At 26.8% G+C, this 230686-nt stretch carries 201 protein-coding genes, 21 tRNA genes and 1 other RNA gene (2 of these 223 only partly in view); 31 read left to right on the top strand and 192 right to left on the bottom strand.

The features are described 5' to 3' along the window. The 4 genes from der to mreB form a co-directional block, all read right to left on the bottom strand. A protein-coding gene (der, locus tag AAHM97_RS01355) for a ribosome biogenesis GTPase Der (RefSeq protein WP_342269160.1) crosses the window boundary here: on the bottom strand, positions 1-531 show its start. 786 nt of this gene lie to the left of the window's left edge; 531 of the gene's 1317 nt are visible here — the first part of the coding sequence; it begins with the start codon at positions 529-531; its stop codon lies beyond the left edge, outside the window. 16 nt (positions 532-547) lie between these two features. Continuing rightward, positions 548-1207: a (d)CMP kinase gene (gene cmk, locus AAHM97_RS01350; protein ID WP_342269159.1), complete on the bottom strand. Its 660-nt coding sequence runs from the start codon at positions 1205-1207 to the stop codon at positions 548-550. A 27-nt stretch (positions 1208-1234) separates the two neighbouring features. Then, positions 1235-1906 carry a hypothetical protein gene (locus AAHM97_RS01345; protein ID WP_342269158.1) on the bottom strand — a complete coding sequence of 224 codons (672 nt, stop codon included), beginning with the start codon at positions 1904-1906 and terminating at the stop codon, positions 1235-1237. Between the two features lie 216 nt (positions 1907-2122). Continuing rightward, complete coding sequence (mreB, locus tag AAHM97_RS01340; RefSeq protein WP_342269157.1) at positions 2123-3148, bottom strand: rod shape-determining protein MreB; 1026 nt, start codon at positions 3146-3148, stop codon at positions 2123-2125. 172 nt (positions 3149-3320) lie between these two features. Here mreB and AAHM97_RS01335 point away from each other — a divergent pair, with 172 nt between their 5' ends. Continuing rightward, the gene (locus AAHM97_RS01335) at positions 3321-3971 is read left to right on the top strand and encodes a nitroreductase family protein (protein ID WP_342269156.1); all 651 of its coding nucleotides are present in this window, start codon (positions 3321-3323) and stop codon (positions 3969-3971) included. Positions 3972-5335: 1364 nt separating this feature from the next. On the opposite strand, the gene AAHM97_RS01330 is transcribed toward AAHM97_RS01335, so the two are convergent. From AAHM97_RS01330 to AAHM97_RS01250, 17 genes are all read right to left on the bottom strand, one after another. Then, a complete protein-coding gene (locus tag AAHM97_RS01330; RefSeq protein WP_342269155.1) occupies positions 5336-6223 on the bottom strand; it encodes a hypothetical protein in 888 nt (295 codons plus the stop codon). Positions 6224-6243: 20 nt separating this feature from the next. Next, positions 6244-7161: a hypothetical protein gene (locus tag AAHM97_RS01325; protein ID WP_342269154.1), complete on the bottom strand. Its 918-nt coding sequence runs from the start codon at positions 7159-7161 to the stop codon at positions 6244-6246. Next, a complete protein-coding gene (locus AAHM97_RS01320; RefSeq protein WP_342269153.1) occupies positions 7161-7859 on the bottom strand; it encodes an ABC transporter ATP-binding protein in 699 nt (232 codons plus the stop codon). Before AAHM97_RS01320 ends, AAHM97_RS01325 begins: the two co-directional genes overlap by 1 nt. 313 nt (positions 7860-8172) lie before the next feature. Further along, positions 8173-8400 (bottom strand): hypothetical protein, encoded by a 228-nt coding sequence (locus AAHM97_RS01315; RefSeq protein WP_342269152.1) that lies wholly within the window; start codon positions 8398-8400, stop codon positions 8173-8175. A 1105-nt stretch (positions 8401-9505) separates the two neighbouring features. Then, positions 9506-11284 carry a PTS transporter subunit EIIC gene (locus AAHM97_RS01310; protein ID WP_342269151.1) on the bottom strand — a complete coding sequence of 593 codons (1779 nt, stop codon included), beginning with the start codon at positions 11282-11284 and terminating at the stop codon, positions 9506-9508. Between the two features lie 14 nt (positions 11285-11298). After that, complete coding sequence (locus AAHM97_RS01305; protein WP_342269150.1) at positions 11299-11559, bottom strand: hypothetical protein; 261 nt, start codon at positions 11557-11559, stop codon at positions 11299-11301. A gap of 3 nt (positions 11560-11562) precedes the next feature. Next, positions 11563-12237, bottom strand: coding sequence for a copper homeostasis protein CutC (locus tag AAHM97_RS01300; RefSeq protein WP_342269149.1), 675 nt, complete (start codon positions 12235-12237; stop codon positions 11563-11565). Next, positions 12237-12956 (bottom strand): glucosamine-6-phosphate deaminase, encoded by a 720-nt coding sequence (gene nagB / locus AAHM97_RS01295; protein ID WP_342269148.1) that lies wholly within the window; start codon positions 12954-12956, stop codon positions 12237-12239. Before nagB ends, AAHM97_RS01300 begins: the two co-directional genes overlap by 1 nt. Then, positions 12957-14111: an N-acetylglucosamine-6-phosphate deacetylase gene (gene nagA, locus AAHM97_RS01290; protein ID WP_342269147.1), complete on the bottom strand. Its 1155-nt coding sequence runs from the start codon at positions 14109-14111 to the stop codon at positions 12957-12959. A gap of 150 nt (positions 14112-14261) precedes the next feature. Then, complete coding sequence (locus AAHM97_RS01285) at positions 14262-15176, bottom strand: type I phosphomannose isomerase catalytic subunit (protein ID WP_342269146.1); 915 nt, start codon at positions 15174-15176, stop codon at positions 14262-14264. A 39-nt stretch (positions 15177-15215) separates the two neighbouring features. Continuing rightward, the gene (locus AAHM97_RS01280) at positions 15216-15572 is read right to left on the bottom strand and encodes a hypothetical protein (RefSeq protein ID WP_342269145.1); all 357 of its coding nucleotides are present in this window, start codon (positions 15570-15572) and stop codon (positions 15216-15218) included. A gap of 135 nt (positions 15573-15707) precedes the next feature. Then, positions 15708-15887, bottom strand: coding sequence for a 50S ribosomal protein L32 (gene rpmF, locus AAHM97_RS01275; RefSeq protein WP_342269144.1), 180 nt, complete (start codon positions 15885-15887; stop codon positions 15708-15710). 83 nt (positions 15888-15970) lie between these two features. Then, the gene (locus AAHM97_RS01270; protein WP_342269143.1) at positions 15971-17305 is read right to left on the bottom strand and encodes a hypothetical protein; all 1335 of its coding nucleotides are present in this window, start codon (positions 17303-17305) and stop codon (positions 15971-15973) included. Between the two features lie 120 nt (positions 17306-17425). Beyond that, positions 17426-19567, bottom strand: a complete 2142-nt coding sequence (locus AAHM97_RS01265; protein ID WP_342269142.1) for a PTS fructose transporter subunit IIABC — start codon at positions 19565-19567, stop codon at positions 17426-17428. A gap of 125 nt (positions 19568-19692) precedes the next feature. Continuing rightward, positions 19693-21027 (bottom strand): methylenetetrahydrofolate--tRNA-(uracil(54)-C(5))-methyltransferase (FADH(2)-oxidizing) TrmFO, encoded by a 1335-nt coding sequence (gene trmFO, locus AAHM97_RS01260; protein ID WP_342269141.1) that lies wholly within the window; start codon positions 21025-21027, stop codon positions 19693-19695. Then, positions 21011-22906 carry an ABC transporter ATP-binding protein gene (locus AAHM97_RS01255; RefSeq protein WP_342269140.1) on the bottom strand — a complete coding sequence of 632 codons (1896 nt, stop codon included), beginning with the start codon at positions 22904-22906 and terminating at the stop codon, positions 21011-21013. Before AAHM97_RS01255 ends, trmFO begins: the two co-directional genes overlap by 17 nt. Positions 22907-23075: 169 nt before the next feature. Beyond that, the gene (locus tag AAHM97_RS01250) at positions 23076-24374 is read right to left on the bottom strand and encodes a hypothetical protein (protein ID WP_342269139.1); all 1299 of its coding nucleotides are present in this window, start codon (positions 24372-24374) and stop codon (positions 23076-23078) included. Between the two features lie 146 nt (positions 24375-24520). Here AAHM97_RS01250 and AAHM97_RS01245 point away from each other — a divergent pair, with 146 nt between their 5' ends. Further along, the gene (locus AAHM97_RS01245; RefSeq protein WP_342269138.1) at positions 24521-24817 is read left to right on the top strand and encodes a single-stranded DNA-binding protein; all 297 of its coding nucleotides are present in this window, start codon (positions 24521-24523) and stop codon (positions 24815-24817) included. A gap of 16 nt (positions 24818-24833) precedes the next feature. After that, positions 24834-25127, top strand: a complete 294-nt coding sequence (locus AAHM97_RS01240; protein ID WP_342269137.1) for a single-stranded DNA-binding protein — start codon at positions 24834-24836, stop codon at positions 25125-25127. Positions 25128-25389: 262 nt separating this feature from the next. Here the strand turns inward: AAHM97_RS01240 and AAHM97_RS01235 are convergent, their stop codons facing one another. Genes AAHM97_RS01235 through AAHM97_RS01220 form a run of 4 tightly spaced genes read right to left on the bottom strand, consistent with a single transcriptional unit; the run spans position 25390 to position 29037 of the window. Further along, positions 25390-27069: a phospho-sugar mutase gene (locus tag AAHM97_RS01235; RefSeq protein ID WP_342269136.1), complete on the bottom strand. Its 1680-nt coding sequence runs from the start codon at positions 27067-27069 to the stop codon at positions 25390-25392. Then, complete coding sequence (locus AAHM97_RS01230) at positions 27059-27697, bottom strand: ribonuclease HII (RefSeq protein ID WP_342269135.1); 639 nt, start codon at positions 27695-27697, stop codon at positions 27059-27061. The genes AAHM97_RS01235 and AAHM97_RS01230 overlap by 11 nt, the downstream gene beginning before the upstream one ends. Beyond that, positions 27690-28562, bottom strand: coding sequence for a ribosome biogenesis GTPase YlqF (ylqF, locus tag AAHM97_RS01225; protein WP_342269134.1), 873 nt, complete (start codon positions 28560-28562; stop codon positions 27690-27692). Before ylqF ends, AAHM97_RS01230 begins: the two co-directional genes overlap by 8 nt. A 13-nt stretch (positions 28563-28575) precedes the next feature. Further along, a complete protein-coding gene (locus AAHM97_RS01220; protein ID WP_342269133.1) occupies positions 28576-29037 on the bottom strand; it encodes a 23S rRNA (pseudouridine(1915)-N(3))-methyltransferase RlmH in 462 nt (153 codons plus the stop codon). Between the two features lie 213 nt (positions 29038-29250). On the opposite strand from AAHM97_RS01220, the gene AAHM97_RS01215 reads away from it, so the two are divergent. Beyond that, positions 29251-30237 (top strand): hypothetical protein, encoded by a 987-nt coding sequence (locus AAHM97_RS01215; protein WP_342269132.1) that lies wholly within the window; start codon positions 29251-29253, stop codon positions 30235-30237. A 219-nt stretch (positions 30238-30456) separates the two neighbouring features. On the opposite strand, the gene AAHM97_RS01210 is transcribed toward AAHM97_RS01215, so the two are convergent. The 12 genes from AAHM97_RS01210 to AAHM97_RS01155 form a co-directional block, all read right to left on the bottom strand. Continuing rightward, complete coding sequence (locus AAHM97_RS01210; protein ID WP_342269131.1) at positions 30457-32925, bottom strand: fructose-specific PTS transporter subunit EIIC; 2469 nt, start codon at positions 32923-32925, stop codon at positions 30457-30459. 308 nt (positions 32926-33233) lie between these two features. Next, complete coding sequence (gene nrdE, locus AAHM97_RS01205) at positions 33234-35378, bottom strand: class 1b ribonucleoside-diphosphate reductase subunit alpha (protein ID WP_342269130.1); 2145 nt, start codon at positions 35376-35378, stop codon at positions 33234-33236. Between the two features lie 3 nt (positions 35379-35381). Continuing rightward, positions 35382-35840, bottom strand: a complete 459-nt coding sequence (gene nrdI, locus AAHM97_RS01200) for a class Ib ribonucleoside-diphosphate reductase assembly flavoprotein NrdI (RefSeq protein WP_342269129.1) — start codon at positions 35838-35840, stop codon at positions 35382-35384. Between the two features lie 2 nt (positions 35841-35842). Next, on the bottom strand, positions 35843-36865 hold the full coding sequence (gene nrdF / locus AAHM97_RS01195) for a class 1b ribonucleoside-diphosphate reductase subunit beta (RefSeq protein ID WP_342269128.1): 1023 nt from the start codon (positions 36863-36865) through the stop codon (positions 35843-35845). A gap of 510 nt (positions 36866-37375) precedes the next feature. Next, positions 37376-38725 (bottom strand): signal recognition particle protein, encoded by a 1350-nt coding sequence (gene ffh / locus AAHM97_RS01190; RefSeq protein WP_342269127.1) that lies wholly within the window; start codon positions 38723-38725, stop codon positions 37376-37378. 316 nt (positions 38726-39041) lie between these two features. Then, positions 39042-40586: an HD domain-containing protein gene (locus AAHM97_RS01185; protein WP_342269126.1), complete on the bottom strand. Its 1545-nt coding sequence runs from the start codon at positions 40584-40586 to the stop codon at positions 39042-39044. A gap of 288 nt (positions 40587-40874) precedes the next feature. Then, a complete protein-coding gene (recA, locus tag AAHM97_RS01180) occupies positions 40875-41849 on the bottom strand; it encodes a recombinase RecA (protein ID WP_425288830.1) in 975 nt (324 codons plus the stop codon). A gap of 145 nt (positions 41850-41994) precedes the next feature. Further along, positions 41995-42459 carry a CinA family protein gene (locus AAHM97_RS01175; RefSeq protein ID WP_342269124.1) on the bottom strand — a complete coding sequence of 155 codons (465 nt, stop codon included), beginning with the start codon at positions 42457-42459 and terminating at the stop codon, positions 41995-41997. Positions 42460-42504: 45 nt separating this feature from the next. Further along, positions 42505-42848: RNase P RNA component class B (gene rnpB, locus AAHM97_RS01170), an RNA gene on the bottom strand. Between the two features lie 24 nt (positions 42849-42872). Next, positions 42873-43226 carry a DivIVA domain-containing protein gene (locus AAHM97_RS01165; protein WP_342269123.1) on the bottom strand — a complete coding sequence of 118 codons (354 nt, stop codon included), beginning with the start codon at positions 43224-43226 and terminating at the stop codon, positions 42873-42875. A 166-nt stretch (positions 43227-43392) separates the two neighbouring features. After that, a complete protein-coding gene (locus AAHM97_RS01160; protein ID WP_342269122.1) occupies positions 43393-44223 on the bottom strand; it encodes a hypothetical protein in 831 nt (276 codons plus the stop codon). A 331-nt stretch (positions 44224-44554) separates the two neighbouring features. After that, on the bottom strand, positions 44555-44941 hold the full coding sequence (locus tag AAHM97_RS01155) for a hypothetical protein (protein WP_342269121.1): 387 nt from the start codon (positions 44939-44941) through the stop codon (positions 44555-44557). A 174-nt stretch (positions 44942-45115) separates the two neighbouring features. Here AAHM97_RS01155 and AAHM97_RS01150 point away from each other — a divergent pair, with 174 nt between their 5' ends. Further along, positions 45116-45349: a S1 RNA-binding domain-containing protein gene (locus AAHM97_RS01150; RefSeq protein WP_342269120.1), complete on the top strand. Its 234-nt coding sequence runs from the start codon at positions 45116-45118 to the stop codon at positions 45347-45349. Positions 45350-45468: 119 nt separating this feature from the next. On the opposite strand, the gene AAHM97_RS01145 is transcribed toward AAHM97_RS01150, so the two are convergent. Continuing rightward, the gene (locus AAHM97_RS01145; RefSeq protein ID WP_342269119.1) at positions 45469-45999 is read right to left on the bottom strand and encodes a hypothetical protein; all 531 of its coding nucleotides are present in this window, start codon (positions 45997-45999) and stop codon (positions 45469-45471) included. 17 nt (positions 46000-46016) lie between these two features. After that, on the bottom strand, positions 46017-46904 hold the full coding sequence (rsmI, locus tag AAHM97_RS01140) for a 16S rRNA (cytidine(1402)-2'-O)-methyltransferase (protein ID WP_342269118.1): 888 nt from the start codon (positions 46902-46904) through the stop codon (positions 46017-46019). Between the two features lie 59 nt (positions 46905-46963). Here rsmI and AAHM97_RS01135 point away from each other — a divergent pair, with 59 nt between their 5' ends. Continuing rightward, positions 46964-49615, top strand: coding sequence for an HAD-IC family P-type ATPase (locus tag AAHM97_RS01135; protein ID WP_342269117.1), 2652 nt, complete (start codon positions 46964-46966; stop codon positions 49613-49615). 56 nt (positions 49616-49671) lie between these two features. Here the strand turns inward: AAHM97_RS01135 and greA are convergent, their stop codons facing one another. The 13 genes from greA to AAHM97_RS01070 form a co-directional block, all read right to left on the bottom strand. Beyond that, entirely contained in the window at positions 49672-50163 is a 492-nt protein-coding gene (gene greA, locus AAHM97_RS01130) for a transcription elongation factor GreA (RefSeq protein ID WP_342269116.1), read from the bottom strand. A 62-nt stretch (positions 50164-50225) separates the two neighbouring features. Next, entirely contained in the window at positions 50226-50678 is a 453-nt protein-coding gene (locus AAHM97_RS01125; RefSeq protein ID WP_342269115.1) for a hypothetical protein, read from the bottom strand. A gap of 21 nt (positions 50679-50699) precedes the next feature. Beyond that, the gene (locus AAHM97_RS01120) at positions 50700-51674 is read right to left on the bottom strand and encodes a hypothetical protein (protein ID WP_342269114.1); all 975 of its coding nucleotides are present in this window, start codon (positions 51672-51674) and stop codon (positions 50700-50702) included. 13 nt (positions 51675-51687) lie between these two features. Further along, positions 51688-52638, bottom strand: a complete 951-nt coding sequence (locus tag AAHM97_RS01115) for a hypothetical protein (protein ID WP_342269113.1) — start codon at positions 52636-52638, stop codon at positions 51688-51690. A 30-nt stretch (positions 52639-52668) separates the two neighbouring features. Next, positions 52669-53337 (bottom strand): M48 family metallopeptidase, encoded by a 669-nt coding sequence (locus AAHM97_RS01110; protein ID WP_342269112.1) that lies wholly within the window; start codon positions 53335-53337, stop codon positions 52669-52671. Between the two features lie 72 nt (positions 53338-53409). Beyond that, complete coding sequence (locus AAHM97_RS01105; protein ID WP_342269111.1) at positions 53410-54285, bottom strand: hypothetical protein; 876 nt, start codon at positions 54283-54285, stop codon at positions 53410-53412. A 34-nt stretch (positions 54286-54319) separates the two neighbouring features. Then, positions 54320-54928: a hypothetical protein gene (locus tag AAHM97_RS01100; protein ID WP_342269110.1), complete on the bottom strand. Its 609-nt coding sequence runs from the start codon at positions 54926-54928 to the stop codon at positions 54320-54322. Between the two features lie 958 nt (positions 54929-55886). Continuing rightward, positions 55887-57245 (bottom strand): FAD-dependent oxidoreductase, encoded by a 1359-nt coding sequence (locus AAHM97_RS01095; RefSeq protein WP_342269109.1) that lies wholly within the window; start codon positions 57243-57245, stop codon positions 55887-55889. An 82-nt stretch (positions 57246-57327) separates the two neighbouring features. Beyond that, the gene (gene lepA, locus AAHM97_RS01090; RefSeq protein ID WP_342269108.1) at positions 57328-59130 is read right to left on the bottom strand and encodes a translation elongation factor 4; all 1803 of its coding nucleotides are present in this window, start codon (positions 59128-59130) and stop codon (positions 57328-57330) included. Continuing rightward, positions 59112-59630 carry a DUF402 domain-containing protein gene (locus AAHM97_RS01085; protein WP_342269107.1) on the bottom strand — a complete coding sequence of 173 codons (519 nt, stop codon included), beginning with the start codon at positions 59628-59630 and terminating at the stop codon, positions 59112-59114. The genes lepA and AAHM97_RS01085 overlap by 19 nt, the downstream gene beginning before the upstream one ends. Positions 59631-59718: 88 nt before the next feature. After that, the gene (locus tag AAHM97_RS01080; protein WP_342269106.1) at positions 59719-61200 is read right to left on the bottom strand and encodes a hypothetical protein; all 1482 of its coding nucleotides are present in this window, start codon (positions 61198-61200) and stop codon (positions 59719-59721) included. Positions 61201-61419: 219 nt separating this feature from the next. After that, positions 61420-62841: a proline--tRNA ligase gene (gene proS / locus AAHM97_RS01075; RefSeq protein ID WP_342269105.1), complete on the bottom strand. Its 1422-nt coding sequence runs from the start codon at positions 62839-62841 to the stop codon at positions 61420-61422. A gap of 8 nt (positions 62842-62849) precedes the next feature. Then, on the bottom strand, positions 62850-63419 hold the full coding sequence (locus AAHM97_RS01070) for an acetyltransferase (RefSeq protein WP_342269104.1): 570 nt from the start codon (positions 63417-63419) through the stop codon (positions 62850-62852). A 228-nt stretch (positions 63420-63647) separates the two neighbouring features. On the opposite strand from AAHM97_RS01070, the gene AAHM97_RS01065 reads away from it, so the two are divergent. The 3 genes from AAHM97_RS01065 to AAHM97_RS01055 are packed head-to-tail and all read left to right on the top strand — an operon-like array spanning position 63648 to position 64840. After that, positions 63648-63947 (top strand): hypothetical protein, encoded by a 300-nt coding sequence (locus tag AAHM97_RS01065; protein ID WP_342269436.1) that lies wholly within the window; start codon positions 63648-63650, stop codon positions 63945-63947. A 12-nt stretch (positions 63948-63959) separates the two neighbouring features. Further along, positions 63960-64343: an IS3 family transposase gene (locus AAHM97_RS01060; RefSeq protein WP_342269103.1), complete on the top strand. Its 384-nt coding sequence runs from the start codon at positions 63960-63962 to the stop codon at positions 64341-64343. Then, positions 64334-64840, top strand: a complete 507-nt coding sequence (locus AAHM97_RS01055; RefSeq protein ID WP_342269102.1) for a DDE-type integrase/transposase/recombinase — start codon at positions 64334-64336, stop codon at positions 64838-64840. Before AAHM97_RS01060 ends, AAHM97_RS01055 begins: the two co-directional genes overlap by 10 nt. 521 nt (positions 64841-65361) lie before the next feature. Here the strand turns inward: AAHM97_RS01055 and AAHM97_RS01050 are convergent. From AAHM97_RS01050 to tsaE, 6 genes are all read right to left on the bottom strand, one after another. Continuing rightward, positions 65362-66063 (bottom strand): hypothetical protein, encoded by a 702-nt coding sequence (locus AAHM97_RS01050; protein ID WP_342269101.1) that lies wholly within the window; start codon positions 66061-66063, stop codon positions 65362-65364. Positions 66064-66145: 82 nt separating this feature from the next. Next, a complete protein-coding gene (locus tag AAHM97_RS01045) occupies positions 66146-66751 on the bottom strand; it encodes a hypothetical protein (protein ID WP_342269100.1) in 606 nt (201 codons plus the stop codon). A gap of 667 nt (positions 66752-67418) precedes the next feature. After that, positions 67419-67509 (bottom strand) — tRNA-Ser (locus AAHM97_RS01040). A gap of 111 nt (positions 67510-67620) precedes the next feature. Beyond that, positions 67621-69555 carry a hypothetical protein gene (locus tag AAHM97_RS01035; RefSeq protein WP_342269099.1) on the bottom strand — a complete coding sequence of 645 codons (1935 nt, stop codon included), beginning with the start codon at positions 69553-69555 and terminating at the stop codon, positions 67621-67623. Positions 69556-69579: 24 nt separating this feature from the next. After that, a complete protein-coding gene (gene tsaB / locus AAHM97_RS01030; protein ID WP_342269098.1) occupies positions 69580-70164 on the bottom strand; it encodes a tRNA (adenosine(37)-N6)-threonylcarbamoyltransferase complex dimerization subunit type 1 TsaB in 585 nt (194 codons plus the stop codon). Continuing rightward, complete coding sequence (gene tsaE, locus AAHM97_RS01025) at positions 70158-70562, bottom strand: tRNA (adenosine(37)-N6)-threonylcarbamoyltransferase complex ATPase subunit type 1 TsaE (protein WP_342269097.1); 405 nt, start codon at positions 70560-70562, stop codon at positions 70158-70160. Before tsaE ends, tsaB begins: the two co-directional genes overlap by 7 nt. A 62-nt stretch (positions 70563-70624) precedes the next feature. Between tsaE and AAHM97_RS01020 the strand changes: the two genes are divergently transcribed. Then, positions 70625-71596, top strand: a complete 972-nt coding sequence (locus AAHM97_RS01020) for an NAD(P)/FAD-dependent oxidoreductase (protein WP_342269096.1) — start codon at positions 70625-70627, stop codon at positions 71594-71596. A 19-nt stretch (positions 71597-71615) separates the two neighbouring features. Then, the gene (locus AAHM97_RS01015) at positions 71616-72005 is read left to right on the top strand and encodes a DnaJ domain-containing protein (RefSeq protein ID WP_342269095.1); all 390 of its coding nucleotides are present in this window, start codon (positions 71616-71618) and stop codon (positions 72003-72005) included. 52 nt (positions 72006-72057) lie between these two features. On the opposite strand, the gene gpmI is transcribed toward AAHM97_RS01015, so the two are convergent. From gpmI to AAHM97_RS00970, 9 genes are all read right to left on the bottom strand, one after another. Continuing rightward, complete coding sequence (gpmI, locus tag AAHM97_RS01010) at positions 72058-73644, bottom strand: 2,3-bisphosphoglycerate-independent phosphoglycerate mutase (RefSeq protein ID WP_342269094.1); 1587 nt, start codon at positions 73642-73644, stop codon at positions 72058-72060. Further along, a complete protein-coding gene (locus tag AAHM97_RS01005) occupies positions 73634-74473 on the bottom strand; it encodes an HAD-IIB family hydrolase (RefSeq protein WP_342269093.1) in 840 nt (279 codons plus the stop codon). The genes gpmI and AAHM97_RS01005 overlap by 11 nt, the downstream gene beginning before the upstream one ends. Then, on the bottom strand, positions 74463-75215 hold the full coding sequence (gene tpiA, locus AAHM97_RS01000) for a triose-phosphate isomerase (protein WP_342269092.1): 753 nt from the start codon (positions 75213-75215) through the stop codon (positions 74463-74465). Before tpiA ends, AAHM97_RS01005 begins: the two co-directional genes overlap by 11 nt. A gap of 444 nt (positions 75216-75659) precedes the next feature. Next, positions 75660-77300, bottom strand: a complete 1641-nt coding sequence (locus AAHM97_RS00995; RefSeq protein WP_342269091.1) for a YfcC family protein — start codon at positions 77298-77300, stop codon at positions 75660-75662. 62 nt (positions 77301-77362) lie between these two features. Further along, positions 77363-78337, bottom strand: coding sequence for a hypothetical protein (locus AAHM97_RS00990; protein WP_342269090.1), 975 nt, complete (start codon positions 78335-78337; stop codon positions 77363-77365). Then, positions 78321-79292 (bottom strand): hypothetical protein, encoded by a 972-nt coding sequence (locus AAHM97_RS00985; protein ID WP_342269089.1) that lies wholly within the window; start codon positions 79290-79292, stop codon positions 78321-78323. The genes AAHM97_RS00990 and AAHM97_RS00985 overlap by 17 nt, the downstream gene beginning before the upstream one ends. Further along, positions 79293-80537 (bottom strand): ATP-binding cassette domain-containing protein, encoded by a 1245-nt coding sequence (locus tag AAHM97_RS00980; RefSeq protein WP_342269088.1) that lies wholly within the window; start codon positions 80535-80537, stop codon positions 79293-79295. 7 nt (positions 80538-80544) lie between these two features. Continuing rightward, positions 80545-81267 carry a hypothetical protein gene (locus tag AAHM97_RS00975; protein WP_342269087.1) on the bottom strand — a complete coding sequence of 241 codons (723 nt, stop codon included), beginning with the start codon at positions 81265-81267 and terminating at the stop codon, positions 80545-80547. 14 nt (positions 81268-81281) lie between these two features. Continuing rightward, complete coding sequence (locus AAHM97_RS00970) at positions 81282-82841, bottom strand: formate--tetrahydrofolate ligase (protein ID WP_342269086.1); 1560 nt, start codon at positions 82839-82841, stop codon at positions 81282-81284. An 81-nt stretch (positions 82842-82922) separates the two neighbouring features. On the opposite strand from AAHM97_RS00970, the gene AAHM97_RS00965 reads away from it, so the two are divergent. Beyond that, entirely contained in the window at positions 82923-83774 is an 852-nt protein-coding gene (locus AAHM97_RS00965) for a bifunctional 5,10-methylenetetrahydrofolate dehydrogenase/5,10-methenyltetrahydrofolate cyclohydrolase (RefSeq protein WP_342269085.1), read from the top strand. 78 nt (positions 83775-83852) lie between these two features. Here AAHM97_RS00965 and AAHM97_RS00960 read toward each other — a convergent pair whose 3' ends face one another. The 26 genes from AAHM97_RS00960 to AAHM97_RS00835 all read right to left on the bottom strand — a co-directional run bounded on the left by AAHM97_RS00960 (position 83853) and on the right by AAHM97_RS00835 (position 109866). Beyond that, on the bottom strand, positions 83853-84437 hold the full coding sequence (locus tag AAHM97_RS00960) for a hypothetical protein (RefSeq protein ID WP_342269084.1): 585 nt from the start codon (positions 84435-84437) through the stop codon (positions 83853-83855). A gap of 16 nt (positions 84438-84453) precedes the next feature. Continuing rightward, the gene (locus tag AAHM97_RS00955) at positions 84454-84726 is read right to left on the bottom strand and encodes a hypothetical protein (protein ID WP_342269083.1); all 273 of its coding nucleotides are present in this window, start codon (positions 84724-84726) and stop codon (positions 84454-84456) included. Continuing rightward, positions 84699-85151 (bottom strand): hypothetical protein, encoded by a 453-nt coding sequence (locus AAHM97_RS00950; protein WP_342269082.1) that lies wholly within the window; start codon positions 85149-85151, stop codon positions 84699-84701. The genes AAHM97_RS00955 and AAHM97_RS00950 overlap by 28 nt, the downstream gene beginning before the upstream one ends. Positions 85152-85427: 276 nt before the next feature. After that, positions 85428-86441, bottom strand: coding sequence for a PfkB family carbohydrate kinase (locus AAHM97_RS00945; protein WP_342269081.1), 1014 nt, complete (start codon positions 86439-86441; stop codon positions 85428-85430). Continuing rightward, positions 86441-87070, bottom strand: coding sequence for a bifunctional 4-hydroxy-2-oxoglutarate aldolase/2-dehydro-3-deoxy-phosphogluconate aldolase (locus AAHM97_RS00940; RefSeq protein ID WP_342269080.1), 630 nt, complete (start codon positions 87068-87070; stop codon positions 86441-86443). Before AAHM97_RS00940 ends, AAHM97_RS00945 begins: the two co-directional genes overlap by 1 nt. Positions 87071-87080: 10 nt before the next feature. Continuing rightward, entirely contained in the window at positions 87081-87395 is a 315-nt protein-coding gene (gene rhaM / locus AAHM97_RS00935; RefSeq protein ID WP_342269079.1) for an L-rhamnose mutarotase, read from the bottom strand. 3 nt (positions 87396-87398) lie between these two features. Continuing rightward, positions 87399-87779: a hypothetical protein gene (locus AAHM97_RS00930; protein ID WP_342269078.1), complete on the bottom strand. Its 381-nt coding sequence runs from the start codon at positions 87777-87779 to the stop codon at positions 87399-87401. Further along, the gene (locus AAHM97_RS00925) at positions 87769-88167 is read right to left on the bottom strand and encodes a hypothetical protein (protein WP_342269077.1); all 399 of its coding nucleotides are present in this window, start codon (positions 88165-88167) and stop codon (positions 87769-87771) included. Before AAHM97_RS00925 ends, AAHM97_RS00930 begins: the two co-directional genes overlap by 11 nt. Positions 88168-88169: 2 nt before the next feature. After that, a complete protein-coding gene (locus AAHM97_RS00920) occupies positions 88170-89249 on the bottom strand; it encodes a glycoside hydrolase family 88 protein (protein ID WP_342269076.1) in 1080 nt (359 codons plus the stop codon). A gap of 13 nt (positions 89250-89262) precedes the next feature. Continuing rightward, positions 89263-91365, bottom strand: a complete 2103-nt coding sequence (locus AAHM97_RS00915) for a PTS transporter subunit EIIC (RefSeq protein WP_342269075.1) — start codon at positions 91363-91365, stop codon at positions 89263-89265. Positions 91366-91376: 11 nt separating this feature from the next. Beyond that, positions 91377-92204 (bottom strand): 5-dehydro-4-deoxy-D-glucuronate isomerase, encoded by an 828-nt coding sequence (gene kduI / locus AAHM97_RS00910; protein ID WP_342269074.1) that lies wholly within the window; start codon positions 92202-92204, stop codon positions 91377-91379. A gap of 10 nt (positions 92205-92214) precedes the next feature. Beyond that, a complete protein-coding gene (gene kduD / locus AAHM97_RS00905; protein WP_342269073.1) occupies positions 92215-92994 on the bottom strand; it encodes a 2-dehydro-3-deoxy-D-gluconate 5-dehydrogenase KduD in 780 nt (259 codons plus the stop codon). A 2-nt stretch (positions 92995-92996) separates the two neighbouring features. Continuing rightward, positions 92997-93836 (bottom strand): rhamnulose-1-phosphate aldolase, encoded by an 840-nt coding sequence (rhaD, locus tag AAHM97_RS00900; RefSeq protein WP_342269072.1) that lies wholly within the window; start codon positions 93834-93836, stop codon positions 92997-92999. A gap of 9 nt (positions 93837-93845) precedes the next feature. Beyond that, positions 93846-95108, bottom strand: coding sequence for an L-rhamnose isomerase (locus tag AAHM97_RS00895; protein WP_342269071.1), 1263 nt, complete (start codon positions 95106-95108; stop codon positions 93846-93848). Next, complete coding sequence (locus AAHM97_RS00890) at positions 95108-96562, bottom strand: rhamnulokinase (RefSeq protein ID WP_342269070.1); 1455 nt, start codon at positions 96560-96562, stop codon at positions 95108-95110. Before AAHM97_RS00890 ends, AAHM97_RS00895 begins: the two co-directional genes overlap by 1 nt. Positions 96563-97747: 1185 nt before the next feature. Then, the gene (locus tag AAHM97_RS00885) at positions 97748-98431 is read right to left on the bottom strand and encodes a copper homeostasis protein CutC (protein WP_342269069.1); all 684 of its coding nucleotides are present in this window, start codon (positions 98429-98431) and stop codon (positions 97748-97750) included. A 2-nt stretch (positions 98432-98433) separates the two neighbouring features. Then, positions 98434-99828 (bottom strand): glucuronate isomerase, encoded by a 1395-nt coding sequence (uxaC, locus tag AAHM97_RS00880; RefSeq protein WP_342269068.1) that lies wholly within the window; start codon positions 99826-99828, stop codon positions 98434-98436. Positions 99829-99842: 14 nt separating this feature from the next. Further along, positions 99843-101345, bottom strand: coding sequence for an altronate dehydratase family protein (locus AAHM97_RS00875; RefSeq protein ID WP_342269067.1), 1503 nt, complete (start codon positions 101343-101345; stop codon positions 99843-99845). 19 nt (positions 101346-101364) lie between these two features. Further along, on the bottom strand, positions 101365-102777 hold the full coding sequence (locus AAHM97_RS00870; RefSeq protein ID WP_342269066.1) for a tagaturonate reductase: 1413 nt from the start codon (positions 102775-102777) through the stop codon (positions 101365-101367). Positions 102778-102787: 10 nt separating this feature from the next. Beyond that, the gene (locus AAHM97_RS00865) at positions 102788-103849 is read right to left on the bottom strand and encodes a mannonate dehydratase (RefSeq protein ID WP_342269065.1); all 1062 of its coding nucleotides are present in this window, start codon (positions 103847-103849) and stop codon (positions 102788-102790) included. Between the two features lies 1 nt (position 103850). Then, on the bottom strand, positions 103851-104690 hold the full coding sequence (locus AAHM97_RS00860) for an SDR family oxidoreductase (RefSeq protein ID WP_342269064.1): 840 nt from the start codon (positions 104688-104690) through the stop codon (positions 103851-103853). A 6-nt stretch (positions 104691-104696) separates the two neighbouring features. Next, positions 104697-105371, bottom strand: coding sequence for a hypothetical protein (locus AAHM97_RS00855; RefSeq protein WP_342269063.1), 675 nt, complete (start codon positions 105369-105371; stop codon positions 104697-104699). Between the two features lie 21 nt (positions 105372-105392). Continuing rightward, the gene (locus AAHM97_RS00850; RefSeq protein WP_342269062.1) at positions 105393-107027 is read right to left on the bottom strand and encodes a PTS ascorbate transporter subunit IIC; all 1635 of its coding nucleotides are present in this window, start codon (positions 107025-107027) and stop codon (positions 105393-105395) included. Between the two features lie 158 nt (positions 107028-107185). Beyond that, a complete protein-coding gene (locus AAHM97_RS00845) occupies positions 107186-107977 on the bottom strand; it encodes a hypothetical protein (protein WP_342269061.1) in 792 nt (263 codons plus the stop codon). A gap of 87 nt (positions 107978-108064) precedes the next feature. Further along, a complete protein-coding gene (locus AAHM97_RS00840) occupies positions 108065-108919 on the bottom strand; it encodes a hypothetical protein (RefSeq protein ID WP_342269060.1) in 855 nt (284 codons plus the stop codon). A gap of 92 nt (positions 108920-109011) precedes the next feature. Further along, positions 109012-109866 (bottom strand): hypothetical protein, encoded by an 855-nt coding sequence (locus AAHM97_RS00835; RefSeq protein ID WP_342269059.1) that lies wholly within the window; start codon positions 109864-109866, stop codon positions 109012-109014. 155 nt (positions 109867-110021) lie between these two features. On the opposite strand from AAHM97_RS00835, the gene AAHM97_RS00830 reads away from it, so the two are divergent. Next, the gene (locus AAHM97_RS00830; RefSeq protein ID WP_342269058.1) at positions 110022-110987 is read left to right on the top strand and encodes a GMP reductase; all 966 of its coding nucleotides are present in this window, start codon (positions 110022-110024) and stop codon (positions 110985-110987) included. Between the two features lie 723 nt (positions 110988-111710). On the opposite strand, the gene AAHM97_RS00825 is transcribed toward AAHM97_RS00830, so the two are convergent. The 8 genes from AAHM97_RS00825 to AAHM97_RS00790 form a co-directional block, all read right to left on the bottom strand. Then, a complete protein-coding gene (locus AAHM97_RS00825) occupies positions 111711-112316 on the bottom strand; it encodes a hypothetical protein (protein WP_342269057.1) in 606 nt (201 codons plus the stop codon). Then, a complete protein-coding gene (locus tag AAHM97_RS00820) occupies positions 112309-112968 on the bottom strand; it encodes a ribulose-phosphate 3-epimerase (protein ID WP_342269056.1) in 660 nt (219 codons plus the stop codon). The genes AAHM97_RS00825 and AAHM97_RS00820 overlap by 8 nt, the downstream gene beginning before the upstream one ends. Next, complete coding sequence (gene rsgA, locus AAHM97_RS00815) at positions 112961-113785, bottom strand: ribosome small subunit-dependent GTPase A (protein ID WP_342269055.1); 825 nt, start codon at positions 113783-113785, stop codon at positions 112961-112963. The genes AAHM97_RS00820 and rsgA overlap by 8 nt, the downstream gene beginning before the upstream one ends. A gap of 65 nt (positions 113786-113850) precedes the next feature. Next, on the bottom strand, positions 113851-114975 hold the full coding sequence (locus AAHM97_RS00810) for a serine/threonine-protein kinase (protein ID WP_342269054.1): 1125 nt from the start codon (positions 114973-114975) through the stop codon (positions 113851-113853). Positions 114976-114998: 23 nt separating this feature from the next. Then, positions 114999-115760 (bottom strand): PP2C family protein-serine/threonine phosphatase, encoded by a 762-nt coding sequence (locus tag AAHM97_RS00805; RefSeq protein ID WP_342269053.1) that lies wholly within the window; start codon positions 115758-115760, stop codon positions 114999-115001. Next, on the bottom strand, positions 115750-116817 hold the full coding sequence (gene rlmN / locus AAHM97_RS00800; protein WP_342269052.1) for a 23S rRNA (adenine(2503)-C(2))-methyltransferase RlmN: 1068 nt from the start codon (positions 116815-116817) through the stop codon (positions 115750-115752). The genes AAHM97_RS00805 and rlmN overlap by 11 nt, the downstream gene beginning before the upstream one ends. Before the next feature lie 266 nt (positions 116818-117083). Beyond that, positions 117084-120113 (bottom strand): DNA translocase FtsK, encoded by a 3030-nt coding sequence (locus AAHM97_RS00795; protein WP_342269051.1) that lies wholly within the window; start codon positions 120111-120113, stop codon positions 117084-117086. Positions 120114-120395: 282 nt separating this feature from the next. Beyond that, entirely contained in the window at positions 120396-122120 is a 1725-nt protein-coding gene (locus AAHM97_RS00790) for a ribonuclease J (RefSeq protein WP_342269050.1), read from the bottom strand. Between the two features lie 170 nt (positions 122121-122290). Between AAHM97_RS00790 and AAHM97_RS00785 the strand changes: the two genes are divergently transcribed. Then, complete coding sequence (locus AAHM97_RS00785; RefSeq protein ID WP_342269049.1) at positions 122291-122605, top strand: rhodanese-like domain-containing protein; 315 nt, start codon at positions 122291-122293, stop codon at positions 122603-122605. A 288-nt stretch (positions 122606-122893) separates the two neighbouring features. Further along, complete coding sequence (locus AAHM97_RS00780; protein WP_342269048.1) at positions 122894-124540, top strand: APC family permease; 1647 nt, start codon at positions 122894-122896, stop codon at positions 124538-124540. Between the two features lie 71 nt (positions 124541-124611). Here the strand turns inward: AAHM97_RS00780 and AAHM97_RS00775 are convergent, their stop codons facing one another. The 15 genes from AAHM97_RS00775 to sufC all read right to left on the bottom strand — a co-directional run bounded on the left by AAHM97_RS00775 (position 124612) and on the right by sufC (position 138562). After that, entirely contained in the window at positions 124612-125895 is a 1284-nt protein-coding gene (locus AAHM97_RS00775; protein ID WP_342269047.1) for an SGNH/GDSL hydrolase family protein, read from the bottom strand. Further along, complete coding sequence (locus AAHM97_RS00770; protein WP_342269046.1) at positions 125895-126815, bottom strand: hypothetical protein; 921 nt, start codon at positions 126813-126815, stop codon at positions 125895-125897. Before AAHM97_RS00770 ends, AAHM97_RS00775 begins: the two co-directional genes overlap by 1 nt. Positions 126816-126837: 22 nt before the next feature. Then, positions 126838-127635, bottom strand: coding sequence for a hypothetical protein (locus AAHM97_RS00765; RefSeq protein WP_342269045.1), 798 nt, complete (start codon positions 127633-127635; stop codon positions 126838-126840). A gap of 324 nt (positions 127636-127959) precedes the next feature. Continuing rightward, positions 127960-128274 (bottom strand): hypothetical protein, encoded by a 315-nt coding sequence (locus AAHM97_RS00760; protein ID WP_342269044.1) that lies wholly within the window; start codon positions 128272-128274, stop codon positions 127960-127962. Positions 128275-128503: 229 nt separating this feature from the next. Continuing rightward, on the bottom strand, positions 128504-129802 hold the full coding sequence (locus tag AAHM97_RS00755; RefSeq protein ID WP_342269043.1) for a DEAD/DEAH box helicase: 1299 nt from the start codon (positions 129800-129802) through the stop codon (positions 128504-128506). A gap of 390 nt (positions 129803-130192) precedes the next feature. Further along, positions 130193-130387 carry an HNH endonuclease gene (locus AAHM97_RS00750; RefSeq protein ID WP_342269042.1) on the bottom strand — a complete coding sequence of 65 codons (195 nt, stop codon included), beginning with the start codon at positions 130385-130387 and terminating at the stop codon, positions 130193-130195. Positions 130388-130434: 47 nt separating this feature from the next. Continuing rightward, positions 130435-130659: a hypothetical protein gene (locus tag AAHM97_RS00745; RefSeq protein WP_342269041.1), complete on the bottom strand. Its 225-nt coding sequence runs from the start codon at positions 130657-130659 to the stop codon at positions 130435-130437. A 143-nt stretch (positions 130660-130802) separates the two neighbouring features. Beyond that, a complete protein-coding gene (locus AAHM97_RS00740; protein ID WP_342269040.1) occupies positions 130803-131327 on the bottom strand; it encodes a DUF262 domain-containing protein in 525 nt (174 codons plus the stop codon). After that, positions 131320-131706: a hypothetical protein gene (locus AAHM97_RS00735; RefSeq protein ID WP_342269039.1), complete on the bottom strand. Its 387-nt coding sequence runs from the start codon at positions 131704-131706 to the stop codon at positions 131320-131322. The genes AAHM97_RS00740 and AAHM97_RS00735 overlap by 8 nt, the downstream gene beginning before the upstream one ends. Positions 131707-131951: 245 nt before the next feature. Continuing rightward, a complete protein-coding gene (locus AAHM97_RS00730) occupies positions 131952-133793 on the bottom strand; it encodes an MATE family efflux transporter (protein WP_342269038.1) in 1842 nt (613 codons plus the stop codon). Between the two features lie 154 nt (positions 133794-133947). Continuing rightward, positions 133948-135360 (bottom strand): Fe-S cluster assembly protein SufB, encoded by a 1413-nt coding sequence (sufB, locus tag AAHM97_RS00725; RefSeq protein ID WP_342269037.1) that lies wholly within the window; start codon positions 135358-135360, stop codon positions 133948-133950. Beyond that, positions 135361-135807 carry an iron-sulfur cluster assembly scaffold protein gene (locus tag AAHM97_RS00720; RefSeq protein WP_342269036.1) on the bottom strand — a complete coding sequence of 149 codons (447 nt, stop codon included), beginning with the start codon at positions 135805-135807 and terminating at the stop codon, positions 135361-135363. A gap of 13 nt (positions 135808-135820) precedes the next feature. Further along, the gene (locus AAHM97_RS00715) at positions 135821-137047 is read right to left on the bottom strand and encodes an aminotransferase class V-fold PLP-dependent enzyme (protein WP_342269035.1); all 1227 of its coding nucleotides are present in this window, start codon (positions 137045-137047) and stop codon (positions 135821-135823) included. 1 nt (position 137048) lies between these two features. After that, a complete protein-coding gene (locus AAHM97_RS00710) occupies positions 137049-137819 on the bottom strand; it encodes a SufD family Fe-S cluster assembly protein (protein ID WP_342269034.1) in 771 nt (256 codons plus the stop codon). Positions 137820-137821: 2 nt separating this feature from the next. Further along, the gene (gene sufC, locus AAHM97_RS00705; RefSeq protein ID WP_342269033.1) at positions 137822-138562 is read right to left on the bottom strand and encodes a Fe-S cluster assembly ATPase SufC; all 741 of its coding nucleotides are present in this window, start codon (positions 138560-138562) and stop codon (positions 137822-137824) included. Between the two features lie 261 nt (positions 138563-138823). Here sufC and AAHM97_RS00700 point away from each other — a divergent pair, with 261 nt between their 5' ends. The 3 genes from AAHM97_RS00700 to AAHM97_RS00690 are packed head-to-tail and all read left to right on the top strand — an operon-like array spanning position 138824 to position 143305. Next, positions 138824-141109: a Vmc-like lipoprotein signal peptide domain-containing protein gene (locus AAHM97_RS00700; RefSeq protein WP_342269032.1), complete on the top strand. Its 2286-nt coding sequence runs from the start codon at positions 138824-138826 to the stop codon at positions 141107-141109. 22 nt (positions 141110-141131) lie between these two features. Beyond that, positions 141132-142850 carry a lipoprotein gene (locus AAHM97_RS00695; RefSeq protein WP_342269031.1) on the top strand — a complete coding sequence of 573 codons (1719 nt, stop codon included), beginning with the start codon at positions 141132-141134 and terminating at the stop codon, positions 142848-142850. Positions 142851-142897: 47 nt separating this feature from the next. Continuing rightward, a complete protein-coding gene (locus AAHM97_RS00690; protein ID WP_342269030.1) occupies positions 142898-143305 on the top strand; it encodes an HIT domain-containing protein in 408 nt (135 codons plus the stop codon). A gap of 42 nt (positions 143306-143347) precedes the next feature. On the opposite strand, the gene AAHM97_RS00685 is transcribed toward AAHM97_RS00690, so the two are convergent. The 11 genes from AAHM97_RS00685 to rsmD form a co-directional block, all read right to left on the bottom strand. Next, positions 143348-144328, bottom strand: coding sequence for a 3'-5' exoribonuclease YhaM family protein (locus AAHM97_RS00685; RefSeq protein ID WP_342269029.1), 981 nt, complete (start codon positions 144326-144328; stop codon positions 143348-143350). A 24-nt stretch (positions 144329-144352) separates the two neighbouring features. Then, entirely contained in the window at positions 144353-146584 is a 2232-nt protein-coding gene (locus tag AAHM97_RS00680) for a biotin/lipoyl-containing protein (RefSeq protein ID WP_342269028.1), read from the bottom strand. A gap of 11 nt (positions 146585-146595) precedes the next feature. Then, entirely contained in the window at positions 146596-147495 is a 900-nt protein-coding gene (locus AAHM97_RS00675) for a hypothetical protein (RefSeq protein ID WP_342269027.1), read from the bottom strand. A gap of 156 nt (positions 147496-147651) precedes the next feature. After that, a complete protein-coding gene (gene metK, locus AAHM97_RS00670) occupies positions 147652-148788 on the bottom strand; it encodes a methionine adenosyltransferase (protein ID WP_342269026.1) in 1137 nt (378 codons plus the stop codon). Positions 148789-148802: 14 nt separating this feature from the next. After that, positions 148803-149747 carry a hypothetical protein gene (locus AAHM97_RS00665; RefSeq protein ID WP_342269025.1) on the bottom strand — a complete coding sequence of 315 codons (945 nt, stop codon included), beginning with the start codon at positions 149745-149747 and terminating at the stop codon, positions 148803-148805. A gap of 8 nt (positions 149748-149755) precedes the next feature. Beyond that, positions 149756-150523, bottom strand: coding sequence for a TIGR00282 family metallophosphoesterase (locus AAHM97_RS00660; RefSeq protein WP_342269024.1), 768 nt, complete (start codon positions 150521-150523; stop codon positions 149756-149758). Then, a complete protein-coding gene (locus tag AAHM97_RS00655; protein ID WP_342269023.1) occupies positions 150523-150846 on the bottom strand; it encodes a sigma factor-like helix-turn-helix DNA-binding protein in 324 nt (107 codons plus the stop codon). The genes AAHM97_RS00660 and AAHM97_RS00655 overlap by 1 nt, the downstream gene beginning before the upstream one ends. Next, positions 150839-151825, bottom strand: coding sequence for a signal recognition particle-docking protein FtsY (gene ftsY, locus AAHM97_RS00650; RefSeq protein ID WP_342269022.1), 987 nt, complete (start codon positions 151823-151825; stop codon positions 150839-150841). The genes AAHM97_RS00655 and ftsY overlap by 8 nt, the downstream gene beginning before the upstream one ends. Before the next feature lie 39 nt (positions 151826-151864). Beyond that, the gene (locus tag AAHM97_RS00645) at positions 151865-153106 is read right to left on the bottom strand and encodes a transcription antitermination factor NusB (RefSeq protein WP_342269021.1); all 1242 of its coding nucleotides are present in this window, start codon (positions 153104-153106) and stop codon (positions 151865-151867) included. Further along, positions 153096-153986, bottom strand: coding sequence for a guanylate kinase (gmk, locus tag AAHM97_RS00640; protein ID WP_342269020.1), 891 nt, complete (start codon positions 153984-153986; stop codon positions 153096-153098). Before gmk ends, AAHM97_RS00645 begins: the two co-directional genes overlap by 11 nt. A 12-nt stretch (positions 153987-153998) precedes the next feature. Then, positions 153999-154574, bottom strand: a complete 576-nt coding sequence (gene rsmD, locus AAHM97_RS00635; RefSeq protein ID WP_342269019.1) for a 16S rRNA (guanine(966)-N(2))-methyltransferase RsmD — start codon at positions 154572-154574, stop codon at positions 153999-154001. A gap of 109 nt (positions 154575-154683) precedes the next feature. Here rsmD and def point away from each other — a divergent pair, with 109 nt between their 5' ends. Both def and AAHM97_RS00625 read left to right on the top strand, forming a co-directional pair. Then, entirely contained in the window at positions 154684-155298 is a 615-nt protein-coding gene (gene def / locus AAHM97_RS00630) for a peptide deformylase (protein WP_342269018.1), read from the top strand. Positions 155299-155419: 121 nt separating this feature from the next. Beyond that, positions 155420-157201: a ribonuclease J gene (locus AAHM97_RS00625; RefSeq protein ID WP_342269017.1), complete on the top strand. Its 1782-nt coding sequence runs from the start codon at positions 155420-155422 to the stop codon at positions 157199-157201. Positions 157202-157706: 505 nt separating this feature from the next. On the opposite strand, the gene deoD is transcribed toward AAHM97_RS00625, so the two are convergent. The 14 genes from deoD to rpsD all read right to left on the bottom strand — a co-directional run bounded on the left by deoD (position 157707) and on the right by rpsD (position 174641). Then, positions 157707-158420 carry a purine-nucleoside phosphorylase gene (deoD, locus tag AAHM97_RS00620; protein ID WP_342269016.1) on the bottom strand — a complete coding sequence of 238 codons (714 nt, stop codon included), beginning with the start codon at positions 158418-158420 and terminating at the stop codon, positions 157707-157709. Positions 158421-158440: 20 nt separating this feature from the next. After that, positions 158441-159031: a deoxynucleoside kinase gene (locus AAHM97_RS00615; protein WP_342269015.1), complete on the bottom strand. Its 591-nt coding sequence runs from the start codon at positions 159029-159031 to the stop codon at positions 158441-158443. A gap of 14 nt (positions 159032-159045) precedes the next feature. Next, the gene (locus AAHM97_RS00610) at positions 159046-160242 is read right to left on the bottom strand and encodes a phosphoglycerate kinase (RefSeq protein WP_342269014.1); all 1197 of its coding nucleotides are present in this window, start codon (positions 160240-160242) and stop codon (positions 159046-159048) included. A gap of 76 nt (positions 160243-160318) precedes the next feature. After that, positions 160319-160813 carry a Panacea domain-containing protein gene (locus tag AAHM97_RS00605; RefSeq protein WP_342269013.1) on the bottom strand — a complete coding sequence of 165 codons (495 nt, stop codon included), beginning with the start codon at positions 160811-160813 and terminating at the stop codon, positions 160319-160321. Between the two features lie 48 nt (positions 160814-160861). Continuing rightward, positions 160862-161875: a type I glyceraldehyde-3-phosphate dehydrogenase gene (gene gap / locus AAHM97_RS00600; RefSeq protein WP_342269012.1), complete on the bottom strand. Its 1014-nt coding sequence runs from the start codon at positions 161873-161875 to the stop codon at positions 160862-160864. Between the two features lie 121 nt (positions 161876-161996). Continuing rightward, entirely contained in the window at positions 161997-162896 is a 900-nt protein-coding gene (locus AAHM97_RS00595; RefSeq protein WP_342269011.1) for a hypothetical protein, read from the bottom strand. 5 nt (positions 162897-162901) lie between these two features. After that, on the bottom strand, positions 162902-164014 hold the full coding sequence (locus AAHM97_RS00590) for a hypothetical protein (RefSeq protein ID WP_342269010.1): 1113 nt from the start codon (positions 164012-164014) through the stop codon (positions 162902-162904). Positions 164015-164144: 130 nt separating this feature from the next. Further along, the gene (mutM, locus tag AAHM97_RS00585; protein ID WP_342269009.1) at positions 164145-164972 is read right to left on the bottom strand and encodes a DNA-formamidopyrimidine glycosylase; all 828 of its coding nucleotides are present in this window, start codon (positions 164970-164972) and stop codon (positions 164145-164147) included. A gap of 1 nt (position 164973) precedes the next feature. Continuing rightward, positions 164974-167670, bottom strand: coding sequence for a DNA polymerase I (gene polA / locus AAHM97_RS00580; RefSeq protein WP_342269008.1), 2697 nt, complete (start codon positions 167668-167670; stop codon positions 164974-164976). Then, entirely contained in the window at positions 167661-170645 is a 2985-nt protein-coding gene (gene dnaE, locus AAHM97_RS00575) for a DNA polymerase III subunit alpha (protein WP_342269007.1), read from the bottom strand. Before dnaE ends, polA begins: the two co-directional genes overlap by 10 nt. A gap of 21 nt (positions 170646-170666) precedes the next feature. Next, a complete protein-coding gene (locus AAHM97_RS00570; protein ID WP_342269006.1) occupies positions 170667-171002 on the bottom strand; it encodes a hypothetical protein in 336 nt (111 codons plus the stop codon). Beyond that, positions 170986-172182, bottom strand: coding sequence for a tRNA uracil 4-sulfurtransferase ThiI (gene thiI, locus AAHM97_RS00565; RefSeq protein ID WP_342269005.1), 1197 nt, complete (start codon positions 172180-172182; stop codon positions 170986-170988). The genes AAHM97_RS00570 and thiI overlap by 17 nt, the downstream gene beginning before the upstream one ends. Positions 172183-172185: 3 nt before the next feature. Then, positions 172186-173895, bottom strand: a complete 1710-nt coding sequence (locus AAHM97_RS00560; RefSeq protein ID WP_342269004.1) for a septation ring formation regulator EzrA — start codon at positions 173893-173895, stop codon at positions 172186-172188. Positions 173896-174023: 128 nt separating this feature from the next. After that, the gene (rpsD, locus tag AAHM97_RS00555; protein ID WP_342269003.1) at positions 174024-174641 is read right to left on the bottom strand and encodes a 30S ribosomal protein S4; all 618 of its coding nucleotides are present in this window, start codon (positions 174639-174641) and stop codon (positions 174024-174026) included. Between the two features lie 274 nt (positions 174642-174915). Here rpsD and AAHM97_RS00550 point away from each other — a divergent pair. From AAHM97_RS00550 to AAHM97_RS00535, 4 genes are all read left to right on the top strand, one after another. Next, a tRNA-His gene (locus AAHM97_RS00550) sits at positions 174916-174991 on the top strand. Between the two features lie 81 nt (positions 174992-175072). Next, positions 175073-175294, top strand: a complete 222-nt coding sequence (locus AAHM97_RS00545) for a phosphopantetheine-binding protein (RefSeq protein ID WP_342269002.1) — start codon at positions 175073-175075, stop codon at positions 175292-175294. 12 nt (positions 175295-175306) lie between these two features. After that, a tRNA-Trp gene (locus tag AAHM97_RS00540) sits at positions 175307-175382 on the top strand. Between the two features lie 39 nt (positions 175383-175421). After that, a tRNA-Trp gene (locus tag AAHM97_RS00535) sits at positions 175422-175497 on the top strand. A 45-nt stretch (positions 175498-175542) separates the two neighbouring features. Here AAHM97_RS00535 and AAHM97_RS00530 read toward each other — a convergent pair. After that, complete coding sequence (locus AAHM97_RS00530; protein ID WP_342269001.1) at positions 175543-176421, bottom strand: DegV family protein; 879 nt, start codon at positions 176419-176421, stop codon at positions 175543-175545. Positions 176422-176587: 166 nt separating this feature from the next. Here AAHM97_RS00530 and ytpR point away from each other — a divergent pair, with 166 nt between their 5' ends. The 5 genes from ytpR to AAHM97_RS00505 all read left to right on the top strand — a co-directional run bounded on the left by ytpR (position 176588) and on the right by AAHM97_RS00505 (position 180036). Then, positions 176588-177169: a YtpR family tRNA-binding protein gene (gene ytpR / locus AAHM97_RS00525; protein WP_342269000.1), complete on the top strand. Its 582-nt coding sequence runs from the start codon at positions 176588-176590 to the stop codon at positions 177167-177169. Positions 177170-177177: 8 nt separating this feature from the next. Further along, positions 177178-178254, top strand: a complete 1077-nt coding sequence (locus AAHM97_RS00520; protein WP_342268999.1) for a hypothetical protein — start codon at positions 177178-177180, stop codon at positions 178252-178254. A gap of 1 nt (position 178255) precedes the next feature. Beyond that, positions 178256-179053 carry a hypothetical protein gene (locus tag AAHM97_RS00515; protein ID WP_342268998.1) on the top strand — a complete coding sequence of 266 codons (798 nt, stop codon included), beginning with the start codon at positions 178256-178258 and terminating at the stop codon, positions 179051-179053. A 126-nt stretch (positions 179054-179179) separates the two neighbouring features. Continuing rightward, positions 179180-179527, top strand: a complete 348-nt coding sequence (locus AAHM97_RS00510; protein ID WP_342268997.1) for a hypothetical protein — start codon at positions 179180-179182, stop codon at positions 179525-179527. 20 nt (positions 179528-179547) lie between these two features. Continuing rightward, positions 179548-180036, top strand: a complete 489-nt coding sequence (locus AAHM97_RS00505; RefSeq protein ID WP_342268996.1) for a hypothetical protein — start codon at positions 179548-179550, stop codon at positions 180034-180036. Positions 180037-180152: 116 nt separating this feature from the next. Here AAHM97_RS00505 and rpsU read toward each other — a convergent pair whose 3' ends face one another. The 5 genes from rpsU to AAHM97_RS00480 all read right to left on the bottom strand — a co-directional run bounded on the left by rpsU (position 180153) and on the right by AAHM97_RS00480 (position 192890). After that, positions 180153-180317: a 30S ribosomal protein S21 gene (gene rpsU, locus AAHM97_RS00500; RefSeq protein WP_342268995.1), complete on the bottom strand. Its 165-nt coding sequence runs from the start codon at positions 180315-180317 to the stop codon at positions 180153-180155. A gap of 78 nt (positions 180318-180395) precedes the next feature. After that, a complete protein-coding gene (locus AAHM97_RS00495) occupies positions 180396-183065 on the bottom strand; it encodes a 2-oxo acid dehydrogenase subunit E2 (RefSeq protein ID WP_342268994.1) in 2670 nt (889 codons plus the stop codon). A 156-nt stretch (positions 183066-183221) separates the two neighbouring features. Beyond that, entirely contained in the window at positions 183222-185753 is a 2532-nt protein-coding gene (locus tag AAHM97_RS00490; RefSeq protein WP_342268993.1) for a hypothetical protein, read from the bottom strand. A 10-nt stretch (positions 185754-185763) separates the two neighbouring features. Continuing rightward, positions 185764-187944 carry a fructose-specific PTS transporter subunit EIIC gene (locus AAHM97_RS00485; protein ID WP_342268992.1) on the bottom strand — a complete coding sequence of 727 codons (2181 nt, stop codon included), beginning with the start codon at positions 187942-187944 and terminating at the stop codon, positions 185764-185766. Positions 187945-189932: 1988 nt separating this feature from the next. Further along, positions 189933-192890, bottom strand: coding sequence for a DEAD/DEAH box helicase (locus AAHM97_RS00480; RefSeq protein WP_342268991.1), 2958 nt, complete (start codon positions 192888-192890; stop codon positions 189933-189935). A gap of 864 nt (positions 192891-193754) precedes the next feature. Between AAHM97_RS00480 and AAHM97_RS00475 the strand changes: the two genes are divergently transcribed. Both AAHM97_RS00475 and AAHM97_RS00470 read left to right on the top strand, forming a co-directional pair. After that, on the top strand, positions 193755-193943 hold the full coding sequence (locus AAHM97_RS00475; protein ID WP_342268990.1) for a hypothetical protein: 189 nt from the start codon (positions 193755-193757) through the stop codon (positions 193941-193943). Between the two features lie 473 nt (positions 193944-194416). Continuing rightward, positions 194417-194896 carry a DDE-type integrase/transposase/recombinase gene (locus AAHM97_RS00470; RefSeq protein WP_342268989.1) on the top strand — a complete coding sequence of 160 codons (480 nt, stop codon included), beginning with the start codon at positions 194417-194419 and terminating at the stop codon, positions 194894-194896. A 766-nt stretch (positions 194897-195662) separates the two neighbouring features. Here AAHM97_RS00470 and AAHM97_RS00465 read toward each other — a convergent pair. From AAHM97_RS00465 to tsaD, 45 genes are all read right to left on the bottom strand, one after another. Then, positions 195663-197117 carry a hypothetical protein gene (locus AAHM97_RS00465; protein WP_342268988.1) on the bottom strand — a complete coding sequence of 485 codons (1455 nt, stop codon included), beginning with the start codon at positions 197115-197117 and terminating at the stop codon, positions 195663-195665. Continuing rightward, positions 197117-197554, bottom strand: coding sequence for a pantetheine-phosphate adenylyltransferase (gene coaD / locus AAHM97_RS00460; protein WP_342268987.1), 438 nt, complete (start codon positions 197552-197554; stop codon positions 197117-197119). The genes AAHM97_RS00465 and coaD overlap by 1 nt, the downstream gene beginning before the upstream one ends. A 12-nt stretch (positions 197555-197566) precedes the next feature. Beyond that, on the bottom strand, positions 197567-199993 hold the full coding sequence (gene leuS / locus AAHM97_RS00455) for a leucine--tRNA ligase (RefSeq protein ID WP_342268986.1): 2427 nt from the start codon (positions 199991-199993) through the stop codon (positions 197567-197569). Between the two features lie 64 nt (positions 199994-200057). Beyond that, positions 200058-200134: transfer RNA gene (locus AAHM97_RS00450), tRNA-Ile, on the bottom strand. Positions 200135-200210: 76 nt separating this feature from the next. After that, positions 200211-200286 (bottom strand) — tRNA-Phe (locus tag AAHM97_RS00445). 4 nt (positions 200287-200290) lie between these two features. Further along, a tRNA-Asp gene (locus AAHM97_RS00440) sits at positions 200291-200367 on the bottom strand. 1 nt (position 200368) lies between these two features. Beyond that, a tRNA-Met gene (locus AAHM97_RS00435) sits at positions 200369-200445 on the bottom strand. 7 nt (positions 200446-200452) lie between these two features. Continuing rightward, positions 200453-200545, bottom strand: a tRNA-Ser gene (locus AAHM97_RS00430). A 50-nt stretch (positions 200546-200595) separates the two neighbouring features. Beyond that, positions 200596-200672: transfer RNA gene (locus AAHM97_RS00425), tRNA-Ile, on the bottom strand. A 15-nt stretch (positions 200673-200687) separates the two neighbouring features. Then, positions 200688-200764: transfer RNA gene (locus AAHM97_RS00420), tRNA-Met, on the bottom strand. 5 nt (positions 200765-200769) lie between these two features. After that, positions 200770-200845 (bottom strand) — tRNA-Ala (locus AAHM97_RS00415). Between the two features lie 11 nt (positions 200846-200856). Beyond that, positions 200857-200933, bottom strand: a tRNA-Pro gene (locus AAHM97_RS00410). 22 nt (positions 200934-200955) lie between these two features. Then, positions 200956-201032, bottom strand: a tRNA-Arg gene (locus AAHM97_RS00405). 147 nt (positions 201033-201179) lie between these two features. After that, positions 201180-201254: transfer RNA gene (locus AAHM97_RS00400), tRNA-Cys, on the bottom strand. A 145-nt stretch (positions 201255-201399) separates the two neighbouring features. Next, positions 201400-204462: an ABC transporter permease subunit gene (locus AAHM97_RS00395; RefSeq protein WP_342268985.1), complete on the bottom strand. Its 3063-nt coding sequence runs from the start codon at positions 204460-204462 to the stop codon at positions 201400-201402. Next, a complete protein-coding gene (locus AAHM97_RS00390) occupies positions 204463-205353 on the bottom strand; it encodes an ABC transporter permease (RefSeq protein ID WP_342268984.1) in 891 nt (296 codons plus the stop codon). Beyond that, the gene (locus AAHM97_RS00385; RefSeq protein WP_342268983.1) at positions 205353-206402 is read right to left on the bottom strand and encodes an ABC transporter ATP-binding protein; all 1050 of its coding nucleotides are present in this window, start codon (positions 206400-206402) and stop codon (positions 205353-205355) included. Before AAHM97_RS00385 ends, AAHM97_RS00390 begins: the two co-directional genes overlap by 1 nt. A gap of 242 nt (positions 206403-206644) precedes the next feature. Beyond that, entirely contained in the window at positions 206645-207070 is a 426-nt protein-coding gene (locus tag AAHM97_RS00380) for a hypothetical protein (protein WP_342268982.1), read from the bottom strand. A gap of 25 nt (positions 207071-207095) precedes the next feature. Further along, positions 207096-208028 (bottom strand): hypothetical protein, encoded by a 933-nt coding sequence (locus AAHM97_RS00375; RefSeq protein ID WP_342268981.1) that lies wholly within the window; start codon positions 208026-208028, stop codon positions 207096-207098. A gap of 3 nt (positions 208029-208031) precedes the next feature. Next, positions 208032-208847, bottom strand: a complete 816-nt coding sequence (locus AAHM97_RS00370) for an HAD family hydrolase (protein WP_342268980.1) — start codon at positions 208845-208847, stop codon at positions 208032-208034. Then, positions 208847-209158 carry a thioredoxin gene (trxA, locus tag AAHM97_RS00365; RefSeq protein ID WP_342268979.1) on the bottom strand — a complete coding sequence of 104 codons (312 nt, stop codon included), beginning with the start codon at positions 209156-209158 and terminating at the stop codon, positions 208847-208849. The genes AAHM97_RS00370 and trxA overlap by 1 nt, the downstream gene beginning before the upstream one ends. A 30-nt stretch (positions 209159-209188) precedes the next feature. Then, positions 209189-210034 (bottom strand): Cof-type HAD-IIB family hydrolase, encoded by an 846-nt coding sequence (locus AAHM97_RS00360; protein ID WP_342268978.1) that lies wholly within the window; start codon positions 210032-210034, stop codon positions 209189-209191. 82 nt (positions 210035-210116) lie between these two features. Continuing rightward, positions 210117-210201 (bottom strand) — tRNA-Leu (locus tag AAHM97_RS00355). A gap of 3 nt (positions 210202-210204) precedes the next feature. Beyond that, positions 210205-210280, bottom strand: a tRNA-Lys gene (locus tag AAHM97_RS00350). 42 nt (positions 210281-210322) lie between these two features. Beyond that, positions 210323-210398, bottom strand: a tRNA-Thr gene (locus tag AAHM97_RS00345). Between the two features lie 7 nt (positions 210399-210405). Next, positions 210406-210481: transfer RNA gene (locus tag AAHM97_RS00340), tRNA-Val, on the bottom strand. A gap of 7 nt (positions 210482-210488) precedes the next feature. After that, a tRNA-Glu gene (locus tag AAHM97_RS00335) sits at positions 210489-210564 on the bottom strand. Between the two features lie 8 nt (positions 210565-210572). Beyond that, a tRNA-Asn gene (locus AAHM97_RS00330) sits at positions 210573-210648 on the bottom strand. Positions 210649-210765: 117 nt separating this feature from the next. Further along, entirely contained in the window at positions 210766-212199 is a 1434-nt protein-coding gene (gene gatB, locus AAHM97_RS00325) for an Asp-tRNA(Asn)/Glu-tRNA(Gln) amidotransferase subunit GatB (protein ID WP_342268977.1), read from the bottom strand. Continuing rightward, positions 212192-213646: an amidase family protein gene (locus tag AAHM97_RS00320; protein ID WP_342268976.1), complete on the bottom strand. Its 1455-nt coding sequence runs from the start codon at positions 213644-213646 to the stop codon at positions 212192-212194. The genes gatB and AAHM97_RS00320 overlap by 8 nt, the downstream gene beginning before the upstream one ends. Further along, on the bottom strand, positions 213646-213939 hold the full coding sequence (locus AAHM97_RS00315) for an Asp-tRNA(Asn)/Glu-tRNA(Gln) amidotransferase subunit GatC (RefSeq protein ID WP_342268975.1): 294 nt from the start codon (positions 213937-213939) through the stop codon (positions 213646-213648). Before AAHM97_RS00315 ends, AAHM97_RS00320 begins: the two co-directional genes overlap by 1 nt. Beyond that, complete coding sequence (gene ligA, locus AAHM97_RS00310) at positions 213926-215929, bottom strand: NAD-dependent DNA ligase LigA (protein ID WP_342268974.1); 2004 nt, start codon at positions 215927-215929, stop codon at positions 213926-213928. The genes AAHM97_RS00315 and ligA overlap by 14 nt, the downstream gene beginning before the upstream one ends. Before the next feature lie 9 nt (positions 215930-215938). After that, positions 215939-217222, bottom strand: a complete 1284-nt coding sequence (locus AAHM97_RS00305) for a hypothetical protein (RefSeq protein WP_342268973.1) — start codon at positions 217220-217222, stop codon at positions 215939-215941. A 403-nt stretch (positions 217223-217625) separates the two neighbouring features. Then, entirely contained in the window at positions 217626-219488 is a 1863-nt protein-coding gene (locus AAHM97_RS00300) for a hypothetical protein (RefSeq protein ID WP_342268972.1), read from the bottom strand. A gap of 38 nt (positions 219489-219526) precedes the next feature. Further along, a complete protein-coding gene (locus AAHM97_RS00295) occupies positions 219527-220438 on the bottom strand; it encodes a pseudouridine synthase family protein (RefSeq protein WP_342268971.1) in 912 nt (303 codons plus the stop codon). Position 220439: 1 nt separating this feature from the next. Further along, the gene (locus tag AAHM97_RS00290; RefSeq protein WP_342268970.1) at positions 220440-221450 is read right to left on the bottom strand and encodes a CPBP family intramembrane glutamic endopeptidase; all 1011 of its coding nucleotides are present in this window, start codon (positions 221448-221450) and stop codon (positions 220440-220442) included. After that, the gene (rpiB, locus tag AAHM97_RS00285) at positions 221443-221868 is read right to left on the bottom strand and encodes a ribose 5-phosphate isomerase B (protein WP_342268969.1); all 426 of its coding nucleotides are present in this window, start codon (positions 221866-221868) and stop codon (positions 221443-221445) included. Before rpiB ends, AAHM97_RS00290 begins: the two co-directional genes overlap by 8 nt. 72 nt (positions 221869-221940) lie before the next feature. After that, the gene (gene ptsP, locus AAHM97_RS00280; RefSeq protein WP_342268968.1) at positions 221941-223659 is read right to left on the bottom strand and encodes a phosphoenolpyruvate--protein phosphotransferase; all 1719 of its coding nucleotides are present in this window, start codon (positions 223657-223659) and stop codon (positions 221941-221943) included. 132 nt (positions 223660-223791) lie between these two features. Then, positions 223792-224055: an HPr family phosphocarrier protein gene (locus AAHM97_RS00275; protein WP_342268967.1), complete on the bottom strand. Its 264-nt coding sequence runs from the start codon at positions 224053-224055 to the stop codon at positions 223792-223794. Positions 224056-224113: 58 nt separating this feature from the next. Then, positions 224114-224713 (bottom strand): hypothetical protein, encoded by a 600-nt coding sequence (locus tag AAHM97_RS00270; RefSeq protein WP_342268966.1) that lies wholly within the window; start codon positions 224711-224713, stop codon positions 224114-224116. A 91-nt stretch (positions 224714-224804) separates the two neighbouring features. Next, positions 224805-226922 carry an ATP-dependent helicase gene (locus AAHM97_RS00265; RefSeq protein WP_342268965.1) on the bottom strand — a complete coding sequence of 706 codons (2118 nt, stop codon included), beginning with the start codon at positions 226920-226922 and terminating at the stop codon, positions 224805-224807. Positions 226923-226926: 4 nt separating this feature from the next. Then, the gene (locus AAHM97_RS00260; protein WP_342268964.1) at positions 226927-227580 is read right to left on the bottom strand and encodes an RDD family protein; all 654 of its coding nucleotides are present in this window, start codon (positions 227578-227580) and stop codon (positions 226927-226929) included. Positions 227581-227582: 2 nt separating this feature from the next. Continuing rightward, positions 227583-228560, bottom strand: coding sequence for a hypothetical protein (locus AAHM97_RS00255; RefSeq protein ID WP_342268963.1), 978 nt, complete (start codon positions 228558-228560; stop codon positions 227583-227585). Positions 228561-228628: 68 nt separating this feature from the next. After that, positions 228629-229993 carry an asparagine--tRNA ligase gene (asnS, locus tag AAHM97_RS00250; protein WP_342268962.1) on the bottom strand — a complete coding sequence of 455 codons (1365 nt, stop codon included), beginning with the start codon at positions 229991-229993 and terminating at the stop codon, positions 228629-228631. Continuing rightward, on the bottom strand, positions 229983-230686 hold the 3' portion of the coding sequence (tsaD, locus tag AAHM97_RS00245; RefSeq protein WP_342268961.1) for a tRNA (adenosine(37)-N6)-threonylcarbamoyltransferase complex transferase subunit TsaD. Its footprint extends 250 nt past the window's final position; only the last 704 of its 954 coding nucleotides appear in the window; its start codon lies beyond the right edge, outside the window; its stop codon occupies positions 229983-229985. Before tsaD ends, asnS begins: the two co-directional genes overlap by 11 nt.

The raw sequence follows: 230686 nt of genomic DNA, 5'->3' as shown, positions 1-230686 counted from the left end.
TAGTTCATTATCATCATAAACAGATTCTTCTTTTGGAATTTTATTAAATATTCCATCCATCAAGTCTCCAATACCTATTCCATGGCTTGAAGATATTAAATAAGGTTCACCAAATCCAAGAGACATAAATTCATATTTTTCATAACCACTATCTTTATTATCATATTTATTTGCTACTAAAAGAATTGGTTTATTTGCTTTATATAATAATTTTGCTACCTCTTCATCTTCATTTGTTATTCCCTCTTTATAGTTTATTAAAAATAAAATAACATCAGCTTCTTCAATTGCAATCTGTGCTTGAAGTTTTATCTGCCTTGAAAATGGAAGATCATCGTTAAAAACTATACCACCAGTATCAATGAGAATAAAAGGTATTGTAATTCATTCTCCTTGTCCATATATTCGATCTCTTGTTACACCAGGAGTATCTTCGACTATAGATTTCCTTTCTTTAATTATTCTATTAAAGAAAGTTGATTTTCCAACATTAGGACGTCCAACAATAGTAAATACTTTTTTTTGAGCCATAATGTTAGCCTTTCTTTTAATTTATAATACTATAAATTTTTTCTAAAATTTTTTCAACCGATTCTTGAAATGAATAATTAGTTGAATCAAATATTCAAGCATCTGGCACTATTTTAAGTGCTCCAATTTCACGGGATTTATCGGTCATATCTCTTTGTCTAATTGATTCATATATTTCATCATAACTTGCCTTGTTATTAATCTTTAATCTTTGTTTTAATCTTCGTTTTGCTCTCTCTTCAATAGAACAATCAAAATAGACCTTTAACTCAGCATCACATAATACAACACTAGTTATATCCCTTCCAACCATAATGTTTCTTTTTTCTTTTACCATTTCTTTTTGTAAAGTGACCATTTTATCTCTTACAATATCAACAACAGAAACTTTATTTATATTTTTTATAACAATATCAGATTCAAGTAATAAAGAAACGTCCTCACCATTAATAATAATTTTATTATCTGTAATTAAAATATCAAGATCTTTTAATACCTCATTAATATGATTCTTATTATTAAAGTCAATTTTCTTATTTGCACATAATCAAGTAAATGCTCTATACATGACACCAGTGTCAATAAAGTTGTAACCAATTATTTTACTAACTTCTAAAAATGTGCTCGACTTTCCGCTGCCAGCTGTTCCATCAACTGCTATATTTATATTTTTCATAAAATTTGTCCTTTTTATATTATTATATTACTTAATAACCAAAAGTAGTATTGCACATATAACCATTATTAAAAAAACTGATATGTATATTCAAACATATTGTCTCTTCTTTTGCTTTCGATTTAATAATTTATAGGATGCTTGAGCAACAGCTGTTGCATCGTCTAATCTATTCATAATATCTCTTACAGATTCAGCCACTTTCTTATTGGCGGTTAGTTTAAATTTCTCTAAACTTTTTGTGTCAATATCATCAAATGCTGCTTTTTTTGCTTTTGCAATTATATCGTAAGATTTATTTTCTCTAAGACTTCGTAATTTTTTTTCTTCTTCAATTGTATCATTATATGCTTTATAATCTTTTGAATTGAAAGTATAATTTTCATTGCTATTTCAATAATCTTTTTCATCATCATTATCATATTTAAAAGGTTGAAGTTCGCTAAGTATTTTCTTGATTTTGATTTTAATACTCTCATCAACATTATATTTAGTTTTTTCTGGTTCAACATATGGGTCTGTTGATTTTTTATTTAAATCTTTTAATTTTAATACTTCACTATATAAGTTAACATCAATAACCTTTAATGCAGCAAAAATTTCATCTAAATCCTCTGTTGATTTTAAATCTTTTTCAATGTCACTAATTTCTTGATTTATTCTATGATATAATTCCCGATTTTTCTCACTTCTCTTCATAAATTACCATTCATTACTCTCTTATTATATATTTATTTTGTACATATTTCTTGTATAATTGACATTGACGAATAGATTAATAAAGAATATGGCATATTTTGCCTAAATAATAAAAAATCTCCAAACAATGAAATAGTTGACAAAAATATTGTTTTTATCTTACAGTTTCAGCGGATAGAGACTGGTTAATCACTATTCTTTAAATAATAATTTATTTTACTCATCATATAGATTTGTGTTTGAAGATGAATTTTGGTAAATTTCAATTGCTTTTGATTCAAAACTACGTGTCCCATTTATAACCGCTAACAATGGTTGGTCACCCATTTTTACTGGCAATTGGATAGTATCTGCAACATATTTAGCCATTCCTTTGATCAAACTTGTTCCACCACAAAGAGTAATACCATTTCTAAATATATCTCCAGCTAATTCAGGTGGAGTTGATTCTAAAACTTGTACAGCAAGGTCTATTATTCTAGAAACCGGAACCTTTAAAACTTCTTGAATTTCTTGAGGAGTTAATAAAACCTGTCTAGGTAAACCAGAAACTAAATCTCTCCCATATGCATAAAGATTATCTAAGTCTCCAACCTTAACTAGATTTCCAATTTTTATTTTTATATTCTCAGCTGTAGTTTCTCCAATATCCATACCGTGTTGAGCACGAACGTATTTTTGTATTTCTTTTGTAAGAACTGTTCCAGCAATTTTTATCGATTTTGAAAGAACTACATCTCCCGATGATAGAACAGCAATGTCTGTTGTTCCCCCACCAGAATCAATAACCAATTGTCCAGAAGGGGCTGAAATATTCACCCCTCCTCCAAGGGCTGCCATTTTGACTTCTTCTTGCATTATCACAAAGCTAGCACCAAGTTTATATGCTATTTTTTCAAGCGCAGATTTTTCTAATGACGTAATTATACTTGGGTATGCAATTACCATAATGCAGCCCTTGATTGTTTGTTCAATTCTTAATCTTTTAACAATGTACTCTAATTGTGTTTGCGTAGTTTTAATGTCTGTAATGACACCATCAACCATTGGTTTGACAACTCGAATATTTTTATTACTTTTTCCTATTAATTTTGCCGCCTCTATTCCGACAGCGATTATTTTTTGATCTGATATCCTTAGAGCAATAATTGATGGCTCATTGTAAACTATTCCTTGCCCACCAATGTACATCAAAGTATATGATGTTCCTAAATCTAATGATACGTATGCTGGTTTTTTCATTATTTTCCTCACTTATATACTTATATATTATAATAAATAATCAGAAAAAACATACTTTTCTTTTTGTTTGTGGGTAATCTTTTGATTATTACAAACAAAAATATTTATGATAATAACTATTAAAAAAAATGAGAAATATGATAATATTATAATAGATAAAAGAGGAATATTTATGAAAAATTTAAATGAAGTTATTAAAAAAAGACATACAACAAAAAGATATATTGATGGGCCAGATTTAACAAAAGAACAAATAGAAAATATAATAGATGCAGCATATCTTGCACCATCTGCTACGAATTTTCAAGATTCTCAAATAGTAATCATAACAAATAAATCAAAAAAAGAAGAATATGCAGAGTTTTTTGAAGAATCAAATAAAATAAATATTTTAAAAGCAAAAGCTTTAATTATATTTATTGGGACACCATTTAAGGTGTTACTATCTGATAATTATAAGAGAATCTATGATACTATAAAAGATTTTGCAGCTAAAGATGCGTTAGATGAAACTGCAAAAGGTGTTATAAATTACTATACAAAAGTATCTAAATATACAGACACAATAGATATAACATCAAGTTCCATTCAATTAGCTTTTGTGCTATTGCAAGCAACAGATATTGGGTTTGAAACAACACCAATGATGGGATTTAATACTTCAAAATTAGAAGAGTTTATGATCAAAGAAAAAACAATGGTGCAGGGACAGAGAATAAATGTCACTGCTTCATTGGGGTATGCAGATAAAAATGATGAATTAAATATTAAAGTTGCCAAAAGACATAGATTTGCAAAAGAAAATATGTATAAAATAGTTTAATTAATAATAGGAAATAAAATCTATAGTGAATAGACCAAATGTGTAATATTAAAAAAGGTAACCTTTAAAAAAATGAGATGATACGATTTGTATGCTAACATATTTATAAATTTTTATTTTTAATAAAATCTCTAAATATGTTTTGAAAATATTAAAGTGAATTAAGGCGGTTCTTAAATGATTTATAAAATTATTGTTTAATTCATCTTTTAGTATTGGTTGATTTAGTATGTTTAAAGTGGAGTTACATATTAATAATATAAAATAATCGCAACCTCATGCGAAAGATTGACTAACCTTTTTTATTTAAGTTTGAATAGCAAAATAGTTATTTTCAATATATTTAATATGCAACATAATTTTTTAATAATTGTTTAAATATTTTCAAAATTTAAATTAGATATGAAAAAAATTATAATAAATAAATCATATGAAATTTTACATAATGTTTAGTTTGTTTTTTATTTATAAATACATCTTTAAATATGATACAACAATTAAATTTTTTATTATGACTAAATGCATGTTATAATTTACAATCAAATTATTCTTAAGATTTTGTTTAATTATTATGGGTTTACTTTTCTGTACTAACAACATCTATTGAAAATTTTATCAAATATTTTAATTGTTAATCAAGGATAATTTTTCGACAAATACTAGTATTAAAGATACTTTTAGTCTACTTATTTATTGCAAAATAATTTTCGAGATTATTAATGTTGTATAAAATATCAAATTCTATAGTTACTAATTGTATTTAATTTAGATACATTTTGGGGCTCACAGGGTAATAATTTCAATATTTGAATTAAAATCTTTTTTAGCAGGCTAAAGGCCTTTTAAAATTAACAATACTGCCGATCAATACACCAACACACAAAATTTTTGAAATTGTTTAAATTTCCTTATATGTATCGCAAAATGAATGGTGTTTATATTGCCTAGTCTTTATCACTTTATTATATCGATACTTCATCATTCAGTTTATTGAATTTTTTTGTAAATTATTCTAATCCTAGGATTTTAATTTGTTCATATAAATCCATTATTTTCATGTTCTATTTTTTTAATTTCCTATCCCATAAAATTTCTCCGAACTAAATTTTTGTTTATATTCACATCTTTCATCAAAGACACTTTTAATTCTTATATATCATCATATTAAGAAAGTAATTTGTGAAATAGTTGTTCTACAAAGATTGTGCCACTTTTTTTAAATATTTCAATGATCTTCGTTTTTTTTATGTTCAAATAATGCAAAATATTTTAATTTGTAACTCTATTTTTTATAAAAACAACTTCTATACTTACAAGTTAAATATTAACTACTACCTCTAATTTTACTCTCACTTATATTAAGACTATATTAGCATATCTTTTTTATTATAAACCTTTACAAAAGGGTAGCAAAATCCACAAGTGGTTGTTAAAAGAAAGAAAGAAATTATTATACTAGGTAACATATTTATTTTTTTTCATGAATTTACTGTTAAAACGTCACCATTTTTATTTGTTATTTGTACTGCACTACTTTGGTCTAGATTAATATTTTGCCAAAATGGGTCATATGCTAAATTGAGAATATTAAAGTATTTTAAGAAGTTTGTTTTTAGAAAAAGATCAAGAACAATAATTATAATTGTATAAATAAGAAAACAAAAAATTAAGCTATTTGCTAGATATTGATGGTCAATAAGCAAAATAAAGATAAAGAACGTAGCTACATTCAAAAAATAAATAATGCAAAGAAAATTTAATGACTGAATGAAATATCCTTCAATTTCTTTACCGCTAATTAAATAACTCTCACAAATAAAGACTAAACTAATTAAGGACTCAATTAAAAATAAAAATGTTGATAAAAGTCAAATGAAAATTAGTTTATAAATAATAATTTGTGTTTTTGATAATCCTTGTGTTAACCAATAACATATAATTTCACTATTAACTTCATTATAAAAGATAATATTTAAAAAAACAACCGTCACAATCAAATATAAAAAAATAAACACAGGCCCATATAAAAAATAATGGTCAAAAAATGTAATCGAATTTCTTTTGAAAAAACCACCTTGACCAGTTTCATAGCTATCATTAAAAACAGGTTTGCTAAAATTATAATAAGAATTACAACTTATAATTAAGATTGCAATCGAAATTAAAGACCACATGCAAAAAATAAACAAAATAAGTTTTCAATTTGTATAAAAATAAAATCGCATGTATTTGTTTAAGCTCTTTTTTTTCATATTATCTTCCTTGTCTATATTTAACAATGTATTTGTTTTTTTTGAAAAATTAATAATCCCCCATAAATACAAACTCCAGTACCAAGTATCATAGAAATTGCTATGATATAATTATATAATGGTTTAATTGATTTTCAATCATAAATAAATATAACTCCATGGTCTTTATTTATGATTTGATGAACACCACGATTAGAAAAATCATATTGATCAGAATAAGATGTTCCTCCATCAAAGGGATTATAAATTAAATTAAATATATTCACATAACTGAAATCAATTTTTTTCAAAAAAATTGATAAAAATAAAATTAATATAACTAAGACTAAAAAACCAGTAATTATACAATTAACCAATCTTTGCTTTTCAATTCAAAAATTAACAATTAAGAAAAATAAACTATTAATAAATAAAACAAAAGCAAGAAAATTTAACGTTTGGGATATAAATGCATATATTTCAGCTTCGCTAATATAATATGCATTAATCACAAAAGCTAATGAAATTGTAAATTGAATTAAAAACAATAATAAAAAAATTGAAAAGATAAAAAAGCATTTGTATAATAATATTTTAGTGCGAGATAGATTATGACTAAGTCAATATGAAATTGTTTTATTTGTTAATTCCTTCATTAAAATTTTATTTCAAAATAGTGTTCCCACAATTAGATAAAAACAACCAGCAAAACCTCCATATAAAAAGTATTTATTAATTGTTGCTAGAGAAATTCTAGAACTACCTTTGCCACCATTAATAGTTTTTTGTTCATATGCAGCCCGAAAATCTGGTTTACTAAAACCATAATCAGATGTCATACTATACAAACAAAAAATTAATGTTAACACTATTCACAAACAAAAAATTGCTAAAATTGTTCTTCAATTAGTTCTTAAATAATATAAAAAGGAAGCGATAAATTTACTCTTAGATTTCATTATAACTCTGCTCCATACAAATCTTTAAAGATTTGTAATAAATCATTATTTTTAATTTCATTAGAATCCAATGATTTTAGAATATTACCATGATTAATAAAAAATATTTGGTCACATAATTCTTGAGATTCAGAAATAATATGAGAACAGAGAAAAACTGTTGTTTTGTAATCATTTTTTAATTTCAAAATTAACTTATTAAACTTTATTTGCATTACCGGGTCTAAACCAGAGGTTGGTTCATCGAGAATAATATATTTTGGTTTGTGCATTAATGCACCAATGATAGATACCTTTTGCTTATTTCCTTTTGATAATTTCTTTATTTTTTTATTTACATCCAAATCAAAATATTTGACTAAAGAATCAACTCATTTTGGATCAACATTTTCCTTAAATAATTTTGTTAGGTTCAACCAATATTTAACAGAAACACTTTCAAAAAGTGCTAATTCTCCTGGGACATAACCAATATCTGCCATTATTTTTTTGGAATTATTTCAAGAATTAATATTGTTAAATGTTATTTTACCTTCATCAGACTTAATAAAACCAAGCATTTGCCGTACTAATGTTGTTTTTCCAGCTCCATTTGGCCCAATTAAACCATAAATTTTTCCGTCTTCAATATTAATATTAATATTTAAATTTACAAAATTTTCCTTATATTTTTTACTTACATTCTCGATTTTAATCATTATATAATTAACACCACTCTATATATATTAATTATACACTTAAAACAAACAAATTTACTTTTTTTATTATTAAAATAAAAAAAGTAAAAAAAATAGAATGGTTAAAAAATAAACCAATCTACTTAGACTTAATTGTAGAATTTTCCTTATATATTATGTAGTTGAATAAAATAATATCTTTAATAAACCATTGTTATAGAATAGACACCAACATAGCCAAATCCTTTTCCAGCACTGTTAACATAAACATCACCCTCATTAAAAGCGGTAACAACATCATTAATTTTAAAATGAAAGTAGAATATTTATTAGATTAATGGTCACTTAGAGTCATTTTTTCTCTATTTAATTCTTCATTTTTTTGAATTTTTCGTTCAATTAAATGAACATGATGTCTGATGCAAGTTTCTAATTCAAAAAGAGTAAATAATAAAACAACTGGAATTAATACCCATTTTAGTCAATAAAAATTATTTGAAATTATTTGAAATTCAATTATTATAGTAATTACAGAAAACAAAATATAGGTAAACGACCACATAATTCAACCTAAAACTCAATCATATATTTTTTTCTATTTTGTAACATAAATGAAACTCTTTTAAACATTTTCCCCACCATCTTTATCATTTTTTTATTCATTAAATAAAATGAAATTTTGAGTATAAAGTAATACAATAAAATAAATATTGACATTAAAGTAAAAAAAATTAAAAGTAAGATTGGGTTTTTAAATAAATAAATATCTAAGATTATTAATCCAATAATTATAAGGCATATAGAAATTAGCAGAAAAATAAATAAGCAAAAAATAAACTTATGCTCATTCTTTTTTTGAAAAATAAACTTATGCATTATTATCAGTTTTTCACTTCTCTTCATAGATATATATCCTCCATAAATTATTATACTCTTATTGTTTTTTATTACAATGTGATAAAATAATAATTTCTATAATCACAAAAAAGGAAGAAAAAAAATTAATAGAACTATTTGATAATTAAAAAACTCTCTGTTTTTTTAGCCAAACATTAATTAAAAATCTATTTGATACTTTCTTTTTTCATTTTAATCCAGTGGTAATAATAAGATCTTGTTATTTTTTGATTTTGAATAATACATAAATTTTATGTATAGTTTTATAGTTTTCAATAAATTCATATTTATTGAAAACTATTTTTTTTGTGTAAGTTTCCCATCATCTCATCGAACTTTTTTAATATCTCAAGCTCAACTCTCTATTTTTAAGTTGCTTATTCAATCTAGGAATTGCAATGACTTTTGGATGTTTGATAGTTGTTAACTTTATTCTTATATATGTAAGTTTACTATTATTATTTTCTATTGCTTTTTCTTCCTAAATTTGATAATTTAAACACTATCTTCTTGCAATGTGGTATGATAAATTATTTTCTCAGCACACAATTAAATGCTAAGTCTTGATCAAAATCTTACTTGACAATTATTAATTTGTTTTTTTTAAATAAAAAATCTCCTACATATACAATAATTTTATCTCAAAACTAAACCAATTTTTTTAAATTGCTTTTTGTTTTTTTTATTATTGTATACATAAGAGATTACTTTCTTACTAATATGATAATATTTTTTAATTATAATTAATTTAAACTTATATTTTAATTTTATTAAGCTGTTTTTTTATCTTTTCAAATAATTTCAAATTCTCTAGCCACGTGTTCAACATCAGGCCCTACAATTATTTGTAATGATGTTTTACCTAATTTTTTCATACCAAATGCACCGGCACTTTTAATAGCCTTTTCATCAGCTTTTGAACTATCTTTTACAATTAATCTCAATCTTGTTGCACAATTGTCAACTTGTTCAACATTATCTATACCAACTGCATCTAATAATTTTTGTGCCATTACAATGTGTTTTTCTTTTGATGTTGATTTTCTTACTTTACCATTGGTACCAATTATTTCATTACTTGATAAAGAGTCATCAAGAGCTTCGTCTCTTCCTGGTGTTTTAATATCAAAGTGTCGTATTCATCATGAGAATGTAACAAAGTATACTGCTGCTGCAATAATAGTTAACACTAATAATCACAATGGATTTGAGAAGAAGTGTGCTGCTCCAGATTTAGCTGCTGAATATCCTCAAGCTTGTGGCATAGAAACAATATAATCAATAAAGCCAGCTGAGAATGCAAATCCTACTTGAATTTGCATAAGAACAGAAACTGCTGCAAATATAGCTGTAAGAGCTGCATGGATTACATATAAACCAGGTGCTATGAAAACAAATGAAAATTCAATTGGTTCTGTAATTCCACATAAAAATGCAACTCCAGCAACTCCACCTAAAAATCCTGCTACCTCTGTTCTTCTATCTTTGGGCGACGCATATATCATTGCAATTGCTGCCGCAGGGAGACCCCCCATCATTATTGGAAAAAATCCAGATTGGAATAAACCACCACCTTCAATACCTTTTGAAAATGCTGTTATATCTCCATTTACTGTTGTTTGGTCTGTACCAATTGAACCACTACCAGGGCTAACTACGTGTCCTGTCATTGGCATTTGGAATCAAAAGAATACATTTAATACTTGGTGTAACCCAAATGGAATTAATAAACGGTTTAGGAATGAGTATAAAGACACTCCAAAAACCTTAATAAAAAGGTTATCTCCTGTTAAATATTTTCCTAAACTAACCAAACCCAATTGTACCCAAGGTCAAATAACTGCTAACGCAAATGATACTGGTATTGTCAAGACAACAACCACCATAGGTACAAATCTTTTTCCACCAAAGAATGATAATGCTTTTGGTAGGTTGGTATCTTTAAATTTGTTATATGACCAAGATGCAAAGGAACCAGCAATAATACCACCCAGTGCACCTAGGTTTAACATCCAAAGTGATTTACCACCTTTATTCATATAAAGTAGAGATGATAATTTATTACCTTTACCATCTACGATTGATGAATCATTTTTCATTGCGTTTTGATAAAATAGGGTTGCCAAACCACCCTCTCCCAACATTTTTTCTAAAATTAAATAAAATAATGCACCAGCAATTGCAGCTTCCCCCCTATGGTCTTTTGACAAACCAAAGGCGATCCCAATTGCAAAGAAGAAAGCAAGATTGTCAAATGCTACTCCTCCCGCCATTGACATGATATGAGATATTCAATACCCAAAGCTATTTGTGATTATTTTATCATCCCCAACAGTTGATGTGCTATATGTCTCTCCTAGGTTTCCCAGCCTATTAAAAATTGCACAAAATGGTAAAATTGCAATTGGATACTGCAATGCTTTCCCAAACTCTTGCAAGATGTTAAGAATTTTTGACAAATAATTATTTTTAGTTTTTCCTTCAATAACATCTGTATTGTTTTTTGAGTTTATCAAACTTAGACTTGTATGTGTTTTTTGTTTAAACATATTTTATATCCTTTCTATGGTATAAATAACGGTTCAAATGATATACTTATAAAAATTAATGCCACACAGAACATTCCAAATGGAATTATGTATAAGATAGCATTTCCCCAAAATCTCATTATAAAATTAGAGTTTGGATTTATTCTGTTAAATGTTGTGTGGCCTTCTTTTTTGATTTTTTTTATATGGATTGTAAATATTGCTATATAAACACAAAAACCAATTAATGCAATAATACCAACCACAAAGAAGTAAATAGCTGTACTATGTTGCATTTTCTATCCCCCTGTTATTAATTTTTTTAGTTTGTTAATTTTAAGAACATCAACAGGATAATTAAAACTATTGTTTTCTCTTGCTAATGTTCCAAGGTGAATTTCATCAACAACATCTTTGACTTTATCAATATTATCGCTGTTTATTCCCCCGCCACCCAATATTTTGGTATGGCCCTTAATATTCTTAAGCTTATTTAATGTAGTTATATTTTCAATTATATTACTTCCACACGCTGTTAAAACATAATCAATTTTAAGATCACATAGGATTTTATAACCCTCCTCAAAATCATTTATAAGATCAAAAGCTTTATGAAAAGTTACGGTCATATTATATTCTTTTGCCAATGAAACAGCGGTCTTAAGATGTTTAATGTCAATATCGTTTTCTTTTGTTAGCATACCAAAAACAACACCAGATATATTATTACTTTTTCCACAAAATTCAATTTCATTTAATAGTAATTTCATTTCATCTTCACTGTAAATAAAATCTCTATTTGTTTCTCTAATCATAACATTTACCGGTATTTTTGAGAAAGTATTTTTTATTTCAAAAAACGTTGGGGTTAAACCACCCACTTGTAAGTTTGAACAAAATTCAATTCTATCTGCGTTTGACCTATTTATTAATTCAATATCATATAGGTCTCTTGCGATAATTTCTAATTTCATTAAATTCTGCCCGCGGCTTTTTTATCTATAATTAGTGTAAAGTTAGAGTGGTCTTTTAATATTGTACAAGGCCACTCTTCTGTTTTATTGCCTTTTACTAATTGGAAAATAGCATCTTGTTTTTTTTCACCAAGAGCTATAAGATAAATTTTTTTTGCTTTATATATTGAATTTAAACCCATTGATATGGCTTGTTTTGGTACATCCTCAATATTTTTGAAAAATTTTGCATTTGAATTAATTGTTGATTTTGTTAAATCAACAACGTGGGTTAAAGAATCAAATGATGTTGGTGGTTCGTTAAAACCAATATGTCCATTTTCACCTATTCCCAATATTTGTAAATCAATTCCACCATACTCTGCTATTTTTTTATCATAATCACTTGCATTATTTAAATAAGTTTTTGGATCTGGAATAAAAGTATTTTTTTTATTGATATTAATATGATTAAATAATTGTTCATTCATATAATATTTATATGATTGGTCATCATTTTCATTAAGACCAATATATTCATCAAGATTAAATGCTATAACTTGTGAAAAATCAGTTTTATTTTTTTTAAAATCACTAATTAAATATTCATATGTTTTAATTGGAGAACTACCTGTTGCTAAACCTAAAACTATTTTTGGGTTGTTTTTAACTGCATCAATAATTATCTTCCCTAAAAATTCTCCTACTTGATCTTCATTCTCTAAAATTTCTATATTCATTTAATAACCACCTTTCTCGTAAACAATTTTACCGTTTACAAATGTTTTTAAAACAGAATAATCATTTTTATCTAGTAAAACACAATTTGCAATATAACCTTCCTTTATTAATCCAATTTCTTTATCTAATTTTAATTCTTTAGCAGCGTTGTAACTGGTCACTTTATTTAAATCTAATAAGCTACATTGAGTTGCTTTAATAAAGGTTTGGACACAATGAATATATTTTGCACTACTTCCAGCTAATGTGTTATCTGCTAATGTTACAATATTATCTTTTTTAATTACATTAAGACTACCTAAATGGTATGGTCCATTTGGAAGACCTTTTGCATTCATAGAGTCAGTAATTATAATAAGATTTTGAGCTGTTTTTATTTTATATACTAATTTAATAACAGATAATTCATTATGAACTCCATCTGTAATTAATTCACATTTTACATCATCGTGTAAAAAACCAAAATTTACAACCCCTGGTTGGCGATGGTTATATAATGTCATAGCATTATTAAAATGAGTTAGATGTGAAACCTTATTCTCCTTAAAATCTTTATATGCTTCATAATATGTAGCATTTGTGTGACCTATTGATAAATTAATATTTTTGTTTTTAACAAAATTTACAAATTTATCATCAGCCTCCTCTGGGGCATAAACTATATATTTTATATATTGTGTATCTATACCCTCGAGCAATATCTTTATATTTTCAATATTAGGCTTTTCGATATTTTCTGGGTTATGAGCACCTTTTTTTAATTTTGAAATAAAGGGCCCTTCCATATAAAATCCTAGTAATGATTTATTTATATTTTCATTACTTGAAACTATTGTTTCTAATTCTTTTAATCTTTCGTTTAATCTGTCAACCTTTGTGGCGACATTACCTATGCAAAAATTTGTGACACCTTCCCCATAAATATTGTTAATCAATTTTTTAATGTTTTGACTTGATAAATTATCAAAATCAATCCCATAGCCACCATGCATATGAATGTCAATAAAGCCAGGGATTATAATATTCCCTTGGCCATCTATCCCATCTATATATGGTGTTTGTTTTATTTCTACGATCCTATTATTATTAAAAAAAATTGATGCATTTTTTTGGATTTTATTTTCCAATACTAAAGTTACGTTATTTATTTTCACGTTCACCCCTATTTAACACTAGGCCTACTTTCATTATACCATATAAATATAAATGTTGATATATTTTAATATTTATATGGGGTATTAAATATTGCAAAATAATTGCTATAAAATTAAAAAAATCAGTAATTACTGATTTTTTAATTCTTTTTATTTACTTTGTAAGTAAGATATTATCGCCCTTGTATTCTTATCACATGTAAGATTAAAAATATCACTATCAAATATAATTGCAGATTCATATAATGAAAATTCAATATTGTTAATAATTGCCCTCTTAGATAAAATGGTCACTTGTAGCCATTGAGCATTATCTATTTTCAAACTTAAACCATCACTCCAGTCTCACAAGTAAAGGTTAAAATTTGAGGATTGAAAAAAGTTTTTATTTGCGTTTTTTATTATTGGTAAATTAGTATCGGGTATTAAAATATTTTTTAGACTGTCTTCGATGTGAAGTTCTCTTGGTTTTCCATCAGTTCCAAGGCGGTTGTAATCATAAAGACGATATGTGATATCGCTTGAACGTTGTGTTTCATAAATAACAACACCCGGACCTACTCCATGGATTTTTCCAGCGGGAACATTAATAAAATCATTCACTTCGATATTGACCGTTTTTAAGATCTTATTTCAATCATTATTTTTAATATTTTCTTTAAATTCATCCAAAGATTTGGCTTTATGTCCATAAATAAGACTAGCATTTTTCTCAGCTTCTAAAACGTATCAAGATTCAGGTTTTCCAAGACAACCATGATGTTTTAAAGCATATTCATCACTTGGATGAACTTGTACAGAAAGGTTATCTTCTGGAAATAATAGCTTGTTTAAAAGTGGGTATTCACCTTGATAATTATTAAATAACACACGGTTATTTTCAAAATATTCCTTAAGTGAAATTTCTTTATTGTTTTCACTAACAAATCCCATTCCATTTGGATGAGCAGAAATAGTCCAAACTTCTCCAATAATATCACTAGTGGTTTTAAACCCTCTTTCTTTTGCTTTTTTTCCACCTCATACTCGTTCTGCTAAAAATGGGCTAACTTTTTTTATTTTCATCTTTTTACAACCTTCTTCTCAAATAATACCTTTATGCAACTAATCATCTTCTTTTATTCCTGGGCGGTCATTTAATCTTTTAATAATTCGATTATAAACCGAATTTGTAATTTTAGGTCAAATTCAAAAATATGTAAACAATGGAAAAAAAATAGATGCAATTAAAATTGTAATTAAAAAATATAAAACAAGCTTATAGTGATTACTAACAGCTATGTACATAAAAAACATTGTAGATGAAGAACCAACAATTAATAATAAGATAGCTGATAAAATTGCTCACAAATGAATCTTATTATATGACTTAATTTCACCTTCATTGCCATTATCAAATATAAAATCTAATTTTTCGCGTAATTTTCTTCCCACTGGACCAAAATCAAATCTTGAATTCATAACACACCCCTATATTTACAATTGTTTTATATAACTATATGTATTATATCAAATATTTTTATCAAAACACAATGATTGTTATTGCCAAATAGAAAATAAAATAAAAAAAAATCAATAATATTGATTTTTTTAAAATTAACCCTCTACTTGAATAACTTCTTTATTTTTATAAAAACCACAATCACGACACACTCTATGCGGTTTAATTATTGCACCACAATTAGTACAAGAAACTAAAGCATCAACAACTAATGCTAGGTGACTTCTACGTTTATTTTTTCTTGCCTTGCTTGTTTTTCTAAATGGAACAGCCATTATTACACCACCTTTTTATTTAATTAAAATATTAAATTCTTATTTAAGTATAACATAAGCCTTAATAAGTTTGTTAAATTTTATTAAATTTTATTAAATTTTAGTTTTTGTTCAATTAAAGAATAAATTTTATCTATACTATCAATTTTACCATTGGTATTTGCTATTGTAAATTCTCCAGTGTGTTCTTCAAATTCCTTGACATCAATATCAAAAAATCTTAATAATTTTGTTATTTGTCTTATTCTTTTTTTGTCATCCATATTATTATTTATATTTGACATGTCAAAATGGAACTTTTTAAAACTTATAGCATAATTATCAAAATATCTTATTTGGCTATACTGGTTTGAAATAAGATATCTATTTAGTCAATAGCCGACACGATTTTTTATATAATCAATATTAGATCTTTGGCTATTTTCAAGTAAATATATTGCAATAATATTTTTTGTTGATTTATTGGGTATATAGTCAATGTTTACATAGCCCTCACTATTATAGATTACATTATTATTGTCACTAATAACCAACAAATCTTGCATATGTTTAATGTTTATTATGCCATTAATTTTTTGATAATCAAAAAAAATAACCCTTGCATTTGATTCATATTCTAAAATATTTGTTAAATTAATAAAAATATTATCTTGATTTACAATATTTAATTTATCTAAAAGTAGAAAATCATATGTATATAATTCTCATTTTGTTTCAGTTATTTCAAATATTTTTCTAACAGGTATAAACTGATAGCCAACTACAGCTAAATCGTTGGATTCAATATTCCCATTGATTGTAATATCCATTTTAATATTATCTAACTCATCAAGTTCGCTTCGAACTGGTTTTTTACGAAAATAGAATGCTAAGTCATTTATAATTTCATAAAAACTATTATTAGTATTTATATGAAATATTATATCCTTTACTCCAATAATATCTAAGATTGTTTCCATACCATATTTTTTTGAAAAGTCTTCCTTTGATAATATTGGTAAAAGATTATTAGTTTTATTATAATCTAAAATTTTAAAATTATATCCTAAATCATCAAGTGTACAAAGGTAACCATCAGTCTTTAATTCATTGTGTCTTCTAGGTTCTATTTTACCTTTCTTAAATATTTTTTTATAATTTTTTGCAAAAATTATAAAATCGCCACTTTTTGATTCTCATTGCGATATAGCAACAGCTGGTAAGTCTTCTCCTATATCTACTAAGGATAAATATTCGTGAGTATCGTCAAGTTGATGGCTACTTCCAACGTGACATATTTCCAAACTATCTTCTTGTTTGCAAGATTTAACCATTTCCTTGAAATCATATCCCAGTTCTTGTAATGCTGATTTAATATTATTTTCATCTAAATTCGCATTATTTAATATCTCATTTATCATTAGTTTACTTAAATACATATAATTCCCTTTTAATATCTATGTTAATTATACAATAAATTAATATTTTAATCTATAAATCCCAACATAAAAAAATGACCTAAATAATAGGTCATTTTATATTTTTCGATAGTATAATTTTTAAGAAGTTACTTCTTCGGTTTTATTTACTTTATTTGTAATTTGTTCAACTTGTTTTTCATCATTTTCAATATTTAAATCGCTTTTTTTGTCTTGAATTTTAACAAAGAATCTAAATAAAACTATTTGAACTGCAATTCCTGCAGCAATTGCAATAAAGTAATATAGTATACCAATATATCCCATTGTTCATGTTGTGACACCACCAAAGAATGCGATAATAGGTCCACCTCATGCACCAACTCACCCAGAAACATGGAATAACCCAGCTAACATTCCAGCAACACCAGAACCAATAATATTTGCACAAATTACAGCTCATGTGTATTTTACAGCAAAGGGTATTGCTCCTTCGGAAATACCCATAAACCCTAAGATTATTGCATTTACAGCAATAGGTTTATCTTTTTTAAATCTATTTCTAAAGATAAATGTTGCAATACCACATCCCATCGGTGCAACCGCAAAAGCAGCCGCCGCTGTCCCCATAGCTTTACCACCATCTGTAAATATAAGTGCTGTTGCTCCAAATGAGGCAATTTTATTTATAGGACCCCCCATATCAACACCAGCCAACATACCAAGGATTAGACCAAGAATTGGCATTCCAATATTACTTTCTTCCATTTTTTGTAAACCTTTGTTGACATAACCAATTGATATTCCAAATATATTTCCTAAGAGCAAAATAGTTATAATTCCATAAATTAATGATACAAAAACAGGGATAATAATGATTGGCATAATTGGTTGAATATATTTATTTATTCTTATTCGAGTATTAATTATTTTGATTGTATAACCAACAACAAAACCAAATAACAGGGCAGCAAATATTCCCCCACCATTACTTGGGAAATTTGCTTTCATATCATAAAATGCTCCATATGACATTCAATAACTTGGAGTTACTCCTAAAAAAGTAAGTACAAATGCTGGACAAATTGCCGCTCTTCCTGCTATTGAATTTGCTATATATGCTCCCATTATAGGAATCATTACTAAGAAACCTACATTAGCAAAATTATTTAATAGGTAAAAGAAGGCAATTCCAAAACCTTCTATTCTCGCTGTATACAAACCATTGTCTTTTAATGACGGTGTATGTGTTAAATATTGTAATGACCAAGAACTTTGAATGTGAATATTTTCTTGAATATATACCATACCATCAAGTTTACCATCAGAATAATTTAACCATGGACCATATACAAGTTTTCCTATCCCAGTTACGACAGCAAATATAATACCTGCAAATACAATAAATGGAATCATAAAACTAACACCACTCATAATATGACCAATTCATGCTTTTTTTTGATTTACCTCAAAAATGGAATTTGATCCTAAACCCTGATTAAAAACTTGGCCTTTTGATATAACATTTCGAACGCTATCAATAGGGTTATTTATTGTCTCTTTAGTTCCTAATTTTAGAATTTTTTTACCAACAAATCTCTCCATATCTATAGCAATATCTGTTGCCAAAATTACACCATCAGCATCATCTATTTCTTTTGTAGTTAGATTAAACTCTTGCCCCTTTTGACCTTGTGTTTCAATAGAACAATTTCAATTTAATTTTTCACATGCAGATATTATAGCTTCCCTTGCCATATATGTGTGAGCAACACCTGTTGCACAAGCTGTTACTCCAACAATAGAAATATTATCCTTATTTCCAATGTGACTTTTTTTAAGCTCAACATCCTCTGCTAAAATTGAATAAATTTTGTCAATACTTTTTTCAGTATTTAATTTTTCAACAATATTCTTATCCAATAATTTAGTTGCTACCTTTGATAATATATCAAGATAGTCAGCTTTTTTTTCTGGAATAATTAAAGCTATAAGACACTTTACTTTATTGTCTTCAAATCATTTAACTGGGGTCTTTAATCTCATAAAGAAAATAGCAGGCTTGTTTATACCAGATGTTCTTGCGTGTGGAATTGCAAAGCCGTCTCCTGTAAATGTAGGTTCTAAGTTTTCTCGATCAAGAAAAGCTTTAATCAAAGCATCTCTATTTTCAACTATATTATTTTCAATACAAATATTTGAGATAAACTCAAATATTTTTTCTTTTGATAAAATAGATTTATCTATGAATATATAATCTTTTTTAATAATACCCTTTTCCATTTAATTTTCCCTCCAAGATTAATTTATCAAATTAATCTATATAATAAAGGAAATAAATCAATAAAATGAATTTAATATAAATTATTTAATGGTACAAGAATGTTATAAATAAAAAAGTATAATTTTTATTTCATTGTAATATTATATTTAGAAATAAATTGATTTAAAGAATTCATAGAGTTTTTATAATACTCTTCCCTACGTTCTTGCTTATTGTATTTAATATTTGGATCAAAAGACGTTTGAACTATATGCCAATTAGATTTCATTGGTTGAAAATTTTGGGGATTTGATAATAAGATATATCGTATTAACGCTCCAATAACAGTATCATATGGAAAAATGATGGGAGATTTTTTCTCTATTCAATTTATAATATTTAGAGAAGTAACCAAACCAGAAGCCGCTGACTCTAAATAACCTTCAACTCCTGTTATTTGTCCGGCAAAAAAAATATTATTATTATGCTTTAACTGAAGTCTATTATTAAGTAATGTCGGTGAATTAATATAATTATTTTCATGCATTTGACCATAACGTACAAATATTGCATTTTCTAAGCCGGGTATTTTTTTAAAGACTCGCTGTTGTTCTTTTATTTTTAAATTTGTCTGAAAACCAACCATATTATATGCGCTTAATGCTGCATTGTCTTGTCGTAATTGTACAACAGCATAATTGTCGCTTCCATCAAGATTTCTTAATCCAATTGGTTTTAAAGGACCATATCTCATTGTGTTAATATCTCTTTTTGCCATAATCTCAATTGGCATACAACCCTCAAATATGCGAAATGTCTTTTCATTTTCCAATCTTAAAGGAAATGTTTCTGCTCTTATTAATTCATTATAAAAAGTTAAATATTCTTCTTTTGACATTGGACAATTAATATAGTCTTGAGTTTCTCCTTTTTCATACCTATTTTTAATAAAAACTTTATTAAAATTAATTGATGCTTTATCTATTGTCGGAGAGATTGCATCAAAAAAATAAAAGTATTCCTCTCCTACTAAGTTTTGAATTGATAATTTTAGTTTTTCACCAGTTAAGGGTCCAGAAGATATTAGTGTGATTTCCTCACTCGAAATATTATCAATTTCTTTATCAATAATTTTAATATTTTTATGCTTATTTAATTTAGATGTGACCAAGCTAGAAAACATTTCTCTATCAACAGCCAAGCTTTCTCCTGCGGGTATTGATGTTTCTAAAGCACAATTTAGAACAAAAGAATCAAGTAATTTCATTTCTTCTTTCAAACACCCAACTGCATTCCCGAGAATAGTTGATCTGAATGTATTAGAACAAACAAGCTCACAAAAATCATCAAGTTTTTGAATTTCATTTTTTAGAATTCTTTTTTTTTCATATAATATAACTTCATATCCTCTATTTGCTAATTGTCACGCTGCCTCACAACCAGCTAATCCAGCTCCAATTATACTAATTTTTTTCTTCAATTATTTTTCCTGCCTCATAAAGTCTTTTAAAGTAACCATCTTTTGTTATCAATTCCTTGAATGACCCTCTTTGAACGACACCCTTTTCTCCTTCTAAGACAATTACTTCATCACATTTATTTATTGTTGTTAGCCTATGGGCAATAATGAATGATGTTCTTCCGATTGTTAGTTCATCAAATTGTTTTTGTATCTCTCTTTCAGTTATATTATCAAGTGCGCTTGTTGCTTCATCTAAAATTAATATATCAGGATTTTTTAAAAACATTCTAGCAATAACAAGTCTTTGCTTTTGTCCACCAGAAAGCATAAATCCTCTTTCGCCAAGAATTGTGTCATATCCTTCTTTTCATTTTGAAACTATATCGTGAAGTTTAGATTTTTTTGCAGCTTCTATTGCTTCTTCATTAGTTTTATGTTCCTGAAAATACTTAATATTGTCCAATACACTACCATAAATAATCTGTGGTTCTTGTTCCACATATCCAACTCTATTTAAAAATGATGTAAGATTTACATCTTTTAACTTAACATTATTATTTATAAAAATTTCACCCTCTGTTGGGTCATAAAAACGCAATAACAATCTTGAAATTGTTGACTTACCACTTCCTGTTGTTCCAACAAATGCATAACTTTTACCTTGTTTGAAGGTAAATGATGTCTTTGGCAATATTAATTTATTTGGTTTTTCAGGATATGAAAATGATACATCTTTAAAATAAATATCTCCTTCAATTTTATCAATTATTATCCCCCCATTAAAATTTACATCAATTCTAGGTTCTGCATAAATAATATCATTAACTCTTTTAATTGAAGTTTTTGTTCTTACAAAATCTGGAATTATTTTCAATATAACAACCAGTGGTCCGGTGAGAACATAAACAATTGAAACAAAACTAGCTACAACTAAACTGATATTATCAGCATCTTTATATCAAAATGTTACAATCATTACTGTTATAAGTGGTATCGCAGAAACACAAACTCAGATTCAAGTTGAAAAAGAAGCGTTAACAATTTCAGATTCAAATGATTCTTTAATATATTTTTTATGCATAGATTTTATTTTCTGTTCTTCAAATTCTTCTGTTGCACTTGACTTTATTAACATTATAGAGGCAACACGATCTGTGATGTAACTATTAATATCAGTTACAGTTACTCTCAATTTTTTAATGTATCTTTCTGTTGTTGTTGTTAGTGACCCTATTAACATAACTATAAAAAATATTATTGCTATAAGAATAAGACCTATTCTTCAATCAACAATCATAATAACAGTAGAACCAAGAAAAAAAACAGTTAATGATGAAATAGTGTCAGAAAACATAATTTCACATTGATCACCAATTATCATTGTATCACTAGTAATTTTAGTAATTAATTCACCAGTTTTTGCAAATGAAAAATATGACAAATCATTTCGCAGTAATGAAAACATAATTTCTTTACGTAACCCAATTTGAATATTCTTTGCAAAAAGGCCGCTTAAAAGGATGCTTCCGGTCTGCACAATCATCACAAGAAAAAAAATTATTAAAATGACTCATAATCATTGTTGACAATTGAAACCAATTCCTAAAAAATATGCTTGCGTTTGGTCACCATTCATTTTAATAGTGATTAAACCAGTGTCAAATTTGTGTTTCAAATCCATTTCACTTATATTTGGATTACTTTTATGATAACTATCTACATTTAAACAAGTGACAACAGCAGTTAATACTATCGATAATAAAACACTTATTGCACCACTAAAGATAGCTAAAAACAATAAGGGGAAAAAAATCATTGGATACTTTATAGCATATTTACTTGAAAGTGCTAAAAAACCTTTATTTTTATTATTTATTTTTTTAAAATTATTATTCATAGTATTATTATATCATTACCTAAAATAATAATAACCAAATATTAAAAAAAGTGGAAGATTAAGTCGTAGATTGCAAATTTGTAGTTTCATATAGGTTTTAAAATATTGCTCGTATAAAATAATATGTAGGATAATAAATTAAGCATGGTTAACCCTAAGGGGAGAGAAGTTAAATAAATATCTCACCTCTTTTTTGTTTGTAAATATAAGTTTGTAATAAATTTTTGTTTTTAATAAATGTTTTGAATGTTTTGTAAAAATCTGAAAGTGAATTAAAGTGATTTCCAACTGATAAATAGAATTGTTCTTTAATTCAACCATTTAATGCCTCTGTTGATGAATTGTGCTTAAAACCAGAATTAGACATTGATATTATAAAATTGTGCTGATGATTTTCATAATTTAAAACTTCATAGGAAAGATTGGCTGAACCTCTATCCATTTGAACTATACAATTCGTGAAGTCATTTTTTGACAGATATTTAGATATACCATATAATGTTGAAACAACAGTTTTTTTGTTTTCACCCTGACCGATTGAATATGACACAACCTTTCTAGTAAATCAATCATAAGCAATTTCACATAATAACTTAGTTCTTTTTCCATTTATAAATAGATCTTTAAATCAAGTTCCATCAATACCAATTTTTTGTCCTGGACATGTTGTATATGTATCATTTCCAATTAAATCATTTCTAATGTTTTGTTTAATTCGCACTGCCTTACTTCTCTTAGTTCAACGAACAGCCACAGGATATTTTAAAGGATACTTTAATTGGTAATCTCGAATGATTTTTCGGCTAACATTAACATTATATGTAGTTTTTATCCACTTATTTACTGTAAAAGCACTCCCAGGAGCATTAAATGTTGTATAAAATTTAGTAATCATATCCTCTGCATTAGGATTAGCTTTTGATATATATTTAGGGATGAAAGGTGGATAATTTCAGTATTTGAATTCTGATTTTTTTAACAAATTAAAACGTTTTTTGAATGCATAATATTTACTTACAGATACTCCCAATGCATCACACATTTTTTTAACAGCTGCAACCTTTTTAAATTCCTTTATATATATTTCACAAAATGAATGATGCTTATATGGTTTAGTCGTCATCTTCTCCTTCATGTCACGCATCTGTCATGAAGGATCGAACTTTTTTAGCACATTGTTTTGCATCTTAAGTTTCTCATTTTCCCATTTTAATTCTTTATTTTCTTGCTCCAGTTTTTTCATTTTTTTCTTGTTTAATATTTCTTCAGATTCAATTTTTGCCATATATTCTTCTTCTTTCATTGAAGATAATTTTAATTCTTCAATATTATTATACCTAATAATCCAATATGAAATAAGCGGCGCACCAGAAGTTATGTTGTATTTTTTAACTATTTCACAAATTTTCATTCCATTTGAATAGTCTAATATTGCATGATATTTTGTTTTGTAACTATATTTTTTCATAAAAAAAGTAACCTTTCTACTAGTGAGAGTAAATATTATTTCCTCCCCTTAGGGTTACCTTTGCTTTAGTTATTATAAATAAAAATTGTGTACAATAGACACTTTTTTATAAATTTTGGTGTTTATATATATGGAGGAAGAAAAAAATGAATTCAGTTTATATAACAGGAGAGATTGCAAAACAACCTTTAGAAATGATAGATAGTGAGAACAAAAAAGCATATTACAAACTAGCAATTAAAACAAAAAGAAATGCAGCCAAAGTTGATGACCATTATGACTTTGTCAATTTAAAAGTGTATAAGAATCAAGTAGATAATATTACTAAATTAGATGTTGGTTCTAAAGTCTTTGCAATAGCTTCTTTTAAATCATATGGAGAATATGATAATCAAGATTTTAACACAGAACTTCATGCATCATTAATTAATGAGTTAAACTAAGAAAGGAATATTAAAAATGAATAATGTTAATATAATTGGACAAGTTATTAACGAACCAGTTGAAGTGTTTTCTTCTAACGAAGATGTATCTTTGTACAAAATATTATTAAAACTTGAAAATGTGGAAAAAAACAAAAAACAAAAAGATCAATATTTATATGTTAAAGTTTGAAAATCTCTTTTACAAAAAATAGATGCCTTAATAGAAGGTGATAAAATTGTCGTTAATGGAAAAATAATTTCATTTGGTAATATTAACAACGGACATGTCGGAAATGATGTGTATGTTAATTCTATTTTTAGAATTTAATATGCTTTTAAATCTAAGACATAAAATAAAATGATGGGTAATTAAATACCCATCATTTTTACGGTCAGTTTTCATATTTTACGTTTTATTAAAAAAGTATATTATTAATCTACAAATAATTAAAATATTAAAAATAATAATATCTTTTTGTTATTTCTTGAGATAATAATTTAATTATGTTGGTCATCTGAAAAAAGTAATGAATTTATATTTGTTGCAAATTATATATTAATGATGAGCACAACATTTATTTGTATTTGTATTAAAATTTTACACTTATAAATTTAGACAAGAAATCAGAAAAACTTTTAAATTTTTGCTTTGCTCTCTCCATCGAGGAATCTACACAAACAAAATATATTTTTACTTTTGGTTCTGTTCCACTTGGGCGAATAGCAAATCACGAATTATCTACAAAGTAAAACTTCAATAAATTCTGACTTGGCATATTAAATAATCCCTCTTTGTAGTCTTCGATAAATGAAATATCAATTCCATCAATATCACCAAATTGTTCATTTCTCATTTTTTCAATAATAGGTTCAATTTTTAATTTTAATTCCTCTGGTTTAAAATTTAAATTTATTGTTTTAGTATAATAGTAACCAAATTCTTTATATAAATCATCGAGCTTATCAATTAACGTTTTATTTTCTTTAACCTTATAATATCATGCAGCTTCGCAAATGGCCATAGCAGCTTGAATTCCATCTTTGTCTTTAGTAGATTTATCAATTACATAACCAAAACTCTCTTCATAGGCAAAAACAAAGTTTAAATCTCTTTGTTCTTCTTTCAATATTTCAGATGCCATCCATTTAAACCCCGTTAATGTTTTAATTATCTTAACACCATATTTTTCATTAGCCACTCTATCCCCTAAATTAGATGTGACAAAACTAGAATATAAGGCTGGATTTTTTGGTAATAAATTTCTTTCTTTTAAATTTTTTAACCTTCATTCAATTAATAGTGGACCAGTTTCATTTCCGTTCAATCGGTGTCATTTTCCATCGTGTTTTACAGCAACCCCTAATCGATCAGCATCTGGATCTGTTATTACAATTATATCAGCATCCTTATTTTTTTTAGCATATATTAAGGGTATTTCTCACGCCTTCTCAAACTCAGGATTTGGATTTCCTACATTTATAAAATCTGGGTCCTCGTAAGCATGTTCTTTTACTTCTATAACATTAAAATTTGATTGGCTTAAAAATTTTGGCACATATTTTGTTCCTGTTCCATTTACAGCAGAGTAAATTACAGTTAAATTTTTCTTATCATTTTTAAAAAACTGTAGATCAGAAATAATATTATTATAATAATCTTCATCTTTTTCACATACATATTTTATTTTATCATTGTTCTCAATATATTTTCAATTTAAAATGTCATCATATTTTTCCATATATTCAGAGATTAATTGTGTTTCCTCATCAACTAATTGGCATCCAAATTCATCGTAAATTTTATAACCATTATATTCCTTTGGGTTATGACTTGCAGTAATTACAATCCCACCTGAACATTGTAACTTTGATGTTAGAAAAGATACAACTGGGGTTGGTCTCATCTCATTATCCTTAAATAGAAGAACATTAATATCATAACTTGATAGAATTTTAGCAGCTTCCATTGCAAATTCTTTTGATTTATGACGATTGTCGTGGCCAATGACTATCTTTCTTGTGCAGTCCTTAAATTTATTTCTTATTAGTCTAGCATAAGCTCTTGTAACAGACCTAATTGTGAAAATATTAAATTTACCGGGCCCAACCCCAAGAATTCCACGAATTCCAGCTGTTCCAAAAGTTAATTTATTTTCAAAAGCAAATTTAATTTCATTTTGATTCATATTTTTAAGTTCATTCTTTAACTCTTCATCGACATTTACATTTTCAATTCAATCTTTATATTGTTTATTATTCTTAATGCTCATGATTTACCTCCAATAATTCTCTAATAGGTTTATATGTTTTACGATGAATCGGTAATACACCATATTTTTTTACATTTGTGATATGTTCTTTTGTACAATATCCTTTGTGATTTTCAAATCCATAATCTTTATATTTATCTTTATAGGCGATAAGAATTCTGTCGCGATAAACTTTCGCTAAAATACTTGCACATGCAATTGATTGACTTTTATCATCTCCTTTTATTATTGACAATGATGTGTAACTATTTCCTAATTGTACCTTTTCAGCATCGATTAAGCACATATCAGGCTTAATATCTAACAAATAAATTGTATCAATTATTCCCATAATACTTGTCTTTTTTGGATTATATTTATCTACTATATTATTATCATATTCTTTTATTGAATAAGAAAGACAATTATCTTTTATTAATTGAAATAATTCTTCTCTTTGTTTGAATGATAAAAGTTTTGAATCTTTTATTTTTTTATTTTTTCAATTTGGATCTAAAACAACAGAGGCTACAACAATAGGGCCCGCCATTGCCCCTCTCCCTACTTCATCACTACCAGATAATAATCTTACCCCGTATTTTTGTCTAATTTCCTCATCAAATTTAAATCTCAAAAAATCACTACTCATTTTTTGGCCTTTCAAATGATATATTTGTAATCTTATAATTTAATAATTTATTTAAAAATATCTCAACTCCTAAATCAATATTATTTTTCTCACCTGAATATAGTATTGACAACTCCTCAAAAATATTATATATGTATTCTTCATTGTATTCATAATAATTATTAAGTTTTATTTTAAATGCATCTTCAATTATGCATTTATAATCTTTTAATAGTAAATCCAATATTGAGGCAGCAACCTCATTTTTATATGTGTCAAATATTCTTAAACAATTACTTGCAGCACATATAATTGCCTTTTCTTTTGTTTCAAATTTAGATGGCGAAATCCCTGGACTATCGATCAAAGTTATTTCCGGTGTTAATACTATTCTCTGTAACCCTCTTGTTACTCCGGGTTTATTTGCAGCATTAACCTTTTTTTGTGTAGACAAACTATTTATAAACGTTGATTTACCCACGTTTGGAATACCTATCACTAAAACATTTGAATTTATTTTTTCATAACCACGGCTTCTTTGTTTTTTAAATACTTCAGTTAAATTATGGTTTATAAATTTGATTAAATTTGACTTATTTTTATTACAATTTTTTTCAATTAACATTGCAATTTTAAAATTCATATTAAAATAATCTAACCATTTGTTTGTAACTAACATATCTGAAATATCTGATTTTGCAAATAAATATATTATTTTTTTAGACTTTAAAATATTTTTAAATAAGAAATTTTGAGTAGATAATGGTGCTCTAGCATCTATTATATAAACAACTAAATCAACCACAGATATTTGCCTTTCAATATCTTTTATACTCTTATTCATATGCCCGGGAAATCAATTAAAAACTGCTTTTTTTTCTTCCATCATTTTCCACCCGCTATTTATGATATTTATGATTATTAATAATTTTAAAACTCCGATAAATTTGTTCTAAGAGAATAACTCTACATATAACATGTGTTAATGTAATTCTTCCAAATGAAATCTTATTTAGATACTTTTTTTTAAAATCATTTGAAAAACCATCACTTGGTCCAATTACAAAACAAATATCTTCTGATATTTCAATTACATGTTTTACAATAATTTTTGAAAACTGTATGGTATCTACAATATCACTTCAAATATCTAATAAAAATATTTTTGTATTTTTTAATTTATCAAGTCTATCTTCCATAATTTTTGAATTATTTTTCTTACTTTTCTGTATATTATCAAATACTGATTCTTCAATAAAAACTACATCGATTTTTACGAATTTCTCTATTTTTTTTAAATAGAAATTATAAGCATCATCATGTACATCATTATTCTTATTAAAACAATATATTTTTATCAAATTTACTTCCTAAATAATATTATACATTGTTAATAACAATATTACCCAGAAATAAACATTATCTCATAACAACAATTAAGTGATTTATTTAAAATATTATATAAATATATTTAGTTTATTATTATTATTTACTATTGTATCCTTCGCCTGTGCCAAAAAGCCCTAAAAAAATCAATTTTATGGTATAATATACTTATATATGGAGGTTAAAAAATGGCAAATGAAATTTTGACAAAAAAATATAAATCAATTCTTGATTATAATCCACCAAATATATCAATACTTAAGACTATCGGGCCAGAAATAGAATTTTCAATCACCGCACTTTTAAGCAACGCAGCCGTAGAAACATATTTTAATATGTTATCTCTTGAATATTATAACTATGAGTTTAATCAGCTTCTAAAAATAAATAAATTAGAATTGAAAGATAAAAATACAAGCGTTTTAGATCTTACCGTTCTAGAATTGGTATACAATATTGTTTATCAGATAGTATTGAGAAAATGGAAATACTCAAGTTATATTGCCTATGATGTTTATATATTGCCAATTAGAATAGAAAAATATATAAAAGCTCTAAATTATGACCTTAAAAAATATGCAATAAATAAAAACAAAGATGTTTATCGATTGTTTCAATCACCGTCTAAACCAGCAACAATTATTTTAAATAAATATAACTACGCAGATGAAATGAATGTAGTATTTGAAGCCTATAAAACTACAGATAGTGAAGATTTGGATAATAAACTAATACATTTTAACGAAATAATTAAATTTATTGACTATTCTTGGGGATTAATAGAAAAAAACTTTGGTATTGAGTTTGCCACTAAGATAAAAAACAACATAAAAATAATACAATCTGCATCTAAAGCAAAATTAAAAGATATTGAGATAAATTATATAAATAAAATGATGGACCAAACAATAAATTTTACAATGGTTGTATTTATGCTAATGGTAGAAAATATGGACGCCGGATATTGAGATGATATTGTTCATGAAAGAAAAATACGTGATAAAAAAATAGAAGTTGAGAGCGCGATAAATTCTCTTAATGAGGAAATTAGACTAATGGAAGAAGAAAATATAAAAAAAAGAAATAAGATAAATATCGATGGCCACTTAGAATTAGAAAAAATTAAACAGCCAAATATTAATCTAAATAACGCAAATATTAACAATTTAAATTAATAAGTAATAAAAAATATCTAATCTATATTGATCTAAAAACTTATGCACCAATATATTATTAATTAATATACATATCTAAACAAATTCTACACAATTTATTAATGTGTAGAATTTTTTTTGATAATTTTAAAAAGTGAACAAATTAAAAGATTGAGCTGATACTCAATCTTTTATTATTATTTATACAAAAATACAACTATTAGATAATTTAATATTATTTTATCCAATCGCCAATAAATATTTTTTAAGGTATTCTTCTCTAAGATTTGTGTGGTACTTAATAATTTTTTCTTCTTTTTCATCAATTAATTCAGACATTTTTAATTCTAAAATATCAAGTTTTTCTCTTTGTTTAGAGGCTTTACATTCCTTAATTTCAGATTTTAATGATGCTTTTTTTGTAGCAAAATCTTTATTTATATCAGATATTGCCACTTTAATTGATTGTTTTTGTGTTTTTATAAAATCTGCTTCATCTGCTTTATTTGCGAGATAAGCTTGCTTAGAAATTGCTATTTTGGCTTTAGTATCAGCCTTAATTTTAGCTATTTCAGACAATATACTTAAAACTAAGTCATTTTTACCTTCTCTTTTTGCTTCTCTTTTTTCATTTCTTAAAGCTTCAATTTTATCCGCTTTATCAGCACGAGAGTCTGCAATTAATCTTACATGAGCTTCTTTAACAGAACCGTATGCACCAGCATCTTTAATTAATCAAAATCCGTATGTAAATGTTGTAACTATTACTCCACATATAATAGCTATAAAGAAGTATAATGTTTGGACTCCATATGGCACAGCTCCAAGAATAGCAACAATAGGCCCACCATGAGCGGCTGAATCTTCAATTTTAAATGCTCCAGCTATTCCACCAGCAACACCAGAACCAATTACATTACATACAATAGCTCTTTTTGGATCACGAATCGCAAAAGGAATGGCCCCCTCTGAAATACCAATAGAACCCATAATCATTGCAGATACTCCTAGTCCTTTTTCATTATTATTGAAAAATCTTCTAAATATTATTGTACTTAAACCCATACCCAATGGTGCAACAGGAATACCAGCAGCCATAGCTCCCATTGGATAGTAAATTTTTGACGTTACAAGCATTGAACATGTAACAAATGCTATTTTATTAATTGGCCCACCCATATCAAATCCGGCCATCGCACCAAGTATTATACCAAATCCAAGACCAACTCCAATACTAATAGTACCACTATTATAAACATCTTTAATACCATCTTGTACATTTTGCATTACTCATCCAACGGGAGCACCAATTACATAAATGAATATAAATGACATTCCTACACCAGCAACGATTGGTACAAAGAATATTGGCATTGCAGGTGCTAGTGATTTTGGAACTCTTCAGGTATTTACTCATTTTACAAAGTATCCTACAGATAAACCAGCAATTATAGCACCAATGAAACCTAATGGTGTTTGAACAACCTTCATACCCGAAATTCAAGGCATCAAATCCCCAGGAGTTGTGGTATTATCTGGATTAATTGTTCCAGCTGAATTTCCAATATATGAGGAAACCAATGCCGGAGCAATAGCTGAACGTCCTGAAATAGAATTTGCTATAAATGCCCCTAATATAGGGATCATTAGTGTAAATGCAGCTCCACCAATTATATTTAATGTATTAAGAACATTTCAAGTACTATCACCATTTTTACCATTTGTACCAGCGGTTGGTCCTCATGCCGCCTTTGCTATACCAATTGAAAATGCTAAACAAATTCCACCTAAAATAATGATTGGTATCATATAAGAGATACCAGCTAGAATATGTTGCAACGGTCCTTGACTTCGGTCCGCTTCTTTTTTTCCATTCTTGTTTGAAAAAGAATCATTACGTAATGGTGAAAATGTTGCCCCTTTTTCAAATGCTTCATTAATTGTTTTCTCTGGATTTTTTATAGCATCCGACACTTTTAATGAATATACCTTCTTACCAATAAATCTTGATTTGTCAATAGATGTGTCTGTTGCCAATATTACAATATCAGCATTTTCAATTTCTTGTTCTGTTAGTTTACCGCCAACACCACGTGAACCTTGTGTTTCAATTCTAATATTATAACCAAGTTTTTTTCCTGTTTCTAATAATTTTTCCTCTGCCATATAAGTGTGGGCTATCCCAACAATACAAGCAGTAATACCTACAATATTTCCCTTAGTTTTTGAATTTTTTGTAGTAATATTTTGGTCCTTTTTATTATTTTCGCTCATTAAAAGTTTCAAAACGGCATCTTTTGTTTTAGCAGCAATAAGACCTTTCTTAAACTTCTCATTAGTTAATTTTGTGGCAATATCACTTAATATTTCTAAATGTTGATCACCATTTTTCCCCTTCGGAACCAATAGTGCAATAGCTACTTTTGTTTTTTTGCCATCCATTGATTGCCAATCAATTCCGTTTTTAAATTTAACAACAAAAACAGCCGGTTCTACTATTTCTTTAATTCTTGCATGGGGGATCGCAAATCCGTCTTCAAAACCTGTTGAACCCTCCTCTTCGCGCTTGTTCAACCCATTTATAAGGGCTTCAACAGACGTAGAAATTTTGAACTCAAAAGCTTTTTGTGCAATAAACTCAAAAGCTTCTTTTTTTGAATTTATTTCTTCATTTAAGAAAATAAATTCTTCTTTAAAAATTTTATCCATAATTCCTCCTTATTTTATTTTCTAATATTTTTAAATGTTTATGTTGAAAAAAAATATTTATTTAGGTAATTGATGATTTGTGCACTTCTGCAATTATTATTAATTTTTGTTAAAAAAACAAAAAATGTTGAAATTAAATTAAATATGTAATAAAATATATAATAAATATTTTGTTAATAAAAAAATTTTGTTAATTACCTAAAGGATAATAAAATAAATATAAAAATTTTTACAAAAAACTTCACAAGAAGTATTTTTTTGTAAAATTATTTTATTTTAATAATATTTTGTAGTTTAAAAATTATAAATTAAACAGCACATGCGTCACATTCATAATTTTCACTGTCTTTTAAAACATCTTGGCGAACTCTTACATAATATATTGTTTTGCAACCTTTTTTAAATGCTCGAATGTATGCCCTATTTAAATCACGGGTTGTGGCACTATCCTTAAAAAATAAGGTTAATGAAATACCTTGATCAACATGCTTTTGTGCTGCAGCAACAATATCAATTATTGGGTCCGGTCCCATTTCATATGCATCTTTTGCATAATATTCAATATTATCAGAGTTTATTTTATATGCAGGAACATATACTCTACCAATTTTTCCTTCCTTTCGTACCTCAATAGGTGCAACAACAGGTTGTAAACTTGGAGTACAAGAAGATAAATAACTAATTGAACCCGTTGGAGCTACAGCCATCAAATGAGAATTTGCTAGCCCGTCTTTTTTAATTCTCTCAACAAGTTCTATTCAATCTTTCTGAGTTGGAATTTTTATTTTGTACTTATTAAATAATTCTTTTATTTTTGTTGTTTGTGGTAGTAACATATCACTAGAACATTTTGTATATTTTTCAAAATAACTTCCATCCGCAAAACGAGAGTCCTTAAAACTGGCAAATACTCCAAATTTCTTCGCCAACTTATTTGAGGCATTAAAGGCATGAAAAGCTACCGAATAAAAGAAGATATCCGTAAAATCAATCGCTTCTGGAGAATCATAATAAATTTTATTAGTTGCTAAAAAACCGTGTAAATTCATAGCACCCAATCCTAGTGCATGGTTTTTTTTGTTACCATTTTCAATAGAAGGAGCTACAGAAATATCGCTGGTTCTAGAAACTGTGTCTAGTGAATATATTGCAGTTTCAACAACATCACCAAATTCATTTCCGGTCTCCATTATTTTTGCAATATTTAAACTAGCAAGGTTACAACATATATCCTCACCAATTGTCTTGTATGAAAGATCCACTTCATACTCACTTTTTGTATTGACTTGTAATATTTCACTACATAGGTTACTCATTATTATTCTACCTGGTAGTGCATTTTCCTTGTTTGCAGTATCATCAAACATCATATAAGGATATCCACTCTCAAAATGAAGTTCAGCGATTGTTTGAAATATTTTTCTTGCACTCACAAATTTCTTAGATATTTTATTATTTGAAAGCATATTATAATATTCTTTTGTAATTGAAATATCTGACATCGGCTTTTTATAAAAACGTTCAATATCATATGGCGAAAACAAAGCCATTTCTTTATCTTCTTTTGCAAGCTCAAAAGTTATATCAGGAACAATAAGACCCAAAGAAAGAGATTTTATTCTAATTTTTTCATCAGCATTTTCTCTTTTAGTATCTAAAAATGTTAAGACATCTGGATGATGAATATTTACGTAAACAGCTCCAGCGCCCTGTCTTTGTCCAAGTTGATTAGCATATGAAAATGAATCCTCCAATATCTTCATAACGGGAATAAGTCCTGTTGCTTGATTTTTAATATTCTTAATTGGAGCGCCGCTTTCTCTCAAGTTAGTTAGGCATAAAGCTACACCTCCACCTCTTTTAGAAAGTTGCAGAGATTCTGCTATTGATCTTCCGATTGCTTCAATATTGTCTTCTACTCTAATCAAATAACAAGATATGTATTCTCCTCTTTGTTTTTTACCAGCATTCAAAAAAGTTGGTGTAGCAGGTTGAAATCTACCAGTGATTATAGTTTGTAAATATTTTTTAGCATCATCATATGAACCTTGTCCAAAATATAAAGCATTCATTAATACTCTTTCTTCATATGTTTCTAAATATTTTTTACCATCAAAACTCTTTAAAGCATAAGCGCTGAAAAATTTAATAGCACCCATAAAACTTGAAAAATTATGTTTGAAACTATATGCAAATTTTGTTAATTCATCTATTTCATTCATTTTATACATCCCAATAATCTTTTCATCATAGTAATGTTCTTTAACTAAATATTCAATTCTATCCTTAACAGAATTAAATGATAGAAAATTGGGCTTTATATGGTTATCAATATAACTATTAGCGGCTTGAATATCTAATTTAAAATTGTCAACTCCTTTAGTAAATATTTTAGCACGGGCATTAAGTTCAATGTATTCTTCATTATCATTTAATAATTTCTTGTTACTCATAGTTTATTCCTCTCAAAAATTTTTTAATATTTTAATTACATTAATTGTATCTACTTTTGTTCCTAATAATTCAAATTGATATAAAAGGGGTATACCTAATTTCTTAGATATAATAGGTCCAGCGATTGCAAAACTATCTCCAAAATTTGTATTTCCAGAAGCAATAACACCATAACATAATTTTCTATTTGTCTCATTATTCAAAAACTTAATTACTTGTTTTGGCACAGATCCAGAAATATCACTTCCTCCTCCACCATATGTTGGGGTTATCAAAACATAGTCGCAATCTACAAATAATGATTCCTCTATTTCAATTGGTATTCTTGTTGATTTAATTCCATCTAATTTTAATATAAATCTATGGGTGTTATTTGATTTTGAAGAAAAATAAACTATGTGGATATCATTTTTAGGTCTTCTAATTTCACTTTTATGAACTCTAACGATGTCCTTATGCATTTTTAGAAATCCCAATCATCATCGCTTGTATCCTCAGTAACACCCATAACATATGAAGAACCATTCCCTGAAAAGAAATCATGATTTTCATCAGCTCTTGCAGATAGTTGATTAAATATTTCTGGAGCTATTTTAGTCTCTTCATTTGTGAATGGAGATTCATAACCTAGATTTTGCAAAAATTTTCCAACATTATATAAACTAAATCTTATTGCTTCGTCTGCTAAATCAAAACCCTCATATAATTCAATTAAATATTTTTTTTCAAGGTCAATCAATTGATATGTCAATTTAAAGACAAAATCCTTAACCTCTTTTTGTTTTTGGCTTGATAGTTTTTCAACTTTTCTTTGAAACTTGTAACCACTATAGTAGTTATGAATAACCTTATCCCTTAAAATTAACCTAATAATATCTGCTGTATTTGGAAGTTTGTTTCTCGCAATTAAATAGAATGGTAAATAAAAACCACCATAAAGCAAGAAACCAGGCATAAGTGCAGCTGCAACTTTTGAATATAAAGCATTTTCACCTTGATAATATGGAATAAGCGCTTTTGCTCTAGCTTGAAGACTTTCAGTATTAATTACCCAATTATGTGCTTCTTCTATTTGTTCGCTTGAACAAAGTGTTGAAAAAATTGTTCCATAGCTTCTAGCGTGAACACCAACCATAAATGCAAAATTAGCATAAATTACTTGTTCGTGGTCAGTTTGAGAATGGGCAATTTGGGCAACATCACCCACAGTAGCTTGTACTGAATCTAATAGAGTTAAACCTGTAAATGTTCTTGTTATTAACTCTTGCCATTTATTATCTAGTGTTTTTCATGATTGTAAATCATTTGATACTGGGACTTTTTCTGGTAATCAAAAATTTTGGGTTATTCTATTTCAAACTTCAAGATCTTTTTCATCATTTATATAATTTCAATTTACTGCTCTTATCTTACCTTTGTAATTATTATTTACATAATCAATTGGAGAAATAGATTCATGATAATAATTATTTTTTTTCTTTTTCATATGGTGTTACTCCTTATTGGCATAAAATTTTACTTATGTTTTTACATAAAGCATATTTATAAATATTTGGAAAAATAATTTTTCTACTTAAATGATAGTAAATTATTTAAATTTAATTGTATATAACAAACTATATACTCTATTATTAAACCAAAGAAATATAAAAAATATTGGTAAAAATTGGTAAATATATTTATAATAATAATCTGTTTATTATTTTCAGCTAAAATAGAGATTTTCAATATTATGAGTAACAGATTTTCAATATATTGTAAAAAAGCCAGTAAGAATGGTATTCTTTAATTTATATTAAAAAAAAATTTTTAATATAAATTAAGGAAAATGTGATATTTTAATTTTATTTAACAAAGTGTGATTTATAGATATAAAGTTTTAATAATAAAATTTTATTATATGTGTTATCAATATATATAAATTGTCAAAAATAGAAAAAATAATAACTAATGTTATTATGTAAGATATGGATAAATATAAAAATTATAAGGAATATTAATGTGGTCCGAAAGGGTTAAAACCGCCGCCAAATTGGCCTTGTTTAAAGTTTTTCACCATTTCAAGGACCTGTTTTTTTCCTTTATCAAATTGAGTTATTAGTTCATTAAATTCTTTTTCAGTTCTTCCCGATCCCTTAACAATCCTTTGTTTTCGGGTTAATGATTTTAGTAGTCTTGGTTCACGTCTCTCTTTTAATGTCATTGAGCTCATTAAAATTCCAAACAATCAAACTTTTCTATTAGCATCTTCAATTTGTTTTTCATTGACTTTACCATTCATTCCCGGAATCATTTTCATTAATCCCCCAAGACTTCCCATTTTTGCCAATTGTTCCATTTGATTCTTTAAATCTTCTAAGTCAAACTGACCAGCCATCATTCTTCTCATTGTTTTTTCCATTGTACGATTATCAACAACAGAGGTTGCTTTTTCAAATAATGTTTCAACATCACCCATACCAAGAATTCTATCAGCCATTCTCTTTGGGTAGAACGCATCAAGATCAGAAACAGTTTCACCTTCACCAATAAATTTAATTGGAAGTTTTGTTTTGTAAGATATAGATAAAGCTCCACCACTTCTTGTGTCTCCATCTAATTTTGTAACAATAACACCTGTTACTTTCAGTTCTTCATTAAATGTATTTGTAACATTTATAACATCTTGACCAGTCATACCATCAACAGTTAAAATTATCTCATCGGGTGAAACATTTTTTCTAATATCTTTTAGTTCGTTCATAAGATCTTTATCAATTTGCAAGCGTCCAGCAGTATCTAAAATAACAACGTCATAGCCCATAGAATTTGCATAATCAACAGCCTCTTTTGCAGTTTTAACAGGGTTTTGTTTTTGTTTCTCAAATACCTCAAAATTATTTTTGTTACCAATTTCAACTAATTGATCAATTGCACCGGGTCTATAAATATCTAACCCGACCATCAATGTCTTCTTGTTTTCTTTCTTCCTTATATAATGCGCAAGTTTACCACAAGTTGTAGTTTTACCGGCCCCTTGTAGTCCAACCATCATAATTATACTTGGTTTATGGTTAATTTCTAACGGTTTATTTGTTTTACCCAAAATTTCTACAAGTTCCTCGTGAACAATTTTAACGATTTGTTGTTCAGCGCGTGCACCATGTTCTACATAAACACCCAACGCCTTTGTCTTAATTCTATCTAACAAAGTTTTAACAACATCTACATTAACATCAGCTTCTAACAATGTAAGTCTCATTTCTCTTAAAACTTCGTTTATATTATCTTCATTTAGTGTTGACTTTTTCATTGTTTTTTCAAAAGTCTTTTTCATTCTATTAGCTAAAAAATCACCAAATCCCATAGGTCCTCCTTTTTATTTTTTTATATATACTATTATAATCATATCATATTTTTTTTATTTTAAATATAAAATGTCTAATAATAAAGGAATCTAAATCTGCTATAGGGTTAGACATCCAATACACATAGTTTCACTTATTTTATGTTAACCGAGTTCCAAAAAAATATATTTAATTTCTTAAATAATTTTTTTCTATTAATTTTATATTTTTTTACCAAGATATTCTTAATATTTTAATGCCATTACCTTATTGTTACTTTCTTATTTATAAAAAAATGAAGGTAAACCCTTCACTTTAATTAGATTACTTTTTGATTTATAATGGTATAGAAAATCTTTTTTCTCTAATAATGCTTATAACAACCTCGCCTGGTGTTGTATTAATTAAAGATATTTTTTCCTTAATCTTAACAGCTAATTCGCTCATATCAAAGTCAGATATTATTTGTGGGTTAACCATAACCCTTATTTGTCTACCAGATTTTAAAGCATAAACTTCTTTTACACCTTCAAACTCTTTAATCATATTTTCTATATCATTCATTCTTGTAATGAATTGTTCCAAATCTAAGTTTCTTGCGCCAGGTCTTGATGCTGATATAGTATCGGCTATAGAAACAATCTCAGCATACAAAGATTTTTTTTCAACATCTTCATGATGAGCCTCAACAGAGTTTATTATTATTTCATCCATATTTTCAGCCTTTAGAAGTTTAACCCCTAATGATACATGTGTTCCTTCTTGACTTTTATCCACAGCCTTACCAATGTCATGAAGAATACCACACTTAAACGCTAGTATTGGATCTAATTCCAATTCAATTGCAATTAACCTTGATATTTGTCCAACCTCAATTGAGTGTTTCAAAACAGATTGGCCATAACTTGACCTATATTCTAACATTCCTAAGTGAGTTAATATATTTTCAGAAAAGTCATAAATTTTGTTTTCATTTGCTGTCTCCAAGCCCTTTTGATAAAATTCAAATTTTAATTCTCCCTCTATTTTTTTAGCTTCATCCTCAATAGATTGTGGCTGTAATCTTTTTTTATCTAAAAGGTTTTTAATAACCCTTGATGCAACATATCTTCTTATCGGATCAAATGATGTTATTAATATTTCATCTTCAGAATATTTAAGAACAATATCAACACCCAAAATTCTTTGTATAGCTTTTAGGTTTCGCCCATCCTTACCAATAATTTTAGCCTTTTCATCGGGGCATGATAATTTAAAAACATTGCTTGTACCTTCATATACAACACTTGTCGAGACGTTAGCAAGCATATTAAGTAATATTGCACGGTTTTTTTCCTTATTGACCATATTTAAGTGAGAATTTCTAATAGCCAATTGTTCTGTTAAAAAATTATCATATTTAATTTTAATAAATTCTATAAGCTTGTTTTTTGCCTCCTCTTCTGTATAATTGCTATTCTTTTCAAGAATTTCAATAACATCGTGTAATTTTGCATTTAATTGGCGCTTGTGTTCTGAGACTTTATTTTCGTTTTTTAATAACGAATCTTTTAAGAATCTATTATCTCGAAGAATATTATCTACTTCTTTTTCTTTTAATTCTAAAATCTCTTGGTCTATTTTAATTTTTTTTAATATTATATCTTTTTCAACTTTAGCTTCTTCAATAATTAATTTTGCTTTATTTTGTGCAGATTTAATAGCTTCTGTTTTTAGTCTTGTTGTTGTCTTATCATATTTTTTTGATTTTATAAATAATAAACATATTAAAAATAATGCAAAAACTATTATAAGAGATAAAAATATAACTGCTATTTGATAGCTTTCATTTCCTGTTGATGCTAATTGAGTAACACAATAATCTATTGTATTTGTTTTCATTGTTTAATTGACCCCTTTCTGGGGCTGTGGACTGATTAAAAAATTAACCAGTATAATAATTATATATTATAAACAAAACGAATAATCAAAATAAGGAGTTTTAACAAATATAATTTATTAAAATAATTAAATTTAAAATTTAAAGTAATAAAAAGGCCGTGCCTAAAAAAAATGTTACATTTTATATTTCACATATAAAAAAGAAAGACCAATCAAGAATAAAGGTCTTTATATTGATATGTAAATTTATTAACTATTTAGTATATTTCTTATAGAAAATAATTTTTCCTAATTAAAAACACTCTTTACAATTTCATCTTTTAACTTAGGATTATTAATAAGTCATTCTTTTACAACTTCTTTTCCTAAACCAATGCGTTCCCCTTTATAGGAATATCAGCTACCAGCTTTATCTAAAATACTTAATTCAGTTGCCAATTCAATAATTTCTAACATTTTATCAATACCTTGATTAAAAATAATTGTAATAATGCAAGTTTTAAAAGGTGGAGAAATTTTATTTTTTACAATTTTAACTTTTACTTTATTTGCTGTCGCCTCACCGTTATTTGTTAAAACTTCTGATTTTCTAACTTCTATTCTTAGTGAAGAATAAAATTTAAGTGCTCTACCACCTGGGGTTACCTCAGGATTTCCAAATACTACGCCCACTTTTTCTCGCAATTGGTTTATGAACACAACTGTTGTATTTGTTTTTGAAATAAGAGCATTCAGTTTACGCATAGCCTTAGACATTAATCTTGCTTGCAATCCTATTTGTTGGTCTCCCATTTCTCCATCAAGCTCCGCTTTTGGGACTAAAGCTGCAACAGAATCTAATATAATAATGTCTAAAAGATTGCTTGATACTAGTTTTTCTAAAATTTCCAAAGCTTCTTCACCGCTATTTGGTTGAGAAACAATTAGATTGGAAATATCCACACCAATGTTTTTTGCATATTGTGGGTCTAAAGCGTGTTCAACATCAATATAGGCTGCTCTTCCACCACTTTTTTGTGCTTCACCTACAGTTTGTAAACATAATGTTGTTTTTCCGCTGGACTCTGGTCCATAAACTTCAACAATTCTTCCCCTTGGAAGACCACCTATTCCAATTGCGCGATCAATTAGGTAGCTTCCTGTTGAGATAACATCAACATTTACATCACCGATATCTCCAAGTGTAGTTATTGCCCCGCTACCATATGTTTTTTGAATATCCTTTAGTATTTTTTTTATATTGTCATCATCTTTAGTGCTCATAATTAGTAGATTTTCTCCAATATTATTTTCTACCACAATTTTTTCCATATTTGGGTTTTCTCCTTCTTATAGGTTTCCCTACAAAAATATATACACCAAAAATTAAAAAAATATGCATTATTAAATCTAATTAATAAAAAATATATTAACTAAAAGATACCTTGCTTAAAAATTTATTAACAGTTCATTGAACAGCACTTTCCTTATATTCATCACGATTTAATGGCACTCTAGAAAAAAATTGATAAATATGAATTTTTTTCTCCAATAAGAAACCAACAAAACTTAAGCTTGGATCTTCATTTCTAAGTGATGGAGCATTTCCTGTAAAACCAAAAACAACATTAGCTCCAGTTTTTTTGTATGTATTTTTTAGCATTTCACTCAAACAAGGTATTGAAACAGCACCATATTTTTTAATTGTCTCTGGGTTTACTCCGAGAATTTCAATTTTATAATCATTACTATAGCACACAAATGAACCAATGAAGACTTGGCTAGCAGAACTGATGTTTGTTAAACTATCACCAAATCGACCTCCTGTAAAAGATTCACATGCTGCTATAGTTGCTCCATGAGTTTTTGCTCATTTTACTAATTTATTGAACATTCATTTTCTTCCTTCCAGACAATTAAAAAATAATGTGGGCTGGATTCTTATAACCCACGTTCTGTATAGTTTAAAACTATGTCAGCTATCTATCTACTATTATATAGTCAAGAAGAACCGTTCATTTCCAATTCTTCGAGCTCCTCTACCAAAATTTGAGTTTCTTGCTTGTGGAGTTTACCCGTTCCATATCATGATTTCTCACTACTCGTCTCTGTGGCACTTTACAACTTATACCATAGTTACCCTTAGGTACAATAATCGTCGTCAAGATATAATCCTGCCTAAACTTATTTTTTTGTTTAGCACAATCACTACCTTCATCTCAGAAGGTGCAAGCGTGGAGTTTCCTCTATATTCTTTTTCAAATACAGCAGCTGACCCAAATCCAGCCTATTTATATAATATATTATTTATTTAGCTTTTTCAATTAAATGGTCTAATTCTCCGTTTTTATTATTATTTAATGTCTTAATAATTGATGCATTATTCGAGATTTTAATTTGAAACTGTAGTACTTGGTCACTTAACTTTAAATTCATTGTTTCTAGATCTGCAACTTTTGCACGTAATTTAGCTTCACTCTCTTTTAATTCTCTAATTTCTTTTTCATACTTTTCAGAAACTTTTGCAAAGGTTGAATAATCTTCAACAATTCTATCTAACAATTCATCAACATCTTCTGGTTTAAACCCCTTTAGTGTAACTTGAAATTCATATTCCTGGATGTCTTTTGCTGATAGTCTTAAATCGAGCTTTCTTGCCATTTATAGACCCCCTTTTACTTTTATATTATCTCATATACTCAATAATAATTCAACCCAACTTTTCTATTCAACCATGGTAAATATTTCCACTATATAAAAAACTGGAGGTTTGATTCCTCCAGTAAATTTAATTACATATTTCTATTATTAAAATAGCTATAAATATTTATCTATATCTATGATTAATTTTTTTAATAGGTCCATCTAAAAGTTGGAATAGTGTGTATGTTATTGATAATCTAAGGCATTCAAAACCAAAGAAAATCAGAAAGACTACAAAACCAACCTTAAATGAAGTTATATTAGCAAAGTCTGCATCATTATCGTCTTTATCAGCCCCATTATTATGAGTCGTTGCTGTTAAATATGTTAATCAAAGTCCAATAACAGCTAATATCGCAAACATAGCCGCCCCTACCAATACATATGGAATAGAGGGAATAAACCTTTTATAAAGATTTCTTTTTTTATCAACATCTTTATGAATCATAGAATTTCTAAAAATAACATAGTATAGAAATCAAAAATATCATATTAACGCACAATAAGCAACACACTCTAATAGTGAATTATAAATAGCGTGTTCTTGGTGAATTGATCAATGAATTATTGGTATTACCAATCCTATTCCACCAGCATAAACAGGGCCAATAAGAGCAATTGAAATTGTAACAATTGTTATATCTAAAAATCTTAGTGATATCATCCCGGCTGGTGTTGGAATAGCAAAGACTGCCTCAGTTAATTCATCTAACGCTGTACAAACAACCGCAAGAGCTAAAAACGTCCCTGTTAGTGATATTCTATATATTAAATTCTTTTTAGAGGAATGTTTTAATGTTAACTTAAAGTCAAAGTCATCTTCATTAACATCATCGTGTCCTCCATATTTATCAAAGTGGTGAATTTCGTGATAATGATCTTTCTTATGTTCATTATCATCATGAATGACCTCGTGGTCATCTTTTTCAATTATTTTATCTTTTTTATCTAACATAAAAATCCTTTCTATTTTTTATATTAAAATTTGACTATTTTATTTTGGGACACTTAAAAATTATATATCTATCTGATATATTTTTTAAAATAGTATTTCAAAATCAAAAATGCGTTCGTAGAAAAATGGTCATATCCATTAACACTAATAGCCTAATTATTTTGGTTGATATATGTGGTTTCTTACATATGTGTAAGAATAAAAATTCAAATTAAATTTTGCAAATTATTGTTTGCATTTTGGATAGTGCGCTTTTTTTGCACACCTAATATTATTATATAAAAAAAAAGAAAATATATCACAATATTATAGGATAATTGGTTGATTTCCATTATTCTAGTAATTGTCCTATTTTCTCATCTACTCAAACATGGTAACTAACAGTTATAATATCTACTAATTCCTTTTCAATTTCGTTATTTTCTTTATCTCTGTATTGGATAAATAATTTTGTTGCTGTTGGTAAATTTTTTAAAATTTTTTGAAAATCAATAAATCTAAATTTTCTCATATCGTACTCATCATTTCACTTGTGGATAAGCTCATCATACTCATCATTAATATCATAATATGCCAGTTCCCTAGATTGAAATCTAGAATAATCTTCTCTTGCATAATCAAACCCTAAATTTATAATTGACTCTATATAAGGATAATAATCACTTTTATCATACCCACCGATATCTATAACTTGTTGAAATAATAACATACTTTTCATATCTTAATTTTACTATTTTATATAAATTTAAACAATAAAAAATGTTTATTATAGTAAATTGCGCTATAAAAATACAAATTATTAATAAGTAATTAAATAAAAGTGTTTTTTTTCAATAAAATTAATTATTTTATGTGCATTTAATATATTATTAATGTATAAGGAGGTATTTAAATGGTTAACGAAATTATAAAAGTCGTAATTACTGATATTGTTACATTTGGAGCTTTTTGTACTACAAATATAAACGATGTACAATATAAGGGTTTAATACATATAAGCGAAATATCTAACGATTATGTTAATGATATTAGAGATTACCTGTCACCCGGGCAAGAAGTAAATGCGATGATTTTGTCAATCGATGATGACAAAAAACAATTAAGCCTTTCAATTAAAAAAGCTTAAATATCAATTACTCAATCATTTTAAATACACCAATGTAAACTTAATATACCATTGCTTGAATACATGTAAATAAAAGATTGAAATATGAACTTATTAATAAGTTCATTTTTTTGCCTATTTTACTCAAAAGGGTCAATTGTATTTATATTAGAATGACAAATATAATCTGCTAGGTAAATAATATCAAATTCTTTTTTAGTTCAAATTTGCTTATTCTTATTAGATAATTTATCAAAATTATCAAAATTTTGACTCTTATACCAAATATAGAGTTTGTTTGCATTTCATTTTGATTGATAATATTTGTGTTTATGAACGGGGCTTATTGGCAAAATAAGGCCGCTTAAAAATAATCAAACAAATGAAAGTCAAATAAATGATAATAATCCATAGGCATCAAATAAATAGATAGAAACAGCAAAAAAAGCTAAAGCACTTGCAAAGAATAGATATAATATTAATTTAATATAAATAAGAAGTGGGTTGAAATAATTGTTTAATTTTATACTACATATTTTACAAATATAATATTCTCGGTAATTGTCAACCTCTTTTATATTAGAAAATCTAAAATTAAATGTCTTATCTGCAAAATATATATTTCTAATAGTGTTTGATTCCTTAAGACATCTATTACATTTATTATTCATATTTACTTTTCCACTTTCTATTTATTTTTTTGTTTTTCATATAAATTATACAATCAATTTTTCTTTTTATTATATTTGTTGCAAATATACAAAATTGCATCTTTTGTATTGTTTTTTTTAGCAATAATGTTATTTAACTCCAATAATATATAATCATCAGATATGTTAATATCGTTTCCAAAACAAATATTTTTATCGAGGACAACACATATTTCCCCCTTTTTTACATAGCTTTCGCTACTAATATAATCAGAAACATATCTTATTTTTCCTCTTACGATTTCCTCATTAATTTTTGTGAGTTCTCTAACAACGGTAATTCTTGTCTCCTTTGATAGAATACTTTTTAAAAATAACATTGTTTTTTCTATTCTATGGATTGATTCATAAAAAACAATAACTGATTTTTTATTGGCAAAATCCTTCAACAATCTTTCAATTTGTTGTTCTTTTTTTGGCAAAAATCCAAGAAAAGTAAAATAATCATTATATAAACCGCTAATCAATAAAGACCCTAAAAATGCACTTCCAGGTGATATTATCGTTAAATTAAAATCTTCACCCTCTAAAAGATCATTTAACAAAAATATACCCGGATCACAAATACCTGGCATACCTGCATCAGAACAAATACCGATTTTTAAATTCTTTTCAATAGCATTTATAATTTCACTTTTTCTTTTTTGTTCATTAAACTTATGAAAGCTTATTGTTGGCTTCTTAATATTTAGATATTTTAATAAATAATTTGTTTTTCTTGTGTCTTCACAATACAATAAATCAATCTCATTGACAACACCTATAAAATTTGCAGATATATCTTCTAAATTCCCTATTGGTGTTGGTAGTAAAAAAATAGTTGCTTTATTATTTTTGTAAGTTTTTTGAATATAAATATTTTCCATATTTATATTATATATTTATTTTCTACATAATTTATGATAGTTTACTATATAATATAATTATGAAAATTAATGAAAAACAAACAAAAAAAATTAAGTATAAAAATACTGAATATTTACTAAATGTTGCAAATAACGTAAAGAATGATTTTTTAGAAGAAGAAAGGTTGGGAATAAAAGAAGAAGATAGAAAGAAATTTCAAGCATCTTACGGAAAAAACGAACTAACTATCCGTAAGTTTAGTCACTGATATAAAGTTATTGAGATTCTTATATCACCATTTAATATTCTATTACTTACTATTGCAACAATTGAATTATTATTATACTTCTTTTATGATAAATCATTCTTATCATTATTTTCAGCTGGAATTGTTTATCTTATGGTTCTCCTAGCTGGCGTTGTTAACCATATACAAGATTATAAAGCATATAAGTCAAGTATAAATCTTCATAAACTTGTAGAAAATAAATACTTTGTCTATAAAAAAAATATTGATATTACTAGTAAAATTAATCCAGCAAATATAAGAGAAGACATTATTTCAATATTGGAAACAGATATCGTGGTTGGGGATATAGTATATCTTAATGGTGGAGATGTTGTTCCTGCTGATTGCAAAATAATTTGAATGGATGATTTAGTTGTTAATGAATCATCCCTTACAGGAGAATCTGATCCAATATACAAAAAATATACAAACAATAGGTCTGATACAATTGAATTAGAAAACATATTATTTTCACAAGCTACAATAGAATCTGGTTCATGTTTAGCATTAGTTGTTAATGTTGGATTTGATAATTATGCAACAAGTTTTTTAGCAAAAGACAAAAATAAAAAAGAAGCATCAAGTTTTGAACATGGTATGAAAAATATAATATTCATATTGATAGCAATAATTGGCATATGTACTCCATTAATTTGTATAATTAGTGGTATCAAAACTAATTTATGAGTAGAAGCGTTTATATTTTCTATATCAGTGGCAGTGGGTTTAATTCCAGAATCATTACCGGCGATAGTTTCTTCCAATCTTGTTGTTGGAGCAAGAAAAATGGCAAAAGAGAATATAGTAATTAAGGATTTATCAGTTGTTCAAAACCTAGGAGGTGTGGATATATTATGTACAGATAAGACGGGTACACTTACTGTTGATGAGGTTGAATTAGATGGGTTTAAGGATTTTGATGGTAATGAAACGGACCATCTTAAAGATATTATGTTTGTGAGTTCGTTCTTTCAGAAAAATCATAGTAATAAAATAGATAGCGCAATTATACAAAAAATACCTGATAATTGAGCTGATAAACTCGAATATGAATTTCTTGATGATATTGAATTTAAATTTGAAAAAAGACTTACTGGTGTGTTAGCCAAAAAGAAAACTAAAAGTTATCAAATAACAAAGGGTTCAATTGAGGAATTATTGAATATATCAAAATTTGTTAGAACAAAAGGTAAGGTTGAAGAATTATCACAAAAGCACATTGATAAGATATATGAAGATATAGCAAATCTTTCAAGTAAGGGTTATAGAACAATCGCGATTGCCTCTAAAGAAACAAAGACATATAGCGAAGATAATCTTATATTCGAAGGAATAATAATGTTTTTTGAAAAAATTAAAGAAAATACCAAAGAAATAATACAAAAATTATATGAACATAATATTGATTTAAAAGTATTATCAGGAGATGCTAAAGAGATAACAGAAAATCTCGCACGTAATTTAGAAATAAGGAATCCAAGAGCTATAACAGGAAAAGAACTTAATGAGTTAAATGAAGATGAGTGAATCGATGTCATTAATAATCATAATTTATTTGTAAAACTAACACCATATGACAAGGCAAAAATTGTAGAAAAACTAAAGGATAAAATAAATAATGTTGCATTTATGGGTGATGGAATAAATGATGCTATGGTTATTAGTTCTGCAAATGTTGGGATATCTGTAAATAATGCAACACCTCTAACAAAGTCAGTTGCACCAATTATTTTATTAGAAAAAGACCTAGGCGTATTGGAGAATGCTTTCATTAGAGGTAGAGAGATATTTGCAAATACTCTTAAATACATTAAGATTACTATAGCCAGTAATGTTGGTCTCTTACTAACACTTATATTATCAACAATAATATTTAAATTTCCTGTTGCAACACCTTTACAATTAATACTTCAAAATCTTATTTTTGATTTTGTTAACCTATTATTTGTATTTGATAGAGTTGATAAGAAATGAACAAAAAAACCAATAATTTGAAATACAAAAATGGTTATACCATTTGCAATATGGAATGGTATTGGCGCAACAATAATAAGTCTTTCAAACTTCTTTATAATGGGATATGGTCTTGGATATTTTGACCCAGGAACAATAATGATAACAAATGATCATAAGTTAGATATGTTTCAAACTTCATTTTTTATTGAGTGTATAACAACCCATATGTTAATGATTATAACATTACGCAGCGCGGACCTAACATTTATAAAAACATTTCCCTCAATTAAATACTTTACTTTCTTAATGACTTTTTTCTTTTTTTCATTAATTATGGTTTACATTTTAAGCCTTGTTAATGGGACTGATTATGCAATACCAACAAGCAAAACAGTCATTGTGCTCTTATGTTTAGTACCAACAGCAATAATTTTACAGGAATGTTTTAAACAACTTTATAAGCAATTTTTTAAGGATTGAATATAGAGTATCCTCAAATAAAAAAACTCCATTGAGGAGTTTTTTTATTATAAATAATATCTCTATTTTATTTCGATAATTCTAACAGTATAGGGAGTCTTTATCCCCTTAATTTCAACTTCTTCATTTAGGAATCTCCCCATAATTGATTTTGCAATTGGTGATTCATTTGATATTTTTCCCTCAAATGGTTCTGCTTCAATTTGTCCCACAATTTTAATTTCCATTTCATCTTTATTTTTGATATTAAGAATTTTTACTGTGGAACCCAATTTAACTTCTCTTACCCTATCCTTAGTTTTTGAGCTTTCATCATTTATAACTTGTGCTTTTGAAATTATAGTTTCTAATTCCTTAATCTTTGTCTCAACTTCTGCTTGTCTATTTCTAGCTGCATCATAATCAGCGTTTTCAGATAGATCACCTTGTGCTCTTGCTTCAACAAGTTCATTAATAACCTGTGGCCTAACCACATCTAATAAATGTTTTAACTCATCCTCAAGGTCTTTCAGTCCCTGTTTTGTTAAAATAACCTCATTTTCATTAATAATCATATTTTACCTCTTTATTCTATAATACAATAATATAATTATATCAAAATTAACATCATATTTATTTAAATTTTGTCAATATAAATATCGCCATTGTTAATAATTATTAATGAATTTTTTGCAACATATTTACACCTTAAATAGTAAATAGCCTTATTATCAAAAACCTTCTTCTCAGCCAATTCTACAATTCCATTGATTGAATATTCAAAATTATTTTGTCCTGAATATTTTAATAAATTAGTTTTTGTTGTATAATCAAGTATATTTTTTTTAAATAATGAATTTTGTCTTGTTTTAAGTGTTACATCTAAAATACCAGTTGAAAATGATAATCTAAAAGATATAAAATTTTTTTTAATTGTAAAAACCTGTGTTGTGGCATTAAAAAATCTAAATTCTATTTGCTGTTGATTTTTCATATTATCGACAAAGCTTATGTCTTTATCTAAATTATCTACAGAATAAATATTATAGTCTTCATTAATCAAAAATTTAATTGGTTTATTATTTTTCATATACACCCTTATCTATGTGAGTTAATTTGACAAAAATGAACAATAACTATTATATATTCATTTTTCTTCATATAATGATAATTCTTCTATTCTGTTACGATGGTTATCTGCGAATGAATCTAACATCAGCATTCTTTCAGGTTCCCCCATTATAGCTACATCAGATTCCTCGCAGATCTTTTCCACTGCTAATTCATATGCTGACATAATTGCATCGCTGTATTGCAAAAAATTATTTATCATTTGAAACATTTCTTTTTCATTGTAATTGTTGTCAAAATGTAAAGAAAAACTGGTTTGTTCTATATTTTCATGTTTATTTTTTTCTTTAAGACAATTGTTTTCTTCATCTCACCCCAACTCATTTATTAGTGATTCTTGTGATCATATTGCCCAGTCAATAAAATCATACAATTCTTTAATTAGTCTTGATTCTTCCCCTTTATAGTTTTTCCTCAAAACTAATTTATTCGTTATTCTTTCCATAAGATAAATAAACATTGACACATGGTCATATCCTTCTATAGTTCTATAATCATCTCGATATAAAGAAAAATTTATTCACATTTCTTTAAAAAATTCAGTACTAGCATTTAAAAATTCTGATCTTAGCATTTTAAAAAAATCTTTTAATGTCTTTAAATCATTAACGGGAGATGAGTCAAACAATCCATATGTTTCAGTTTTTAAATACACACATATATTTATCTGACTAATAAATTTTAAAAACGAATTAGAGTCTGCTCAAAATTGAAAGCGGTCATCATAAAAATCAAAGTCAGGTTCATCATTAAATAAATCATTAATTTTATTTTCACAAAATATGCTTGCCTCAGAATAATTTTTATTATTTCTAAGAAAATCAAGTAGTTCCTTTATCTCATTGTGGCATTGATATTCTATAAAAGAATAATGTATTTCTAAAATGACAACCTCATATAACCCCGGCTTGAAGAAAGTGTCTAAATATTCTTTATATGTGTGCTTATCTTTCATATTCTTCCCCTGCCTATGTCATATATTTTTCAATTATACTTTTATAGTAATTAACTTTTTTCATCTCAATATCAAAATCAGGATTCCCTTTATTAACATCTGGATGTATTGCCTTTGCTATCTTTCGATACACCTTTTTAAATTCATCATATTCTGATTGGCGAGTAAGATTGAAATATTTAAGAGCTTCATCATACTCACTTGAAATAACCATTGTCTTAGTTTTTTCAAAAAATTCATCAAAATTATCTTCTTCGATATCATTTCAATTGATATTTCTCTTTTTATTAGCAATGAAATCAAATTCTTGATCAAAAGACATAGATTCATTGGCAAGGACCAATATTTCTCTAAACATTCTAGCTCAATGAAGTGTGAAATCATCTCCAATATCTATAATCTCTTCAATAATATAATTTTCAGCTTTTGGAGAAAGTTCTATTTTTTCAGTTTTAATTATAAAAACATCAATAATATTCTGCATTTGTTCTATCATTGTCATTTTCATTGTTTCAAATAAATTAACAATATTATAATCATTAGGGTTTTGAGTTTCAAACATTTTTCCATAAACTTCATAAAACTTTTCAATTGTTGCATGTGAATATTTTGTTAAAGCATAAACAAGAATAGCTGCTTTATATGAATCCTTTTTTTCTTTAAAAGTTGTAAAAGTTTCTTTAAAATAGCTAAACCCAATTCCTCTAAAATTTTCAATATACCCATACTTTGAAAAATTAAATGAATATTCCTTTAATTTTATTGGACAAGGATTATAAGCTAAAATTGCTTCAATTTTGTCAAATAATATTTTCACCTCTTTCAAAAATAACCCCTCAGTATAAATTCCCGGCTTATTACTGTGAAAATTATTTCAAAAAATTAATGTAGAATTGCCATCTACATTAAATAGGTTTTTTGAATTATCATTAACATATCTTTTTATATCCCTTTTTCACGACATAAATACCCCATATAAACATTATAGCCTTTTTTACTTACCATTTAGTGATTTTTGTCATTTATTATAATCTGGATAATAATTTAAGACAAAATTCTTGAAATCTCTCGAATGATTTTTATGCTTCAAGTGTGCTAATTCATGAACCACAACTGAATCAATAACCTCAATCTGATAATGGATAAGAGCTATATTAAATCCAACTCTGCTCTCATTTGAAAAACAAACACCCCATTTACCCCTTAGGTTTCTTACAAAAATATTTTTAGGAATAACTTCCATTTCTTTACTATATATTTTAACTCTGCTCTCAAATAACGAATAGTACATTAAACTCATTTTAGAATACATTTTTTTTATAGTTTCTTTTTGATCTTCATAAATCTTAAACTCTAATTTATTTTTATTAGGGTTTCCTTGAGTAATAAAATTAGCTGGTGTTTTAATACCTAAAATTTTTATATGACCGTCAATTAAATCAATTTTATAGTTATCTCTTAATTTATGTTCTTCTCAAAATTTAATAATTTTAACAATATATGTATATATAAAACGTTCTATTTGTCAATCCTCAACATCAAATGGAGCAGAAATAACTATTCTGTCTTGTTGAAGTTTTAGAATAATATTTTGTTGTTTTTTGAAGGATATTTCATAGGGAATTTTATCACCTTTATAATTTAAATATCTTATTGATTTCACTCTATCCCCCCCTGTTTTAAAAATAAATTTTTATTGCACTTAAGTTATTTGGTATTTGTAATTAAATGGTACTTATGTTTCGGCTGAACCTTGATTATCAATCTGTTGTTGATTATCGTTTTGTTGTTGATTATCGTTTTGTTGTTGATTATCTGATTTTTCTAATTCCAAATGTCTCCGCTTAATATCCTCTTTATCAAAATCTATGCCGAATTCAATTTCACTATCTATTACTCTTTCAAAAAGAGGTTTATTTTTTGCAGAAACTTTTCTAACCCCAGTAAGATCAATTATTCCCTTGCTTATTAGCAATGATTCCACAAATAATCAAGCCGAGAAAATTAAAGGTATACCTTCAATCGCTAATAATCAAATAAATAAATAATTTTCTGGAACGTAATTATTTTTTATATAATTGAAAGATCCATAAACTTGTGTTTTAACATCCTTATTTCAATTAATACTATTAATATTCACAAAGTACATAAAACATATTCAGACAATAACGGGAATAAGCATAAATGGAACAGATCAGTAAATCATTTTTCATGCTAAACGTAATGTCTCCTTATATGTTCTATTATTTAAAAATGGAATGGCAAACTTAAATAATCAAAAGAACATAGATATAAATCATATCAATATTAATGATAGATAATATATTATATCTCTCAAAAATAAATCAATTGATTTTTGAAATGTTAAATTTAAGATTAAATAAATAACTTGTTGGTAACTTTTATCATAAAATAATATTGTAAGAAATGCAACTGAAAAAAACACAAATGCTGATAAAATCAATATTCTAAATATCAGAATAAAAATACTTGATGTTAATCTGGCTGGGTTAAAAAAACCATAAATTTTTTTAGTTGTTAATGGTTTTTCTTTCTTAATCTTTTTTTTGCTTCTACCTTGCTTGATTTTAATATCAACAGTTGAATTCATTTTAGTTACCTTTTTCGCTTATTTGAGAAAATAATTAATTATCATTAGCTGGAAGATCATTGATTGCCAATCCCGCAAACTCCCCAGTTTCATTAATCTCAGTAATCATTTCTATTGTAGTTTTTTTCAATCCTTCTTGCATTTTATTAACTTTATTTTTAAGTGCAAAAGCGTCATCTGTATTAACACCATCTTTCTCAACATCTTCTTTTTCGCTATGACCCATATATATATTATTGTTTTCTTGCGCTAAATTAGAATATTCATAATGTTGTGAAGATAAATTTAAATTTTTTATTTTTTCATCAAAGATGTCAAATAACAAAAGCAAAGATGTCAATATAATTTCTACTAGACTCAAAAGTATTGTTAAAAATAAAATTAAATAATTAAATAGTGAGGATTGATAATATAAAAATGTTGCTCCATATGCTCCCCCAGCGCTAATTGAAACCATAAGAAAAAAAATTGACATAAGGCCAATAATTGGCATTTTTTTCTTTATAATAAATGTGTATAAAAGCGTTAAAATAATATAAAGTAGTGTTCCAACTAAATTTATTACAATAATTGTGATGTTTTGCGGAGATCTATCGAATTCTCTTATTCCAATATTTCCTTGACTTATGTTAACTCAAGGCATGAAAAAAATTCCGAGCACTATAACTAGGGGAATAATAAAAACTCTTAATAAATATATATTGCTCATAATTAATTACTATGTAATTTTAACACATTATAAGATTAATTATTTCATTTTTTAAAAAATAAGATTAAAAAACCACATTAATATATTTTAAAGATATACAAATATTTTTTATAAATTTAAAATCAATTGTTATAAAAATGACACTTTATTTTTGAAAATCACTCACGAACAAGACTATACTATTTTTTTAAAATAGTAAATAATATTTATCTGATCATTAACAAATATCTAAAAATTATTTTAATTCATCACATATATAGATTATGTTTTTAATTGTAAAAATTTTTGATGTTAGAATGCAAAAAATTCATAATTTAAATAGTGGCAATTACATCATTTGCTAAGTATTTATCTGTATTGATAATAATATTCCAACCTATATAAAATTAGAGGCGGAACATAAATATTTATTGGTTTTGTAAATTTATATATATTATTAATAGTTATAAATTGTTTTCCTCAGCATAATTATTTATATCTCAAAGTATTTTTCTTGTAAGATTTGTATTTAATTGTTTGTCAGTATAATTATTTTTTTATTTCCTCCCCTTAGGGTTACCTTTGCCATTTACTAATTTTATATTTCAAAATTTATTTTTGTTATTTTTAAAAGTTGTTTTAAAATGCATTTTATAATCTATACATCATTTATGATATTTCTATATGGGTCATTATATATTTTAGATAAGCACCTTGATCTTAATCTTTGTTAAAAATAATTTTAAGAAAATTACATTTATGTTACTTACTAAGATATTTCACTTACTATTCTTTATATTTATTATGTTAAAAATATTAAACATAATATAATTTTTTATTTTAACTGAGATTAAATAAAATTATATTTTTTGAAAAAAAAAAAAAAACCTTATCAGGTTTTTTTAAAATATATTTATTTTTTAAAGTAGTTTAATCCTAAAACTTCCAATGCTGCCAATGTAATATAATTATATGGCTTATTAAAATGAGGAAGGAAGAATATATCAATTAGTGGTATTTCATCAATTGTTACACCTTTTTGAATCAAATATGATAGAAGATACATTGATTCAGTGTGATTATTTTTACTTGAAATTTGTGCTCCAATTAATCTTCTTGATTTTTTCTCCCATATTAATTTAATTTTAACTTTCTCAACAGTTGACATAAATTCTGGTCTGTCATTATCTTCAAAAAATTTACATTCATAATCAATTTTTAATCTTTTACACATTTCCTCGGATAATCCTGCTGCAGCCATTTTTCAACCAAAAACATCTATCCCGTTTGAACCAACAAATCCCATTTGTGGTAAAGAATTATTTTTAACAATATTCATCGCTGCTATAATTCCTGTTCTAACAGCTGTTGTTGCTAGAGCTATCTGTGATTGTGAGTCTGTTGCTTTATTGTGAACTTGTGAACAGTCACCTATTGCATAAATGTCTTTATTAGATGATTGACAATAATCATTTGTTTTAACAGCTCCATTTTCAGCTAAATCAACAACACCTTGTAAATGTTTAGTTTGAGCAACAACACCTGCACAAAATACAACGTAGTCAACCTTATGTTTTGAATCATCACTTAGCGTAATACTATCAACTTTTGATGTTCCACAAAATTCTTTTACACTTTTACCAAGTTGAATATTTACTTTTGCATTCTTCATTGATTCTTCAATATCATTTGTAAAGTCTTCATCATAATAAGCGGGCATAATTCTATTAGCCAAATCTACCAATGTTACATTTTTTCCAGCTTTTACAAATGCATCAACAAGTTCAACACCAATGTATCCAGCGCCTATAACTGCAACATTTTTAATCGATTTATCTTCATTGGCAATTTTAATTTTTTGTGCGTGGTCATAATTCTTACAAATTTGAACCCCTTTTAAATTAAATCCAGGTGTACTTAATTCAATTGGTCATGTTCCTGTAGCAACAATTAATTTATCATATGTATCTTCTTTTTCTTTTCCTGTTACCATATCCTTAAATCAGACTTTTTTAGCCTTTGAATCTATTTTTGTTCATTCATATTGCATATTAACAGAGATTCCCTCTTTTGCTAAAAGTTCTGGTGTTGCATAGAACAGACCCTTTGGATCTTTTACTTCCCCCTGAACCCATAGTGCAATTCCACACCCAAGAAATGAAATTGAGTCATTTCTATCATATGTGACAACTTCCATCTTAGGGTCAAGTCTTCTTAATGTTCTAATTGCAGTTGTTCCTGCGTGGTTTGTTCCAATTACTATTGTTTTCATATAAATACCTCTTAATTATATTATCTACTTTTTTTATTAAAATTTGTGTTTTTTTTGAGTATATATTTGAATTTTGAACAAATTAATCATCTAGTTTTAACACTGCAATAAAAGCTTCTTGCGGAACTTCAACAGAGCCAATGGACTTCATTCTTTTTTTACCAGCCTTTTGTTTTTCAAGGAGTTTTTTCTTTCTTGATATGTCACCACCATAACATTTTGCTAAAACATTTTTTCGCATTGCTTTTATAGTTTCCCTAGCAATTATTTTTGACCCAATCGCCGCTTGTATTGGAACCTCAAAATTCTGTCTCGGAATTAACTCTTTAAGTTTTTCACATAATACTCTTCCTCTATAATAGGCAAAATCTTTATGCACAATTGTACTTAATGCATCAACAATAACCCCATTTAACAATATATCCATTCTTACTAATTTTGATTCTCGATAACCAATTAATTCATAGTCAAAAGATGCATATCCTTTTGAAATAGATTTTAATTTGTTAAAAAAATCAAATATTATCTCATTTAATGGTATTTCATAGACTAAATTTCTTCTTTGGTTATCTATAACTTCTAAATCTACATAAACACCTCTTTTATTTTGGCACAAGGTCATTAAATCTCCCACATAATTTTCTGGTGTAATAATATTTACCTTAACATATGGTTCTTGGATATTCTTTATTTTTTGAACCTCACAAAATTTTGAAGGATTATCAATATATTCTAAAGTTCCGTCAGTTTTGTTTAATGTATATATAACACTAGGTGCGGTTGCAATAAGATCTAAATCATACTCTCTTTCTAATCTTTCTTGGATAACATCCATATGTAGTAATCCTAAGAAACCACATCTAAAGCCAAAACCAAGAGATTGCGAGTTTTCAGGTTCATAAACCAAAGAAGCATCAGATAAACTTACTTTTTCAAGTGAATCTTTAAGGTCGTTATAGCGAGTATTATCAATTGGATAAATTCCACAATATACCATTGGTTTTAATTTTTTATATCCAGGGAGCGGATTTTTTGTTGGGTTTGAAAGTGATGTAATTGTATCTCCAACAGAAACATCTTTTATTGTTTTAATTGATGCACTCACTCATCCAACCTCTCCAGATTCCAACATCTCTTTTTTAATTTCAATTGGTGTTTTAATTCCAACTTCACTAACTGTATGTTCTGCACCTGTTTGCATAAGTAAAATATTATCTCCAGCTTTCAAAACACCTTCAATAATTCTTACAGATAGCATAACACCTCTATACTTATCATAATATGAATCAAATATTAATGCCTTCAGTGGTTTATTATCATCTGCATCCATAGGATATGGTATTTTATCAACAATAGCCTCTAAAACAGACTCAACGTTTAATCCAGTTTTTGCACTGATCATTGGAACATCAGAACAATCAATTCCCAAAAGATTTTCTATTTCTTCTTTAACCCTAGCTGGGTCCGCCGCTTGAAGGTCTACCTTATTAATCACTGGAATAATTTCTAAATCATTTTCAAGAGCTAAATACACATTTGCGAGTGTTTGTGCTTCAACGCCCTGTGTTGCATCAACAACTAATAAAACCCCTTCACAGGCAGCTAAACTTCGAGAAACCTCATAAGTAAAATCAACATGTCCAGGAGTATCTATAAGATGAAAAATATATTCTTCTTTATTTTTGTTAATATATTTTAATTGAGCAGAATTTAACTTTATTGTTATACCACGTTCTCTCTCAATATCCATTGAGTCCATCATTTGCTCTTTCATATCTCGTTGTTTTACAGTATGAGTGAGTTCTAATATTCTATCGGCCAGAGTAGATTTTCCGTGGTCGATATGAGCAATAATACTAAAATTCCTTATTCTTGATTTATCCATTTATATACACTTTCATTTTTTAAAATATTTTCCAAATATTTTTTATTAAATCATTTCTCTTTATTTTTGATAATTTTTTTTAATTCATCTACAGTATCTCAAACATTATTTACTATAGTTTCATCATATTTATATAAAAACCTATTTTTATTAAAATTAGCTAAGTCTAATATTTGATATTGCCCATCTTTATTGACTTTTATATCTATATCATAATCAATGTAAATATTTTTATCGCTAATAGGCGACGCAATATTAATAAAAAATAGCGTTTTATTCTGTTCTAAAAATCACATAATATTAAATAATTTATTTTTAGGAAAAAATCAAATTTCCTTACCTTTATTTATAAAGGTTTTTTTACCATCTTCTATAACACTATAATTATTTGAGGCAAAAACTTTTTGTTCATCATCCTCGTATAATAAGCAACCGTTAGAAAAGATTTTACTTAGCTTATTATCATTTTTATATGCTTTAATCTCAATAGCTTCAAACATAAAGATATCCCTTTTATATATTATAGTCAAAAATTAATAAAATATCTCTTTAATGTATGTTAAAAACAAATATAAGTACGTTAAATTATTATTTTTTTATTTCCTTTCTTCTTATTGAAAAATAAACAATAAGAGCGAGAAGAATAGATAAAGAAAATGCAGATACAGAAATAACTACAATAATAATTGTTGTATATTTGTTATTAATATTTAAATTTTTATATGGTCCAAGATTATTGTAACCATATAACATACTATTTTTAAAAACAAAATTTGGGGTGTAACTCTTATTTTTACCAACACTGTTTTTATAAATGGCTCTTTGTGATGTATTGAAACTTTTAGAAACTCCAGCAGAAGCACATAAGGTTGATGCTAATATTTTATAAATCTCACCATATTGCATGTTACTTGCATAATCTAGGGTATTAAATAATTGATTATAATCTGTTTTTGGCATTAAATAATATCCATCGATAATAAGAAACAATGAATTGTTGGAGTAATAAGCAACTTTGTTGGTTTCTCCATTATAACCACTTCATTCAGACAACACCCTATTAAATCCTGTGGTAGAAAATTTTTGCAAGTTCTTTTCGATCACGATAGAGTATAAAAGATCTAAGTAGTTAGTTTTGGACTTTATTATAAATTTATTAATAATATTGAAAATACTCAAAAATGTGTCTTGTATATTCTTTTCATCTATATCTGAAATATTATTTCATAATGCGAATGAATGAACAGATACTTTTAAAGCAATGTTTGAACCAGGATTATAATTATTCTCACTTGTATCTCTATTTGAGGTATTTGTATATTGTGATAAATAGTTATCTAGTTCATTGAAGTTTTTGTATTTTCTATAACTCATAAGATTATTATATTTTTCAATTGCTTCATTACTACATTTATACATTCATTTATTTATAACCTTTAACGGAATCTTAAAATCATTATTAACTGATGGATTAAAAAATATTTTATTGTAATCATCATCATACTCATTTGATTTGGGTTTATTGGAAAAGTCATATGATTCAGGATCTGGTAAATATTTTGAAAAACAAATTGCAGTTATATATTGTGATTTGGAATATGCTAACCAGAAATTATCGTCAAGATTAGTGTTGTTATAATGGTAATCCTTTAGAGTAAATGTTTCAAATTGTGTACTTGGATCTAATGCATTTTTATTATCATTGATATATTTATTTACATAATCTTTATATGATTTTCATATTGTTTTGCTTTCATCATTAAATCAATTTTCATTTATTATTTTTGTATAGACATCAATAAACCACGCATTAACCCAAGACCACATTTCATTTTTGGGAGAGTTGGTGTTCATTCAATAAATAGTTGCTTGGTTAAAAAAATCCTCATATGTTAACATGGCGTTATATGAAACAACAACAGTTGATGAAATTAATGACATAGAAAAAACATCTTCATAAACAAGGGGAGTATAATCTGTAGCAATTTGATTAGGTCTACCCTTGTTTGGGTTTATTTCTTCTAATCTTTTAAGTCATTTAGGGTTTGTATTTTTAACAACATCATACAAAAAATATTGTAATGCTACTCCACTTCAATTTAGGTGGTTATAATCATTAACATAAGGTTTATCATTACCTTCATTTTTATTATAAAAAGAATTTAATTTGTCACATTCTATTTTAGCAGCAAAATTAAAATTTTGAAAAAATAATGCAAATATTAATAGATGCTGTATTTTAAAAAAGAATGTTTTTATAAAAATTATAATAGTATCACCACCAATGTTCTAATAGGCTCTAGAAAAATAAACCAATTGCTTCGTTAACTTATTGCAATTAAAACATTTAATTTCCTTCTTATTTTCTTCACCACTTATACATCTTGAATTTGTTGAGGTTTGTTCCTTTACGCTATTCTCGCATTCAACATCACCACAAAATGGCACTAGTGCAAAACCTATTTTAGTTTTAAGATTTTCCTTATACTCTGAAATTGTATTCAATTTATAAATTCTTGAATCTAATCTTTTTCTAGCTATTGTAAATAAATTTTTATCATACTCATTTAATTGTTCATAAACATATTGTTCAATATTATTAATCGAAATCAAAACTTTTGTTCTCAGGTCTCTTCTAGAAATTACTACACTATTGCTTTCTAGTTCCTTAGGACCAATTTCGATTCTTAGTGGAATACCCTTTATTTCAGCATCTGAAATTTTAAAACCAAATGATTTATCAGATTCATCCATATCAATTCTATAATTAGCTAATTTATTTTCAATTAATTTAGCAATTTTGTTAACTTCTTCTTCATCTTTTATTTTTATTACTCTTATTTGGATTGGAGCTATTTTTGAAGGTAAAACAAGACCAAAATCATCCGAGTGGGACATAATTATCGCACCAATTATTCTCGTTGACATTCCTCAACTAGTTGTATATGCAAATTCTTCCTTTTGATTCTTGTTTTGAAATTTTACATTATATGCTTTTGTAAAATTGCTTCCAAAGTAATGACTAGTTGCTGATTGTAAGGCTTGTCCATCATACATCATGGTTTCTATTGTGTAAGTCGTTTCAGCACCAGCAAATCTTTCTTTTCTAGTTTTTATTCCAGCAATTGTTGGAATCATTAATACGTCTTCAACTATCCGCTTATAAACATTTCATATTTTTATAGCAAAATTTTCAGCTTCAGTTTCATCACTATGAACAGTGTGCCCTTCATTTCACAAAAATTCACTGCTTCTTAAAAAGGGTCGTGTTGTTTTTTCGCATCTTAAAACATTTGTGAATTGATTAAATAAAAGTGGTAAATCACGATAACTTTTAACAGCCTTAGATCAGTAATTTGCAATTAAAACCTCACTTGTAGGACGAAGAAATAACTTTTGTTGAAGGTTATTTTCTCCTATTTTAGTAATTGTATATAATTCGGGTGCAAATCCATCGATATGTTCCTTTTCCTTATTAAATAACTCCTCTGGTATTAGCATTGGAAAATAGACGTTTTGAACCTTTTGCTTTTTAAATTCAATATCTAAAAATTTTACAATATTTTCTCATATTGCAAAACCATACGGTTTAATTATCATAGTTCCTTTTACCGGACCATATTCAACCAATTCGGAATTTTGAACAACATCTGTGTATCATTTTGCGAAGTCTATATCTCTTGATGTTATTTTTTCAATATTTTTTGCCATTTTATTCACTATCTATCCTTTTTATCTATTTTTTCAATGTTTCCTTTTTCACCATAAAATACATCAATATTTAAATTATTATTTTCAATATATGTTTTGATCAATTCAATTTCACTTCTTTTTTTTACCATTACCCATTCAATCGCCTCTGGGTTTATATTCTCATAAATATAAATTAAATTACTAGTGTCATCATGAGCTCAATCTTTTTTAGATATTTCTGCAAGATATTTATAGTTTATTGCAATAGTTGCTATTTCATTAATATCAATATTTGCATCATTAGATCATTTTCAAAAATTAACCCTACTAGAATTGTCCATTTCCAGACCTATAGATTTTTCATTTTCCAAATAAGTTCAAACAATATATTCTTGTGAAGGTAATAGTTTTTTGTCATCTAATAATCTAATACCATTTTCAAGAATTATAAGGACATTATTAACATGTGTATAAAATAAAAAATGCTCAACATTCTTAGTCTCGGCCAATTTTAATATCCCCTTCATACCCGACTTACTTTTGAAAATTGATGATATAATATTTTTTTTTGGAGGCTTATATTTAATATTTTTCATGCGCTCACCTCTTATTATTATAAGGAATTTGTACATAAAAAAGTTGCTTTTATTGATTTGATAATAAGAAATATAAAAGAAAAAATAATTTATTAGAAATGAATATAATCTCTTATGTATACAATAATAAAAAAACAAAAAGCAATTTCTAAAAATTGGTTTAGTTTTGAGATAAAATTATTGTATATGTAGGAGATTTTATTATGGCAAATTTAAAAGGAACAAAAATTAATAATTGTCAAGCAGCACTTTGATCAGGGTTTAACATTTAGAGTTTTAGCTGAGAAAAATGATGTCTCATATCACGCTGTGAGAAGATGGTGTTTGGATTATGAAATTTATGGAGAAAAAGCATTAGAAAATAATACTGGTAAATTTAAAAACATGGGGATAAAATTAACAACTATTAAAGGTCCAAAAGACATTGAAATCGCTAGATTAAATAAACAACGTAAAAAGAAAGAGTTGGAACTTGAGATATTAAAAAAGTTTGATGAGATGATGAGAAACTTATACCAAAAAAAATAGTTTTCAATAAATATGAATTTATTTAAAAATATGCATAAAATTTATGAATTGTGCAAAATTGTAAAAATAACAAGAGCTTCTTATTGCCGCTGGATTAAAAATGGAAAAAGAGAGTGTCAAATAGATTTTGATTTAAGTTTGACCAAAAAAATAAAGATTATTTTTAATTATCACAATAGTTTGTATGGTTCTCCACGAATAAAATTCATTTTAAATAGAACAATGCAAATTAGTCAGTCTAAAATAGCAAGATATATGAGAATTCTAGGTCTAAAATCAAGGATAAGAGTCAAAAAAAGATTTAAAAAACAAGTTGAGATCAAAAAATGTAATATCGGTTATACTAATATTGTTAATAGACATGAGATCTTTATCAAAAAAATGAATTGTGAGTAACTGATGTTACCTATATAAAATATAGTAATAAATTTGCATACTTGAGTATTTTAAAGGATGTAAAAACTGGATTTATTGTTGGATACAAAGTATCTGAAAGAAACGATAACAAATTTTATATGGATACGTGAAAAGAAGCTCAACAATATCACGATAAAAGTAAACAAAAAATCATTCATAGTGATAATGGTTATCAATATACTTCAATTTGAATTAGACGATTTTCTAAAAGAGAAAACTTATTTATCTCATTATCAAAACCGGGTAACTCTATTGGCAATGCTCCAGCAGAAACATTTTTTTCTCAATTAAAAACTGAGTATAAACATGTTTTATATCAAAAAACATTTTCAGATGTTTGTATGATTGTTGATGAATATATACGTTATTATAACTATGAAAGAATAACTATCAAAAGCAATGGACATACCCCAGCAGATATTTACCTTTCCAAAATAAAATGCCATTTCCAAGAAGAAATGACATTAAATTTATAAAAAAACATTTTGTATACTTGACAAAGTATATTCAAATTTATTAGAAAAATTGTTTTATATTTAATGGACAACTATGAGAACTTAAGTAATTTTTTCAATACACATATATAGATATCTCACAAAAAATAAGTCTAATTGTGAAATTGAAATAAGTAAATACTAAGTTGATTTCTCATATAACATTTAAATTATGAAAAAATTAAAATAGTTTTATAATGTCAATTTTTAAAAAACTGCTAAATTTAATTTTTCAATCAAAAATTAAAATAATAGAATTAAAGAATGGCAATTTATTGTTTGTAATCAAAATTAATATAATTTAAATTTTTACAATGATTGAAAAAAATATTAAGGGCGAAAAAAATATTACAAAAATACATTTATAAAAAAGGAGTATAGTTATTTATTTAACTTATCTCGTTTAATGTTGCAAATACTGTAGTTAAATACAAAAAAAATACCTTATTCCTTACTAACTAAAATTTAATATTATTATTAAAAAGCTCATAATATTTTGTGGTTTATACACTTTTATTTAGTTTTAATATTGTAGGTTTTTGTTTTTTAATATCATGGCATTTTTTTATAGACAAATATATATAATAGGAAAAAGTCAATAAATATATAATACCTACAATATTAAGAACAACCAATAATGTTATAGTAACTATTCTATACGTTTTTTCTTTTTTAGGTGAAAATCTCTCATTATAAATTAGTTTTTCTATTTTAAAAATAATAGCAAATAAAATAAAATTTACAAAAATCATTGAACACATATAAAATATAATTGGAGAAATTGATAAAAGAGAAGAATCACTTTCTATAAAAATAAATATAGCAATCATTAATACAGGAATAGAGATTAAGGAAAATATAAACAAATATGCGTAGGATGATATACATAATTTTGATTTTGTTCAAGTTAATGAATTTTCACTAATTCACTTCTCTTCTCAATTTTTTGACCATTTTAAAAGTAAAAAATATAAAAATATAGTAATTGCGCTGCAAATAATTAAACCAATAGCAGTTAAAACTGAATACAAAGGTGATAGATTATTGTTATGAATTTGATATCTTACCGATAAAATAAATACAGCCAAATCTAAAAATATGAATGTAAATAGCAAACTTACAAGACATCAAAATTTAATCTTTTGATTTTTTGTGCCAAATTTTATAACCCCTTTTATGAGGGTTTTTGATCCTAATTTATTCATAATATCCTCCGACATTGTTATTTTTTTTTATTTATATAAGTATAGTGTTATCAAAAATCTAGTAAAAATATAATTTAAAAAATTAATTTCAATTATGATCAGATGCTCTGCAATATACAATTACTAATGTTTGCCAATCCATACACATACCATTACCATTGTTAAATATTGAAGAATATATTTCATATTCTGAAATAATTATTCCGATCGCTGCCAAAATTATTTCCCCAACAACTGGGATATCGGTTACCGATTCCAATATTGCAGCTATCATTTCCTTTGCTCATTCTGATCCAGATGATGCTGAAGAAAATAACTTAGATAACTCATTATTCATCTCAAGATTCCAATACCCAAACTCAATTGAATACCAATTAAATCTTACGTATGATTGATACTTACCATTATCATAGCTGTTGTAGTATTCGTTAGTGAACTTAAGATTATTAAGTGAATCAAATACGTCAAGGGAATTAATATTATCAACTCCGGTTATTCCTTTGATAATATTTATACTTAATTGCTTTGATGTAAGCACACTTATTATTTCGCTAGACAAAAAATTAAATTTTAAAAGGCTACTTCTAAAATCTTTTAAATTAGTAATCAATTTTTTATTTTCAACTTTTGATGTTGACAACAATGATTTAAAAATCTCAACATTTTGATCATAACTTAGTGTATTCATTTTTGCATCAAAAGTGGAAATAGAATTTTTTTTACCATTATTATATATGTTATTTGAAAATCTTATAGGCTTACTATTTAATTTATTATTCTCAATATTGATATTTTCAACTAATGATGTTGTTGAAACTAATGATGTTGTTAATAAAAGAGTACTAAAAATTTTTGTTATTTTTTTTCATATAATACCTCCATTATTATTTTATAATATATATTGCATTTTAGCTAAAATTAACATAATAAATATCTGTGAGTATCCCAATTTTAAACAGTAAATGCAACGTCTCTACCAGGGTAAATATTATCGCTTTCTTTATGTCTACATTTGCTATGTTTAATCCGAGGGAAATGAACTTTCCTTAACTATTCTTTTATCTATAAATTATGACCTGATGTTTATTTTTTTTTAATTAAAATTTACAACAACTTGTAATAGTCGCATCTCAACCTGAACACTTTTTTAAATATATTATATAAACAAGTAAAAATTTAAAGCATAGGTTTACAATTTTTGCGTTATATAATTATATGATTTATTTCATAAATGTATTAATTCTTCAAAATAATCAGATCTTATATGAACATTGTATAACTATTATTTTAGGTTATTATTTTTATTTATAAATAAAAATAAAAAAAACATGTAAACATGTTTTTTAAATTTAAAATGGCGGACTGAGAGAGACTCGAACTCTCGCGCCAGTTACCCGACCTAACACCTTAGCAGGGTGCCCTCTTCACCAACTTGAGTACCAGTCCACTATTATATTATATTATACAAATTTTTTGCTGTAAATATTCTCATTTTAGGCAAACTTTATCATTTTTTTAAAATTTAATTTTTTAATATAAATAAAATTCTTTATCTTACTAATAAACTTTTAGCGCCTTGACAATTGCATTTATATCCATAATTATTTGTTTAATACTCCCTTTACTTGATGCCATTTTTCAAGCATAAAATAATGTAGAGTTGTCCCTAATATTATATGTCCCATCAGTATTGGATACTAATCCAATATAATTTCATAAATAAGAATTAGGTGATGAAAGTTGGCCAATATTTGATATTAAATATTGCAATATGATTGTTTTGTTGCTTTCACTAATTGGTAATAATAATGACCCTATAAATTCATAAAGATAGTTTATATTCAATGATGTTGATGAGTCTTTTAAAGATGTGCAAACTTGATAAATAAAATCTGTAATTTTTAAATTTTGCCATTTTCCTAAAACTTTATCCTTATTAATATTCAATTTCAATATATCAACAAGATTACCGAAAGTAAAATCTAATGTTATCTGTCCATTATTTTTTGGCAATATCTTAAAAATATAGCTTATCGGATCTTTAATTATAATGCCTATTATATTTAGTTGTTCCTTAGGGATTATATTTAATGACTCAATTGTTTTAATAACTTCTTCTAAAGGTAAATACTGTGGATCAAAAAGCATCTTTATCTTAACATAAATTTTATTATAATCCCATCCATTTGATAAATATGTTAGTAGATTTGGAATTGCATTAGCAATAGAAAATTTTAAATTTTCCTTGGAAATAATCATAGATATTACACCAGGAATTTTATCAAATATTGGGTTATTTTTAATTAAACCATAAACAACAGATTGCAAAAGAGATGTTAAACCATATTTAGCATAAGTTATTTTTTTAGTTTGATCATCATCAACTAGATTAATTAGACAACCATCATTATTAGCATCTTTTCCTTTAGAATCACCTTGTGCAAATAAAATTCTAAGCATATTTTCCATACCTTGCTTTGTAGATAAACCTGACTCAATATTTTTTGCAGCTTGATTAATTGAAAAATTCGCTTTGTCAATATCTAATTTTGTATCATAAATACTGTTTATTTTATCTCATGTACAGGATTCTGAAGAAGATAAATCAAAATTATTCATATATTCTAAGACACCAAATAAACCGTTTAATATTTCACCTGCAGAATAAACTATGGTAGTTGGGCTCAGTGCAAACATATTATCTTTTTTCAACGAAGAAAAAGGTCCAACCATTTTTGATAAAATATTTGATAAATTATTAAAAATAGTTAATTGAACATCAGAATTTGTATAATCTAAAGAAATGGCATTTTTTACATAATTATCTCCAGCAATTAGACCCAATATCCCTGAAATAATTCTTGTGCTTGAAATTTGCATCACTTTTTCATATGTAAGGCCTTGATATTTTGAAATATCTACTTCTTTTTTGACAAAAGATAATAAGTCAGAATTAAGTGAAATCTTATTTAAAAATCCACTTGAAAAATAACCTATTAGCGATATAAGCATATTATTCTTACTAACCATTTGAGATAATAATTTAGCATAATCATTCTCATTAAGGTTTTTAAAATCTGGCAATAATATACTGAGTAAATCGGTATATGTTTTTAACTCTCCAATTATATTGCTTGCCAGTGAATATGTAAGGATAGAAACAGAAACTGGCTTGATTGAATTTTTTGCATTAATAGTTATGGTTGTCATCCCCTCCTTTAATGCTGTAACGGTAAGTTTATTATTATTAATACTTACAGAACAAATAGATTGATCATCTACTTTTGTAGTTATACTTTCAAGGTCGCCAACATTAAGAATATCAATATTATCGTTATCCCCAACATTGATAAGTAATCTTTGAGTATCAACATCTATATTATGTGGTGTTTTTTTATAACTATTTTGAGAGCAACTAGAAACATTCATTGTAACTACTAACGGTGATGAAACAAGAATTCCAGATCAAAGTGATAGTAATATTTTTTTCATATATTTTCTCCTAATAAGATTTTGTTATGTATATTGCTTAATGTACAAAGGAACAAGTAAATCTATATTTTCAATCTCATTTAGTAGATGTTTTATTGACTTAAAATTTTCTACTAATAAAATACTATCATAATTTTTAACATATTTGATATTTTTTAAAATATTTTTACAATTACTATAAAAATCTTCAAGCATATTATTATCAAGAACCTGGTCTGGAAAATATGGTTTGCCATCAATATAAACTCCTACATAGCTTTTATTTGACCTTGCATCCAATACAGCCATTGTAGCTTTGATTCCACTCATCAATTGTAAAGATGAGATCAAAAATATCCTAATATTATTGTTGAGCATTTTACATGTCTTTGCCACAGTTATGCCAACCTTTACACCTGTGAATGTGCCGGGCCCTTTAACAACAAAAAAGTTATTAATATCTCTTAATCTTGTTTTATTTTTTTCTAATAAATCATCAATTTTTTGATTTACTATATCACTAACCTTAGTTAAATTGTTCTCAAAATAAGTATCAATAATGATATTATCTTCCTCATATATTAGGAGGATACAATTATTAGTAGTGTCTATAAATAAATCTCTTACCATATTAAAAACTCGCGGCAATTCTCATCAATAATTTTAATGTGAATTTCAATAATATCATAGCCAGTATAATCCAATTCGACATTTTCTGACCATTCAATAATTGATAATCTATCTTTCATTAATTCCTGCACCAGGTCAACATCTTCACTTATTGGTTTTGTCAAACGAAAAAAATCTACATGATTTATAGATAATCCTTCCACTTCATATTGATTTACAATATTAAATGTTGGTGATGATATAGTCTCTTTTACACCAATTCTCTTTAATATATATTTAGTAAACGTTGTTTTTCCTGCCCCAAGTCGTCCATGTAATAGAATTACAGTGTTTTTTCAATTTCTCTTTTTTATGCGTTTATAAACAGTTTCTAAATTTTCTACATTCTTAATTAACAAAATAACCACCTATTTTCTTTTATTTTCATTATAATATTTAATAGAGTTACATTGGAGCAACTATGGAAAAATATGACCTATTAGTTGTTGGTGCCGGAGCTACTGGATTGCATGCTTCAAGGGTTGCCAGCAAAAATAATTTAAAAACAATAATGATTGAAACGAGTAATGATATTGGTGGACAAATCTCAAAATTTTATCCAGAAAAAACAATATCAAACCTACCGTTTATCAATGATATTATAGCAAAAAATCTAGTTAATAATATGAATGAAAACATAAAAAATCAAAAGAATTTAAAATTTTTACCAAATTTAGGAATTGATAATATTGAAACTATTAATGATGAAAAATATGAAAAAACATTTAATGTAACATTTTCAAATACTAAAAAAGTTAATTTTATAAGAATATTATTATGTTTGGGCGCTGGCCAATTAGAACCAATTAGGGCGGATGATTTTGAATATGACAACATAATTTATAATGTTAAGGATTTGTCACAGTTTGCTAATAGAAAAGTTATTATACTTGGCGGGGGTAATAGTGCTATTGATTTTGCAAATGAAATAGTTAATTTTACGAAAGATGTATATTTAGTACATAGAAGAGAAGAATTTAGAACAACCCAGGCAGAAATAGACAAAATGGTAAAAAATAAAGTCAACATATTTGCAGATTGAGTTGTGGTTGACAAAGAAATAATAAATAATTGTATAAAATCGATATTAATAAGAAATAATAAAAATAAAGAAGAAAAATGAATAAAGTGTGATAAAATTATTATAGCATATGGTTTTATTGCAAAAAAATGTGCACTAAAAGGCTTAGAAGACTTAGTTCTCGATGAGAGAAAGAGGATTGTAGTTAATGAAAATAATCTAACATCAAGACCATATATATATGCTGCTGGAGATTGTTGTAGTTACAAGGGAAAAATATGGAATATACTTTCAACTCAATATGAATCTGAAAAAGCGGTTCTTAATATTGAAAAAGAAATTAGAAAATCTGCAAGAGTTATAGGCTGATAGAAAGCAAGGGTAAGATAAGTTGAACGATGATGTATTAATGTTTATAATGATGATATTTTGGTTTGCTGGGAAAGTTTTATACTATGTTTTTCTTTATTGACTAATAACTGGTATATTTGGAATTGGAAGACAAAATCAAAGATATCGAAAAAATGAAGAGTATAACCAACACTATCAAAATAATTATCAACAGTACCAACAAGCAGATGAAGGGCAAAGATTATCTAAAGCATATCAAACTCTTGGTTTAAGAGAAGGAGCAAGTGCAGATGATGTGAAAAAAGCATATAGACAACTTGCAAAAGAAAATCACCCAGATAAAAACAAATCTGCAAACGCACAACAAAAAATGGCAGAAATTAATGCAGCTTATGATACTATTTTAGAAACTATGAAAAAGAAAAATTAGCTATAAAAAAACCATTACTTGTAATGGTTTTTTTATAGCTATATTTAGTAATTTATTTTATAATCAAACTTTTCTGAGTCATTTCTTTTGGAATTGGAGACCCAATTATTTCTAAAATTGTTGGTGCCACATCTGCTATTGCTGGGTTTTCTTCCCGTAATTTTAATGTTTTATCTGTAATAATAATTGGAACCAATTTATTTGTGTGTTTTTTATTTGGACCCCCTTCATCATCAATCATAACTTCTGCGTTACCGTGATCTGCTGTTATTATCATTGTATATCCATTTCTTTCACTTGCATCATATATTCTCTTAAGTTGATTATCAATTGTTTTAACAGCTTTTATTGCAGCCTCTAATACACCGGTGTGTCCAACCATATCACAATTTGCAAAATTTAAAACTATTACATCATATTCCTTTTTATCAATCTCATTAATTAATTTATTAGTAATTTCTACCGCTGACATTTCTGGTTTTAAATCATAAGTTTCAACTTTTGGAGATGGAATTAGTGCAATACTTGCATTTTTTATTAATATTTCTTCTTGGGTTGCTAGACCATTTTTAAAGTAATCTTTTCCACCATCAAAGAAAAATGTCACATGAGCAATTTTCTCAGTTTCTGCTATTCTTAATTGTTTATAATCATTTTCAGCCAATCATTCACCTAAACCATTAATAACCTCAATTGGTTTAAAAGCTATGTGCTTTGATTTTATAGATTCTGAATATTCCATCATTGAAACAAAATAAATATCGTTTCCTACAAATGGTAATTCCTCAAATGACTTATCTTTTCACCCAATATAATCTTTATTTGTAATTATACTCGCCAATTGAATTGCTCGATCTGGTCTAAAATTTGCAAAAAATACTGAATCTTTTTGTTTAATATAACCATTTTTAGTATTTATATTGTATGCTGGAATAATACCTTCATCATCCTTATTATTTTTGTATTGTTCATTAATATAAGCAATTGGATCTGAAAAATAATTCTTTGTTGTTCTTGTAACTAAAGATTTGTAACCCTCCGCTGTTCTTTCAAATCTTTTATCTCTATCCATGGAAAAAAAACGACCCGAAATTGAAGCAACTTCTCCAACATTATATTTACTTATTAATGTTTGTAATTGTTTGGTATATTCAATTGCCGCTTTTGGGCTAGTATCTCTTCCATCTGTAAATAAATGAATATATATTTCTTTCAAACCTTTCTTTGCACAAGCCTCATATATTGCAAACATATGTTTCATATGTGAATGAACACCACCATCAGAAAATAAACCCATGATATGAAATGCTGAATTATTTTTTTTACAATTTTCAATTGCAGATTTCACCTCATAGTTATCATCAAATTTACCATCAGCAATTATTTTATTAATTAACGACAAAGACTCATACTTAATTCTTCCAGCACCAAGATGAATATGCCCAACCTCTGAGTTTCCCATTTGTCCCTCTGGAAGACCAACTCACTCCCCGCTTGCATGCGCTTTAACTCATGGATATTTTTTTTTCAATTCTTCAACAAATTCCATGTTTGCCTCACTAATAGCATTACCTTTTCCGCTTTTTTCAATACCTCATCCATCTAATATAGCTAATACAATAGGTTTTTTAGTTTTCATTTTTATTTTCTCCTTCAATTACAAAGTCTTCGATAATTTTGGCAATTGCACCTTCAGTATTTGAAAGATCACAAACAAACTTTGCTGACTGTTTTGTTTTTTCACTTGCATTACTTGGTGCAAATGAAAAATCTGTATATTCTAACATTGGAATGTCATTTTCTGCATCACCTACAGATAACATATTTTTTGGTGAAATATTATATTTCTTTGATAAATACTCTAAGGCCTTTCCTTTGCTTGCCTCTGTTGAAACTACCTCTGAGTTTTTTCCTAGTTGGCCATAAAAAGTTAGCCCCAGATTATTAAGATCTTTAATAAATCCCTCTTCATTTGTTCCAATAATGAATTTATAAGCATCAGTTAATTTCATATCATCGTGATATACTATAGCATTTCCTTTTAAAAAGCGATTTTCACCCTCAAGATAAGAATCACCTTTAATTGGTTTATTAACAACTGCAGTAAATTCATCAATAAGATAACACCATAGAGATATACTACCATCTTTATATTTCTTTGCTGCTTTAAATACTTTGTTAACTATGTCTTTTTTTATTACTTCTTGATGTAGGACCTCATTTGTTAATAAATTTTTAATTAGTGCACCGTTAAATCCAACAATTAGAGTATCATTATTTACCATATCGTGTTTAAATAAATCGTTATTTAGATCACAATTTAATGGTCGCCCTGTCACAAATACTACTTTCACACCTTGCTCTTCTGCTTTTTTTATCGGTTGAATATTATGGTCAACTATACCTCCGGCCCTATGAAATGAAGTGCCGTCCATATCCAAGGCAATTAGTTGAATATTATTTTTCATTTGTTTTAAATAACTCCAAGAATGATGATACTTCAATACTAGAACCACCTACTAATGCACCGTCTATATCTGGTTGTGATAAAATATTATTTACATTTTTTGGATTTACACTTCCACCATACTGAATGATAATTTTTGAAGCTACATCTTTTGTATAAATATTTGATAATATATCCCTTATACTTTTAATAACATCCTGAGCTTGTTCTGGTGAGGCTGTCTTACCAGTTCCTATTGCTCATATTGGTTCATAAGCAACAATAACTTTTTCTGCATCAGAATCTTTAATATCCTTAAATCCTTTTATTATTTGTTCTTTAATAAAATCAATTGTTTTTTTAGACTCATAAATTTCTAAACTTTCACCACAACAAAATACTGGTGTTAGACCTTCATTTAAAAGAGATTTTAATTTTTCGTTAACAGTTTCACTTGTTTCTGCAAACATCTCTCTTCTTTCAGAGTGTCCTATAATAACATGTGTTATCCCTATCCCTTTTAGCATTGGAATAGAAATTTCGCCAGTGTAAGCACCATTTGTTTTAAAATGGCAATTTTGTGCACATATGATAATGTTCTTTGACACTTTTTTTAAGTCACTTAATGCAGTAAATGGCGCTGCTATACCTGCCACATAATTGTTTGGTAATTTTAATTTATTTTCCGCATCTTGAATAAATTCAATAGCCTCCTTATTTGTTTTAAACATTTTTCAGTTTCCAAATATTACTTTTTTTCTCATATTTCCCCTTTATATAAACAATAATATTTTACCATAAAAATGATTTTTTTACCAAAATTATTAGGTGTTGTATCAAATGATTTTTTAACATAAAAAAATAATAAAATACTTTAGAAAACGTTTATTAAAGAGAGATAAACTTATTGATGGTAAAATTTAGTAAAAATTAAAATTTAATTACATCACCTTATATGCCTAAAAACTCTGCGAATAATTATGTGGTAAGTACACTTTCTCGCAATTAAAAATTGCTAAAAAAGTAATTAAAATTAATTTTAGCATCTTATAAAATAGTTTTTAAATATTTTTTTCTAATTATAAAATTGGTAATTAAAAAAATGATCACTAGCACTCCGCTATTGTGATTATTTTTTGCAACCAAAATATTATTTTCTTATAAATTGATATTAAATTGATCCTAAATTATTTTTTGTATAAAAAATACTATATATTTTTAGGCAATATGTTAGAATCTACTAATAAAGTTCCAATAATTAACATTATTAAACATAGAACAAAAAGACCTAAAATAATTTTTCACATAAACTGTCAAAATTGTTTATATGTAAGTCTGCACAACTCTAAACCTCCAAATATTACACCTGACAGTGGTGTAAATAAATTCACAAGCCCATTTGCCATTACAAATGCTAAAATAATATTTGGAGCAATTGAACTTAACTCAGGGCCATTAGCACCACTAATTAACAATGAATTTATTGTTAATGGTAAAACAGTATTAGCAAAACCAGATGTAGATGGGAGTAAAAATGAAATTAATATAAATAATATAAAAATTACAATAATTTTAAGAACAACAAAATGTATGCTGTTTATAGTATCACCAACACCACCAATTACGATTCATTTAATATTGGAGTCTGATAATGATTGATTTAAACCAGAACTCATAGCTATAATTAATGATACAGAGAGAATACCTTTTGCACCTTCCATAAAAAGTCTTAAAAATTCCTCTTCCCCGAGAGTGTTAATAAATCCCAATATTATTGATGCTATTAGGAAAAAACTACCAACAATTAAGAAGTTATCATTACCATCTCCAAAACCAGGAATAACTCCAGTAATAAATGGCAAATTATTATTCACTCATTTTCCAGAATTTGCAAAATAATCAATTCCTAAAATTGAATCCCATGGGATTATATATATAATCATCATTATAAATGCGCCAATAAAAATTACAAGATTTAATTTTCTTTTTCATGTCATTTCTATTTCTTCAATATTATTTGATAAAAAAAATTTTTTATCTTCTTCAAGAGTTGAAAACGAAACAGACAGTTGGGGATTTTTTCTAATTTTAAGTGCTCTAAACATAACGTATGTTATAGTTGAAGACGTTAATACCAACCATGATACAATTCTTCAAATTAATCCAGTTCCTTCAGTGAACAAATTATGATTATTTGGAGCAGCTGAATTTAACGCTTTTACAGCTGTAGAAACAGCAAACGGATCAATTGTAGCACACATTACACCAACTCCTGCTCCAAGAAATACAATCAAGAAACCTGTAACAGTATCAAAACCTATTAAAAGCATTATTGGAACACATATAATGTAAAAACCAAGGGATTCCTCACACATTCCCTCAACAGTTCCACACAAAGAGAAAAATAGCATCAGCGGAATTATCGCTAACACTTCTCTACCTTTCATTTTTTTTAATATTCTTTGTGTACCAGCTTCTAACGATTTAGAAGCAACAACAATATTAATAAATGCACCAATTGAAAACATAAAAATAATTATATCTGAAGTGTTTTGAAAACCTACGAACGGCTCATAAAAAATATCAATTATACCAAGCGCCTTTACTTTTACTGATACAGAACTTTTTGAATCAGAATCGTAATATGAAGTTGTAACCCCTGAATAGTGTAAAATTCATGAAATAACAACGATCAACCCTATAAGCATAAGAATAATAAGCATTGCACTTGGTACTCTTAATTTATGGTATCATCTATCCTTTGTTAACTCATTATCATTCTTGCTCGGAATATTATTTAAAATTTTATTGTTCCCTGATTTAAACTGATTATTTTTAATATGACTCACTTTATAAATCTTTCTAATATATTTATTATACAATATTCATAATAATAACTAATATAATTATCTTATTTGCTTGTCTTATTTTCAAAATTTTCTTTAAAATTATTATGTATAATATTAACTTCATCTATTGTTAAGCATTGAGCTATTTTTTTTTGGTATTTATCTTGGATATTTTTAATAGAATTAATATTAATAAAATTGCTTTGTGCCTTAATATTATTTATTTTTCATTTTAAAATAGTTAAAAATGATAGCAACAATATAAATCCAATTGATATTAATATCGGATACCAAATGTTATGTCCCATTCCATAATCAACAGAGATTGATTTATTACTTTTATAAAAGACAAAATATAAATCAGTTGCGTTTACATAACTTGCTTGCACAACATTCACAATATATTTCGGAGGAAAGAAATACATTGCATTATCTATAAATGCATACTCCTTAATTACATAATATGGATAAGCACAACCTAAATAATAAACAGCAAAAATATAAAATGTAATTGAAATACAATATGAAGCTAAAAGATTTCGAGAATAAATATATAAGGAATATGCCATAGATATTAGCAATAATCACAATAATAATATTCCAAAAATAAAGTAAAATCAATTAATATTCCCGAGTAAATCTCTTTGAGATTTATAGATAAAGGCATTTCCTAATGTTAATAAAATTATTATAATATTAATTAATAAATTTGATAACATAAAACCAATATATGGGGCAAGTGTTTTTTTTATATATTTAATTCTAGCGTGTAAACAACTTTCACGGTATTGCTTTAATTGAAGAAAAAATAGTTGTGTGGTATTCCTAATCATCCCAACACACACACAACTTGGTACAACAAAATAATCTACACTATGCGTAATAAGTCACATATTTAATACCAATAATATAACAAAAAATCCAATGAAACATTTTATTGGGGAAAAGAAATATGATGTTGTTGCATACTTAAAATAAAAATGTACTATTGAGAATCATTTTTTATCCTTTATAAATGCTTTATTTTCTTTTAACATTATTCGTAGCCTTTTTATTGTTGTGTAATCTATTTGTGATTGAATGATTTTTTAAATATTCCTTAATTTCTTGTTTGGATTCAAGAAAATCAAGATCATGTCTTAATTTTTGTAGATATTCATTTATAAAAAGTAAACTCTCTTTTTGTTTAAATGAATATTTTCAAATATTTAAAAATATTAGAGCACCGAGTAAGATAATTATAAATATAAACAAATTAGCCAGTAAATAATAAATATTTTCACCATATCCAAAAGAGTGTGTTATATTATTGTATGTAAATTGCATATTTTCGGCATTAACTCATCCAACATCCATTAACATTATTGCAGGCCTTTGTATTAATAAATATCCTATTCAATATAAGAAACGATATTGCTCTAATATATTATATGGTATACCTAGTCCTAATAAATAAATTGAAACAAAATAATTAAAAAGACCAAATGTAACAACTCATTCATATGAATTAAATATATACATTCCAGCAATAAATCCTATTAATTGGCATGTAAAAACCATCATAATGTAACCGAGTAAGAATACAGGTACATTCATATCTCTAATAGAATATCTTTGAGATTCAAAACAAGAAGATATAGCTATCAATGTCAATGATAATAGTGTGCATAATATAAAATTAAATATTATAAAAGCAAGTGCTATACTAATCTTTTTAACACCTGAAAAAATCCATCTATCGAAAATATTATCATTTTTGAAAATGAATATTGTTCTAGCAAAATTATACAAACTTATTCTTACACAACAAACACCGATTGCGGATGCTGTAACAAAAGCATCATAAGTCTCTGATACTCCATAAGTATCCTTAAAGAATAGTCAAGCAAATAATGTTAAAATAATTATAGCTCAACCTGTGTATAATCCTAGCAAGTCTGAAATATAATTAATAAATAGTATTTTAAATATTTTTTTTATTTCTCTAAACATTTACTTATTTGCCTTTGTATGCCTATTAAATCTTTTCAATATTTTTTCTTCTTCAAGAATAACTTTTTTCTTATATCTCTCTAACTCTTTGTCTTTGCTATTTATAATATCTAATTTCTGGACTCTAGTTTTTTCTAATTCGAAATCTTTTAAATCTTTTAATATAAAATTTATAAATACATAAGACCCCTCTAAAAAACTATTAATATCATTTCTCAACTTAAAACTAATTACAGATTTATTATAATACCTTTGAAATTTTTTAAATTCTTTTTCAAAATATGAAATCTCAACCTTTATCTGATTATGTCTCTTCATTGTCTCTATTTTTTTACCTAGGTCAGTCAAAACAATATTTATTCAAAAAAGTATTTTTTTTCATTTATTAATTGAAAGTAAAAGTTTCTTTGTTTTTAATTTTCTGTTTTCAAAATGCAATTGAATGTATTTTTTATAAAGTTCCTTATAAATCTCAATGCATTCAAGAGATTTTTTTATATATGGCATATAAATTGGATTAAGAATTCTTTCTGATTTATTTTCTTCAATATATTTCAGAGATTCTAAAAGATATTCTTCATATACTTTATCTCTAGCTTTAGAATCTATAACTTCATCTTTTATTATAACACCCTCATCCATTAGAATGATTCTATTACATAATCTTTTAAACATTGTACTATCAGGAGCTAAGATGATGACCGCAACATCGTTCTCTTCAATATATTTCAATATGAAATCAATAATATTTTTTCTTATATCAACACCAATGGTTGTGGATATGGCGTCAATGATTATAAGTTTTGGCTTTGGCAAAAAAGCTAAAAAAGTATTAAATAGTTGCAATCACAAAGGATCTACCTTATTTAATTTGTTATTTCAATAATCAGATACTCTAAATATACTGTAAAGTTTTTGTAGTCATTGTTCATCTTCTAAATTGTAAATCTCCTTATATAAAGTAATCATGTCTTTTACTCTAAATCCGTCAGGTCAAGATGTCTCTCTGAATTGAAGTCCAATGTTGTTTGGTGAAACACTATCAAAACCATAATATAATTTACCTAAAGAAGGCGCAACATCCCCCGCAATAATTTTTCCTAAAACACCTTTTCCAGAATTTTTAGGACCAATTATTCCAATTACATCACCGTATGAAACCTTAAGGTTAATACCCTTCAAAACAATTAAATCCTTATTAAATATTTTTACAATATTGGATAGCTCAACTACATATTTTTCCATAATTCTCCTAGTTTATTATATTAAAAAAAGCATCAGATAAACTATATAATTTATAATAATCTGGTTTTTTATTTTTATCTCTAAATTGCGGCATAATATCTAACAAAAAAATATATGACAATAATTTATTATTGGATCTAAGAAGGTAATTTTTACCATTATGTAGATAAACAATAGTACCTATTATTAAAATATCAATATCTTTAATTTGATTATTATAAATTTCACGTTGAATAGTATATGATTTATCACAAAATATTAATCTTAGATTTGAATAATATAAGTCATATTCACCCAACTCATAAGATTTACAATCAATATCGTCTCATCTTAAAAGAAAAACCTTTGATTGATATAAATTAACCTCCTCTTTTGGAAAAAGATTGAATCTAACAGGTATTGACTTCAATGGTCTTCAAGATGAAAATACATATTCTTCAATATTTGTAATAAACTTCTCTTCTTTTGGAGACAATGACAAACCTAATTTATTAATTATTTTTTTAAAATTATTTACAAATCTCTCGGAAATATCTGTATTCTTTTTGACTCACCTTCAAAAAACTAAATATTTAAATTCATCAAATAAATTTGCGTTATCTTTGTATTTTTTTTCTATCGCTCTAATTTTCATTCGAGAAATACTAACAATATTGTCCTCATTAAGCTCCCATATCCACTTTCTTCTTAGAGTATAAAATGAAATATCTTTACTAAATTTTACAAACATTATTCCCCCATATGCTAGTCTAAATTTTCTATTTTATAATTTTTCATATTAAACATTATTTTTTCAGCATTTGGATTTTTATTTAATCCGGGCATAGAAAATATATTATTTAAATAGACAAGAACAAACCCCGCTCCTTTATTAATTATTATATCATTAATAACAATCTTATTTTCATTATTGCCACTTAATGTTGTGGGTGACTTAACAATACAGATTGGCAAAAAGTTCTGATCTTTTTTTTTCGCAAATTCTAATAGCTTTTTTTGAGAAATATCAGAATAGATTATTTCATCAATATCATAAAAGTTTTTTGAAATTAATGCTATTTTTTCTTCAATAGAATTATCTTTGCTAACAACTGTCTTAATATCTACTTTATTATCACACAATTTAATAATTTTTTTTGATAATTTAGTTGCTCCTATTGGTCCATCGGTGTAGGCTGAACAATATTCGTAATCAATATTATTATTGACTAATCATTCCTCAAGCTCTTCTTCTTTATCTTTAAATCCACTAAACTTATTAATAGCAACAATCATATTTAAATTAAATTGTTTAATATTCTGTATATGTCTTTTTAGAAATTTAAAATTATTTTCAAAATCATTGTGCTCTAAAAGTGCCTTAATTGTTACAACAAGAACAACACAATCTGGTATAAGATTTTGCTTGTTGAAATTTATAAGATTCATATATTTTTCAAATCCTAAATCACTTCCAAATCCACATTCTGTTATTGTATAATCTGATAACGAAAGTGCAATTTTTGTACTTATTATTGAATTAGTACCCACCGATATATTAGCAAAAGGACCACAGTGTATTAGAGAAAGTGTGTTGTAAGCACTTTTTACAATATTTGGATTGAATGCATCCTTTAGTATTGACAAAATACTACCTGTTATTTTAAGATCTTTCACAAATAATTCATTCCCCTGATTATTGAAACCAATTGTTGAATTTTCTAATTTATTTTTAAAATCATTAATATCCTCACAAATTGTCATAATGTTCATAATATCGCAGGCTGGCGTTATGACAAATTCTTCACATCTTGTGATAAATTTACTGATTTTAATATCTACCTTTCTTAAAGATCGATCATTTAAGTTTGATGTTCTTTTTCAAGTGACTAAATTATGATTAATATCAAGGTCGGTCTTTCAGTATATGTGATTATCAATAATTGAACTAATTAAATTATTTGCCATTTCAATTGCATACATATCTCCGTTAAAATGGAGATTAATATCATCATAAGGTTCTAATCTTGATTCTCCTCCTCCGGTGGCAGTACCTTTTTGTCCAAATACCGGTCCTATTGAAGGTTCTCTTAATGCTAACATAGCTTTTTTACCAAGATTTGTTAGCGCATCACCTATTCCAATTGATACTGTTGTTTTTCCTTCACCAGATTTTGTTGGATTTATTGACGTTGTTAAAATTAACTTCCCTTTCTTGCCATTATTAACATAAGATTGATGCTTAAGCTTGAAAGATTGCCCATATGGTATTAAGTTATTTTTATCAATTTTTCATTTATTTATTAAATTAAGTAGATCTATCATAAAGTGCCCCTATCTACTTATATATATTATCAATTAGAATAATAATAAGCAAGCACAATATAATTAATATATAATAAAATTATGAAATGTAAACAAATAAATGGAATTGATATAGCAAATATAATAAACAAAAGGAGTATTCAATATATAAAAACCTTAAATGGAGATGATATTCCTAAATTGGTTATCATTCAGGTTGGAGATAACTCCGCAAGTAATATATATATAAGGATGAAGAAAAAGTTATGTGAAAAAATTGGCATACAATTTGACCACATTAGGTTCGACGATAATGCTACTAATAGTGAATTAATAAAAAAAATAGATTCATTAAATTATGATAAGTCAGTAACAGGTATTATTGTTCAATCCCCGCTACCCAAAAATTTAGATTGAGATTTTATTGTAAACACTATTAGCCCAAGTAAGGATGCTGATGGTTTTACATATGTATCTCAAGGAAGAGCGGTTTTAGGGCAGTCATTAATAGCACCTGCCACTGCTAAAGGAATAGTTTCATTAATCGATAATATTAATTTTGACATATCAGGGAAAAATATAGTAATAATAGGCAGAAGCAATATTGTTGGTAAACCTGTGGCAAATTTACTAATAAATAGGCAAGCAACTGTAACGGTTTGTAATAGCAAAACAAAACAATTATCTCATATAACAAAAATGGCGGATTTGATAATTGTTGCTATTGGTAAACCCAAATTTATTAATAAAAAATTTATAAGTAAAGGTCAAGTTGTTATAGATGTTGGGGCAAATTTTATTAACGGTGCATATTGCGGTGATGTAGATTATGATGATGTTATTGATTTGGTTGATAAGATTTCTCCGGTTCCTGGCGGCGTTGGTCCAATGACAGTTGCATCACTAATTGATAACGTTACAATTTTACACAAAGAAAGTAAAAAAATAAGATAGTGAGCTACTTATAATATTGTAAAATTTATTAAAATTTGTTGTTATTATTGAGCATGGTTAACCCTAAGGGGAGAGAAGTTAAATAAATATCTCACCTCTTTTTTGTTTGTAAATATAAGTTTGTAATAAATTTTTGTTTTTAATAAATGTTTTGAATGCTTTGTAAAAATCTGAAAGTGAATTAAAGTGATTTCCAACTGATAAATAGAATTGTTCTTTAATTCAACCATTTAATGCCTCTGTTGATGAATTGTGCTTAAAACCAGAATTAGACATTGATATTATAAAATTGTGTTGATGATTTTCATAATTTAGAACTTCATAGGAAAGATTGGCTGAACCTCTATCCATTTGAACTATACAATTTGTGAAGTTATTTTTTGACAGATATTTAGAAATACCAAATAATGTTGAAACAACAGTTTGTGTATTTTCGCCCTGACCGATTGTATATGAAACAACTTTTCTAGTAAATCAATCATAAGCAATTTCACATAATAACTTAGTTCTTTTTCCATTTATAAATAGATCTTTAAATCAAGTTCCATCAATACCAATTTTTTGTCCTGGACATGTTGTATATGTATCATTTCTAATTAAATCATTTCTAATGTTTTGTTTAATTCGCACTGCCTTACTTCTCTTAGTTCAACGAACAGCCACAGGGAATTTTAAGGGGTTATTTTAATTGGTAATCTCGAATGATTTTTCGGCTAACATTAACATTATATGTAGTTTTTATCCACTTATTTATTGTAAAAGCACTCCCAGGAGCATTAAATGTTGTATAAAATTTAGTAATCATATCCTCTGCATTAGGATTAGCTTTTGGTATATATTTAGGGATGAAAGGTGGATAATTTCAGTATTTGAATTCTGATTTTTTTAACAAATTAAAACGTTTTTTGAATGCATAATATTTACTTACAGATACTCCCAATGCATCACACATTTTTTAACAGTTCCAGCCTTTTTAAATTCCTTTATATATATTTCACAAAATGAATGATGCTTATATGGTTTAGTCGTCATCTTCTCCTTCATGTCACGCATCTGTCATGAAGGATCGAACTTTTTTAGCACATTGTTTTGCATCTTAAGTTTTTCATTTTCCCATTTTAATTCTTTATTTTCTTGCTCCAGTTTTTTCATTTTTTTATCTTTTAATATTTCTTCAGATTCAATTTTTGCCATATATTCTTCTTCCTTCATTGAAGATAATTTTAATTCTTCAATATTATTATACCTAATAATCCAATATGAAATAAGCGGCGCACCAGAAGTTATGTTGTATTTTTTAACTATTTCACTAATTTCTATTCCATTTGAATAGTCTAATATTGCTTGATATTTTGTTTTGTAACTATATTTTTTCATAAAAAAAGTAACCTTTCTACTAGTGAGAGGTAAATATTATTTCCTCCCCTTAGGGTTACCTTTGCCATTTTACAATTATTTTATTTACTGTAAAAACTGAGGTTTTAAAAGCTTGATATACCTAACTTCTTTACCTATATTAAAACACCACAAATAATTTATTTAATATAAAAATTGTTTAAAATGAAATAACCATTGTAAATTAAAAAATGTAAAACGTAATTGAATATTACGTCTTACATTAAAATATATCAAAATTATGCAAATATATTTTTTTTATCTTGATACATCAAAGTTATTTTTTAAACCATTAATTTTACTTTTGCAAATTTTAGCATTATCTCCAAAGAAAAAATGTTTTAATATATTTCCTTTCATGGCAAACTCAATAAATTCTTTTGGGTCTTTGTTATTCAAAATTCCATCAACAATCCCTGCAGAAAATATATCACCCGTTCCAATTCTATCAATAATATTTGACAACATATATGATTCTGATTTGTACATCATTAAATCACTATTAATAAAATAGGCTTGTATTTTTTGGCCATTATTTTCTATAAAATCTCTTTTAGTAAAATATACAGATTTTATATTTGGATATTTTTTAAACAATAGTTTAAATCCTTCTAAAATATTTTCTTCAAAAGTAATTTTTTCATCATATTTATAAATTCCCAAAATAAATTGTAGATCTTTAAGTCCTAACGATGCATATGATATAAATGGGAGTATTTCTTCATATAATTTTTTAGCAGTTTTATAATCTCATAATTTAGCTCTATAATTAAAATCGAGTATCACATTTTTCCTTATATTATAGAATTTTTTAATTAATTTTGATGATGAGTTTCTTGTTATTGTTGATGGAGCAAAAGCAATTCCTGAGATATACAAAAAATCATTATTATTGCATATCGTATTCAGCATTTCATTTGATATTTCATTTGTAGCATATACACTATTAACTCGATTATAAACAACATCTGGAATCTTATAACCAGTTCCATCCTCTAAAAAATATAAGCCTAATGGGTTTGGTGATTCTATATATTTAACACTGGAAATATCAACATTATATGAGCGAAGATGATTAAGGCACTTGGTAGTTAGATAGTCCTTACCACACAAAGTGTAAAAAGATACATTATTTTCTCAATTTCCCAAATTACAAGCGACATTATATTCTGCACCTCCAAAATTCATTGATACTAATTCACCTTCTCTAAATATTTGATTTTTTTTAGTCGATAATCTCATCAACATCTCACCATAAATAGCTATTTTCATTATTGATTTACCTTACTAATAAACTGCTTAGCAATTTTGACACAATTATTATAATTATTATCTTTCTCAATATCAATTGTTAGATTTCCACCAATACCAACAGCAACCGAACCCGCGTTTAATCAATCATTTAAATTATTAATATCAACTCCACCTGTTACCATAATTTTAAAATTTGGAAAAGGGGCCAAAACTGATTTAATAAATCCAGGAGTGTAATTATTACCGGGAAATAATTTAACAATTTCTCAACCATGGTTCATAACATTTACAATTTCATTAATAGTCATAACACCAGGGATATAAACTATATTTAAATCCTTCGCATAATTTGAAATGTCTAGATTAAAATCCGGCGCTACTATATATTTGCAACCCAATTCTATTACTTTTTTTGCTTGTTCGATTGATGTAACAGTTCCAGCACCAATTATGACATCTGAATTTTTATATTTTGTTAATTTATTAGAAATAATATCATATGCGTTAGGAATAGTTAATGTTATTTCAATAAACTTAAACCCAGCTTCTATTACAGCGTCTATGGATTTAGATGCTTTTTCTTGTGTTGACAATCTTAAGACAGCAACTATCTTTTCATTAATAAGATGTTCTATTATATTTTTCATATATCTTCCTCTATCTACTAAGTTGAAAAACTTCAGTTAGTTTAATAAATTTTGGAGAACCATCATCATTTGTCTCCATAATGTCTGACATATAAGCTCACCATTTTTTACAAATTCTAGTATTTCTTAACTGTTCTCATTTTTCAGCACTATCAACCTTTAGAAAAGAATAAAGTATATTGTTATCAGTGTCTAAATTAATATAATATTCCTGTAAACCATGATCTAATATAGCCTTTTCCATTTCTGGTCAAAGTTCATCATGTCTTTTTTTGTACTCTTTCTCATAGCCTTTGTTAAGAAACATCTTTCCAATTATAACCATAACCTATTCCTTTAAATACTCGTCAATAATATATGTTAAATTTTTATATCCAGTTACCATTTCTCCAATTACAAGAATATCTATATTGTAGTCTTTTTTTATCTCATTTAAATAAAATTCTGATACAGTTGTGAATGAATTTTTATTTTGCATTTTTTTATTTAAAAGATTAGTTACTCCAATTCCGGTTATTCAGACAATTAAACCCTTTATATAGTCTTCTTTTATATAAGAATCAATGAACTTATTTGTAGCATTAACAAGATTAGTAGTTCTATGTTCTAATAGTTCAATATCATATTGATTGTATTTATACACAAGTGACTTAATATCTTCTTTATATTTTATTTCATCACTAATCATAAGTAAGATTTTATTTTTCATCATCTTTACCAAATGAATGATATTCATTAACATAAATATCATGATAATCATCCTTTACTCTTTCTTTTTGTAGAATAACGTTTTTATATAAACTCATAGACTTATCTATGGATATTTCACGTAATTCATATAAAAACACGTTTGCATCACTAAATAGAATTGTCTCAATTGTATCACATATAGAATTAACATATGTAACAACAAATTTTTTATATCTTATTAATTCTATAAAACAGTTATATAGATTATAACCAAAAATATGAAACCTTGTGTCTGCATTATACTGAAAAATTATTTTTTTTAATTGAACTAAATCACTAAACTCTATAAAATCTTCGGGTATATTTATTTTATCTATATTATTATTTTTTAAGATTATATTTTTCATAGTTAAATAACCTTTATATATTCTATTAATGCTAGTATTGCCATGCTTTGTCCATATGGGTAGTCTCCAAGAATTACTTTTTTATACTCCTCAGAGGTTTTGAAAACAGGTGTTCCACCACTCACATTTAACAAACCGCCTTCTTTCGTGATATTTTTTAACAACCCTTGCACTGCTAAATTAACATTTGTTTGATATTTTTTATCTATTAGTTTGCTGTTAATTGCATACTGTAAACCATATGCAAAACCAGCGGTACAACTTGTTTCTAGATAACTTGAATTATCATCAAGAATTGTGTGTCATAACCCTGACTTATCTTGCAATTTTGATAATTTATCAATGTGATTAATTAAAATATTTTCTAGAAATTTTCTTACTGGATCATTTGAACTCAAGTTACAAATGTTTATTATTTGAGGAATGGCTATGGTTGGTCAACTATTACCTCTGCCTCAGTGAGCCTCTGAAAAATTAGATTTTTCTATGAATGAATAACCGTGGAATCACAAATCATTTTTTGTGTCAAATAAATATTTTGAATGAATTAAAAATTGATATTTTGCTTCATCAATATAATTTTTATTATCTAACAGCACACCAATTCTTCCTATTGTTAAAGCGCTCATCATTAATGTATCTACCCATAATTGCTGTTCGTGGATAGAAGCATATACAACATGCTGGAATCCACCCTCTTTAGTTCTTGGTAATTTATTTACAAGTCATTCCCCCCATTCCTTAATTACATCCAAATATCTACTATCTTTTTTTATTTTATATAGATCACATAAAGTTAACATTTGAACCATTGTATTTATATTTTTTTCGGTTTCTTTTGGTAATTGTTCTTCAAATCAATTATAAATTATATCTAAAAATTTATTATTTTTAGTACTTTCATAAGTTTTCATAATACCATAAAGTCCAACGCCGCTTGTTCACTCTCAAAAAGTAAAATCTCTATTAGGAATTAATCTTCCATCAGGAACTCTGACTGCATACTTATTTTCTGGATCTCTCAGTGTTGAGAGATGTAGTGTTACATCTTCAATAATTTTTATAATATCTTTTTTATTCATTTGTTTTCCTTATCTATTTTATCAAGTTAGATTGTATTGTGTGGTCAGCTACTAATTTAATTGCTTTTGGTGAATTATTGGTATATTCTGTACACTCCTCATAAGAAATTGGGATTATAATGTGATTCATTTTATCAGAAATAAGTTCATATTCCTCATAGTATTCTCTTGCACTTTGTAATACTATTGTTAATTGTGCAACTTTAACTAATTTTCGTGTTTTACCTAATTTTTCACATATACCAGTTCTAACAAATAAAACTCTATTTGGATCTGAATCAAGCCCATTAATAATTGACAAGGCTAATTTTTTTGCCTCATCATTTTTATCTTTTAAAGAACCTATAATCAAAATATTGTTTTGATTTAGATTTGTTCTAATATTTTCCAAACTATATTTAGATTTTGCTTGGCGTTCTTTTAAATACTTTATGTATTCTATATTTTCTTCCTCAATTATTTTATTTTTATTTGCAATTTTTAAATTATTTTTCATAACTTTGTAATCTTCATATTTTTTTCTATCTCTCATAGACATCAACAATATTTCAAAACCAGACATATTTTCTATTGAATCTCTTGAGCTTAAACCATCTTCTATTTCTTTTCTTAATATAAGTCTGTCTTGAATTATTATGAATGGAGACCATACTACGAATGAAACACATAAGGTTAAAAACATACATAGGAATGAAATTGGTTGGACACCAGTAGCCACTGGTAGAACAAATATTCATGGTAGACATCAAGCCACATCTACGTATGGGGCATACATATTTGGTCCCCAATGAATAAATCCATACATTAGAATTGAGTTTGCAATAGGAGCTAAAAGCATAGGTAGGAACAAGACTGGGTTTAATATAACTGGAAGACCAAATAGTATAGGCTCGGGCAGATTAAAGAAACACGCAACAGCTGTTAAAACAAATAAACCTTTCATTCTTTTAGATTTTGCAAAACATAAAATTGAATACGGAACCATAGCTAAACACCCCAGACCACCAATCATATTTGTGGCCGTTGCGGCTACATAACAATTCATCGGTGGTGTTTTAGATAATCCATTTATAAACTCTTGCATTATTTTAGCATTCTCTGTAACATTAACTTGTCTTACAGATTCGAAAATATTTGATATAATAGCATTGTGAACTCCCATAAAATAACATAAGGCACACAATATTTGATAACCACAATAAAATGGTAAAGTATTTGATACGTTATATAAATTTGATAATTTTCCATTAACTCAATCAAATGCTCCTTGTCCTGTGAAATGTAAAATAATAAACGCAGGAATAACAAATATAACAATACTTAAAAGTATAGGTATTAACACCATTACAGTTAACGAAACTGCAAAAGGTACAAATTTCGGTAATCTAATTGTAAAATTATTTTTAAAACATCATTTATATATAAATGGAACTGAAAAAGCAATTATCAAGCTGGGTAACATCCCTTTAGGACCTAGAGCATCTAGAGATACATAACCAAACGCTACTCCACCATTAGTTTTGAAATTAAACGCTGTTCCGGATGGTATATATAAACCACCGTCTTTTATATATTTATCTGGGATAACATGCAATTCATATATGTTTTGTCCCAATGTGAATATCATATAACATGAAACTGCAGCTATTATTGTTACAAAAGGATATATTTTTTTGTTTGTTGTTAGATCCTTATTTAAATGAACGGTCATTTCATACGTAATAGCAACACATGATAATATTCCTGCCAATCCATATGTATAATTAAATACCTCTGTACAAATTTGGTGCAACCAAATTGGTAATCTTCAATTTTTATTGGTACCAAAAGCTGTAACAAGATTTTCTGGAACAGTTTGAATTAGGGTTGATAATCCACCAACAACAAGTAAAGGGATAACCATCATAAAACCTTTCATCATTGATTGAACAAAAACATTTTGTGATAACCTATTTACATGTCTAACAATTATTTCCCCAATTGCTCCAGCTTTTTCCTTTCCATGCTTGTTGTTTAATTCTATTTTTTTAATTAATTCATCTTGATTAATAAATGAACCACTATCTACAAATTTCTCGAGGTCTTGTTTAGATAGTTTTAGGTTGTTCTCTTTCATAAACTCTCCTTTTATTTAATGTTTGATATTTTAATATGGTCCATATCATCAAACTCTTTGTTTTCTCCAGCCATACCCCACACAAAGCTATAGTTACTAGTTCCTACACCAAAGTGGACACTTCATGGAGGATTTATAACAGCTTCATTGTTATGTACAACTAAACTTCTTGTATTACTAGGTTCACCCATAAAATGAAATACTGTGCTATCTTTTTTCATATCAAAGTATAAATATACTTCGGTTCTTCGGTCATGCGTATGTGGTGGCATTGTGTTTCATGCACTACCAATTTCTAAGCAGGTTATTCCCATTGACAATTGGCAAGTATCTAAAATACTGGGATGGATCAATTGATAAATAACTCTTTCATTTATTTCTTCCTTTGTGCCTAATTTTAATTTATTTGCATGCTCAATATCAACAATTTTTGTTTCATATTCCTTATGAGCCGGTGCACTTAACATATAAAATAAGGCAGGGTTTTTATTGTCCTTTGAACTAATTATTATCTTTTGTTTTCCTTTTCCAATATATAAAGCCTCCTTATTTTTGAGAATGTATTCTTTTCCATCAACAGAGACTACGCCATCAAAGCCAATATTTATAATACCCAACTCTCTATTTTCAAGAAGATATTTTGCATGTATATATTCTCCAGAAGATATATCAAGTTTCTTAGATTCAGGTCTTGCCCCCATAACTATCACTCTGTCATAATAACTATAAACTGAATTAACTATATCCTTTTCAAATAAATTGCATATATTATTTTCTCTTAATTCTTCATTTGTCATTTTTAGAAATTCTTTTTTAGAAAATGAATCTGATTTTTTCATATATCCCCCTTTACCTTGCTAATCATCCACCGTCAACAGCAAATATATATCCATTACAATAATCGCTGGCTTTACTAGCTAAGAATACACATGTAGCCGCTACATCAGATGGTTTACCTCATCTACCTGCAGGGATTCTATCAAGAATAGACTTGTTTCTTTCCTTATCAGCACGAATAGGAGCTGTATTTGCTGTTTCAATATACCCGGGAGCAATAGCGTTTACATTTATATTATACTCAGCTAATTCGTTGGCAAATGCCTTAGTTATTCCTGATATTCCATGTTTAGAGGCTGCATAACTTGGAACAAACTTCCCACCTTGAAATGCTAACATTGATGCTATATTAATAATTTTACCTCCGCCTTGTTTTTTGAATACTTTGCAAACTTCACGACTAAGACTATAAATAGAATTAAGATTAATATCCATAACCTTATGTCACTCATTATCTGTACCCTCAAGAATAGGAGTTCTAGAAATTGTTCCCGCATTATTAACAAGCACATCAATTCTTTTAAACCTATCTAGACATGATTTTATTAATTTATCTCTTGATTCTTGCTTTGTTATATCTCCAAACTCAAATTCAAGTTCTCATTTATTTTCATTATATTGTTTTTTCATTTCATCAACATTTGTTTTATCATATGCAAAGATAAATATCTTAGCTCCACAAGACGCTAGTGCTTCTGCATAGTCTTTACCCAAACCGCTATTACCACCTGTTATTACTACTACTTTATTTTCTAAACCAAACATGTCTTTTAAATAATCATAATTTATCATATTTATTCTCCCTTATCTAAAATTTTTTTATTTAAATTATATCCAAAATGTTTCGACATAGTTATTAACTCAATATCGGTTATTTCTTGAATAATCTTTTTATTTGTAGATAATATATTTTGATATATTTTTGCAGATTTTTCTATGCACTCTAATAGACCAAATGCCTCATCTAATGTTTCTCCTGAACAAAAAATACCATGATGAGCTCATATTACCGATCTATAATTATTCATTTTTTTAGCAGTTTCAATACCTATTTCATTTGACCCCGGCACCATTCAAGGAAGTATGCCTATTCCTTCAGAAAATACAAAGCTCGCTTCTGATATCATTTTTCACATTATTTTTGTAAAACTTTTTTCATTCAATTCTTCTGTAAATGTAAGCGAAACTATTGTAGTTGGGTGTGAATGAATTACAACTGAATGTTTTGGGTTCTTATTCAGCCTTGCTGCATGTGATAATAGATGAGATGGCAATTCGCTAGTTGGTTCAGAACCTTTCTCAAATCCTCAAACTGTATTAAATGCGCCACCTTCATTATTCATTTTCACAATACCAGCATTATATTTTGTTTTATTTTTTTTGGCTATATGACGAAAATATTTTCCTTTACCCGTTACCAATAAGTATTTGTTTGCGAGTTCCTTTGTTTTAAATGGCAACTTAGTTTCGATTCCTAGCTTAGAATCTTTTATGTATTTATTTATTATATTATCATCAATTATTAACGAAATGTTTCCCCCATTTCTCTCAGATCAACCATTCTTATACATCTCTAATAATATTTCGCAAAAATCATTAATAATATCTGCGTTGATTATATTTTCATTTAACATAGGATCTCCTTATCGCTTTCTTTTAAACTGAACGTTTCTTTCATATTCCTTAATTTCCTCTAACCACGCTCCATCATATGGAACACCTTCCTGTTCACAATAATAATTTCAAACATCCACTCAAGGAAATGATTTTTGTTCTTCAATGATTGCAAGACGTGATGTAAAGTCATTTGATAATTCAAACTGTTTTAATATTGATGTTGGTTCAAGGCAAGATTTTACAATTGATTTAATTACATTTCTTGTACCTATAACTCAGGCAGCCAATCTATTTATTGTAGCATCAAAGAAATCCAACGCAATGTGTATTCTATCTTCAAAATTATTTCTAATAATTTCAGATGTCATTTCTTGTGTTTCATCATCTAATGATACAACATGGTCTGAATCTCATCGCATAGGTCTTGTCATATGCAATAATAATTCATCTATGAAATTCATAACTGTTGAAACTTTTTGCGAACATTGTTCAGTTGGGTGAAAATGTCCCATATCCATACATAAACCTGTTTTGTTTTCTATAGCATAAGACAAGTAAAATTCATTAGAACCAACAGTGTATGCCTCAATTCCAATACCAAATAATTTTGATTCCATTGTATTCAAAACTTTTGATTTATCATAATCAATAGCATAAATGCTGTTAAGAGATTCTTTTAATCTTTTTCTTGGACTGAACTTATCAACGGTAAAATCCTTATATCCGTCGGGTATTCAAAGATTATTGACGCATTTCTGTTTAAGTTCTGTAGCAAAATATTCTGCTACTTTGATAGATCTTTGACAATGATTTATTCAAAAATCACGAATTTTTTTATCTGGATGACTTAATGTAAAACCATCTTTATACATGTTGTGTGAAAAAAGTGTTGGATTAAAATCTAATCCTATATTTATTTTCTTTGCCCAATCAACCCAACCTTTATAATGTTTTGGCTCTATTTGATCTATATCAATTTTTTCATCTGAATCTATATAAATTGCATGTAAATTTAATTTATGATTACCAGGAATTAAACTAAATACCTTTTCTAAGTCTTGTCTAAGTTCATAAGGATTTCTTGCAGCACCAGGGTGATTTCCTGTAACCATTATTCCTCCAGATAAAGGCTGAGAATTATTCATAAAGCCTTTGACATCATCCCCTTGCCAACAATTTACAGAGATTGGTATTTTTCTTACACGTTCTAAAACCTTATCAACATCTATATTTAGTTTTTTATAAAAACTTTTAGCATATTCGAAGCGATCTTTTATTTCTTTATTCATTATTTTTTTCCCATTTCTATTATCATATTAAATTTATTTATAACACTTTGGTAGTTTATATTATCGGGCTTGTAAATTTCAAATTGAAATGAATCTCTAATTATTTTTTTGGCAGCATTCTCATTATCAATTTCTTTATTTCCCAACATTTGAACAATAATATTACCTATCATTGTTGCGTCTACAAGTCCCGCTATAACATTTTTTTTGCATATATCAGCAAGAGTTTGATTTAATATTTTATTCCTACATCCTCCACCAAAAATATGGATATTATTTATTTTTTTATTTGCAATTTTTTCTAGATTGAATATATTTTTACTATAACAAAGGGCTAAACTATCGATTATACACCTTATTAGTTCTCCGATGTTATATGGAACTGATTGATGTGTCTCGTTAAAATATTTTCATATTTCATAAATCATGTTTTCAGGAACTGTATATCTATCATCCTCACAATTCATTAAATAATTAAATCTTTCATATTTTATCGCTTCATTTATAAAATCCACAATTGAAAACTTATGCGATAAATTTCTTTCTGTTTCCTGTAAAATTCACATTCCTGTAATGTTTTTTAGAAATAAAATACTTTTATTAAACCCAACTAGATTTGTAAATCCCTCTCTCAAGGCATCTCTATATATAATTGGTTTATCTACAATAAGACCCAACAATGATCATGTACCACTTGAGATTAGAACATCATTATTATTATCTGTAGAAGCCGCTAGAAAAGCTGATGCTGTATCGTGAGATGCAACGCTTCAAATTGTACATTCTGGTATATCATATTTTGTTTCTAATTTCTTTAATGTTTTTCCAATCTTTGTTCCTGGTTGAACAATATCCCCAAAGTGCTCTTTTTTAATCTTAAGTATTTCAAGAAAATCTTCTCTAATATTTCCTGTAGAGATATCGTACAATTGTGATGTTGATAGATTTGATACATCTGCTATTTTTTTACCAGTTAACATATATATAAAATAATCTGGAATAAATAATATTTTATCAAGTTCTTTAAATTCTCATATTTTATGTTGATACAATTGAAACATAGTATTAAATTCTAATGGATACACACCGGTTTTTAAATAGACATCCTCAAAGTTAAAAGTCTTTTGTTTCTTAAAGAAGTTATTGGTTCTTTTATCTCTATATGAATAAACACTGTCAATTATATTACCACTTTTATCTATTAGAACATAATCAACACCTCAAGTATCAATTGATAAATTACATTTATTTATTCTCATAGATTTTATTTTCTTTAAGGCAATCAATATCTCATCAAATAACATGTCTATATCCCAAACAATTTTGTTTTCTTTTTTGTAAATTTTGTTTGTAGCCATATGAATTTTTTCAAAAATTATTTTATTATTTTGAATATAAGATAATCCTACTTTTATGGAACTAGCACCTATATCAATACAAACATACTTTTCCATTTCCACCTCCAATATTAATATAATAATTGATATTTAAGAAGAAATATTAATTATATAGGTATAAAGAAATATTTTCATATAAAAAAAATATTTCCTTTTAACTAAAAAAATATAAAATAAGTATAAAATATTTTTATTAAATATTAATTGTTTATATTAGGAAAGTTAAGTGTAATTCAGTCTATATCACATATACTAAAAAGTATCCAGATAAGAATATTATTTATTAACAAAAAGAGACAGCCAAAATATAAAATATTCCCACTTTTTTATTATTATCAAAGAAATTTATTTTAAATATAATAAGTATTTGGTTCATTGTTTCAATTGACAAAAAATGATTAAAATATTTCCATAAACTAAAGTTTTTTTATTATTGTATACATAAGAGATTATATTCAAATTTTTTTATCATATGTAAGTAAATACTAATGAAAATATGAATAAAAAAAGGTATATATTTAAAAAATAATAATTACGGTATAAAATACAGTAGATAAAAATTAAATAGATATGAGTACTGCTGTATTTTATTAAAAAAATAATAAATAATATTTATCAATTGATAGAAACTTATTTTATTGCAAATTATAAACTGAACTATTTTAGATTTCTGAACGATATTTATATTTAATTAAAAGCCTTAAAATAACTTAATTCCACTGTAAAAACTAATAATTTAATTATTTATTGGATCAAAATTAAAGTTTTACGATAAATAATTTAAAAAATTTGTGTTGATAATTACGGTTTATAAAATAAATGTCTAAGGGAATTAATCCTAAAATAACAGTTAAGTTATGTATAATTTATTACTTTTAGATATGAAATCTTAATAAATTACAAAATAAATTATTGACTATTAATAAGATTTAAAAAATAGTTAATGATTATTTATAATTTTAAGCTGTGCTTATTAATATTGTGATAAATAAAAAATATTTATAATAATTATGTGTATCATTATCTAAGGGTAATTTTTCCTGTCAATTTTAAGTAGTAAACACAAATTTAATAAAAATTTCTATGATTAAATTATAATTTTAATTATTCTATATTGATAATAAAAAAATAACCACCATAACAACTAATTATTTTTGTTGCTATCATGGTTATAAATTAATTTTTTATTTAATATTCAAAATAAAATATAGCAATTTATTTCAATATTATCATAGATATAATTTATTTAAATTTTGATACCATCCCATTTACAAATTCAGGGTTAATCATTTCTTCCCATGACTCATTATATCTTATTGAAGATCCGATATGTAATGAAATATTTCCAAGTTTTTTTAAAATTGATATATCAGCGGGGGAAATTGAACCAGAAACTATTAGTTCAAATTTTTCATCAAAAATAGCACTACTCATTATTTCTTTTATTTTTTTAATATTATTTCTAGCAGGTGTTGTACCACCTTGTAAACATACACCAGAGAAACCAAGTGATTTAAGCTTGATTAAATCTTGAATAGGATCACACACAATATCAATTGCCTTTCCAAAAATTACTTTTTTAGAACCTGCATTAGATTTTAATAATTCAATTTTTTTTCAATCAATACAGTTCTCTTCATTTAAAATCGAAAACATAAAACCGTGTACATTTTCTTTTTCAAAATTTTTAACATATTCTATATTTTTATTTAATTGTTCAGTGCTCATTAAATAATTACTACCATCGTCTCTTACTAACACATGTATTTTTTGTTTAATATTATTTAGAAAATGTTTCACAAACTCAATCGATGGTGTGAGACCATTGTGTTTAATATCCTCACAAAGCAAAACTCGTTCATTATTAGATACTTGTAAATTAGCTAAATCTTTTTTATCAACGATAACAAGTTCAATATTTTTCATATTTAATACCCAAAAAATTCTTTTGCATTATTAAAGAATATATTTTTGATATTTCTAACTAAAATTTCCTCATCATTAACACATAAACCTCTGTTAGCTCATGTTGCAATAATATTGCATAGCAATCTTCGATAATAATCATGTCTGGTGAAAGAGGAAAATGAGCGAGAATCAGTTAACATTCCAAGGCTCACACCTAAGCTTTGGAGCTCGGCAAAGTCATTTATTTGTTTTGTGTTGTTTGTTAATGTATCCGCAAATCATCACGCTGTTCCTAATTGTATTTTTCCTTTAATACCATTTTCATTTTCTTGATAGCAACCAGCGATTGTTGCTATAGACATTCAGTTGGTAGCATTTAGTGAAAAAAGTGACATTTTTGGCAATTTATCTTCTGATTTTAAAGTACCTAACACATCATTTAATTGTTTTTCCACAAATTGCTCTCCAGAACAATCAAAACCAGTATCAGGACCTAATTTAGAAAACATAGGCTTGTTTGCGTCTCTTTTACAGTTTAAATGTACCATCATAACTCAATTTAAATCATGGTATTTTCTAGCTAAATCTAATAAAATATTACCTATAAATTTAGCAAATTCTCCGTCATTTAACATTTTTCCTTTTATACGTTTGGTTATTATTTCATTTAGTTCGTTTCGTGTTGCTGGTTCATATAATACAACATCAACCGCATGGTCAGCTCCCCTACTTCCTTTAGTATGAAAATAATCAATTCTATTATACAACGCTTCTATAAGACTTTCATAATTGTTTATATTTACATCAGATATTTTTGATAATTTTTTAATATAATCATTAAAACCTTCAGCATTGATTTTCATTATTTTGTCTGGTCTGAAATTTGGAATTACCTTAACTTTATTTCAATCATCTTTAAGCTTTGTGTGCTCTTCCAATAAATCTATTGGGTCATCTGTTGTACAAACAGCATATACATTAGACATTTCTAAAAAACTTCGGCATGTCATTTTGTCTAGTTGTTTATTAACTTGTTCTCATATTTCTTTTGCATTTTTTAATATTAATGGTTTTTTAATATTAAAATATTTTGTTAATTCCAATTGAGACCACTGCGATACTGGATTACCTAACATCATTTCACATGATTCAACAAATTTAATATATTTATCATAATCATCCGCATTACCAGTTATATATTTTTCAGAAACACCACATGTGCGCATTTGTCTTCATTTATAATGATCCCCGGTTAATCATAAATCAGTTAAGTTTCTAAATTTATAATTACTAAGCATTTCCTGCGGTTTTAGGTGACAATGATAATCTAATATTTGCATATCCTTAGTTTTTGCATATAATTTTTCTGCTAATTCTGACTCTAATAAAAAATCTTCTCCACAAAATTGTTTCATAATTTTCCCTCTATCTATTCGGTTACACCAGTTTTAAAAATGGCAAATCCGTTAATTTTATTTTTTTCATTATTTGTATTTTTTTCTCCAGATGCAATATCTATTATAAATTGAATAAAACTCTCCGCTAATGAATCCATATCTTCATTCATTAATCTACCCGCATCAAAATCTATTCAATGGGGTTTCAAATTGTATATTTCTGAATTAGAAGAAATCTTTACAGTTGGTACATATGTTGCAAATGGTGTTCCTCTACCGGTTGTAAATAAAATCATCTGACAACCAGAAGATGCTAATGCTGTTGAAGATACCAAGTCATTACCTGGTGATTCAAGCAAAGATAGTCCCGGGACTTTAATTCTTTCTCCATATTTTAAGACACCATTAACTTGTGAATATCCCGATTTTTGTGTACAACCAAGCGATTTATCTTCTAGAGTTGTTATCCCTCCCTCCTTATTTCCGGGAGAAGGATTTTCATAAATTGGTTGCCTGAATGATTCAAAATAATCCTTAAAATTATTAATTAAAAGTACAACCTCCTTAAAAGTTCTCTTATCTTTTGCCCGATTCATTAGAATTTGCTCTGCACCAAACATCTCGGGTACTTCTGTTAGAACTGTCGAACCTCCATTTGAACAAATAAAATCTGATAATCTACCTACCAACGGATTTGCAGTAACACCACTTAATCCATCGCTACCACCACATTTTAATCCTATTTTAAGCTCACTTAATTGGCAAATCGTTCTCTTATCATCTTTTGCTGCTATATTTAATTCATTTAACAGCTTTAGTGAATTTTCGATCTCATCTTTTACTTCTTGGGCAATTAAAAATTTTAACCTATTTGTATCTATGTCTTCTATTTTTTTAAGTTGATCTATGACACCCTCCATTTGGTTATTTTCACACCCAAGTCCAAAAAGCAATACCCCTCCTGCATTTGGGTGTAAAACTGCATCAATCAATATTTTTCTTGTTGTTTCAAAGTCGCCTCCCAACTGAGAACATCCATATGGGTGTTTTAATATTACTATATTATCAAAATTATGATTAGGATTTTCTTGTTCAAATCTTCTTAAAACTATTTCTAAAACAGCATTTATACATCCAACTGTTGGGATAATATATAAATCATTTCTAATGCCAACTTTTCCATTTTTTCTTACATACCCTTTAAATATTCTTTTGTCTTTCTCAGGATATTTTAATTTATTAACAACATGTTTGTATTGATAAGATAATTTTCCGCTAAGATTTGTTGACATATTATGAGTATGAACTCATTCACCTATATTAATACTTGATGTTGCCTTACCAATTGGGTATCCATACTTAATAATATTTTCTCCGCTTTCTATTTTTTTGATGGCGAACTTATGACCTCTTTTAATTTCTGAAAGGAGAGTTATATTATTGTTATTTATATTTAATTTGGTTCCTTTATCAATATTTTCTAAAGCAACAGCAACCATATCTGTTTCTGGTTCTAGTATTGTAATTTTTTTCATATCACACCATTTGTTTCTATTAACCTACACTTTCAATAATATTTGATATGCTGCCATTTTTTATTTCATCTAATATTTCATTGATATAATTTGTGAGTCCTGGAATCTCATTAAGATCTATGCCTCAATATATTTTTTTTGATAAAATATTTTTTACATAATTAGTTGACTTAGATTCATTTTCAAAATCCATAATTATGTTTTTGTCACTTTCTACAGCTTTAACTGTTGATGGTCCAAATTTACCATATATAGCAAGCAATGAGGCTAGTGCAATACATATTCTTTTAGGTAATTTTTTTTCTTTTTCATAAAATTTTAATAAGGAAGGAAGGAGTCTAACCTTATATTTTGCCACACTATTGAGAGAAATTGCGTCTAATTTATGTTTTACAAATGGGTTTCGAAATCTATCTTCGATTGTTCTTGCATAATTCAATATCTCATCCATAGGTAAGTCAATTGTTTTTGCAATTTCATCATAAAGTTCATCTCTAATAAATTTATATTGTTTATCATTATTCATAACATCAGAAACTAATTGTGTCTCTAATAATCTGCAGACTAGTGCCATCGTTGTATGTGGACCATTTAAAATTTTAACTTTTAAATCGTGCCATACTTTACCATTATTGGTAACCTTAACATTCAATTTCGCTTTAGAAAAAGAAAGTTCATTTTCGATCTTTTTGTCTCCCTCGAGAACAAATAACAAAAAGGGTTCTGCTTTTACAAGCATTGAATCTTCATATCCGTTTTTCTCTCATATTTTTTGGATATCATCTTTTGGAAAGCCGGGAACTATTCTATCAACTAAAGTAGAATAAAATGCATTTTTATTTGTAATTCATTCTAAAAAATCGCTTTCAAGTTTTCAGTTATTTGCAACTTGTATTATGACATTCTTAAGAAGTTCACCATTATTATCATTTAGCTCACACGGCATTATATAAAATCCATTCATTTTGTTTTTGTATCTACGGTATAAAAGAGCCGTTAATTTTCCCGGATATGTTGTGTGTGGTTTATTATTAAAAACATCTTTCTTATCAAAAATGATTCCAGCTTCTGTTGTGTTTGAAAAAATAAATTTTATTTCATTATTATCAGCTAATGATAAATATTCTTCATAATCCTTATAAGGGTTGATCACCCCATTAATACAATCTATAATTTCTGAAGATTCAAATTTTTTATCATTAACAATACCCTCAAGTACAACTGTGTATAGATTTTTTTGCTCTAATAATTTTTCACACATACCGTCCTTTATAGGCTGGACTATTACTACACCACCATTGAAATTTGTTGCTTTATTTAATTGTTGAATCTGTCAATCGATAAATGCTCTAAGAAAATTTCCTTCGCCAAATTGAATTATTTTTGTTTTATAATTTGAAGTTTTTTTATATATTTCATTGATTTTTTTCATCTTAATCACCTTACTTTTTATTTATACCTAGACCGTCTCAAACACCATTGATATAGCTAAGCCCTAACGCGCGATCATACAAACCATAACCTGGTGTGTGAGGTAGTTTTTCTTCACCCCATATCATTCTTCCGTGGTCCGGTCTAATATATCCTTGATAATTATTTTCTCGATAAACTCTTAATATCTCCACCAAATCCAGAACACCCTTTTTACTTGCGTGGGCTATTTCTTGAAACTCAGTTTTAGAAGTATATTCAATATTTCTAATGTGGGTAAAAAATATTTTTTTAACGAACTTATTAACAATTTTTGGTAAATTGTTTTCTAAATTGGTGGCAAGTGAACCGACACATAATGTTAATCCATGATTAGGCGAATCATTTATTTTTAAAAATCTCTCAATATTTTTTTCGCAAGTTATCAATCTTGGAATATTAAATATGGGCCAAGCTGGATCGTCTGGGTGAATTGCCATTTTTATTTTAAATTTATCACAAGTTGGCATAATCGAATTTATAAAGTATGAAATATTTTCTCACAATTCATCATTACTCATTTTTTGATATAAAGTAATAATTTCTTCTGTTTCCTCATCTGGAAAGCTCAGAGTCCAAGCTGGAAGTTTTTTGAACTTTTTAATAGCAGAAGCTGCATCCAGCTTATCTATATCTTTTTGGTCATATGACTCACAAAATGAGCCATCTTCCATTTGTTTATATAAATTCGTTCTAACTCAGTCAAATGCTGGCATAAAATTATAACACACAACATTTATCCCTTCTTTTGCAAGATTTTCAAGCGTTTTACAATAGTTTGCGATTAATTTGTCTCTTGTTGGCCTCCCTAACTTAATATCTTCATGAACTGGAACAGATTCAATAACCTCCATTTTTAATTTATCTTTCTCAACAAGGCTTTTTAGTAATTTTATATTTTGTTGTTCTCATATTTCACCAGGTTTGTATTCATAACACTGTGTTACTATTGATGAAATATTTGGAATTTGGCTGATGTATTTTAAAGAAATTGGATCTTTATTTGGTCCATATCATCTAAATGAAAGTTTCATTTTAAACTCCTGAAAATGAACCAAATCCACCATCGACAGTTATAGTGGTTCCAGTTACAAATCCGCTAATTTCTTCATTAATTAAATAAAGAAGGGTTCCAAATAATTCATTAACATTTCCAAGGCGATTCATAGGAGTGTGGGCTAAAACTTTTTTTGTTCTATTTGTATAAGAACCATCTGGGTTTATTAATAATTTTTCATTTTGTTTAGTTAAAAAGAAACCTGGAGCAATAGCGTTAACACGAAGACCAGTATTGGCAAAATGATATGCTAATCATTGTGTTAGATTTTCAATTGCAGCTTTAGCAGCTGAATAGGCTGGCACTTTTGATATAGAATGAGGAGCTGATGCTGATGAAATATTTATTATTGATGCACCTTTGTGTAACAAGTGCTTTGCAAATACTTGTGTTGGTAAGAAAGTTCCAATTAAATTTAAATCAAAAACAAATTTGAACCCATCCGGATCGATATCAAAGAAACTAACTACATCATTGTTTTTAACATCATTCTCAGAGTATCTCTCGTTTGTTGTTGTAGCCTTGGGGTTATTACCACCAGCGCCATTTATTAAAATATCAATTCTGCTAAATTCTTTTATCACTTGTTCACACGCTTTTATTATTGAGTCTTTTTTTAAAACATTGCACTCAATAGCAATTACATTTTTGTTAATTTTTAGTAATTCATCTTTAAGAATCGTGATAAATTTTATGTCAATATCCAATAATGCTATTTTAAAATTATTTTTAGCGCATTCTCTAGCAAATCCACCACATATAATTCCCCCGGCACCAGTTATTACAATTACTTTTTCACATATTTTGTTGTTTTCCATATTTCTCTACTTTCTAAATCCTTTTTTCTTATTATTTGGTAAATATTCCTCATTTCCTTTTAATATATTTTTTTTATTTATATCATAAACATAATTTTGTATTTTAATAAGGAATTTTCTCTTATCCTCTTGACTTATAGGTGTTTCAAATGATTTTGTAATTTCAAAATTTTTAATTTTATCATGTAATTTATCTAAATCAAACTCTTTTATAATAAAGACATCTTCATCAGTATTTATAAAACTTTCATTATCAACAACTAATATTATTTGTGTTTCAAATTTAAAATCCAAAATTCTCAAAAATTTTTTTATTTGATCTTTATATACTAAAATAGGGTTTTTAATAAATTTACTATCTCCCTTATTTTTTAACTCTCATTTTTCTTTCTTTCAATCAGTCTCAACAATACTTCCAACATTAGCCAAATAATTTATAAGATATAGGCAAGAGTCAGTCATTATCATATTATCAAATAGTATTCATTTATCTTTTTTATATTCTAAATGAGTATTCGAAAATAAAATTCAGCTACTTTCTTTTTTATCTATAGATAATAAAATACCGTCTAACTTTGCCTTTTTCTTAACAACCGTTGGTCTAAGATTAAAGGTTATGTAATAAATAATAACAACCACTAGCCCTACAGCAAGAATAATTGCTATAATACTTCACTTCATTAAAGTGCCTCATTATGTAAATTAATTTACACTTTCTACATCTTTTATTTTTTCTTCTTCTAACTGCTGATTTTTGATATCATTTAATGTTACTTTTGATTTTTTATTTCTTTTTGTAGCGTTTTTAATTTGACTAATAACTATTGGAGAACAAAACATTCCAAAAGCCAATCCGGTAAATCCTCAGCCAGTCAAATATTTTACTCCCAGATATGGTATTATGCCAATAATGTGATCTACTTCTGCAAAACAAGTTCCATTTAATTGTTGTCCATTAATATTATTGACGGCTGCGGGTATGCATCCTAAATCACAGTAAATAACTGGGAAAAATGCTCATATAAATCCAATAATAAATGGACCAACAATTGCACCAATATAACCACCTTTAATATTACCAAATACAGCACCAGTTCCACCAATAAATAAATGTGGAAATAACTCTGGAATAACAACCGGAAAGTATTTTTTAAGTTCAGGATTTACACTAAAGTGTGTACCTAACATGACTCCAAATGCAAGTAATCCTCCTATAAATGATGATAAGAAACCAATAACAACTCCATCTTGAGCATATGGCCAAAAAGCTTGAACTTCAACAGCTGCTCTTGAACCTCTAATTAGCTTTGTAGCTATACCACTAAAGGACGGGATAAGTTCCTCCAAAAACATTTTTACCCCAAAGATACATATCATAATTCCAGAAACAAACGTTAGAGATTGAACAAATGCAAAGGCTATCGCTCCACCTGATGAATTTGAAATTTTATCACTACCTAACATTGATTTTCCATCAACAACAAATGCATCTAGACCTTTTAAACCAAGACCAAGCATCATAATTGTCATATAAATTATTAGCATAGTAACAGATAATGCCACAGTATTATCTGCTAAAATTTTAAGTTTTTTTGGTATTTTAATATTCTCAGTACTTGTAATTTCTGATTTTTTAGATGCTTTTAAAATACCTTCTCCCATGATACCTGAAAGAGCACATCCAAAACCTCCTGTATGCCCAAGAGCTAACTTGTCATTCCCTATAATTTGGGCTGCATATTTAGCAGATAAGGCTGGTGAAATAACCATATATAGTCCAAGAAAACACATTCCTGATAATAAGCATATTGCAGTATCTTGTGTATTTTCCAATGGTCTAAGCCCAGCCATGTACATCGATAGTGAAAGTACAAGAGAGGTATAGAATATTACATGCCCAGTTAAGTAAATGAATTTTAAGTTTGAAAATTTAGCTAATATAATGTTTCCCACCATTCCAAGTATCATTATTAATGATGCTGTTGTGAATAGATCGGGTACAGTTTTTTGCATTCAGGCCATTGCAGCCTCATTTGATGGAATAATAAATTCCATAGAAGAGCCTTTTTGTCCTATTCCAAAACCATTTTTGATTACATTGGTTAAATTACCAAGAGTAGTTGAAAGTACACTTGCTCCACCAGATATTATAAGAAATCCAATAACCGTTTTAAGAGTGGAGATTAAAATTTCTCCACCTTTTCGCTTTTGGACTATAGAACCAACCATTGCGAATAAACCAACAAGAATTGCAGGGTAACCAAAAAAACCTTTTAAAAGTCCTAGAACTCCATCGCCAATAGTTCCATAGTTATTTGCTAATAAATTAAATAGCATAAATATAACCTTCTTTCACTTATTTTTTTAAATAATTTGTTTAATAGATATTTCATCAAATAATACCTATTAATTAAATTACAACATTATAATACTCCAATTTACTTAATAATACATTTATAAAATAAATATAAAAAAATTTCCATATTATGGAAATTTTATTTTATCCTTAATCTAGATAATAGGAGTTTTAGTATCTGATTTAAAATATAATGAAGAAGTAAAAGTTCTTCTTGAAAATAATATTTACCTTCATTAGTTGACTCTAAAAAAATCATTTTATCAATATCTGTAATATCAATAAATTTTTTATTTAAAAATATTATATAGTTGATTAAAAAGTTGTTCACTTTTTGAATGCACTTTTCTATTCATAAAGAGTCATTTCCAATTGCAAAAAACATACAATAAGCATTACTATCAACTATCTCATTTTCTACCATTCAATCAAATGCTTTTTGTGTTTTTATAACAAATGCATTAATACCCATTTGAACAAGATATGTGTAGAAATACATTGTAAGCGGCTCAGAAGATATAATGTATATTTTTTTATATTTAACTAACTGTCTTGATGTTTTTACTAATTTATTATAGAAAAGTTGGTTAATCTTTCTTATATCCTTCACAATATTTTCAAAAGAAGTATTAAATATGTACTCTGATGAATAATCATCGGTTTTCTTTAAAGAAAGATCAGATATATTTTCTCCCAATTCTAATTCTATTTTTACCCTATTTATTAACTCTTTATAACCATTGTATCCTAGTTGATTACAAAATCTATTAATTGATGCGGGCGCTGCAAACGCCTTGGCAGATAATTGTGATATAGATGGAAGTTTATCACCTTTTTTTATTTTTTTTATCTCGGTTGCTATTTTTTGAAATGTTAAATTTATATTTTGTCTACTATATCAATCTAATTCTCTAAATATACTTTTAGACATATTCTCACCTTTTAATCATTCATTATATTATACTACAATAGTCGCTACCATAACAAACAATTTTTAGAATTTTGATTTTTAAATATTTTATAATGTTTTTGATAAAATGAAATGAAATAAATAATCCACAAGAACTAAAATTAAGGATATAAATATTAATATCATAAATAACTGAACTCATACTGCTCCATTAAAATTTAAAGTAATAGACAAGCTTTTTTGTCCACTAACAACATCTAAAAAGCTATACGGGAAATAACCAGAAGGGGACATTGTTCCATAAATATGGAATTTAGCACCTGAGGAATTAAGGATAATTCCAATTATAACAGAGATGAACATATAAAACATTACAAATCCAAATCATAAACTTTTATTTATTCATTTTTTTGTATTATCAACCTCAAAGTCTTGTTTATTATAGAAAAGTATAAAATATATCATAAACAAAATGCTGACAACAGAATGTTCAATTATTCAAGATATTATGGTATATCATTTTAAAGAATTAGAACTGTAATCAAATATTCTTGATAAATTATAAAAAATAACCACAAATATGGAAAGAAACATAATTACATATGCAATATTTGCATTATCTAATTTACCATTTCCTTCATTTTTTTGATTGATAGCAGAGTTAATCAAAAATAAACTAACAAATATATTAACAATCGTTGTTATTAATAAAATATTCCTGAAAAAAACATATAAAAACAGCTTACCATTTTCGTGATTTGAAACATAATTTGTTAATAATATTAATAAATTAGAATCAAATTTTTCATTAAGCTTTTCCTTAGAAAGAGTTGGCAAAATAAGACCATTTTTAAAATCTAAGTACTGTCCTGTTATAAACAAAGATATAGATAATAATGGAGCAACACCTAAAATTAATTTGTATCAAAATTTTCAATTGCTTAATAATTCACAGCTTTTCATTTTTTCCTCAACAACTCTAACATTTTATTTTTAAAGCAATATAATATTTATCAAACTAACCGACTAATTTTTAAAGCAACTAAAACAAAATTCTAAAATGATTTTGTGACCTTTTTAATTGCATATCTATATAAATGGTCCATTCCATACATTACCACTCCAACAACAGTAACAGTAATAAACAATTGTAAATAAATTGTACCTTTAATTCCAATATCTGCGGCGGCACCTTTATCACCGCTCACAAGATCTAAAAATTGGTATGGAAAGAATCCCGAAGGTGACATAAACCCAAAAATTGTAAAATTTGGATGGAATGCATATATTATAGAACCAACAATTATTCAAAAAATGAAGTATCCATAAAGTAGTCCATAGCAAGATATAATAACAGCTTTTTTTTGCTTATTTGTTTTTATAAAATTCTCCTTGTTATAAAAGAAAATAATATAAACTGTACTCATTGTTGCCATAAAAAAATGTTCAAAAAATCATGATAATACAGTGTACCAATATAAATGTTCACTCGGAAAAACTTTTGATATATTGAAGAAAATAACAACAAACGTAGGGATAAACATTACAACATATGCAACATTTGCATTATCAATTTTTCCCCTTCCCTCATTCTTATGATTAAATGCCGAATTTAAATAAAATATCCCCATAGCGGCATTACCAAGAGTTGTTAAAAATAAGAAATTTCTTGTAAATACATACAATCCTATTTTAAAATGCTCATTATTGGATTTATAACCTTGAAGAATATTTATCATTCTTTGGTCATAATTTTTGGTTAATGGCTTTGATTGTTCTGGAACAATGAAATGCCTTGTAAATTGATAATACTGCCCAATCATAAATGTTAATTCGATCACAAATGGTAAAATACCCAAAATCAGTTTATATCAAAATTTTCAGTCTTTATAAATTTTATTGCTATTCATATTTCACCTTTCTCAATATGAGTGTATTATAATTAAAATATTTTAGTTATTAATACATAATAAATTAAACTCTTTAACATTAACAATAAATTTATTATATCATAAACATTTTTTGTATATAATAAAAAGTAGTTATTTTAATGAAGGGGGTAAAAATGAAAGCTTTTGATTTTGATGATGTACAATTACTTCCTAGAATGTGTATTGTTAAATCTAGATCTGAATGTGATACTTCAGTTAAGCTAGGTAATTATATATTTAGGATGCCAGTTGTTCCATCTAATATGTCAACTGTTATAAATGAGGAGTTATGTATTGAGCTCGCAAAAAGGAATTTTTTCTATGTAATGCATAGATTTAATTTTAATAGCATTGAATTTGTAAAAAAAATGAAAGGGCTTAAACTTATTGCGTCTATATCTGTTGGTGTGCAAAAATCAGATTATGATATGATTGATAAATTAGCAAAACAAAACCTAATACCTGAGTTTATCACTATCGACATTGCCCATGGTCATTCTATTTTCGTAAAAGATATGATAGAGCATATTCGTAAAAATTTTAAGGATAAGACTTTTATAATAGCGGGAAATGTTGGAACACCAGATGGTGTAAGAGATTTAGAATATTGGGGAGCGGATGCAACAAAAGTTGGTATTGGTCCTGGGAAAGTTTGTATAACAAAACTTAAAACAGGATTTGGTAATGGCGGATGACAATTGGGGGCAATAAGATGATGTTCTAAGGATGCTAAAAAACCAATAATAGCTGATGGAGGAATAAGAGTTAATGGTGATATAGCAAAGGCTATTAGATTTGGAACAACAATGGTTATGATAGGTTCTTTATTCGCAGCCCATACCGAATCACCGGGAAGTATTATTGAGGACGGAAAAACAAAATATAAGGAATACTTTGGTAGTGCGAGTGAATTCAATAAAGGTGAAAAAAGATATGTTGAAGGTAAAAAAGAACTTATACAAATAAGGGGTTCAATTTTTGAAACTATAAATGAAATGCAACAGGATTTACAATCTTCTATTTCATATGCAGGTGGTAATAAAGTTGAAGATATTAAAAAGGTAAGATATGTTGTTTTAAAAGATAGTAATTTTCAATAATAAAATAATTTATCAACCTTATTCCTACTTATAAAGGATGTAATAAATATACTGGATGAAAACACATCCAGTTTTTTTTGAATGAAAAATTGATGATAAAAATAAATGTAAAATATTTCAAAATTAAGAAGCATAAAACTTAGAATATATATAAGACATAATTGGTATATATTTTAGAATAAAAAGATAAGTTTAATTAATTTAATATAACAAAATAACATAAGGGAAGTGGACTAAATCCTATTTATAATAAGGGTACCTAAAATTCACTACAACAAATAGGATTTTATCTAGATTTGGTTTGCTTTCTTTATGATTTTACTATAAAATTACACATAATTTTTAATGACAACTTGGTAAAAGCTAATTATAAAATTTCAAATGTAGTGGTATAACTAATAATTATGAATATTTTTTAGAAGGCACAAATTTGTACAAGATAATTTAATTAAATAATATTTATTTGTGAGAAAGTTTATTTACCATTCGATGGGTATAATAATAAAAAAATTTATACATTTAATATTTATTATAATCTTTAAAATAATTATTTGCTAAAACTCTAAAAATGTTTAACAAAACAATATATTATAATAGATTTGAAGAGTTTATAAATCGTTTAAATTATGTAAAATATCAAATGATAATGCATTTAGAAGAAATGATAGGTATTATTAAAAAATGATTGCCGTGTCTTATTTTAACATTTTAGATTAATTTTTATTATTTGTTGAGTATTATCACAAATTCCCTATCACACTCTATATGTCCATCACATTTATTGAAGCTATTTGATATTAGTTGTGATGTAAATTTTTTGAAATACCTATCTGTTTCATATCTAAGTCCTTTTATTTTTAAATTACTGTCGCTTAATAATAAAATAGAAACATATCTATATTGCTTATGGTCATTAAAATTTAAGGTTACACTATTTTTAATAAAATATACTCGAGAATTTTCAGACTCAAATTCACAATTAAAATTTCTTAATAAATCAATTATTGAAAAAATCATATCAATTCTATTATTATTTGTGAATATAAATTTTATAAAGTCAGCTCCGTTTTTGATTGCCAGCTCAGCAGATGCTCAACCATCTATTACATCTTTTTCTTTATTTAATTGAATATGATTATGAGACATTTTTTTAATACGCTCCAAATCATTTGGTTCAACGTGATCAAAATCACTGATTGAGTGATTTAATTCTAATCCTTGGTCTATAATAGAAATACATCCAGATTCTACGCCTATTATCATATCAAATTCAAATTTTTTTAAATCTATGTTTGTTTTACTCAAAACAATTAGTGCTTTTTTATCCAATAGATTTCACCTTATCTTTAATTTGTAAAATATTATCAGTGAATCAACTTCCAACAACAACCCAGTCAACTCCGAGTGAAAATATATTTGCTATATTTTCTCCGTTTACCCCTCCATCTACCTGCAATTTATATTTGTAATTACATTCTTTTCTCATTTTGCATAATTTTTTGATTTTTTCACAAACAATTTTATTAAATTTTTGCCCTCCAAATCCAGGCTCTACAGACATAATCAAAATATTATTTAAGTCATTAATATAGGGAAATAATGTATTTATTGGAGTATTTGGATTTATAGCAAGCGAAAGCAAAATGTTATTTTTATTGCAAAGAGAAATAGTTTGCAAAATTTGTTGATGATTTAAGGATTCAATATGGATAGATATTTGTTTTACATTTTTAATTAAATATTTACATAAATAAGATTCTATATCCCCCTCTATTTTAACCATAAGGTGAACATCTAAAAAAAAATCAAAATTGTTGGAGATATTTTCCAATATTCATGGACCAAAACTTAAATTGGGAACAAAATGATTATCCATAACATCATAGTGGATTCAACGAATCATAGAATCTTTTAGAGTGTTTAAGGTTTCCTTAAGATTTAAGAAATTGGCTTTTAATATACTACACGCAATATTATCCATAATCCCCCCTGTTTTTAGTTTGTAAAATTAATTCTGATATGATTCTATCATAATCTTTTTTATAAAAATATAAATCTATGTTATCATTAAAAAACTTTATAACTCCACACTCTATTGTGTTATTGATATGTAAACAATCATTAAACTTACAATACAAATTTAAAAATATTTTTAATGATCTTGCAATATCAATAGGAAAAATCTTATCATATTGAAATTTTGAAAAACCAGGAGTATCTGCTATGTATCCATTATTTAAATAATAGAGCTCACTATTTGTTGTTGTATGCTTTCCGCTATCTAAATATTTAGATATATCTTGTGTTCTAATATTTAGATTATTCCCTATTCTATTTATTAATGTTGATTTCCCACTTCCTGATTGTCCAGAAAATAAAGTTATTTTATTTTTGAACATATTATTAAAATCAGTTGAAAAAAATTTATCATTCTTATTACTTATAAATAAACACTTATAACCTAGCTTTTCATAACATTTAGCAATAGATATTTTTTCTTTATTATCATCTAAATCTGTCTTTGTGAAACACAAAATTAATATTACATCCATAGTTTTACATAATAATATATATCGATTAAGGATTAATGTGTTTAAATTTGGCTGTTTTAAAGCAACAATAATAAATACTTGGTCTACATTTGCAATTCTTGGTCTGTAAAATAAATTTCTTCGATCTCTTATTCCTTCGATGAGAAAATATTCAGAGTTATCTATTTTTTTGACATCTAAGTAGTCTCCCAATTCTATTCTAATATTTTTAAACTTATCTTTTCCTTTTTCAATGCACTTAATCATAGTATTATTTTTTCATGCATATATATGCTTTCCGATTTTTTTTATTACTAAACAATTTTCGATCATTATTTAATAACCGCAAAAACTAATGCTAAAATTAAAAATGAAAATGTAAGAAAAAATATGCCAAATCATAAAATTATAAATCTAAATCTTAAATAGTATGGCCTAGATTCGCTATAACCAATTGCTCTCTGACTTTTTCATTTTTGTTTTGGTTCTGTCTGGTCTAAAAAGAATTTTCTTCTTCCTTTGTAATGATATAATTTAGCAGTCAGGTTTACATCTGGCGACATTAACTCGCGATATACATATTCCATGCTTGCTGGTCTATCATTAGGAGATTTTTCTATCATTTTTAGAATTAAATTTGATAATTTATTCGGTATATCAGGATTAACACTCGAAGGTCTAATAGGAGATTGCGATACATGTTTTATAAAAAGATCTTCACGACCCTTCTCACTAGTTTTTGAAGTTACAAATGGAGCTGTACCAGTTGCTGCAATATACATAACAACACCTAATGAATAAATATCACTTTGCTTTGAGGCACTTGCATTTGATATCAATTCTGGGGGCATAAATTTTGGAGTCCCTATTTTCTTTTTTGCTTCCTTTGAATTTTCACTAGTAAATGATATACCAAAATCCCCTAGACGAACTTCTCCAATTTCTGTTAGAAAAATATTCTCAGGTTTTATATCTCTATGAATAATACCATTTTTATGTGCCACGATTAATGCATCAATTATTTGGCCAAAATAATATTGCATTTCTTTTAATGAGAATACACTTAAACCCTTTAGTAAATCATTTAGTGTTCCACCACCAACATATTCAAGAACAATAAGTCACATTGAATTTTTATTAACATCCCAATCATACAATTTAATAACGTATTTTGAAAGATTGTTTAAAGATGCAATGTTGTTAACTTCGTTTCTAAAATTAGAAACAAAACTTTCATACTCTCTCTCTGTTCTAAAATTCGCTTTATTCAATTTTATTGCAACGATTTCATTGTCAATATTTCTTACAGCCTTGTAAACTGTGGCCATACCACCATCACCGATTTTTCCCAAGATTCTATATTTACCATCAAAAATTAATGTTCCAGGTAACAATTCATCTTGTGTATTAGTAATAATAGGTTTTTTAGTTTTATCATTTTGTTTTACATCTTCCATTTTTTTCCCCAAATGTTTTAATTTTAATTAGTAACATTGACCATTAGAATAGAAAGGTTATCTGTGGAACCGTTATCCTTTGCATCTTCTACCAACATTTTTGCTTTTTCTTTCAATTTAATTGTATCATTTTTTAATGTGACCAATGCTATCTTATCATCTATATAATCGTGAACACCATCAGTGGTTAGCATATACAAACCATATGGCTGGTCAATAAAATATGTATCTATTTTTAATGTTTTATTTGGTCCAAGAGCAGACGTTAATACTTTTCAAAAAGTAACATCATTTGTATAACCGTACAAACCAGACATTTTAATATCTTCCTTTTCATCTGGGGTTGTTGAATTCATTAGATTTTGATCTTGGGTTACTTGATATAATCGATCTTCAACTAATTTATATGTCCTAGAATCACCTATATTTACCACATAAGCAAAACCACCAGTAAACAAAACAGCAGTTAGGGTTGTACCCATATCTTTTGTTTGTGGGTGTAAATTGGCGTAATCAACCATATCATTGAGGACTTCGCTTATTGTCGCTCTTAATCATCTGTTAATTTCATTTTTTGTCAATCCAGTAAATGATGATTTTTTAAATATTTTTCCAAAATTTTCAACAGCTATTTTTGAAGCAATTTCGCCCTTTGCATGTCCACCCATACCATCACAAACTATCGCCAAAGCATCATCATTTTTATTTGTATAAAACTCTAAATTGTCTTGGTTTTGTTTTCGATAATTTCCAATATCTGTGATCTTTGTAAAACTAAATTTCATCAACTAATACTCCTTCTTGTTTCGCTCTTAGCTGACCACATGCAGCATTGATATCAGAACCATATTCTTTTCTGATCACAACGTTGATTTTTTTACTTTTTAAGGTGTTATAAAATTCTAAGATATTTCTTGATTTTTTATAACTATTTTCCAATACCATATTATATGGGATGAGATTTACATAACAATTTATACCTTTAATGATATTTGATAACTCAATAGCATTGTCTATAGAATCATTAATTCCTTCTATCAATATATATTCAATCGTCACTCTGCGATTTGTTTTATCAATATAATAGTTAATTGCTTCTATAAGTTTTTCAATTGGATAAACCTTATTAATTGGCATAAGTTTATTTCGTATGTAATTATTTGGCGCGTGTAGAGATATTGCTAAGTTTACTTGCATATTAAGGTTGGCAAACTCAAATATTTTTGGAACAATTCCACAAGTTGAAACTGTAATATGGCGAATTCCAATATCCAAAGCTTTCGGATCATTCACAATTTTAATAAAGTTTATTACGTTCTCAAAATTATCAAATGGTTCTCCAATACCCATAATTACAATGTGACTAACAGATTTATTTTCATCAATTGGATTTTGGGCAAATTTTTTTCTCAAATCTAAATTCATTGCATAAACTTGCGAAACTATTTCTCCTGTTGTTAGATTTCTCTCAGTTTTTATTAAACCTGATGCACAAAATGTGCAACTCATTTTACAACCAACCTGGGTTGTCACACATATAGATCTTCCATATTCTTGTTGCATTAAAACTGTTTCTATTGTTTTTTTATCAGTTAGTAGATTTAGGTTCTTAATTGTTTTGTCAATAGATACTTCACTTTTTAATGTACTTAAGATCTGAACTTCAAAATTATTAGATAAATGTTCTCTTAATTTCTTGCTTAAATTTAACATATTATTGAAATCTAATTCTCATTTCTTATACACTCAATCAAAAATTTGATCTGCTGCAAAAGGTTTAAAATCATTTTTAATTAAATACTCTTTTAGCATTTCATTGGTAAAGTCAAATATATTTAACATAACATAATCTCCAAATTTATTATATCATAAAAATATACAAATTTGTTGTCATTGTTAACCTATTTCAAAATATCTATTCCATATTAAAATTATATTTTAAAAATTTTTATGAATTAAAAGGGGGTTAGAAATAAATAATTATTAGATATAAATTTTATTAAAAAATGGAATTTGGTAATGGTTAATAATGTTATATTAATTTGTAATATTTTTATCATTATCTAAAATAAATTCCTTAAAATTTTTCACATATGAGATACTTACTATTATTTCACTAACACTTTTCTTTTTTGATTTGCTCCTGATCCAATTTCTCCCACAAGACCATCATCATAAAATATATCTATAAAAGACGCCGCTTTATTATAGCCTATTTTGAATCTTCTCTGAATATCTGAAGTAGATGTTGCTTCTTGATTGATAACATAATTTAATACCTCTTTAAATAATGGGTCCTTTGAATAATCAGTTGATGAATGTTTATTACCTAAACTAGAATTTCCTTTCGGAGGACTTAAAAAACTTTCATCATAAACAGGGCTTGCCTGATTCTTTGTATGATCAACAATACTTTTAATCTCATCATCTGTTATATAACACCCTTGCGCTCTACTAAATCCATAAATTCCATTAATATCATAAAGCATATCCCCTTTACCATTTAGCGATTCACCCCCGGTACGATCAAGTATTGTTCTTGAATCTACAGAAGAAGAAACTGAAAATGAGATCCTTGAAGGTATATTGGACTTAATTATTCCAGTAATAACATCAACCGATGGTCTTTGTGTTGCAATTATTAAATGCATACCACAAGCTCTCGCCATTTGTGTTAGTCTCTGAATTGAAGATTCAACCTCTTTTTTTGCCCCAGACATCATAAGGTCTGCTAGCTCATCAACCACAATAACAATGTATGGTAGTTTTTTTGTCCTTTCAGAAGTAACACTATTATACTGCTCAATGTGCTTAACATTTTTTTCATTAAACAATGAATATCTTCTCTCCATTTCATCAACAGCTGAACTAAGTGCATTTGCAGCTAATGACATATCACTAATAACAGGTGTTAAAAGATGTGGAATATTTTCATAATATGCCAACTCTACTCTTTTAGGGTCTATCATTAAAAATTTAACTTCGTGAGGTTTTGCATGCATTAGAAAAGCGCAAATCATAGAATTGACCATAACAGATTTACCACTTCCGGTTGAACCTGCAATTAGAATATGAGGTGTTTGTTCTAATTGTGCAAAAACTCATTTGTTATCAACACCCTTTCCAATTGGAAAAGTTAATTTAACAAAGCTTTTATTTGATGGAATTTTTTCCATTGCCTCTTTAAAGGTAACTGGCAAAATTACATTAGATGGAAATTCTATTCCGACGGCCTCTTTTCCCTCCACCGGAGCCTGAATAATTACATTATTTGTTGCTAAAGAGTATTTAATGTCATTCTCCAATTTAAGAACATCTTTTACTCTTCCAGTTTCTCCAACAGAAACCTCAAGCTTTACAACACTAGGACCAATGAGAATATTTGTAATCTTAGCATCAGTTTTAGATTTTATAAACAAAGTGTTAATAGATTCCGCTTGGCGTCTTGCATAAATTTTTGCAGACTCAAGTGTAGAATTATCTACAATTGTATTCCTTAAAATAGAATTTTGTGGTAATGAATAATTAGTAGCTATTACATATTTTTTTTGAACACTTAATTTTTTAGAATTATCTTCTTTAAAATATTTTTTTTGAACATCTCTAATATCTATATATTCATCATCTAAATCACCGCGATTAGTCTTAACAAACTCTTCAACAGAAGAACTTGTATTAATAAATAAATCACCTTCTCTTTCCTCGTAACTATCAAGTGTTACTTGAGTTATGGTATTTTTATCCGGATGTGATTTATTTCCAAATGGTTTAAGCTCTGCTTGGCGACTTAATTCATCCCTTTTTTTGAGAATATCATAACTTATGGTTTCTGATTCATTATTTGAATGATGTGAAAAATCTGAATTGGTTTGTCTTCTTGGCACATAAAATTGTTTTTTATTATTTTTGTTAAAATTGATTTGATTTAATTCTGGTATATTATGAAAATTTGCATTTTCATTCTGAATTTCTGACTCTTTTGATTTTTTTATAAAGTTATCTTCTTGTGCAAAAACTCTACTATCATCAAAATTAATAAAACCCTGGTTTTGACGATTTCTTAAGTTTACATTGGGGTTATTAATATTTATATCAATATCCGAATTAATATTAGCATAACCGCGGTCACCATATTTAAAAAATGGTGATTCATAAATTTCGCTGTTTACATCTACTTTTTGACGAATATTAGATATATTTTCACCATTAGCATACATTTCTGGTGTATGTTCTTCATCAAAATATTTCTCCTTCTCTCTAAATAAATGTCTAGGCATTTCTATTGTTAAGTCATAATCCATCCGAGATTGATAAACCTCTGCTTTTGCGCCATCGTTATTACCATAAATATTTACAAAATTTAATATTCTGTTTTTTTTGTTATTTTTTTTGTTATTTTTTTTATCTTTAGTTAAAGATAAAATTCTCAAAGCTCTTCCACGACGATATTTTTTCTTTTTAAGTAGAAAAAATGCATCACCAGTTAAAATCCAGCACAATACAATAAATAAAAAGAAAAGTGAGAAAAAAAGATTTCCAAAAATAGAAGAATAACATGCAATTCCAGAACAAAACGCTCCAATGATACCTCCACCTGCATATGCATTAGAATATGTATTAAACCTTGTTATTCATCATTTTCCACTATAATTATCTCATAGAGAATGGTTCTTCCAATAATTACAATAACTATTAATAATATAATTAAAACTCTCACTTGAATAGGCACTACCTATAACAAAATCCTTGTTCTTTGTTCCTCATGCTACAATAATTAGAATAGATGTTATATTTCAGCAAAATACTACAAAAACAGAAAAAATCATAGCAATAAATCTTTTTTTAAAATAAAATTTTACACCAAAAAATATTGAAATATTAAGTATTATCAAAATTAAATATATAAAGTATTTTAATCATCCAAATGGTAAAGAAAACAAAAAATCGTCTAAAGCTTGACCGACGATTGTAATTCTAGAAATACTAACGATTGTTAAAAAAAACATAACAATTCCGAATATAATAAAGAAATTACTATTTGGTTTTTTTTTGGTTTTTTGTATTTCAAGAGCAATTGTTCGAGTATCATTTTTTAAACTTTTATTAATATCGTTTATATCTATATCAATATTGCCCATTTATATCTCCACAAAGTATATTACTATTATTTTACACCATTTTAAGGAGTTTTATATTGTGTTTGTAGTATTTTATATTTAATAATTACATTTTCCTATCTCTAATTAATGAAGTATTATATTTAAAGTTACATTAAGTATCTATTTAGTTTTTGACTATTTCAAGTTATGAATTTTTTTATAAATTAAAATACGTTAACATCTAATAAAATATATTACTAAGAGAATAATAACAATATATTAATATTTATATTTCGTGATTTGTATTATGGCAACATAAATTTATTTATCATCAACAATATTAACAGCTGTTTGCTTACTTATTCTAGATGTAATATTTGGTGATCTAAGTTCGTTTACAATTAACAAAACAATTGGTTGCTTTCTAATTTCTTTTTTTAATAATCCTTTTATTTTTGATAAAATATCTTTTTTAATAAAATTAAGATTGTACTCTTTTGACTCTTTATATGCTGCCGCATATTTTGCAAGAGATTCTAATAAAATTTCTTGTATTAAATTAATCAATATTCCATCATCATTAATACTAGTAATTCCTCGCATTTGTGTATCAACAAGCGATACTGGCAGCTTAGTATTATAATCAACGTTAACACCAATTATAACAACGCCATCGGTACCAAGCATTTTTCTTTCATATAGTATTGTATCGCTTAAATCTCCAATACCAACACCATCTACGAATATATCATCAATTTTTAGTGTTTCTTTTAATATCCCCAACTCTGGTCCTTTTTTAAATGTAAGTGCATCCCCATTTTCAAGAATAAGAATATCATAATCTGTTAGACCACATTCAATAGCTGCTCTTTTTGTTGCAACAAAATCCTTATATAATCCTTTGATTGGAATAACTTTTTTAGGAGATATCATACTTATAGCAAGTTTAACATCTTCATAACTTGCTCTCATTGATCATAAATTACGATCAGATAAGGAAATGATTTTAGCACTTGTTCTTGATAATTCATCAAGAGTATCTGCATGTCTTCTTTCAACACCGGGAGCTGGTGGTGTCGCTAGAATAACGATGTCACTTTCCTTTAATTTAATAAATTCATCATTTCCTACAGCTATTTTTGTTAATTTAGCATATAAAAGATCACCTGATGCAGCTATTATTAAAGTTGCATTATCAGATTCTCTATATTCTGCAGGTGAAATAAATGCGTTTTTATCTAAACCAGATTTTTCAATAACAATATCAGAAATTTGATTTAATAAGTTTCCGTATAGACAAATTTTTTTATTAGTCGCTATTGCCTCTTTAACAATTGCATATAAGTTAAATATATCCTCTTCAAAAATTGCAAATAGTGCTCTTCTTTTTTTCTCTCTAATAATATTTGGAAGATACTTATCTAGTTTATGATTTGGAGATGTAAACCCTTGTCTTGATGCATACTCAGAATCTATCAAAAGTAAACTTACCCCATCGCTCGCAATTTTTTGAATGTGAGAAAAATTAGGTGAAAAGAAATCCTTTTCCTCCCCATCATATATAAAGTCACTCAAATACACAACTAAGCCTTCAGGAGTATAAATTGCATAATTTAAGGAATTTGGAAAACTTGCTGTTGATTTAAACACGTCAATTTTTAAATTAGCAAATTCTACAATGTCGCCATCCTTGATTATATTTATATTAGAATTTTGGTGCTCTAATCTAATTTTAATATTCTTGTGCCTAAGGATAATTTCTGTAAACTCGTTACAATATATAGGTGCGCTCACTTTTCTCAGAAAATATTGCAACCCACCAGCGTTATATGTACTTCCATTCGAGATAAAAATACCCTTTATTTTATCAGCGTTTTTGTATAAAAAATCATAATTTGAAATAATTACATCAACTCCAAGTATTGAAGATTCAGGCAATTTAAGTCCCATATCAAATACATATAGGTCCTCATCTACACAAAGTATAAAAGAGTTTTTTCCCCTTTCATCTTGTCCTCCTAGAGGAATAATTTTTACATTAGCCATTTTTTATTTCCTTTCATGATTTAGTTAATAGATAATATTTATAATACTTTATAGTTATTTTATATTATTTTCTAAGAAAAAATATCAAATTATCATTAATATCTATTATTAAATAATATTTATAATTTAAAATTAAAAAGGTTTATAATATAGATATTAGGAGTGTTGAAATGAAATCGATATGAATAACAGCGGAAGAGTTTATAGATGTTAAAAATGAAGCCTATATAATAGATGTTAGAAGTACGCAAGAACATAGTTCGCTTCCAATTATTCCGGGTAGTATAAATATTCCGATCGATGAATTAATTAATCACAAAATAAAGGAGCTTAAAGATAATTTTAAAAGCGATAAATTAATAATAACATATTGTAATGCTGGGAATAGATCATCGCAAGCATGTGATTTTTTAAGAGAGAACGGATTTTCAAATGCTTATGTATTAAGACATGGTGTTTATGGTTTTCTTAAATATATAAAATAAAGTTTAAATTTTAACTTATTTATTGTAATAAATATTAATTTTAATTATTTCTTTAATTCATTTACAAAGCTATAATATATAATTTCTTGTTAATAGAAAATTATTTTTTATTCTTGTTTATTTTGATTTAAAATATTTACTTTAATACATATTAATTTGGTAATCTATAAAAATCTTGTATATAAATTAAAAAAAAAATTTATTCAAAAATATGTTAAAATAAAATAGTTGATTATTTTTTTATTAATACATCTACAAAATAATTATATAATGAAGGGAAATTAATTAATGAAAAATTTAGAGGATGATAAGAAGTTTAACCTTGTAGAATTAATATGGTTAGGTTTTAATTATACCTGTGGTATAGCATTTACAGCTGTATTTGCGACACTAATGATCGGTTCGACAGGTGCATTAGGTCTGGGTGGCCATATGATTTGAATATTTCTTGTTGAAGGACTTATTGCTGGAACTTGTGCATGGTCATTTGCAAAGTTATCAAATATTCATAAGCCTGGAAATGGGGCGGCCTATATATATGTTAGAACAACATTTGGCAGATTTGCCGGGTGAATGATATCTTTTATGCAATATACAACTTTGCCAATAATAGTTACATCACAAATTGTTTCAATTGTAAGACTTAACTTTGTTGGTTCAAACACGTTTTTGGACCAGAAAAATTGACTAAATATTGGAGTATGAGCAAATCTATTTTGGGATTTAATAGGAATTTTTATTTATTGCGCAGCTTGCTGTGTTGTATTTTTGAGTATGAGGCTAATTAAAAAATTTCTAAATTGATCTAGCTATATTAAATGAGGGTCAAGCCTATTATTAGTTATTACACTTATTATTGTGTTTGCAATGAATGGAACAACGGTCTGGGATAAAAACATGTCCGATAACTCAAAGTTAACTTTAAGTTCATTCTCAGTTGCTTTTACGTCATGTTTTTTCTTCTTTTTAGGTTTTGAAACTTTTTCAACTATGGGTAAAAATGTTATGAATCCTGAGAAAAACATTGGGAAAGCAATTATATGAATAATGGGGTTGGCTATAATATTTTATGTTATAATAACAGCGCTTTTTTTAGGTTGTTTACTGTCATACAGTTCAAATCCAAATTTGCAAATATTTGAAGGACTTAAAAAACATGGAAGTTGAATATACTACTGTGGTGTTATTTTAATGTTAATATGTACAGTTTCATTAAAATTAAATGCTGGAATGCAAAATTCTTTGTACTCCGGCGCTATACTTGAACCATTTGCAAAAGAAGGATTAATTTCTACAAAATACCAAGAATTGAACAAAGATGGTATTGCAACAAAGGCTTCTCTTCTTAATCTATTTATAACAATTATATTTGCATTAATATGGTTAATTATTCCAGACATAATTCAAGGATGTTTGAATTCTAATGATGCTGTGTTCTCATTTTCTGCAATAACAGGTGAAGCATCAATGGTTATGTTGTTTATATATTTGGCAGTTATAATTGTATCAATAAAATTAGCTTTTACTAAGAAAATGAAAACTAATTGATTTGAGAAGGCTATATGAATATTTGCAACTATATTTATTATATTCCAAATAGTTGAGTTTTTTATTGGCATAGGAAATGATATTTCTACATCTTCTCATTCACTATCCTTAACAATAACATCTAAGGATGTAATAGACGGTGCCACAAGCAATGGACAATCACTGACACAATATATGCACAAAATAAGAAATAGCGCTATTTCTACTTTGTTATCATCAATCTTAGAGGTTGGTTTTATAATTGGGGTATTTGTATTTGGAGTGATATGATATAGAATTAAATACCTTCCAATATACAAAAAAAGATTAAAAGAGGACCCAAAACTACAAGAGGAATTAGACATGGAATTTTCTATTATTCCATTAAAAGAAAATTATGTTGATTAAAAACTATTCAATAATGAATAGTTTTTTTTCTTTATTCTAAACAAGTTTTAAAAAAATTAATAAGAAAGAAATTATTTTTTAAAAATATTTTTAACTATTTTATAAAATTCATCTGCTATTTTTTTGTGTAATCATTCTCGAGGGTGTATATCATCCCAAAATAAATAATTATCAGGGTTTTCAACATATTTTAATTGTTTAATATTTACTTTAAGAGTAACTGTACTTGGATCTACATTAATTAATGCTACTAACAAGTCTTTGATTAAAGCGTCAGTATCGAGATTTTTTTCAATAGATGGGTCTTGAACGTTAGCATTACTTTTTTCACTCTTAAATTTAGCTATATATTTTTGAAAATTAGTATTAAGATCGAAAGGGGTAATTACATTGGGATATTCTTTATTAAGACTATCAATAAGAATATTTTCACCTTCATTAAATTCCATACTTATATCATGTGCCAATTGTTTTTGCGCAGAATTTATATATTGAGGTATCATACTTATATCTGGGGCATTTGCAAGAACAATGTGTCTAAAACCATTGTTCATCAGTGTTAAAAGCGCTATTTTCATATTGGACATAGCGCTATCTATAATTTTTTCTCGGTCTTCTCCACTTAATATTGAAAATAAATCGTTACCACCAATCATAACTCAAGCTAAATCTGTGCTATTTATATTATGTTGAGAAATTAATGCTCTAGCTTGATTCTTTAGTGAAAAGTCATTTAGCAGCGCCCCTTTAATACCATCTAATTCTGCCGATGTTGAAGCGGCCACTGAGTAATTTTTACCGTAAGCAGAAATATCTTCACCACATATATTAGAAGAATAAGCAAAATTAAAAACATTCTCATTTAGCTTTTTAGCAAGATAACATACTGCAGTTTCACCATCGGTACAATAATTATGAATAATAGCGCCATTATTGGTTAAGAAATTTACCTTTATCGATATACCACTCATTTTAGATATTAAAAGCTTCAATAAGCTACTAAATGCGCGCTCACTTATACCAGATGATTTAATTTTTTCATATAATAATGGTTCTATATTTTCAATCACTTTTCGAGCATTTTCATTTGTTGCTGCATATTTCAAAATAGTAGTAAGTTTTCTTGGTATAGCATCAAGCGCGGCTCCGTTATCACTTAAACTATCACCAAGGGAATAAAAATTTGATAAGCCAAGATCATTTTTGATAGTGTCATCTTTTAGATCTGGTATTTTCTTAATATCAGTGCCAACAAGATAATCTAAATTTCCAACATTTCTATTACAACTAATAGTACTAGTGATAGCTGGTGATACCATAACCATAGATAGTAAACAAATAATTGCTTTCTTCATTATTTTTTTCCCTTCTCTTTATAATACCAATAATAACATCAGGCACTAGTTCAAAATGGCGATAGAAATAAAATTGTAGTGCCAATAAATCATATATATATACAAGTTATATAATTAGGGTTTCTAAAATCGGTTGGTTTAACGTTTCATTTAACATCATCTTCATTAAGTGTTTTATCCTCCAAGACACCCATTGAAATAGCATTTTTAATAGCATTTTTTTGAATATTCAATAATCAAGCTTTAGAGTTTGAAATGTAACCTCCGATTGAGTATGCTAAATTACCCCCATCAACAATATTGTTCTGATATTGAACAAATTGATCATAATCAGCTTGATTTAATATTTTTTGTTTATTGCTAGCATCTTTATAAACTTCATGTAACTTTTTTCAATTAAAAAAATCAACAACACCGTTTTTTGAAAATGTTCATTCAAAACCAGATTGAACATATGCAGAATTAAAGAATTTTTTTGCAGCTACAACATCAAAATCAATCATGTCAAAAGACACATCGTGCAAATCAATTTCTTTCTTATTTTTAATTTCTGAATCTCATTTTGAATGATATCATTCGTTCGCATATTTTATGTATGCATCTCGATTTTTTTTACTTCCGGCTTCGTTGGCATTAGATCAATCTGATGCAGACAATAAATCATTAACATAAGCTTTGCTTATGGTGTTATCTAAAACAAATTCATATAATGGACTATTGGGGTTAATTATAAATTTGCCTTCTGGAATAATAATATTTATTTCTTTTTTAACCGAATTAATAAATCTTAATGAGTCAATACCCATCCCAGGTATTAATAATGATCCACCAAGTACAATTGGGAAACTTGCCAAAAAGATATTTTTACATAATTTCTTCGATATCTTCTTCATAATTAAATTATAAACTATAAAAAACATTAATTTCTACATTTATGTATATTTATAACATTTTTAACAAGGACTCAATAAGCATAAGGGAAGCTAAGTGTACTGAATTACACTTAGTTTTTTTCTTTTTACTAATTATATTATAATTTATTTCCTTCATGAAATTTCAGTGTTTTATGAACTTTTCAAATGTATTTAAGAAATGATTAAGATTTTTAAATTTGTCTCCAAATGATTTTATGAATTTTTGTTTTATTCAACCATTTAAGCTTTCTGTTGGAGAGTTGTGTTTGAACCCTTTTTCAGACATTGAATGTGTAATTTTTTTGTTACCCTTTACAAAGTTAAAAATATTTTCATTTGCAAAAGCGCTACCTCGTTCTGATTGAATTATTAATTTTTTATTATTGTTGTTTGCGAATGTTGATATATTTTCAAAAACCTTAATTACACTATTACTATTTTCATTCTTATCAAATTTATAAGCAAGAACTTTCTGGTTTTCTCATATATAATATATTAAACAATTTAATTTTTTGTATGAGTTTTTATCTTCTAAGAAAATCTTCATGTTTGTTCCATCAACACCAATTACATTTGGTGTTTTATAATTCATTTTTACTAAATCATCATTAACAAATTTATTATGTTTTTTTGATAAATTATGTTTCTTTCTTTTTCTTAATGCGGTTTTAAAAACATTCGGGTTTTCATTGGCAATTTTTCTAATCATTTTAATTGATACATTTTCTTGTTTAGAAACCTTAATTCAATTAGAAATGCCACTATAACTAATACAAAAATCCTTATATTTTTTAATAAATTCGTTAAAATACCTCTTTGCCTGCAAATATTTCTTACTAAAATATAATGGTAATGCTGGAATTGGAAGATTTTTCTTAAATATATCTACAGGGGAAAGAAGATTAAATTTTGATTTAAATCTGTAGTATGTTGTCTACTAATATTAAAATATTTAATCAAATAATTTGCGTTTAAATTAAAATTTGCTACATATAAATATATTTGTGAACATGAGTAATGTTTATAAATTTTTAATTTTTGTATGTTAATTTTATCCTTCTTACTCATCCTCATCAAATTCATCATCACCATGGTTGTGCAAGAAGGCATGGACTTTTCCAATACTTCATATTTTCCTTTTAATAATAAATTATCTAGTCATGCTTTGTCTGCTTGTTTTTTTTAGTCTTTCATTTTCCTTTTTTAATTCTTTTATTTCTTTATTCTGTAATTTTAATCGTTCTTGATCAACAACATCTTTTAATTTTTTTGCCATAATTTTATTCTCCTTACAATTTACCTTATCTTTAGGATAACAAAATTTTTCCTTCTTTGCTCAAATATATACCAGCTGAGGACCAGAATATATATTTAGTTCATCTGCTAACATTTTTGCACTTTCACCATTTTTAAATCTTTCTACCACATTTTTTTTAATATTTTTATCATAATGCTTATTTTTCATTATTTTCTCCTTTATAAAAAACTGAAGGTTTTATCCTCCAGTACACTTAGCTTCCCTTATGCTATATCACTATTTATAAACTTAAAAAAAATATGTATTGAATGTTTTTAGGGGAACAACTTTATTATATTTTTTTAAATTATAAGAACAAATAAAATTATAGTTTTAAATAATACAAAATAAATGCCATTCCGCAAAGAAATGGCATTATATTCACAAATAATTTAAACTATCATTTATTAGATGATTTTTCTCTTGAAGAATAGGACTTCCCATTATAAGATGACTTTCTTCCTCCAGATGATTTTTTTCTATTAAAGTTAGATCCGCCTTTGTCATAAAAATTATTACTTCTTGATTTTCATTTATTATCAAAATTTCTTTCCGATCTCAGTTCAGCTTTTGCTTCCATATCGTAATGATTTAGCTTTGTTTCAACTATTGATATATTATATTTTTTTTGTATTTCTTTTAATTGGTCAAGTGTGCTTCTATTTTGAACAAAAGAAATTGAACTACCTTTTTCATTATTTCTTCCAGTTCTACCAATTCTATGGACAAAGTGTTCATTTTCCATAGATATATCATAGTTTATAACATAATCAATTCCATTAACATCAAGGCCACGGGCAGCAACATCAGTTGCAACTAAAACATGTTTTTCACCTGATTTAAACATTCTAATAGACCTAGATCTATCTGATTGTTTTTTATCACCATTAATAACTAACGCATCAATCTTTAGTTGTCTTAGGTTTCTTTGAATCCTATCAGTATTTGCTCTTGTATTTGTAAATATGATTACCTTTTTTGGATTGTGTTTTTTAAAAACTTCTATAATTAATTCTTCTTTACTTACACCTTTTGTAAATATAAATGAATTATCAATGTTATTGTTCACTTGTATTTGATTATCAATCTTAATTAGTTCATATTTTTGCATATATCTTTCCGCTATTGATAAAACTTTTGGGGTAGATGTTGCTGAGAATAGCCCTACTTGCACGCTTTGTTCTAAATTATCAAAAACTGCATTAAGTTCTCCTTGAAAACCCATTTTTAGCATTTCATCAGCTTCATCCAAAATAATAGTTTTAACATAACCAAATCTAATATTTTTTCTTTCAATATGGTCACGTATTCTTCCTGGGGTACCAACAATAATATGAGTGTTTCTTAAGCGTCTTTGTTGTTCTGAAAGGTTAGCTCCACCAATAACTGGAGTTACTTTCAGTTTTTTGATATTTGTTGAAAATTTTCTAATTTCATCAATAATTTGTAAAGCCAACTCCCTTGTTGGAGTAATTATAATTGCTTGTATTTTATCAAGTTCTAAGTTTAATCTTTCAATTATTGGTAAAACAAAAGAAGCGGTTTTTCCTGTTCCTGTTGATGAAAGGCCAAATATATTGTCCCCTCTTAAGAATGCTGGAATAGCTTGTTTTTGTATTTCTGTTGGATTAAAAAAGTTATTTTTATTTAATGACTGTATTATATTGTCATTTAAGTCTAGTTCTGTGAATTTCATTTATCTCTTTTTCTATTTACTTAAGACAAATTAATTTAATTTCTCACAAGTACATTAATAATTTTATCACATTTAACAAAACATATGTAGTTTTTTTGCTCATTATTTATATATAGGACAATATTGTGGCTCAATAGTTTTTATATGCTTCAATAAATTTTAAAACAGATTAACAAAAATAGTGTAGAGTTTTGTTTTAAAATTTTTTCAATAAAATAAAATTTATTTGCTAAATAATAATTTTCATTCTACTAGGTTATTAGACATTATAATACCTCAATATTGCATTTTAATGCCTACTTGTTTAACTTTATATTTGTCTTATAAAATGTATTATTAATGAAAATTTTTTTATTTGTAAGTAAAAATTTAATAAAATATTAAATATTATTAGTATTTATTCTTGCTAGCGTTACATGATTTGCATAGTATTTGAGCATTTTCAACTATAGTTTTTCCACCATTTGTGTGTGGGATAATATAATCTGCCTCATATTCATCTATAGTTCTAATTTCTTTTTTACAAATATTATATACGTGTGAATATTTATTTCATATTCCCAATCTTTCATCATAGTTATACAACCTTTTCTTGTCTACAAGGAATGGTTTTAATATATTATTTATCTTCTCTATTCGTTTTTCAATAAATTCAATACATCAAATTTTATTCCACCACCCATTTGGTCATTTGAAATTTCCTCAATTACATTAACTATTTGCTTTTTAATTTCGTTTCTGTTACTATCAAATGAATTTTTAAATTTAATATTATTGTATAATGCGCAAAATATTGTTTCATAAATTGTGTTGAATGATTTTAGTGGGATAGAGGTATTTCCTAAAATATTATACATTAAATAATTTATTTTGTTAAAATTACTCTCCAATTCTTGTATATTATCAATTGGTAGTTGTGATTGTAATATTTTATCTGAATAATTTCTAATACTTTTTATACCACTATAATTAATAAATAATATTGATAAGCATCTTATTATTAAATCTTAATTTTAAATCTCTTATCATTTTTCTTATTATTTGTTAAAAATAAAATATTTTTATTTTTAGCTATGTTTTTTATTAGAACTCTATTTTCTGGAAGTGATGTTGCCATTTTAAATTCTGCTTTATTTAACTTAATGCTGCCTTTGTTAATTCTCATAAATAGTTCTAAAACTCTATCATCTTCTTGTTTTCCTAAATCAGCAACATAAATATCACTTGAATTAAAAATGGCCATTGTGGAACTATCAAGATTTTTATAGTATATTTTTTCTTTCACACCATTCACAATTTTTATTCATGGAATAATGTTGTTTATGAAGTCTTCAATTGCGATCATTCGTTGCTTTCCATCTACAACCTCATTATTGGCAACTAATATTGGTGGAATATAAAATCGATTTATTATTGAATCTATAAGTGTTGATGAATTAGTTTTATTTCAAGCCCTATCCCGTTGGTATTTAGTTTCATAGTTATATTTCTTTTCTAATAAATTTATTGGTTTAAGTTTATGCATTATTATTCCCACGAAACTCCTTATTTAGTATTCGGGCACATTGAAAGGATTTAAAATTTCCTTCAAGTGTTTTAAATTTTATATTTTTTTGAATAAATATGAAAGAACATCTATTCAAAGTATTACCCATTGACTGAGAAAATATTGTAGCACCATATAATAAACAAAAGGGTTTGTTAAATTTTTCACATTTTTCTATTAGTACTCGTTTATTTGAAAAAGGTGGGTTTGATATTATTACATCTCATTTTTCTTTTGGTTGATAGGTATAAAAATCTTGTCCATTATCTATATGGGAATTAATAACCTTATATCCTTTTTCCTTTAATATAATAACAAATTCACTATCATTTTTATCAAAAGGGCATCAAATAACCACTTCTATTGGAATACTAATAATATCTAAAAGATTATATATAGGTTCTTTCGGTGTATAAAACTCATTATTATTAGTTTTTTGCTTACCCGGATATTTCGGATGTTATAGTTCTCAGATACTTTTTTGTTCTTGCTCATATTTTCCCGTTACAATTGTTTATTATGACAAAAAAAAAAAAAAATCAAGTCTTTTCCAAAATTCTGGAAATTATTAATTTATTTTAATATTTAACAATATTATGGGCATTAGATTTTTATATTTTTTATTTTGTTTTCTTTTTCGAACAAATATTTTTTATATGATAATACTATTCATTCTTCATCTTCTAAATCCTTCACAAGACCATGTTTTCTTGTTTCCTTAAAGAATAATATTATAATAGGAATATTAATAAATGATGAAATAAAATCCACTAATCCAATGAATAAAAAGAATCAAACAGGATTATCTAATCTCCTTGATACAAGGTATCCAATAAATATCATCGGAATATAAAACACTAGGGTTCTTAAGGAAGAACAAATCAATGCCGCAAGGGCTTGCTTAGTTCCTTGAAATATAGTTAAAGCGCAATATGTTGAAGATGCTAGAAATATTGTGCAAAAGTATGCAATTTGTAAAAAATAATATTGCGAACCATAATAAGATAAACTCTTTGGAAAAGCAAACATGGTCATCATTAGGGGCCCAATAGAAATTATTAAAAAGAATATAAATATAAATCAGCAAATTATTAAAAACGATGCCCTTTTGTATAAGTCTACTACTCGTTTATTTTTTCTAGCCCCATAATTAAATCCTATTATAGTTCTTGCTCCCTGTTGAATTCCAATAGCAACAGATAAAATAAACTCATTTCACGGTGTCATTGATGAAATTAATTGCTGATTTGTTGATACACCAATTTCATGTGTAATTCCATTAACTTCTGGAACACTTACAACAAGCATCGTTGAGGTATAACCTATAACAAAGATTGCAAAATACAGTATAAAAGCGGATAATCCTAGTTTTGCCATTACTATTCAATTTTTCAATTTTAAAGTAAGGAGGTTAGATATACTAAATCTTGACTTGCTATCCTTTGAACCGAAAACAACAAACATAACATAAATAAATTGAAAGAAAAATGCAAATATAGTACCCAATTGTGCTCCAAACAATTCCAAACCGAAAAAAAACATCGCAGAAATAGAAACAACACATTTAACAATAATTGATAAAAAAGTCATTATTAATACATGATAAATTTTTCCTTCACTTCTAATCATGTTCATTGAAAAACCAGCTACAAAGATTGTTATTCCCATATAAATTAATGGTTGAACATCATTTCAGGCTAACATTAAAATAACGGGATTATATTTTGAACCCATTTGTGATGAAATAAGTATTTGTCCAAATCCTGGATATGATATAACAAATAATAAGGCACTTACAAAAATGCTTGTTATTGCAGTAAATACTAAACCATTTCCTGCTATTTGTGATATTTTATTGAAGTTTCCTTTTCCATATTCAACAGAAAAATATATACCCCCACCTAAGGCTATTATTTGGCTACATGAATAACTTAAATTATAGCTTTGTGCAGTATATTGAGTTGCAATATTAATATAACTTTTCATTTCTGACAATCTAATGCAAAATTCTTTTTTATCTAATGCTTCCTTTATTAAATTTAAATTATGCTCAGTTGGAGATTTTAAATAATCAGAAATAATGCTTATTTTTGCAGGGTCTGTAAAATCAAATATTTTATTGATATTATCTTGGTTTACAAAGTTATCACCTTTTGAGTGACCAACTGAAACAGTCAATAATTCTTTAATATATTTTCAATTGTAAATTGCGTGATTTGTTGCAAAATAAAGTGATAATGATTTATCTAAAATATTATATAAACCTTGAATTACCATTATGCTAACAGTTGGAACACAAAAAAATAATACACCCTTTCAAGGAGTGCTATACCTCATCATGACTTCCCTCTTTGTCATCACAGTAACATTATCTTTACCATCTTCATTTGAATTTGGTTTGTATTCTCTAATTTTAAATAGTTTTTTTGATATTTTATCTAACATTTTATCTCCATACTAATAATATAGTATAACAAAACAAATATATATTTTCAAAAAAAATGGTTGTTATTTACACTTAAACATAATATAAAAAACCTACATAAATATGTAGGTTTTTTATATTATAAATTTACTTGCAATATATATTAAATTAAATCTAACCAACAGAACCCTCCATATCCATTTTAATTAGTTTATTTAATTCAACAGCATATTCAAGGGGCAACTCTTTTGTAAATGGCTCAATAAATCCCATCACAATCATCTCCAACGCTTGTTGCTCAGTTAATCCTCTACTCATAAGATAAAACAATTGTTCTTCACTTACCTTAGAAACAGTTGCCTCATGTTCTATTTGACTTTGATTATTATGTACCATATTTTTGGGAATTGTGTCTGTATGTGAATCGTTATCCAATATTAATGTGTCACATTCAACTCTTGCTTTTGAATTAATAGCATCTTTCCCTATGAAAGCAAGCCCTCTGTAATTTGCTGTTCCACCTTGTAATGTTATAGATTTTGAAACAATTTTAGATTTTGTTTCTCTTCCAAGATGAATCATTTTACTTCCAGCATCTTGATACACACCTTTTTTTGCTACTGCAATTGAAATAGTATTTCCTTGAGCTCTGTCTCCTTTAAGAATGCAACTTGGGTATTTCATATTTACTTTTGAACCTATGTTTCCATCTATTCATTCCATAAAACCATCTTCCTCGATGAGACTTCTTTTAGTGACCAAATTTAAAACATTATCACTTCAATTTTGAACTGTTGTATATCTCATTTTTGATCTTTTACCAACAAAAATTTCTACAATAGCTGCGTGTAAATTGTTTTTTGAATATGATGGAGCTGTACATCCCTCAATATAATGTAACTCTGCATCATCTTCTAAGACTATTAATGTTCTTTCAAATTGACCAACTTGTTTATAATTAATTCTAAAATATGCTTGAAGTGGTTTTTTTACAACTACACCTTTAGGAACATAAATGAAAGTCCCACCGGACCAAACGGTAGAATTTAAGGCAGCATACTTATTATCATCAGGTTTTACTAATTTGGAAAAATATTTTCTAAAAAGGTCGGGATATTTTTTTAACGCTGTGTCACAATCGGTAAATATGACACCAATTTCAGACAATTCTGTTGCGAGATTTTCGTAAACAGGGGTAGAGTCTCATTGTGCATTAATACCCATAAAAAATTTTTTTTCAGCTTCTGGTATTCCCAATCTATCGAATGTTTTTTTTATATTATCTGGTACATTGTCTCAGTCATTTTCAGTTTTATCAGAACCAGAAGAATAATAATAATATTCATCAAAATTAATAAAATTTAAATCTGGACCAAAACTTGGTTGGGGCATATCCTTAAATATTTTATAGCTTTTTAATCTAAATTCTCGCATTCATTGAGGTTCATTCTTTATATCAGAAATTGTACTAACAGTTTTTTCATTTAGACCAATATCTGTTTTTATTATACTTCTTTCTCCCTCATTGAACCCATAATTATATTGTGTTATTTTTTGTATATCTTTTTCTTGTTTTAATTTTTTCATTTAAAAATTACCTTTCTCTACCAATATATGTCTAATACCCTCAGCTGCCAATAATACACAATTAACCCTATTTATCTCAACACGTACAGTTTGAAATATTCTTATTTCATCATCTTCTGTAACTTCAAAATCATTCCCGATACACATTTCATTATAATTTTTTAAATAATCATATGCTTCCTTTAATCTTTTACCACATATATTTGATATTAAAATATCTGCAGCTGTTACAGAAAATGCACAACCACTACCATCAAATCTTCCATCTATAATTTTATCATTTATAATTTTTAATTGGACATAGATATCATCAGCACATATTGAAGATTTTTGTCTAGCGGAGTAAATATCTTTTTTTTCTTTAAAAATACCTTTTTTTATTGGATTTGAAAAATGATCAATAATAATATTTCTAAATTCCATTTTTTGCTCATCAGTTATATTCATTACATCTCCTTTATTATATAATATATTCTTTTCAATCCTCTTTATTAATAAGCGCTTTAATCAATACATCAATCTCGCTTTTAAGGTTATATGGTCCAAAACTAATTCTAATTGTTGGCCTTTCAATGTGAGTGATTATTTTTGAATTTAATGCACAATGATTTCCACTTCTTGCAATTATATTATATTTTTTATGAAGATACTGAATAAAATCATGAGGATTGACTTCCTTAGTATCAATTAAAATAATAGGACCGTCATTATCAAGTCCAAAAAAATTATAACTATCCTGAAGTTTATTTATTTTTATTTTTTCAATAAAATATTTTTTTAAATTATAGATAGAAACACATATTTCTTTAATTGAAAATTTTTTATAAAATTCAAATACCTCACTATATGCATAAATTGCCGCCATGTTTTGTGTGCCTGCTTCAAATTTTTCTGGCGATTTGGCAAGTTCATAATCAAGCATTGAATTTTCATAAATTGACCCACCTCCAATTACTATTGGGTCAATTATGCCTAAAAGTTTTTCTCTTCCATACATTATTCCAAGTCCTCAAGGGCCATACATCTTATGAGCTGAAAAACAAATAAAATCTACATCCCATTCTTTTACATCTGTTTTATAATATGAAATAGATTGTGCGACATCTATTAAGATAATAATATTTTTATTAATTTCTCTTATTTTTTTTACTACTTCACAAATATTATTGTTTGCTGAGACGGTATTTGAAATTGATGCAAAAGCAACGAATTTAGTTTTCATATTAATATACATATGGATTTTCTCAATATCAATCATTCCCTTATCATTAAGTTCAAAATAATTAAGTTTAAGGTTATACTTATTTTTGGATTTTAATAAAGGTATTATTAGTGAAGAGTGTTCTAATAATGTTGTGCATATTTCATCCCCGGGTTCAAGTCTCTCACAAATTCCAAAAATAACTGTATTTAAGCCGAATGTTGCACCACTTGTAAAAATAATTTCATTATTTAAATCTGCATTAATAAATTCCTTCACCATTTTTCTTGTTTTATTGATACCCTCCATAGCTATTAAACCATTGGTATGATGGATTGAGTGTGAGGAAGAATTTACTCTTTTATTGAAAAAATATTCCTTATCACAAACGCTCTTTAGTTTTAAGCCGGTTGCCGCACTATCCAGGTAGATACTGTTGGGGTTTTCATTAAAAAATGAAAAATATTCTCTTATATTTTTTTTCATGTTAGATCATCTCCAATAATTTTTTTTCAATATCTTTTGATATCTCAAATCCATATTCTTCCAGTTCCATTATAATTGGTAAAAAATAACCCTTAACAATTAGTTTTTCTGCATCAAGCTTGTGTAAGCCTCTAGATTCCATGTAAAATATTATGTCTTGGTCAAGCATTCCTATAGCATTTGCGTGGCTTGCAACGATATCATTTTCATTTATTAAAAGAACTGGATCAGAATTTGCTTTTGCTAGTGGGTCCAAAACAACTAATCTTAATTCTTGAGACGCAACCGACCTGGCAGCACCTTTTATTAGGTTTGAACTACACCTAATAAAACCATCACTCTTATTCTTAAGAACATAGTAAGCCTTAATTTTTGAAAATGTCTCTTCATAAATATGATTAATTTGAATATTTGTTCTATTGATAGTATCGTTATTCAAAAAACATGCAGAATAATAATCAAGATTTGCATTTTTCCCGTTAAGATTTACTATGTAAGTATCTTCAAGATTTCTTTTACTTAAATTTGCCAATCTAAATTCCAAATGTGAATTTTCGCAACAATCAATTTTGATTTTAGCCTTGTTCTGTGTTTTGTTATCATACCCTGAAAGGTAAATTAAAAAAATTCTTGTTCTAGCATTTGGTTTTACTTTAATGTTTCAATCGTAAGTTGGGTTTGAAATTAATATAACAATATTTGTTAGATCATCTATTTCATAATTAGGCGGCATATTATCTTTAATAAAAATATTTTTATAAATATTTTCCATTATTATTTTTGGTCCTTAATTCATGCATAGCCTTGTTTATTAATCTTATCAACAATTTCAAAACCACCAGATTTTATTATTTTTCCATCAATTATAACATGACAGTGGGTAGGTGTAACCTTTTGAAAAAAACGATCATAATGTGAAACAACCAACATACCAGCATCCTTATTAGATTCTGCATTCAAATTGTCACTAACCAAATTTAAAGCATCAACATCTAAACCAGAGTCAATTTCATCGATTAAACTAAAAATAGGTTTTAATACTTTTTGCTGTAATATTTCATTTTTCTTTTTTTCACCACCTGAAAAACCGTCATTGACATATCTTTTCATCATTGACATATCAAAGTCCAATTCTTTCATATTTTCTCTGATTTGTACAGAGAAGTCTTTAAAATTAACCATTTTCCCTTCTCGTGTGTTTTTTATTGTTCTTAGAAACTCAAGATTGGTTACACCAGGAATCACAGCTGGGTTTTGCATAGCTAAAAAAATCCCCAATCTTGCTCTTTCGTCAACAGATAGTTTTAAAATTGACTTACCATTTAAAATAATGTCCCCTTTTTTAACTATATATTTAGAATTTCCCATAATTGTCATTAATAGTGTTGACTTACCATTACCATTAGGACCCATTAACGCGTGAGTTTCTCCAGAAATTATTTCTAGGTTTATCCCCTTTAATATACTCTTTTCATCAATATCAACTCATAGGTCTTTAATTTGTAATTTATTCATTTTTATCTCCTTCGAATGCATTAATTTTTATCACATATTTATTATACATTAATAAAAGAATTATATACTTGACAAGTTTATAAAATGCAATCTTATAATATTTTTGGCCAAAAAAAATATAAGATTTTATTATTATCATAAATTGTATAAAAGCCAGTATTCAAGGGGATTTTTTTATAAAATCAAAACCTAAAAATTAAAAAAAGAACCATTTATAACACGATTTGTTATAAAATATTAAGGTAGAAAATGAGGTAAATAGTGAAAAAATTAATTGCATTGCTAAGTTCCCTTTCATTAATTAGTACTAGCGCAACAATTACTGTATCATGTAATAAATATGAACAGACAAGTTCAGATGGAGATTCTATATTAGTAAACTTTCTTGAACAAATTGGCGAGAACGGAATATCAACAATTACAGCATCTGATGTTTTGTATAAACTGGTAAGTGAGTCTAATTCAGCTAGTCGCCAAACATTTGTCAATGACTTTACAAATTTATTGGACATTTCATTCTTATCTGGAAGTAAGGATGGAGGTTCTTTATCTAAACTCTATAATAATGAAGATTCTCCATATTATAGTTCAACATTAATAAAAAGTATGCAACAAGCTTTTTCAAATATCAATAGCTCAGCTGATTCACAAATTGAGAGAGAAAGAGCAACATATAAATCTGATTATGGATGAAGATGAAGCGGAAAATGAAGAGATTATTTAGCTGGAAAATTCCCTCTTTATCAATCTAAATCAAAAAATGCTGACGTTGGATTTTTAGAAAAAAAATATAAGGCAAGCTTAATGCTAACATCCGCTGATTATTCAGCATCATCAACTCTACAAAAATTCTTGTTAAATACTGATCAATTTGGTGTTACTTGAGTTGAAAAAGATGAAGTAAGAACAAAACTACAAAGTTTTGCAATTGCAACAAATCAAGATTCCTGAGTTAGTGACAACAAACAAGCTGCTACTCAAATATGAAATTCACAATATTCATATTTAGAAGGCCCAGATAAATGAGTTAATGAAAGTTCTACCGATGTTACAGCTGAAAATATTAAGGCAAAGTTTATTAATAGTGATGACAATAGTATAAAGATAGATCAAATTATAAGTGCCGTGCCATCTGATGTAAGTCAGTTTACTTCATCAGACTCTATATATAGAACCGGTTATTTGTCTAATACACAAAAATACTTTGCAGAAAAATGATATGAAACAAAAGCACCTCTTGCAACAAGTTTTATTAAATTCCCATTTGCAACTAATGCTTCATTTGATAAAGGCATATCTAAGGATAGTTTTTCCGGACTAAATGATATTGAAGCTAAAGAGATTAATAAATTCTTAAGTGACGCATTTGTTACACCAAAGACAAAAGTGATGAATAAAGATGAAGCGGAAAAATCTAATGAAGATGTAGATAAAAATTGAAAAACTCTTATGTCAAATTCTGCCGATATATCAAAAAAATATACAGATGCAACAGCAACTATTAATTCAACATTATTAACATTGTCAAATTCTGCTGACTATGAACAAGACGTTAGAAGCGCTATATATGATTATGTGTTTAAAAAAAATCATAATGAAACAACATCTTCTAATAATCAAGAAATTGATTTAAGCTCGAGTGGAGTGGATGATGGTCTAAAAGCACAATCTGCATCTGATGAATTGTATAGCAAAGTTCTTATGAAAATAGATCGTAGTAAGGATGGTAATATGTATGCATCAATTAAGGGTGCACCAGGATATATTGCCATTATTACATCTAATGGTCTAATTATATATCACATTGATGGCTATGACCAATTACTAGCTTCAGTTATTGCTAGTGACAAATCTGAGAAGAAATCAAAATATATCGATACCACGAAGGAAAAAATTGATACAGACACTTTAAAGGAGTTGCAAGCATTTAAAAAGTTTTCAGATATGAACGATTTAGAAAAAGTTACAAATATTCAGGTTAATAAAATTAACCCAGATGATAAAACAAGCACTTACAACCTACTAAATGGCAGTATTTCTAACCAATATTTAAAATGATTATTGAATAATTCATTATTATCTTCTACAGCCGGTTCTGCTACAAAATTCGATATTATGAAAACTGTGAAAACATGAGCAAATCAAACTGATAAACCATCTACAACAGGTGAATACGAATGAACAACCTATATAATTGACTACTTTAAAAATATAATTGTAGACTCAACAACTAAAACAACTTATTCTAATGCGGACTTTATTGGTAAGTTTATTGTTTTCTCTGCTGAAGATAAATCTACTAAAACAAAGGAATTATCAAAAAATCTTGGAGATTGATATGCTAATGCATTAGATAGTATTGATAGTGTTATTGCCTCTAATTCTTCTCAAAGTTTTACAAAAGCATATAACACATGAAAAAAGACGCTAAATGAAAAAACAGATGACGCCTACCCAAAAGGTGTATTAAATCAAGATTCATTTAAAGATAGTGAGCTTCCACCAATAGTTGGTTCTATCTGGTGAATGCCAACAAAAAATAATTAATAATAGAAAGAGAAAATAAAGAATGAAAAAATTATTAAGTATATTGGGAGCTTTTACAATAGGTTCATCATTGGCGGCTACTGTAGTTTCTTGTAATGCAAGGATAGATGATGATTCTATTCAATATAATAAAACTTTAATAAAATCTATTATTGCAAAGATTTTGGGCCCTGATTATGATGAAGCTTGATTTGACTTTGGCGATATGGCAAAATCTGGAGTTGAGGCACAATTGGTAAGTATGATAAATGAGGCATCAAGTCTTCAATACGCTTATGAATCAACTAACTCAATTAACAAAGATTTAGGATTGTCTAAGTATAGTAATGTCAAAAGCTTTAACTCATCAATTTGGCAAAACAAATTAGATACTGTACTAGAAGACAAATTATTTACAGAATATACATCATCAATAACATCTGATAATAGATTAGATTATACAAAAATTGCAGATTTATACACCCTAAATATGCATACAAAAGAAGATGTAAATAATACCTCTGGGGGAAAAATTGATTTAAAATTTGATAATAACAATTACTATTCAATTTATTATAAAAAAACTGGCAGTAATAGTGCTCTAAAAAAATGGAGTTTTTTTCATGAAAATGGTGATACAAGTAATACTGAAACTAATTTACCAACGTTGGAAGAGCTTACTGCAGAATTTAAGTCAAAAGATGAATATAAATTTTATCTCGTTTCAAATGAGAAGGAAAAATTAAAAGGTGTTAATAAAATTGTTCCAAATGATACCGCGGGACAAATAACATCAAAAACAGCTGTTAGATTAAGATTTCAAGATTATTTTAATAACTCTATTAAAGCAAGTGCTTGGGAAAACGCCCTTACTTTAGCTTATGGTGATTCAACCATGTACAACATAAGAAAAGTTAATAACTCATATCAACCTTTTATTAATAGTGCTTCACCGTTATTTAACATGGCACAATCATGAAAAACTTCTAAAACTTCTAAATTAACTACTAATGTTAAATTAGTTTGAACGATTAAATATAAAGCACAATGAGATGAAGAGGTTAATAAACGATTAACAGAATTAAAAAATAATAATATAATTAATGACGATGGTACTCTTAATGATAAAGGATCAATACAAGATATCATCAATGCTATTAATGATAAAGATAAAAAGAAAATCGAAATAGACCCGGATTCACTATCTTATGACCCATATATGGGACTTCAAGGTTATAAGGGGATGACAATATATAATGGAACAACAGCTATTGGAACAAGCCCAATAGCTAATGAAAAGTATGAGACAAATATCGAAAATTATAATTCTCGCGGTGGAATTGTAAAATATAACCCTTATTACTGATATACCCCAAATGGGTCAGATAATAACTATCATGAAATTGTGCTTGCATTACCTATATATACTATTCAATTGTTACAGGACTATAAACTTACAGGGAGCAACGATGACTCAGTTGCACTAAATTTAGGTCCAACAGCATCAAATAGCAATGGATACAATGATGTATGAAATTATGACATAAACACAGAACTCCATTCTAATGATGTAACATCAATGGATTCTACAATAAAAAATTCAATATTAAATGATATTCAATATTTAATTTGTCAGGATAGCTCAATTACATCATTGGCAAAATCTGTTATTTACTCAAAATATATTGACCCAGATGATATTTATTATTCAGGATTATACGATGAAATTGGAAAATATATTAAAAGTGGGGAAGATAATTAATAGCTAAATCTTATTTATAAATAAGTATTTTAAAAAGGCGGTAAAATATGAATGATTGTTTGTTTTGCAATATTATAAATAAACAAATGCCCGCAAATATAATTTATGAAGATGAATGAACAATGGCACTATTGGATATTTCGCCAGTTACTGTTGGCCACACATTAGTTATCCCAAAAAAACATTCAAATGATCTAATATCTACAGATGAAGACATGTTAACAAGAGTTTCACACACAAGAAAAAGGGTGGCATTATTATTAAAAAATAAGTTAAAACCAAAAGGATTTAACTTTACATCAAACAATGGCAGTGAAGCCTTCCAAGTAGTATTTCATTATCACGAACATATTATTCCAAAATATGAAAAAGAATTGGGTTTAATATATAAACTTAATAAGGATGGAACTGAAAAAAAACCTCTTACTGAGGTTCTTAAAATTATTACTAAATAGTTAAAAACACACTAATTTAAAAATTAGTGTGTTTTTTTTAAGCTATTTATTTTTTTTATAATGAGAGAAAAACATTCTATTATTTTGGTAAATAATTCTTTGTGTAAAATTACCAATATCTATTTTTTTTAATTCTGAATCAATATGATTAATACTTGAATCTAAAAGATCAAGTGATGAAACTATAATTGCTTCTAATAATTGTGGTTCAACTGGCGACCCAAATTCATATTTACCGTGGCTAGAAAGAATAACGTGTTGTAAGCGAATAACATCCTCATATGACTCGCTAGATAGATTAAATTGGAATTTTTTTGCCATTTCCTCAACAAGAGCATTTCCAATCGAAATATGACCCATTAATTTACCAGCTAATGTGTAATTAGTTGCTCTTTTGCTATTCATCTCAATTACTTTACCAATATCATGTAAAATTGTTCCAGCATAAACTAATTCTCAGTCAACATCACAATATTCATAGACAGGTTGTAGGGCAATTGCAGCTTTTAACAAGCTAACAGAATGTCATAATAAACCACCTATTACATTATGATGAATTGTCATTGCCGCCGGATATGTCTTATATTTATTTTCATTATTTTTCAATAATTCTAATGTTATGATTGAATATGTCTTATTTTTAAACTTAGAAACTAAATCAATTATAAATTTATATTCCTTTTCTATATCAATATTTGCTTTATGAAAAAAATCGTCTTCTTTAATACCAAAGTTTTTTAACTCATCATTACTAACCACTTTATAGTTATTTATCTTAAGTTGTAAAATATTTTTATATATGACAACGTTCCCTTCAACTAAATAGAGATTGTCAACTATAAAAGCACCCTCATCGCTCTTGGATGAATTCCATAATCTGGCTTCAATCCTCCCTGTGGGGTCAACAAGATGAATAGCCATATAGCTTGAACCATTATTTGATATATTTGATAAAACTTTGTCACATCTAACTAATATTTGTACTGTTTTTATATCTTGATTAATATCTTTTATGCTTATCATATTAAATTATCTCTTTCCTAAAAATTAATCTATTAATTGTGGTTTACTTATAAGTTTGTCTAATTCCAGTAAAAATTTATCTATTTTATCATTATTAATGTTGCTTTTAATGTAAAATTCTACAGGTAATGAAGATTTATTTTCTGGTGTATTCTTCCTTTGAATTGAATTGAATATTATTAATACCTCAGCTGTAGATGTTTTTTCAAAAACATCTCATATTTTATTATAATATTTTTTATCCGTTATGGAAACTTTGCCAATTTTATCTGTTCTTTTAGCGACTTTATCATGCTTTTCATAGATTTCATCAAGAGACTTATCCTTAAATGATATAGCCTTATATGTAATACCCTCTTCTTTTTGAGACGAAAACTTAGGAATTGTTAAATTATTTATCTTAATAAGATTTGTTGTTTCAATTGCTTGTTGAATAGATTTATAAAAAATAAAATCAATTCTAACAGGAGAATCAAGGGTATTTATATAAAAAGCATTCTCCTCATAAAATTGTACCAAATTAGTGAGAGAATATTCCATCTCAAATTTGTTTATATGGACCATTATATCGTTGCTATTTGTTGATTTTTGTTTTTGCGATATTGCTATATTTTTATTCAGTTTATTAACTATTTTTTTTAGTTCAATTATTTCTTTTTTACTTTCTATATTTTTATCTTTTTCTTGCTTTAGTTTTGAATCAAGATTATTAATTCTTTCTTCCAATTTATCTAAAAAGGCTAATGAAGGTATATTTTTCAATTGTATTTCTAAATGTGCAATTTTTTGTTTAAGAGGACCTAAGGTCATTGATTCACGTGATGAATTAATTTTATCATTTAAATTATTTATCATTTCCTTTGTTTTTTCAATTGAAGATAAACTAGGAAGAGATTTTATATTATCTTCTATTTTCTTAATCTTGCTTTCAGTACCCAATAAGTGCTGAATATTTTTCTTGATATCCTCATTTTGAACATCAAATTTGTCTGCTTTAATAGTAATTTTCTCAATAGCTTTAAATAATTCATCATAGTTTTTGTTTTTATCTTTAGAATGTAGATTTTGACTAATTTTAAATTCTAAATTGTTCAATTGTATTGCAATTTTCTCAACATCATCGTTAACTGTAATAATCTTATTTTCAAGCAATTCCTTTATATTCTTTTGAGATTTACTAAATGCCTCAAACTTTTCATCAAATTTAGAACCCATTAAATCTACATCGATAAGATCTATCTTTGTCTTCATATTTAAAATAGTATCTGATAAATTTTTAATTTTTGCAACTATTCTTACATCATCATAGTTAATTACTTTTGAATCTATATTTTCCTCAATGAGGTTTAATTTTGTTTTAAGAGATGATATTCCATCATCTAATATTTTTACTTTTTCAATAAGATTTGAATCGTCATAACCTATTCCTAAACTTAGGATGATTTCTTCAACTTTACTATTAATTTCATCGGTCCTGTTTTTTGCTTTAGTAATTTGAGAGTGTAATCCATTATATCTATCTGCTAATTTTTTTATTTCTGTAGATAAATTAGATTCTATATCGGTTATTCTTTTTTCAATATTCATTGTGTTTTTTTGTGAATATTTATTTAATTTTAAATTTATATCTTCTATTTCTTTTTTAGCATTATTAATTTCATTTTTATTAAAATCTTCTATTTTTTCAGATAATTCCTTATTAAAAACCAATAGCGATAATAATTCCTTGCGGAGCGAAATCAAAACCTTACTTAGTGATGGTGAAATTTGTTCATCTGTTAATTTATCCACCACATCGTCATAATGACTCATAATTGTATTGTTAGTATCTTTTTGTTTAAATATTTGATCAGTAATAGTTTTCTCTTTTAATATATTATCAACAAAACTATCGTCATAGTCATTTTCAAATTGGTCACTAATATATTCATCTGACAATAAATCATTTATATCAAATTCAGAATTAAATGTATTTACAGATTCTTCGTCAAATTTTTCAATATTAGAGTTTTTATAATCGGCCTCTTCTTGTGTTAGTATGTCGCATAAAATATCAGTATCTTTAATAGTTTTTCCAACAGATACATAAATTTTTTTTATTCTACCATCGATATGTGATTTTACAATTAATTCACTTTGATCCATAGCAATAGAAAATAACTCTTTTCCTTTATATATATTATCCGATTCCCTACAAAAAACATCCTTAATTATTCCTTTTGTTGTAGATGTTGTTCTGAATTTTACTCTCTCCATAAAAATTCCTTCTAATTTTGTTTGTTATTATTTTCTATTGTCTTTTTGCCATTCTTAAATTTTTTTGTTTTCTCAGTTGTTAATAAAGTGATGCCCTTCTCTCGCTTTATATTTTCTCTTTTAATGAATGCTTCCGCTCGCCTTTCCTGATTTGCGGTTCTTTTTATGCTTCTTTTTTCTTTATTTGATAATTTTCTTTTTAGTCTTTTATTATTGCTGTTTTTTATAACTTCTGGTGAAATAATCTTGTTTCCGGTTAATAAAGAAAAACTACATAAAATAAAAAGTAAAATGCCCAAACCAGAATAAACCATAGCTATGACAACAACCCATATAAGATAGTTCATTTTTCCGCCAATTGCAGATATACTCACAACACCTATCGCCTTTGCAACTCAGCTCGCTGGTTTAAAAGTATAATCACTCTCTCCCATTGAAAACTTTGTTGTTTTAATTTCATAAAGAATTTGTGTTAATAGCACTATTATAGCAATTGCTAATAATATCGCTATAAAAGCATTGGCTATTGTAATTCCCCACAAAAATCTTTTATATGCCTTATTAATAAAGATATAGGTCAATATCAATATTGCATAAAATAAAATAATGATTGCTCCAATATAACCGAACAAAATTCCATAAAAATGAATAATATTAAAGTAAAACTTATTTTTATTGGTTCCCATAAAACCATCGCTAATAAATTTTGATAATCTTTTAGGATCTGTGAAACGATATATCATATCTATGCTTGATAACAAAATAAAAATACCACCAATAAAAGCAAGAATACAAATCCTAAATAGATTTCTCTTTAACAAATCAACATTTCTAATATTTTTGCGTTTATTTTGAATATCATTTTTTTTATTTTTCAAATTTAATTCATTATTACTAACTATATTTTTCAAATTACTCACCTTAATTTACCTATATTAATTTTATAATAATTTGACCAAGATAAATTAAAAAATCTTGATAAATTAAAAATTGAGTAAAAAAAATACATTAAAATAGCTTAAATAATTGATTTATAATGTTTTAAAAATATTTAGCAACAATAACAATTATAAGTATTTTATTAACTTATTATTCATGTCAAGTTTTTCCCAAGGAAATTCTTTCTTACCGAAGTGCCCATATTTGCTGGTTCTTAAGTATCCGACATTTTTTAGGTCTAAATAGTTTATTAAACCACCAACAGAAAAATCAAATTCTGTTTTAAGAATATTGCTAATGACCTCATTGCTTATTTTGTTAGTTCCAAAAGTTTCAAAATAAATTGCAATGGGTTTAGATACACCTATTGCATAACTGACCTGGATTTCTATGCAATCTGCAATACCAGCTGCAACAATATTTTTAGCAGCATATCTGCACATATATGATGCGCTTCGGTCTACTTTTGTGTAGTCTTTTCCTGAAAATGCTCCTCCCCCATGACGTGAAAATCCGCCATAAGTATCTACCATAATTTTTCTGCCAGTGAGACCTGTGTCTCCTTTTGGCCCACCAATAACAAATTTTCCTGTTGGATTAATTAATACAGAATAATCAGTATTCAAATTATATCTTAGTGCAATAACCTTCATTATATTATCTTTAATAAATTTTTCAAAAATATTTTTATCATAATTTTTATCATGTTGGACAGACATTAATATTGTGTCGATTCTAGGGTTAGCTTTATTTGTATAATCAATGGTTACTTGTGATTTCATATCTGGTTTTGCAAATTTGAAGATTCCTTTTTTTCGCAACTTTGTAGCAATATGAACTAAATCATTCGCAATCATAATAGGGTATGGCATTAATGATTCTGTTTCATTTATCGCAAAACCAAACATCATTCCCTGATCTCCCGCCCCTATTTCATTTACTCTATCTACACCTTGAGAAATATCTGGAGATTGAGTGCTAATATTAATAATAATTTCCACTGTCCTATAATCAACACCTATCGTTGAGTCATCATATCCTACATTTTTAATAATATCTCTAGCAATTTTTTCATAATTTATTTTAGCCATTGTTGATATTTCTCCACCAATTACTAATAATTCATTAGAAAAAAAACACTCTACTGCACATCTAGAGTTAACATCCTGAAGTAAACATTCATCTAATATAGCATCTGATATTTGATCACAAAGTTTATCTGGGTGACCTTCAGAAACAGCCTCACTTGTAAATAAATTTTTCATACACATACCTCATTCTAAATTATACTAATTATTGAGTTGAAAACTATCAATTTTTCTGCATCATTTAGAAAAAAATTGCTAGAATCATTAAAAATTTCAACTTCATATTCTGATTTTACAAAACTAAGCATTTTTACAAATTTCTTTGCATTCAAATTATTATTATTTTTTGAATTTTTAAAATAAATAACTGCTTTTGACTTATTCACGCTATTGTAAAATTTTTTAATAGCTTTTAACATTTGATAATATATCACAGATGAAAAAAAAGCAAATTCAAGATGATATTCAATTATTTTTTTATCAAAAAGTTTTTCCCCAGATAAAGTGGTTTTATCCAGTTTGCAAGGGATAGGATTGTACTGAAATAATATAGTATTTATATGTAATTTCATTGCATATTTATTTTCATATTTAAACCCTTTATTTGCATAGTTAAGCACTATTATTTTATCAACTATATTTTTATTTGAAATAGTTAATGATAAATTTGCAAATAAGCCACTTGTTATCAATACTATTTCTTTATAGTAATTCTTTTCTTTGAAATAATTAATAATGTCTAATAAATCCTCTAAATAATTTCCTAATACTCTTTTTTCCTTTTGAATTAATAACATATTTCTTTGTTTATAAATAAAATAATCACAAATGTCTTGGTGGGATAAATAGCCTATAAAATCATCATAAATAAATAATGGTTCAAATAAATCAGGGGCAATTATAACAATTTTATCTCTTTTATTTATTTCTGATTTACACTCTAACTCATTTAGGTCACAACATATATACTTATTTTTATTAATAAGTAAACCTTTTTGTTTTTTCTCAATTTTAGATCGTAATGAATTACAATTTATTATTTTAATTATAATTCTATTAATTAAAAACAAAATAAATGCAGCTACAAAAAAATATAAAAAATAAAATAGTATCTTATATTTGAAAATTTTATCCATTTTTATCCTTACATAGATTTAATATTGATTCTTTTTATTGTGTTTAATATATTATTTTTAAAAGCTAATATGACCCCACATAATTGAAAATTTCCTTTTGCAGGTTTAATTGATATTGTTTTATTAAATTTTTCTTTTTCTAATATTGAGGCAATGTCTGCTCCAATGATCGATTCATAACACCCTGTCATACCTATATCTGTAATGAATCCTGTCCCTTTTGGTAATATTCTATTATCTGCTGTCTGCACATGTGTATGTGTACCAACAACACCCGATATAACCCCATCATAATTATATGCAAAAGCAATTTTTTCAGCCGAAGCTTCCCCATGAAAATCAACTATATGTATATCTCAATCATTTAGAGCGATAATTTTATCCATAGCCTCATATGGATTATTGCAATAATCCATGAACACTTTTCCCATAATATTTGTCACTCTTATTTTTATGTTATTTTTTTCAACTAAGACACTACCATGACCGGGTACACCTTTATATCAATTTGCAGGTCTTAAAATATTCTTATAATTCTTAAATAACTCATCAACTTCTTTATTTTTAAATATATGATTCCCGGATGTAATTACATCAATATTTTCTTTGATTAACAAATCATATGACTTAATATTTATTCCCTTACCATGGCAAATATTTTCTCCATTTGCAATTATAAAATCTATTTTATTTTCTTTAATTAAATTTGGCAACAATTGGGATATTGCCATTCTTCCAGGTTTTGCAAAGATGTCTCCAATTACTAAGATATTCATTAAAGTTCCTCTTCTATTTGCTTAATCATCTGAAACTTACTAATATCTCCTTTTTCAAATGATCTTAATATTAATTTAATATTCTTAACCCTTTTATACTGACCGATATTTTCTTCGAGTGAATCTAAAATTTTAGTGACCTTAGATATGCTATCATGAATAGCTGATTTTGTCACATTAAATTGTTCTGCAATTTCTTCTAAGGTATAATCGTTTTGAAAATATAATTCAAAATACTGTTTTTGTTTGTGAGTTAACATCAATTTATAATAATCATAAATTTGATTATAATAATCTTTTCTTTTAAAATCTAAACTACTCATTTATTTCATCATCCATAAATCCTTTAGCTAAGTCATATACATACTCATTTAAATTAAATTCCTCAAGGTCATCGACAGTTTCACCAGTACCTATTAGTTTAACTGGTATATTTAATGAATCTTTAATTGCTAGTGCAATACCACCTTTGCTTGTTCCATCCGTTTTTGTAAGAATGATTCCCGTTACATCAGTTGCCTCTGAAAATTTAAGTGCTTGATTAATACCGTTTTGCCCTGTTGTAGAGTCAATTACAAGTAATCTTTCATGAGGTGATTTCTTATCTAATCGATGAATAATTTCAACTATCTTTTCTAATTCCTTCATTAAGTTTTGTTTAGTTTGTAAACGACCCGCTGTGTCTATAAGTAATAAATCATATTTTTCTTTTTTTGCTTTTTCAATTGCATCAAACACTACACTAGCGGGATCTTGATTGGGTTTAGAACCTTTGACAAGATCTACATTAGTTAATCTTTTATCAACTCATTCTTGCAATTGTTCAACAGCACCTGCTCTGAATGTGTCTCCGGCTGCTATTAAAACTTTCTTACCTTGTTTAGAATAAAAATTAGCTAGCTTTGCAATGCTAGTAGTTTTTCCAACACCATTTACCCCAACAATAATAAAGATATTAATCCTTCCATCTACATAATTTAATTTTTTAACTCACTTACCAGAATCATTGTAAGAATCATACATTTCCTCAACTAATATTTCCTTAATATCTTCAAATGTTGAATTTTTTTTCATTCTTTTTTGAACATTATTTGAAATTTTAATTGTCATCTTAACACCCATATCGGTTCCAATTAAAAGTGCCTCCAAATCTTCGAAAAATTCGTTATCAAGTTTTCTATGTTTTTTGCTTAGTTTTTTTATTTCTTTTCCAAAAGCAAGATTTGATTTATTTTCTTTATAATGTTTTTTTTCTTCCTTTTTTTGGTTATGTTTCTCTTTTAAATTTGCTCAAAAACCCATAGCATCTCCTTAATATTAATTATACATTTTTATATAGATTTATTCTTTAATTAAATGTGCTATGTAAAATCCGCAATTATTGTATTCTGGTCCTAACCAAATATAATCCTTAATTAGTTTTAGATTAGGAAATAACTTAATAATATATTCAATTTGCTGACTATTTTCTTGTTTTAAAATGGAACAAGTAGAATATATTAGTGTTCCATTTTTAGAAATAGAAGTAGCAGCTTTTAATAATAATTTTTTTTGTAAATCTAATATGTTATTAAAACTATCCTTATTGATAGTCTTCAATTTAACCTCGGGATTCTTGTTTATTGTACCGGTAGATGAACAGGGGGCATCTAATAATATATAATCAAAGTTACTTTCATTAAAATTGAGAGCATCTGTCATTTGGAGATTTATATTTTTACATCCTCATTTGGTGATATTTTCTTTTAAAATAATTGATTTTTTTTCATTAATTTCTGTTGCATATATTTTTGATTGATCTTTCACCTTATCATATATATGTAATAATTTTCCCCCAGGAGCACAACACATGTCTCATATTTTTTTGTTTTTGGTTGGATTTAATATTTCAACAGCAAGCATACCTTGTAAGTCCTGAAAATATATGTGTCCGGAATTTAAAAAATCCGATTTAAAGATATCACTATTAGCTTCATAACAAAATTTATATTTATTGTTCTGAAGAATGTTAAAACGGTCACCTTCCTCCATTAATTTTTTAACTACTTTAGGATCATCCTCTTTTATTCGGAAAGTTATTTTTTTACTTTGAAATCATCCTTTTGCAATAGTTTCTATTTCCTCTTTCGAGAAATTACTTCTTAAGAGCAAATATAAACTATCGCTTATACTGTATTTTATTTTTAAACTTGGAATATCTTTATTAATAATATTAGAGCTTGAAATTTTTCTAAATATAGCATTTAAAAAATTATAATATGTATATCTTTGTTTTTTAACTATATCTACAATCACATTTGCAACCAATGCCTTATTTTTATTCAAATAATATACTTCATATAAAAAAATGTAAATTCATATTTTTAGATTTATTTTAGTAGATTTTTTTATAATATCATTTATTAAAAAATCAAAAAGTATTTTTCTTTCAAGAACACCATATACTATTTTTGTAATGAAAGAAAAATCTCTCTTACTATATATATCAAGTTTTGCTAAATTATTTAGTTCAGAATTTGAATGTTTGTCCTTAATAAGGACATTACATAAAATCTTTTGTATTGTTAGTCTACTATAAATCATGACTTTCAGTAAACTCAGATTGATCTATACTATAGAAGTTAAAATCAAGAATATATTTTTCTACATATTTCTGAATAAACTCATCTCTAAAAACATTTGCAAAAAGTGTATTTGCAAGAATATATTTATAAATTCTTTCGGCCAACAAAACGCGCATATAATTAAAAAGATTTAAATTCTTGTCTATATTGTGTCCAATAGATTTTATATTGTCATACCAATTATCAATAAAAAACATATATTTTTCTTTTAATATTTTTTCAATTTTTGAAGTCATTTTATAATAGTAGCTATTTTTATAATCTTCTTCCAAACAATTTTCTTTTAAAAGAATATCCCTTATTTTAGAAATTGTATTTTCAATTGTATCAAGAATAACAGCATATTGATAATTATGTTTTAATGGTATTTCTAGTAACGCTTTATTTAATCTTTGTCTTATTATTGCCTCTGTTTCAGTTCCGCGTCCGCGTAACCTGTTTTCAAGATGTTTTAAATTTGGGGGGGTTAAAAATATTGAAACCAAGTCTTCTGATTTTTCTGATCTAATGATTTTATTTGCACCAACAACATCAATTTCTAAAACAACATTGTCCCCTTTTATTATTGTTTCGTAAACCGTTTGTCTAAGTGTGCCATAGTAATTTCCAATAAATTCAACATATTCAAGGAAATTATTATTTTTAATATGTTCCTCAAATGTTTCACGGCTTACAAAGTGATAATTAACACCATCAATTTCACCTGGTCGAGATGGTCGAGATGTCATCGAGACAGAAGTAACAAGTTTTAAATCTTTTTCTTCTAAAAGCGCTTTGTTAACCGTTCCCTTACCAACTCCACTAGGACCCGAGACTATTATTATTTTTCCTTTTTTCATATGTAAATTCACCTATACCTTCCTTAACAAATAATAATATTTATTTTTATAAACCTTCTTTCTTAGTATTTCAAGACTAACACTTTCTATTGGTAAATCAAATTCACTTTGTATTGATACGAGACCATATTTATTTAGAACATCGTGGCTATCAATAAACTCAAGAAATTGATAATAATAATTATGCTCTGCAAATGGTGGGTCAAAATAGATAACATCAACCTTTTCCTTAATATAATTAAAACAAATGTTCCAATCATACATCATAATCTGATAAATATCTTCTTTTAACATCGATAAATTTTTTTTTATTACTTCAATAGCTTGTGGAGAAATATCATTAATATAAGCTTTCTTTATTCCTCTAGATATACCTTCTATTGATAATGCTCCGCTTCCTGCAAATAAGTCTAAACTAACCTTCCCTTTAAAGATAATGTAGTTATTAAGAATATTAAACATATCTTCTTTAACTCTAGATGATGTGGGCCTAGTACTTTTCCCCTCTAAAGTATGCAACAATTTACCACGATGCTTTCCAGATATAATTCTCATGTTTCCTTTTTTATTTATATAATTATAACACATCTAAACACCTTCAAAAAATTTAAAACATAAAAAAATAACATATTTTTTAATCAAATGAGTGCCAAAAAATAATATAATATAATAAATTAGTATATAGGAAGAATATAAAATGAAATTTAATAAACCATATTATTTTAAACAGCTGGAGAAACCATCTAACTCATGACTATTTAAAGACACCAACAAAGAAGTGATTAGAAAACAGTCTAGAAATGTTATGAATGTAGAAATTCTTAACGATGATGAAATTATTTGTATGAACAAATTAATTGACTTTGTAAAATACTCTCAAGATGAAAACGAAAATATTGAAGAAAATAATAATGACTATTTAAGACCGGCTGTTGGTCTTGCTGCACCTCAAATTGGAGTAAATAAGAATTTATTTTATATAAGAATTGATAATCATGAAGAAAAACCCTTAAAAGAGATAGCCGCTGTAAATGCAAAAATAATATCTAAAAGTGTACAGATTTGCGCGATCAAAGTGGGAGAGGGGTGCCTAAGTGTTGACAATGATCAAAAGGGAATAGTTCCAAGAAATTTTAAAATAGAAGTTGAGTACTGAGACCAATTGAAAAATGAACATATTTTTGAAACACTACGAGGGTATGAGGCAATTGTCTTTCAACATGAACTTGACCATATTAATGCAACGCTATATTATGATCATATTAATAAAGAAGAACCGTTTAAAATGGAACACGATTGATTTTTAATATAAAACCAAATAAACAACATAAAAAAACTTTTTTGCTTGTTTTTTTAGTAAAATATTAACACATATTGTTTTATATTTATAAAAAGATAAAAATGAATAAAATGGAAAAAAGAGGAAAAATATAATGGAAGAAAAAGAAATATTAATTGAGAGCACACCCAAGAATTTATCATTGGTTCAAAGAATTGAAGTTGTTAAATTAGAAGATAATTTAGAACCTCCAAAGAAAAAATATAAAAAAGCACCATTTCCTACAAAAGTGTTTGCGCTTGGAGGCTTAGAAGAAGTGGGTAAAAATACATATTGCATTGAGTATGACGATGAACTAATAATGATAGACTCTGGTATAAAGTTTCCAGATTCATCAGAGCTTGGAGTGAGCGCAATAATACCAAGTTTTAATTATTTAGTGGAAAATAACAAGAAAGTAAAAGCACTATTCATAACGCATGGACATGAGGACCATATTGGTGGAATACCATATCTTTTACAACAAGTTACAATTCCTGTAATATATGCACCAAGATTTGCAGCAGCTTTAATAATTGACCGTATTAAAGAATTTAGATTGCAAAATAAAACCACTGTAAGAGAATATAAAGAAAATGATGTATATTCTACAAAACATTTCTCAGTAACATTTGCGGCACTGAATCATTCAATTCCTGATGCTTTTGGTATTTTAGTTGATACTCCTAATGGATCAATATTTTCAACCGGAGATTTTAAGTTTGATTGAACACCATTGGGTAATAAAGCCAATGTTCAAAGACTTGCAAGAATTGGTAATGATGGTGTTGAGTTATTAATGTCTGATTCTACCAATGCTGAGGTTGAGGGGTATACTGTTGGTGAACAATCAATTATTTCAAATATAGAAGCTATTTTCTTAAAAACATCAGGGAGAATATTTATAGCAACATTTGCAAGTAACGCTCATAGGATTCAACACATTATGTTATTGGCTAAGAAATATTCAAAAAAAATTGTAGTTTTTGGGAGAGCTCTTGAAAGATTAATTAAAATATCTCGTCAACTGGGTGACTTTAAGTTAGATGATAAAATGTTTATTAAGCCGTCAGAGATTAGTTTGTTTCCGCAAAATCAACTATTATTTATTTGTACTGGGGCCCAGGGAGAACCAAATGCAGCTCTTACAAGAATAAGTAGAAATGAACACCAAAATGTATTTTTATCACAAGGTGATACAATTATTATGTCAGCTAGTCCAATACCGGGAAATAGAGCAAGTGTAGAATCGGTTATCAATAAATTAACAAAAAGAGGTGCAGTTGTTTATGATAATAGCACAGATAAAAAAGTTCATACCTCAGGTCACGCAAGCCAGGAAGAACAAAAGTTATTATTTTCTTTACTAAAACCAAAATTTTTTATGCCTATGCATGGTGAATATAGAATGTTAAAAACCCACGGTGAAACAGCTGTTAAAGTAAATGTAAAACCGAACAATGTATTTATTGTTTCCAACGGAGATCAAATAAATATCCAAAACGGAGAAGCAAGCATTAACGAGAGAGTTGATGCAGACGCTGTTTATATCGATGGTAAAGATCTTACAAAAAAAGCTGGAAACATTATGAAGGAAAGAACAATATTAAGCAAAAAGGGTTTAATAGGAGTTATTGTATCGATTGATTCACAAGAAAATAAACTATGAGGAGCACCAAGAATAATAACTAGAGGATGTTTTTATGCTAAAGATAATACAAAGTTGATAGCAGATTCAATACAAATTGTTATAGCGGCCGTTAATAATGTTTTATCTATGCCAAAGCCAACATTTGCCGCTATCAAAAAAAATATTTGGAGTTCATTATCAACCTTTATTTTTAAACATAAAAGGATAAATCCTCTTATCATACCAGTTATACTAAATAAGAAGTAATGCAAATTTTTCTTTATTTAGTAATAAAGTTTATTAATTAACCAAAATTAAAATAATTTTTAGCCAAAAACAATGTAACCAAAGGTGGAAAAAATAATATTTATTACTCGCTGGTAAATGGTTATTTTTTTTTGAAAAAATAATATCTATAAAATAAAATACTTATTGTAATTAGATATAATTAGTCCTTCATTGATGCTTTTAAATATGAAAACGCAAATAAATTTTATAATATTAATTTTTATTTTATCGATAAATATAATTAATAACCATCTATAGACAATTTAATTAATAAAATATCACATTTACCATTTAAGAACCACTTTGATTTTCCGTTAAATTTTTATTAATACAAAAAATTATAAAAATCATATGATTATAAATAAAAAAGTGAGTTATTTATTTAACTCACTTTTTTAGGATTAACATGGTTGCTATTGCAAAAAGTAATAATTAATTATATTTTAATGATTTATTTATATAGTAAAATGTATAATTTCACAAACTACAATTTGTTATAATTAAGTGCACTTTCTAATGCCAATTCCATCATATTTGTAAAGCTATTTTGTCTTTCTTCAGGTGAAGTTTTTTCATTTGTTATAAAACTATCTGATATTGTAAGTATAGTTGCTGCTTGTTTTTTAGATTTAATTGCATTTGCAAATAAAGCAAACGATTCCATCTCAACACAGTCAAGTTTATTATCATTTGCAAATTTTAACGAATTTTCATTTCTATAAAAAACGTCTGATGAGTGAACCCTTCCCTCAAATATCCTAATATTATTTTTTTTAGCGGTTTCATTTATTATATCAAATATTTTTTTTCCAGGTTTTAATACATTTTCGTCAAGTCCGGCAGCAATTTTTGCAAAGTTACTTTCTCCCATTGCTTCCTTTGTATTAACCATATCAAAAACATTTAATTCTTTTATATAACTACCCGCTGAACCCATTCTAATAATTAAATCTACATCGTACATATTAAACAATTCATAAGAATAAATCCCAATGCTCGGGCAACCCATTCCGCTTCCAGCAATAGATATTTCACAACCCTTGTAAGACCCCGTAAACATTAACATGTTTCTAACCTCACTTACTAGTTTATAATTATCTAAGTATTTCTCAGTAATATACTTGGCTCTTCTAGGGTCTCCGGGCATTAAAACTATTTTTGCAATATCGCCTTTTTTTGCGCTTATATGTGGTGTCATTTATTTTCTCACTTTCATTGTTATAGGTTCTTAATTGCCTGATTTATTTTTGTATCTAAGTCATCAGTGTTTGCATCAATAACTATAAATTCATATTTATTTTTTAAATCACAATATAGTTTATCATATTCATCATTCAATACATCTCAATATTCATTTGGCGTATCTATTTCACTCTTACGACCACGTTCATTAATGCGTCGAATAGCTGTTTCAGTAGTGACCTTTAAATATATTATTTTATCAATTTTTAATTTTTCATTTAAAATTTTCATTATTACCTTATTGTAAAAATCATAATATGTTTTGAAATCTCTTTCACTAAATATATTTAGGCGTCTTTGAACCCTCACAAAAATTGGATCTTCGATTATTGAGCGATCAAAAATTGTGTTGTCTCATTTGCTATATTCAAATAATGACTCTACCCTATTTGTTAACATAAAAACTTGCATTTGAAAACAATATTTTTCCATTTCTCGATAATAGTCTTCAAAGTAAGGATTATGATCTAAAGGTTCTCTAAATAATGTATACTTTAATTTTTCTTTTAAAATATCACAAAAAGTGGATTTGCCAGCACCTACTGTTCCAAATACTGCAATATTCATTTTAACACTCCTTCTTATTTATCACTTATACATTCAATTCCAGGAAGTTTTTTACCTTCCATAAATTCTAATGACGCTCCTCCACCAGTGGATATGTGTGTAAATTTGTTTTGAAATCCCATTTGAATTGCTGCTGCTGCAGAATCTCCTCCACCAATTAATGTAAAGGCACCTTTAATTGAAGCAATTGCTTCACACACTTTTTCAGTACCATTCTTAAAGTTTTTAAATTCAAAAACCCCCATTGGTCCATTTCAAGCAACAGTTTTTGCTCCTTTTAAAACACTTTCAAATAATTCAACAGATTTTGGACCAATATCCAACCCCATTACATCATCTGGTAAATCAACTCCAGAATATGTGGGCTTGACATCGGCAAATTCTTCTGCATTTGCAGAGTCTATTGGTAGGATAATTTTTCCATTAGATCTTGACAAATAATTTTTAGCAAGTTCTAATTTGTCTTCTTCACATAATGATTTTCCAATTTTGTGCCCCTGCGCTTTTAGAAATGTATACGCCATTCCTCCACCGATAATAATTTTGTCTGCTTTTGTTAACAAGTTATCAATCACAGCTATTTTATCTGAAACTTTTGCTCCACCTATAATTGCAACAAATGGTTTTTCGGGATTTTGTACACCTTTTGTTAGCATCTCTACTTCTCTTTCAACTAAGAATCCTAAACAACTTTCCTTTATGTTTGTTGCAATTCCAACGTTTGACGCATGTGCTCTATGTGCTGTTCCAAATGCATCATTTACAAAAACATCACCCAAACTAGCTCAATATTTTCCTAATTCAGGATTATTTTTTGATTCATTTTTAACAACTTCGTTATTAATAACATCCTCAAAACGTGTGTTTTCAAAAATTAGAATTTCTTTTGGTTTTAAAGATTTTATTGCATCTTCTAGTTTTTTGCCTCTAGTTTCTGGTATAAAAACTAAAGGTTGTTTAATTTTACTTTGTAGAGCCTTAGCAATTGGTTCTAATGATTTTGATTTTTTATCATCTTCTGACTTTATTCTTCCTAAATGTGAAAATAAAACTATTTTAGCATCATTAGCAACTAAGTATTCAATTGTTGGTAATGCAGCATTTATTCGGTTTTCATCACTTATAACACCATCCTTTATGGGGACATTAAAATCAACTCTAACTAAAACTATTTTATTTTTTACACTAATATCTTTTAATGATTTTTTCATAATTTCCTCCTGATTTGTATTTATATTTTACTTTATTTTATTCTTATTTTTTATTAATTTAGCAATAAAAAGAATATTAATTCATAATGAAATTATCTAAATATATAATTATTTCACTATCATATTTTTTGTAGTAATTGATAATATCTTTTTTTGTTATCTTTTTATTCTGCATTGGCTTAAAAATTAATTTTCACGGACTTTGTTCATGTATTACATTAACTATTTCAAAAATTTCCATTTTTGTTAATAAGAAACATATTTTTTTTATAGTATTCATTATATTTTTGTCAAGATTATCATAAGAAGCATCAAGTTCTTTAATATATATAATATTAATATTTGATGAACCAAAAGATTTGTATTTTTCTCACAACTCCCTAATAACCGGTCCATATAATCACGCCTCAAATTCAATATCTGCCAATTCTATATTCTTTGCTAAGAAATAAGCGTAAACCAAATAAATAACTTTATGAATTGTTAATTGCGTTAACGGGTGTTTATTTTTTTCTCTATTATAGGCTAATTCATTTAATATTAGCTTAATGTATTTTTCTTTGCTCAGCATTTTTCAAAATAAAAAAAGACAAGTAATATGTCCTTTTTTATTCCTAAATTATAAAGCTATTGCTTTCTTAATTAAACGAACAAATTGTGAAGTAAATGAATTTTCATTATCATATCATGAAAATACTTTAACAAGTTGTTTTCCGTTAACTTCCATAACATTTGTTAAGGTAGAATCAAAAATTGAACCATATTTTGAACCGATAATATCACCAGAAACAATAGGGGCTGTATTATATTGGAAAGCTTCTGCCATTTCTTTATCTGCTTTAATTGCTTTTTCAATTGCAGTATTAATGTCTGTTGCTGATACTTTTTTTTCTAATACAACTGTTAGGTCTACAATTGAACCTGTAATTGTTGGTACACGTAATGCCAATCCATCAAGTTTACCTGTTAGATTTGGAATTACTTTTCCTATTGCTGCTGCTGCTCCTGTTTTTGTTGGCACAATATTTCAAGGTGCAGCACGTCCACGACGTAGGTCACTATGTGGTAGATCTAATAATTTTTGGTCATTTGTAACAGAGTGAATTGTATTCATAAATCCTTCAACGATTCCGAAATTATCATCAATAACTTTTGCCATCAATGCTAAACAGTTTGTTGTACATGAACCTCCTGAAAAAATAATATCTTCCTTTTTCATATCTTTTGAGTTTACACCATAAACAAATGTATTTAAATCACCAGTTGCTGGTGCAGAAATTGCAACTTTTTTTGCTCCCGCTTTTATGTGTGCTTCTGCACTATCTTTACTTGTATAAAACCCTGTAGATTCAACCACTAAATCAATATTCATACTTGATCACGGTAATTTTGAAGCATCTCTTTCTGCCAATACTTTAATTTGTTTACCATCAACAATAATGTGGTCATCTTTACTTGATATCTTACCTGTCTTAAAATGTCCTTGCGCTGTATCATATTCTAATAGATATGCTAGAACCTTAGCATCAGTTAGATCGTTAATCGCAACAATTTCTATATCCTTCATATCAAATAATTGTCTAAATGTCAATCGTCCAATTCTTCCGAACCCATTTATCGCTATTTTTTTCATCTTATACCTCTTTCTTTACTACTCTTTAATAATACCTATTTTATAAGTAATAAAGTTATTTTTTCAACAAAATAGACTATCAAAATGCAGTTTTTTTAATTTTTAAACACATAATTTAAAATTATTTTATTTCAAAGTAATCTGTGAGTTGATTTAGATAAGTTATAATTTTTCTTGTCCTCACTTCAGACATTGATTTTGTGATACCTTTAGAATTATCAAATTTAGATGAGTATATTTTATATAGATCACTCTTATTATAATTTGTAGATACAAAAGTCAAAAGACTATTATCTAGCCTATATTTTAATATTTCAAAAAGATTTTCATCGCGAGATCAAATACTTATATTCTCATCACCAATATCTTCTAAAAATAATATATCACAGGTTTTTATTGTTCACTGATTTATATAATTTCCTTGATTATTATTTGATTCTATAAACATTTTTAATATACTTTTATAGTTATCGATAATAATTTTTTTTTGAAAAAGTGGTTCATTAGGACCTGAATTTGCTATTCTAAATGATAAAAATTTAAAATAATTATCTTTCTTAACTTCTGGAGATATTTCAATCATCAATCCTTTTTTAGAGCCGCCTTTCAGAATTTTCGCAGTTGCCTTTAATACATCTTGATATTCTGGTAAAAAACTTTTTCTATTATCTTGTTCAAACTTTGTTGGAGAAAAGTTCTTATGAATAAAATTTCTTTTTCACGAAAAATGTTTATAAAGTCCTAAATAATGCTCACAATCAACAAGTGAGTTATAAAAGTATCCTAGTGAAAAACTAATAATTATTTTTTTTCCTTTAGTTTCTTGTAGGCATTTGTCCAATTCTTCATTTGAATTACAAACAATATCTACGTATTTTAAATAATTCTCTACATTTGAATAATTTTGGTAATTATTTAATATATTCTTACTTAATTTATTTTCTTTGAATATTTTTTGCAGGACAGGATTTTTCATTGAAATATTAAATAATTCATTTAAATTTATATCTTCAATATGCATAAATGTTAAAACTTTCCTTCCTTGAGAAATTTCATAGTATCAAAAGACGTTAATATATTTTTTCTCGTTATTTTTTCTGCAATTACTAAGACATTACCAATAATAATATTTTTATTGTCTCGTATATATGAAAAATCTAAAATGCAATTTATAACTGGGTCGGGTAGAACATAATTATTTCTTAGTTTTCCAATTAACTCATTATATTGATTATCATCAAACTCTTTTTTCATTAAACACGAAATATATAATTCTGGCGTTAAAGAATTCATCTGATTAAGTTTAATATCTATCGGTGAAGTGTTATTAACAAAGTTTGAAGGTTTATTAGAAGTCTTAACTATAAATTTTGATGTTAAAATTTGAATTTTTTCTTTATCAAAACATTTGTTTTTATTATCATATGCATCAACAAGCAAATTGGCTAATTCAACATTATCAATTTGAATATATGAATAAACATTTTTTAAAATATTTATTTGCTCATGGTTTTTTACATCGATATCTATATTTTTTTCTTTAAGGGTTTTTAAAATAATATTCTCATCAAATCCATTTAGTAATGGACTTGATTTTCTTAATTTTATTGAAAAATTTATAGACGAATCTAGAGAGGGTTTAGAATCAAGTAAATATGAAAACACATCATAAAATCTAGTGGTATTATCTGTAAAACCTTCATCAATTGAAAATGCGTTTGTTTCATCTGAAAAAATTAGTCTAGCTATCTCATAGTCTTCAAAACCTATTTTTTTTCTTAATGCAGAATTAAAAATTGTGTTTTCAAAAAATTCGATCGGGTCTAAAGGCCTGAATATATTAAAAACAATAACATTTTTTTTAATTTTGTTAGATAACCGTTGAACCAACCCCATTGCCTCTAAAAATTTAAGACATTTTTCCAACGCTTCATATTTTATTGACAAAATTTTTAAGATTCTTGAAAAGTCAAAGTTTATATTTTTGTATTGCTTCATTATAAATGACTCTTGGATCATAAATTTATAAACACTTAAGGATTTTAGGCCAATAATTGGTTGATAGAGATAAATTAAGGCTTTTTCATCTATAGCCTCAAAGTCATTCTTCATTAAAACCTTATATTTATATTCTTCCATAAATTACCTCTATACTATATTTTACAACTAAATTTTGAATTTGGAATAAAAAATAATTATTAGTTTGTAATTACTAATAACTATAGGTGTAAAACTCATTGTTTATTATGTTTTTTAAAGTTATCCACATTTAATAGTGTTGACAACTTTCACAAAAATGCGTTCCTCGGCCTGATATAACAATACGTTTGATTACACCCTCACAAACCGTACAAGGTTTGTTTTGTCTTTGATAAACATTAAGAAACTGGGCAAAATTACCACTGTTTCCATGCGAAATTTCAAATGTTTTAACCGTGGAACCTCCATAAGAAATAGCTAAGTCTAAAATAACTTTAGAATTTTTTATAATTCTTGTAACTAACTCCTGAGAAAATGACTTTCCTTTTTTTAGCGGGTGAATATTTGATTTAAATAATATTTCATCGGCATATATATTACCAATTCCAGCTATTACAGTTTGGTCTAATAGTACCGTTTTTATTGGCCTGCTTGTTTTTGATATTTTTACAAACACTTCCTTTTCATTGATATTAATGTCATTAGCATCTGTTCCTAATTTTGCGATTCCAGCTATAAGTTTGAGGTCATCTTTTTTAACAAGATCAAATGTACCAAACTTTCTAGTGTCAACAAAATATCCTGTACAACCATTATCAAAAATAAATACTGCAGTAGAATGTTTATATTCATCTATCTTACCATTTTTAAGAAAAAATCATTTACCTTCCATTCTTAAATGACAAACTAATCGATGTGTTTCGATATCGAAAATTATATATTTTCCTTTTCTCCACACATTATTTATATTTTTATTTGTAACTATTTTTATAAATTCTTCTTTATCTATATTTCTAATTAATTTACTTCATAAAATATACATTTTGATAATTTTAGAACCTTTAATATTTTTTAGTATTGACTTTACAACATTTTCAACTTCCGGCAATTCTGGCATATTATTTTAAATAGTATCAACTATCTGCAATTGAACTATTTACCTCCAATCTAACTTTTGAAATATGATTATTTTTTACATATTTATTCATCTTATTATAAGCGTCACTCATAATTGTCTTTACTTTTTCCTCTATTATTTTAATTTCTTTTTTCTTTGCAATTATAATTATTTCATCATGTATTTGTGCTATTATTTGTACATCACCACTTATGTCACTTTTATCTATTTCAATCATTGCAACCTTTATAATGTCTGCGGCAGTTCCTTGAATAGGTGAATTAAAGGAAACTCTCCTACCAAATTCCTTTATTTGAAAATTAGGTGATTTTAATTCTGGGATGTATCTTCTTCTATTTCCAATTGTTGTAACATATCCATTTTTCTTTGCCTCATAGTAAAATTTTTTTTGTAAGGAATCTAACTTACTATATGTACTATAATAATTTTCAATTATTTTCATCGCTCCCTTTTTATCAATTCCCAATTCTTTAGCAAGACTTGATTCTGATTGACCATATAGGATACCAAAATTTACAGTCTTTGCTACTTGGCGTTGAATTGGTGTGATGTCGTCATCAATAATATTAAATATTTTAAACGCTGTTTCTTTATGAATATCTTTTTTAAGATTGAAAGCATTTATTAGATCATCTTCTTCGGCAATATCTGCAACAATTCTTAACTCAATTTGTGAGTAGTCGAGGCTTATTATTTTTTCATCTGAATTACAAATAAATATTTTTCTAATTTCTTTTTGTTTTTCGTCTTTAACGCTTAAATTTTGCATATTTGGTTCAGATGATGATAATCTCCCAGTTGATGTTAATGTTTGGTTATAAATAGTTCTTATTTTGTTATCTTTTTCTATATATTTCTCTAAACCCACTAAGTAAGTGTTATATGTTTTGGAAATTTTTCTATACTCAATTAATAATGGAACTATTGGGTGTTTATCAATAATAGATTCTAAACTTTCTTTATCTGTACTTTGTCTTAAATTGTTTGAAAGCTGTAGGGTGTTAAATAAAAATTTTTGTAATTGCTTTGGGCTTGCTAAATTAATATCTTCGTTTGAATGTAAAGAAATTAATTTTTTAATTTTAATTTCTAAATTATCTATTTCTAATTTAGTGTTATCTTTAAGAATTTTTAGGATATTAAGATCAACCATAACACCATTGAATTCTACTTTTGCTAAAATTTTTGAAAACGGTATTTCAATATTTTTATAAAGTTCAAATTGATTTGATTCTTCTAATTTACGACTAAATAAAAGTTGTGATTTTTTCAAGCCATTTGCATTTGATACAAAGTAATTTGCTTTTAAATTAATATCTATATCATATGATTTTTTATTCCCTTTATTAAACACAACATCGCTATCAGGAAGTTGATGATCAATATTTAAATCATCAAAATTGCTCTTAAAAGATGATTTAACATTTGAATTTATTAGGTAGCATGCTAATTTCATATCATTTTTTATTGATATTTCATCAATATTTATTTTATGCTTTAAAAGAAAGTATAAAAGTCTTTTAGAATCATATGTATTTATATTTGTTTTTAAAAGAAAATCAATAAAACCTTTGGTGTTGTTATCGCTTGATATTATTTCGTTTTCATTATCAAAAATAGGCTCATAATAATAATTTTCATTATTTAACACTATTCCAAAACCAACAGGATTAGAAAAATGGTAATTTTCCTGCTCAGTTTCAAAATACAAGTATATTTCATTAGCAATTAAATTATCATCTCATGTTTTTAAAATTTGGTACTTAACTACTTCTTCCTTTTTAGTTTTTCCAAAATTAAATTCTAAAGTTCTAGCAACTGTTATAAGTTCATAATTTTTTAAAAACTCCACCGCCTTATCAACGTTTATTTCAAATGGTTCATCTTTAAAATTTGTTAGGCTTAGATCAATAATTATGGTTGCTAACTCTTTTGAAAAAAATGCGCTGTCTTTATCATTTAACAATTTCTTCTTAATTGAATCATTATCAACCGTGTCAATTTTTTCATAAAGTTCTTCTAAGGATTTATATTTAGTTAATAATTTTTCAGCGGTTTTTTCACCAATCCCCTTAACTCCTTTTATATTGTCTGAAGCATCTCCAAGCAAACCTTTAAAATCGGGAATTTGTTTTGGAATAATTGATCATTTATTATACAAATCTTCCTTTGTAAATAATTCTAATTTTTTTGATTTAATCGAAGGATTGATGATAAAAACATTATCATCTAAAAGCTGGTATAAATCCTTATCATTTGAATAGATGTAGACTTTATTTTCTTTATCTTTTGAAAATATCATAGATAAATTTCCTAAAATATCATCAGCTTCATAGTTATCAAGTTCAAAATATTGCAAATTCGCTTTTTTAAGAAAATCTCTAATTAATGCAAATTGATTTATTAGTTCAAATGGTGTTTCTTGTCTATTTGCCTTATAAGAATTATACATTTTATGTCTAAATGTTTTCTTACCCTTATCAAACGCAAAATATATATGTGTAAATTTATGTTTTGTCAATAGGTTAAAAAAAGAATTTAAAAATCCGTGCACAGCATTAGTATAAACTCCGCTCTTTGTACACATAGTGTTTCCGTTAAAGTCCTTTGTACTAAAAAAACTCCTATAAAGAATAGAATTTCCATCAACTAATAAGACTTCTTTATTTAAAATCATATTTTATCCTTTTTTTCTATGATAACATTTTTAACATCTTTATTAGCTAAAATAAATTTTTCTTGGTCTTTATATATATTTCTTTTAATATTAAGAATAACTAATTTTTTTTCAATTATTTTTGACTTGCATAATTTATAATCCTCTGGAAAAATTGTAAAATCAATCGATCCTGTACCATCAAACAAATTTACAAATGCCATAAGGTCACCGTGTTTTGTCTTTATTTCTCTAACATATTTTACTACTCCAAAAATTTGTGCTGAACTTGCATTTTTGCCTTCTAAAAAAGATATAGTATCTATATTTTTATTTTGTTCCCGAAATTCTAAAAATAAATCACCCGTAATTGTAAAACCCAAGTATTCTTCTTCCAACATAGAAATATAACTTGAACTATCAACAAAATCGTTAATAACTTCTATTTCAAATTCTCTAGTAATTTTTGATAAAATAAAAAATTTTTCCACCATATGAATAAGTTGCTTTCTTGGATATCCATATGAATCAAAATATCCGACAGCAAATAGTGACCTTAGAATATTTATATCAATATAAAATTCTTGCATTTTTTTAATTGTATTTAATATTGAGGTTTTTTCAATTTTAATACTACATATTTTATCAGTGAAGGACCTTGATATATTTTTAATAGCGGAAATGGGTATCACAATGTTTTTTTGATTTAATGCAAATATAGGAGACAATTTATTAATATTTGGTTTCTCAAAATCAATTTTTTTATTTTTTATTTCATATATATATTTCTTATATTTTTCATCCCCAGGAGACAAGTGATTTAATTGCACAATATAAAATAATTCTGGTTTGTTTGCTTTATAATATGCCAATCAATAACTAACTAGTGCATAACATATAGCGTGTGATTTATTAAAACCATAGTCTGCAAACTCTAATATCATTTGCCATATAGATTCAATATCATCACTTGAGTAATTATTATACTGTCCTCCGCGTATGAACTTATCTTTGTATTTGTTCATTAATTCGATATTTTTTTTGGATATACTCCTTCTTATTATATCAGCATCATTAAGTGTAAAATTAGCAACTACTTGAAGTAATTTCATTAATTGTTCTTGATATACAATAACATTATATGTTGGAAATAAAATATTCCTCAATTCATCGTTTAAAAACTTAATTGTATCTTTATTTGCTTTATTTCTAACATATATTTCGATATACTTTTGTGGCCCCGGTCTGAATAGTGCACTTGCATCTGATATTTCTTGTATATTAATCGGGTTAATTTGACTTAAAACATTTTTAATTCCTGATGATTCAAATTGAAAAATCCCCTCTGTGTCACTTTTCTGAAATATAGTATATGCCTCTTTATTGTCTAATGGTATTTTTAAAAGATCGTGTCTTCCTATATTTTCTGTTTTAAGAATTTCATTTAAAATTGTTAAATTTTTTAAACCTAAAATATCCATTTTAATAAGACCAAATTTTTCAATATAATCCATTGGAACTTGCGTTTGCATTATACTATCAAATGTTGTTTTAACTGGAATGATGTCAATTAATTTTTTATATGAAAATACAACCCCGGAAGCGTGCGTACTTGTTTGTCTGGGCAAACCAACTATTTTTTCAATAATAGATATAATAAGTTTGTTTTCTTTCTTAAATAGTTCTCATTCTTTAACATTTTTTAAATCATTGTCAAATTGTTTATAATCAGTTGACTTTGATTTTTTGACTATAAATTCAATGATATTCTTTTCGTTTGGAAAAATTCTTGAACAATCCCTTAAAGCTTGTCTAATGCCTATATTCTGAAATGTAACAATGTTAGCAAAATGTTCCTTACCATATTTTTTATATAAGTAATTAATAACTTCTTCTCTTCTATCATCTTGAATATCTACATCTATATCAGGTTTTGTTGCTCTATCTTTATTTAAAAATCTTTCAAATAGTAAGTCATATTTAATTGGGTCAACTATTGTAATATCTAAACAAAAAGATAATAGACTTCCAGCAGCGCTACCTCTACCAGGGCCAATTAAAATATTATTTTTATTTGAAAATTCTATAAAGTCATAAACGACATAAAAATATTCCAAAAATTTTAAATCTGATATTATCCTCAACTCATAATCAATTCTACTGATGTATTTTTCTCTAATATTTTTATCAATAGTACCCTCTTTTATCATTAAGTCAATTTTTTCCTGTGATTTTTGTCTAAAAAAATTCTCAATATTTAGATCATTAAATTTAACAAAATTATTTTCTTTTTCATTAAATATATCAAAATCAACTATACTAATAATTCTCTTCATATTTTGCTCGTGAATTTTATGATTAATAAATGGTGATAATTCTTCTCTATTTAAAAAATGTGATTCCTCTTTAATTGAAATATCATCATATAAAACGTTCTTATCAATGGCTCTAATTGCTTTATAACAATCACCATCATTAGGACTTAGATAATTTATTCTATTTGACCAAATATAATTAGTTTCAAATTGCTTAATAAGGTTTATATTTTTTTTACATAAACCATAAATATATGAGCAGTCAAATTCATGTATTATCTTATTGAAGCAATTAAAAGAACTGATATTATAGGGTGTAAAGATAATATAGCATTCATTTGTATCAGTGAGAATTTTAATAATATGATTTTCAACTTTATCATACCTATAATTTTGCAGAGATTGAAAATAATTAGATAAACTGCAACATTGTTTAAACCCATTTTTATTTTTTGCATATATCAGTATTTCACAATTAGAAAAGGATAACGAAAAACCTATTATTGATTTGATATTATTATCTTTTGCTTTTATTACAAATTCACAAACACCATACATGTATAATTCATCTGTTAGAAAAACTGCTTCGAAGTTATTTTGTTTGGCAAATTCTATATAGTCGTTTATAGAAATAAGTGATTTTAAAAAATTATAAGATGTCTTAACATTGGGTAGATTCATAAATATCCCTTTCAAAAGTTATTACTTAATTAATAAAAATAATACTAGGATCACAATTAGAACAATAACAAATGCACATATTAATAATATGGTTGATAATTCCTTATTACTTTTATGATTATTTACCAAATTTAATTCTTTAATAATATCACTTTCATCATTCTTTTTATTTTTTGCAATTTTAATAGTGTCTGTTGTATAGTTTTCCATCCCTATTGTGTCATCAATATTTATTGTTTTCGATTCAATAGCCTTATTATTTATTATGCCTATATTTTTTTTAAGCCTAGATTTTTTATTAGTAGAATTAGTTCTTTCATCAATTATATCAATTGTATTATTAGTCTTGTTTTTCATTTCAATTTCCGTCCCTGTCTATATACATTTTCTTTATTTTATTTTTAAATGTGTAGTCAATAAAATGATCAAACATAATTTCAGATTCTAATTTTTCAGCATAAACAATTTTAGGTTTTGTAGTCGGATTTTTTGGAACAAATAGAGAGCAAGCATCACTAAACGGCAAGATGCTTGTTTGGTATGTATTTATATTTTTAGAAACCTCAATAATTTCTGATTTATCATAACAAATTAATGGTCTTAGGATTGGAAGGTCACTAACACTATTTATTGTATTAATAGATTCAATTGTTTGGCTGGCAACTTGCCCAAGTGATTCACCTGTAATAATTGTTTGAGCATTTATTTTTTTACAAAGTAGATTTGCTATTTTTATAAACGCCCTTCTCATTAATGTTATGCGGTAGCTATCATCACTAATATGTGATAATTCATTTAAAAAATCTGAGAAATCACAAACATAGAGAGAAAAACTATAATAATTATATTTTCTTAATATCATTGTTAAATCTTTTACTTTTTCTAAACTTTCATTTTTTGTAAATGGTGGAGTTATAAAATGCAGAAAATCAATTTTTAACCCTCGTTTAAGTGATAGATAACTTGCTACTGGGGAATCAATGCCTCCACTTAATAAGCTTAACCCTGTTCCAGTAATTCCAACAGGTAACCCCCCCAAGCATTTTACTCTATTTGTAAATATATATGCACCATCGTTCTTAATCACTATAGTCAGAAGAATGTCTGGATTATGAAGGTCAACCGTTAGACCCTTAATGTTTCTTAAAATATGACTTGCTACAATTTTTTTTAAATCTGGAGATTGAATTGGAAATGACTTGTCTTTTCTTTCAGATTCAACTTTAAAAGATAATTTATGTTCCTCAGAAAATATTGATAGAACTTTATCATTTATCTTGTTAATATCCTTGGGTACAATATCTACTATAGACAATGAATATATCCCAAAAATTTTTTGCAATATTTCTAACACATTTTGCATAATAATATCATTAATTACATAAATGTTTAAACTATTGAAATCTTTTTTATAAATCAAATCACTTTTATATTCCTTAAGTTTAACCTTGATATTTGAAATTAAACAGGAAATAAACTCTCGTTTATTTCTTCCTTTTAATGTTAGTTCACCATATCTGACAAGGATAGTTCTCATATATTACATAACCTTTCTACTATTTTTTATGCTTATTAATATACTAATAGCATTATTAACAGCCTTAAATATATCCCCACCTTCAATACTGCTTTGTATTTCTAATAGTTCTTTTTGACCAATTATTCCCGCATATCTTGTGCAATACCCAAGTAATTTTTGAGACAATTTACTCATAAAAATTAAATGGTCGATTTCATGATCACAAATCATAACATCGTGTTCTAAATTAGAAATTTGCCTTGATATTTTATTTAGTTCTTCATTTGTAGATAATTTATCAAAGTAATCTCGCGTAAAAATTTTTATTTGATTTTTAATTTCAAATACTTTTTCTAACTTATTATGAAGTATTATAATTTTTTTGTTTTGATTTATTTTAACAGAACATTTTGTAGCTCAAGAATCTATACTTCTTATTTTTTCTTCTAACTGACCTATGTTTATTATTTTTGTTGATATGAATCGTGAGGTGTCTTTCAATGAGTAAAATATTTTTAGCAATTCTTCTATAACCTCTATCGCTTTGCTATTTTTTGTTTGATAATCCGAAATCTCCTCATTTATTGATGAATAAGAAGGTTTTATTGACTGAAATTTTCTCTTTAGTTTCTCAAGGTCGCTGTAAGTTTTTTCAAAGATAGTTATTTCAATCGGAGTTTTTAACTTAACATCCTTCAATGATAATATAATTTTATTCAATTCAGCAGCAATTTGCATTATATTCATAATTACATATTCAATCTCTGGAAGTTCACGTTCAAGATTTTCTTTTAGATTCTCTTCAATGCGAGCATAAATGCTTAATGCTCTTAATTTTTTTTCTATTTTATTAATACATTTAAATATCACGCTATTTTTTAGAGTAGATAACGCATTTACTGCTCTAGATATTAATTCTTTTATTTCTGAAATACCATCGACAAAATCCTGAGATGGTTGGTCAAACATTTTTTCATTTAATTCCTTTAATCTTCTTGGATACTCAATTAGCAATTTAGTTGCTGCTGCTGGGGCAGTATCTAATTTCTTAAAAAAGAAACTTAAAGATACCTCTATTTTAGATAAAATATCACAAGAACTAATATATTTTCCTTCATTTATTAAAATATTAAACTCCTTAAAAAGAGATGATATCCCTCCCTCAAGGCGTAATATATTTTCGTGATTATATATTTTATCTAGTCTTAAGAGTCCAAAATGATGTTTAACAATACTATATAGATCTTTCAAAGATATTATTTCATTTTTTTGAATAGTCTCAGTTAGAAAAATATCTCTGATTTCATTGTCTATTTTTTTACAATCATCCATGATTTCGACAACCTTTTTGTAAATTATTTCAGACTTTCTAACTGCTATTTTATTAGAATTTAAAGTCTCCTTGCTTGATAACAACTTGTTTATTTGAAGAATAATTCCGATAAGAAATTTTTCATTATTATGAATTAATTCATATTTAAATCGTCACGCTCAGTACTCATTTTGTGCATCGAATTCTCCTTCAGAAGTTATTAATAAATTCTTTAAACGAATAATTTTTGTCTTAATTGGTAATTTTTGTATGTTTTCAATTAAATCAAATGATAATGCAATATTTCTAATTATTAATCTATAGTTGTTTTGTTTGTTCATAAATCAAACGGCAATAAAAAATGCAAAAGTTGCTATAAACAATAATATAAATATCTCAACTATCTTTAAAATTCCCATATTATAATTATATATTAATTTGAAGTTCTTTATTTATTTTGATGTATGATAATTTATAAAAGAATGGGTAATTAAGATAAACATCTATTATAAATTAAAAATCACTTTAAAAGTGATTTTGAAAACAACTATTTGATCAATAGGTTATATCATTCAACAACAAGAGCTTCATTAATATCTCTATTTAATTCATCTCTTTCTGGTAATCTAACATATTCACCCTCAAACTTTGTTTTATCAAATGAAACAAATGGCAATGTTGTTAACGCTAGGTTTAGTGACTCTATAACTTTTGGATTTTTTTTCATTTTATCCCTAATTTTTATTTTTTGTCCTGGTTTTACAGAATATGAAGGAATATCTACCCTTTTACCATCAACAAGAATGTGACCGTGATTCACAAATTGTCTAGCACCTTGTCTTGTTGCTGCTATTCCCATTCTATAAACAATGTTATCCAATCTTGATTCTAATTGTTGTAAAAAATTTGTACCTGTAATTCCTGGTATTTTTTTTGCTCTAGAATATGTATTTCTAAATTGTCTTTCAGTTAGTCCATAAATAAATTTAACCTTCTGCTTTTCTTGCATTTGTTGTCCATATTCAGATAATTTTACTCTTTTTTCACCATGTTGCCCAGGAGCACTAGTTCTTTTTTTTCCTTTAGAAAATTCTTTTCCATTTTCTAAAACAGAAAATCCATATCTTCTTGCTTTTTTAAATATTGATCCCCTATATCTTGACATACTAAAATCCTCTCTTTTGATATTTATTTTTTTGTTATTGAAAAATTAAGATACTTATTAAATTCTAAATAAATGTGTATGCCTTCGCCTTTACTGCATCGGTTACAAAATAATATAATGCATACGCGCTTTTATTTATATTTAATCGCAGATATCAAAATGATTCTTACTAAATTATATATTATTTTGATATTTTTTTTAAATAAAATTCAAATAAATGCTAATTTTTTAAAATATTATTAATTTTTTTTATATAATAATTAAGTCTATTTTGGCGTATATGGCGAAGTGGTTAACGCACCGGGTTGTGGTCCCGGCATTCGTGGGTTCAATTCCCATTATACGCCCCAATTTGATATAAACCATTCAATAGAATGGTTTTTTTTATTTTAAAATTGCTCTTTATTGTATAATAATATTGGAGATTCGCTATGGAAATGATTGATAAAATAAAGAAAGCATTAAAAGACAAAGGTGTTAAAATAGCAGTATCAAAAAATAGCAATGTTAAAGAGTTGGGGATTGATTCTTTAGATTTAATGGATCTTGTTTTATTACTTGAAGAAGATGAAGGTGTTCAAATTCCTGATAGTACATTGACAGAAATTAAAACTATTGGAGACTTAATTAAAGCCGTTGAAGATCTAAAATAGTTTTAGTTTAATAGGGGTATAGTTCAGTTGGTAGAACATCGGACTTCAAATCCGAGTGTCGTGGGTTCAAGTCCTACTACCCCTGCCATTTAAAAATCAAACTCTGTTAAGCAGAGTTTTTATATTTAGGGGTATAGTTCAGTTGGTAGAACATCGGACTCCAAATCCGAGTGTCGTGGGTTCAAGTCCTACTACCCCTGCCATTTAAAATCCAAAAAAAAGATGAACGCAATTCATCTTTTTTAATGTTATTTTTGATAAACCTTTTTTAATTCATCGTTTATAATTGATATTCCAATTGACTCACCACCAGCGTGAATAAGATAAACTGAAGGGCAATCAATCACTTCTATATTAAAACCGTGTGTCTCAAACACCTTTAACATTAATCTTATTTCTTTACTATCATTTTCAATATAAAAAGCCCTATGGAACTTAATTGTAAACTGATTCTTAGTATATGTTGATAAAATATGCTTGCATATTTTTTCTGCAATTTGACTAAGTTTTGGTGAAAATGCAAATTTGATTGGATTTTCAGCCCATTCAATACAAACTCTAGTTCTTAAAATTTTTAATAATGTTATTAGTAATGTTTTTGTTCTACCAGATTTAGATAGACGCGCAATATCACTTGGTATAAAATATGTTCAAGACTGTTCCGCTCAGTTGTCAAGTTCTCTTTGTACCTCATCTGGAGATAGTGCGGGATTTTCTTGACATTTAACATTGATATATTTTGCAAAATCACCTAGTTGTGCTGCAGTTACGTAGTGGCCAAATACAAAAATTTTATCCTTATATTTATCTTCTTTAGCTAATTGAACAGATGATGCATACATGCTTGATAGATTGACCGCAATTGGAAAATGATAAATTCTGTCATATTTCTTCAATATATTATCATATATTTCCTCAAGTTCTCCAGGTGGAACCATACTTGTTTTAATGTTACTATTTTTATTACAAATTATATTTTGTAAATTTTGTTCTATAAAATTTATGCGTGTATCATTAAATGTTATCTGCCCATTAACAACTTTTAACGGAATTAAAAAGATATTGGTATTATTTATATATTCTTCTTCTATATATGCAGATGAATCAATAAGGATTGCTATTTTCATTCTTTTCTCACTTTCATATACCATTTTATTATAGACTTTTTTTCTATAAAAAACATTAATTTTATATTTATGAGTTATAAAAATAACTATGATGAGCAAATATAGGTTAAACACCTTTAATTTTTGCTACATAAAAGTTATAATAATACTATAGTTAGGTGGGCATATGTGGCTAATTAAATATATCAGTTTTTATGACACACTAATATGTATCATGGAAAATAAGAATCATAATAATATTGTGAAAAAAAATAATGTTCATCTTTTGTATTGGGGTGACTTACTTGTTGGTGTGAATATCACATCTCCTAATATTGAAAAAAATAAAAAAACTAGGCTTTTTGATAGTTATTTAAATAGTTATGTAAAAAATGTATTAGATGAACTAAGGATAAAAAAAGAGGAACCAGTGGATAAATTTATTGTATGTAAAGTTATAGAGTGTGTTGGTATTGAAAAAACAAATCTAAAAAAATGTCAGGTAGATATAGCAAACAAAATAATTCAAATAGTTACGAACGCAAAGAATATAAGAAGGGATATGATTACAGTTGTGGCTACATCTGGTGCATTTTTAAACGATGGGACTTTCATTGATAATAGCAAAATTAAAAATTTAACATCGGAGGGGATGTTTTGTTCACCGTTAACTTTAGGTGTGGATGACTTATTTGATAGTGAAGGTATAATTGATCTTGAGGCTAAATATTATAATAATATTGGCAAAGGATTTTTTAACCTAATATAGGGGGAAATATGGATATTTTTAAAAAGAAAAAAAAAGTTGATGATACAATTCATGTTAGTCAACAATCTGAATATGAAATAAGGCAACCAAACTATTCAACATACGATGATGATCCTTTGTTAAATATTGAGCCCGTTTTTGAAAATTCTCCAGAGGCTGCAAAAATAACTGAACAACTAAATATAAAACCTGAGAACACAGTACAAAATTATACACCATTAATAGATAATGACAAAGAAGAATTAATTTTAAAAAATAAATTAGATAATAGCCAAAATTTAAGTAAAAATAAAAATGTAGGTCTTGCTAATATTATTAATAGTGCTGTTTCAAAAGCAAATGAAATAAAAAACGATGTAAACGAAAAAGATCACGTTATTGCAAAATTGAATAAAATAGAGCAAATGAGGTCTTCGGGAAAGGTTGACCAATCATTATTTACAGATGTTTCAAAATCAAAATCTTCAAAGGACTACCTTAGTCGTGCAAGGGAGTATTCATTCCAGAATTTATCAAAATCAAACAGAAGTAATGAAAATGCTATTGAAAGAGCTCTAAGGTTACAACGACAAGCAGAAAAAGCTAGACTAAATGAATATACACAATCAGATGAGGATAACCTTATAAACAATACAATGATTCAGAGAAGAATTAAGAATAACAAGAATGCATTTGCAATTCAAATAGATAAAAATGAATTTTATATAGGAAGAACCGAGCGTTTAGAGAGTGTTGAAAGAAATGCCAATATTCTGGCAAATAAGTTATTTCCACGTAATAATACTCAAATAAAAAATAGTATGGATGATATACCTGAAATAGAGGTTGTTAAATCACAAATTTCCGAAAAGTTAGAAAATGAATCAGAATTTTTTGAGAGTCAACTAATTGAGGTTTTAAGGGTTTGGCAACAAACTCAGATAAATAAAATTAATAAGATGATATCGTCAAAGATAAACCAAATACAAAATAAAACATTTAAATCTGAAGATGAGAAAGTGGCTTATCTAAAATATAAAATTGAACAACTTAAAAATTCAATAAAGAGTAAAGAAAGTAAAAAACCGGTTAATGAGGAAAAATAAGATGGGCAAAAAAATTCCAACCAAATATATAGATAAAAGAATCCAAGAAATAGAAGATTCATATAATTTATTAAATAGGGATAAAGATGTTAATATAATTAGGCCAAAAAGACCATTATTTAATAATAATGAGCCACAAGAAACTTACAAACCAAGAGAGTTTGTAGAACCAATTGTTAATCATGAGGAAATTGATACTGAAAGAAATGAAGATCAATTAATAGATGATAAATTATCACCAAATGATAATTTTTTTAGGAATGCGGAAAACTCTAATTTTGCAAAGGAACAAAATATTCCCGACAACTACAACATAATAAGACCAAGAAAAAAAGACGAATTAGAAATAAAATCTCCTGAAATTTTTGAACCTCGAAAAGAAAGCACAATAAATATATTTAAGAGTGATGATGAAAAGGAAATTTTTCATAAAACATTAGTTGAAAAAAATAAACAGTATAATATTAATATTGAAGAAGACCAAAATGCTTTAAAAATATTGAAGCCCATTGAAAAAAAATTTAATAGGATCATAAAAAAAACTGAAAAAAAAATAGACTCTTTATTAAAGGAATCTGAATCATTAGAGGACATTGATATTAATAAATCTATTCATATCCAAAAGGAGTTTTTAAAAGCCAAGAAAGAATTAGATGTAAAAGTTAATAAATTCTCAAATCATGTTAACGAACTTCAAAAACAAAAACTAAAAAGTAGGTGAGAAAATTATAAACTATCTTCAAAGGTTGCTGACTTTATGCTTTTAAGAGCCTCAGATCTTGATAGAGGAAATAAATAAAATTATGTAACCGTAATAGAAGGTGTTAGTGTTTTTTTTATATAATTAATCTTGTAAGAAATTAAGTGGTTAATTTTAAATTATAACTATCTAAATAATGTATAATCATAAAAAGGTGAAAATAAAATGAATATAACAACTTATTTAATGGTGAGCATTGATTCTTCTACATCTGTTTTAGTAATAATACTTTTAATTTTAGGAATTATTTCATCAATATATTTCCTAATTACTTTGAGAAGAGTTAGTATAGCCGCAAAGAAAATAGACTATTTTTATGAAGATTTAACCTATAAATCTGAGAGTTTAAATACAACGGTAGATACAATTGCCAGAATTTCTAACTACTTAGAAATTTTTGAAGCTTTTTCAAAGAGAAATTTGAAATCTTGGGTTAATGTGACTGTCAGAAATAAGGATGTTTTTTATAAACTTTTTGATAGAATAAAAGACTTTGCAAATGAAGTTGATTAAGATAAAAGTAGGAGATAATTATGTTTAAAATAGCAAAATTTACAGGGACACTTTTTTTAGGGATGTTAATTGCACCAAAAAGGGGTGTGGAATTTAGATATGATTTGGCATTATATTTAAGAAAGTATCGCCCTCAATTAAAAGCTTTTATTAACGCAATAGAAGATGTTTGAGAAAAAACTCAAGATAATCGTATTGAAGAAATGAGCGCAAACATAGAATATCAACTTCACTCATTGAGTGACGCAGCAAATAATATGACAAAAGAAAGTGCTAAAAAGGATACATACAAATTATATAAAGCGGCGGGTAAGGCGGCAAATTCTATCGGTGGTGAGTTAAAAAAATCTGAGAATGCAAAAAGAATTGCTCAGGAATTAGCAAGAGTTTCAATAAATTTGATTGATGGAATTGTTACAGTAACGAAGAAAGCAAATGATATTTCAAGAGATATAGAAAAAACTGCTTCAATTGATCCAAATAATGTTGATAACAATGAAAATGATTAATTAAATTAAAGATTATAAATGTGACAATATAGATAATAGTTAAATAAAAAAATTAATCACAAAAAAATCAAAAATTGATTTTGATTTTTTTAAATTAATAAGATGTACAAAATTAACTATCCGTATCTTTTGTTTTGTTTTTGTTTAAAAATTCTTTTTTCTTTTTTAGAAAGGTGATATTCACGTTTTCTAGATTCTGCTTTTGAAACGGCAGCAACTTTCTGAAATCTTTTTAAAGCTTTGTCAATTGGTTCTCCATCTCGAACTTTTATTCCTGGCATTTATTTCTCAACTCCTACCTAATATTATACTTACTATTTAGTTAAATGTGTATTAAAAACTATGTTTTTAATATTTTATTATGAAATTGTTAAATAATCTGGGATTTCTAATAAATTTTTGACTCTATTTAGAAAAATACCCGCCTCGCTTGCCTCAATTGTTCTTTGGTCAACGGTTAGTGTCATATTCATAACGGCCTTAATTGCTATATTCTCATTATCGATAACTAATGGTTTTTTTACAATTTTACCAACTCCAATAACAGCAGTGTTAGGATAAAAAATAGTTGGCGTTGCTTGAATAGCACCTACTGTCCCGTAGTTTGCCACTGTTATTGTACTTCCTTCAACTTCATAATCAAATAATTTACCTTTTCTTAATCTACGAACCATTTCTTTGATATCTATTGCTAAATCCTTAACTGTTAATCTTTCAACAAATTTTAATACAGGTATAATAAGTCCTTCTGATGTTTCTGTTGCTAAACCTATATTATGAAATTTCTTAATAATAAGTTCATTGGTATTTGGATCGTAACTTGAATTTATCTTTGGGTTTTCTGTTAAAGCTGTTGATATAGCCTTAACTATGAACGCCATTGATGGAAATTTAATTTCTTCATTAGATCTTCTTAGGTTATTTTTCAACTTCATAATTTCTGACATATCAATCTCAACACTTATTGTAAGCGGTGGTATATAATTCTGTGACATGATCATAGACTTTACTGCGGAATTTCTATTTGTATTTAATTTTTCTCTTTTAATATTCGGAACAGGATTATATGACTCATAATGCAAATACCCAGGCTGGTGGTGTATTTCATCATTTGTGGATATATTGCCACCATTTATATCATTATCATCTTCATACTTAAACCTTTTTCCTCGTTTTGACTTTTTATAAAAATTATCTGAGTAATATTCTTTTGTATTAAATATGTCCATTTCTCTTGAAAAGTTAGATAACTCTTGTCTGATTATTTTTTTAAAAGATTGTTCATTAAAATTATTTTCAGGTCCAGCATTGAAATTATACATTGGTGGTTGAGGATAACTATTTTGGTAATTTGGAGTTTGCTTATTTTTTTGAGAATCATTATTTGTATTTAAACTAGTTATAATGTTTTGCATCAACATATACTGCATTAGTTGAGAAAATGTATCAGCATTGGAACCTCCTTGTGGGATATTTTGATTTGGAACAAAATTTTTCTTAATTGCCTCTGTTGCCTCATCTAGTTGATTTTTTCTTTCAAGTTGATTTCTCAATGCGCTTATTTCATCCTTAAGATACTTAATGTTTTCATTTCCAAGATTGGTTACGCTTGCTATTTTCTCCTCAACTTTTCTATTTAGTTCCTCTATTTGGGGTGATTTTGACTGTAAATCTAGAAATTTACTATCAATTTTATTTGGTTTTATGCTAGAATTTACCCCACCAAAAAATGAATCAACTTCTGTTATATCTGGCAAAATACCATCACTCAAATATAATTCATAGTCGTCTTTTCCTTTTGGAGTATCAATAAATCTAACTATTTTATCTTCACCGGTTAATGGATCTATTCATGGAACCTCCCTTGTAAATACATAAGGTAATTTATTTTTTCAAAACCCACCTTGTGTTTTTCAAGCTTCAATATTTCCTAATCCAGGTGAGTTTTTAAGGCTTTCATTTCTAAGATTATCATCATAAAAACGTAGTAATTTTCTTTCGTGATATGATAAAGATGCAGGATTCTTCTTAGCCTTATCTTGGAGTTCTTTCATAGATCTATTTTTATCTGGAAATTGCTTATTATAATGACCGCTAGGATTATTTACTATAGCAAATGAATCATCCTTTTCATCATACAAATTATAATCTATTACTTGTGTGTTTTTCATATCAGCACTCCCCGTTCCAAATTTAGCATTTTCTTTTGTAGCAACTCTATCAAAAGGTATTTGAGATGCATTTCCCCCAGCGTTAAGAATATCCCGTCTATTGGCTATAATATTTCTCATTATTAAAGGTCTTCCGTGTTCATCTAATTTCGACATAGCATCAACGTGTTTATCTTCTATTACCTCAAAATTTTCATTTTTAAGAAGTTCTTTTTTACGAGCATCTATTATTTTTTTAAATTCAGATAATCCTTTTTGATCCCTTTGGAATATATTGGCGGCGGCTCCTTTAGGTGCTGAAAAATTTAATTTATCCTTGGGTTTATCACCGCTAATTCCTATGCCTGTTGAAGCCTTAAGGTTATCCCTCATGGCTTTTGTTCTTCTTTCCAATTCAACTCTCGGGTCTAATTTTTCATTAGTCTCATGTGAAACTAAATTTGATGAAATAAGAGTATCAGTTCGCTGATCAAGGCTTTTAGAGTCTTCGTTACGATTTGTCTCTTTGAGAACACTAGTCTCTTTTGAATACACTAAATCTTTTTTAATTTTATTTTCAGACTTAAAGAAATCGGTAGATTTTGATTCTACTTTTTTCTTATTATTTCACTCTTTATATTCCTGTGCTTCATCATCGTTAGATGCTAAATTAGCCAAAGCTGTTCCGTTAACAACCTTGCTTCCCACTTTTAAAGTCTTAACTAAAATGCCTGTATAACCCGTTCTCACTTTTGATTTTGTTCCATCCTCGTGGGTAATAATGGCTATTTCATCACCTTTATTTATGTTAGGACTTTTATATATTCACTCTGAAAGAATACCTTTTTTTATTAGGTTCTTGGCTCTTAAATGTATCATAAAATCACAACTCTTTCTTATATTATACCATAATTATAGCTTTTTAACCACCCTATCTTGCCTTATGAACAATAATATTTATGGGTATAACATTTTAAAAATGAAGTAAAATTGGATAATATATATATAATTTACTCGTATTTATTACATTATTAATTAAAACATGTAGGTTTTAAATTCATTCGGTCTTAAAATATTATCATCTTCGTTTAAGACATAATTTTCTAACACATTTACATTAGTCCATTCTTTTAAAGGCTTAAAAATTATATAATCATTTGTTGGATTATATATTCTAAAAATATATTTGTCTTTATCATGAGCTTTTTTAAAACAACTAACAACTAATCTTTTATCTATGTTCATATCCATTAATATATCTGAATTAATCTTTTGTAAATTTTTTTTACTCATCATAAATGAATCTCCAGGAGTAAAATTTTTATTTATTATTTGATAGTGAAAATATTCTCCATTATGTGACCAATCTTTTGAGCTCCTAACAAAGTTAATATTATTATTTAGCTCAAAGCCAATTTTAAATTTTAAATATTTATTAAGATTAGAATCATATAACATATGAGGGTATTTTTTTATTCCGCTACTTCTACCTGGTCTTCACTTCAAATTTCTCTGTCCTAAATATGAATATGCCCTAAAAAGGTTTATTGCAAGTGTTGAATATTTAGCACCTATTAACTCGTAGTCGTTTTGTCCAAGTGTATAGACTGAGAGAGTTTGGTTATCATTATTATTATTCTTTATAAAACACGCAGATTCCATACTCTCAATAGAAGCGGGATAATCATTTCAGTTATCTTTATCTCACTTTTTTATATATTTTTCATAACTCAAAGGTTTTTTCTGCACTCCAAACGCAGTATCAGAATATGAACACTCTGGAGAGAAATCTGTGTTGTAATGAATTCTTCATCTTATGTCATTTGCGTTATTTAACATTTCTATATTCATATCAACAATTTTTTCATTCAGAAATATTATTATCTTAACTTCTTGCCTAATAAATATATCGGAATGAAGTTTTTGAGGTATTTTGTATATATTTTTTATTATTATCTTATCGTAGACGTCAATCTTTCCTTCTTTTGTTACGCTAACTCGATAATAATTATTTTCAATAAAATTTTTATTTTTAATAGTGTTTCTTATCTCATTTTTCATTTCATGAATTCTTAGTTTTACAATTTCAAGACCTTTTACATTACCTATATGCAACTTTATTTGTGTTTTGTACCAACCTTTTGCATCAATTATTGCCTTATTTTTTAAAACTTGTTCATGTGAATAAATTGTGAATAATTCGTCGTTGATAAATTCTTGATTTAGAATTGTATAATTAAGAACATTATTCGCAGTGTTTTTTATTTCAAAATTTTGCATGTATGTATGGATTGTTAAATCCAAGCACATATTAATATTATACGGCTTTAGATTGATTGCTATAACATCGTTTAATTTCATGTCCATCTCAAAAAATATTCTCTTCTTCATTAATGTTATGATTCCTTCAACTCCAGCTGTTGCAGATTTCAATCTTTGTATAATATCAAGATTGGTTTCATCGGAATTACATGCACCGGCACTATCGTGGGCCAGTGACGAAAGAAGTTTTTTAGTAAAAATAATTAATTCGTTCTTAGGATATGTTCCTCCTAATTTTTCATAAATAAGGCCGAGAGGTTCCGCAACATTATATATTTTTTCTTCCAATATTTTTATAGCATTTTTTATATCATATCTACCAGAACCTATTGTTCTATGCGTTCTTGTTCATTCACCAAATCTCATTTCACCATTGAATTCACCAAGACTTTTTTTATCAATATTTTTCTCAATTATATTATTGTACTCTTCACAGTTAGAGGAAATTCATTCATTCTCATCATCAATAGCATTCAATAAACTTATTAACTCATTAAAATTATCGAGCATCGGAAATTGATCTGTACCAAAAGGAAAAAGAATACAATTTGTTGTTCCAACCAACTTAGATTTGACGTTTGGGAGTATTTCTTTTTTAACACTAATGAGATATTTTTTTGCAAATTCTAAAATATTATTTTTATTATATAAAAACCTCATTTCCTCATTATCTACGATTGCTAATGTGCCCATACTATATCCCTTATCAAAAAGATTATAGGATAAAATTGAAGAACCATCAATTCCTATTCAATTATAAATACTTCCTTTTTTTAAATTTTCATTACAAAGACCGCGTCAGTGAACAAACATATTCATTTCTGACTTATTAAATATTTGAGGTAAATTACCATTAAAACCAAATGAGTCTGGCATATATGCAATCTTCATGTTACCTTTTATATTATCAGCGCTTTTAGTTCCAATTAAAATATTTCTTAATATAGACTCACCTGAGGAATTGAAATTGTCAATTTGAGTATAAAAAGGTCCACAAATTAATTTTCGGGCATTTGCTATTTCACGTATTTTTTTGAAGTCATTAGGAAAGTATTCTAAATAATCGTCGATAACTGAATACTGTCCATCATAATTAAAACTATTAAACTCGTTCTTATTTCTTTCGTATACTTCAATTATTTTTTTGAAATTATCAATAAGAAACATATCAGATGTTGTCTTTTGAAAATACCATTCTTTATCTCAATGTGTTTGTAGGACACAATAAATTTTTCATTTTTTCATTATTTTCTCCTTAATAAGTATAAACTCCATTAATGTTAATGCTACTATTAGTTAAAAATTTTTTAAACTTAGTTTCTTTTAATATAAATTTATTTTTTCGTGAGAAAAGATTTATTATTACCTTAATTGGGTTAATAAAATCAGCTCCGCATATAAACCACTCAAATTTTGTATTTGTTTTTTTATGAAAGTGAATTTTTTGAAAAAATACGTTTAATAGACTTCCAACAATAATGGTGCTACCGAATATTAATAAAAATATAAGCATTTTGTTTGTAAGATAAAACCCATATAAGAATGCAACCTTTGCACTAGCGTATCCACCGGCCTCTACAAACAAGGTACACGCTATACCACTTGTGATCATATTAATAAGTATAACACGAATAGGATTATTTAGAGCAAATGGGATAGTTCCTTCCGTTAACCCACAACTACCTGTAATTAATGCCGTTTTTCCTTGTATTTTTTGTACGTCATCAAAATATTTTCCCCCGAATATTGTTGCTAATCCAACATTCATTGGTGAAACAACAGCCCCTAATACTCCACAAGCTGCAGGGACATATCTAGTCATTTCCGGTAAATCAGATGCATAAATAACATTTATAGTTGTGTTTGCCGCTTTATTAATCTGCCCACCCATGTCCGCCGCATACATCACCCCTATAACAAATGCCATTATACCTTTTAAATTTTTATCTAATACCATTTTTTTGACAAGTGTTTGTAGTTTCTCATTTAAATAGGATAACGGCTCTCCAAATACTCACCAAGCTAGGGTGACAGAAATTAATATGCTAAAAAAGGGTACAATTACCGTTGAACCTAAAGCTCTAAAATTATTCTTTGGTGTCATATATCTAATAACAAAGGTCATTATATATCCGGTTACTAATCCAGATAGTAGAACACCTACGAAACCGGTATTTCTCATTGTAGAAATAAATCCAATTATAAATCCAGAGCATAATCCTGCCTTACCGTTCATTGAATAAGCGAGAAATGCAGAAAATATTATTAAAAATAATCAACCAAGACCTATTTTAAAACCAACAAATCACAAACTATACAAAAATCCATTTCAACCCTTAACATTTTTAACCCATTCAAAATTATCTCACGATATAGAATAAAGTTTTTGTATTGCGTTTATATCTCCAAGAGTTGCAGAGCTTAATAACTGTGATAGACCCATAAATATTCCACTAGCTATTAATAAGGGAATGCAATACCCTATACCTGTCATTAAGTGTTTTAAAACGTCTTGACCTCACCACTTCATAAATTTTGTGAAATTATTTTTTCCAGTTATAGGACCGGATTTATACTTGATATTAAAAATATCGTCGTCTTGAACAGTGGTATTATTTTTATTTGATTTACTTTTATTAAATTCTTCTATAGCAATTTGAAGCATTTTTTCTGGATTCTTAATAACCGCATTTGTAGAAGATACATATTTAAAAATATTGGTAAATCTACCATTCAAATCTACAGAGACATCTGTTGCTTGATATAAAAATAATACATTATTTTCCTCTTCTTGAGAACATTTATTTTCAATGCCTAGTATTCCGTGAGCTTCTACTTTACATTTATAACCTAAATTCATTGCAGCTTTTTCTAATGCAGATTTTGCCATATAGGTATGGGCAAGTCCCGAACTACACGAGCATATTCCCACTATCAATTTGTCACTTTTATATTGATTATTTTTTAGATCTTCTTTAAATTCATTTTTTTCACTAAATATTTTCATTAGAGATTCATAAATATCATCAATATTTTTAGAATTTTTTAAAATATTTCTAGTTTGATCGTGGGAAAGTGAACTCGAAAGTTTTGTAAGATTATTAAAATATTTATCATTTTCACCATCCTTAATAATAAATGCCACAATCTCAGTAACCATAGACCCATCAAAAGTTTCCCATTCTAATGCATTAGCTAATCTAACATAGTAAATTTCACTTTCCAGTATTTTTGTACTTTTAGCGTGTGGGACTGCAAAATAATCTTCCAAACCTGTAGCAATCTCAAATTCTCTTTGCCTAAATGCTTCGACCACATCATTCTTGTTCTCAATTTTATTCTGTTCATATGCTAGTTCTGCTATCTTATTAAATACTTCATCCTTTGATTTTGCATCTAAATTATAAATAATATTATTTTTATTAAAAAATTTCACACATCATTCCAATCTATATATATTGATAACAGTTTATAGACTATCAATCTATGCGATAATTTATATAAATTTTTGTACATATTTATATAACAAAATTATTATACTATAAATAAATATCAGAGAATAAGGAAAAATAAGATAAAGGCACAAGGGGGGTATGTTACCCAGATTATATAGATATTTATAGGGGTATAGTTTATTATTTTTAAATAAATTTGTCAATAAAAGATTACTCTTTATATTATTGTTTTACTTGTATTTTAGATGATGTTTTTAATTTTTTTCTATTAGAAAGATAAATTTATACAACCTATTTAATCGTAAGTTATTTATAAATAATTATTGTGATTCATGTGTTATTATATTTAATAACTATTAAGATTTGGATGAAATAAATTAATAATCACAAGGGGTTCCAAGATGGTTATTATCTATACTCTAACACATAAACTCATTTGTAAGATAAATTTTTTAACTATCTTGTCCTAATATAGTCTCGATCTATTATCGATTGCATTATTACACATACTTACATTTATAAAAAAATTTAAATGATTTTAAATAAACTTATCATACTCGAAAGAACTAAGTTGTTTAATTTATAATCTTGTTTTTAAGTTATATTGCTTAGTAATAATACATAAAAGAATTAATTGTACCAAGGATAAAACATCCAGCTTTTTATAAGAAAGGAAAAATTAAAAATCAACATTATGATAAAATATAAAAAATGTGGTAAAAAGACTTAAAAATTTTGTGGGTAAAAAAAATCACACACGAACTAAATATATATTCTAAATTTCAGTTTGTATATATTAGATTAAGGAAGGATGAATTTTATCATTCTTAAAATGAGTAAAAATGTAATAAGAAAAAAAATACAGCAGATAATAAAAAAATGTGTTGTTAAGGGTGATTAAAATTTCATAATAAACAAATAAAAGATTTAAAAATGAAAAATGAAAAACTAAAAAGGGTATAAGGGACGATTAGATAACTTATTATTAGAAATATATATAAACATTACTCAAGTTCAAAAATATTTTTATATGTAACAAATTTTAATTTAGGTGCAAGTTATTTAATTAAATATTTTAAAATTAGTAGAACAACCAATTATCGGTTTAAAGAAAATTATCTCCTTTTGTACTTGCGTAAATATTTAAGAATAATCTTCCTTTTCAAACAGCGGTATCGTTTATTAGTAAAAATATTTGCAACCAAGGCTATATTAATGAATTTATTAGAAAATATAAGGATTTTTGTATAAATTATATTGATATTTACAATCAAGTTAAGGATTTTAAACGAAGGACGCTTATGTTGAAATGGTTAAAAAATAAAAAAAATCCAAATACTTTTAAAACTATAGTAATAACAAGAAATAAAAATTTTATATCAAAAATGCGCAACGAATTTTTTAATAATAATTTAGTAAAAATAAATTATAAAATGCAAAGTATAATTTGTGTTTATTGAATAAATATCAAATTATCGGGGAGATAAAAACTAATACAGAAAATTAAGTTGACAAATAGCTTATATGCGAGAACAAAAAATTTTTCTTATAAATATGATAAGGCAAAAATAGTAATAGTGTGGTTAATTTTTTAAAAATATATCAAAATTTACAAATAATAGTGATAAATAATTAATAATTAAATTGTTGTCATGTTTTTTCCAAATAAAAATATTTTTAAATTTGTAAAGTGAGAAACATATACGCGTATTTAATGTCCTAAAAATGGTCAAACATAATTTTTTAACATAAAACATTGAAATTCATGTAGGAAGTAATTATATACAATTGGTAAAAAGAAAAAACTAGGTGTGGTCAGGACACTTAGTTCTGCTTGCACTTTCCATTGTATTCCTTTTACAAAAATGGTAGTTTAAATACTTAAGCGTATATACGCTAATTTTATTAATTATGAAAATTAATAAATTAAAATATGTAATTTAAATTTTTGGAACCAAGCGATAAAATATTAATGTACCAATTTTAGTTCCAATAAGTTTTCAAATTTACTATTTTTGTTCTCAATAGGTATTGTCTTAGTGTTCAATATTTCAATGGAATTAAAATCTTGTGCACTAATACCGATGAAACGATGTATATTAAATGTTTCTATATTATAATCATTAATTGTCTTTAATCTGTCTGTGTACTTATCGTATGAATCTATTATAACTCTAGGCAATATTTTAAAAGTTTCTTGATCAGTAAAAGTATCCTTATTAAAACTTCTGGGTGTTACTCATTGAAAAATATTTTTATTGGGCATGTACTTATCTAAAATTGAATGTGTCTTAATTACGACAAAGTTTGATATTTCAGTGTTCTTACACAAACTTTGTTGAAAAAGATTTTTATTCCAACCTCAATCTCCTTTATATCGTAGTCCTAAATATGCAAAAAAACAATTTCACGTCATTGTTGTATCCTTCAGATCGTTTAATCATTTTATATTTTTTATATTATCCCAATAAATATTAAAATTGATGTTGTGGACTAACTCCTTATCATATTTGCCACTAACCAACTTCTCGTATGACAACTTATATTCAATAATTTGCAACAAATGAATAATAAGCGAACTATTTTCTCTAACAAAATCTCTAACGAAATCTCTAATATCTTCAATTTTTTGAGTATTTTCTATAAAGAGTGAGGAAAATAAATAAATTATATTCTTCTTATTATTATTAAAAAGATTATCTATATTATCATTAAATATGAAATAGTTAAACAATTCTCTTAATTTTTGTAAAATATGTCTATTATTAATAACTGCAATATTATACAACGAATTGAGAAGTTTGTCTAGTTTCATTTTATTTTCTAAACAAATATATTCAGGGATAGACAATGTAGATGATATTTTTCTTAATTTGCAAATTAAGAAAAATTCCTTAACATCCATATTAAATGTACATAAAAGTTTATTTAATAATAAATCATAAGTTTCTAATTTTTGATTCTTAATAAGAAAATTAATTATGGAATTTTTAATATCATAACTTTTTCTATACATTGCTTCAATCTTATCTACAAATGTAGAATTTTCTAACAATGTTGTATCTATATTTTTAATCAAATTACTTTTGTTTAAAATTTTCATAAAAGTACTTAATGAAAATGGTTGATCTATAAATTCTTTATATCTTTCAGAATCAAATGCTAAACATGCTATTCTATTATAAGGACTTAAAACACTATCGAATTTATGATTAAAATTATATACAAAATCAAATATTTTTAAAACTTTATTTTTATATTTTCTAAGACCTCTACCGATTTGTTGGAGATATATAGTTATGGATTCTGTTGGTCTTAATAAAAAAATATAATCAATCTCAGGTATATCAACCCCTTCGTTCAAAATATCTACAGTAAATAAAATATTAATTTTCCCATTTCTAAAATCGGTTATTAATTTATCATTAACATTTTTTTTGTTGTATGAAGATATTGTAGAACATTTTATATTTATTTTATTTTTAGTATCTGATTCAAATAATTTTACAAATTTATTGCATTCCTCTACACTAGAACAAAAAACAATAGCTCTCACCATAGATAAGTCTTCAACTTTTATTGTGCTAATTATACTTTTTAATTCTAAAAATCTCTTGTGGTTATCTATAAATTTTAAAGCACTATTTTCGTCCACAACTAGGGAGGAATCATCTACTACAGAATCGGATGACACAAATTGGTATTTAAAATTAGATAAATAATTTTGAGAAATTGCGTCATTTAATGTATAAGTATACACAGGTTCTCCAAATATATTTTCTATCCCAAAAGGTGTTGCGGTCATACATAAAATTTTTTTAGATTTTTCAATTACTTTATAATATATTTTTTTATATATATCTGCCTTAATATGATGTGCTTCATCAAATATTACAAAATCATATTCTCTATTTAAAATATTGCTTCACTTGTCTAACTGTAAACTTGATTTACATATAAATACACTGTCATTTTTTTTATTTTTTATATCTTCTTGATTAACGTGACCATTAATAATTACGGGGTCAAAATTTTGTTTATTTAAATCAAATATCATTTTAAAGTATTTTAGCGCTTGTTCAAGGATTACATTTCTATGAGTTACAAACAAGAAAGAAATTTGTTTATTAGTTTTTTTTAAAATATTTAAAAATACCTGAGAAGCGACGAATGTTTTACCTGTTCCCGTTGCCATCACTAATAAACAGTCTTTTTTTCCATCGTCAAAATTTTTTGTTATTTTGTCTATCGCTTCTTGTTGATATGGTCGTACCTGAAGGTCTTCATTTATTTCATCAATATTATTATGAAAATTTTCCTTGTTATTTTTTATGGGTGTATCACATTCTTCTTTAGATGTTTTATAATTTTCTTTATATAAATCTATATCATTAACATATTTTGGTAACCATTTATTATTTCTTGTTATTAGTTTAAATTTTGTGGTTATAATTAAACTATTTATATACTTTTCATTTTCCTTATAGAACTTTTGGTCCTGACTCTCTATAAACTTAGCGTATCTTTCATTACCCGTGTTAATTCCACTTTCCGTAAAATTATTAGAGCCAACAAAAATTACTGAATTATCTTTAGAATTTCCTATGAACCAATATATTTTAGAGTGTAATCTTTTATTTAACTCTCCGTTTTGAATTTGTTCTAAATAAATACTGACTTTTCTTAATTGTTTGTTTGATGAATTTGCTCAAAAAAGTAAATCTTCAAGACCATCAAATGATAAGTTAGTTGCTTTCTGGTCATAATCAGTTGTTATAATATCTATATCTATGCTATCAGAATTATTATTATTTAAATTTAAAATTAAAAAATTAATAGCTTCTCTCGAAATAAAAGGACACACTATCTTAATAGATTTACATGATCTAATATATTCTGTCATATCAGATTTTAGGTTTTGTAACATAAAACTATTTTATCATATAAGGATTTTTTTTTCAGCAAAATTGCAAAATTGAGTTTTTTAAAAATTTATGTAAAAATATATTAAATATTTCAAAAATTTATTATTAATGGCTAAGCAAAAGCGAGTAGAATGAACTTTATTTGTGGTAATGGACTTAATGTCCCTTGTGATATATATTATATTTCAAATATAATATATATCAGTAGAAGAAAATTGAAATTAAGTTAATAAATTAAACAAATATACGAAAAGAAGATTTTGATAAAGTATTAAGGCTAAAAGGGGATTGATTAATTTATCAAGAAATATTTGAAGAGCATAGTATATTACAAACAACCATTAAAATTGGGTTCAAAATTTTAATAAGCGATTTTACCTTAAATGATACTCTTGTAGTAATAGTGGTTATAGAAAAGGTGTGAAATTTTAATGAGGTTAAATTATTTTGTAATGAACAAGGGAATAAAAAATTTGCTACATTAAATAAAATTAAAAAGATATAAACATAAAATATTTGGTTAAAAGCATGTATTTTTTAACAACATTTTATTGATATCTAAATATTTTTTGAAAATAATATTAAGTCACAAAACAGTAAAACAAATAAATCTTGTTTTTCTTGAATATAGAATACAATATAGTTATCGAAGAATTATGAAAAAATATAGAATAACAATTAATGAATATAGTTTCATATGTATACAATAATAAAAAAAAGCAATTTCTAAAAATCGGTTTAGTTTTGAGATAAAATTATTGTATATGTAGGACATTTTTATTATGGCAAATTTAAAAGGAAACAAGTCAAATATTCTAAAAAAGGAACAAAAATTAATAATTGTCAAGCGGCACTTTGATTAAGGTTTGACATTTAGAGTTTTAGCTGAGAAAAATGATGTCTCATATCACGCTGTGAGAAGATGGTGTTTGGATTATGAAATTTATTTAGAAAAAGCATTAGAAAATAATACTGGTAAATTTAAAAACACAGGGATAAAATCAACAACTATTAAAGTTCCAAAAGACATTGAAATTGCTAGATTAAATAAATAACTTAAAAAGAAAGAGTTGAGCTTGAGATATTAAAAAAGTTTGATGAGATAATGAGAAACTTACACCAAAAAAAATAGTTTTCAATATATATGCATTTATTGAAAACTATAAAAATATACATAAAATTTATGAATTGTGCAAAATTGTAAAAATAAGAAGAGCTTCTTATTATTGCTGGATCAAAAATGAAAAAAGAAAGTATCAAATAGATATTTATTTAAGCTTGGCTAAAAAAATACAAATTATTTTTAATTATCACAATGTTTTGTATGATTCTCTACGAATAAAATTCATTTTAAATAGAACAATGCAAATTAGTCAGTCTAAAATAGCATGATATATGAGAATTTTAGGACTAAATCAAAGATAAGAGTCAAAAAAAGATTTAAAAAACCAATTGAGATTAAAAAATGTGATAGTGGTTATGCTAATATTGTTAATAGACACGATATCTTTATCAAAAAAAATGGATTGTGAGTAACTGATGTCACCATATAAAATATAGTAATAAATTTGCATACTTGAGTATTTCAAAGGATGTAAAAGCTGGATTTATTGTTGGATACAAAGTATCTGAAAGAAATGATAGCAAACTTTATATAAATACATGAAAGGCGGCTCAACAATATCACGATAAAAGTAAACCAGAAATAATTCATAGTGATAATGGTTATCAATATACTTCAATTTGAATTAGACGATTTTCTAAAAGAAAAAACTTATTTATTTCATTATCAAGACCAGGCAACTCTATTGACACTGCTGCAGCAGAAACATTTTTTTCTCAATCAAAAACTGAGTATAAACATGTTTTATATCAAAAAACATTTTCAGATGTTTGTAGGATTGTTGATGAATATATACATTATTATAACTTTGAAAGAATAACTATCAAAAGTAATGGACATGCCCCAGCAGATATTTACCTTTCCAAAATAAAATGTCATTTCTAAGAAGAAATGACATTTTATTTATAAAAAAACATTTTGTATACTTGACAAAGTATATTTATTCAAGTATATTCACAATTATTTTTTTTTTTTTTTAAAAAAAAAAAAAAATCTTTAAGAGACCATATAAATCCAATAATAAAGATTGATGTTTGTTCATCCAGTTCTCATAAACAAAAACTACATGATATCATTAAACTACTAACTGTATCTATAGAAATACTTTTTATATTATTTATAACCATAAATTAAAACACTTATCAAAATGTTTGATAAATCTACTAAAGAAATTACTAATCACAAAATAAGTTCTAAAATAATAAGAAATTGGTTTTTGATAATTTAAATGACAGCATTAAAATTATTTAAGTAAAATTATAATTTACTCAGAACATTAAATTCAATATACAGCTTTTAGTATCAAAAATAATGTTTAAAAGCAAACATTTCTATATCATAAGGAATAAAATACAATTATTACGGTAATGATATTATTTAGAATTTTTATACATTAATAAAGAAAGGCACAACGCATAATAATAAATATAATTCTCATTAAGAATATACCATTGATATTAAGGTTTAAATTTACGATATAATGATGTAAGAATTATGGGATTATGATTTAATAATATATTGATGTATTACAACAGGTATATAAGGTACAATATAATATTAATGGGTGAAGAGCTTCATTAACACAAATAGAGTGTGCTCCGTTTTCCATATGCTATATCATTAACAAACTAAAAAAAATATATTTAATTAACTATAATTTCTTAGAATATTTTAATTTATATTTATTCTCAATTTCAGATATTTTTTCATATGTGATAATATCTTCATTGGTTATTGTGATAATAATAGAAAAAAGTCTCATTTTTTGAAATCTTCATGATTCGTATACATTGTCTTTAAATTCTTGTCTATCAAGATACTTAACCTCTGGAAGTGTTTGTTTTATAAATTTCTTTTCTTCTTTAATAACTGTTTTTAATTTTTTGTATTCTATCTTACGAAATTTTATAAGTTTTTTAAGAGCTTTTATTCTATCAGAAATTAAATTTTTTAGTTGTTGCCGGTCCAGTTTTTTATACCTTCTCTTTAACAATACATTTGTTTTAAAATATTTAAAACTTTTGGCAATTCAAACAAAATATATTCTTGAATAAACAATTGACTCTTGTCTTTTTCATTTAATAATGGCTATTTCTTTTTTAGAATACTCACGCCCACTTGGTGAAAAAAATTTAAAATATTTCATGTTATTATTAAATATTAATAAATACTGAATTGCAAATACACAAAAAGATATGAACAAACAAGAAAAAATAAAATAGATAATAATTGAAGAATCACTAAATTTATTAAACTCAAATTTATACGGTTCATGAGTAGGAGTATTTGTTCCGTTATAATATTTGCCTTTTCATATGTACTCATGATACTTATCATCAAACTCTTTTACTTTTATAAAATAATCAAACTTATAAATATTTAGAAAAAAATAACTTGCATATATAGTATATGAGTATAGTTGTGCCATTGTGGCACCCCCTATTGATTCTATTTCTCCCTTACTATTTAGGTGATATCAATTTGATTGAGGTATCAACTTATTAGAATGAGGATCTTTTACGTATCAAAAATTTTGTTCTATATATGCGGGACCATAAATTTTTATCCTAATTGCTCCACGAACGAGTTGAAAAACAAGATATAAGGCTGGATATGTAGCTATGGCAAACAAGCTAAATTTATTATGTTTTGTTATAGAATGATAGTTGTCTCCCGCAGATGATACAAAGGTCACAATCATAACCAGTGGGATGAACAAGTGGAGTACCATTGTTACAATTCATGTACTTATAGTCCAACCTTGGAATAACCCTCCACTTACCTTGGATGATGGAAGTAGGGTTGTTCAAAAAACAACCATAGTAATACATATATATGTTGTTACAGCTAGATCGAGAGTAAATGGGGTTCTTTTTCTATTTATTCTACTATAAATTAGCGAAAACATTAGGTAAAAGACAGTAATATAATTAGATTGTGTTGTAAAATATGCAAAATAAATATCCATTCTTTGGTCGTATGGTAAACCTCTTAAATATTGATAATGTGGCCCCAACTGTAAAAAGAGGTCGTAAATTAAAAAACCAATTAAGACAATAATAATTGCTAACTTTATTGAAAACTCAGTGTTTCTTCGTATTCTCATTATTTCTCTATTTTCTTTTTAATATTAGATATTTCTTTTATTAGTGATGATGATATTTTTCTATTTTCTTTATTAGTTATAAAAAAAATTGTTATTAATTTGTCATTAATATATGTATTAGCATCTGCCATCTTAATTTCATAATCAAGGTCCTTAGAATCTCTCAGCCCTCTTATTAAAAAATTACACCCTAATTCCTTAGCAACGTTAGCGGTTAATTTGTTTTCATTGATTACTAATTCAACATTTTTAAACTCCTTTGTTGCGTGTTTAATATGTTCAAATCTTTGAAGATAACTCTCGGAAAATTTCTTATTGGGATTAAAGGTAATTATTAAATATATCTTGTCAAATAATTTGTGAGATTGTCTTAAAACCTCCCTATGCCCAGAGTGAAATGGATCGAAACTTCCTGGAAATATAGCATTTTTTTTCACTTTACACTACCTCTAGACTACAAAATTAATAATTTTATCCTTTATTATTATAACCTTTTTTATTTTATCATAGTGTAAATAATTTTTTTGTTTTAATAAATTGGTAGATAGTTCAGTTAATAATTTATCGTTAATTCCCTTATCAGTTTCTATTGTTGCCCTTAGTTTTCCATTAATTTGAATTGCTACTGTTGTTGTATTTACAATAAGTTTTTTTTCATCATAAGCGGGCCATTCTTGAATATAAACACTTTCATTATTATTACTATACATCTCTCAAAGTTCTTCACCTAAATGGGGTGCATAAATAGAAAGCATCTTAATAAAATTTAATGCATACTGTTTAAACAATGGTTTTTTAATTTTATATATTTCATTTACAAATTGCATTAATTGAGATATTGGAGTATTAAAATGACATGATTCAAGCATGTTGGTTACATTCTTCACAGTTTGGTTATAAGCAAAATCATATATTCCATCATTATCTTCTGTTACCCCAATTGTTCTAAACATTCTATAAACTCTATCCAATCAATTTCTACTACTATCTAAAGTTTTATAATTTCATTGAGCTGATGACTCAATTGGCACCATAAACATAATATATAATCTTAAACTGTCAGCTCCGTGGCTTTGAATAATATCATCGGGGTTTATAACATTGCCCTTTGATTTTGACATTTTTTGACCTTTTTCGTCTTGAATCATACCCTGATTAATTAATTTAATATACGGTTCTTCATTTGGGACAATTCCTATATCATATAATACCTTATGTCAAAATCTAGAATAAATTAAATGACCAACAGCATGTTCTTGACCACCTATATAGACATCAACAGGTAGTCATTTTTTAAAAAGTTCTTTAGCTTTTTTTGATTTTATATCTACAAAATTATTTGGTGACTCTGCTAAAATATAGGCTAAATAATACCAACAAGAACCAGCCCATTGTGGCATTGTATTTGTGTCTCGTTTATATTTTTTACCATTTTTTTCAAAATTCACTCACTTACTAGAGTTTGCTAGTGGTGATTCGCCGTTGCCTGATGGCTTAATATTTTTTAATTTTGGTAACAATAGAGGGAGTTCATTTTCATCCAACAAAAATACATCTTTTCCATCTTCCGAAAAATATAACGGAAATGGTTCACCATAATATCTTTGTCTAGAAAAAACTCAATCTCTTATTTTATAATTAATTTTGGCATATCCTATTTTATTATTTACAAGATGTTCTGAAATCTTCTTAATTGCACCTTCCTTATTAAGATTGTTTAAAAAATTAGAATTAATATATCTTGAATCACCTACAAATGGTTTAGATTTATTTTTAGTATCTAAAACAAATTTTTTTTCAAGGCCATACTTTGTGGCAAATTCCCAGTCCCTTGGGTCGTGAGCTGGAACAGCCATAATTGCACCTAAAGCATAATCGGCAAGAACATAATCGGCCACAAATATTTTGATCTTCTCATTATTTAAGGGGTTAATTGCATACGCTCCGGTTCAAACCCCAGTTTTCTCTTTTGAGTCATCTTGGCGGTCTATGTCTGTTTTCTTCTTTGAAATTTCCACATACTTATCAACTTCATTGCGTTTTTCTTTTACTGTAACCATATTAACAGCAATATGTTCTGGCGCTAAAACTAAATAAGTTGCACCAAAAATTGTATCAGGTCTAGTTGTATATACATCAATAAAGGCTTCTAATTTGTCAACTTTAAATTTAATAACCATACCATTACTTTTACCAATTCAATTTTTTTGTAAATCTTTTAAGGAATTCTTTCAATCTAAAGATTCTATTCCAGAAAGTAATTTATCAGCATAATTTGTAATTTTTAATACTCATTGTCTTAACGGTTTCTTTTCCACAGGGTGACCACCAAAATCTCTCGAAACCATTAGTCCGTCACTGTTTACTTCCACTTCTTCATTTGATAAAACCGTTCCCAAGTTAGGACATCAATTAACATTTACCATCTCAATTGATGCGAGTCCTTTTTTGTAAATTTGTTGAAATATTCATTGGGTTATTTTGTAAAAATTTGGATGCGCAGTACTTAATTCTTTATCCCAATCATATGAAAATCCCAATGATTTAATTTGTTTTTTAAATACATCAATATTTTTATTTGTAAACTCTGTGGGGTCATTATTTGTTTTTAGCGCATATTGTTCCGCTGGTAGTCCAAAGGCATCCCATCCAATTGGGTGCAAGACATCATACCCTTGCATTCTCCTAAATCTTGAAAGTACATCACTGGCAGTGTAACCCTTTGGATGTCCAACATGTAATCCAGAACCACTAGGATAAGGAAACATATCAAGAATATATTGTTTTTTTTGTGAATCATTTTTTGTCTTAAATATTTTTTTTTCTTCTCAAAATTTTTGTCATTTTTTCTCAATTTTTTTATGTGAAAATTCCATGTTATTCCTTCTACTTTTATTATAAATTAAAAGACCCCATAAATAAATGGGGTTAGTTCTAAAATGGTCGGAACAAGTGGATTTGAACCACCGACCTCACCCTTATCAGGGGTGCGCTCTAACCAGCTGAGCTATGCTCCGACTATTATATTTGTTTCCAAACATACTGTGGTTTGCAATGGATTTGCACCATTGTTTTCTATACAAACCATAACGATGGTGGTTCTGAACGGAATTGAACCGCCGACACGTTGAGCTTCAATCAACTGCTCTACCAACTGAGCTACAGAACCAGAATGGCGACCCCAACGGGACTCGAACCCGTGATCTCCTCCGTGACAGGGAGGCGCGATAACCAACTTCGCTATGGGGCCGTGGTTGCGGGGATAGGATTTGAACCTATGACCTTCGGGTTATGAGCCCGACGAGCTACCGAACTGCTCTACCCCGCGATAATAATGGCGGAAGATGAGGGATTCGAACCCCCGCTCGGGTTTCCCCGACTCTCGGTTTTCAAGACCGACCCCTTCAGCCAGACTTGGGTAATCTTCCAAATATTATTATGTTTTAATTTTGGCTCCATAGAATAATAGGGTCAACTATGGTGGACCTTATTGGACTCGAACCAATGACCGTCCGGTTATGAGCCGGATGCTCTAACCAACTGAGCTAAAGGTCCAAAATAAAAATGTAATGGTAGCGGAAAAGAGACTTGAACTCTTGACCTCCCGGGTATGAGCCGAGCGCTCTAACCAACTGAGCTATTCCGCCATAAATGGTGGACCCTAACGGGATCGAACCGTCGACCCCCTGCGTGCAAGGCAGGTGCTCTCCCAGCTGAGCTAAGGGCCCAATAAAAATAATGGTCGGGAAGACAGGATTCGAACCTGCGACCCTTCGGTCCCAAACCGAATGCTCTACCAAGCTGAGCCACTTCCCGAAATTTATAATTTGCATATATATGGCGCGCCCTAAGGGACTCGAACCCCTAACCTTTTGATCCGTAGTCAAACGATCTATCCAATTGATCTAAGGGCGCATTTGTTGTTAAACTAAAGGTTCACTATTAATTATACCAAAAATATTTTTTGAATATAAAAAAAATGGTTTTTTTTATATTTTTACTAACATTTATCAAATGTTATTATTTAAAAAACAGGGATTTTCCCTGCTTTTAATTTGATATTGGAGGTACCAGTCGGAGTCGAACCGACGATCAGGGAGTTGCAGTCCCACGCCTTAGCCTCTTGGCTATGGTACCAATGTCTTATTATTATACTAAATATTTATAACATTTTACTAAAAAAGGATAAAAAATACAAATATAATTATTTATTTCTAAAAATAATAATATAAAAGCCACAGCAATTGTTGTGGCATTAAAATACTTATAAATATTTAAATAATTATTGAAATTGTGAAATTAATTTAGTATATGACTCCTCAAGCTTTTGGTCTGTATCTTTATTATATTGAAATGATTGAGGAATATGTTTATTTGGGTCATTATTAGAGTCACCATTTTTTTGAAGCAGATCATAAAATCTATAGACATTTTGTTGCTGAACACTCATATTTTTTGAATAATTATCATTGAAATTTTTTAGAGGCGAAGTTATAGAAAGTTCATCTGTATTAAGTTTTTGTGAGTCTTGTTGATACATAAAATTTAATAATTTATAAGTTAGGTCAATGTTTTTATTATTTTTACCAATTACTATATTGTCTGTTCACACATTGGTATTTTGTAATTTATCTTTAAAAATTAGTGCTTTTTTACCAGGTATTCCAAAGGCAAATTTATGTTCTCCATCAGAATATGCATATGAAATATCACCATTATACATAACCGCAATGTCAAATTGATTACCGACAGCATTGTCAATTAATTGATCATCAAGTAATTTAACATTTGATTTATGATCAATAATTAGATGGGACAAATCATTATAAGTGTTATGTATCATATCATCGATTGTTATATTATTTTTTTCATTATTATCAATTTTTGGACTAGATACACCATAATTTTTCTCTAATGAATACATAAATAAATTTTTTGAATCAAAATTCAGATTAACCCTTAAACCTTTATCTGCAGCATCTCATAGTGATTCTCATCCTAGAGTATCTGAATCAATCATGTTAGATTTTTTAGCATTAAATTTAATATTCTCTGAAGAAATAAATTCTCTAACATTTTTATTTGCAATATTAAATAATATCTCAACATTTCCTCATAAGTATGGTAAACAATAATCACTTATATCTTCCTTATTATTATTCACACCATTAAACACGCTTTTTATATTTAAATTATAAATTGTATCATCAAAGACATCTTGACCAATTTTGGGATCAAAAAATTTTGATGGGTCTTCTCCGGTATTTAGGGGTTTTAGTTTTGATGAATATTTTGCATTTGTTAAACGAGATCAATCTATTTTTTTTATTCTATTTTCAATTGCTAATTTTTGCACCATATAATCACTTGGAACCATTATGTCATAATTATAATATTGTTGTTTTCCATATAATGTTTCATTAGAGTCATATTCTTGATAACCTATTTTAACATCATATTTTTTTTCAAAATTTTTTATCACTTGTTGGTTTATATAACTTCCTCAGTTTGCCATTATAAGATCATAACTTCCTTGTCTAATATATAAATATGTAAATAAGCAGGTAGAACAAACAAGTATCAATGTTAAAAATAACCCTGTCAAAGTGTTTTTGTATTTTAACCCTTTACCTTTTTGATAAACAAAATCCTCATTTATTTGTCCCAACTCATTGTATTTAATGCCTAGAAGTTTATTTCTTTTTGATGCAATTTTATCATTAAATAGATCTATTTTTTTCTCTAATATTAAAATTTTATATCTAACACGCTCTTTAAAATCTTCGATAAATTTTGTTTTCTTTAATAACAAAATTTCATATAATTCTGATCGCTTAGTGAGTTCAATTTTTAACAATTTATTATCAATTCTTTTAGAAATATTAGCCTTAATAACTAACTCATTTCTTGAGTTCCTTAATTTTCAATATGCTCTCTCAACGTTTAGACGGTCTTTTTCCACTATCTCTTTTTGTCTGTCTATATTCATTTTTAATTTATAAATATTTGGTCCTTCTTGAAGATATACCAATTCCTTTGTGTATTGTTTAATTAATCTATTTGCCTTAGTTTTTTTTATTCTATTATCTTGTAGGTCTTCTTTTATATTATTAATTTCATCGTTTAATTCGGCAATTCTTTCATTAACTGAATCATTTCTTTTTTCTATCCATTCTATGTCAGATTCCAATTTATTAATTCGGGCCTTAGCTTTATTAATTAGGGAATTATGTTTCTTATATTTAGTTTTATCATTTTCACTAACATTGTTTTCTAAAAGATTAGTTAATACTTTTGTATACCTTTCATAACGGAAATATGTTCTTTTTTCTCATTTAATGTCTTCAAGTATTTTTTCTCGCTTAGCTATTAATCTAAAAATTTTAATTTCAACATTTTTAGATGAATAAAATTTATATAAATAGTAGTAATATTTATATTTTATATATCTAATTGGGTTGATGCTATTCCTTGTAATAATCTTGTTGTTTAATGTGTTGTAAAGATCTGCTAATTTTTTGTATATTTTCTTTTCCCTATTAGTGGCAAAAGTTCCTACAATTATATTTTCGTTATCCAATTTAATTTTCTTATTGATTAAAATATAAATATTATAAATAATAACACTTACAGCAATTACGCAAACAAGTAGTGTACCGAAGGCATTTATATATGGCTGTATTCTTTGTGCAGAATAAATAAATGTAGACACATTAGTTACAGAACCTGATGTAAAATATGAAATTATGAAATCATCAAAACTCATTGAAAATGACAAAACTGCTGCACCAATGATAGATGGGTAGAGATTTGGAATAATTATTTTGAAAAATGTTTTAATTGGTCCCGCACCAAGGTCAGCACTAGCGTTGTAATATTCTTTATTTATCTTACTCATAAATGGAAGGATTGTAATTATAACAAACGGAACATTAAATGATACATGGGCCGCTATCAGAGTTAAAATACCTAAATTAAGACCCATCATTGTAAAACAAACAAGGAGACTAACAGCTGTAATAATGTCTGCATTAATTAATGGCATGTTTATTATAATATTTCATTTTTTTTGTTTTCTTTTGGACATATTAAGAAGTCCACAACATGCTGGGATACCTATAAGCAGTGATATTATTGTTGAAAAGGCACCAACAAAAAGAGAAACTATTATAGATGATGTAAAAGCGGTATATTGTGTCATTACCTCATATCACTTAAAACTTCATCCCCTAAATACTGTAATTGTTGTACCTTTATTAAATGAAAAAATCATCATTATAAATATTGGGCAATACATAAAAAATAATATTATTGCAAAATATGATATTTTAATTAATTTTCTCATTTATTTAGTCCTTTCCCTACTAAAAGTATTTGCAATAACTCTTGAAATAAATAAAACAAGTAAAACTATAACAACAAGTGCTACAGAAAGTACTGCAGAATAGCCTAAATCTCCACCTTTCAAAAAGTAAGTTTCAATTAATGATGAAATCATTGTTATAGAATTTGCCCCTAAATACTTAACTATTAAAAGTGTTGTAATAGCTTGTATAAAAACTATATTAAAAGCTGTTAATATACCAGATGTGGAATATCTTAACTTTATATCAATAAAAGCTCTAACCTTACTTGCTTTTAAATCCAATGCAGCCTTATAATAAATTGGATTTTGATTAATTAAACTATTAGTAATTGGTATAATTGTAAACGGCAAAAACAAATATACCATCCCGAAAATAATTGCAAAAGAAGTGCCTAGCGCAGAGGGCATCAATAGATTAAACATAGATTGCAAACCGATTGTTTTTAAAATGACACATATTCATGTTGGAAGTGTGATAATTATTCACAAATTTTTTGTATATATTTTTTTATTTATTCCAGCTAATATATAGGCTATTGGATAACCAATTATAATACAAAGAATAGAGGAAAAAAATCCATACATTAAAGAAATACCGAGAACCCTTCACACAGACTTTGATTGAAATAATTGAATATATTTTTCAAAAGTTATAATAAAATAAGCATTTGACGATGATTTATCCTTTTGAGTAAATGATGAAATAAAAACAAAAAATAATGGAACAATAATCAAAAATATTGCAACAATAAAAAATGGCAAAATATATAGTTGTGATTTTGATAAAATAGAATAAAATTTATCCTTCTTCAATCTTATTTTGGTTTTTTTTTCATCTTTTATATTTGTATCAGATGTATTTTTATACATTACTCATCTATTTCCTTTCACATAACATGAATATCATCTATATCCCAATTTATACCAACAAGAGTATTTTCTTCAAAGTAACTAGTTGTGTGAATTTTATAAACTCTCTTTTTACATTCGACATTGATCTCATAGTGAACACCCTTAAACTTAATATTGGTTATAACTCCATCAAATATTCCTTTTCCAGGACTTGTTATTTTAATGTCTTCGGGTCTAATTAATATATCAATATTGCTTTCTTTTTTTCCAAAACCTTTATCTATACATTTTATTTTTTTATTATCTAACAGTAGTAAACCATCATCAATAAAAACACAATCACCAATAATATTTGATGAACCTATAAAGTTTGCCACTCATCTTGTTTCAGGTTCGTTATATATTTCTTCTGGTGTACCTATTTGTTGAATATCACCGTTGTTAAAAACAATTATTCTATCACTAAGTGTTAGTGCTTCTTCTTGGTCGTGCGTTACCAATATAAAAGAAATGCCTGCTTCTTCCTGCAATATTTTTAAGTCTTCTTGCATTTTTTTTCTTAACTTAACATCTAATGCAGACATTGGTTCATCCAATAATAATATTTTTGGTTTAAGTATAAGAGCCCTCGCAATGGCTACCCGTTGCTTTTGACCTCCTGATAATTCATTAATTCTTGTATTTTCATATCCAGATAGCGAGAATTTTTCAAGAATACTTTTAACTTCCTTTTCAATCATTGATTCTTTAGTTTTTTTTATTCGCAATCCATACGCTATATTATCATACACATTATAATGTTTAAATAGTGCATAATTTTGAAATATTGTATTAACTTCTCTCTTATTACTAGGTAAAGGTGTTAGATTCATTCCGTTAAATAATAACTCACCACTGTTTTGTTTTTCCATACCATTGATTATGTTTAGAATTGTTGATTTCCCGCAGCCCGAAGGACCTAAAATAGTAAGAAACTCTCCTTTATGGACATTAAAGCTAACCCCCTTTAGTACAACTTTCCCATCAAAATCTTTGGTTAGGTTTTTAATTTCTAGAATATTTTCCATTTTAATCTCCTTTTCCAAATAATATAATGTGGTAATTTTTTTTAATTAAAGATGAGTTTTTTAAAATAAAAATGACAATCAAAATAAATTAATTCTTTTTTCTTAAGAATGTATTTTATTTCTTCATGTAGACTGATAACATATTTATTTTTTATCTTTGCAATTATAACCATATATTAATTATAGTTTTTTTTATTGTCAATAATACATTTTTTTGTGAAAAACTATAAAATAGTAGAAAATTAAAGTGAGCCATTAAGCTCTATCAATGATGAAATATTCCTTTTTAACTCATTTTCTTTATAATCATAATCTAATGACAATCTTTTTAATTTATTTTGAAGTTTCACAAATTTCATAATATTATCACCTTTATCATTATAAATTTTGTCAATTATTTTTTTTCTCATTTTAGCACTATTCTGTGTTACTTGAATCAATTGTTTATTATATTTTTCTATCATCTTTTTCTGTTTTTCTCTAAATTTAGCCTCATTTCCTATAATTTTTTTTGCATGTTTTTTACCCTTTTTATCCAGGTCAAAATTTTTAAAATCATACAAGTCCTTCTCATATTTTTTTATTTTATCTTCTAAAGCTATAATGTCATTTTTTGATTCATCAAGTTCTTTTAATATATCATCCATATTTAATTTATTATTCTCCATATTTTTTGACCTCCCTATATATAAATTATATATTTTTAAATTGCTCTTTTAATTGTTGTAATTCATTTGTTAGTTTACTAATAACCTCTTGAGCCTCAATAGAAAATAAGCTATAAGGATCATCGCCAACAACTCAACCTTTTCTTACTTTATAGCTATTTATTTTGTTGGAAATATATGTTAATCCGAATCAAATAATAGAATACAATATTATAAAGAAGATTAAAAATAAAATATAATATAATGGTTTAGGAACATTTAACATGGGATTATCAAAATTCATAAAGTCATATCAATAGCTAGGAACTCAAACTTTATTGTAGGCAGCAAATGTATCATTCTTCATAATCAATTTTGCTCTAAGAATAATATAAAAAAAGTAAACAATGGGATATAAGAGTGTTAGGGTTAAATCAATATAAGCACATTGCTTTATGTTTATATTGCTTTTGCAACCATTAAGATAAACATAAAAAATAAAAACAACAGGACAGAAAAAATGAGTTACCAATGATAATACTAATTGAGATGTACAATATTCAGATAACCCACCCTTGATAGTACACAAGTTAAATGCTCCATATCAAAATATCATTATCATTATCATATTCCAACAAACTAATATGTTCTTAAACCTTGTTGATAATATATATACCTTTTCTTCAAATTTATGAAAAATAGTTGCTGATAATAAGAATACAAATGTTATTAAAGCAACTTGAACTGAATAAAAACTTAATAAGGCCTCAGCGTTCCAGAATGCTGTGTATGGATATCTAATAACTTCGGGTGTTGAAGCGTTAGCTGAAAAAGTAAATGAAATTTCATTAAGATATCAATCATCCTTAAAGCAGCAAAAGTAAAAGCCAAGACATAATGAAATAAAGAATATAATGGTTAAAAAAAATTTTAAATACCATAATGGTTGGTAATAAAATTTATTTTTTTCTTTAAACATGGCTTATTCCCTCAATAAATTCTCTTCAATATAAAAACCAACTCCACCCTTTTTATTAGATTTTCTAGTTATAAAAGATGCGGTTTTTTTTGCTTCTTTTGAACCATTTAACATTGAAACGCTATGACCCACTCATTCTAATGCTTTTATATCGTTGTCACCGTCACCAAAGTAGGCAACTTCATAATTATTTAAATTCTCTATTTGACAGATTTTTTTTATCGCGGAAACCTTATTGACATTTTGTGGGCATATTTCAATATTCTTAGTGCCTGGAACATAGCTAAATTTATAAATTTCAAGTTGCATCTTCTTACATTCGTTTATTAATAAATCAATTTTTTTATTTGTACCTCAAGCTATAAATTTAAAAATTTCAAAATTAAAGTTTTTATCAACTATTTTAGTTTCCATTTTTGTCCTTTTTGACAAAAATTTTTGCTTAACACCTTTTATATTATTTGTATAGATATAACCGTTTGTTGAATATCCAGAAATTGAGATATTAAGGCTTTTTGCTAAATCAAATAAATTTTTTGCCATTTCAAGGTGAATTGTTTCTTGGTAAATTTTTTCTATACCACTATCATTATATTTTCAAATAGAACCACCATTAAGGCATATAATATACTCACTATAAATATCACATTTAATTAATTCCGCTATTTTTAAGACAGAGTTTATATGTCTACCTGTCGCTATCGCTATTTTGAATCCTTTTTTTCTCGCCCTAATTATCGCACTAATCACTTTTTTATGAATACGGTTAAATTTAGTTGCGATCGTCCCGTCTAAGTCAAAAATAAGGTATTTAATCATTATTTATTACCAATAAAAGAAATAATATCTCCTTCTTGCATAAATCCAACATTTTCTTTAACTGGTTTTCCATCTTCAAATAAGATTAATGTTGGTATAGATTGAACATTGTACTCCTCTTTAATTTCTGGATTATTATCTGTGTTTAACTTTACTATTTCACAATCCTTAACACTATTTGATAGTGATTCAATTATTGGACTAAGCATTTTACAAGGTGGACACCAATCAGCGTAAAAGTCAACCAAAACTTTCTTATTGTTACTAATAAGCTCATTAAACTCCTCTTTTGTTTCTAAAATTTTTGCCATAGCAATTTTCTCCTTTTCTGTGTAATATTATTATATCATAAGTATTCTTTTTTTAATAAAATTCGCAACCCCTAATTCGTTATTATTTTCAGTTATAAAATCTCCATAACCCTTTATCTCTGGTGTGGCATTATCCATTACCACTCCGTAATCTGCCATTGATAGCATTGGTATATCGTTATAATTATCGCCAAAAGCAAATATTGTTGTGTCTTTTCTATTTATCCCCAAATGTTCTAACACAGTTATAGGGACGGTTCCTTTATTACAATCTCTAGGACAGAATTCGTGGACCCTTTTTGAATATGATGTTACATCACATTCTTTAATAAAAATATCAAAATCTTTCTCAAATTCCTCTAAATCACTAACTGACGCGTTTTTCTTTAAAATAACAGCTATTCTGTTTATTCTCTCAGTTATATCATTATAATTATTTATTACCTTGAGTTCCGACTTCATAATGTCAGTTCATAATTTTGTATCCTTCCCTTCACAATAAACGTAAGTTGTTTTATCAGAATAATAGTTAACCTTATATTTGCCGGTTAATCCAAATGTTTTCTTAAATATCTCATTAATAAAATTATCAGAAAGAGTTTCATTTTTAATAAATTTATTATTTTTAAAATCATAAATTTGGGCACCATTATTTGCAGCTACAATTCCATTATATTTTGATAATCCTAGAGTTTGAGCCTGCCTAATTGCATCATCTGTTAATCTTGCGGTCACTGGTATAAAATAATGACCTTTTTCATATAACCTTTTAACCATATATATAGTTTCTTTGTCAAACTCATGTGCATTATTTAATGCGGTTCCATCAAGATCGCAAAATACTAATATCTTTTTATTTAACTTTAATTTTTCCATAAGATACCTCGCTATTTTATATATTATTAGTATAACAAATAAGCATAAAAAAACACCATTAATATGGTGGATAATTTAAAAATGGTCCGGGATAAGGGACTTGAACCCCCACGAGTTACCCCACTAGATTCTAAGTCTAGCGCGTCTGCCAATTCCGCCAATCCCGGAGATGGTGTCCCGTATAAGATTCGAACTTATGACCCACTGGTTAAAAGCCAGTTGCTCTACCGGCTGAGCTAACGAGACAACTAGAAATTACCTACATAAATAGGTAATTATTTTATTGGATGGTGCTGATGATAGGACTTGAACCTACAACCTACTGATTACAAGTCAGTTGCTCTGCCAATTGAGCCACATCAGCATTATAATGGTGGAGCGTGGCGGGCTCGAACCGTCGACCGCCTGCTTGTAAGGCAGGAGCTCTCCCAACTGAGCTAACGCTCCATTATAATGGTAGCCTGTACGGGAATCGAACCCGTGTATGCACGGATGAAAACCGTGTGTGTTCACCGCTTCACCAACAGGCCATAATAAATGGCGGCTCTTGCAGGACTCGAACCTGCGACAAACCGGTTAACAGCCGGTTGCTCTACCAACTGAGCTAAAGAGCCATTTATAATGTGCTATAAATTATTCTACCACAACACATTATATTTATTTGTAAATTATCATATTTAATGTCATTTTTTTTGTTATTTTATTATATTTTTTATTACAAGTAGCACATATTACATAATTTGTTGTATTTTCTTAGTTATAATAACCATTGCAACCTCAGGATTTACATTTCCACCTGAAACCTTCATTAACATACCCATTATTTGTTTTTCAACTCGTTGTGGACGGCTAACGTATTCTTTCTTAATAAAGTCTTTTTGTTCACTCAATATAGGTTTTAATAGTGATTCTATTTCAAACTTAGAAGAAATTATAACATAATTATTTTCATTAATTATTTCATCAATATTTTTGTTTGTTTCAAATTTATTTTGCAGAATTAATTTTAGGTGTTTAGAGGATATTTTACCAGAAATTAACAATTTTTGAACATATACAATATCCTCGGGATTTAAATTTGATTTATCAATATCTATGGTTGCCTTATTTAGTAAATCCTTGATATCATTAATTATTAAATTTGCAGATCTTAATGGGTCCGCACCTAACATAATACATTTTTCATAAAACTTTACTAGAGATATATCATGTAAAATATAATTAATATCATCATTTCCTAATTTATAATTTTTACTATATATCTCTTTCTTTTTGTCATATGTTTCAGGTGAATTATTTACTATTTTATCAATTCATTTTTTATCTAATTTAATTGGTACAATATTTGGTTCTGGAAAATATTTATAATCATCGGCATCCGCCTTTACCCTAATTGTTTGTGTTTCTTGTGTTGTTTCATTAAATCTCTTTGTTTCTTGTAAAATTTTTTTATTCATTAAAAGTAATTTTTTTTGCCTATTAATTTCAAATTCAATAGCTTTTTTTATGTTGCTTAGTGAGTTTAAATTTTTAATTTCAACTTTTGTTCCAAACCCCTTAAAACCGATTGGTCTAAGAGATATATTTATATCACATCTAAGAGACCCCTCATTCATTTTCAAATCACTTATATCTAAAAAAAGAAGTATCTCCCTTAATCTTGACACATATGCCACAGCCTCATTTGCAGACCTAATTTGTGGTTTTGATACAACTTCTATAAGAGCGATTCCTGATCGATTATAATCTATTTTAGTTATTTGATCGTGAATTTGTTTAGCGGTGTCTTCTTCCATATGCAATCGCTCAATTTCTATTTTTTTGTTTTGATCATTTATATTAATTTCGAGATAACCTTCACTACCCAATGGAAAGAATTGTTGGGTTATTTGGTACCCTTTTGGTAAATCACTATAGTAGTAATTTTTTCTATCAAATCTTAATAATGGATCAATTTTCATATTAAGTGCGTTACACGCTAAAATAGAAAATGCCACACATTCTTTATTTGGTGATGGCAAAATACCCGGCAGTCCCAGGTCTCGTTCATTTACACAGGTGTTTGGTTGTTCACCAAAACTAACCACAGCTGGTGAAAATGCTTTTGTCTTTGACTTTAACTCAATGTGGTTTTCAATTCCAATTATAACTTCAAAATTACTCATAATCAACCTCAGAATATTTTTGTTTTATTATATTATCAATTATTTTTCCAAATTGAAATACATTCTCATCTTTTTTATACTTTGCATTAATATTTAAGCATATTGGTAATCCATTTTTCCTGATAAATGGAATTGTTAAACTCGGCATTCCTGTAAAATTTGCTAATAATAAAAGATCATCAATTTTATTGCTACTCCCAGTATCGATATTATTAATTAAGTTGTTTATTAATGGTGGCACATCAGTATTTGCTGGAATAATTAATATATCAACTTTCTTATACAAATCATTAATTTGATTTATTAATTTTCTTCTAATTTTTTGTGCCTTAACCAAATAATCCTTTTGATTTTCTTTATGTAGCATATACTCTCCCAAAACATATCTTCGTTTAACTGTTGTGCTTAGTGCTTCTTGTCTTGTTTTTTTAACAATTTCCTCGTAAGAATCACCTTTTGCTCTATATCCAAACTTTATTCCGTCGAGATTTGCTTGTGTGCTTGTAGCCTCTGAAAATGTTATTATTCTATATAGTGACAATAAATTTTCTAAAATATCGTTGTCAATTAAAACTTTAGAGATGGTATGTCCTTGAGACTTAATATCTTCAAAAAGTTTTAAATACTCCTTCTTTTGATTGTTATCAATTTTATTTAACCAGTAATCTAAATAACCAATTTTAAAATGTTTTTTTTCATCTATAAGTTTTGTGTATTTTTTTCTATTATTAATTGAGGTCATATCATTTTCATCAAAATCATATAAACTTTCACTTAATATGGCACAATCTTCAATGGAATTTGTAAAGTAACCAATTGTATCTAAACTAGAAGTATAACCTAAGCACCCATAGCGAGATATTGAACCATATGTTGGCTTAAAACCATACACTCCGCACAACGCCGCAGGTCGCCGAATAGAATCTCCAGTATCTGTTCCAATAGAAAATGATACTATTCCAGCAGAAACGGCATATGCAGAACCGGAACTACTACCACCAATTATTCTTCTATTATCAAGGGGGTTAAATACGTGTCCAGTAAAACACGTTAAACCAGTACCACCCATAGCGAGTTCATCCATCGCTACTTTTCCAAGTAATATTGTTTGCTTTTCCTCTAATGTATTATACACTTTTGCATTATAGGGAGGATAATAATTTTCCAACATTTTTGAGCCACACGTTGTTAAAGAATCCTTTACACAAATACAATCTTTTAAATAGTATGGCACACCAAACAAAAAATTATCTTTTGCTTGATTGCTATTCTTTGATAATAGCCGAGCTTTATCCATTGCCTCCTTTTCCATCATCGTAATACAAAAATTAGAATCTTTATGTTTTTTTGAAACTTTTATAGACTCATTAACTAGTTGTTCAACGGTAACATCGCTATCAACAATTTTTTTATTTATTTGCTTCAGAGTTAAATTTTTAAGAATCATTATTTAATCACCTTTGCTATTGTTATAAAATAACCTTCTTTTTGTGGCGCATTTTTTAAAACGTCATTTTGTGAAATGTGTTCAATATTTTTTCCATCTCTGATGAATGCCCTAGGTTCTTCATTACAATAATATATTGGTTCAATTCCTTCGGTATCAATTTCTCTTAATTTGTCTAATTCAAAAATAATTCCCTTAGCTCATTCCTCAAAACCCTCAATATCATTATCATCATAATAAATTTGGCAAAGTCCATATAATTTTTTTATCATTTCCTTATTAATTATTTTCATTTTCTTCCTCCACTAATGATAGAAAATCATTTTCTTCTAATACTTTAACATTTAAATTTTTTGCTTTATTTAACTTATTTCCAGCATTTAACCCACACAATAAAAAATCTGTTTTACTTGTAATAGAGCTCATAATAATTCCTGAATTTCTTTTGATTAGGTCCTCAAAATATTTACGAGGTTTTGATAATGAGCCGGTTATAACAATTTTTTTACTTGCTATATTTACATTATTATTTTTTTGCTTCATTTTTGAATACACAATATTTAAACCTCGTTCTTTTAATTTCTCATATAATTGTATATTTGATTTAACAGAGCATCAGCTCTTAATAGATATTGCACCCATTGGGCCAATATCGCTAATTTCAACCAATTCTTCAAAACTTGCTTTAAATAAATTATCAATATTGTTAAATATGGATAATAATGTGTCTGACATTTTTTTTCCAATATGTCTAATGCCCAAACCAAACAAAAGTAATTCCGCAGAGTTGCTTTTAGATACTTCAATAGCATTTAGAAGATTGGATACCAATTTATCCCCCATCTTATCCAATGTAATTATTTCGTCTCTATGTTTATATAAATCGTAAAAATCATAAATTTCTCTAATTAAATTTTTATCATATAATTTAAGAATTATTTTTTCACTTAAGCCTTCTATATTCATTGCTGCTCTACTTACAAAATGTTCGAGCTTTTTTATTAATTTTCCTTGGCAATTTTCATTGTTACAATATTGATCTACTTCACCATCAAATATTTCTAAACAACTATTACATATTGGACATTGTGTTTCTTTTTCGAAAATTGGTAATTTAAAAAATTCATTATCTACAATAGAACCAATAACTTCTGGTATTATATCTCCAGCCTTCTTAATTTTGACTGCAGAATTTATTCTAATATCCCTAGAAATTATAAATTCTGCATTATGTAAAGTTGCAGATCTAATTGTGGTACCCGCAATAATTACAGGTTCTAAAACTGCATTATAGGTTACTCTTCCAGTTCTACCTATTGTTGGAACAATATCCAAAAGTTTTGTTATTTTTACCTCCGCTGGAAATTTGAATGCTATAGCTCATTTTGGTACCTTTGATGTATATCCAATTTTTTCATATAAGTTCAATTGGTCCACCTTTATTACAACACCATCAATTTCATATTCTAATTCGTTTCTTATCTTGGAAAAAGTTTCAATTTTTAGAAAAATATCATTTATATTATTTGCTTTAGATGACAATGAATTTACCATAAAACCCAAGCTTTTTAAATAATCCAAGGAATCTGAATGTGTAGTAAAATTACGATTACCAAAATAATAATATATTCAACAACTAAGATTTCTTTTGGCAACAATTTCTGAGTCTAATTGTCTTAGTGTTCCTGATGCAGCATTTCTCGGATTTGCAAAAAGTTTTTCTCTATTTAAAAATTTTTCATGGTTAATTTTTTTAAAATCATTCTTAGATAAATAAACCTCTCCCCTTACTTCAAGATACTCACTTTTATCTAAAATAAATTTTGGAATAGACTTAATTTGAAAAATGTTTTCAGTTACATCTTCGCCAGTATTTCCATCTCCCCTGGTCACAGCTTTTATTAACTTACCATTGCTATATATCAGAGAAATTGATAATCCATCTATTTTTGGTTCAACAAAAAACGAAAAGTTATCATTTGTTATCTTACTAATTTGGGTATAAAAATTTTTTAAATCATTAATATTAAATGCATTTGCTAAGCTGAGCATTGGGTTTTTGTGCTTAACTTTAGAAAACTTGTCCGCAGCAAACCCACCAACATAATTTATAGGCGAATTGGGATTCTTATATTCTGGGTACTTGGTTTCTAAACCCCTTAATTCAGATACTAACATATCATATTCAGAGTCATCTAAAAATGGATTATCATCCTCATAATACCTTTTATTATTTATTTCTATTTGTTCACATAGTTCTTTGATTCTTTTTTTAATATCCATTTTTAACTCCTAGTACTTTCTTACTTCAATATTATAAATTATTTGTTTTTTTCTTATTGATTTTATTTTTATGAAAGAAAAAAATTGATTATGTATTTTATTTAATACCCACAATATTATAACATATAAGCTAATAATTAAAATAGCTACATTAGACATTTCTAAATTAATATAAACTAATGTTTTAAGAGTTCTAACAGCATATGGGTTATAAAAAGTTAGAAAATTAATTGCCAAAATATCTATAGGCATTTTGACTCTTCCAAACACCTTGTTATGTCTATAAAAAATTCAAATAACGGATGCAATGAGAAGAACATATGAAAATACTACTGTGTACAGTAATTTATTGGTGTTAAATAACAATTCAAATAACGGATATAGTAAAAATACACCCTGGCTGGATAATAAAAATAAATCATTTGATTTTTGCATTAAACCAATAAACAATGATGCAACAATGATGATTATTGGGATGGCGAGAATTGAAAACTCTCTCCGGTTATTTAATGCTGTCTCAAAATTAATAACTATATTATAATTTTTATTCATTAAATATAAGATCAATGAAAACAAAAGAATAACACCTGCATAAATAAGAGAAAGCAAATACAATTTTTCAATGATGTTGAAGAATATAAAGTCAACACCAAATAATAATGAAATTTTATACAACTCTTTAACAAAAATATTTCTTAATCATATTTGTAATATGAATAATATTGAATATATTAAGAAAAGTATTTGATATGATAACACCCAAGAGAATGCTATGTAAGAGGACAAAATTAACCCGATGAGCAATGGTTGGTTTTTTGCCCTCTCTACTGTAACCACATAGTCATATAAAATAAATATTATAAATGCAACTAAATACACAAAGTAGGACTCTTCATTTCATATTGTGAAATTATCTCTTACTAAAACATATTTTAAACAACATAAACAAAGAGCATTTATAGCAGTAAATATAACCAATTGTATTTTATTAGTTTTTCTCCCCATTGCTCAAGTTGCACACAACACTAAAGAAGCTGACAAGCAGACATCAATAATTAAATTAAAATTTGTGTATAAATTAGCAAAAATAGCTATTTTATTTTGATCAAATAAATTTAACTGTCCAGACACCAACAATAATGTCAGCTGAAAAGTGTATCAAGATTGAATATTTTTAAATTTTAGGTCGCCTGTTAAAATGTCTCCAAATAAAGAAACCTGCAAATCTTTTATTCAATAAAGAACAGAAAGTGAATTTTTATAAAAATTGAATTGTCCTTTTGAAGATTCCATATTATTGAGTCAAAGATCTAAGAAATAAAAAGATACAAATAGAATCATAAATACAATAGAATCAAATGAAAAAATTTTCATTGTCAATCAAAATCTTATTAAGGCTAATGTAACGATTACATATGCACAGGTTATAATTAATAATATATAAAGAAAATAAACAAAAGGTATTATAGAAATGACCTGAAGTGGGAAAATGCATAAAGATATTATTGCAAAATATGCAAAAAAACCGATTCCAATATTTATAAATGTATTATTCAATGTTAAATTACACATATATGAAATAGCTGATCCAGAAGCCCAAAAAATAAAAACCACAAATATGGCTAAAAAAATACCTATCATTTTAAATTATCTTTCATATAATAATTTTATATTAATTTTCTTATTCATAATTGCATTAGCCTTTAATTACATAAACTTTTTTATCATTTTTATCGCTTGATGTTTGATAATTATTATTGTAATTTATTAAAATTTCCGAACTCTCTGGTTCAAAAAATTCCAAATTATTTTCTTTAATTCTTTTATTTTTCCTATTTTCAAAGATTCGATCTATTATTGGTTTAATTAAAAATATACTAGAAATTATAGAAGAACTAATTTCAAATGAAAAAGTAATACTAATTGATATAAGAAAAATAATACTTGTAATAAGACATATAAAAAATAATGTGACAAGTCTTCACAAATGCGGTGTTTTTTCATTTGTGGAAACTGTGTTAACTTCAACAGGAATTAAATTATCAATTACATAACTTTGTACAAAAAAGGTTGCAATAATAGTTACACAAATAATAAACAAATTTATAAGTGTATCTTTTATTTCAGAATTATATGCAATATATTTTCATGTGTATCTATACAAGAAGATGCTAATTATAGATAAGGACACTAATTTAAAAATGTACATAAACAAAATCGCGCGGATGGGATCGTCCAAAATAATGTCAAATATAAAAATTCCCATTATTACACTAAAAAAATAAATTGTACCTATTGTTAATTGAAATTTTGATACCTCTTGCCCCCTTCCTTTCGCATTAATTAGTACCCCTTGACTTTCATTAAATATATCAACAGAACATGTTAACGCATATATAAAAGAAAAAGTTGGTCCGAACAATATATATTTAGTTGCATCTAAAGTTTTTCCATTCTCTAAACCATTTAAAATATTTGGCGCATATAAAGCGGAAACAAAATAAGGTAGCAAAATAGCTAAATTTATAAATGCGAATCCCGCCACTAAAATAGAATATAATTCATACTTACAATAACTTTTCCAATTGATCCTTCCGTATCTAGAAACTATAACTATAAAGTACTCTCTAAAAGAAACTATAAATCCTTTCATAATTATTTTAGTATTTATTGCCACTAATAAATACAGGGAGAGCGTAGAAGCCAATTTAAGTCCTATTAATACTACCAATATTATAATATCAGTATTTAAAATTACTTGTTGACCGATACCCGCAAAAGAAATTTTCTTAGAATTAACATTTAATTTAAAACTATTAAACTCTTTATAAAATTTAAGTCACGGACACTCTCTTCGAGCATAAAAATAAACAAGGAAACCACGAATAATTCCTATCATAAAAATAGGCATAAAAACAACTATTATTGGGACATTGTTCATATTAAGCATAGACAACATAATTATAAAGCATGTTAGTTCAGAAATTAAAATAGCAATCTTAACAATCCCCCCTTTGTTAACGGCTGACAAAATATTTTCATAAACATTAAAAAATAAACTTAAAAGGATATTTCTAAAACTATAAATTAGTGATATAAAAACTAAATAATAAATTGATATACTAGTCTTATTATATGTGCCAGTTAATTTTAGGTCAGCAAGTTTTATATTTAATCCGTGTGAGTAGCCTTGTTGTGCGGATTGAAATGATATAAAAAGGCAATACGATACAGAAACAAGTACCGAAATTAATATTCACAAAAAAGCACCTTTACGATAATTTTTCTTAGCTGTGGAATATAGTTCATTTGCAGTAATTCAGTCTTTTTTATTAATTGGCGTTACCAGTAATAGAGTTGTAGCTACACCCAACGCTGAATCAGCTGTTGAAAGAAAAAAAGAAAATGTAGATGTTAATCTTACAAATCCATTAAACGCAGAACCATATTTCTTTAAGATAAAATATATTATTAGGAACTGAACAACTGCATTAATTAATGATGTTATTGTGCTAAAGAATAAAGATATTAATCCTTGTCTTTTCGAGATTTTATTCATATTTATTCTATTATAACATAGGGAATTAATTATATTCTCTATTTATTTAAATCAACATCTAAAAAATGTTTATAATCAATTTTAATTATTTTATCATTCATATAATATAAAGGAGAATTAAGCGGGAAGTTAAATTTTATTTTATAAGCAACGAGGCCTATAGAAATATCATCCATAACCCTTTTTGCACCATATCGATAGTCATTTACCAATGGCATGTTATAGTATGAAAATATTGCCCTTATTTGGTGTTTTTTTCCAGACCCCAGAGCTATCTCAAATAAATTTTCTGAAATCTTATTTATTATTTGTTCGCATGGTTTAAAAAATTTATCCTCTTTTTCACTGGAAAAAAAAGACCTCCTCATTTCTTGGTCATATTTTATAAAACCTTTAATATTTTTTGATATATTTCGTTTTAAATAAGACTTTGCTATATAAAATTTTGTAATAACATTTTTATTATTTATGTACTTATATATTTCCAAACTAGATTCCTTTGTTAGTGGATAGATTACAAGTCCTGATGTTGGTTTATCTAACCTATGAGCGTGGGAAATTTTAAATGTTATTCCTTCTATATTAAAATTTTTATTTTCAAGATAAGAGTTTACTATTTCATCAAGGCATATCCCTTGAATGTTGTGAACCGGTATTCCCGGTTCCTTTATAACTATTAAAAGATTATTGTCAATATATGCTATATTCAGATTAAATTGTAAATTTTTTTTTTCTTTTTTTATACCTGGATTTTCATGATCATAGACGATCACAATATCATTTGTGACAATTTTTATCTTAAAATTATTTATTCTTACACCATTAAGTTTGATTTCTTTTCTTCTAAATCATTTATAAATTACACTCAAAGGTGTATTAAAGTATACTTTTTTAATGAAATTTAAAATTGTTTGGCCAGAATCATTATTTGATATAACATACTCTTTCATACTATGACGTAACCGTCACAATTAACGATATTATGTTGTATGAGGCGTGTGTTAATCAATTATATGTAATATTGCCATTTGTGTAGTTAAATAAATATGCTAATATTAACCCGGCAGATGTATACGATAGTAAATGTTGAAAATCCCCTTCTAACCCATAATGAACGAAACCAAAATAAAAACCACTGACAAATATAGCAACATACCTATTTCCTGTTAGATAAAATACAGAATATCTCATACAAATTTCTTCACATAAAGGTGCAACAATAACTGTTAACAAAATTAATGAAATATAACCAAATATAAATATTGCTTGATTATTAGAATTCAGGACACTATTTAATTGTTTTTGATTGTCACTTTCCTTTACATTCATTAGTTTTTGTTCAATAAGATAAGAACAAATGATAGTAGACAAAATAAACATCATTATTATTACTATAATAACAAGGAGAAGGAGGGGGAACTTCTCTTTTCTAAAGGTTGCAGCAATTTTACCACTTTCTATTCTTTGGCATAAAAAGAAAATTATTATCAGAATTTCTCCAATAATTTGACCAGCCATGGAAGAAAGATTTGTGATTTCTGTCTTATATTGCGATGAAGAAAAAAATGAAAAAACTAAGATTTCGAACATTAGAGCACATATAATAGGAAAATATATAAATCAATAAAAGTAATTTCGTGGTGTATCTTTCTTATTTCTTAAATAAAGGATTATTCAACCCAGTCCATTAGAACCATAATAAACAAATGAATTTAAATAAAATTGTCATGAATTTGATTCTTTTAATACTGATTCGTGTAGGGAAAAAGCAACCTCCAAAATCATAGCACATATAAAAGGAATTATTAGACCAGTAATAACAAATATTAACCCATCTGAAAACAAATTATTTTTTTTAAATTGAAAAGGAAATTCTTTATCGATATCTCTTTCTAGTCTGTTAAAAATTCTCACTTTTTTATTTATGGTGGATGGAACAGATTGAGAATGAATATTATTCAATCATATCAACTCTTTTCTGATGTCTACCACCTTCATATTTACTTTCAATAAATTTACACACAATCATTATAGCTAGTTCGGGGCCAACTACCCTAGCTCCTATTCCAACAATTTGAGCATTGTTATGTTTACGTGCCATAATTGCACTATATGGCTCTGAACACACTACAGCTCTAATTCCCTTAACCTTATTAGCTGCTATTGTTATTCCTACACCCGTTCCACATATTAATATACCAAGATCATATTCCTTTGATATTATTTTGTTTGCAACTAATTTCCCATATGATGGGTAGTCAACAGATTCTATAGAATCTGTTCCAAGGTTATAAACTTCATATCCTATGGTTTTTAAATGATTTAGGATAGTATTTTTCAACTCAACACCCGTGTGGTCATTTGCTATTGCAATTTTCATATATATTTTACCTCACTTATAATTAATTATATAATAAAAAGGGCTTAACACCTTATTTTATTATTTTATTATTTATTTATTTTTACTAAATTTTTCTACTAAATCAATAACTTCTTTTTGGGTTTCCATATCTAAAGCTTTTTCAGCAAGTTCTTTTGCTTCACTTCTTGTTCACTTTGAGATTATGCTTCGTGCTTTTGGAATACTTGTGGCTGACATTGAAAAAGCATCAAGGCCGAGTCCCATTAATATAGGGACGGCATTAGGTTCTCCTGCCATTTCACCACACATACCGACCCATCTATTATGCTTGTGTCCTCCATCAATTGTTAATTTCAATAATCTTAAAATAGATGGATTTAATGGTTGATAAAGATAAGAAACCTTTTCACTCATTCTATCTGCAGCCATTGTATATTGAATTAAATCATTTGTTCCAACAGAGAAGAAATCTGCGTATTTTGCAAACTTATCTGCAATTGCAGCAGTTGCTGGGATTTCCACCATCATTCCAACTTCATAGTCATTTCCAACCTTTACTTTTTCTTTAATCAATTCTGTTTTGCATTCTTCCACCAATGCTTTAGACTTTTTAAACTCATCAATTGTAGCAATCATGGGAAACATGATTCCCAATTTTCCAAACGCGCTTGCTCTTAATAACGCTCTCAACTGGACTTTAAAGATGTCTTGTTTGTCTAATGTGAATCTAACTGCTCTATACCCCAAAAATGGGTTTGTTTCTTTTGGAAAACTAAAGTAATTTAGTTTTTTGTCCCCTCCTATATCTAATGTTCTAATTACAACAATTTTTCCATCAACTTGCTCAATCGCAGATTTATATGCTTGAAACTGTTCGTCTTCAGTTGGAAAATGGTCATTATCCATATATAAAAATTCACTTCTAAATAATCCTATTCCTTCGCCACCATTTTCTAGTACAGCAGAAACATCCTTAGGGCTACCAATATTACCCTCTAAAACAAATTTATCATATCCATCTTTTGAGAGTGTCTTAAGAGACTTAAATTTAACCAATTCCTTTATATTATTTTTAAATGTTTGTTCTTTTTTTAGTCAATCATTTTTAGATGCTGGATTTAATTCAACAATTCCTGCATTTCCATCTATTGCAATCACATCATTATCCTTAACATGTTTAGTAATGTCTTTCAAACCTAAAACAGCAGGAATTTCTAAACTTCTTGCCATAATTGCAGCATGACTTGTGCGACCTCCAATATTACATAAAAAACCTTTTACAAATTTTGGATTCAATTGTGATGTTTGTGAAGGGGTTAAATCATCGGAAACAATTATTACTTCTTTTTCAATTGTAGAAAAGTCTACTATTTTAATATTTAAAATCATTTTAATAAGTCTAGTAGTCACATCCTTAACATCGGCAGCTCTTTCTCTTAAATATGGGTCTTCCATTGCTGCAAATATACTTATAAATTCATTTGCTGTTTCAGAGACACTTTTTGCAGAATTATAATTAAGCTTCTTAATCTTATCAATTGTTTGCTTTTCAAATTCAGGGTCCTCTAAAATTGATATGTGTGCTTCAAAAATATCTCCCTTATCTTGACCAAGTTTATTAGTTGCCTCTTCCTTCAATTTTACTAAATCTGCCTTTGTTTTTTTTACACACTCATTTAAAATTGAAATTTCTTTATCAATATTTTTTGCTTCATCTTCTGGTATAATAATTTCTTCTTCTTCAATTAAAAGAACAGAACTTATTGATATACCGTCCGATGCTCCAATACCTTGGAATTTTTTACTCATTTTATCTCCTCCATTATACATAATTTAATTATATATTCTTTTAATGGCTCTTGGGCGCTAAAAAGAATATATAATTAAAAATTATTGATATATTTATATAAAATAAAACCAACAATTGATGTTGGTTTTGTTTTATATAATTGAATTTTCTTTCATTATTTTTTCAATAGCTGTTATCGCTTCTTTTTCGTCTTCACCAGTTGCCTCAATTGTAATTTCGGTACCTGTTTTGACAGCTAATGACATAACATTCATTATTGATTTAAGGTTACCAGATTTTTCACCAGAAATAATGTTGATATTTGATGAAAATTTTGATGCTTCTTTTGTTAGTATAGAAGCCGGTCTAGCGTGTAAACCAACTGGATCAATTATCTTTGCTTTAAATGACGCCATATTATCCTCCTTATTGCTACTTATAATTATAAACTTTTTATCATTTTTTTTGTAAATATTATTCAGATTTTAGTAATACAATTAATTTTCATATGTAAGAAAATATAGGTAATGTAGATCCTATTATTATAAATATTCCAGATAAATATGATGATGATATTTTTGAACCTGAATATATATTTAATTTATTAAGATCTTGGACAAAGTAATATCATGAGACAAATACACAAATACCGACACAAACACACGCAGCTGCAATTAATGCATAAAAAATTCCCACAACTAATTCCTCATTAAAATCAAATTTATCTGTAAAAAATAGCATAAATATAGAGTAAATAAAACCAGCGCCTGAGAGACAAATTAAACTAACTATTAACGCTCATATTTTAGATGTAAGAATACTAAATATTCCGTTTCCGTTAAGATCTACAAATTTTGACAAATATGAAATAGACTTACTTGGAGTTGTGGAAAAATCCGTAACAATATCATTATTAAATGATTTATCATATTGTAGACCAACAAATTTAAATTTTACATTATCATTATTACCCAATTTTACATTAATATCAAAACCGACAAATTGGGTAAAGACTATAAGTCCAACAAATAAAGTAAAAAAAAGAATAGTTGATAGTAATCAATTTTTTTTCATTCTTATCCACCTTTAACTTTTATTATTGTATATAAAAAAAAGAATTTTTTCATTAAAAACAAATATAATTTAGGTTAAATTAAAATTGATTTTAAATTTTATCTACTTTTCTTCACGTATTTGATAGCATTGGTACAAATTTTATTCCACTCGATTCAAATTTAATTTTAATGTTTTTTACCATAACATCTATTACAATTCCGTCTCCAAAATAATCGTGTATTATTCTATCTCCAATTGATAAATTATTTTTTAAAACAACCTCGATATGCTCTGTATTAGATTGGTCATTATTTTGATATCTAAAAATCTCTGGTTGATCAAATGTTCGTTTATATTTTGCTGCATCAATATTTGTGCTCATTTCTTCAATAAAAATAGAGGGATATGTGGAATTATAGGAAATAATCAATTTTTCCTTAGCCCTTGTTATTGCTACATAAAATGTTCTTCTTTCCTCTTCGATATATGATGCATTATTGTACGAATTAAAGTTTGGAAAATTAAAGCTATTAACATCATAAATTACCACAACGGGCCTTTCCATCCCTTTTGCTCCATGTATTGTAGAAACAAAAATAGCATCTGCTTCACTATCATTTTGTAATACATCACTATTAATAGTAACATTTACTAAAAAGTTTGTTAGTTTATCATACAAATACAAATCGCTAAACTCAATGTCCTGACTTGTCAGGATGTCAAATAGTTCTTTTATTCTTGCGTGGTGATTATTTTTTTGATTTTCAGAAATTGCCTTATCTATAATACCAGCCTTATGAAGGAGGATAAACGCTAACTCCTTAGCACTAAAATATGTGTTCATACTTTTTTCACATAATTTATATACCTCACTCGTATTACTTATTGCCAAAGGAAAACCCTTATGATCACCATTTATAAATCATTCAAATATAGACAATCTACTTAGAGTACAAATTTCACGTATTTTTCTTATAGTTACTTGGCCAACTTTTGGTAATAATTCTAACATTGAAAGTGTTGACTCATTATCTTTATATACGAATGCTTTTAAAAAGGATAAGGAGTCTGTAATAACTTTCAATGAGAAAAATGAGTCCGTACCTCTTACAAGATAAGGAATCTTATAGTAGTTTAGTGTTAATTCTATATTTTTTATTTGTTTATTAGATCTTGCCAAAATAAAAAAATCTTTATATTTATAACTTCCTTCTTTTACGAGATTAAATACTCTATTTGCAATGTATTGGTTTTGTTCCTCTAAGTCATCAAAGCCCATAACATCTATAGATTCTCCGTCCAATTTCTTAGTGTGTAAATCTTTTTCATATCTTTTATTATTATTTTTTATAACCATATTGGCAGCATCTAAAATTTGTTTAGTTGAACGATAATTTTGATCTAAAACTATAGTTTTTGCCTCCTTAAATTTTTCCTCAAAATTCAAGATTATTTCCTGTTTTGCTCCTCTTCACGTATATATTGTTTGATCTGGGTCGCCAACAATAGTAATACAGTCTCTTTTTCTCAAAACTAAATTTACTATGCTCATTTGTAAATAGTTAGTATCCTGGAATTCATCCACAAGTATGTACTTAAATGAAGTAGCTCACTTTTCGCAAATATCCTCATTATTTTTTAATATATAATAGGCATACAACATAAGATCATCATAATCAATTTTATTATTAGACCGTATGTAATCCTGGTAAACATTATAATCAGTTATAATAGAATTATCATATGATTTTAAATCCGATATTTTTTCAATTATATTATTATTATCAAAAAATTTGTTTTTTATTTTAGATATTTGTTTTTTAATATCTGTTCTCTCAAACTTTTCAATTCCACTAAAAAGTGTTTTTAAAACTTTTTCTTGTGAGTAAGAATCTAGTATTTGAAAATTTTCCTTTAACCCAACTATCTTAAAATGCTTAATAAGAATTAAAAAACAAAAACTATGAAATGTCATTATATTTGTCTTTTCGTCACTCTTTGTTATAGAAAGCACTCTTTCTCTCATTTCTTCCGCTGCTTTTCTTGTAAAAGTTAAAGCTAAAATTTCGGATAATCTACATTGCAGTTTCTCCTTCAAGTAAACAATTTTTGTTGTTATAACACGTGTCTTTCCACTCCCTGCTCCAGCAATAACTCTTACAGGCTTTACAATTTCCTCAATTGCTTCAATTTGTTTATTATTTAATTCATCGAGATAATTATTCATATATTTAATTTACAATCTCCTTATAGTCAATCTTTTCTATTTCTTCCAAATTGTTTTTATCTACAAAACCTGGCATATCGATATTTTTGTTAATATTATTTTTATCATAAAATATTGGTTCTATAAACTTAATTTTGTGTAATACATGAATTCTATTTTTTAAATCTACACTTGATAAATGGCTATCTTGAATCTTTATAGAAATCATAAGATACAATGACCACAATACAAAAAAACCTATTCCAAGATTATATAAGAGTTTTGCTCAATTATTTGATGAATCTTGTGTGTTAATAATTATATACACTCTTAAAAATTGTGCTATCATCAACACAATATAGGGAAAAAAAATATAATACAATTCTCTTTTTAATAACATAATAAATTTAATTTTCTCATTATTATCTTTTTGAAGAATAAAAAGATTAAATAAAATTTTTCCAAAGCATCGATAAGCAAATAGACAAGGTATAATTAAAAAATAAAAGGAATAAATTATAAAAACACAACCACAATAAATAATGGCGGTTAAATATGAATTTATAATATATAAGTATGACACAACATAAACAATAGCGGAACAAAAGATCGTATCTATCAACCTTGAAAAAAATATTCTTGATAAATTTGGTTTTTTAAAAATATATTTTTTTTTCATTACTAATTCTCTTTTTTAAAATCCTCAATATAGTTATCAAAGTTCAACATGATAGCCTTGAACTTCATATCTTCGGAATTTTTATATGCCTTATTTTGCTTTATAAATTCTGTTCTTTTTTTACTATTAAATTTTCTAGTGATATAATCATATGACTTTATAATTAATGTTTTTTTGTTATACCTTTTGATTTGTCATAATCAGGTATGAATAGTAGACTTAAAATATGCATAATTAATATAATCTTTGATATCTTTGTAAATTCCCAATCTTCTAAAGTGGTTAAAAATGTGTGACCATTGTTTAACCCTATCAAAAACAGGTTGAAAAGATAAACTTATTTGAATATCAATGTATCCAATATAATTTGTTTCTAAACTTATAAAAGTTTTAGCCTGTGATAAAAACTTGTAAACAAAAAGAAGTTCATACTCAACAAATGGTTTAAAACTAAATGGATTATTTTCTATAACATCTCTTCTATAACACTTTGTAAATAAAATATCAACAACGTGTGCAAACGGAGCAAAATCAACATCTAAATTATAAACCCTATCTTTTTCTATATATGTCTTTGTTTGAGATTTAGCAAGTCCTGTTAGGTTAGCACAAAATTCTATAATATCAAGCGCACCTTTATTAGCATTTTTAACAAGTGCCTTTTTAATGTTAGACACTATATTTATATCTAGTGTATCACCGGGTTTTATAAACATAAAATATTCCCCGTTTAATACTTTTAATGCATTATTTCAATTAGAAGAATTACCAACAGATGAATCATTCAGTATTATGGTGTTGATCTTTTTTGTTTTTCAAAAAAGATCTCAATAATAAATACTTATTTCAGAGTCTTCCATCGGAACATCGGAACATAATATTATTTCATAATCATCATCACTTTGAGATAAAATACTTTGTAAACTTCGCTCGAATTCTCCTTTAAGAAAATCACCTGCTAAAATAAATGAAATCAACATTACAACAAACCCCTTTATATATATATTACACTTTTTTATGACTTTTAGAGCAATTAAAATGATAAAAATTAGAATTGTAAATTTCTCACAGTTCTTGGAAAAGGAATCACATCCCTAATATTAGTCATACCAGTTAAATACATTATTAATCTCTCAAACCCTAGACCAAAGCCAGCAGTTTTATAGTATCCAAAACTTCTTAAATCAATATATCAATTTAAAAGATCTCTATTTATATTTAATTCATTACATCTTTTGACAATTTTATCTATATCATATTCACGTTCACTCCCGCCTACCAATTCACCAATAAACGGCACCAATAAATCCACAGCTCCTACAGTTCTTCCGTCATTATTTAGCCTCATGTAAAAGGCTTTAATTTCTTTTGGATAATTAATAACAAAAGTGGGCTTATTAAAGTGTTTTTCACACAAATATCTTTCATGCTCTGTGGTTAAATCGAGTCCAAATTTTATATTTTTTTCTTCAAAATTATATCCATTGTCTTTTGCTTTGCTTAAAATCTCTATTGCTTGAGAATACTCAACAACTTCAAAACTTGAATTTTCAATAAAATGTAATTTGTCAATTAATCCATTTTCTAAATTTTCATCACAATATTTTAATTCATCAATGTTATGCTTTAATATATATTTAATTATATATTTAATTATATCCTCAATTAATGACATCAATTGTTTTAATTCATAATTTGCACATTCAGGCTCCAACATTCAAAATTCAGCAGCATGCTTGGAAGTGTATGATTTTTCCGCTCTAAATGTTGGCCCGAAAGTGTAAACATTTTGAAATGCTTGCGCAAATGCTTCAGCGTGTAATTGTCCCGAAACAGTTAAATTTGCTTTTTTTCCAAAAAAATCATTATCATAATTGTTGTTTGTAATTGTTGTTGTTATAAAAGACTCTCCCGCTCCCTCAGCATCATTATTTGTAATGATTGGGGTTGTAACAAATAAAAAATTTTTTTCTGTGAAAAAACTGTGAATACATTGAAAAATAGAAGATCTCAATCTAAAAACCGATTCAAATGTTTTTGTTCTTGGTCTAAGGTGAGCGATATCTCTTAAAAACTCATAAGTGTGTTCTTTCTTCTGTAATTTATAATTATCATTTGTATTTGAAATTAAAAATAATTTATTTGCTGTAATTTCAAATGGTTGCTTTCCTTCTGTAGTTACTTTTAATGTCCCATCAATAGAAACTATTGAGCCCACTTTAGCTTGTGATATCTCTTGAAAAAAATTATCATCCTTTTTATATACAATTTGTACATCATTAATTGTAGACCCGTCATTTACTATTAAAAATGAAATATTTTTACCTAATCTATGACTTCTAACCCGTGCAAAAAAATTAACATTTTTCCCCTCAGATTTAGAAATATTTATATATATATCCTTAATTAACATTATCTTTCTCCCTTAACATAATATCTAATAATTTAGCAATCATTGCCCCATTATCTGTACAGTACTCTTGTTCTGGTAACGCTATTGGTATGTTAAATTCTGTACCAAGTTTTACAAAATCATTTCTTAGTTTTTTATTTGCAGAGACTCCACCAGCTAAAGAAATCATTTTAGGGCTGAACATAATAATTGCTAGTCTTGTTTTTTCAATAACTTGATTTATACACGCGTTTAGAATACTATTAGCAAAATCATTTATATTCTCACTTACATAATCTTTTTTATTATTTATATAATTCAAAGCCTTTGTTTTTAAACCGGAAAAAGACATATCAAAATTATTTAGTTGGACAAGAGGAAAATCAAATTTCAAACATTTGCTTTTTTGAGATAGTCTATCTATCTCTACACCACCGGGGTAATTGTACCCCATCTTTCTAGCAATTTTATCTAAACATTCGCCAATAGCATCATCTTGTGTTTCGCCAATAACTTCATAATTTTCTATACTTTTTGACAAAACAATTTGGGTGTGCCCTCCGCTAACAACAAGACTAATGACAGGATAAATTGGGGTATTATTTATAAACGCAGACGCAACGTGACCTCTCATATGATTTAATGGATATATTGGAATGTTTAAATAACTTGCAATGGTTTTTGCCACTATTCTTCCAATAATCAATGAACCGA

Origin of the sequence: Spiroplasma endosymbiont of Aspidapion aeneum, assembly GCF_964031045.1 — a bacterium.
Lineage (GTDB): Bacteria > Bacillota_I > Bacilli_A > Mycoplasmatales > Mycoplasmataceae.
This window is presented reverse-complemented; position numbering and strand designations above follow the sequence as displayed.